General features: G+C 69.4%; 202 protein-coding genes, 2 tRNA genes, 4 pseudogenes and 1 riboswitch (1 of these 209 running past the window's edge). Of the genes and pseudogenes, 107 read left to right on the plus strand and 101 right to left on the minus strand.

The window, feature by feature from the left end; translation table 11 throughout:
• The 5 genes and pseudogenes from aroA to mscL form a co-directional block, all read left to right on the plus strand.
• A protein-coding gene (gene aroA / locus AC1RRS_RS04775; RefSeq protein ID WP_492854157.1) for a 3-phosphoshikimate 1-carboxyvinyltransferase crosses the window boundary here: on the plus strand, positions 1-912 show its 3' portion. It extends 417 nt beyond the left edge of the window; 912 of the gene's 1,329 nt are visible here — the last part of the coding sequence; the start codon falls outside the window, past its left edge; it ends in the stop codon at positions 910-912.
• A gap of 3 nt (positions 913-915) precedes the next feature.
• Positions 916-1,566, plus strand: a complete 651-nt coding sequence (gene cmk / locus AC1RRS_RS04780) for a (d)CMP kinase (RefSeq protein ID WP_492854158.1) — start codon at positions 916-918, stop codon at positions 1,564-1,566.
• Positions 1,567-1,699: 133 nt separating this feature from the next.
• Positions 1,700-3,409 (plus strand): 30S ribosomal protein S1, encoded by a 1,710-nt coding sequence (gene rpsA / locus AC1RRS_RS04785; RefSeq protein ID WP_487288856.1) that lies wholly within the window; start codon positions 1,700-1,702, stop codon positions 3,407-3,409.
• Between the two features lie 186 nt (positions 3,410-3,595).
• Positions 3,596-3,877, plus strand: a complete 282-nt coding sequence (locus AC1RRS_RS04790; RefSeq protein WP_110120436.1) for an integration host factor subunit beta — start codon at positions 3,596-3,598, stop codon at positions 3,875-3,877.
• Positions 3,878-3,956: 79 nt separating this feature from the next.
• A pseudogene (gene mscL / locus AC1RRS_RS04795) lies at positions 3,957-4,367 on the plus strand (large-conductance mechanosensitive channel protein MscL); the annotation flags it as partial.
• Between the two features lie 307 nt (positions 4,368-4,674).
• Here the strand turns inward: mscL and AC1RRS_RS04800 are convergent.
• Entirely contained in the window at positions 4,675-4,911 is a 237-nt protein-coding gene (locus AC1RRS_RS04800; protein WP_110133256.1) for a DUF1674 domain-containing protein, read from the minus strand.
• Positions 4,912-4,989: 78 nt separating this feature from the next.
• Between AC1RRS_RS04800 and AC1RRS_RS04805 the strand changes: the two genes are divergently transcribed.
• From AC1RRS_RS04805 to AC1RRS_RS04815, 3 genes are read left to right on the plus strand one after another with little or no spacing between them, the layout of a single operon-like run.
• Positions 4,990-6,273: an RsmB/NOP family class I SAM-dependent RNA methyltransferase gene (locus AC1RRS_RS04805; protein ID WP_492854159.1), complete on the plus strand. Its 1,284-nt coding sequence runs from the start codon at positions 4,990-4,992 to the stop codon at positions 6,271-6,273.
• Positions 6,274-6,332: 59 nt separating this feature from the next.
• Positions 6,333-6,992 (plus strand): ribulose-phosphate 3-epimerase, encoded by a 660-nt coding sequence (gene rpe / locus AC1RRS_RS04810; protein ID WP_198575287.1) that lies wholly within the window; start codon positions 6,333-6,335, stop codon positions 6,990-6,992.
• A 9-nt stretch (positions 6,993-7,001) separates the two neighbouring features.
• Positions 7,002-8,750 (plus strand): heparinase II/III family protein, encoded by a 1,749-nt coding sequence (locus tag AC1RRS_RS04815; RefSeq protein ID WP_492854160.1) that lies wholly within the window; start codon positions 7,002-7,004, stop codon positions 8,748-8,750.
• A 166-nt stretch (positions 8,751-8,916) separates the two neighbouring features.
• Here the strand turns inward: AC1RRS_RS04815 and AC1RRS_RS04820 are convergent, their stop codons facing one another.
• The 5 genes from AC1RRS_RS04820 to AC1RRS_RS04840 form a co-directional block, all read right to left on the minus strand.
• A complete protein-coding gene (locus AC1RRS_RS04820) occupies positions 8,917-10,584 on the minus strand; it encodes an MFS transporter (protein WP_492854161.1) in 1,668 nt (555 codons plus the stop codon).
• Between the two features lie 72 nt (positions 10,585-10,656).
• Positions 10,657-13,338, minus strand: a complete 2,682-nt coding sequence (locus tag AC1RRS_RS04825) for a PAS domain S-box protein (protein ID WP_492854162.1) — start codon at positions 13,336-13,338, stop codon at positions 10,657-10,659.
• Between the two features lie 177 nt (positions 13,339-13,515).
• The gene (locus AC1RRS_RS04830) at positions 13,516-15,891 is read right to left on the minus strand and encodes a TonB-dependent receptor (protein WP_492854163.1); all 2,376 of its coding nucleotides are present in this window, start codon (positions 15,889-15,891) and stop codon (positions 13,516-13,518) included.
• A 177-nt stretch (positions 15,892-16,068) separates the two neighbouring features.
• Entirely contained in the window at positions 16,069-16,848 is a 780-nt protein-coding gene (gene cysQ, locus AC1RRS_RS04835) for a 3'(2'),5'-bisphosphate nucleotidase CysQ (protein ID WP_492854164.1), read from the minus strand.
• Positions 16,845-17,036 carry a DUF3553 domain-containing protein gene (locus AC1RRS_RS04840; RefSeq protein WP_198575282.1) on the minus strand — a complete coding sequence of 64 codons (192 nt, stop codon included), beginning with the start codon at positions 17,034-17,036 and terminating at the stop codon, positions 16,845-16,847. The genes cysQ and AC1RRS_RS04840 overlap by 4 nt, the downstream gene beginning before the upstream one ends.
• A 126-nt stretch (positions 17,037-17,162) precedes the next feature.
• Between AC1RRS_RS04840 and chpT the strand changes: the two genes are divergently transcribed.
• The 3 genes from chpT to AC1RRS_RS04855 all read left to right on the plus strand — a co-directional run bounded on the left by chpT (position 17,163) and on the right by AC1RRS_RS04855 (position 19,172).
• Positions 17,163-17,846: a histidine phosphotransferase ChpT gene (chpT, locus tag AC1RRS_RS04845; protein ID WP_487288864.1), complete on the plus strand. Its 684-nt coding sequence runs from the start codon at positions 17,163-17,165 to the stop codon at positions 17,844-17,846.
• Positions 17,847-17,967: 121 nt separating this feature from the next.
• Positions 17,968-18,345, plus strand: a complete 378-nt coding sequence (locus AC1RRS_RS04850; RefSeq protein WP_487288865.1) for a response regulator — start codon at positions 17,968-17,970, stop codon at positions 18,343-18,345.
• Positions 18,342-19,172, plus strand: coding sequence for a CheR family methyltransferase (locus AC1RRS_RS04855; protein ID WP_492854165.1), 831 nt, complete (start codon positions 18,342-18,344; stop codon positions 19,170-19,172). Before AC1RRS_RS04850 ends, AC1RRS_RS04855 begins: the two co-directional genes overlap by 4 nt.
• A 14-nt stretch (positions 19,173-19,186) precedes the next feature.
• Here AC1RRS_RS04855 and AC1RRS_RS04860 read toward each other — a convergent pair whose 3' ends face one another.
• The 5 genes from AC1RRS_RS04860 to nepR form a co-directional block, all read right to left on the minus strand.
• Positions 19,187-20,254, minus strand: coding sequence for a hypothetical protein (locus AC1RRS_RS04860; RefSeq protein WP_492854166.1), 1,068 nt, complete (start codon positions 20,252-20,254; stop codon positions 19,187-19,189).
• 248 nt (positions 20,255-20,502) lie between these two features.
• A complete protein-coding gene (locus AC1RRS_RS04865; protein WP_110120447.1) occupies positions 20,503-20,640 on the minus strand; it encodes an entericidin A/B family lipoprotein in 138 nt (45 codons plus the stop codon).
• 71 nt (positions 20,641-20,711) lie between these two features.
• Complete coding sequence (gene phyK / locus AC1RRS_RS04870) at positions 20,712-22,427, minus strand: sensor histidine kinase PhyK (RefSeq protein WP_492854167.1); 1,716 nt, start codon at positions 22,425-22,427, stop codon at positions 20,712-20,714.
• Positions 22,424-23,029 (minus strand): sigma-70 family RNA polymerase sigma factor, encoded by a 606-nt coding sequence (locus AC1RRS_RS04875; RefSeq protein ID WP_110118973.1) that lies wholly within the window; start codon positions 23,027-23,029, stop codon positions 22,424-22,426. The genes phyK and AC1RRS_RS04875 overlap by 4 nt, the downstream gene beginning before the upstream one ends.
• 2 nt (positions 23,030-23,031) lie before the next feature.
• Positions 23,032-23,217: an anti-sigma T factor NepR gene (nepR, locus tag AC1RRS_RS04880; protein ID WP_110118974.1), complete on the minus strand. Its 186-nt coding sequence runs from the start codon at positions 23,215-23,217 to the stop codon at positions 23,032-23,034.
• Between the two features lie 231 nt (positions 23,218-23,448).
• On the opposite strand from nepR, the gene phyR reads away from it, so the two are divergent.
• A complete protein-coding gene (gene phyR / locus AC1RRS_RS04885) occupies positions 23,449-24,240 on the plus strand; it encodes an anti-anti sigma factor/receiver protein PhyR (RefSeq protein WP_110118972.1) in 792 nt (263 codons plus the stop codon).
• A 76-nt stretch (positions 24,241-24,316) separates the two neighbouring features.
• Here the strand turns inward: phyR and AC1RRS_RS04890 are convergent, their stop codons facing one another.
• From AC1RRS_RS04890 to AC1RRS_RS04905, 4 genes are all read right to left on the minus strand, one after another.
• Positions 24,317-24,589 (minus strand): hypothetical protein, encoded by a 273-nt coding sequence (locus AC1RRS_RS04890; protein WP_492854168.1) that lies wholly within the window; start codon positions 24,587-24,589, stop codon positions 24,317-24,319.
• A gap of 14 nt (positions 24,590-24,603) precedes the next feature.
• On the minus strand, positions 24,604-24,810 hold the full coding sequence (locus tag AC1RRS_RS04895; protein WP_487288871.1) for a hypothetical protein: 207 nt from the start codon (positions 24,808-24,810) through the stop codon (positions 24,604-24,606).
• Positions 24,811-25,119: 309 nt separating this feature from the next.
• Positions 25,120-25,482, minus strand: a complete 363-nt coding sequence (locus AC1RRS_RS04900; protein ID WP_492854169.1) for an OmpA family protein — start codon at positions 25,480-25,482, stop codon at positions 25,120-25,122.
• Between the two features lie 198 nt (positions 25,483-25,680).
• Positions 25,681-26,022, minus strand: a complete 342-nt coding sequence (locus AC1RRS_RS04905; RefSeq protein ID WP_110133347.1) for a YMGG-like glycine zipper-containing protein — start codon at positions 26,020-26,022, stop codon at positions 25,681-25,683.
• A gap of 177 nt (positions 26,023-26,199) precedes the next feature.
• Here AC1RRS_RS04905 and AC1RRS_RS04910 point away from each other — a divergent pair, with 177 nt between their 5' ends.
• Positions 26,200-27,057, plus strand: a complete 858-nt coding sequence (locus AC1RRS_RS04910) for a diacylglycerol/lipid kinase family protein (RefSeq protein WP_492854170.1) — start codon at positions 26,200-26,202, stop codon at positions 27,055-27,057.
• The gene (locus tag AC1RRS_RS04915; protein ID WP_492854171.1) at positions 27,054-27,881 is read left to right on the plus strand and encodes a metallophosphoesterase family protein; all 828 of its coding nucleotides are present in this window, start codon (positions 27,054-27,056) and stop codon (positions 27,879-27,881) included. Before AC1RRS_RS04910 ends, AC1RRS_RS04915 begins: the two co-directional genes overlap by 4 nt.
• 61 nt (positions 27,882-27,942) lie before the next feature.
• On the opposite strand, the gene AC1RRS_RS04920 is transcribed toward AC1RRS_RS04915, so the two are convergent.
• The 3 genes from AC1RRS_RS04920 to AC1RRS_RS04930 form a co-directional block, all read right to left on the minus strand.
• Positions 27,943-28,554, minus strand: coding sequence for a superoxide dismutase (locus AC1RRS_RS04920; RefSeq protein WP_487288876.1), 612 nt, complete (start codon positions 28,552-28,554; stop codon positions 27,943-27,945).
• A gap of 88 nt (positions 28,555-28,642) precedes the next feature.
• A complete protein-coding gene (locus AC1RRS_RS04925; RefSeq protein ID WP_110118964.1) occupies positions 28,643-29,023 on the minus strand; it encodes a hypothetical protein in 381 nt (126 codons plus the stop codon).
• A gap of 17 nt (positions 29,024-29,040) precedes the next feature.
• Positions 29,041-29,391 carry a hypothetical protein gene (locus AC1RRS_RS04930; RefSeq protein ID WP_110118962.1) on the minus strand — a complete coding sequence of 117 codons (351 nt, stop codon included), beginning with the start codon at positions 29,389-29,391 and terminating at the stop codon, positions 29,041-29,043.
• 194 nt (positions 29,392-29,585) lie between these two features.
• Between AC1RRS_RS04930 and AC1RRS_RS04935 the strand changes: the two genes are divergently transcribed.
• On the plus strand, positions 29,586-31,472 hold the full coding sequence (locus AC1RRS_RS04935; RefSeq protein ID WP_492854172.1) for an HWE histidine kinase domain-containing protein: 1,887 nt from the start codon (positions 29,586-29,588) through the stop codon (positions 31,470-31,472).
• Positions 31,473-31,483: 11 nt separating this feature from the next.
• Here AC1RRS_RS04935 and AC1RRS_RS04940 read toward each other — a convergent pair whose 3' ends face one another.
• Positions 31,484-32,338, minus strand: a complete 855-nt coding sequence (locus tag AC1RRS_RS04940) for an acyl-CoA thioesterase (RefSeq protein WP_492854173.1) — start codon at positions 32,336-32,338, stop codon at positions 31,484-31,486.
• A 92-nt stretch (positions 32,339-32,430) separates the two neighbouring features.
• Here AC1RRS_RS04940 and AC1RRS_RS04945 point away from each other — a divergent pair, with 92 nt between their 5' ends.
• A complete protein-coding gene (locus AC1RRS_RS04945; protein WP_492854174.1) occupies positions 32,431-33,381 on the plus strand; it encodes a histone deacetylase family protein in 951 nt (316 codons plus the stop codon).
• Positions 33,382-33,393: 12 nt separating this feature from the next.
• Here the strand turns inward: AC1RRS_RS04945 and AC1RRS_RS04950 are convergent, their stop codons facing one another.
• The 4 genes from AC1RRS_RS04950 to AC1RRS_RS04965 all read right to left on the minus strand — a co-directional run bounded on the left by AC1RRS_RS04950 (position 33,394) and on the right by AC1RRS_RS04965 (position 37,432).
• Positions 33,394-35,874 (minus strand): TonB-dependent receptor, encoded by a 2,481-nt coding sequence (locus tag AC1RRS_RS04950; RefSeq protein WP_492854175.1) that lies wholly within the window; start codon positions 35,872-35,874, stop codon positions 33,394-33,396.
• A 279-nt stretch (positions 35,875-36,153) separates the two neighbouring features.
• Positions 36,154-36,252 carry a hypothetical protein gene (locus AC1RRS_RS04955; RefSeq protein ID WP_233245198.1) on the minus strand — a complete coding sequence of 33 codons (99 nt, stop codon included), beginning with the start codon at positions 36,250-36,252 and terminating at the stop codon, positions 36,154-36,156.
• A gap of 248 nt (positions 36,253-36,500) precedes the next feature.
• Positions 36,501-36,920: a PaaI family thioesterase gene (locus AC1RRS_RS04960; RefSeq protein WP_110118957.1), complete on the minus strand. Its 420-nt coding sequence runs from the start codon at positions 36,918-36,920 to the stop codon at positions 36,501-36,503.
• Entirely contained in the window at positions 36,917-37,432 is a 516-nt protein-coding gene (locus AC1RRS_RS04965; protein ID WP_492854176.1) for a PaaI family thioesterase, read from the minus strand. The genes AC1RRS_RS04960 and AC1RRS_RS04965 overlap by 4 nt, the downstream gene beginning before the upstream one ends.
• A gap of 43 nt (positions 37,433-37,475) precedes the next feature.
• On the opposite strand from AC1RRS_RS04965, the gene AC1RRS_RS04970 reads away from it, so the two are divergent.
• Positions 37,476-38,507, plus strand: a complete 1,032-nt coding sequence (locus AC1RRS_RS04970) for a ligase-associated DNA damage response exonuclease (protein WP_492854177.1) — start codon at positions 37,476-37,478, stop codon at positions 38,505-38,507.
• A 10-nt stretch (positions 38,508-38,517) separates the two neighbouring features.
• On the opposite strand, the gene AC1RRS_RS04975 is transcribed toward AC1RRS_RS04970, so the two are convergent.
• Positions 38,518-39,498: a DUF2167 domain-containing protein gene (locus AC1RRS_RS04975; RefSeq protein WP_492854178.1), complete on the minus strand. Its 981-nt coding sequence runs from the start codon at positions 39,496-39,498 to the stop codon at positions 38,518-38,520.
• Between the two features lie 72 nt (positions 39,499-39,570).
• On the opposite strand from AC1RRS_RS04975, the gene AC1RRS_RS04980 reads away from it, so the two are divergent.
• A complete protein-coding gene (locus tag AC1RRS_RS04980; RefSeq protein WP_492854179.1) occupies positions 39,571-40,284 on the plus strand; it encodes a hypothetical protein in 714 nt (237 codons plus the stop codon).
• A 3-nt stretch (positions 40,285-40,287) separates the two neighbouring features.
• On the opposite strand, the gene AC1RRS_RS04985 is transcribed toward AC1RRS_RS04980, so the two are convergent.
• Positions 40,288-40,704 carry a PaaI family thioesterase gene (locus AC1RRS_RS04985; RefSeq protein WP_492854180.1) on the minus strand — a complete coding sequence of 139 codons (417 nt, stop codon included), beginning with the start codon at positions 40,702-40,704 and terminating at the stop codon, positions 40,288-40,290.
• Positions 40,705-40,810: 106 nt separating this feature from the next.
• On the opposite strand from AC1RRS_RS04985, the gene AC1RRS_RS04990 reads away from it, so the two are divergent.
• The gene (locus tag AC1RRS_RS04990) at positions 40,811-42,415 is read left to right on the plus strand and encodes a cisplatin damage response ATP-dependent DNA ligase (protein WP_492854181.1); all 1,605 of its coding nucleotides are present in this window, start codon (positions 40,811-40,813) and stop codon (positions 42,413-42,415) included.
• 50 nt (positions 42,416-42,465) lie between these two features.
• Positions 42,466-44,211, plus strand: coding sequence for an ATP-binding protein (locus AC1RRS_RS04995; protein WP_492854182.1), 1,746 nt, complete (start codon positions 42,466-42,468; stop codon positions 44,209-44,211).
• 12 nt (positions 44,212-44,223) lie between these two features.
• Here AC1RRS_RS04995 and AC1RRS_RS05000 read toward each other — a convergent pair whose 3' ends face one another.
• The 5 genes from AC1RRS_RS05000 to AC1RRS_RS05020 all read right to left on the minus strand — a co-directional run bounded on the left by AC1RRS_RS05000 (position 44,224) and on the right by AC1RRS_RS05020 (position 50,413).
• Entirely contained in the window at positions 44,224-45,441 is a 1,218-nt protein-coding gene (locus tag AC1RRS_RS05000) for a multidrug effflux MFS transporter (protein ID WP_492854455.1), read from the minus strand.
• Between the two features lie 167 nt (positions 45,442-45,608).
• Entirely contained in the window at positions 45,609-46,493 is an 885-nt protein-coding gene (locus AC1RRS_RS05005; protein WP_492854183.1) for a hypothetical protein, read from the minus strand.
• The gene (locus AC1RRS_RS05010; RefSeq protein ID WP_492854184.1) at positions 46,493-47,272 is read right to left on the minus strand and encodes a hypothetical protein; all 780 of its coding nucleotides are present in this window, start codon (positions 47,270-47,272) and stop codon (positions 46,493-46,495) included. Before AC1RRS_RS05010 ends, AC1RRS_RS05005 begins: the two co-directional genes overlap by 1 nt.
• A gap of 99 nt (positions 47,273-47,371) precedes the next feature.
• A complete protein-coding gene (locus tag AC1RRS_RS05015) occupies positions 47,372-49,057 on the minus strand; it encodes a hypothetical protein (protein WP_492854185.1) in 1,686 nt (561 codons plus the stop codon).
• 195 nt (positions 49,058-49,252) lie between these two features.
• Complete coding sequence (locus AC1RRS_RS05020) at positions 49,253-50,413, minus strand: DegT/DnrJ/EryC1/StrS family aminotransferase (RefSeq protein WP_492854186.1); 1,161 nt, start codon at positions 50,411-50,413, stop codon at positions 49,253-49,255.
• 313 nt (positions 50,414-50,726) lie between these two features.
• Between AC1RRS_RS05020 and AC1RRS_RS05025 the strand changes: the two genes are divergently transcribed.
• The gene (locus AC1RRS_RS05025; protein WP_110118947.1) at positions 50,727-51,710 is read left to right on the plus strand and encodes a mechanosensitive ion channel family protein; all 984 of its coding nucleotides are present in this window, start codon (positions 50,727-50,729) and stop codon (positions 51,708-51,710) included.
• Here AC1RRS_RS05025 and AC1RRS_RS05030 read toward each other — a convergent pair.
• Complete coding sequence (locus AC1RRS_RS05030; protein WP_492854187.1) at positions 51,637-52,812, minus strand: trans-sulfuration enzyme family protein; 1,176 nt, start codon at positions 52,810-52,812, stop codon at positions 51,637-51,639. The genes AC1RRS_RS05025 and AC1RRS_RS05030 overlap by 74 nt on opposite strands.
• Before the next feature lie 162 nt (positions 52,813-52,974).
• Positions 52,975-53,916, minus strand: a complete 942-nt coding sequence (locus AC1RRS_RS05035; protein WP_492854188.1) for a right-handed parallel beta-helix repeat-containing protein — start codon at positions 53,914-53,916, stop codon at positions 52,975-52,977.
• 199 nt (positions 53,917-54,115) lie between these two features.
• On the opposite strand from AC1RRS_RS05035, the pseudogene AC1RRS_RS05040 reads away from it, so the two are divergent.
• Positions 54,116-54,724: pseudogene (locus AC1RRS_RS05040) on the plus strand (sulfotransferase family protein); the annotation flags it as partial.
• 185 nt (positions 54,725-54,909) lie between these two features.
• Here the strand turns inward: AC1RRS_RS05040 and AC1RRS_RS05045 are convergent.
• The gene (locus AC1RRS_RS05045) at positions 54,910-56,220 is read right to left on the minus strand and encodes a Rieske 2Fe-2S domain-containing protein (protein ID WP_492854189.1); all 1,311 of its coding nucleotides are present in this window, start codon (positions 56,218-56,220) and stop codon (positions 54,910-54,912) included.
• A complete protein-coding gene (locus AC1RRS_RS05050; protein ID WP_492854190.1) occupies positions 56,129-57,295 on the minus strand; it encodes a polysaccharide pyruvyl transferase family protein in 1,167 nt (388 codons plus the stop codon). Before AC1RRS_RS05050 ends, AC1RRS_RS05045 begins: the two co-directional genes overlap by 92 nt.
• Before the next feature lie 202 nt (positions 57,296-57,497).
• Between AC1RRS_RS05050 and AC1RRS_RS05055 the strand changes: the two genes are divergently transcribed.
• On the plus strand, positions 57,498-58,592 hold the full coding sequence (locus tag AC1RRS_RS05055; protein WP_492854191.1) for a glycosyltransferase: 1,095 nt from the start codon (positions 57,498-57,500) through the stop codon (positions 58,590-58,592).
• A 21-nt stretch (positions 58,593-58,613) separates the two neighbouring features.
• Here the strand turns inward: AC1RRS_RS05055 and AC1RRS_RS05060 are convergent, their stop codons facing one another.
• The 7 genes from AC1RRS_RS05060 to AC1RRS_RS05090 all read right to left on the minus strand — a co-directional run bounded on the left by AC1RRS_RS05060 (position 58,614) and on the right by AC1RRS_RS05090 (position 64,605).
• The gene (locus AC1RRS_RS05060) at positions 58,614-60,014 is read right to left on the minus strand and encodes a pyridoxal-phosphate dependent enzyme (protein ID WP_492854192.1); all 1,401 of its coding nucleotides are present in this window, start codon (positions 60,012-60,014) and stop codon (positions 58,614-58,616) included.
• A 117-nt stretch (positions 60,015-60,131) separates the two neighbouring features.
• Positions 60,132-60,365 carry a hypothetical protein gene (locus tag AC1RRS_RS05065; protein WP_492854193.1) on the minus strand — a complete coding sequence of 78 codons (234 nt, stop codon included), beginning with the start codon at positions 60,363-60,365 and terminating at the stop codon, positions 60,132-60,134.
• 166 nt (positions 60,366-60,531) lie between these two features.
• Positions 60,532-61,185, minus strand: coding sequence for a fructose-6-phosphate aldolase (gene fsa, locus AC1RRS_RS05070; protein ID WP_110118941.1), 654 nt, complete (start codon positions 61,183-61,185; stop codon positions 60,532-60,534).
• A 72-nt stretch (positions 61,186-61,257) separates the two neighbouring features.
• Entirely contained in the window at positions 61,258-62,133 is an 876-nt protein-coding gene (gene rfbA / locus AC1RRS_RS05075; protein ID WP_492854194.1) for a glucose-1-phosphate thymidylyltransferase RfbA, read from the minus strand.
• On the minus strand, positions 62,130-63,014 hold the full coding sequence (rfbD, locus tag AC1RRS_RS05080; protein WP_492854195.1) for a dTDP-4-dehydrorhamnose reductase: 885 nt from the start codon (positions 63,012-63,014) through the stop codon (positions 62,130-62,132). Before rfbD ends, rfbA begins: the two co-directional genes overlap by 4 nt.
• Positions 63,011-64,060: a dTDP-glucose 4,6-dehydratase gene (gene rfbB, locus AC1RRS_RS05085; RefSeq protein ID WP_492854196.1), complete on the minus strand. Its 1,050-nt coding sequence runs from the start codon at positions 64,058-64,060 to the stop codon at positions 63,011-63,013. Before rfbB ends, rfbD begins: the two co-directional genes overlap by 4 nt.
• Positions 64,057-64,605 (minus strand): D-glycero-alpha-D-manno-heptose-1,7-bisphosphate 7-phosphatase, encoded by a 549-nt coding sequence (locus AC1RRS_RS05090; RefSeq protein WP_492854197.1) that lies wholly within the window; start codon positions 64,603-64,605, stop codon positions 64,057-64,059. The genes rfbB and AC1RRS_RS05090 overlap by 4 nt, the downstream gene beginning before the upstream one ends.
• Before the next feature lie 99 nt (positions 64,606-64,704).
• Between AC1RRS_RS05090 and AC1RRS_RS05095 the strand changes: the two genes are divergently transcribed.
• A complete protein-coding gene (locus tag AC1RRS_RS05095) occupies positions 64,705-65,859 on the plus strand; it encodes an AGE family epimerase/isomerase (protein ID WP_492854198.1) in 1,155 nt (384 codons plus the stop codon).
• Here AC1RRS_RS05095 and AC1RRS_RS05100 read toward each other — a convergent pair.
• Together AC1RRS_RS05100 and AC1RRS_RS05105 are read right to left on the minus strand one after the other, a co-directional pair.
• On the minus strand, positions 65,843-67,162 hold the full coding sequence (locus AC1RRS_RS05100) for a mannose-1-phosphate guanylyltransferase/mannose-6-phosphate isomerase (RefSeq protein WP_492854199.1): 1,320 nt from the start codon (positions 67,160-67,162) through the stop codon (positions 65,843-65,845). The two genes, AC1RRS_RS05095 and AC1RRS_RS05100, sit on opposite strands and share 17 nt — an antisense overlap.
• A gap of 105 nt (positions 67,163-67,267) precedes the next feature.
• Complete coding sequence (locus AC1RRS_RS05105; RefSeq protein WP_492854200.1) at positions 67,268-69,304, minus strand: NAD(+) synthase; 2,037 nt, start codon at positions 69,302-69,304, stop codon at positions 67,268-67,270.
• Positions 69,305-69,507: 203 nt separating this feature from the next.
• Between AC1RRS_RS05105 and tkt the strand changes: the two genes are divergently transcribed.
• Entirely contained in the window at positions 69,508-71,466 is a 1,959-nt protein-coding gene (gene tkt / locus AC1RRS_RS05110) for a transketolase (RefSeq protein ID WP_492854201.1), read from the plus strand.
• Between the two features lie 37 nt (positions 71,467-71,503).
• Here tkt and AC1RRS_RS05115 read toward each other — a convergent pair whose 3' ends face one another.
• On the minus strand, positions 71,504-74,311 hold the full coding sequence (locus AC1RRS_RS05115) for a glycosyltransferase (RefSeq protein WP_492854202.1): 2,808 nt from the start codon (positions 74,309-74,311) through the stop codon (positions 71,504-71,506).
• Between the two features lie 275 nt (positions 74,312-74,586).
• Between AC1RRS_RS05115 and AC1RRS_RS05120 the strand changes: the two genes are divergently transcribed.
• Positions 74,587-75,396, plus strand: a complete 810-nt coding sequence (locus AC1RRS_RS05120) for an ABC transporter permease (RefSeq protein WP_492854203.1) — start codon at positions 74,587-74,589, stop codon at positions 75,394-75,396.
• A gap of 17 nt (positions 75,397-75,413) precedes the next feature.
• Complete coding sequence (locus AC1RRS_RS05125) at positions 75,414-76,160, plus strand: ABC transporter ATP-binding protein (RefSeq protein WP_492854204.1); 747 nt, start codon at positions 75,414-75,416, stop codon at positions 76,158-76,160.
• A gap of 80 nt (positions 76,161-76,240) precedes the next feature.
• Here the strand turns inward: AC1RRS_RS05125 and AC1RRS_RS05130 are convergent, their stop codons facing one another.
• From AC1RRS_RS05130 to AC1RRS_RS05170, 9 genes are all read right to left on the minus strand, one after another.
• Positions 76,241-78,205, minus strand: a complete 1,965-nt coding sequence (locus AC1RRS_RS05130) for a glycosyltransferase family 61 protein (RefSeq protein ID WP_492854205.1) — start codon at positions 78,203-78,205, stop codon at positions 76,241-76,243.
• A 1-nt stretch (position 78,206) separates the two neighbouring features.
• Complete coding sequence (locus AC1RRS_RS05135) at positions 78,207-79,310, minus strand: hypothetical protein (protein WP_492854206.1); 1,104 nt, start codon at positions 79,308-79,310, stop codon at positions 78,207-78,209.
• Positions 79,307-80,038: a hypothetical protein gene (locus AC1RRS_RS05140; protein WP_492854207.1), complete on the minus strand. Its 732-nt coding sequence runs from the start codon at positions 80,036-80,038 to the stop codon at positions 79,307-79,309. Before AC1RRS_RS05140 ends, AC1RRS_RS05135 begins: the two co-directional genes overlap by 4 nt.
• 12 nt (positions 80,039-80,050) lie before the next feature.
• Complete coding sequence (locus AC1RRS_RS05145; RefSeq protein ID WP_492854208.1) at positions 80,051-81,079, minus strand: GDP-mannose 4,6-dehydratase; 1,029 nt, start codon at positions 81,077-81,079, stop codon at positions 80,051-80,053.
• Positions 81,076-82,014 carry an NAD-dependent epimerase/dehydratase family protein gene (locus AC1RRS_RS05150; RefSeq protein WP_492854209.1) on the minus strand — a complete coding sequence of 313 codons (939 nt, stop codon included), beginning with the start codon at positions 82,012-82,014 and terminating at the stop codon, positions 81,076-81,078. The genes AC1RRS_RS05145 and AC1RRS_RS05150 overlap by 4 nt, the downstream gene beginning before the upstream one ends.
• A gap of 5 nt (positions 82,015-82,019) precedes the next feature.
• Positions 82,020-83,351: a lipopolysaccharide biosynthesis protein RfbH gene (gene rfbH, locus AC1RRS_RS05155; RefSeq protein WP_492854210.1), complete on the minus strand. Its 1,332-nt coding sequence runs from the start codon at positions 83,349-83,351 to the stop codon at positions 82,020-82,022.
• A gap of 11 nt (positions 83,352-83,362) precedes the next feature.
• Entirely contained in the window at positions 83,363-84,460 is a 1,098-nt protein-coding gene (gene rfbG / locus AC1RRS_RS05160) for a CDP-glucose 4,6-dehydratase (protein ID WP_492854211.1), read from the minus strand.
• Positions 84,445-85,215 carry a glucose-1-phosphate cytidylyltransferase gene (rfbF, locus tag AC1RRS_RS05165; protein ID WP_492854212.1) on the minus strand — a complete coding sequence of 257 codons (771 nt, stop codon included), beginning with the start codon at positions 85,213-85,215 and terminating at the stop codon, positions 84,445-84,447. The genes rfbG and rfbF overlap by 16 nt, the downstream gene beginning before the upstream one ends.
• A gap of 164 nt (positions 85,216-85,379) precedes the next feature.
• Positions 85,380-85,835: a hypothetical protein gene (locus tag AC1RRS_RS05170; protein WP_492854213.1), complete on the minus strand. Its 456-nt coding sequence runs from the start codon at positions 85,833-85,835 to the stop codon at positions 85,380-85,382.
• On the opposite strand from AC1RRS_RS05170, the gene AC1RRS_RS05175 reads away from it, so the two are divergent.
• The 5 genes from AC1RRS_RS05175 to AC1RRS_RS05195 all read left to right on the plus strand — a co-directional run bounded on the left by AC1RRS_RS05175 (position 85,827) and on the right by AC1RRS_RS05195 (position 92,121).
• Entirely contained in the window at positions 85,827-87,452 is a 1,626-nt protein-coding gene (locus AC1RRS_RS05175) for a glycosyltransferase family protein (RefSeq protein ID WP_492854214.1), read from the plus strand. The genes AC1RRS_RS05170 and AC1RRS_RS05175 overlap by 9 nt on opposite strands.
• A 52-nt stretch (positions 87,453-87,504) precedes the next feature.
• Complete coding sequence (gene gmd, locus AC1RRS_RS05180) at positions 87,505-88,578, plus strand: GDP-mannose 4,6-dehydratase (RefSeq protein WP_492854215.1); 1,074 nt, start codon at positions 87,505-87,507, stop codon at positions 88,576-88,578.
• 23 nt (positions 88,579-88,601) lie between these two features.
• Positions 88,602-89,552: a GDP-L-fucose synthase family protein gene (locus AC1RRS_RS05185; RefSeq protein ID WP_492854216.1), complete on the plus strand. Its 951-nt coding sequence runs from the start codon at positions 88,602-88,604 to the stop codon at positions 89,550-89,552.
• A gap of 18 nt (positions 89,553-89,570) precedes the next feature.
• Positions 89,571-90,839: a glycosyltransferase gene (locus tag AC1RRS_RS05190; protein WP_492854217.1), complete on the plus strand. Its 1,269-nt coding sequence runs from the start codon at positions 89,571-89,573 to the stop codon at positions 90,837-90,839.
• A 79-nt stretch (positions 90,840-90,918) separates the two neighbouring features.
• Positions 90,919-92,121, plus strand: coding sequence for a threonine ammonia-lyase (locus AC1RRS_RS05195; protein WP_492854218.1), 1,203 nt, complete (start codon positions 90,919-90,921; stop codon positions 92,119-92,121).
• Between the two features lie 80 nt (positions 92,122-92,201).
• On the opposite strand, the gene galU is transcribed toward AC1RRS_RS05195, so the two are convergent.
• Positions 92,202-93,071: a UTP--glucose-1-phosphate uridylyltransferase GalU gene (gene galU / locus AC1RRS_RS05200; protein ID WP_492854219.1), complete on the minus strand. Its 870-nt coding sequence runs from the start codon at positions 93,069-93,071 to the stop codon at positions 92,202-92,204.
• Positions 93,072-93,240: 169 nt separating this feature from the next.
• Between galU and AC1RRS_RS05205 the strand changes: the two genes are divergently transcribed.
• Together AC1RRS_RS05205 and AC1RRS_RS05210 are read left to right on the plus strand one after the other, a co-directional pair.
• The gene (locus AC1RRS_RS05205) at positions 93,241-93,762 is read left to right on the plus strand and encodes an FKBP-type peptidyl-prolyl cis-trans isomerase (RefSeq protein ID WP_492854220.1); all 522 of its coding nucleotides are present in this window, start codon (positions 93,241-93,243) and stop codon (positions 93,760-93,762) included.
• A 37-nt stretch (positions 93,763-93,799) separates the two neighbouring features.
• Positions 93,800-94,921, plus strand: a complete 1,122-nt coding sequence (locus tag AC1RRS_RS05210) for a glycosyltransferase family 4 protein (protein ID WP_492854221.1) — start codon at positions 93,800-93,802, stop codon at positions 94,919-94,921.
• On the opposite strand, the gene AC1RRS_RS05215 is transcribed toward AC1RRS_RS05210, so the two are convergent.
• Together AC1RRS_RS05215 and purU are read right to left on the minus strand one after the other, a co-directional pair.
• Positions 94,910-95,908, minus strand: a complete 999-nt coding sequence (locus AC1RRS_RS05215; protein ID WP_492854222.1) for a glycosyltransferase family 9 protein — start codon at positions 95,906-95,908, stop codon at positions 94,910-94,912. The genes AC1RRS_RS05210 and AC1RRS_RS05215 overlap by 12 nt on opposite strands.
• 13 nt (positions 95,909-95,921) lie before the next feature.
• The gene (gene purU / locus AC1RRS_RS05220) at positions 95,922-96,764 is read right to left on the minus strand and encodes a formyltetrahydrofolate deformylase (protein WP_492854223.1); all 843 of its coding nucleotides are present in this window, start codon (positions 96,762-96,764) and stop codon (positions 95,922-95,924) included.
• A 156-nt stretch (positions 96,765-96,920) separates the two neighbouring features.
• Here purU and argE point away from each other — a divergent pair, with 156 nt between their 5' ends.
• Positions 96,921-98,099, plus strand: a complete 1,179-nt coding sequence (gene argE, locus AC1RRS_RS05225; RefSeq protein WP_492854224.1) for an acetylornithine deacetylase — start codon at positions 96,921-96,923, stop codon at positions 98,097-98,099.
• Here argE and AC1RRS_RS05230 read toward each other — a convergent pair.
• Entirely contained in the window at positions 98,062-99,099 is a 1,038-nt protein-coding gene (locus AC1RRS_RS05230; protein WP_492854225.1) for a glycosyltransferase family 2 protein, read from the minus strand. The two genes, argE and AC1RRS_RS05230, sit on opposite strands and share 38 nt — an antisense overlap.
• A 34-nt stretch (positions 99,100-99,133) precedes the next feature.
• Between AC1RRS_RS05230 and rfbC the strand changes: the two genes are divergently transcribed.
• On the plus strand, positions 99,134-99,700 hold the full coding sequence (gene rfbC / locus AC1RRS_RS05235) for a dTDP-4-dehydrorhamnose 3,5-epimerase (RefSeq protein WP_492854226.1): 567 nt from the start codon (positions 99,134-99,136) through the stop codon (positions 99,698-99,700).
• Here rfbC and queG read toward each other — a convergent pair.
• The 6 genes from queG to AC1RRS_RS05265 all read right to left on the minus strand — a co-directional run bounded on the left by queG (position 99,688) and on the right by AC1RRS_RS05265 (position 108,253).
• Positions 99,688-100,752 carry a tRNA epoxyqueuosine(34) reductase QueG gene (gene queG, locus AC1RRS_RS05240; RefSeq protein WP_492854227.1) on the minus strand — a complete coding sequence of 355 codons (1,065 nt, stop codon included), beginning with the start codon at positions 100,750-100,752 and terminating at the stop codon, positions 99,688-99,690. The genes rfbC and queG overlap by 13 nt on opposite strands.
• Positions 100,733-101,419 (minus strand): FtsZ-binding protein FzlA, encoded by a 687-nt coding sequence (fzlA, locus tag AC1RRS_RS05245; protein WP_492854228.1) that lies wholly within the window; start codon positions 101,417-101,419, stop codon positions 100,733-100,735. The genes queG and fzlA overlap by 20 nt, the downstream gene beginning before the upstream one ends.
• A 232-nt stretch (positions 101,420-101,651) precedes the next feature.
• A complete protein-coding gene (gene rfaE1 / locus AC1RRS_RS05250; protein ID WP_492854229.1) occupies positions 101,652-103,106 on the minus strand; it encodes a D-glycero-beta-D-manno-heptose-7-phosphate kinase in 1,455 nt (484 codons plus the stop codon).
• Between the two features lie 52 nt (positions 103,107-103,158).
• Entirely contained in the window at positions 103,159-104,082 is a 924-nt protein-coding gene (locus AC1RRS_RS05255; RefSeq protein WP_492854230.1) for a cation diffusion facilitator family transporter, read from the minus strand.
• 48 nt (positions 104,083-104,130) lie between these two features.
• Positions 104,131-107,019, minus strand: coding sequence for a TonB-dependent receptor domain-containing protein (locus AC1RRS_RS05260; protein ID WP_492854456.1), 2,889 nt, complete (start codon positions 107,017-107,019; stop codon positions 104,131-104,133).
• 139 nt (positions 107,020-107,158) lie between these two features.
• A complete protein-coding gene (locus AC1RRS_RS05265) occupies positions 107,159-108,253 on the minus strand; it encodes a citrate synthase/methylcitrate synthase (protein WP_492854231.1) in 1,095 nt (364 codons plus the stop codon).
• 77 nt (positions 108,254-108,330) lie between these two features.
• Here AC1RRS_RS05265 and AC1RRS_RS05270 point away from each other — a divergent pair, with 77 nt between their 5' ends.
• A complete protein-coding gene (locus AC1RRS_RS05270) occupies positions 108,331-109,482 on the plus strand; it encodes a citrate synthase family protein (protein WP_492854232.1) in 1,152 nt (383 codons plus the stop codon).
• Between the two features lie 240 nt (positions 109,483-109,722).
• On the opposite strand, the gene gltB is transcribed toward AC1RRS_RS05270, so the two are convergent.
• Together gltB and AC1RRS_RS05280 are read right to left on the minus strand one after the other, a co-directional pair.
• Positions 109,723-114,246, minus strand: a complete 4,524-nt coding sequence (gltB, locus tag AC1RRS_RS05275; RefSeq protein ID WP_492854233.1) for a glutamate synthase large subunit — start codon at positions 114,244-114,246, stop codon at positions 109,723-109,725.
• 18 nt (positions 114,247-114,264) lie between these two features.
• Positions 114,265-115,710 (minus strand): NAD(P)-dependent oxidoreductase, encoded by a 1,446-nt coding sequence (locus AC1RRS_RS05280; protein ID WP_492854234.1) that lies wholly within the window; start codon positions 115,708-115,710, stop codon positions 114,265-114,267.
• A 244-nt stretch (positions 115,711-115,954) separates the two neighbouring features.
• Here AC1RRS_RS05280 and AC1RRS_RS05285 point away from each other — a divergent pair, with 244 nt between their 5' ends.
• Entirely contained in the window at positions 115,955-116,764 is an 810-nt protein-coding gene (locus AC1RRS_RS05285; RefSeq protein WP_492854235.1) for an undecaprenyl-diphosphate phosphatase, read from the plus strand.
• A 79-nt stretch (positions 116,765-116,843) separates the two neighbouring features.
• On the opposite strand, the gene AC1RRS_RS05290 is transcribed toward AC1RRS_RS05285, so the two are convergent.
• Complete coding sequence (locus tag AC1RRS_RS05290) at positions 116,844-117,098, minus strand: hypothetical protein (RefSeq protein ID WP_492854236.1); 255 nt, start codon at positions 117,096-117,098, stop codon at positions 116,844-116,846.
• 52 nt (positions 117,099-117,150) lie between these two features.
• Complete coding sequence (locus AC1RRS_RS05295; protein ID WP_492854237.1) at positions 117,151-118,122, minus strand: complex I NDUFA9 subunit family protein; 972 nt, start codon at positions 118,120-118,122, stop codon at positions 117,151-117,153.
• Positions 118,123-118,264: 142 nt separating this feature from the next.
• On the opposite strand from AC1RRS_RS05295, the gene AC1RRS_RS05300 reads away from it, so the two are divergent.
• The 9 genes from AC1RRS_RS05300 (at position 118,265) to ptsN (ending at position 124,789) form a co-directional block, all read left to right on the plus strand.
• Positions 118,265-118,351 (plus strand) — tRNA-Leu (locus AC1RRS_RS05300).
• Between the two features lie 157 nt (positions 118,352-118,508).
• A complete protein-coding gene (locus tag AC1RRS_RS05305; RefSeq protein ID WP_492854238.1) occupies positions 118,509-119,126 on the plus strand; it encodes a ribonuclease D in 618 nt (205 codons plus the stop codon).
• A 14-nt stretch (positions 119,127-119,140) separates the two neighbouring features.
• Positions 119,141-119,767: an LPS export ABC transporter periplasmic protein LptC gene (lptC, locus tag AC1RRS_RS05310; protein ID WP_492854239.1), complete on the plus strand. Its 627-nt coding sequence runs from the start codon at positions 119,141-119,143 to the stop codon at positions 119,765-119,767.
• A gap of 42 nt (positions 119,768-119,809) precedes the next feature.
• Positions 119,810-120,352: an LptA/OstA family protein gene (locus tag AC1RRS_RS05315; RefSeq protein ID WP_492854240.1), complete on the plus strand. Its 543-nt coding sequence runs from the start codon at positions 119,810-119,812 to the stop codon at positions 120,350-120,352.
• A gap of 10 nt (positions 120,353-120,362) precedes the next feature.
• A complete protein-coding gene (lptB, locus tag AC1RRS_RS05320) occupies positions 120,363-121,124 on the plus strand; it encodes an LPS export ABC transporter ATP-binding protein (RefSeq protein ID WP_487288957.1) in 762 nt (253 codons plus the stop codon).
• A 193-nt stretch (positions 121,125-121,317) separates the two neighbouring features.
• Positions 121,318-122,817 carry an RNA polymerase factor sigma-54 gene (gene rpoN / locus AC1RRS_RS05325; protein ID WP_492854241.1) on the plus strand — a complete coding sequence of 500 codons (1,500 nt, stop codon included), beginning with the start codon at positions 121,318-121,320 and terminating at the stop codon, positions 122,815-122,817.
• 119 nt (positions 122,818-122,936) lie between these two features.
• Positions 122,937-123,548 carry an exopolysaccharide biosynthesis protein gene (locus AC1RRS_RS05330; protein ID WP_492854242.1) on the plus strand — a complete coding sequence of 204 codons (612 nt, stop codon included), beginning with the start codon at positions 122,937-122,939 and terminating at the stop codon, positions 123,546-123,548.
• Between the two features lie 52 nt (positions 123,549-123,600).
• Positions 123,601-124,236 carry a ribosome hibernation-promoting factor, HPF/YfiA family gene (gene hpf / locus AC1RRS_RS05335; protein WP_110120468.1) on the plus strand — a complete coding sequence of 212 codons (636 nt, stop codon included), beginning with the start codon at positions 123,601-123,603 and terminating at the stop codon, positions 124,234-124,236.
• An 85-nt stretch (positions 124,237-124,321) separates the two neighbouring features.
• The gene (gene ptsN / locus AC1RRS_RS05340) at positions 124,322-124,789 is read left to right on the plus strand and encodes a PTS IIA-like nitrogen regulatory protein PtsN (protein ID WP_487289020.1); all 468 of its coding nucleotides are present in this window, start codon (positions 124,322-124,324) and stop codon (positions 124,787-124,789) included.
• A 120-nt stretch (positions 124,790-124,909) separates the two neighbouring features.
• On the opposite strand, the gene AC1RRS_RS05345 is transcribed toward ptsN, so the two are convergent.
• Positions 124,910-125,302, minus strand: coding sequence for a hotdog family protein (locus AC1RRS_RS05345; protein ID WP_110120470.1), 393 nt, complete (start codon positions 125,300-125,302; stop codon positions 124,910-124,912).
• Positions 125,303-125,412: 110 nt separating this feature from the next.
• Here AC1RRS_RS05345 and AC1RRS_RS05350 point away from each other — a divergent pair, with 110 nt between their 5' ends.
• The 3 genes from AC1RRS_RS05350 (at position 125,413) to AC1RRS_RS05360 (ending at position 129,724) form a co-directional block, all read left to right on the plus strand.
• Entirely contained in the window at positions 125,413-127,611 is a 2,199-nt protein-coding gene (locus AC1RRS_RS05350) for a protein-disulfide reductase DsbD family protein (RefSeq protein WP_492854243.1), read from the plus strand.
• A 74-nt stretch (positions 127,612-127,685) separates the two neighbouring features.
• The gene (locus AC1RRS_RS05355; protein ID WP_492854244.1) at positions 127,686-128,321 is read left to right on the plus strand and encodes a LysE family translocator; all 636 of its coding nucleotides are present in this window, start codon (positions 127,686-127,688) and stop codon (positions 128,319-128,321) included.
• A gap of 83 nt (positions 128,322-128,404) precedes the next feature.
• A complete protein-coding gene (locus AC1RRS_RS05360; RefSeq protein ID WP_492854245.1) occupies positions 128,405-129,724 on the plus strand; it encodes an acetamidase/formamidase family protein in 1,320 nt (439 codons plus the stop codon).
• On the opposite strand, the gene AC1RRS_RS05365 is transcribed toward AC1RRS_RS05360, so the two are convergent.
• Positions 129,721-130,170 (minus strand): hypothetical protein, encoded by a 450-nt coding sequence (locus tag AC1RRS_RS05365; RefSeq protein ID WP_492854246.1) that lies wholly within the window; start codon positions 130,168-130,170, stop codon positions 129,721-129,723. The two genes, AC1RRS_RS05360 and AC1RRS_RS05365, sit on opposite strands and share 4 nt — an antisense overlap.
• A gap of 89 nt (positions 130,171-130,259) precedes the next feature.
• Here AC1RRS_RS05365 and AC1RRS_RS05370 point away from each other — a divergent pair, with 89 nt between their 5' ends.
• Positions 130,260-130,442, plus strand: coding sequence for an LPXTG cell wall anchor domain-containing protein (locus AC1RRS_RS05370; RefSeq protein ID WP_492854247.1), 183 nt, complete (start codon positions 130,260-130,262; stop codon positions 130,440-130,442).
• A 6-nt stretch (positions 130,443-130,448) separates the two neighbouring features.
• On the opposite strand, the gene AC1RRS_RS05375 is transcribed toward AC1RRS_RS05370, so the two are convergent.
• Positions 130,449-131,186: a DUF1353 domain-containing protein gene (locus tag AC1RRS_RS05375; protein WP_492854248.1), complete on the minus strand. Its 738-nt coding sequence runs from the start codon at positions 131,184-131,186 to the stop codon at positions 130,449-130,451.
• 192 nt (positions 131,187-131,378) lie between these two features.
• On the opposite strand from AC1RRS_RS05375, the gene AC1RRS_RS05380 reads away from it, so the two are divergent.
• Positions 131,379-131,981, plus strand: coding sequence for a thioredoxin family protein (locus AC1RRS_RS05380; protein ID WP_492854249.1), 603 nt, complete (start codon positions 131,379-131,381; stop codon positions 131,979-131,981).
• Positions 131,982-132,013: 32 nt separating this feature from the next.
• Here the strand turns inward: AC1RRS_RS05380 and AC1RRS_RS05385 are convergent, their stop codons facing one another.
• Positions 132,014-132,505 (minus strand): hypothetical protein, encoded by a 492-nt coding sequence (locus tag AC1RRS_RS05385; RefSeq protein WP_492854457.1) that lies wholly within the window; start codon positions 132,503-132,505, stop codon positions 132,014-132,016.
• A gap of 103 nt (positions 132,506-132,608) precedes the next feature.
• On the opposite strand from AC1RRS_RS05385, the gene pgi reads away from it, so the two are divergent.
• Entirely contained in the window at positions 132,609-134,228 is a 1,620-nt protein-coding gene (gene pgi, locus AC1RRS_RS05390) for a glucose-6-phosphate isomerase (RefSeq protein WP_492854250.1), read from the plus strand.
• A gap of 4 nt (positions 134,229-134,232) precedes the next feature.
• On the opposite strand, the gene AC1RRS_RS05395 is transcribed toward pgi, so the two are convergent.
• Complete coding sequence (locus tag AC1RRS_RS05395; protein ID WP_492854251.1) at positions 134,233-136,347, minus strand: discoidin domain-containing protein; 2,115 nt, start codon at positions 136,345-136,347, stop codon at positions 134,233-134,235.
• A 59-nt stretch (positions 136,348-136,406) separates the two neighbouring features.
• On the minus strand, positions 136,407-138,482 hold the full coding sequence (locus AC1RRS_RS05400; protein WP_492854252.1) for a TonB-dependent receptor plug domain-containing protein: 2,076 nt from the start codon (positions 138,480-138,482) through the stop codon (positions 136,407-136,409).
• Positions 138,483-138,665: 183 nt separating this feature from the next.
• Between AC1RRS_RS05400 and AC1RRS_RS05405 the strand changes: the two genes are divergently transcribed.
• Together AC1RRS_RS05405 and AC1RRS_RS05410 are read left to right on the plus strand one after the other, a co-directional pair.
• The gene (locus tag AC1RRS_RS05405; protein ID WP_492854253.1) at positions 138,666-138,983 is read left to right on the plus strand and encodes a hypothetical protein; all 318 of its coding nucleotides are present in this window, start codon (positions 138,666-138,668) and stop codon (positions 138,981-138,983) included.
• 7 nt (positions 138,984-138,990) lie between these two features.
• The gene (locus AC1RRS_RS05410) at positions 138,991-139,530 is read left to right on the plus strand and encodes a hypothetical protein (RefSeq protein ID WP_492854254.1); all 540 of its coding nucleotides are present in this window, start codon (positions 138,991-138,993) and stop codon (positions 139,528-139,530) included.
• Between the two features lie 3 nt (positions 139,531-139,533).
• Here the strand turns inward: AC1RRS_RS05410 and AC1RRS_RS05415 are convergent, their stop codons facing one another.
• Positions 139,534-142,593 (minus strand): DUF4982 domain-containing protein, encoded by a 3,060-nt coding sequence (locus AC1RRS_RS05415; RefSeq protein WP_492854255.1) that lies wholly within the window; start codon positions 142,591-142,593, stop codon positions 139,534-139,536.
• A 138-nt stretch (positions 142,594-142,731) separates the two neighbouring features.
• On the opposite strand from AC1RRS_RS05415, the gene AC1RRS_RS05420 reads away from it, so the two are divergent.
• The 4 genes from AC1RRS_RS05420 to hisG all read left to right on the plus strand — a co-directional run bounded on the left by AC1RRS_RS05420 (position 142,732) and on the right by hisG (position 146,561).
• Complete coding sequence (locus AC1RRS_RS05420; RefSeq protein WP_269816471.1) at positions 142,732-142,857, plus strand: hypothetical protein; 126 nt, start codon at positions 142,732-142,734, stop codon at positions 142,855-142,857.
• 89 nt (positions 142,858-142,946) lie between these two features.
• A complete protein-coding gene (gene hisS, locus AC1RRS_RS05425; protein ID WP_492854256.1) occupies positions 142,947-144,446 on the plus strand; it encodes a histidine--tRNA ligase in 1,500 nt (499 codons plus the stop codon).
• Positions 144,403-145,596, plus strand: coding sequence for an ATP phosphoribosyltransferase regulatory subunit (locus AC1RRS_RS05430; RefSeq protein ID WP_492854257.1), 1,194 nt, complete (start codon positions 144,403-144,405; stop codon positions 145,594-145,596). The genes hisS and AC1RRS_RS05430 overlap by 44 nt, the downstream gene beginning before the upstream one ends.
• Positions 145,593-146,561, plus strand: a complete 969-nt coding sequence (hisG, locus tag AC1RRS_RS05435; RefSeq protein WP_492854258.1) for an ATP phosphoribosyltransferase — start codon at positions 145,593-145,595, stop codon at positions 146,559-146,561. The genes AC1RRS_RS05430 and hisG overlap by 4 nt, the downstream gene beginning before the upstream one ends.
• 522 nt (positions 146,562-147,083) lie before the next feature.
• On the opposite strand, the gene AC1RRS_RS05440 is transcribed toward hisG, so the two are convergent.
• The 6 genes from AC1RRS_RS05440 to AC1RRS_RS05465 form a co-directional block, all read right to left on the minus strand.
• Positions 147,084-149,432, minus strand: coding sequence for a glycoside hydrolase family 95 protein (locus AC1RRS_RS05440; RefSeq protein ID WP_492854259.1), 2,349 nt, complete (start codon positions 149,430-149,432; stop codon positions 147,084-147,086).
• A gap of 115 nt (positions 149,433-149,547) precedes the next feature.
• A complete protein-coding gene (locus tag AC1RRS_RS05445) occupies positions 149,548-150,159 on the minus strand; it encodes a GyrI-like domain-containing protein (protein ID WP_492854260.1) in 612 nt (203 codons plus the stop codon).
• Between the two features lie 14 nt (positions 150,160-150,173).
• Positions 150,174-151,121, minus strand: a complete 948-nt coding sequence (locus AC1RRS_RS05450; RefSeq protein WP_492854261.1) for a thioesterase family protein — start codon at positions 151,119-151,121, stop codon at positions 150,174-150,176.
• A gap of 70 nt (positions 151,122-151,191) precedes the next feature.
• The gene (locus tag AC1RRS_RS05455; protein ID WP_110118636.1) at positions 151,192-151,674 is read right to left on the minus strand and encodes a Fur family transcriptional regulator; all 483 of its coding nucleotides are present in this window, start codon (positions 151,672-151,674) and stop codon (positions 151,192-151,194) included.
• Positions 151,675-151,790: 116 nt separating this feature from the next.
• Positions 151,791-152,843, minus strand: coding sequence for a 1,9-bis(guanidino)-5-aza-nonane synthase (locus AC1RRS_RS05460; RefSeq protein WP_110118635.1), 1,053 nt, complete (start codon positions 152,841-152,843; stop codon positions 151,791-151,793).
• A 163-nt stretch (positions 152,844-153,006) separates the two neighbouring features.
• Positions 153,007-154,266, minus strand: coding sequence for a type III PLP-dependent enzyme (locus AC1RRS_RS05465; protein ID WP_487288984.1), 1,260 nt, complete (start codon positions 154,264-154,266; stop codon positions 153,007-153,009).
• Between the two features lie 262 nt (positions 154,267-154,528).
• Here AC1RRS_RS05465 and phnC point away from each other — a divergent pair, with 262 nt between their 5' ends.
• The 9 genes from phnC (at position 154,529) to AC1RRS_RS05510 (ending at position 163,898) form a co-directional block, all read left to right on the plus strand.
• Positions 154,529-155,323: a phosphonate ABC transporter ATP-binding protein gene (phnC, locus tag AC1RRS_RS05470; RefSeq protein ID WP_487288985.1), complete on the plus strand. Its 795-nt coding sequence runs from the start codon at positions 154,529-154,531 to the stop codon at positions 155,321-155,323.
• Positions 155,320-156,330, plus strand: coding sequence for a phosphate/phosphite/phosphonate ABC transporter substrate-binding protein (gene phnD, locus AC1RRS_RS05475; RefSeq protein ID WP_492854262.1), 1,011 nt, complete (start codon positions 155,320-155,322; stop codon positions 156,328-156,330). The genes phnC and phnD overlap by 4 nt, the downstream gene beginning before the upstream one ends.
• Before the next feature lie 16 nt (positions 156,331-156,346).
• Positions 156,347-157,165, plus strand: a complete 819-nt coding sequence (phnE, locus tag AC1RRS_RS05480; RefSeq protein ID WP_492854263.1) for a phosphonate ABC transporter, permease protein PhnE — start codon at positions 156,347-156,349, stop codon at positions 157,163-157,165.
• Positions 157,166-157,208: 43 nt separating this feature from the next.
• Complete coding sequence (locus AC1RRS_RS05485; protein WP_492854264.1) at positions 157,209-158,198, plus strand: polysaccharide deacetylase family protein; 990 nt, start codon at positions 157,209-157,211, stop codon at positions 158,196-158,198.
• A 221-nt stretch (positions 158,199-158,419) separates the two neighbouring features.
• Positions 158,420-159,679, plus strand: a complete 1,260-nt coding sequence (locus AC1RRS_RS05490) for an OprO/OprP family phosphate-selective porin (RefSeq protein ID WP_487288990.1) — start codon at positions 158,420-158,422, stop codon at positions 159,677-159,679.
• Positions 159,680-159,745: 66 nt separating this feature from the next.
• Positions 159,746-160,789 (plus strand): substrate-binding domain-containing protein, encoded by a 1,044-nt coding sequence (locus tag AC1RRS_RS05495; protein WP_492854265.1) that lies wholly within the window; start codon positions 159,746-159,748, stop codon positions 160,787-160,789.
• Positions 160,790-160,955: 166 nt separating this feature from the next.
• Complete coding sequence (locus AC1RRS_RS05500; protein ID WP_110118628.1) at positions 160,956-162,263, plus strand: hemolysin family protein; 1,308 nt, start codon at positions 160,956-160,958, stop codon at positions 162,261-162,263.
• 37 nt (positions 162,264-162,300) lie between these two features.
• Positions 162,301-163,110, plus strand: coding sequence for a TIGR02281 family clan AA aspartic protease (locus AC1RRS_RS05505; RefSeq protein WP_492854266.1), 810 nt, complete (start codon positions 162,301-162,303; stop codon positions 163,108-163,110).
• 77 nt (positions 163,111-163,187) lie between these two features.
• Positions 163,188-163,898, plus strand: coding sequence for a hypothetical protein (locus AC1RRS_RS05510; RefSeq protein ID WP_492854267.1), 711 nt, complete (start codon positions 163,188-163,190; stop codon positions 163,896-163,898).
• Positions 163,899-163,909: 11 nt separating this feature from the next.
• On the opposite strand, the gene AC1RRS_RS05515 is transcribed toward AC1RRS_RS05510, so the two are convergent.
• Both AC1RRS_RS05515 and AC1RRS_RS05520 read right to left on the minus strand, forming a co-directional pair.
• Positions 163,910-165,001 (minus strand): glycosyltransferase family 4 protein, encoded by a 1,092-nt coding sequence (locus AC1RRS_RS05515; protein WP_492854268.1) that lies wholly within the window; start codon positions 164,999-165,001, stop codon positions 163,910-163,912.
• Positions 165,001-165,825 (minus strand): UDP-2,3-diacylglucosamine diphosphatase, encoded by an 825-nt coding sequence (locus AC1RRS_RS05520; protein WP_110118626.1) that lies wholly within the window; start codon positions 165,823-165,825, stop codon positions 165,001-165,003. Before AC1RRS_RS05520 ends, AC1RRS_RS05515 begins: the two co-directional genes overlap by 1 nt.
• A gap of 310 nt (positions 165,826-166,135) precedes the next feature.
• Between AC1RRS_RS05520 and AC1RRS_RS05525 the strand changes: the two genes are divergently transcribed.
• On the plus strand, positions 166,136-166,765 hold the full coding sequence (locus AC1RRS_RS05525; protein ID WP_110118625.1) for a TetR/AcrR family transcriptional regulator: 630 nt from the start codon (positions 166,136-166,138) through the stop codon (positions 166,763-166,765).
• Positions 166,766-166,905: 140 nt separating this feature from the next.
• Here the strand turns inward: AC1RRS_RS05525 and AC1RRS_RS05530 are convergent, their stop codons facing one another.
• A complete protein-coding gene (locus tag AC1RRS_RS05530; protein WP_492854269.1) occupies positions 166,906-167,370 on the minus strand; it encodes an Lrp/AsnC family transcriptional regulator in 465 nt (154 codons plus the stop codon).
• 124 nt (positions 167,371-167,494) lie between these two features.
• Here AC1RRS_RS05530 and AC1RRS_RS05535 point away from each other — a divergent pair, with 124 nt between their 5' ends.
• The 5 genes from AC1RRS_RS05535 to AC1RRS_RS05555 all read left to right on the plus strand — a co-directional run bounded on the left by AC1RRS_RS05535 (position 167,495) and on the right by AC1RRS_RS05555 (position 174,554).
• Positions 167,495-167,746: a DUF6356 family protein gene (locus AC1RRS_RS05535; RefSeq protein ID WP_492854270.1), complete on the plus strand. Its 252-nt coding sequence runs from the start codon at positions 167,495-167,497 to the stop codon at positions 167,744-167,746.
• Positions 167,747-167,903: 157 nt separating this feature from the next.
• Positions 167,904-169,322 (plus strand): amino acid permease, encoded by a 1,419-nt coding sequence (locus AC1RRS_RS05540; protein WP_492854271.1) that lies wholly within the window; start codon positions 167,904-167,906, stop codon positions 169,320-169,322.
• A 33-nt stretch (positions 169,323-169,355) separates the two neighbouring features.
• Positions 169,356-171,611: a S8 family peptidase gene (locus AC1RRS_RS05545; RefSeq protein WP_492854272.1), complete on the plus strand. Its 2,256-nt coding sequence runs from the start codon at positions 169,356-169,358 to the stop codon at positions 171,609-171,611.
• 84 nt (positions 171,612-171,695) lie between these two features.
• Positions 171,696-172,844, plus strand: coding sequence for an acyl-CoA dehydrogenase family protein (locus tag AC1RRS_RS05550; protein WP_492854273.1), 1,149 nt, complete (start codon positions 171,696-171,698; stop codon positions 172,842-172,844).
• Between the two features lie 120 nt (positions 172,845-172,964).
• Positions 172,965-174,554: a methyl-accepting chemotaxis protein gene (locus tag AC1RRS_RS05555; protein WP_492854274.1), complete on the plus strand. Its 1,590-nt coding sequence runs from the start codon at positions 172,965-172,967 to the stop codon at positions 174,552-174,554.
• Positions 174,555-174,805: 251 nt separating this feature from the next.
• Here AC1RRS_RS05555 and AC1RRS_RS05560 read toward each other — a convergent pair whose 3' ends face one another.
• Positions 174,806-175,117 carry a hypothetical protein gene (locus AC1RRS_RS05560; RefSeq protein ID WP_110118619.1) on the minus strand — a complete coding sequence of 104 codons (312 nt, stop codon included), beginning with the start codon at positions 175,115-175,117 and terminating at the stop codon, positions 174,806-174,808.
• A 301-nt stretch (positions 175,118-175,418) separates the two neighbouring features.
• Between AC1RRS_RS05560 and AC1RRS_RS05565 the strand changes: the two are divergent.
• The 13 genes and pseudogenes from AC1RRS_RS05565 to AC1RRS_RS05625 all read left to right on the plus strand — a co-directional run bounded on the left by AC1RRS_RS05565 (position 175,419) and on the right by AC1RRS_RS05625 (position 188,377).
• A pseudogene (locus tag AC1RRS_RS05565) lies at positions 175,419-177,436 on the plus strand (methyl-accepting chemotaxis protein).
• Positions 177,436-177,720 carry an STAS domain-containing protein gene (locus AC1RRS_RS05570; RefSeq protein ID WP_370443997.1) on the plus strand — a complete coding sequence of 95 codons (285 nt, stop codon included), beginning with the start codon at positions 177,436-177,438 and terminating at the stop codon, positions 177,718-177,720. Before AC1RRS_RS05565 ends, AC1RRS_RS05570 begins: the two are co-directional and overlap by 1 nt.
• Positions 177,717-178,082 carry a response regulator gene (locus AC1RRS_RS05575; protein ID WP_058347355.1) on the plus strand — a complete coding sequence of 122 codons (366 nt, stop codon included), beginning with the start codon at positions 177,717-177,719 and terminating at the stop codon, positions 178,080-178,082. The genes AC1RRS_RS05570 and AC1RRS_RS05575 overlap by 4 nt, the downstream gene beginning before the upstream one ends.
• A 57-nt stretch (positions 178,083-178,139) precedes the next feature.
• Positions 178,140-180,458, plus strand: a complete 2,319-nt coding sequence (locus AC1RRS_RS05580) for a chemotaxis protein CheA (protein ID WP_492854275.1) — start codon at positions 178,140-178,142, stop codon at positions 180,456-180,458.
• Between the two features lie 4 nt (positions 180,459-180,462).
• On the plus strand, positions 180,463-180,927 hold the full coding sequence (locus AC1RRS_RS05585; protein ID WP_110118616.1) for a chemotaxis protein CheW: 465 nt from the start codon (positions 180,463-180,465) through the stop codon (positions 180,925-180,927).
• Positions 180,927-181,805, plus strand: coding sequence for a CheR family methyltransferase (locus AC1RRS_RS05590; protein ID WP_110118615.1), 879 nt, complete (start codon positions 180,927-180,929; stop codon positions 181,803-181,805). The genes AC1RRS_RS05585 and AC1RRS_RS05590 overlap by 1 nt, the downstream gene beginning before the upstream one ends.
• A 2-nt stretch (positions 181,806-181,807) precedes the next feature.
• The gene (locus tag AC1RRS_RS05595) at positions 181,808-182,836 is read left to right on the plus strand and encodes a protein-glutamate methylesterase/protein-glutamine glutaminase (protein WP_487289009.1); all 1,029 of its coding nucleotides are present in this window, start codon (positions 181,808-181,810) and stop codon (positions 182,834-182,836) included.
• Between the two features lie 4 nt (positions 182,837-182,840).
• Positions 182,841-183,230 carry a response regulator gene (locus tag AC1RRS_RS05600; RefSeq protein ID WP_007675655.1) on the plus strand — a complete coding sequence of 130 codons (390 nt, stop codon included), beginning with the start codon at positions 182,841-182,843 and terminating at the stop codon, positions 183,228-183,230.
• The gene (locus AC1RRS_RS05605; RefSeq protein WP_110118613.1) at positions 183,227-183,805 is read left to right on the plus strand and encodes a chemotaxis protein CheD; all 579 of its coding nucleotides are present in this window, start codon (positions 183,227-183,229) and stop codon (positions 183,803-183,805) included. Before AC1RRS_RS05600 ends, AC1RRS_RS05605 begins: the two co-directional genes overlap by 4 nt.
• Positions 183,806-183,810: 5 nt before the next feature.
• A complete protein-coding gene (locus AC1RRS_RS05610; protein WP_487289011.1) occupies positions 183,811-184,200 on the plus strand; it encodes a DUF8776 family protein in 390 nt (129 codons plus the stop codon).
• A gap of 7 nt (positions 184,201-184,207) precedes the next feature.
• The gene (locus tag AC1RRS_RS05615; protein WP_110118611.1) at positions 184,208-184,810 is read left to right on the plus strand and encodes a response regulator; all 603 of its coding nucleotides are present in this window, start codon (positions 184,208-184,210) and stop codon (positions 184,808-184,810) included.
• Positions 184,807-185,262, plus strand: a complete 456-nt coding sequence (locus AC1RRS_RS05620) for a chemotaxis protein CheE (protein WP_110118610.1) — start codon at positions 184,807-184,809, stop codon at positions 185,260-185,262. Before AC1RRS_RS05615 ends, AC1RRS_RS05620 begins: the two co-directional genes overlap by 4 nt.
• Positions 185,263-185,527: 265 nt before the next feature.
• Positions 185,528-188,377 carry a TonB-dependent receptor gene (locus AC1RRS_RS05625; RefSeq protein ID WP_487289014.1) on the plus strand — a complete coding sequence of 950 codons (2,850 nt, stop codon included), beginning with the start codon at positions 185,528-185,530 and terminating at the stop codon, positions 188,375-188,377.
• Positions 188,378-188,455: 78 nt separating this feature from the next.
• On the opposite strand, the gene nagA is transcribed toward AC1RRS_RS05625, so the two are convergent.
• From nagA to AC1RRS_RS05640, 3 genes are all read right to left on the minus strand, one after another.
• A complete protein-coding gene (gene nagA / locus AC1RRS_RS05630) occupies positions 188,456-189,592 on the minus strand; it encodes an N-acetylglucosamine-6-phosphate deacetylase (RefSeq protein WP_492854276.1) in 1,137 nt (378 codons plus the stop codon).
• Positions 189,592-190,599, minus strand: coding sequence for an SIS domain-containing protein (locus tag AC1RRS_RS05635; protein ID WP_492854459.1), 1,008 nt, complete (start codon positions 190,597-190,599; stop codon positions 189,592-189,594). Before AC1RRS_RS05635 ends, nagA begins: the two co-directional genes overlap by 1 nt.
• A gap of 92 nt (positions 190,600-190,691) precedes the next feature.
• Positions 190,692-191,432, minus strand: coding sequence for a GntR family transcriptional regulator (locus tag AC1RRS_RS05640; RefSeq protein ID WP_487292608.1), 741 nt, complete (start codon positions 191,430-191,432; stop codon positions 190,692-190,694).
• A 271-nt stretch (positions 191,433-191,703) separates the two neighbouring features.
• Between AC1RRS_RS05640 and ptsP the strand changes: the two genes are divergently transcribed.
• Both ptsP and nagE read left to right on the plus strand, forming a co-directional pair.
• Positions 191,704-194,208, plus strand: a complete 2,505-nt coding sequence (gene ptsP, locus AC1RRS_RS05645; RefSeq protein WP_492854277.1) for a phosphoenolpyruvate--protein phosphotransferase — start codon at positions 191,704-191,706, stop codon at positions 194,206-194,208.
• Between the two features lie 5 nt (positions 194,209-194,213).
• The gene (gene nagE, locus AC1RRS_RS05650) at positions 194,214-195,953 is read left to right on the plus strand and encodes an N-acetylglucosamine-specific PTS transporter subunit IIBC (RefSeq protein WP_492854278.1); all 1,740 of its coding nucleotides are present in this window, start codon (positions 194,214-194,216) and stop codon (positions 195,951-195,953) included.
• Positions 195,954-196,084: 131 nt separating this feature from the next.
• On the opposite strand, the gene AC1RRS_RS05655 is transcribed toward nagE, so the two are convergent.
• On the minus strand, positions 196,085-197,284 hold the full coding sequence (locus AC1RRS_RS05655; protein WP_492854279.1) for an MFS transporter: 1,200 nt from the start codon (positions 197,282-197,284) through the stop codon (positions 196,085-196,087).
• A 200-nt stretch (positions 197,285-197,484) separates the two neighbouring features.
• Here AC1RRS_RS05655 and AC1RRS_RS05660 point away from each other — a divergent pair, with 200 nt between their 5' ends.
• Complete coding sequence (locus tag AC1RRS_RS05660; RefSeq protein WP_492854280.1) at positions 197,485-198,486, plus strand: LacI family DNA-binding transcriptional regulator; 1,002 nt, start codon at positions 197,485-197,487, stop codon at positions 198,484-198,486.
• A 40-nt stretch (positions 198,487-198,526) separates the two neighbouring features.
• On the opposite strand, the gene AC1RRS_RS05665 is transcribed toward AC1RRS_RS05660, so the two are convergent.
• The 6 genes from AC1RRS_RS05665 to AC1RRS_RS05690 form a co-directional block, all read right to left on the minus strand.
• A tRNA-Ser gene (locus tag AC1RRS_RS05665) sits at positions 198,527-198,616 on the minus strand.
• A gap of 159 nt (positions 198,617-198,775) precedes the next feature.
• Entirely contained in the window at positions 198,776-199,195 is a 420-nt protein-coding gene (locus tag AC1RRS_RS05670) for a PaaI family thioesterase (protein ID WP_110118675.1), read from the minus strand.
• A gap of 69 nt (positions 199,196-199,264) precedes the next feature.
• On the minus strand, positions 199,265-200,083 hold the full coding sequence (locus tag AC1RRS_RS05675) for an MBL fold metallo-hydrolase (protein ID WP_492854281.1): 819 nt from the start codon (positions 200,081-200,083) through the stop codon (positions 199,265-199,267).
• 94 nt (positions 200,084-200,177) lie between these two features.
• On the minus strand, positions 200,178-200,852 hold the full coding sequence (locus AC1RRS_RS05680) for a hypothetical protein (RefSeq protein WP_492854282.1): 675 nt from the start codon (positions 200,850-200,852) through the stop codon (positions 200,178-200,180).
• An 81-nt stretch (positions 200,853-200,933) separates the two neighbouring features.
• Positions 200,934-201,269 carry a hypothetical protein gene (locus AC1RRS_RS05685; RefSeq protein ID WP_492854283.1) on the minus strand — a complete coding sequence of 112 codons (336 nt, stop codon included), beginning with the start codon at positions 201,267-201,269 and terminating at the stop codon, positions 200,934-200,936.
• 3 nt (positions 201,270-201,272) lie between these two features.
• Positions 201,273-202,304 carry an RluA family pseudouridine synthase gene (locus tag AC1RRS_RS05690; protein ID WP_492854284.1) on the minus strand — a complete coding sequence of 344 codons (1,032 nt, stop codon included), beginning with the start codon at positions 202,302-202,304 and terminating at the stop codon, positions 201,273-201,275.
• 95 nt (positions 202,305-202,399) lie between these two features.
• Here AC1RRS_RS05690 and AC1RRS_RS05695 point away from each other — a divergent pair, with 95 nt between their 5' ends.
• Positions 202,400-204,733, plus strand: coding sequence for a TonB-dependent receptor (locus tag AC1RRS_RS05695; protein ID WP_492854285.1), 2,334 nt, complete (start codon positions 202,400-202,402; stop codon positions 204,731-204,733).
• Positions 204,734-205,658: 925 nt separating this feature from the next.
• Here the strand turns inward: AC1RRS_RS05695 and AC1RRS_RS05700 are convergent.
• The 3 genes from AC1RRS_RS05700 to AC1RRS_RS05710 all read right to left on the minus strand — a co-directional run bounded on the left by AC1RRS_RS05700 (position 205,659) and on the right by AC1RRS_RS05710 (position 209,263).
• The gene (locus AC1RRS_RS05700; protein ID WP_492854460.1) at positions 205,659-206,432 is read right to left on the minus strand and encodes a dienelactone hydrolase family protein; all 774 of its coding nucleotides are present in this window, start codon (positions 206,430-206,432) and stop codon (positions 205,659-205,661) included.
• 16 nt (positions 206,433-206,448) lie between these two features.
• Complete coding sequence (gene purH, locus AC1RRS_RS05705; RefSeq protein WP_492854286.1) at positions 206,449-208,041, minus strand: bifunctional phosphoribosylaminoimidazolecarboxamide formyltransferase/IMP cyclohydrolase; 1,593 nt, start codon at positions 208,039-208,041, stop codon at positions 206,449-206,451.
• Between the two features lie 28 nt (positions 208,042-208,069).
• Positions 208,070-208,150: riboswitch (ZMP/ZTP riboswitch) on the minus strand.
• A 216-nt stretch (positions 208,151-208,366) separates the two neighbouring features.
• Entirely contained in the window at positions 208,367-209,263 is an 897-nt protein-coding gene (locus AC1RRS_RS05710; RefSeq protein WP_492854287.1) for a precorrin-2 dehydrogenase/sirohydrochlorin ferrochelatase family protein, read from the minus strand.
• 180 nt (positions 209,264-209,443) lie between these two features.
• On the opposite strand from AC1RRS_RS05710, the gene AC1RRS_RS05715 reads away from it, so the two are divergent.
• The 9 genes and pseudogenes from AC1RRS_RS05715 (at position 209,444) to AC1RRS_RS05755 (ending at position 214,706) form a co-directional block, all read left to right on the plus strand.
• Positions 209,444-210,013 carry a (2Fe-2S)-binding protein gene (locus AC1RRS_RS05715; protein WP_492854288.1) on the plus strand — a complete coding sequence of 190 codons (570 nt, stop codon included), beginning with the start codon at positions 209,444-209,446 and terminating at the stop codon, positions 210,011-210,013.
• The gene (locus AC1RRS_RS05720) at positions 210,010-212,193 is read left to right on the plus strand and encodes a xanthine dehydrogenase family protein molybdopterin-binding subunit (RefSeq protein WP_492854289.1); all 2,184 of its coding nucleotides are present in this window, start codon (positions 210,010-210,012) and stop codon (positions 212,191-212,193) included. The genes AC1RRS_RS05715 and AC1RRS_RS05720 overlap by 4 nt, the downstream gene beginning before the upstream one ends.
• Before the next feature lie 92 nt (positions 212,194-212,285).
• Positions 212,286-212,462, plus strand: a pseudogene (locus AC1RRS_RS05725) (response regulator transcription factor); the annotation flags it as partial.
• A 127-nt stretch (positions 212,463-212,589) separates the two neighbouring features.
• Positions 212,590-212,865: a hypothetical protein gene (locus tag AC1RRS_RS05730; protein ID WP_110120925.1), complete on the plus strand. Its 276-nt coding sequence runs from the start codon at positions 212,590-212,592 to the stop codon at positions 212,863-212,865.
• 14 nt (positions 212,866-212,879) lie between these two features.
• Entirely contained in the window at positions 212,880-213,008 is a 129-nt protein-coding gene (locus AC1RRS_RS05735) for a hypothetical protein (RefSeq protein ID WP_255580246.1), read from the plus strand.
• A 92-nt stretch (positions 213,009-213,100) separates the two neighbouring features.
• Positions 213,101-213,454, plus strand: a complete 354-nt coding sequence (locus AC1RRS_RS05740; protein ID WP_492854290.1) for a hypothetical protein — start codon at positions 213,101-213,103, stop codon at positions 213,452-213,454.
• A 40-nt stretch (positions 213,455-213,494) separates the two neighbouring features.
• Complete coding sequence (locus AC1RRS_RS05745; RefSeq protein ID WP_110120927.1) at positions 213,495-213,710, plus strand: hypothetical protein; 216 nt, start codon at positions 213,495-213,497, stop codon at positions 213,708-213,710.
• 115 nt (positions 213,711-213,825) lie between these two features.
• On the plus strand, positions 213,826-214,248 hold the full coding sequence (locus tag AC1RRS_RS05750) for a hypothetical protein (RefSeq protein WP_492854291.1): 423 nt from the start codon (positions 213,826-213,828) through the stop codon (positions 214,246-214,248).
• Positions 214,245-214,706: a hypothetical protein gene (locus AC1RRS_RS05755; RefSeq protein ID WP_492854292.1), complete on the plus strand. Its 462-nt coding sequence runs from the start codon at positions 214,245-214,247 to the stop codon at positions 214,704-214,706. Before AC1RRS_RS05750 ends, AC1RRS_RS05755 begins: the two co-directional genes overlap by 4 nt.
• 14 nt (positions 214,707-214,720) lie before the next feature.
• Here the strand turns inward: AC1RRS_RS05755 and AC1RRS_RS05760 are convergent, their stop codons facing one another.
• Positions 214,721-215,299, minus strand: a complete 579-nt coding sequence (locus AC1RRS_RS05760; protein WP_492854293.1) for a nucleotidyltransferase family protein — start codon at positions 215,297-215,299, stop codon at positions 214,721-214,723.
• Between the two features lie 46 nt (positions 215,300-215,345).
• Here AC1RRS_RS05760 and moaA point away from each other — a divergent pair, with 46 nt between their 5' ends.
• The 5 genes from moaA (at position 215,346) to moaC (ending at position 218,142) form a co-directional block, all read left to right on the plus strand.
• A complete protein-coding gene (gene moaA, locus AC1RRS_RS05765; protein WP_492854294.1) occupies positions 215,346-216,356 on the plus strand; it encodes a GTP 3',8-cyclase MoaA in 1,011 nt (336 codons plus the stop codon).
• A gap of 2 nt (positions 216,357-216,358) precedes the next feature.
• On the plus strand, positions 216,359-216,598 hold the full coding sequence (locus tag AC1RRS_RS05770) for a MoaD/ThiS family protein (protein ID WP_492854295.1): 240 nt from the start codon (positions 216,359-216,361) through the stop codon (positions 216,596-216,598).
• Positions 216,595-217,035 carry a molybdenum cofactor biosynthesis protein MoaE gene (locus AC1RRS_RS05775; RefSeq protein ID WP_492854296.1) on the plus strand — a complete coding sequence of 147 codons (441 nt, stop codon included), beginning with the start codon at positions 216,595-216,597 and terminating at the stop codon, positions 217,033-217,035. The genes AC1RRS_RS05770 and AC1RRS_RS05775 overlap by 4 nt, the downstream gene beginning before the upstream one ends.
• Before the next feature lie 74 nt (positions 217,036-217,109).
• Positions 217,110-217,661: a molybdenum cofactor biosynthesis protein B gene (gene moaB / locus AC1RRS_RS05780; RefSeq protein ID WP_492854297.1), complete on the plus strand. Its 552-nt coding sequence runs from the start codon at positions 217,110-217,112 to the stop codon at positions 217,659-217,661.
• Between the two features lie 13 nt (positions 217,662-217,674).
• Positions 217,675-218,142: a cyclic pyranopterin monophosphate synthase MoaC gene (gene moaC, locus AC1RRS_RS05785; protein WP_492854298.1), complete on the plus strand. Its 468-nt coding sequence runs from the start codon at positions 217,675-217,677 to the stop codon at positions 218,140-218,142.
• Between the two features lie 91 nt (positions 218,143-218,233).
• Here the strand turns inward: moaC and AC1RRS_RS05790 are convergent, their stop codons facing one another.
• Positions 218,234-219,331 carry an XdhC family protein gene (locus AC1RRS_RS05790; RefSeq protein ID WP_492854299.1) on the minus strand — a complete coding sequence of 366 codons (1,098 nt, stop codon included), beginning with the start codon at positions 219,329-219,331 and terminating at the stop codon, positions 218,234-218,236.
• 99 nt (positions 219,332-219,430) lie between these two features.
• Between AC1RRS_RS05790 and AC1RRS_RS05795 the strand changes: the two genes are divergently transcribed.
• Both AC1RRS_RS05795 and AC1RRS_RS05800 read left to right on the plus strand, forming a co-directional pair.
• Positions 219,431-220,306 (plus strand): bifunctional regulator KidO, encoded by an 876-nt coding sequence (locus tag AC1RRS_RS05795; protein ID WP_110120936.1) that lies wholly within the window; start codon positions 219,431-219,433, stop codon positions 220,304-220,306.
• A 70-nt stretch (positions 220,307-220,376) separates the two neighbouring features.
• On the plus strand, positions 220,377-221,081 hold the full coding sequence (locus AC1RRS_RS05800) for a glycosyltransferase family protein (protein WP_492854300.1): 705 nt from the start codon (positions 220,377-220,379) through the stop codon (positions 221,079-221,081).
• A 167-nt stretch (positions 221,082-221,248) separates the two neighbouring features.
• Here AC1RRS_RS05800 and AC1RRS_RS05805 read toward each other — a convergent pair whose 3' ends face one another.
• The gene (locus tag AC1RRS_RS05805) at positions 221,249-222,151 is read right to left on the minus strand and encodes a hydroxymethylglutaryl-CoA lyase (protein WP_492854301.1); all 903 of its coding nucleotides are present in this window, start codon (positions 222,149-222,151) and stop codon (positions 221,249-221,251) included.
• A complete protein-coding gene (locus AC1RRS_RS05810) occupies positions 222,148-223,863 on the minus strand; it encodes a phospholipid carrier-dependent glycosyltransferase (RefSeq protein ID WP_492854302.1) in 1,716 nt (571 codons plus the stop codon). Before AC1RRS_RS05810 ends, AC1RRS_RS05805 begins: the two co-directional genes overlap by 4 nt.
• Positions 223,864-223,909 lie beyond the last annotated feature (46 nt).

A 223,909-nucleotide genomic window follows, 5' to 3' on the forward strand; every position in this document is an offset into this window, starting at 1 on the left:
CTTGGCCGCGACAAGGGCCGCCTGCCGCTGACCCTGAAGGGCGGCGGCCTGCGCGGCCTCGTCTACACCCTGCCGATGGCCTCGGCCCAGGTGAAGTCGGCCGTGCTGCTGGCCGGCCTGCACGCCGAGGGCGGCGTCGAGGTGATCGAGCCGGAAGCCACCCGCGACCACACCGAGCGCATGCTGCGCGCCTTCGGGGCCGAGGTGATCGTCGAGGACAAAAAGGGCGTGCGCCACGTGCGCCTGCCCGAAGGCCAGAAGCTGAAGGGCACGCACGTGCAGGTGCCGGGCGATCCGTCCTCGGCCGCCTTCCCGCTGGTCGCGGCCCTGGTCGTCCCCGGCTCGGAAGTGACCGTCGAGGGGGTGATGCTCAACGTGCTGCGCACGGGCCTCTTCACCACCCTGCAGGAGATGGGCGCGGATCTGGTGATCTCGAACGTCCGCGTCGAGAGCGGCGAGGAGGTCGGCGACATCACCGCCCGCCATTCGCAGCTCAAGGGCGTGGTCGTGCCGCCCGAGCGCGCGCCGTCGATGATCGACGAATATCCGATCCTGGCCGTCGCGGCCGCCTTCGCTGATGGTCCCACCGTCATGCGCGGCATCGGCGAGATGCGGGTCAAGGAAAGCGACCGCATCGCCCTGACGGCGGCGGGCCTGCTGGCCTGCGGCGTCACGGTCGAGGAAGAGCCGGAAGGCATGACCGTGGTCGGCACGCGCGGCGGCAACCATCCGGTGCGCGGCGGCGGCAAGGTGATCACCCACGGCGATCACCGCATCGCCATGAGCCACCTGATCCTGGGCATGGCCGCCCTGGAGCCGGTCGAGATCGACGAGCCTGGCATGATCGCCACCAGCTTCCCGGGCTTCGTGTCGCTGATGACGGGCCTGGGCGGCTCGATCGTCGAGGCCTGATCCATGGGCTTCGTGATCGCCGTCGACGGCCCGGCCGCCTCGGGCAAGGGCACCATCGCCTCGCGCCTGGCGGCCCACTACGGCCTGCCGATGCTGGACACCGGCCTGCTCTACCGGGCGGTCGGGGTGCGGCTGCTGGAGGCCGGCGGCGACCTGGACGACGCCGGGGCCGCCGAGGCCTCGGCCCGGGGCCTCGACCTTGCCGAACTGGAGCGGCCGGAGGTGCGCACGCGCGCCGCCGGCGAGGCCGCCAGCCGCGTGGCCGTGCATCCGGGCGTGCGCTCGGCCCTGTTCGACCTGCAGCGGACCTTCGCCAGCCAGGACGGCGGCGCCGTGCTCGACGGCCGCGACATCGGCACCGTCATCTCCCCCGAGGCGCCGGCCAAGCTCTATGTCACGGCCAGTCCGGAGGTCCGCGCCGATCGCCGCTGGAAACAGCTGACCGGCCAGGGCGAAAGCGTCTCGTTCGAAGAGATCCTGGCCGACATCCACAAGCGCGACGAGCGCGACGGCGGCCGCAAGGACGCGCCCATGGCCCAGGCGCAGGACGCCACCTTGCTTGATACGTCGGAAATGACTATATCCCAGGCCTTCGATGCGGCTCTCCGCATCGTCGAGACGGCGCGCGCCCGGTGGGGAAACCCCAAGGGCTAATCTAACGCCCGCCTCGCCGCCGCTTTGGAAGCGCCGGATCGCATCAAAAATCCACTTCACCCGGAATCCCGAGAACCGTCATCTGGCGGCGCTCATCGCAGGGCTTCCCACAACCCAGAGACCAAAGATCAGCATGGCTGACGATATGAGCTTCAACCCCACGCGCGACGATTTCGAAGCGCTCCTGAACGACTCCATGGGCGGCCGCGACTTCGCCGAAGGCTCCGTGGTCAAGGGCGTCGTTGTCGGGATCGAGAAGGACTTCGCGATCATCGACGTCGGTCTGAAGACCGAAGGCCGCGTCCAGCTGAAGGAATTCGGCGTCGACGAAGCCGGCAAGGCGACCATCAAGACCGGCGACACCGTCGAAGTCTTCCTCGAGCGCCTCGAGAACGCCATGGGCGAAGCGGTCATCAGCCGCGAAAAGGCCAAGCGCGAAGAAGCCTGGACCCGCCTGGAAGGCGTCTACGCCAAGAACGAACCCGTCATGGGCGCGATCGTCGGTCGCGTTAAGGGCGGCTTCACCGTCGACCTCGGCGGCGCCTCGGCCTTCCTGCCGGGCTCGCAAGTCGACATCCGTCCGGTCCGCGACGTCGGCCCGCTGATGGGCAAGGAACAGCCCTTCGCCATCCTGAAGATGGACCGTCCGCGCGGCAACATCGTCGTCTCGCGTCGCGCCATCCTGGAAGAAGCCCGCGCCGAGCAGCGCACCGAACTGGTGTCGCAGCTGCAAGAGGGTGAAATCCGCGAAGGCGTCGTCAAGAACATCACCGACTACGGTGCGTTCGTCGACCTGGGCGGCATCGACGGCCTGCTGCACGTCACCGACATGAGCTGGAAGCGCGTCAACCACCCGAGCCAAGTGCTCGCCGTGGGCGACACCGTGAAGGTCCAGATCGTCAAGATCAACCCGGACACCCAGCGCATCTCGCTCGGCATGAAGCAGCTGCAGTCGGATCCGTGGGACGGCGTCGAAGCCAAGTACCCGGTCGGCGCCAAGTTCACCGGCCGCATCACCAACATCACCGACTACGGCGCCTTCGTGGAGCTGGAAGCCGGCGTTGAAGGCCTGGTGCACGTGTCGGAAATGTCGTGGACCAAGAAGAACGTCCACCCCGGCAAGATCGTCTCGACCTCGCAGGAAGTCGACGTCGTGGTCCTGGACGTCGATCCGTCCAAGCGCCGCGTCTCGCTGGGCCTGAAGCAAGCCCTGGCCAACCCGTGGGAAGCCTTCGTCGAGGCTCACCCGATCGGTTCGACCGTCGAAGGCGAAGTCAAGAACGCGACCGAATTCGGTCTGTTCGTCGGCCTCGACAACGACATCGACGGCATGGTGCACCTGTCGGACATCGACTGGAGCGTCGCCGGCGAAGAAGCCATGGCCCGCTACAAGAAGGGCGACCTGGTCAAGGCCAAGGTGCTCGACGTCGACATCGAGAAGGAACGCATCTCGCTCGGCATCAAGCAACTGGCCGGCGACCCGATGTCGGGCGACACCTTCCGCAAGGCTCAGACCGTGACCGTCACCGTCACGGAAGTGACCTCGGGCGGCATCGAAGTCCGCTTCGGTGAAGACGACGCCCCGATGACCGCCTTCATCCGCAAGTCGGACCTGTCGCGCGATCGTCAGGAACAGCGCCCCGAGCGCTTCGCCGTGGGTGACCGCGTCGACGCTCAGATCACCAACGTGGACAAGGCCGCGCGCCGCGTCTCGCTGTCGATCAAGTCGCTGGAAATGGCCGAAGAGAAGGAAGCCATCGAGCAGTTCGGCTCGTCGGACTCCGGCGCTTCGCTGGGCGACATCCTGGGCGCCGCTCTGCGCGAGCGCGCTACGAAGGACTAAGCTCTCGCCTAACGGCATGAGCTGAAGACAGGCGGCGGCCGGAGTGATCCGGCCGCCGCTTTTCTTTTGCGGTTACTCCGGGCGCCCCCGCAGTCTTTGGGAACCGGTTGCAACCTTTTCCTTGAAGATTCCATGCCGCTTGGGCAAAGGTCGCGGCGCGCCGCTCCCTCGGCGCAGGGGACATCGATGATCAAGTCTGAACTCATCGCCAGGCTCGCGAACGAAAACCCGCACCTGACGCAGAAGGATGTGGAACGCGTCGTGGGCGTGATCCTCGAACGCATGATCGGCGCGCTGGAAGGCGGCGGCCGCGTGGAGCTGCGCGGCTTCGGCGCCCTGTCGGTCCGTTCGCGCCCGGCCCGGGCCGGCCGCAACCCGCGCACCGGCGAAACCGTCGACGTCCGCGCCAAGCACGTGCCGTTCTTCAAGAGCGGCAAGGAACTGCGCGCCCGCCTGAACGCGGAATAGTCGGGAAACCGACTCACTTGCCCCTGCGGGCGAACCGCTTCAGCCTCTCGGCGTTGGATGTGCCGAGAGGGATTTTCGCATGAGCATCGTCAAGGAATTCCGCGAGTTCATCGCCCGCGGCAACGTCATCGACCTGGCCGTCGGCGTGATCATCGGCGCGGCCTTCAACGGCATCGTCAAGAGCCTGGTCGACCAGGTGATCATGCCGCCGATCGGCCTGCTGACCGGCGGGCTCGATTTCTCGAAGCTGGAATGGGTGCTGCGCCCCGAGGATCCGGCCACCGAGGCGGTCGAGAAGGTCGCCATCCAGTACGGCGCCTTCATCAACACCCTGATCCAGTTCTTCATCGTCGCGGCCGTGGTCTTCCTGCTGGTCAAGCTGGTCAACCAGATCCGCCGCGCCGACGCCGCCGACCCGGCTCCGGAAGCCCCGCCGGCCCCGACCCCGGAAGAAAAGCTGCTGACCGAAATCCGCGACCTGCTGGCCAAGCCGGCGGTGGCGGCTGCGGCGCGGGCGGCTGAAAAGCCTGCGCCGGCCGCGCCCAAGACCGCTCCCGCCAAGAAGCCGGCCGCTCCGCGCAAGCCGAAGGCCTAGAAAAGGAAAACCTCTCCCATGGGGAGAGGGAGGGGCCCGCGCCGAAGGCGTGGGAGGGTGAGGGGGTAAGACGTCGACCGTCTCATCTCCTTCGACCCTGCCCTGTCCGGAAAGGTCCCTAACCCCTCACCCTCCCATGCTGCGCATGGGCCCCTCCCTCTCCCTATGGGAGAGGTGGGATGTGGTGGGAGAAGGATCGTGATCAGAAATCCACCGCTACGCCCTTGCGCTCCCAGTCGCCGAAGCGCGTGGGCTCGGGGCCGTCGCGGCCGCCCTGTTCCGCGGGAAGCGACGCGGCCGCCTCGGCCTCGCGGCGAGCGGCTGCCTCTTCCAGGGCGCGGCGGGCGGCGGGGCTGAGGTCCTTGCCGGGAGCGGCGCCCAGGCGGGCCAGTTCCGGGTCCTGAACCTCGGAAAGCGGGGAAGAAAGATCGTCGGACATGCGCTTTCATAGCACGCAAGCGTCGATGGATCATCCAAGGGGCTTGCGCTCGCGCTCATTGCGGGGCACGGCGGGGCGGTGACTCAGGAATTGAACGACGGCCTTCCCGCTCGGGAAGCGGCCCTCGCCCTACTCGACGCGGCCCTTTCGCGCCGCGGCGGCCTCGACGAGGCCGCGACGACCAACGCTTTCCGCGCCTTGGAGCCGCGAGAGCGCGCTTTCGCGCGCGCTCTGGCCATGGCCGCGCTGCGCCGTCTGGGACCCGTCGACCGTGCCCTCGCCGCCAAGCTCAGCAAGGAGCCGCCGCCCCGCGTGCGCAACCTGCTGCGCCTGGGCGCGACCCAGGCCTTCTATCTCGAGGTGCCGGCCTTCGCCGCCGTTGCGACGAGCGTGGAGCTGGCCGGCGCCAACAAGGCCAGCCGTCCGTTCAAGGGGCTGGTCAACGCCGTACTGCGCGGCCTGCTGCGTGACGGCGCGCCGTCCGATGATCCGTCCGACCTGACGCCGCCGTGGCTGTTCGCCCGCTGGGTCGGCGCCTGGGGCCAGGACGACGCCCGCGCCCTGGCCGCCGTCGTGGCCGAGGAGCCGGCCACCGATCTTTCCCTCAAGCCCGGAACCGACGTCGCGGCCCTGGCCGAGGCCCTGGAGGCCGAGGTGCTGCCGGGCGACACCCTGCGCACCCGCCGTCGCGGCGACGTCGCCGCCTGGCCGGCCTTCGAGGACGGCAGCTGGTGGGTGCAGGACGCCGCCGCCGCCGTTCCCGCCCGCCTGCTGGACGTCAAGCCCGGCGAGACCGCCGTCGATCTTTGCGCGGCTCCTGGCGGCAAGACGCTGCAGCTGGCCGCCACGGGCGCCAAGGTCGTGGCCGTCGACCGTTCGGCCTCGCGCCTCAAGCGGGTCGGCGAGAACCTGGCCCGCATGAACCTCCAGGCCGAGGTGGTGGCCGCCGACGCCGCGACCTGGACCGACGAGCGCGTCTTCGACGCCGTGCTGCTGGATGCGCCGTGCTCGGCCACCGGCACCTTCCGCCGCCATCCGGACGTGCTGTGGGCCGCCCGCCCGGGCGACATCGCCAGCCTGGCGACCGTGCAGTCGGCCCTGCTGGACAGCGCGGCCAAGCGCACCGCCCCCGGTGGCCGCCTGATCTACTGCGTCTGCTCGCTGGAGCCGGAAGAGGGCGAGGCCCAGGTCGAGGCTTTCCTCACCCGCCATCCGGAATTCGCGCTGGCCCCGATCGGCGCCGGCGAGGGCGGGGCGCCGCAGGCCAGCCTGACGGCGCGCGGAACCCTGCGCCTGCTGCCCCATCACCGCGAAGGCGGCCAGGACGGCTTCTTCGTGGCCCGCTTCGTCAAGGCCGCATAAGGCTGCAACTCAACCGCTCGCTTGTAGCGCGAGCCTTTGCCCGGTAAGCCAGGAACACCATGACCGCGCCGATCATCGCCCCGTCGATCCTCGCTTCCGACTTCGCAAAGTTGGGCGCCGAAGTCGCCGCCATCGAGGCGGCCGGCGCCGACTGGGTGCATGTCGACGTCATGGACGGCCATTTCGTGCCGAACATCACGCTCGGCCCCGACATCGTCAAAGCCATCCGGCCGCACGCCAAGATCCCGTTCGACGTGCACCTGATGATCAGCCCGGCCGATCCCTATCTGGAAGCCTTCCGCGAGGCCGGCGCCGACATCATCAGCATCCATCCGGAAGCCGGTCCCCACCTGCACCGCTCGCTCAAGCGCATCCGCCAGCTGGGCGCCAAGGCCGGCGTTGTGTTCAACCCCTCGACCAGCCTCGACCACGTCGAATGGATCCTCGAGGACGTCGACCTGGTGCTGGTCATGTCGGTGAACCCCGGCTTCGGCGGCCAGAGCTTCATTCCCGGCCAGCTGCGCAAGGTCGAGGCCCTGCGCAAGCTGATCGACGCCCAGGGCCTGGACGTCATCGTCGAGGTCGACGGCGGGGTGACCCCGGTCACCGCGCCCCAGTGCGTCGCCGCCGGCGCCACGGCCCTGGTGGCCGGCTCGGCGGTGTTCAAGGGCGGCCCGGACGCCTACGCCGCCAACATCCGCGCCCTCAAAGGGGACTGACGCCACCGCATGACCGGCGCGCCCGACACGCCTTCCGCATCCCAGGCCGCCGGGCGTCCCGCTGGACGTCCTGTGCGCCGGGGATCCGTGTTGGCGCGGTCGATCGCCGCTTCGGCCCGCGCCGGCGTCGAGCGCGAGTGGTTCGGCTCGCCGCCGCACCGGGCGCTGATCTCCTCGCCGCGTCCCGTCGGCCTGGCCGCCCGGCCGCATGATCCCCGTCCGGTGCAGGTCCAGCGCGGCCGCCAGCTGCTCGATGGCGTCCTGACCCTGCACGACGAAAGCCTGAAGGTCGGGGCCGAGGGCGATCCCTTCGACACCCCCAGCCCCTCGCGCGCCTTCGCCGTCGCCCTGCACCGCTTCGACTGGCTGCCCGGCCTGCTGGCCCAGGGTCCCGAGGGCGCGCGGCGCGCCCTGCGGCTGATCCAGGACTGGCGGCGGGTGTTCGGAACCTGGAACCAGTTCTCGTGGTCGGGCGAGTGCCTGGAGCGCCGCACCTTCCACCTGGCCTGCGCCGCCAAGACCCTGTCGCCGGGCGCCTCCGACGCCGAGGCGACGGCCCTGGCCCTGGACATAGCCCGCGGCGCTCGCCAGCTGCTTCGGGCCTCTGACGCCCCCGACCGCGTCCTGGAACGGGCGGTGGTGGTGACGATCGCCGGCACGGCCCTGGTCGGCAAGGCCAGCGACCGCCTGATGGCCGAAGGCCTGCGCCGGGTGCTGCGCTGCCTCGACACGGTCGTCCTGGCCGACGGCGGTCACGCCTCGCGCTCGCCCGAGGCCGGGCTGGAGCTGCTGTTCGACCTCCTGACCCTCGACGACGCCCTGGGCCAGCGCGGCCGGCCGACGCCGGAGGCGATGAGCCGGGCCATCGACCGCCTGTCGTCCGGCGCGCGCTTCTTCGCCCTGGCCGACGGACGGCTGGCGGCCTTCCACGGCGGCGAGGCCATCGAGCCGGCCCGCATCGCCGCCGCCCTGGCCCACGACGACCACGGTCCCCAGCCGCCGATGGACATGCCGCACGCCGGCTTCCAGAAGATGCAGGGCGGCACGATCCAGGTGATGGCCGACGCCGGCGTCCCGCCCGCGGGCGCGCTCAGCCGTTCGGCCTGCGCCCAACCGGCCGCCTTGGAGATCATCTGCGGCAAGGACCGGCTGATCACCTCCAGCGGCTGGAGCCCCGAGGCGGCCAACGCTCAGGCCTTCCGTCTGTCCGACGCCGCCTCGACCGTGTCGGTGGGCGGCGGCTCGGCCGGCCGTCCGCTGTCGGGCTTTCGGGCCGCGGCGCTGGGTCCCTGGCTGGTCGACGGCGCGACCAGCGTCGAGTCCCGCCGCCACGACGCCGAGCAGGGCGTCTGGCTCGACATCGTCCATGACGGCTGGCGGCGCCTGGGCCTCAAGCACGCCCGCCGCCTGTTCCTCGACATCGCGGCCGACGAGCTGCGCGGCGAGGACAGCCTGATCCCGATGGCGGAAGCGAAAGTCGACGGCCCGCGCCGCTATCATCCGTTCAAGATCAGCTTCCACCTCCACCCCGACGCCCGCGCCTCGCTGGCCCGCGACGGCAAGAGCGTGCTGATCAAGGGGCCGTCCAACATCGGCTGGTGGCTGCGCAACGATGCGCCCGACGTCGCCGTCCTGGCCGCCCCCCACTTCGACCACGGCCACGCCCGCCAGGCCGGGGTGATCGTCCTGAAAAGCCAGGTCCGCGCCGAGAAGGGCGCGAAGATCCGCTGGAAGCTGGCCCGGGCGGCGGATCACTAAAGATCCTTCTCCCCTTGCGGGAGAAGGTGGCGCCGAAGGCGTCGGATGAGGGGTCTCTCAGATCTCCGCCGCCGCGCCTGGTCGGGCCGCCGTCGCGGCGGACAGCGCCTTCGACCCCTCACCCGACCCGCTTCGCGGGCCACCCTCTCCCGCAAGGGGAGAGGGGCTAGTCGAGGCTTCGCCCCTTCGTCTCCGGCAGCAGGAACGCCGTGGTCAGCACGCTGATCAGGGTGAAGATCACCGGGTACCAGAGGCCCGCATAGATGTTCCCCACCGCCGCCACGATGGCGAAGGCGCTGAAGGGCACGAAGCCGCCGATCCAGCCCGTGCCGATGTGGTAGGGCAGGGACAGCGCGGTGTAGCGGACCTTCGTCGGGAAGAGCTCGACCAGCGCCGCGGCCAGCGGGCCGTAGAGGGCGGTGGCGCCGATCACGAACACCAGCAGCACGCCGAACACGCCCCAGATGTTGATCCGGGCGGGATCGGCCGCGGTCGGATAGCCGGCCTTGGCCAGCGCCGCCTTGATCGCGGCCTCGCCGGCGGCCTTCACCGCCTTGGCGTCCTTGGCCGGCAGGCCCTCGGCGCTTTTCGAGACGATGCGCGTCTCGCCGATCTGGACGACGGCCGGGGCGCCGGCCGGGCCGGTTTGGTTGGCGTAGGAGACGCCGGCATTGGCCAGGGCGCTCTTGGCGATGTCGCAGGACGAGACGAAGGCGGCCTTGCCGATGGGGTCGAACTGCAGGGCGCAGTCCCCGGGGGCGGCGGTGACGCTGACCGGAGCCCTCGCCGAGGCCTCCGCCAGGGCCGGGTTGGCGGCGCGCTCCAGCAGGTGGAAGCCGGGGAAGTAGAAAACGAGCGCCAGGGTCATGCCGCCCAGCATCACCGGCTTGCGGCCGATCCTGTCCGACAGCCAGCCGAAGACGACGTAGAGCACCGCGCTGACCGCCGCGGCCCCCATCATCAGGCCGTTGATCGTGCCGGGCGCGACCTTGAGGAACTTCTCCATGAAGGTCTGGATGTAGAAGAAGGTGGTGTACCAGACCGCGCCTTGCGCCGACATGACGGCGAAGAAGGCCAGCAGCACCAGCTTGAGGTTCTTCCATTGGCCGAAGGCTTCGGCGTAGGGGGCCTTGGACGCCGCGCCCTCTTCCTTCATCCGGGCGAAGGTGGGGCTTTCGCTGAGCTTCAGGCGCATCCAGACCGAGACCGCCAGCAGGCCGATCGAGACGGCGAAGGGGATGCGCCAGCCCCAGTCGTCGAAGGCCGCCGGCCCGATGAGGGCGCCCAGCAGCCAGCGGGTCGCCAGGATGACCAGCAGCGCCGCGAACAGGCCCAGCGACGCCGAGCTCTGCACCCACGACGTCGCCCGGCCGCGCTGGCCCGGCGGGGAATGCTCGGCGACATAGATCGCCGCCCCGCCATATTCGCCGCCCAGGGCGAAGCCCTGCACGCAGCGCAGGATGATCAGCAGGATCGGCGCGATGATCCCGGCCTGCTTGAAGGTGGGCAGCAGGGCGATGGCGAAGGTCGCGCCGCCCATCAGCAGCACCGTGGCCAGGAACGCGCCCTTGCGGCCGGCCTGGTCGCCGATCTTGCCGAAGACCAGGGCGCCCAGGGGCCGGAAGGCGAAGCCGACGCCGAACAGGGCCAGGGCGGCGATATAGCCGGCGGTGTCGGACAGGCCGGTGAAGAAGGTCTTGGAGATGACCTGGGCCAGGCTGCCGAAGATGAAGAAGTCGTACCACTCGAAGGCCGTGCCGGCCGACGAGGCCGCCACCACCGTGCGCATCGACGCGCCTTTCTTGTGAGCCGCGCCCGATACCGTTTCCGTCATTCGGAAATCCCCCTGATTGATCGGAGGATTAGCCCGGAACGCGGCGTCCTGGGAAGCCTTCGGAGAACGTCGTCAGGCGACGGCGGCCTGGGCCGTGGCGGCAGCCCCAGCGGCGGCCTCGGCGACGCGGACGATCTCCGACAGCAGGGCCGTGGGGGAGATCGGCTTGGCGGCCACGCCGTTCATGCCGGCGGCCAGGTAGGTGGCGCGCTGGTGGGCCAGGACGTTGGCGGTCAGGGCGACGATCGGCGTGGCGCCGGCCGGGCCTGGCAGGGCGCGGATGCGGCGCGAGGCCTCCAGCCCGTCGACGCCGGGCATCTGCACGTCCATCAGGATCAGATCAAAGCCGCGCTCGGCCGCCTCGACGCCCGACAGGCCGTCCTCCGCCGTCTCGACCGAGGCGCCGAGCATCTCCAGGATCCGGCGGGCGACCATGCGGTTGGTGGGGTTGTCCTCGACCACCAGCACCTTCAGGCCTTGCAGCATCTGTTCGTCGACGGCGTCGCCCTGGGCGGGCTGGGCCACCGACGGCGCGGCGATGGTCAGGCGGAAGGTCGAGCCTTCGCTCTCGACGGAGGAGAAATCGACCTCGCCGCCCATCATCTGGGCCAGGCGACGGGTGATGGCCAGGCCGAGGCCCGAGCCGCCGAACCGGCGGGTGGTGCTGGCGTCGGCCTGCTGGAAGCGCTGGAACAGGCGCGCCTGGGCGTCCTGGGCGATGCCGACCCCGGTGTCGGCCACCTCGAACGCCAGGCGGTCGGCGCCCTCGCGGCGCAGGCGCAGGGTCACCGAGCCCGACAGGGTGAACTTCACGGCGTTGCCGACCAGGTTGAACAGCGCCTGGCGCAGGCGGGTGGGGTCGGCCAGCACGATCCCGACGTCCGGGGCGTCGACGATCAGGGCCAGGCCCTTGTGCTCGGCCTGGCCCTTCAGCAGGCGCGCGACGCTGCGCACCAGGTCGGCCGGGTCGATCGGCTCGGGCGTGACGTCCAGGCGTCCGGCCTCGATGCGCGAGAAGTCGATGATGTCGTCCAGCAGGGTCGAGAGCATGCGGCCGCAGGCCAGGGCCTCGCCCAGCAGGTGGTCGGCTTCCGAGGAGAGCCCCTGGCGCTTGAGCAGGTGGATGATCCCCAGCACCCCGTTCATCGGCGTGCGGATCTCGTGGCTCATATTGGCCAGGAACTGGGCCTTGGCCTCGTTGGCCGCCTGGGCGGCGCGCTCGGCCTCCACCAGGGCCAGTTCGGCGCGCTTCTGTTCGTCGATGTCGAGCACCAGGCCATAGGCCTTGCGCACCCGGCCCGAGGCGTCGCGGCGCACCTCGTGGAACAGGCGGATCCAGCGCTCCTCGCCGTTGGGGCGCACGACCCGGGCGTCGAAGGCCCGCTCGCCCCAGCGGCCGACCGCGCCGGCGGCGTAGACGGCGGCCACGTCCTCGGAGCGGATCATCGGCCAGATGGCCTGGCGCACGTCCTCGAAGGTGATGCGGCGGCCCAGGATGCGGTGGAACTCGGGCGAGCCCCAGAACGAGCGATCGGCGTGGTCGATCTCGTAGACCCCGGCCTGGGCGGCGCCGAGCGCGGTCTTCAGCCGCCGGGCGTTGGCGCGGGCCTCGCGGCGGGCGTCGGCCAGGGCGGTGACGTCGTCCATATAGGTGATGACGCCGGCGATCGCGCCGCTGGCGTCGCGCCAGGGGCGGGCCTCCCAGCGCAGCCGGTGCTCGACCCCTTGGCCGTCGGTGAGGCTGTCCTCGCGGCGCACCACGGTCTGGCCGGTGAGGGCGCGCTCGACGGCGGCGACGAAGCGCTTGCGCGCCCCATAGGTCAGTTCCTGCAGCGACTTGCCGATGACCTCGGCCTCGGTCGCCTGGAAGATCTCCAGGAAGCGCGGGCTGACCACCTTCAGGCGCAGGTCGCGGTCGTAGAGGGCCACGGCGAAGGGCGCGCTCTCGACCAGCCGGCGGGCCTTCTGCTCGCCCCAGCGGGCGAGATCCCGGTCGCGGGCGACCTCGGTGATGTTCTGCGAGATGCCGCGCAGGGCGAAGACGCCGCCGGGCCGCGGCTCGGTCTGGAAGGTGGCGCGGAACGAGAACTTCTGGCCCGTCGCGCCGCGCATGTGGTGCTCGATCGTGCCGCCCTGGCCGGTGCGCACGGCGCGGGTGAAGGTCGAGCGCACGCGGCTGCGCTCGGGCTCGTCGAGCTGGGCGTAGAAGGTTTCGGGCGTCGAGACCTGCTCGGGGCGCAGGCCCGTCAGGCTGAGGATGTCGCTCGACCACTCGATGCGCTGGGTGACGGGATCGAAGCTCCACACCCCGACGCCGGCCGCCGAGGCCAGCATCTCGCGGGTGCGGCGCGAGACGGCCTGCTCGGCCTTGCGGGCCACCTCGGCCGAGACGTCGCGCAGGGTGCCGACCATCTCGCCGGCGGGACCCTGGCGCACATGCGCCTCGAGCCAGACGCGGCGCTCGTCCTTGCAGACCATGCGCACGCGCAGGACCGTGCCGCCCATGGCGCGGATGACCTCGCCGGCCTGGATCAGTTCGGCGTGGTGCTCGGGATCGATGAACTTCAGGGGCGGCTGGCCGATCAGCTCGGCGGCGGTCCAGCCGGTCAGGCGCGTCCAGGCCGGATTGACGGTGACGAAACGGCCCTCGACCACGACGGCGAACAGGTCGTGGGCGTTCTCGAAGAACCATTGCGCGCTCTCGGCCTGGCTCAAAGGCGCGGGCGGCGTGTCTGGCGAGCGCGGCGAGGACAATCCCAGCTCCCGGCGGAAGGTGAGGCGGATCGTCGCGCCCAAGGGTAAACTTTAGGTTGGCGCCGGCTCGCGTCAGGCGAATATTTCCTGATCCCGTTCCGCGCGCTCAACGAAAAACCCCGCCCGGATCGCTCCGGGCGGGGTTCATGCGCTTTTCGCCGGTGAAGACGAGAAGGATCAGTAGCGGACGTTCAGGGTCAGCAGGGCCTGGCGGGCCGGCGCCGGGTCGGCGTGGTGCACGCCGTTGGTGCGCAGGATGTAGCGCTCGTCGCTGAGGTTCTGGACGTTGAGCTGCAGGTCGACCTTGTCGTTGACCTTCCACGAGGCGAAGGCGTCGTAGCGGGTGTAGGCCGGGGCGAAGACGCCGGTGGCGCCGCCGCCCGCGCCGCCCTGGTTGCCGCCGAAGCTCTTGGAGGCGCCGTAGACGCCGCCGCCGATCGAGATCTGCGGCAGGACGCGGTAGGTCGTGAACAGGCTGTAGGAGTGCTTGGGCGTGTTGGCCAGCGGGTCGCCGATGTTGACGCTGGTGATGGCGCCGCGGACCAGCTCGCTGTCCATGTAGGTGTAGCCGGCGAACACCTGCCACTTAGGCGTCACCTTGCCCGAGGCGCCCAGCTCGACGCCCTGCACGCGGGTCTTGCCGGCCTGCTCGTAGGTGCTGGTCGTGGCGTCGACCAGGATCTGGGCGTTCTTGCGCTCGGTGCGGAAGATCGCGCCCGACAGGGCCAGCTGGTCGCCGAACAGGTTCCACTTGGCGCCGAGTTCGACGTTGGTGGACTCTTCGGGATCAAGCAGTTCGTTGGCCAGGTTGCCGGTGCCCGAGCCCGAGGCGGTGTTCTGGTCGCCGCCCGAGATGGTCGGCGGGGTCGAGGAGGTGGCGTAGGAAGCGTAGACGCTGCTGCTCGGGGTGGGCTTGTAGACCAGCCCGACCTGGTAGTTGACGAAGTCCCACTTGGCGGCGGCGAGGCTGGTGTAGGTGACGGCCGTGATCACGCCGCTCGAGGAGGCAGCCGTGGCGTTGTAGCCGTTGGTCTCGTACTCGTCGTAGCGCAGGCCGAGGTTCAGCAGCAGCTTGTCGGTCAGGTTGACGGTGTCGAAGCCGTAGAGCGCGGTGGTCTTGGTCACCGAGCGCGAGGACGGGCCGCGGGTGATGATCCCTTCCCAGGCGTCCGACGGGTTGGGGGCGTAGAGGCGGGTGCAGTCGCCGACGCCGGCCGTGGTCACGTTGTTGGTGAAGCCGGTCGGGCAGGTCGAGCCCTTGGTGGTGTAGATCACGTACGAGGCGTTGTCGTTCACCTCGCGCGACACTTCCAGGCCGATGTTGAAGCTGTTCTTCAGAGAGCCGAGGTCGAACTTGCCGCTCAGGTCGGTGACCGAGGCGACCGTGGTGGTCTCGTTCCAGCGCGACTTGGTGCCCCGCTTCATCCACCATTCGCCGGCGACGAACTGGGCCGCGCCGCCGTCGCCCGGGTTGGTCACCAGGTAGTCGTTGACCGACTGGCCGATGCGCACGGCCTGACGGACCGTCAGGTTGTCGTTGATTTCGTGCTTGATGATGAAGGTGCCGATGTCGGCGCTGGTCTTCTGGAAGTCGCGATCGAGGCCGTAATAGGCGTCGCGCGAGACGTCGAGAATGCCGTTGGCCGGACGGGTGCGGCTGTCGGTGCCCGCCACGCCCCAGGTGCGCTTGCTGGCCAGCGGGATGCCGTAGTCGGGGTCCTGGTCGGTGTCGAGGTGGTAGTAGGTCAGCGTCGCCTGGGTGGGCGTGCCGATGCCGAAGGCCAGCGACGGGGCGATGCCCCAGCGCTTGAAGTCGACGCTGTCGCGGCCGGGCGTGTCGCCCTGCGTGCCCATCAGGTTGAGGCGGAAGGCGGCGTTCTCGGCGAACGCATAGTTGGCGTCGACCGTGCCGCGGAAATAGTTGTCGGTGCCGGCCGCCAGGCCGCCGCGGACGAAGTCCTGGGCCTTGGGGGTCTTGGTCGACAGGTTGATGCTGCCGCCGCCCGAGCCGCGGCCGCCGTAGGCCGAGTCCGCGCCCTTGACGACTTCGACCTGCTCCAGCGCGAAGACTTCGCGCGACTGGCCGCCGCTGTCGCGGATGCCGTCGACGAAGATGTTGTTGCCCGAGGCCTGGCCGCGGATGAACGGACGGTCGGCCAGGGGCTGGCCGCCTTCGCCGGCGCCGAAGGTGATGCCCGGCGAGGTGCGCAGGATGTCCTGCAGCGAGGTCGAGGCGGTCTGTTCGATGATCTGCGACGAGATCACCGTGATCGAGCGCGGGGTGTCGACCAGCGGGGCGGTGTACTTGCCCGACTGCATGTCGGTGGCCTTGCGGGCGTCGACGGCGATGCCGGACACTTCCTGCACGTCGGCCGCGCTCGGCGCGGGGGCCGAGGCCGGGGCGGTGGCGACCGGGGCCGCGTCCACCGCGTCGGCGGCGAAGGCGGCGGGCGCCATGGCCAGACCGGCGACACCGGCGACGGCGGCGGCGCCCAGGGCGCGGCGGGCGTGGCTGCGAACGCCGGCGGCGGCGGGCGAGGAAGGCTTTTGCATCTTTTAGTGAGACCCCAGCTCGGGTCGCGGAGGGAAGGATCCGCGGCCCCTGTCCTGAAATTGCGAGGCGTTATTAGTTGCGCCTTTGCTGGGGTGCAATAATAATCAGTCGCAGGATGAGCCCGGTCGCCGCTGCGTGCGGCGACCGTGACCATATTGCAACGTTTCGCCTTGGTATCAGGCGCCGCGGGCCACGAACCAGCCGTTGCGGAAGCCCTGGTCGGCCTTGCCATAAAGGAAAGGCTCGCCCTCGGGGGTGGTGAAGCGGCCGCCGGCGGCGACGATCAGGGCGTGGCCGGCCGCGGTGTCCCACTCCATGGTCGGGCCATGGCGCGGATAGATGTCGGCCGCGCCCTCGGCGATGCGGGCCAGCTTGATCGACGAGTCCATCGGGGCGCGCAGGCTGAAGCCGTACTGGTCGGCCAGGGCCGTGGCCTTGTCTTCCTTCATGGTGTGGCTGACCAGGGCCAGGGCCTCGCCCTGCGGCCAGGCGCGGGCCCGCACCGGCGTCTCGGCGCCGTCCGCGCCCTCGCGCTTGAGCACGCCGCCGTCGGCCGTGAACCAGACCTCGCCGGTGGCCGGGGCGCAGACCGCGCCGGCGACGGGAACACCCTGGTCGATCAGGCCGATGTTGACGGTGAAGTTGGGGTCGCCGCGGACGAAGGCCTTGGTGCCGTCCACCGGGTCGACCAGGAAGAAGCGCGGGCCGATCTGGTCGGGCGTGCCGTATTCGCAGGCATGCTCCTCGGAGATGGCGGGGATGTCGGGGAACTGCTGGGCCAGCAGGGCCAGGATCACCTTCTCGCCGGCGCGGTCGGCCTCGGTCACCGGGCTCTCGTCGGCCTTGCGCACCACGTCCAGCTCGGTCCGCCAGAACGGCAGGATCACCTCGGCGGCGGCCTCGACGATGCGGGCCAGGTCGCGGCCGATGTTCGCCGGAATGGGGGCGGAGCTCATGCTTGTCCTCGGGGGTCGTCGCCGACGAAGTCCAGGGTCACGACGCGGGCGTCGATCGTCTGCTTGCCGGCCTCTTCGAAATTCACGGTGACGCGATGGCCGGTCACGGACTGCACCTGGCCAAGGCCCCAGTCGGGCTGGCCGGGATGGCGCACCAGGACGCCGGGTTCGAGAAAGGGATCCATCACACGCACCTGATAGAGGCTGGCGGCGCAAAGCGGGAGCGGTTTTAGGCGTCCAGACGCCCTAAAAGTCGTCGTTGCGGCCTGGCGGTCCCGTTTGCCAAAGTCCCAAATCACGCCAAAGATCGCGCCATGACCGACACCGAAGCCACCGCCTCGCCCGCGCCCGCCGCCACGCTTGACGTCAACGGCCCGGATTTCGCCGCCCTGGTGGCCGCGCGCCTGTGTCATGACTTCATCAGCCCGGCCAGCGCCATCGTCTCGGGTCTGGACCTGCTGGAAGACCCCAGCGCCCAGGACATGCGCGACGACGCCATGAGCCTGATCACCAGCTCGGCCCGCAAGCTGGCCGACCTGCTGCAGTTCACCCGCGTGGCCTTCGGCGCCTCGGCCTCGGCCGAGAGCTTCGACTCCCGCGAACTGGAAAAGCTGGCCCAGCAGGGCGTCTTCGCCCACGTGCGTCCCAACCTGACCTGGGACATAGCGCCGCAGTCGCTGAACAAGGCCGCCTCGCGCGCCCTGCTCAACATCGCCCAGATCGCCGCCAGCGCCCTGCCGGCCGGCGGCGTGGCCACGCTGCGCGCCGTCGTCGCCGACGGCCGCACCGCGATCACCGCCGACGCCGTCGGCCCCCGCGCCCGCCTGCGCCCCGAGGTGCTGGCCGGCCTGAAGGGCGAGCCGCTGGGCGAAGGCCTGGGCGGTCCGTGGGTGCAGGCAGCCTATCTCTACGCGGTGGTCCGCGCCGCCGGCGGCCAGCTCGGCGTCGAGATCGCCGAGGAGCGCGTCAGCATCGCCGCCTGGACCCCCGCCGACTGACCGTACGTTTTTCGGCGCCGTCACCGCTCCTTAACCCGGATCGGCCAATCCTGATCGTCTAGGATTTGGAGCGCGTCTGGCGGCGAAACCGCGCACACTTTCGCCTGACGCGCTCTCCGATTTGGAGCGTGCCGTGAAGACCTGCCTCGTCGTCGACGACAGCCGGGTGATCCGCAAGGTCGCCCGCCGTGCGTTGGAAGACATCGGCTTCGACATCGCCGAGGCCGCCGACGGCATGGAGGCGTTGGCCTGGTGTCGCGCGGCCATGCCCGACGCTGTCCTGCTCGACTGGAACATGCCGGTGATGAACGGCCTGGAATTCCTGCAGCGCCTGCGCGAGGAACCGGGCGGCGACGCGCCGGTGGTGGTGTTCTGCACCGTCGAGAACAAGGTCGAGAACATCCGCCTGGCCCTCGATCACGGCGCCGACGAATACATCATGAAGCCCTTCGACGGCGAGATCATCGCCGCCAAGTTCGCCGAGGCGGGCCTGCTATGACCCCCGAGGACATGGACCTGTTGGCGGCCCTGGGCCGCACCCGCGCCGGCCTGAAGGTCGAGACCGACAAGCACTACGTGGTCGAAAGCCGCCTGGCGCCGCTGGCGCGCCGCGAGGGCTATCCCTCGATCGAGGCCCTGGTGGCGGCCCTGCGCGCCAAGCGCGAGGAGCGGCTGATCTGGGCGGTGGTCGAGGCCCTGACCGTCAACGACACCGCCTTCTTCCGCGACCGCGCCACCTTCGCCTTCCTGCGCGACACGGCGCTGCCGGAGCTGTCGCGCCGTCGCAAGGACGGTTCGGTGCGGATCTGGAGCGCAGCCTGCTCGACCGGCCAGGAGATCTATTCCCTGGCCATCGCCGCCGACGAGGCGCGCAATCTCGAACAGGGCGTGCGTTTCGAATTCTTCGCCTCGGACCTCTCCGAGCGCTGCCTGGAGAAGGCCCAGAGCGGGCTCTACACCCAGTTCGAGGTGCAGCGCGGCCTGCCGATCCGGCTGCTGATCAAGCATTTCGAGAACCACGACGAGACCTGGGCGATCTCGCCCCGCATCCGCCAGGCCGTGCGCTGGCGGCGCATCAACCTGATGTCGGACCTGTCGGGCATGGGCGCCTTCGATCTGGTCATGCTGCGCAACGTGCTGCCGGGCCTGGACCCGTCGGTGCGCGCCCGCCTGATCGAGAACCTCGCCGCGCGCCTCACCGAGGACGGGCTGCTGGTGCTGGGCGAGGCCGAGAGCCTGGCCGGCGTGACCGAGGCCCTGCATCCGGTGGCCGGCCGTCCCGGCGTGTTCGCCCGCGATCCGGCCTACCGCGCCGTCGCGGCCTGATTTTCAGCTGAACCTCAGCCTAGGCGGGGCGCCGGCCGCGTGACCGCCTGGGCCATGCCGTCGCGTTGACCGCGCAGCCACGACACCAGCGTCCGCCACGCCGACGGCGGCGGTTCCGGCGCATCGACCATGGCGCGCGCCAGCTTGCCGAACAGCAGGGCTGTGGCGCCGGGCGCGGCCAGGGCGCCGCGCGTGTCCAGCCTCTCGACCACCCGCCGCGACATCTGCCGGTAGCGCACGGGCGGGGCGGTTTCGCGCGGCTCGGGCGTGCGGCAGTCGGAGAAGTCGAGCGACAGGCCGCAGCCGGCCTCGATCGCCCGCGAGACGGCGGCCCGGTAGTCGGCGTCGCGGCCCAGGCGGTCGACGTCGATGACGAGGTCGGCTTCCGGCAGCGCCTGCAGGTAGGACAGGATGTAGATCGACAGGAAGGCGGCGAACGACACCTTGGCCGGCGCGCGCTTCAGCCGCCGCCGCACCGCCGCCAGCCGTCCGGCGAAGCCGTGGCCGCGCGAATCCGGCACCTTCAGGTCGCCGCGCAGGCTGTCGGCCTCGGCGAACTCCGCCATCAGCACGTACTGGCAGATCTCGAAATAGGTCGGCCGGGGGCGCTTGCGCAGGGAGTAGAACGACAGCCACTGCTGCAGCGGGTCGCGGATCAGCACGATGTGGAAGCCGCCGAACCGGCGCCGCAGCCACTCGATCTTGCCCAGGGTGCGGCAGCAGGCCAGCACGGGGACTTCGCCCCGGGCCTGGGCGTGATCGACGAGGCCGGCGACATAGGCCTGCTGCTCGGGATCGTCCTGCTCGGGGGCCAGACGATAGCCGTCGAGGGCGAAGCGCTCGTGATAGCCGGCCACGCCGCCTTCGGCGGTGATCAGGTCGGAGAACTCCGCGAGATAGGGGCGGTCGCCGCCCGGATGGCGCAGCCGCGTGTGCTCGGGCGTCTCGCGGGCGATGATCTCGTGGGTCATCGTCTCGAGGTGTTCGTGCCAGGGCTCGTAATAGGCCCGCACGCCGGCCAGGGCGCGGAACCGGCTCCAGATGTAGGTGCTCGAGCAGCGCCAGCCGCTGTGCACGAACACGGGGGGAAGGGCTGAATCGAGGGAAGCGAACGGAACCGACATGCCAACAGCGTGGCTTGCGGACTTGGCCTGGTTATCTCCCCGAAGACAGAAAATCCGGGCCTTTTGTGTCGGTATTGCAAAGTTTGATGCGCGGGCGAGCGCCGCGCCCGTTTCTGGACGTCGTCTGCGTAACGTGGCGATCCGAATGGAAAGGGGCCCGCCTCAGGGTTGAGACGGGCCCCTCGCATTCAGTCGAGGCGACGGGATCAGTTCTTGGCGTCGCGGGCGGTGTCGGTGACGGCCTTGCCGGCCGACGAGACGTCCTTGCCGGCGCCTTCGACGGTGTTGCAGGCGGCGACGGTCAGGCTGGCCGCCAGGGCGGCGAAAATGATCAGCTTGCGCATGGGGGAGGTTCTCCGCTTTTCGCCCTCGTGGGCGGATGATGGATCGCCCAGAGCAAACGTGGCCGCGCGGTCTAGGTTCCGGCCTGATGCTGGGGCGCCGGCAGGGCCTGGGGCGTCGGGAACACAAGCCGCACAAGGAGTCCGCCCATCGGGCTGACATCGAACTTCACCGTGCCGCGCAGCTGGCGGGCGAAGGCGGTCATCAGGGTGCGGCCCACCCCCTCGCCGGGTCCGGACGGGGCGCCGGGGCCGTCGTCGCCGATGGCCAGCTCGGCCTCCTCGCCGCGCACGAAGAAGTCCACCGTCAGCGCGCCGCCGCGCTCGGCCAGGGCGTGCTTCTGGGCGTTGGTGATGGCCTCGACCGCGAACAGGGCCAGCGGCGCCAGGCGGTCGGGGTCGATGACCAGCGGGTCGGCGTGGACCTCGGTGCGCACCGCGCCGGGGCCGTTGATGTCGCCGGCCAGCAGCAGGGCGGTCAGCTCCTCGAGGAACGGCCGCAGGTCGACCCGCTTGAGGTCCGGGCCCTGGTAAAGAGCGCGATAGATCTGAGCCAGGGCGGTGATCCGCTGGCGGGTGTCGTTCATCGCCGTGCGCGCCGCCGGGTCGGTCAGCGCCCGCTGCTGCATGTTGAGCAGCGAGGTGATGATCTGCAGGTTGTTCTTCACGCGGTGGTGGATCTCGCGCATCAGCGAGTCCTTCTCCGCCAGGCTGTCGCGTAGCGAGGCGTCGCGCTGGACGATGCCGACGGCCATGTCGTCGAGCGTCTTGGCCAGCTCGCGGATCTCCGGCGGCGCCCGCTCGGAGGCCTGCACCGGGCGCACGGTGAAGCGGCCCTTGGCGTAGATCGCCGCCACCCGGCGCAGATAGACGATCCAGCGGATCACCTCGCGCTCGGTGGCCCAGAACACCGCCAGCAGGGCCAGGGCGAAGGCCAGCAGCGGCAGCAGCATGCTGGAGATCGGGTTCAGCGAGGCCCAGGAGACGATGCCGGGAGCCGGCGCCGACAGGATCACGAAGACGTCGTCCTCGACCAGCGAGGCGGCCGAGAACAGCCGGCGGCGGCCCTGGGCGTCCTTGCCCGACCACAGCACCGTGCGGCCCTGGTCGATCTCGTCGCGCAGGCCCGGGCGCGCCTCGCCGAAGGCGCCGGGCGTGGTCGCCGAGAACACCTGGCCGCGCGAGTCCGCCAGGCCGATCTCGGCGCCGTCGGGCAGGAAGCGGTTGGCGGTCTCGGGCTTGAGGCTGGACAGGGTCAGCACCGCGGCCATGGCCCCGTCGAACACGCCGGACGAGTCCTCGGCGCGAACGGCGGTCAGCACCGAAGGCTCGCCTGAATAGATCGCGCCCGGCGTCGGGGCGACGGCCAGATGGGCGCCGGCGGCCAGGTCGAGGAACCAGGGGCGATGGGCGCGCTCGGGGTCGCGCGGCGTGGTGCCCGCCGCGCAGGCCACGCGGCCATAGGCGTCGAAGCGGATCAGGTTGGCGTAGCCGGGCAGGCGGGCCTTCACCGCGTCGAGCCGGCGCGCGCATTCCAGGCCCACCGAGCCGGGACCCAGGGTCTGGAGCAGCACGCCGGCCGCCTCGATGCGGGCGCGGGCGATGGCGGCGCTGCGGCCGGCGGCGAGCTCGAGGCTCTGCCGCCGGGCGTCGCCCTCGTGCTTGAACACGAGGGCCGACTGCAGCGCGCCGATCAACAGCACCGGCAGCAGCGCCAGCGTCAGGGTCAGCAGCAGGCGGACCCGGATGGTGCCGACGACCTCCGCCGCGCGGCCGTACACGCGCTTCACCGCTGGGTGCTCAAACGCTCCGCATCGGCCAGGATGGCGTGCATCGCGTCGCCGGCGGCGGCGCCGTCACGCTCATAGCCGCCCGACTCGAGGATGGCCTGCAGGGCCCGACGGGCCCGGCTGACCCGGCTCTTCACCGTGCCGACCGCGCATCCGCAGATGTCGGCCGCTTCCTCGTAGGCGAAGCCGCCGGCCCCGACCAGGATCAGGGCTTCGCGCTGTTCCGGCGGCAGCATGGCCAGGCTCATGCGCAGCTCGTCCAGCGCCACCGGCGCTTCCGGATCGTCGACCGCCACCAGGGTCCGCTCGGCGGCCTCCTGGTCGAGCTGGCTCTGACGCCAGGAGCGACGCTTCTCCGAATAGAACTGGTTGCGCAGGATCATGAAGGTCCAGGCCTTCATGTTGGTGCCCAACTGGAAGCTGGCCCGGGCGTCCCAGGCCTTCATCATGGCGTCCTGCGCCAGGTCGTCCGCGGCCGTCGGATCACCGGTGAGGGTGCGCGCGAAGGCCCGCAGATGCGGGATGAGGGTGACGAGCTCTTTCTTGAAGGTCTCGTCACGGACCGGATCGATGGGCGACCGGCCGACTTGCGCTTCGCTCATGCTCAACGCTCTCCCGAAGGCTTTTCAGCCTTGCGCAGAATGTCGAGGAATTCGTCCGGGATGGGCTCGTTGACCACCTCGTCGAACATCTGGCGAAGCTTGACGCCGATGGCCTGCTGACGAAGCCGCGCCTCGTCGAGCGAGGCGGATCCCTTGCGTTGATCTTCCATGGGTACGTGTTCGATCATGTCCTCGACGCCGGTTGTGCGCAGCGTCCGCCCCCTGCGGCCGAATTTATAAATGCTGGAGGTCAACGCCAGATTCCGCATCGGGTTCCATAAGCTTGAGCGTAGAGTGCCAAAAATCGAGTTGCTGCGGAACCGTCGTCGCGCAGGGCACGTTATGCTCCCGATCGAACGGCATAGCTTTGCCGTGATGGACGACCTTTTTTGTTTCGAAGACACTCTACGGGAGGGGTCATGAGTCTTCTTGCCCGACTGGCGCCGCACCTGCCCTACGTTCGCCGTTACGCCCGCGCGCTGACCGGGGATCAGACCACCGGTGATCACTATGTCCGCGTCGCGCTGGAGGCCCTGGCCGCCGGCGAACGCTCGCTCGATGCCGCGCTGTCGCCGCGCGTGGCGCTCTATCGCGTCTTCCACGCCATCTGGCTGTCCTCGGGCGCCCAGCTTGAAGCGCGTCGCGACGACCTCTCCGACGACGCCTCGCAGCGCCTGCTGCGCATCGCCCCGCGTTCGCGTCAGGCGTTTTTGCTGACCGCCCTCGAAGGCTTCACGCCGACCGAGGCCGCCCAGATCCTCGACTGCGACTTCGGCGAGGTCGAGCGGCTGATCGCCGACGCCCAGAGCGAGATCGACGCCGAACTGGCCACCGAGGTGCTGATCATCGAGGACGAGCCCGTCATCGCCGCCGACATCGAGGCGCTGGTGCGCGAGCTGGGTCACGACGTGATCGACATCGCCGCCACCCGTGGCGAAGCGGTCGACGCCGTCGCCCGCAAGACCCCGGGCCTCGTTCTGGCCGACATCCAGCTGGCCGACGGCTCGTCGGGCATCGACGCGGTGAAGGACATCCTGGCCCGCCTCGACGTGCCGGTGATCTTCATCACCGCCTTCCCCGAGCGCCTGCTGACCGGCGAGCGTCCGGAGCCGACCTTCCTGATCACCAAGCCGTTCCAGCCGGAAACGGTGAAGGCCGCCATCGGCCAGGCGCTGTTCTTCCATCCGCGCCGGACCCGCCAGGCGGCCTGACGCGCGAGGCTGAAAAAGACGAAGGCCCCGGCGAGCGATCGCCGGGGCCTTTTTCTTTGTCGAAAACGCGAAGACCTTAGTGGGCGGGCGCGGTCTTCTCGGCCGGGGTCTGCTTGGGCGCGGTCTGCACGGTCGTGCCCTGGGCGGCTTCGGCCGGGGTGTCGGCGCCGGTGTTGTGCTGGACCGAGGCCAGATCGCCCGAGCGCATGCCCCAGGCCCCGAACAGGGCGATGGCCGCCAAGACGGTCGAGATCACCAGCACCCAGAAGATGTGGCGGCCCCAGCGGCCCTGGCGGGCGCGCGTGGCCTTCAGGGTGGGGCTGTGTTCGGTATTGATGTCGGTCGCCATGGGGACCTCCTGACTTAATTCGCGACGGTCCAGGCCGCGCCTTTCGAGGCGGCGTGGTCGGCGTCGAGCCAGGCGGTGGCGAAATGCTGGACGGTGCCGACCGCCAGCGCCATGCCCAGCACCGTCGCCAGGGCGAGCAGCCGCGAACTCCGGGCCTGCTTGCGTCGACGCTGGGTTTCGAAGACCAGTCCGCCATGCGCGGCTTGATAGGCGCGGATCATCACGTCGCTCCCCATTCGCCCGCGATGTCGCGGGTCGAAGAAACAACGTTCCGCGCACGGCCATGTTCCAGCCAAGGCGATCGTCGAGGGGGCGGAATATCCGCTCGCCGAGGAGGCGAAAAATATTTCGGATTGTTGGGAACGCCGCCTGGGGGAGGTCGTTTACTCTTTGCGGAGGCGGCGACGCCCCCCCGACTTGAGGCTGGTGAAAGCCAGCCTGTCGCCTCCGCACCCCCCTTTTCTGTCATGCCTCAGGCGGACCGGACCACCGGCCCGCCTTTCTTCATGCGCGGTCCGATGGACCTGGGGTCAGCGCTTGGGCGGCGCCTCGAGATCGATGCGCACGTCGGCGCGGCGGCGCAGGGGCCTGGCCTCGCCGTCACGGGTGATCGCGCCCGCGTCGCCGGCCGCCGAGACCTCGAACGACACCTGGCGGAAGCCGACCTTGGCCAGGGCGGCGGTGACCTCGCTGGCGCGGCGTTGCGACAGGGCCAGATTGGCGTCGGGCGCGCCGACCGCGTCGGCCAGGCCCACCACGTGGACGTTCTTGGCCGTGCAGCCCTTGGCCAGGTCGGCGGCGCCGCGCAGCACCTGCCGGGCCTCGCGCGTGATCGCCGCGGAGTCGCGGTCGAAATAGATCGACACCGAGAAGTCGTCACAGGCGGCCGGCAAGGCCTCTATCTGCGATCGCGACTTGGGCCAGGGCCCGGTGGCGCACCCCGTCATCGTTGCTCCGATCGCCGCAGCCGCGATCCAGACGCCAGCCTTGTTCATTCGTAGCCCCTCTTCGTGAAACCCGCCGATCGCGAACATGCCAAAGGCGGCCGACGCGCGTCGACCGCCTTCGAAACCCTGTTGGACGACGCCGCCTCAGCGGGGGCTGCCGTCTTCCCAGAAATAACGACCGCTGCGCGAGTCGTAGTAGTAATACCGTCCGGCGCGCTCGTCATAGTACTGGCGACGATTGACGTTGGTGGCGCCGCAGCCGCCGTCTTCGCGACAGCCCTTCACGGCGCCCGCGGTGCCGCCGATGGCCGCGCCGATGGCCGCGCCCGTGCCTGCGTCGCCCGCGCCGACATTGTTGCCGATCACGGCGCCGGCGAGGGCGCCGAGGGCCGCGCCGCCGGCGGCGTTGCGTTCGGTGTTGCCGGTGGCGGTGCAGGCGCTGGCGAGCAGGCCGACGCCGACCAGGGCGATCATTGTGGTTTTCATCGTGGCTCTCCGTTCGAGCGTGTCCCGGCCAGTCAAACGGAGCACCACCACCGGAAGTTCCGGCGAGCCGCTCGACGGTCGGCTTGGGAGCTCTGGGGGAACTCCGGGGAACCCTGGCCAAGCGCCGCCGTTAGCTCCGGACGGCGGCCGTTCGGGACCGCGCCGTCGGGAGCCTCCATGCGCGTCGAACTGGTCGCCAACAGCGCCTCGGGATCGGTCGGACGGGACGGACCCGCCCAGGCTGAGGCCATTCTGGCCGAGCACGGCGTCGACGCCAGGGTCCATGCGCCGGCTGGCGGCGAGCTGGAGCCGTGCCTGAGCGAAGCCCTGGCCCGCAAGCCCGACGTGCTGTTCGTGCTGGCCGGCGACGGCACCGCCCGGGCGGCGGCCGAGATGGCCGGTCCAGACGGGCCGCTGGTCGCGCCTTTGCCCGGCGGCACCATGAACATGCTGCCCCGCGCCCTCTATGGCGAGCGCGCCTGGCCCCAGGCCCTGAAGGCCTGCCTGACCCACGGCGAGGAAAAGATGATCTCCGGCGGCGAGGTGGCCGGCCGCCTGTTCTTCGTCGCCGCCATCCTGGGCAGTCCCGCTCTGTGGGCCGAGGCGCGCGAGGCCGCGCGCCAGGGGCGGGCGGACCTCGCGATCATGCGCGCCCAGCGGGCCCTGCGCCGCGCCTTCTCCAGCCGCCTGCGCTACGTGCTTGACGGCCGGCCCAAGGAGAAGGCCGAGGCCCTGACCCTGATGTGCCCCCTGGTCTCCAGCGGCATGGACGCCGACGAGCGGGCCCTGGAGGCCGCGGCCCTCGACCCGACCAACGCCCTCGACATCTTCCGCCTGGGCGTGAAGACGGTGACCGGCGACTGGCGCAACGACCCGGCGGTCAGCGTCCAGCGCTGCCGGATCGGCCGGGCCTGGGCCGGCGGGCGGATCCCCGCCATCCTCGACGGCGAGCCGGTGCGGCTGGACGATCACGTCTCGATCCGTTTCCGCCCCAAGGCCTTCCGCGCCCTGGCCCTGAAGGACGACGCCCCGTGACAGGGCCGGTTTCACCCGTCTTCAAGATGGTCCAGGTCTCCGACGTCCACTTCGGCGGCGAGCACCCGCAGGCCGTCGAGGCGGCGGTCGAGTGCATCCATGCGGCCAGGCCCGACCTGGTGATCGGCGCCGGCGACCTGACCAAGGACGGCGCCCAGGTCGAGTTCGACGCCGCCCGCGCCTGGTTCGCGCGCCTGCCCCAGCCGCAGCTGCTGGCGCCGGGCAATCACGACACCCCGTTCAAGGGGCCGATCGAGATCCTGGAGCGGCTGGCGACGCCCTGGCGGCGCTATGAGGCGCGGTTCGGCGACGCCGATGGCCTATCGTTCCGCGACGAGCGGGCGGCGGTGTTCACGCTCAATTCGGCGCGCGGCGCCCAGATCCGTTGGAACTGGTCGAAGGGAGCGGTGTCGCGCTCGCAGACCAGGGCGGTGACCCGTCGCCTGCAGGCCGAGCCGGCCGGGCGGCTGAAGGTGGTGGTCTGCCACCATCCGCTGATCGAGATGATGGGCGGGCCGATGACCGCCAAGGTGCGCGGCGGCGAGGCCGCGGCCCTGGCCTTCGCCGAGGCCGGAGCGGATCTCGTCTTGACCGGGCACATCCACGCCCCGTTCGTGCACGCCTATCCCTATGCCGGCGGCTGCACCCAGGCGGTGGGCTCGGGCACGCTGTCGGTGCGCGAGCGCGGCGTGCCGCCCAGCTTCAACATCATCGAGGCCGACGAGACCGAGATGCGGATCACCGCCATGGCCTTCGAGCGCACCGGCTTCGTGGTCTGGCGCACCTGGGCGGTCAACCGTCGGCCCAACTGCAAAACCCCCTGAACGCAAGAAGGGCGGGACCTTGCGATCCCGCCCTTCTCGAGGTCGGCCCTCGATCGGTCGATTAGACCGGGTACTTCCAGGCTTCGCCCTGGCCTTGGGCCGCGGCGTACTGGGCGTCGGCGAACGCCCAGTTGGGCAGGGCGTCGAACCAGGCTTCCAGGAAGCCCTTACGGTTGTTCTGGTGGTCGAGGTAGTAGGCGTGCTCCCACACGTCGCAGACCAGCAGCGGGGTCACGCCCGGCTTGGTCATGGCGCCGTCGGCGTCGTGGGTCGAGATCAGCGACAGCTTGGCGCCTTCGGCGACCAGCCAGGCCCAGCCCGAACCGAAGTGGCCGACGCCCTCGGCGACGAACTTTTCCTTCAGGCCGGCCAGGCCGCCGAAGGTCTCGTCGATGGCCTTGGCCAGGGCTTCGCCCGGACCCTGGGTGTCGGCGCTCATGCAGTCCCAGAAGAAGGCGTGGTTCCAGGCCTGGGCGGCGTTGTTGAACACCTTGCCCGGGCCGGCGTCGGCGATGACGGCTTCCAGCGAGCGGGTGTCGCCTTCCGGCAGCAGGCCGTTCAGGGCGTTGACGTACGCCGCGTGGTGCTTGTCGTGGTGGAAGTGCAGCGTGTTGGCCGAGATGGTCGGCTGAAGCGCCTCGTAGGCGTAGGGCAGGTCGGGCAGCTTGAACATGGTTGCTCCATGGCGAAACGCCCCCGGGAAATGGGCCGGGGGCGGTTGAAAGCTAGACGGCGGCGCGGAAAAAACTTCAGCGGAAGTTTCAGCGCCGGGGCGGTGGTTGTCTCGAAGCCATGAAGGCCTGGGCGACGGCCGCCGTGAAGGTCGGGTTCCTGAGCGCGAAGACGCCGGCCGCCAGGGCCGCGCCGATCGACAGGATCGGCCGGTCCTTGACGATGTCGACGATGCGTTCGGCGAAGCCGTTCACTTCCGGCGTCGGGGTGTGGCGGACGCGCTTGGCCTCGGCCCGGTTGGCGGCGATCAGGCCGGCCACGGCGACGATGAAGGCCGTCACCGCGGCGACCACGGCGGCCGCGCCGGCGGGCGTCAGGAACGGGGCCAGCACCGCGAACAGCGCGAAGGCGGCGGCGAACACGCTCACGGCAGCGGCCGCGGCGATCGCCGCGGCCGCTGCCAGCGTCATCAGGGTCTTTTCGAAGATCACTTGTTGTGGCTGCGGCCGCCCGCGAGCAGGAGGCCCAGGAGAACGCCGACGCCGAGACCGGCCAGGGTGGCGGTGATCGGACGTTCGCGCACGCGCTCGGAGACGTACTTCTGGGCGTCTTCCAGCTGGGCGCCGGCGGTGTCGGTGTAGGTGCGGCTCTGGGCGCGCAGGGTGTCGAAGCCTTCGAGGAGGTTCTTCTCGAGGCGCTTGGCGGCGTCGGCGAAGCTGGCCTTCGCGGCCGACGCGGCTTCGGCGAAGCTGCGTTCGGCGTGCTCGGCGGCCACGCCGGCGGCGGCCTGCGCCTTGTCGGCTTCTTTGAGAGCAGGATTCAAGGCGTTCGCGGGCATGATCTCGTCTCCGGTTCGCGGCAGGCTGTACGGGAATGCAGCATCAAGCTGCGCCCCGTCAACGCGGAGCCCGTGCGGCCAGTTCCCATCTTAGCGTCACCGCGAAAGCTTCACCACAGAAGATCGCGTGCGAACGCCCCAATACGGGGTGATCGCCGCTCGCGCGTGACGGGAAGGCGGTCTATGTTCGAATCATGGCGGACGCGGATGCAGAACGAGCATCGGATCAGGAGGCCCGTAGACTGCGGGCGGCGACGGCTCTGGCCGAAGCGTGGAAGGATGCCGACGACCCGCGTCTCTCGCGCCTGACCCGGCTGGCGGCGCGGCTGTTCGAAGCCCCGCGCGCGGCCCTGCTGCTGATCGAGGTCGACCACATCCGCCTGGCCGGACGCGTCGGCCACGCCAATCCGACGATTTCCCGACAGACGCCGCTGGCCGACATCGTGCTGCGCTGCAGCCGCTCCTCGCAGCACGCCGACGTGGCCGGCGGCGCCGGCTTCCTGGCCTGCGCGCCGCTGCGCGACCCTCGCGGCCTGGTGGTCGGCGTTCTGGCCGTCGAGGACGATGCGCCGCGTGGCGAGGCCGCGCCGGACCTGCTCGAGGCGCTGTCCGAACTGGCCGACCTGGCGGTCGAGGAACTGATCCGCGGCGCCGACCAGGCGCGGGCCGAGGCCGAGCGCCTGCTCGACGGCGAACGCCTGGCCCTGGCCCTGACGGCCGCGCGCCTGGGCGAGTTCGAGTGGAACATCAAGACCGACCACCTGCGCATCAGCGAGCGGATGGCGCGGATCAGCGGGGTGCCCGCCGGCGAGATGCCGGCCGAGGAGGGCAAGGCCATCTGGCCCTATGTCCATCCCGACGACCGCGAGATGACCCGCGACGACCTGCGGGCGCAGCTGCACGAAGGCGGCCGCTACGAGGTGGAGTATCGCCGCGCCGCCAGTCCCGACGGTCGCGAACGCTGGAGCCGCGGCTGCGGCGTCATGGTGCTCGACGGCGAGGGCAAGCCCGACCTGCTCATCGGCGTGGTGCAGGACATCACCGACCAGCGCGAGGCCGACGAGCGGCGCGACAACCTGGTGGCCGAGCTCGACCACCGCATCAAGAACCTGCTGGCGGTGGTGCAGTCGGTGGCCGCCCAGTCGGCCCGCAAGAGCTCGTCGCTGGACGCCTTCCTCAAGACCTTCGCCGCGCGGCTGAAGTCGATGAGTTCGGCCCACGACCTGATCAGCGCCGCCCGCTGGCGCGGGGCCACCCTGGGCCGGATCGCCGCCGCCGAACTGGGCGGGCTGGCCCCCAACCAGACCCGCTGGGACGGGCCGGAACTGTTCCTGACGCCGCGTGCGGCGGCCGCCCTGTCGCTGGCCCTGCACGAACTGGCGGTCAATGCGGTGAAGTACGGCTCGCTGTCGACCGAGAGCGGCCGGGTCGAGATCGTCTGGCGCCGTTCGCCCGACGGCGGCTTCAGCCTGGAATGGCTGGAGACCGGCGGCCCGGTGACCAATCCGCCGACGACGCGCGGCTTCGGCGCCACCCTGGTCGAGGACGTGGTCGGCCGCGAGCTGGGCGGCGAGGCCAAGATCGACTACCGCCGCAGCGGGGTGTCGGCGATGATCCACGCCGCGCCGGCCGCCCTGGCCGACGGTCCCGAGCCGGAACCGGTCGAGGCCGAGCCCGAACGGATCGTCGAGACCATCGGCGGCGGCGACGAGAATTTCCGCGCCGGGGCCATCGCCGGCCTGAAGGTGCTGATCGTCGAGGACTCGCTGCTGCTGGCCATGGAGCTGGAAGCGGGCCTGGAGGACAGCGGCGTCGAGGTGGTCGGCTGCGCGGCCGAACTGGGCGAGGCCCTGGCGATGCTGGAGCAGGAGTTCGACGCGGCCGTGCTCGACGCCGACCTCAACGGCCAGTCGGTCGCCCCGGTGGCCGAGGTGCTGCGTAGGGAAGGCCGGCCGTTCGTGTTCGCCACGGGCTACGCCGACAAGGCCGCTCCGATGGGCTTCGACGCCCCGATCGTGCGCAAGCCCTACAATGTCCACCAGATCGCCCGGGCGCTGGCCTCGGTGACTGGGCGGGGGTAGGCGCTAAGCGCCTACTTCCGGATCCGCATCAGGCATTCCTGCGCCACCGACGCCACCAGCTTGCCGTTGCGGCTGAACATCTGGCCGCGCACCAGGCCGCGGCCCTGCGAGGCGCTGGGGCTGTCCTGGGCGAACAGGGTCCAGTCGTTGAAGTCGAAGGGGTGGTGGAACCACATGGCGTGGTCGAGGCTGGCGGCCTGCAGGCCCGGCGTCGTCCAGACCAGGCCGTGCGGGCGCAGGGCGCTTTCCATGAAGGCCATGTCGGAAGCGTAGGCCAGAGCGGCCTGCTGCATGCGGATGTCCTCGCCCAGCGGGGCGACGGCGCGCATCCAGACCTGCTTTTCGCTCGACTTCTTCTCGGGCTTCACCGGGTTCTGCGGGTCGATCCAGCGCAGGTCCACGGGGCGCGGGCGCTCCATGAAGGCCAGCATCTTGGGATGGATCTGGTCGCCCAGGCTGCGCAGATACTCGGCCTCGGTGGGCAGGGTTTCCGGCGCGGGCACGTCCGGGGCCTCGAACTGGTGCTCGAGCCCGACTTCCGGCGTCTGGAACGAGGCGGCCAGGTTGAAGATCTGCTCGCCGTGCTGGATGGCGGCCACCCGGCGGGTGGTGAAGGTGCCGCCGTCGCGGGCCCGCTCGACCTCGTAGAGGACGGGAGCGTTCACGTCGCCCGGGCGGATGAAGTAGGCGTGCAGCGAGTGGCAGACGCGGTCGGGCACGGTCTTGTAGGCCGCCGTCAGGGCCTGGGCGATGACCAGGCCGCCGAAGATGCGCGGAAAGCCGTCATTGGGGCTGATCCCGCGGAACAGGTTCACCTCGATGGCTTCGAGGCTGAGGATTTCGGCGAGGTTCTCGGGCGTCTGCATGGTGCGCTGCGATAAGCTTCACGGATCGATAGGGCAAGGCTGCCCATAGCGTCAGCCTTGCGCCGCATGGTCGCGGCGCCCATGCTTTGCCCATGCCGCCTATCGTCCATCACCCCGCCTTCCGGGCCGAAATGCCGCCCGGGCACCGCTTTCCGATGGACAAGTTCTCGAAGCTGGCCAGCCTGCTGGAGGCCGAGGGCTTGCCGGGGCCGGAGGGTTTCCACAAGCCGGAGTTCGCGCCGCTCGAGGTCCTGCGCCTGGCGCACACGGACGACTATGTGCGTGGCGTGGTCGAGCTTTGCCTGCCGCCCGACATCGTGCGCCGCATCGGCATGCCCAACAGCGACAGCGTGGCGACCCGGGCCCGCGCCGCCACCGGCGGCACCATCCTGGCCGCGCGTCTGGCCCTTCAGCACGGGATCGCCTGCAACACCGCCGGCGGCAGCCATCACGCCGAGGCGGCTTCCGGCGCGGGGTTCTGCGTGTTCAACGACGTGGCGGTGGCCGCGCGGCTGCTGCAGGCGGAGGGGCGGGTGAGCCAGGTGCTGGTCGTCGACCTCGACGTCCACCAGGGCGACGGCACGGCGCGGATCTTCGAGGACGATCCCAGCGTCTTCACCTTCTCGATGCACGCCGAGAAGAACTTTCCCCACCGCAAGGCCGCCAGCGATCTCGACGTCGAGCTGCCCGATGGGACGGACGACGGCGCCTATCTGGCTCGGCTGGACGCGATCCTGCCGGACCTGCTGGCGCGGGTTTCGCCCGATCTCGTCTTCTTCAACGCCGGGGTCGATCCGCATGCGGACGACAAGCTGGGCCGGCTGTCGCTGACCAACGCCGGCATCGTCGCCCGCGAGGCGCGGGTGCTGGGGGCGTGCCTGTCGCGCGAGATCCCGGTCGTCGGGGTGATCGGCGGCGGCTACGACCCCGACCTCGACCGCCTGGCCGACCGCCACGCCATCCTGCACCGCACGGCCGCGGCCCTGTCCGGAAAAGAAAAGGGGCGGCCCGTCGCCGAGCCGCCCCTCCCTTACGCGTACTGAGCTTCAGAAGGCTTAGAAGGCCGTCTTGAGGCTGAGGATGGCCGAGCGCGGGGCGCCGACATAGGCGTAGGTGCGCCCGTAGCCGGCCGCGCCGTAGGTGGCGCTGGTCTGCGTGCCGGCCAGGTTGCCGTAGTAGAACTCGTCGAAGATGTTGTTCACGTTCAGCTGGATGTACGACTTCTTCCAGCCGTCGCCGCCCAGGTCGTAGCGGATGTCGGCGTCGAACACCGTGTAGCTGCTGACCTTCTGGTCGTTGACGTCGGTCATGTAGCGATCGCCGACGAACTTGCCCTGGAAGCCGACCTGGAACTTGCCGAAGTCGTAGGTCAGGCGGCCGCCGAAGGTCCACTTCGGGGTCTCGACCACCTGCTTGCCGGCCGTCTGGGCGTAGCCCAGGGTGCTGCTGACATAGAGGTTGTCCTGCAGCTGGGCGTCCGTGTAGGCGACCGAGGCGTAGGCCGTCATCTTGTCGTCGACCTTCCACTCCACCTGGCCGTCGAAGCCGTTGATCTCGACGTCGCCGACGTTGCGGTCGATGTAGGTCGAGGTGTCGTTCGGGTCGATGGTGGTGACGATCCGGTTCTGGATCGCGGTGTGGTAGATGCTGGCGCTGGCCATCACCGCCGGGATGCGGAAGCGGTAGCCCAGCTCGATCGTCTGGCCGGTTTCCGGATCGGCGCTGCCCAGGGCGCCCGTCGTGGTCAGGGCGTACAGGTTGTCGACCTTCGGCGCCGACATCTGCTCCGAATAGCTGGCGTAGACGGTGTGGGCGTCGGCCAGCCTGTACGACAGGCCGATGTTCGGCAGCACCGCGTCATAGCTCTTCGAGGCCGAGAACGGCGAGAAGTAGGTCGTGCCGTTGACCACCACCTTGGAGGCCACCGCGCCGTCGGCCTTGGTCGAGGTCGAGGTCGGGCTCAGCGTGGTGCAGTAGGCGGTCGAGGACGAGCCGGCCAGCGAGTAGCAGAACTGGTTCAGTTCGCGCTCGAGGGTCGGGGCGCGCACGCCGATGTTGGCGATCAGGCGCTCGTCGAGGAATTCGCCGCGGTATTCGACGCTGAACTGCTTGAAGGTGGCCACCGAGGCGCGGTTGCGCTTCTGCACCACTTCGCCGTCGCCGTTCAGGATGGCCGTGCCGTAGCCGTCCTTGCCGCCGAACACGTCGTCGGGATTGCCGCTGCTGTCGAGCAGGCTGTACTCGCCGGTCTGGCGGGTGTGGGCCTCGTCCCAGGCGTAGGAGAAGCGGACGCGGTGGTGATCGGCGACGTCCCACACCAGCGAGCTGTTGACGTCATAGCGGCGGGTGTTGGTGTTGCTGGGCGAATAGACCGTGACCGTGTCCAGCGTGTCGCCATCGCCGTTCAGGTCGACGCCGCTGGAGGCGTTGCTCTTCAGGACGACGTTGGTCTCGGAGAGGTTGGTCGCGCCGCCGCCGTTGGCGAGGGTGTAGTTGAACGACGGGTCGATCGTCAGTTTCAGGTTGTCGAGCAGGGTGAAGCGCGACTGGCCGCGGATCGTGCCCGTGTTCGACGGGTTGATCTTGATCCCGTAGTAGCTGGTGTTGGCGGTGGCGGCGGTGTCCTTGGTCCCGGCGGTCGACGAGACGGCGGTGTAGGCCGTCGGATAGTCGTAGTCCGCGCCATAGACGGCGACGTCGGCGGGCAGCGAGGTGGTCGAGGTCGTGCCGCCCAGATTGGACAGATAGTCGCCGTAGTAGCTGTTGTTGCGGTTCTCGTTGTAGTTCACCGACAGGGCCACGAAGTCGCCCGGCTTGACCAGGTCCTGCTCGATGCGGGCGTTGAACTGCTTCTTCTCGAGGTCGCCGGCGCCCCTGAACTTGTCGTACTTCTGGTAGCTCAGCGAAGCCCAGGCGCGGGTGCCCAGCGGGCCGAACTCGCCGGTCTGCACCAGGCCGAAGACGCGGCGGTAGTTGTCGGTGCCGACGCCCGCCTTCATCACCACGCCGGCGTCCTTGGTCGCCTTCAGGGTGGTGTAGTTGATGACGCCGGCGGTCGACGAGGCCGTCACGGAGTCGGCGTCGGTCGAGCCGGTGTTGACGTTGGCCTGCGAGATGACCTCGGGGTCCATCTGCTGGTTCGAATAGATCGCGTAGTTGCCGCCGTCGTTCAGCGGCACGCCGTCGAGCAGGAAGCCGATGTGGGCGCCGTCCTGGCCGTGCAGGCGGATCGTGCCGCCCGACGAGCCGTACGGGTCGCTGTTCGAGAACACGACGCCGGGCACCAGGTTCAGCGACTGCAGGATGGTCTGGCCGTCGGCCTGACGCGACAGGAACTCGTTGGTGATCGTGTACTTCGCCTTCGGCGCCGTCTCGGCGACCATGGCGCCGTCGATGGTCTTGGGGCCGTTGGAGGCGGTGACGACGACGGCGTCGAGTTCCGTGGTGGCGGTGGATTGGGCGTAGGCGCCGGCGGCCGAAAGCAGGCCGCTGAACAGCGCCGTCGTGGCCAGACAGGCCAGCTTGGTCTTGTTCATCTCTAAGATTATCCCCTTGCCCGCGGCAACTTTTGCGAAGTGCAAAGTAAGTCCTTGCGGGATCGAGACTTTTAGAGACCGTAATTCAATGTTTGATGACGATATTCGAGCGAATATGGGGTCGAAAACCGGCGATATTGCTGCATAGATGATGCAAAAGAAACGGTTCGATATTTGCAGAAATAGGTAAGTATCAGTTTATTTCGAATCTATTCTATGGCGCTGAATATTGCGCCATGCCCCGCCGGGTTTGTGCCGGCGGAGCTACGCGGCGCTCACTCAGAAGCTCGGCGACAGCGAGCCGGCGACGATGACGAGCGGCAGGACGGCGAGCACCAGGCTGGCCAGCGAAGCGAAGGCGTTGTTCGAGAAGGTCATTGTTCTGATCCCTGAGTTTGTTTCCCGGCGCGATGTCCGCGTCCGGTGAAAAGGGGTATAGGCCGGGCGAGGGATGAACACCCGTTACCTATGCGTCATGACGCCGTTTTAAGAAACTATCTCGCGTGTAATGTGCATTACACGGGATTAATGTCGGCGCTAATTGGCAATTACCTGGATGATTATTGCTATCTTGGCTGGCGGCGACGTGGCGCCGTCTTGCGCCGCGCCGCCGCCTGGAGGGCAGATCAGTCCTCGGCCCCGGTCAGCAGGAAGTGGCCGCGCAGGGCCGCGATCGGGGCGGCGCGTTGTTCCTGCCAGGCCTCGACATGGACGTTGGCGATCCGCCGGCCGACCTTCTTGATCTGGGCGCGGGCGTAGGTCGTCAGCGGCCGGCCCGAGCGCAGGTACTCGATCGAGACGTCGATGGTGCGCGGCTGGCGTTTCAGGGTCTCGGCGATCGACAGCTGGGCCAGGGCGGTCATCTCCATGAACGCCCCCAGCACCCCGCCGTGGATGGCCGGCAGCATCGGGTTGCCGACGATGTCGGGCGAGAACGGCAGGATGGCGGTCATCTCGTCGCCGGCCAGTTCGGCGGTCATGCCGATGAACTTGGCGTAGGGGATGGCGCCGAGAACGGCGACCAGGCGGCTTTGAGCTTCGCTCATTGGCCGTCCTCCTTCTTGCTGGAGCCCTGCTTGCTCGAACCGGGCGGCTTGAGGTTGGCGCCCGCCTTCTTGCCGGCGCTGGAGTCGAGCATGAAGGCGGCCTGGGCGGCGGCGATCGGATCTTCCGGATCGGTCTCGTAGGCCACGGCCCGGACGAAGGCGACCGAACGGGTCAGCTTGTAGCAGTGGGCGCGGGCCAGGATGTCCTTCCCCGGCTCGGCCGGCCGCATGTAGTCGATGCGCAGGTCCAGGGTGGCGATCGAGGTCCAGGTGCTCATGGCCGCGTGCACCGCTTGCCCCGAAGCGTGGTCGAGCAGGGTGGTCACCACCCCGCCGGCGATCACCCCGGTCTCCGGGTCGCCGACCAGCTCGGTGCGATAGGGGACCTTCAGCACGGCGACGCCGTCGCCGATGTCGAGGGTGGTGAAGCCCAGGGCCTTGGCCTGGGGGCTGCCTTCGTTCATCGCCTTGGCGATGAGGCGGTGCTGCTCGTTCAGATCCGTCTCGCTCATGCCGCTCTCTAGTCTTGGAGGGATAGGCTTACAGGATCGCGCGTTGTCTTATCCAGCCGTGATCAAGCCGCAGGATCTTCTCTGTCCGAAGCCCGCCGGGCTCTACTGCCCGCCCGGCGACTTCTATATCGACCCGGTCCGCCCCGTGGACCGGGCGGTGATCACCCATGGCCATTCCGATCACGCTCGCGCCGGCCACGGCATGGTGGCGGCGACGCCGGAGACCCTGGCGATCATGGCCGAACGCTATGGCGAGGACTTCACCGGCCAGCGCCAGGCGGTTCCCTACGGCGAAAGCTTCACCCACAACGGCGTCGAGGTGAGCCTCGTCCCGGCCGGCCACGTGCTGGGCTCGGCCCAGGCGGTGGTGCGCTGGAAGGGCCTGACCATCGTCGTTTCCGGCGACTACAAGCGCCGCCGCGATCCCACCTGCGCGCGGTTCGAACCCGTGCCGTGCGACATCTTCGTCACCGAGGCCACCTTCGGCCTGCCGGTCTTCCGCCATCCCGACGACAAGGGCGAGATCGCCGCCCTGCTGAAATCGGTCGAGCAGTTTCCCGAGCGCGCCCACATCGTCGGCGCCTACGCCCTGGGCAAGGCTCAGCGGGTGATCAGCCTGCTGCGCGAGGCCGGCTGGGACCGGACGATCCATGTGCACGGCGCCATGGAGCGGCTGAACCGGCTCTACGAGGCCCACGGCGTCGATCTTGGCCCCCTGGCGCCGGCGACCACCGAGCGCGGCAAGACGGGCGACTTCGCGGGAAGCATCATCGTCGCTCCGCCCTCGGCCCTGGCCGACCGCTGGAGCCGGCGCTTTCCCGATCCGGTCGACTGTTTCGCCAGCGGCTGGATGCGGGTGCGCGCCCGCGCCCGGCAACGCGGCGTGGAGCTGCCGCTGATCATCTCCGACCACGCCGACTGGGACGAGCTGACCGACACTCTTTCCGAGCTGCGGCCCGGCGAGGTGTGGATCACCCACGGCCGCGAGGAGGCCCTGGAGCGCTGGTGCGCCCTGGAGGGCATCCCCGCCCGCGCCCTGCGCCTCGTCGGCTATGACGAGGACGACGGGGAATAGGGCGCCGGGATCAGGAGATCAGGTCGGGACCCGGCGGCGTGGCGTCGCTCTTGGCCTTCTTGCCGCCGCCGCCGAACTTGTTGCGGAACCAGGTCACGAGGCCGCCGAAAGCGGCGATGATCAGCACGATCCCCTTCTTGCCGAAGGCGATCAGCAGGGCCAGCAGGCCGAATTTCTTGGCCGCGGCCACGCCCGCGCCGGCGGCGATCAGGCCGGCGACGCCGAACTCGGCGACCTTGTCCTCACCCTGCTTGAAGTCGACATAGCGCGAGCCCTGGTCGAACTGGGCGGTGGCGGCGATGCGGCCGGCCATGGCGTGCAGCTCGGGCAGGGCCTCCGGCGCGGCCACGGCGTTGAGGCTGATGACGCCCTTCCGGCCCAGCACGCGGATGTCGTAGTTCAGAGAGTGGGCCTCGCCGCCACCGATCTCCAGGTCGCGGGCCCAGATCAGCACGTGCTTGCCGGCGTCGTAGCTCGGTCGCTCGGCCCAGCCGTTCAGGTGGATGGTCTTGTAGCCGGCCTTCTCGCGCGAGGCGTTCTCCTCGTCTTCGCCCTGGCGCAGATCGACCAGCAGCTTGTCGTAGTCGGTGGTCTTGGCGTCCTCGTCCGCGACATAGCCGACGTCCTGATAGGTGACGATGACGCCCCAGGACTCGTCGTCCAGCGGCTTGAAACGGGCCGGCAGGATCATGCCCAGCACGCCGTCGGCCACGTCCGGCGGGTTGCCCCAGCCCTCGGTCAGCACGCGGCGGGCGGCGGCGGCGTCGAGGAAGTAGAAGTCCGGACCCAGGTCCAGCGAGGCCTTGCCTTCGCTCAGCGCCACCTTGCCGGTGCGACGCGGCAGGCTGTCCTGCCAGCTGATGTCCGGCTTGCCTGCGACGACCTCGGGGTCGGCGGCCAGGGCGGTCGTGGGCAGGACGATCGCCGGCAGCAGGGCGGCGGGCAGGGCGACCGAGGCGACGGCCGCGGCGGTGGTCGTGAAATGACGCATGAATTGTTCCCCCGAACGTACTAGCGCTTAGCTATAGCTGGGCCGCGGGCGTCGGCAAGGGGGAGGGGGACCATGGCGAAGGGCATGATGCGGCTGGAAGCCGGCGAGGTGGTCACGACGCTGGATCACCTGCACGCGCGGATCTCCGAACGGTTTCCGGCCTCCGGCCTGTCGCGGGTGTGCGCGCGGCTGACGGCGACGGCGCGGGAGACGGCCAGGCGCGCGCGGCGGCTGTCGCGACCCTATCTGGCCCTGCGTCTGCCGGTGGCGGCGATCGTCCTGGCGGCCCTGGCCCTGCCGACCTGGCTGATCGTCCGGACGGACTGGCTGGCCGGCCTGCGCGGGACCGACGTGCTGCACGCCGCCGAGGGCCTGGAGCCGGCGGTGAACCTGGCCCTGCTGTCGGCCGGCGCGGTGTGGTTCCTGCTGTCGCTGGAGGCCCGCTGGAAGCGCGCCCGCGTGCACAAGGCGCTGCACGAGCTGCGCTCTTTCGCCCACGTGGTCGACATGCACCAGCTGACCAAGGACCCGACCCTGGTGATGGGGCCGCGCACGGCCTCCTCGCCGGCCCGCGAGATGAGCCGCTTCGAGCTGGCCCGCTATCTCGACTACTGCGCCGAGATGCAGGCCCTGACCGCCAAGCTGGCCGCCCTCTACGCCGGCGAGAACGACGACCCGGCGATCCTGGCGGCCGTCAACGACATCGAGACCCTGACCTCCGACCTCGGCCGCAAGATCTGGCAGAAGATCATGATCCTGGGTCAGCTCGACGAGGCGAAGGCCTGAGGCTCACACCACCTTGAACGTGCCCCGCGCCCTCGCCACCGGCCTGCCGTCGGCGAGGACCGTGGCCTCGGCGTAGCAGAGGCTCTTGCCGGGCTTGATGAAGTCGGTGTCGAACGCCAGCCATTGGCCAAGGCTCGGCGCGGCCAGATAGTCGACCCCCAGCGAGACGGTGACGAAGCCGTTGAAGGCCAGGCCCTCGCGGCGCATCCGAACGCCGCACGACAGGCCCATGGCGTTGTCGGCCAGGGCGGCGATCAGACCCCCGTGCGGCCCGCCGCGCGAATTGGCGTGGACCTCGCGCGCCTCCAGTCCCAGCACCCAGCGGTCGTCGCGGATGTCGGCATAGATCGGCTCCCAAGGCGCGGTCAGGGGGCTGGCGCGGGTGTGTGGGACGAAGGGGTCGGGCGGCTGGAACGTCATGGTCGTCTCCGAGGCCAGGCTCTCCATTGGAGTTAAACGAATGTTTGAATTGCGTGCAAGCCGCGCCATGGCTTGAACCTGCGTCCGGGCGCGACATTCTCTTTCCATGCGCGCCTTCGCCCACCTTCTCGACCGCCTGTCGCTGACGGCCTCGCGCAACGCCAAGCTGACCCTGATCGAGGACTTCCTGCGCGGGACCGCCGATCCCGATCGCGGCTACGCCCTGGCGGCCCTGACCGGGGCGCTGTCGTTCGACGCCGCCAAGCCGGCCTTCATCCGCAAGGCCGTCGAGGCGCGGATGGACGCCCAGCTGTTCGCCTGGTCCTACGACTATGTCGGGGATCTCGCCGAGACCGTCGCCCTGGTCTGGCCCGAGCGGCCTGGCGCCAATCGTGAGCCGGAACTCTCGGAGGTGGTCGAGGCGCTGAAGGCGACCTCTCGCGCCCAGGCTCAACAACTGATCGAGGGCTGGCTCGACGCGCTGGACGCCGACGGCCGCTGGGCGCTGCTCAAGCTGATGACCGGCGGGCTGCGGGTGGGGGTGTCGTCGCGCCTGGCCAAGCAGGCCTGCGCCAATCTCGGCGGGGTGCCGATCGGCGATATCGAGGAGGTCTGGCACGCGATCGAGCCGCCCTATGGCGACCTCTTCGCCTGGCTGGAGGGACGCTCTGAACGGCCTTCACCCGACGCCCCGGGACGTTTCCGGCCCGTGATGCTGGCCCAGGCCATCGACGAGGCGGTGGATTTCGAGAAGCTCAAGGCCGCCGACTACGCCGCCGAGTGGAAGTGGGACGGCATCCGCGTCCAGGCGGTCAGCGAGCGCGGCGAGCGGCGGCTCTACACCCGCACCGGCGACGACATCTCGGCGACCTTCCCCGATGTGCTCGACGCGCTGGACTTCGAGGGGGCTCTCGACGGCGAACTGCTGGTCATGCGGGGCGGCGCGATCGCCAGCTTCGGCGACCTGCAGCAGCGGCTGAACCGCAAGACCGTCGACGCCAAGCTGATGGCCGCCTATCCGGCCGGGATCCGCGCCTACGACCTGCTGCTCGACGGCGAGGAGGATCTTCGGGCCCTGCCGTTCGTCGAGCGCCGCCAGCGCCTGGAGGCCTTCGTCGGCGGGCTGAAGACGTCGCGGATCGATCTTTCTCCGCTCCAGCCCTTCGAGACCTGGGAGGAACTGGCCGCTCTGCGCGCCGATCCCCCGGCCGGCGATCCGGCCATCGCCGAGGGCCTGATGCTCAAGCGCTGGGACAGTTCCTACGAGCCCGGCCGCCCCAAGGGGCCGTGGTTCAAGTGGAAGCGCGACCCGCATCTGGTCGACGCGGTGCTGATGTACGCCCAGCGCGGCCACGGCAAGCGGTCGAGCTTCTATTCCGACTACACCTTCGGCGTCTGGCGCGAGGACGAGACCGGCGAGCGCAAGCTGACCCCGGTGGGCAAGGCCTATTTCGGCTTCACCGACGAGGAGCTGAAACTGATCGACAAGTTCGTGCGCGATCACACGATCGAACGGTTCGGGCCGGTGCGCTCGGTGCGCGCCGATCTCGAGTTCGGCCTGGTGTTCGAGGTGGCGTTCGAGGGGCTGCAACGCTCGACCCGCCACAAGTCGGGCGTGGCCATGCGCTTTCCCCGCATCAACCGCATCCGCTGGGACAAGCCGGCCCGGGAAGCGGACGAATTGACCACTCTTGAGCGGATGTTGGACTGACGGGTCCAGGATTCACCGATCCTTCGCCTATCGGGGATAGGCGGGGGATCATGGTGAAGTTTCTAGACTCGCTTCTGCCCCACCTGCCGGCCAATGCCGACGAGCGCTACAGGCAGATCGTCATCCGCCTGGGCCTGACGGGCCTGCTCAGCTGGGCCCTGCATCTGGCCGGGCATGGGAGTCTGATCCCGGCCTGGCTGGGCGTCAGCGCCCTGGTCCAGGGGCTGGAGTTCGTCGCCGTCCGGCCCTTCGCCAAGGGTCGCTTCCCGACCCGCAACATCCGCTTCCACGCGGCCCTGGCCATGGTCGCCATGGCGGTGATGGCGCTCGCCCACGCCGCGGTGGTGACGCTGATCTGGACCAACGGGGCCATGCCGCTGGTGGTGATCAGCCTGCTGGTGCTGGCGGGCGGCATGCTCAACAACGTCGCCTCGGGCGTCGATTGCCGGCCGATGTTCTATACCGGCGCCATCCCCTACGCCGTCAGCCTGGCGGCCATGCCGTTCTGGTTCTGGGGCGGCCAGCCGCACGGCATGATCCTGATCCTGGCGGTGACGGCGGTGTTCTTCCTGCTGGTCGTCCACGCCATCTGGAGCCGCGTGCACCAGGCCCGCCGCGCCGTGATGGCCGCCCGCGAGGAGGCCGACCGCCGCCGCATCCAGGCCGAGGACGCGGTGGCCGACCGCGCCGCCATGGCCGCCATCGTCAGCCACGAGCTGCGCACGCCGCTGTCGGCGATCCTGGCCGGGGCGCATCTGATCCGCGCCGGGGTCAATCCGGCCCAGACCGGCGTCACCGCCGACCTGATCGTCGACGCCGGCCAGCTGATGACCGGCCTGCTGACCGACATGCTCGACCAGGCCAAGATCGAGGCCCGGGCCATGAGCCTGGAGGCGCGCGACTTCGACCTGCTGGCGGCGATCCGCGACGCCACCCGCTTTTGGACCGCCGGCGCCAAGGCCAAGGGCCTGACCCTGCGCGAGCCGCCCGCCGAACAGCCCGCCGTCTGGGTGCGGGGCGACCCGTTCCGCCTGCGCCAGATCCTCAACAACCTGCTTTCCAACGCCGTGAAGTTCACCGAGGAGGGGGCCATCACCCTGCGCCTGCTGGCGGCTCCGGCCGACGAGGGCTGGGTGAAGGTCGAGATCGAGGTGCAGGACAACGGCGCAGGCATCGCTCCGGACGCCATGGAGCGGCTGTTCACGCCCTACACCCAGGCCTCGCTGGAAACGGCCCGCACCTATGGCGGCACCGGCCTTGGGCTGACCGTCAGCCGGCAGCTGGCGCGGCTGATGGGCGGCGAGCTCGACGCGCGTCCGGGCGAGCAGAAGGGCGCGATCTTCCGCCTGACCCTGGCCCTGCCTCAGGGCGCCGAGGAGACCAAGGTCGCCGCCGCCAACGACCAGGGCGCGGCCCCGCCGGAGGTCACGGCCCTGCGGGTGCTGGCGGTCGACGACCACGAGGTGAACCGCCGCACCCTGGCCCTGGTGCTGGAGCCGCTGGGCGTGGTGCTGACCACGGCGCCGGACGGGCTGGAGGCGCTGAAGCGGCTGGAGGCCGAGCCCTTCGACGTGGTGCTGATGGACGTCAACATGCCGGGCCTCGACGGCCGCGAGGCCACGCGCCGCCTGCGGGCCGGCGACAGCGCCAATCGCGACGTGCCGGTGATCGGCTTCAGCGCCGGCGTCGCCGACGAGGAGGTCCAGGCCTGCCGCGCCGCGGGCATGACCGACTGGCTGGCCAAGCCGCTCGACATCGGACGCTTGTATGAGGCGTTGGAGCGCGCGCGGGGCTAGGGGGCGGGTCGGCTAGTGGGTCATGTCCGGCGCGCCGCCGCCGGGACCGGTCTGGAACAGCCTGCCCTTCTCGGTGACCAGCACGACCAGCAGGCCGGCCAGGCCGAAGCCGAAGAAGCCCAGTGTCAGCGGACCGACCGTGCCGTCGAAAAGCTGGCCGATCATGAAGCCGCCCAGCGCCCCGCCGATGGTGGTGATGAACCCCTGGATCGAGGCCGCCGCGCCGGCGATGTGGCCCAGCGGCTCCATGGCCACCGCGCCGAAGTTCGACATCACCAGGCCAAAGCAGAACATCATCGACCCCTGCAGCAGGGCGAAGGTCCAGACCGTCTCGTGGCCGGTATGGGCGACGATCGCGTGGATCCCGGCGAAGGCGATGAAGCCCAGCAGCGCGCCGTGCGAAACCTTGCGCATGCCCAGCCGCTCGACGATGCGGGCGTTGACCAGCGAGGCCACGGCGATGCCGCCGGCGATCCCGGCGAAGATCAGGGTGAACCACTCGCCCGCCCCCAGGGCGTCGACGAACACCTGCTGGGCCGAGTTGATGAAGCCGAACAGGCCGGCCAGCACCAGGGTGGCGGCGATCGTGTAGCCGATGGCCGTCCGCTCGGTCAGGGCCTGGCGGAAGGCCGACAGAATGGCCTTGGCCGAGATCGGCGTGCGGTCCTCCGGGTGCAGGGTCTCGGGCAGCTTCAGGGCCGTCCAGGCGATCACCGCGCCGCCGAACAGCGCCATGACGCCGAAGATCCAGCGCCAGGGCGCGACCAGCACGATGGCCTGGCCGATCGAGGGGGCCAGGATCGGCACGGCCAGGAAGACGATGAACGACAGCGACATGACCTGGGCCATGCGACGGCCCGAATAGCAGTCGCGGACGATGGAGACGGCCAGCACCCGGGTGGCGGCCGCGCCGACGCCGGTCAGGGCCCGGGCGACCAGCAGCATCTCGAACGAAGTGGTCAGGGCGCAGGCCAGGCTGAACAGCACGTAGAGCGTCAGGCCGGCCAGCAGCACGGGCTTGCGGCCGTAGCGGTCGGCCAGCGAACCGTAGGCGATCTGGGCGACGCCGAAGCCCAGCAGGTAGGCGGTGATCACCCACTGGCGCTCGTTTTCGCCGGTCAGGCCCAGGCTGGCGCTGATCTGCGGCAGGGCCGGCAGCATGGAGTCGATGGCCAGGGCGTTGGTGGCCATCATCGCCGCGATCAGGGCGACGAACTGGACGAAGCCCATGCCCGGATGCGGCGAGGTTTGGCCCGAAGTTCGGGGGGCAGTGGCGGCGGTGGTGTCCCGGGGCATGACGCGATCTCTTCGGCCGTGAACGCGCGAGGCGCCGGCCGGCGCGAAACGCAACGCCCGGCATATAGGCCGCCTGGCGATGCGCGCCAATGGAGAGAGCGCTAGCGCGCCATCTGGAACTGGATGCTCACCGTCTGGCCCTCGCCGACCCGCGAGGCGCCCTCCTGCGACTGGCCGAGGCTGGCGACGCGCAGCAGGGGCTGCGACGCAGCCTGGCCCGGAGGTCCGTTGCGCAGGGCGGCGAGCACCGGCTGGGCGCCGGTCAGGGCCTGGTGGAAGGCCGCTGAACGCGCCAGGGCCAGGGCCGCGGCCTGCTGGCCCTCGGCGGTGAAGGCGTCGAGATTGGTTTGGCTGACCACGTTGACGAGGGCCAGCTTGGCCTCGCCCTCGGGGCAGGCGGTCGAACTGGCGCCGCCATAGGCCAGGCAGGGCAGGCGCCTGGCGAGCGAGGCGGCGACCTCGCCGGCGATCTTGCGGCCGCCGGCCGACAGGTTGGCCGTGCCCGGCTCGAACAGCGCGTCGGCCGAGAACGACAGGGCGTCGCCGCTGGTGTCGCCCGCCAGGGGCGCGCCGGCGTCGCGCAGGTCGGCGTCGAGAAAGCCCATCAGCGTGCGCTGGGCGTCGTCGGCGGCCACGGTGTTCGCCGCGCCCTGGGCCGGCGGGGCGTAGGAGAAGCAGCGACGGTCGCTTCCGGTCCCGCCGATCAGGCTTTCGGGTACGCACAGCACACGGGCCTTGTCGTCGACCTCGACGGTGGCCTCATGCGGGGTCAGGGCCGTGGCGGTCTGCAGCAGGGCGGCGGTCTGCGGATGCTTGGCCTCGGTCAGCGCCTTGGTCGACTGCCGATACTGCAGAGCGAAGTAGCTGAGCATGATGATGAAGATGAAGATCACCCCCACCATCATGTCGGTCATCGAGACGTAGTAGCTTTCGCCCTCTTCGAGGTCGGGCGTGCGGCGCCGGCGGGCGCGGGCCAGGCCCGCCATCAGGCCAGGCTCGATTCAGCGGGAACGGCGGCGGGGCGCGTCGCGGCGCCGGCGGTCAGGGCGGCCTCGATCCGCGACAGCACGGCCAATTGCTCCAGCATGACCTTCTCGGGCGGGGCGAAGCGGACGCAGCCGTCCAGCTGGGCGAAGAAATGGGCTTCCAGCGCCTCGATCGCCTTGCGCCGGCGGCGCGCGGCCAAGCGCAGGACGATCGAGCCCAGAACGCCGGCGATCGAGGTCCAGAACTTGGTCGCCGCCACGGCCAGCAGGTTCATCAGCGCCGCCTGCATGCCGGCGCCGCCCTGGCGCTGCATGGCGTCGACCGCCTCGGTCAGGGCCGCGACGATGCCCATGAAGGTGATGACCAGGCCGATGGCGACCAGCAGATTGGCCCACCATTCGAGGGTGCGGGCTGGGCCGTCGGCATGCTCGAAGGCGTCGATGGCGTGGATCGGCGCGGCCAGCCGCCCGTCGCCCGTTTCCGCCAACTGGCCGCGATAGGACGCCCAGCCGAGTTCCAGCGTCGGGTGGGCCGAGGCGCTCAGGCGCTTGTCGATCGCCGGGAAGGCGTCGGCGAAGGCCTTCTGGAGGTCCGCCCCGCGCAGCTCCGACAGCAGGTCGCTGCGGCGTCGCAGGTCGTCCTTCAGCGGCGCGTATTCGAAATGGCCCGACTGGAAGATCAGGCCGATCGCCAGCGCCAGGATCGCCCCGGCCATGATCAGGGCGGCGCTGGGCGCGCTGAAGACCGAGACGACGAAGCTCGTGACGGGATCGTGCATCTGGTCTCTCGCGCAATCGGAAGCCGCGGGTAGTACGGCGGTGCGGCGCCAATGCGGCGCAGCTCGACGGTGACGGCGGGCCTCAGGCCTCTGGTGGCCTCAAGCCTTTGGTGGAACGGGCTGCGCCGGGCCGTCTTCGGGCGCCGGGCGGGGCGCCTGGAGGGCTTCAACTCCCATGTGCTCGATCTGGTTCCTCAGGGCGTGCAACTGCTGCAGCGCCGCGGCGGTCTCGCCCCGGGCGATGCCGATCTGCTGGCGGCTGTAGTCGGCGTCGTTGGCCAGGGCGGCCAGATTGACCCGGGTCTTGATCAGCTCCTGCTCGCGGTCGGCCATGCCCTGCTGCACCTGGATGCGCTTTTGGCGTTCTTCCGCGAGCTGGGCCTTCAGCATGGCGATCGTCGCCTGGGCGGCGATCGGCAGGCCGTCGGTCGGCGTGTGCATGAAGTCGACGGGGCGGCGCAGCAGCCAGAGCTTGACCAGGTCCTCGCGCGAGATGGCGCTGGGACCGGCGTCCTGCCGCTTGGCGCGGATGATCGCCTTGCCCAGCAGGCGGTCGCGGTCGGTGCCCAGGGCGTCGGCCAAGGCGTGGGCCTCGTCGGCGTGCTCTTCGGAGGTCACCTCGAAGATCGTCCTGACGATCTCGACCTCGGAGAAGCCGAGGTTGGCCAGCAGGGTGTCGATATAGGGCAGGCTGTAATAGGAGAGCTTGCGGCCGCTGGTGTTGAGGCCCCACAGCGTCCTTACCGACACCGGCGCGTGCAGGATGGGGGCGGTGAAGACCAGCTGCCCGCCCGGCTTGAGCACCAGGGCCGCGTGGATCAGCTCCATCTCGGCCGCGATGCTGATTTCCAGCGAGTCGCAGAACACCAGGGCGTCCAGCGTCGGCTCGCTCGACTTCAGGAAGGTCTCCAGCGGCTGGGCGACCACCTCGCCGGCCAGGCGGCCCAGCAGCGGCGTCGAGGTCGCCGCGTCGGCGCTGTTGACGAAGGTCACCGGCGAGCAGCCGTGATCGACCGCGAGATAGGCGAAATAGGGATCGCTTTCGCTGACCACGGCGCAGGTCGCGCCAGGCGCCAGGCCTTCGACAGCCTGGGTGAGAGCCCACTGGGTGGCGCGTTCGTGCCCCTTGCTGGCGATGACGCCGCCGTCGTCCAGGTGATAGTCGAAGCGCGGCTGGACCAGGTCGAACTGCAGGGCCTTGTCGCAGGCGCCGTCGTCGGCGCGGGCGCGGATCAGCGGCCAGACGGGTTCGACGCTGTCGGCGACGAACTTCTCGGGCACGCCCTGGTAGTCGAAGCGCTCGCAGAACGCGCTTTCTGCCGCCATCACCTGTTCGAGCAGGGCCGCCGGCGCCTTGGCGGCCACGCGCAGCTTGGGAATGGCCGACTCGTTGATCGGCGGCGTGGCGAGCAGGGCGGGGTCGAAGGCCTCGCCGGCATGGTTCAGCGCCTGGCCCAGATCGCTCGACAGGCTTTCGGTGCGGCCCACGAACGAGCAGTGGTCCACATAGGGCGCCATGGCGTGGCTGCAGGGGCCTTTGGGGAAGGTCGCCAGCATGCGCTCGACGAAGGTGGGGAAGTGGTCGGAAGCGGCGGCGCCGACGCCCGACTGACCCCATCCGAATTCCATTTCATGCAGCCAGAGCGACGCCAGCCAGCTGACCGGATGGCGCACGAAGCAGAACGACGCGGGCCTGGGCGAGAGCGCGCCGCCGGCGTTGGCTTGGGCGGGCGTCAGGTGAAGAGGGTAGAGGCGATCCTGGATCAGGCCCGCACGCCAAAGCACGTGCGAAACCCAATGGCCGCCCGTCCGGCCGATGTGGAAGAAAACTGAATTCGGAAGGACTACCGACAACGCTCATACGCTCCGTTTACTCTACCGGAGCTTTGCTATAGCGCCGGCGTCAAACTGGAGCTTAAATCTGCGTGTAGGTGCGCGCAACCTTGACTTCAAAAAGTGGGCGCGACGCGAGTAGCTCTCCTAGCCGTTGAAACCGCGGATCGCCTCGATGATCACGGCCTGGTCGGCCTCGGCCAGATACGGATGCATCGGGAGGGCCAGAACCGTTTCGGCCTTGGCCTCGGTCACCGGCAGGCCGCCCTCGCCGCGCGGGAAGGCGGCGTACGGGGCCTGCACGTGCATCGGCACCGGATAGTAGACGGCGGTCGGCACGCCCTTGGTCTTCAGGTGGGCGGCCAGGCCGTCGCGGTTCTCGTGCTCGATGACGTACTGGGCCCAGACCGAGACGCCGCCGTCGATGACGGCCGGCGTCGCCAGCACCGAGCCCTTCAGGCCCTCGGCGTAGCGCTCGGCCACGACCTGACGCAGGTCGATCTCTTCCTGGAAGATGGCCAGTTTCTCGATCAGGATCGCGGCCTGGATGGTGTCCAGACGCGAATTCATGCCGATGCGGGTGTTGAGGTACTTGGGGTCGTGGTCGAAGGTCTTGCCTTCGAGGTCCGGACCGACCGCCTTGCCGTGCACGCGGTAGCTGTCCATCAGGTCCCACAGCACCGGATCGTTGGTCAGCACCGCCCCGCCGTCGCCGTAGCAGCCGAGCGGCTTGGCCGGGAAGAAGCTGGTGGTGGCCACATCGGCCCAGTGCAGCGGGTGCTTGCCGTCCAGGGTGCAGCCGAAGCCCTGGGCGCTGTCGGAGATCAATTTGAGACCTTCCCGGTCGCAGATCGCCTTGATGGTCGGATAGTCGGCCGGCTGGCCGAACAGGTCGACGGCGATGACCACCTTGGGGGTCAGCTCGCCCTTGGCCTTCACGCCGGCGATGGCGGCTTCCAGCTTGGCGGGATCGAGGTTGAAGGTGTCCGGGAGCACGTCGACGAACACCGGCGTGGCGCCGACCCACGGCACGACTTCCGGCGTCGCGGCGAAGGTGAAGGACGGGCAGAACACGGCGTCGCCCGCGCCCACGCCCCAGGCCATCAGCGGCAGGGCGATGGCGTCGGTGCCGTTGGCGCAGGACAGGGCGAGCTTTGCCTGGCCGAACGCGGCCAGCTGGCTCTCGAACTCGCGCACCTGCGGGCCCATGACATAGGCGCCGCTGTCCAGCACCTTGGCGATGGCGACATCGATCTTGTCGCGGATCCGGCGCTGCTGCGCGGCGAGGTCGATGAAGGGCATGCTCATGGGCGGGCTCTTAGAGGCGGGGCGGCTCGGTTTCGAGCCAATTGATGTAACCGACTGTTTCTCGGCTGTCTGTCCTGGGATCCTTCTCCCCTTGCGGGAGAAGGTGGCGGCCAAAGGCCGACGGATGAGGGGTCTCTCAGACACCGGACGCTTCACCCGGCCTCACCGTCTTTGCGGCGGAAGGCTCCGAGAGACCCCTCACCCGACCTCGCTGCGCGAGGCCACCCTCTCCCGCAAGGGGAGAGGGGCTATTGGAACGAACCTTCACCGCGCTTCGTTGACCGGCCGGCGCGGGGGCGCCATCGAGAGATCCATGAGCAAGCCCAGTACCGTACCCGCCGACCTCAACCTTCCGTCCATCGCCAACATCAAGGCCGACGAGACCATGTTCGGGCATTTCCTCGACTGGCTGGGCAAGGTGGCCGTCAATCTGGTCGTGGCCGCTCTCATCCTGTTCGTCACCTTCTGGGCGGCCGGCTGGCTGGCCGGGATGGCGAAGCGGGCTTTGAGCCGGGTGCATCGCACCAATCCCGACCCGACGCTGGAGAGCTTCGTCTCGTCGCTGGTGCGCTACGCGGTGGTCGCCATCGGCCTGGTGGCGGTGCTGCAGCAACTGGGCGTGCAGGCGACCTCGATCATCGCCGTGCTGGGCGCGGCCTCGCTGGCCATCGGCCTGGCCTTGCAGGGCGCGCTGTCGAACGTGGCGGCCGGGGTGATGATCCTGCTGTTCCGTCCCTATCGCGTCGGGGACGTCATCGAGACGGCCACCCGCCAGGGCACGGTCAAGTCGCTGGACCTGCTGTTCACCGAGATCGCCACGCCCGACAACGTCAAGGTGATGATCCCCAACAGCAAGGTGTTCGGCGACGTCATCCTCAACTACTCGACCCACCGCAACCGCCGCGCCGACGTGCTGTTCAAGGTGCCGCTGAAGACCGACCTGGTGGTCGTGCTGCAGAAGATGCGCGAGCGGGCCGAGAGCGATCCCAGGGTGCGCAAGGATCCCGCGCCGATGATCGAGGTCGTCGACCTCTCCGAAGTGTTCGCCCAGGCCGCCATCCGCGTCTGGACGGCCAAGGAGGACTTCGGACCGGTCAAGACCGACCTGATGCTGGCCGCCCACCTGTGGGCCGAGGATCCGACGCGGATCCTGCCTCCCCCGCGTCCGTCCAAGGCCCCGGACCCGTCGCCGGCCATGCCCGGCGACAAGGACCATCACCTGTTCAAGCTGAAAGCGCCGAGGAGAGGTCGGAAATCAGATCCGAGCAGTCCTCGATCCCCACCGAAAGCCGGATGAGGGTGTCGCTGATCCCCAGCGCCTTGCGCTGATCGGCCGGGATCGAGGCGTGGGTCATGATCGCCGGATGCTCGATCAGGCTCTCTACCCCGCCCAGGCTCTCGGCGAGCGTGAACAGGCGCGTGCGCTCCAGCATCCGCCGGGCCGTCGCCTCGTCGCCTTTGAGCTCCACCGAGATGATCCCGCCGTAGCCGCCATGCATCTGCCGGCGGGCCAGGGCGTGCTGGGGGTGGCTCTCCAGGCCCGGATAGATCACCCGCTCGATGTCCTTGCGGGTGGAGAGCCACTGGGCGATCTCCAGGGCGCTGTCGCAGGCGCGCTGCATGCGCAGCGCCAGGGTCTTGACCCCGCGCAGGGCCAGGAAGCTGTCGAACGGCCCCAGCACCGCGCCGACGGCGTTCTGCAGGAACTTCAGCTTGTCGATCAGTTCGGGGTTGTCGCCGACCACGGCCACGCCCGCGACCACGTCGGAGTGGCCGTTCAGGTACTTGGTGGCCGAGTGCATGACGATGTCGAAACCCAGCTCCAGCGGCCGCTGGACGTAGGGCGACGCGAAAGTGTTGTCGGCCACGGTGATCAGGCCGCGGCGCTTGGCCAGGGCCGCGATGGCCTCCAGGTCGGCCAGGCGCAGCATCGGGTTGGTGGGCGTCTCGACCCAGATCATCTTCGTCTCGGGCCGGATCGCCGCCTCTATGGCCGAGACGTCGGCCATGTCGACGAAGCTGAACGACAGGCCGGCCGAGCGCTTGCGAACCCGCTCGAACAGCCGGAACGAGCCGCCGTAGAGGTCGTCGCTGGCGATCACGTGGGCGCCGCTGTCGAGGATCTCCAGGATCGTCGAGGCCGCCGCCAGGCCCGAGGCGAAGGCGAAGCCGGCGCTCCCGCTCTCCAGGTCGGCGATCGACCGCTCGAAGGCGAAGCGGGTGGGGTTCTGGCTGCGGCTGTACTCGAAGCCCTTGTGCTCGCCCGGGCTCGACTGGACGTAGGTCGAGGTGGCGTAGATCGGCACCATGACGGCGCCGGTGCTGGGATCGGGGAACTGGCCGCCATGGATCGTGCGGGTGGCGAAGGCCAGGCGGTTCTTGCCGGGAATGTCGGTCATGCGCGCTCGTTGTCCGGACGATGAAACTGGCGGCGTCTGCCGCGACGTCGCGCAAGGTCTATCGTCGTTACGCCAGAACATGAACCCCGTTCTGGCGCCCCCTTCTGGCGAACGCGCGTGCGGCCGGGCGCACCCCCGGGGAGGGGGCGGCCCGGCGCATCGTCAACGCGGCGCGATGGGCGTCGGGTTCGGTCCGTTGGCGGCGTTGTAGTCGAGCTGGTTGTTGCCGTACGAGGTGATCGTCCCGGTGCCGACGAACAGGCCGGTGGCGTTGCCGAACACCTGGCTGCCGGCCAGCGTCACCAGGCCGCCGTCCGAATGGACGCCGGTGGCGTTGAAGCCGATCGTGGAGCCGGCCACCTCGAGGGTGGTGTTGGCGCCGACGATGCGCACCGCCGCCCGGGTGTTGTGCGACAGGTTGCTGTTGCGGAGCACCGCCTGGACCTTGCCGCTGGTGCCGCTGCTGTCGGCCCGGAAGCCGGCGCCGTTGCCGGTGATCTGGCTGTGATCGACCGACACCGCCACCGAGGTCGCGCCGGTGGGGACGATCAGCACGCCGGTGCCGGTGGTCGCGCCGCCGTTGCCCGAGATCTGCGTGTTGACGATCGCCAACTGCAGCGAGTTCGTGCCGGGCGCGGCGTAGACGCCGACGCCGCCGTTGGCGCCCGCGCGGAAGTCGTGGATCAGGCTGTTGCGGATCGTCACGTTGGCGGCCGATAGGATGTTGACGCCATTGACGCCGGTGCCGACGCCCTCGATCTCGAGGCCGCTCAGCAGGACGATGTCGGTCGCCGCGGCGTTGACGTTGATGCCGCTGGTGCCCGAGACGAGCACGCCGGCCTCCAGGCCGTCGCAGATGATCGAGATCGACTTGGTGATCGTGACGCCGCCGAAGCCGCCGGGGTCGATGCAGTTGATCTCGCCGCCGGCGGCGGTCTTGGAGATTGCGCCCGCGAAGGTCTTGCAGGGGGCGGTTCGACTACAGGGATTGACGTCGTCGCCGACCCCCGAGACCCAGGTGCGGGTGGCTTGAGCGCTCGCGATCTGCGGCGCCGCGGCGATCCCCAGCGTGATCGCGGCCAAGAACAAGGCGAAGTTTTTCATTTGCGTTCCTAGCTCCTGAAGGCGCCAGTAAACGGCGGGCGCCACGCACTAACTCAACCGAAGCTAGCACGGGGAAAGCGCGCGCGCAGCAGCGTTGATAAGCTTAAGCATTTGTATCGATTCAATTTTAAATGGATCCAATAACGTCGTTATGCATTGCGTGAGCGCGACCTGTCATTCAGGTGCGCGAGGGGCGAAGATGGCGGATCCTTGTTTCATCGTCGGTTGCCCTCGTTCGGGAACGACCTTGCTCAGCGTCCTGCTCGATCGGCATCCCGATCTGATCATCACGCCGGAGACGGCCTTCTATGACGAGATCGCGCCGCATCTGCCCTTGATCGCCCCAAAGGCGCTGAGGCGGCTGCTGGGCGGCTGGCGGCGATTGGCCGAACTGGGCCTGGAGCCCGAGGCGGTGATGGCGGCGCTGCCGGACGCCGTCGCCCGGCCGCCCGACGGGGCGGCGGTGTTCGGGGCCGTGCTGGAAGCTCGCCGCCAGGCCAGCGGCAAGCCGCTGGTCGGCGAGAAGACGCCGCAGCACCTGCGGCATGTCCCCCGGATCCTGGTCGATTTTCCGGCCGCCAGGGTCGTCTGCATGATGCGGGACGGGCGCGATGTCGCCTGTTCCTTGCGCGACATGCCTTGGTGGGGCGGCGGCGCCGTCGGCGGCGCGCGCCTGTGGCTGGAGGCCGAGGAGCAGTGCGGCGACCTGGAAGCGACCTATCCCGACCGCTTCATGAGCGTGGTCTACGAGGAGCTGGTGACGGCGCCCGACCGCGTGCTGTCGACCGTGATGGCCTTCCTTGGCCTGTCCTTCGATCCGCGCCAGCTCCGGGCCGAGACGCCCTCGGGCGTGGTGCTGCAACGGTCCCTGGCCTGGAAGGGCGAGGCGCTGAAGCCGGTGCGGCCCGTGCGTCGCGATCGGCTGGCCGCTTCGCCGCCGCAGGAGGTCGCCGAACTGGTCCGACTGATGGGGCCGGCCCTGCGTCGGCGAGGCTACGCCGTGACGGGCTCCGGAGCGCTGGCCGCACCCGCGGTCGCGTCCAGGAGGATCGAGCCGTCGGCCTCCCAGATCGGGATCAGGGCGAGCGTCAGGCTTCCGCAGGCCGATCGACCGGTCGAGAGGTCGAAAGCCACGGCGCAGGCCGGGCAGTGAAGCCGGCCGGCCCGCGCGCCGCCGTCCATCAGATCGACGCCGTAGTGCGGGCAACGGGAGTCCAGCGCCGCCAGCCGGCCGTCCTGGCGGGTCACCATGAGCCGACGCCCTTCCAGCTCGACCACGAGGCGGCCGCCTTCGGGCAGGTCGGCCGAGGCGGCGACCGCCACCGGCCCGGAGGCCGGCGCCGGTGAACGCACGACCGCGCGCGCGGGGGAGGGGGCGGGCGGCTGCGGCGTGGCGGGACCAAGGTTGTCCTCGCGTCTGACGTGCTCGACCGACTCCAGGTCGCCGGCCTCGATCGCCTTCGACGAGCGCCAGAACTCGCGGGCGTAGAAGGCCTCCGGGGCGAAGGTCGGACGACCTGCATTGAGCCGCAGCGACACCGCCACGCGGGTGCGGTCGGTGACGTTCAGGTGGGTCCCGTGCAGGATCTCCGGGTCGAAGACCAGCATCTCGCCGGCGGCGAGGGGGACGAAGGTCGGCGGCGGCAGCGGCTGGCCGGCCTGGAGGTAGAGCGTCCGGCGGTCGCAGACCAGGCCCGCGGTCTCGACCTCGGGATAGAGCACCATGCCCGCCTCGGCCGGCACATCGACCATGGCCCACCAGATGTTGATCCCGTCGCGGGAGTGGCCCGTCCAGCTGTCGATATGCGGGCCGTGGGCCCACGCCGCCGGCGGATGGTGGCGGTGGTAGCCGGCCGGGTCGTAGAGCGGATCCTTGGTCCGGCGCGCCTGGGCGATCGGACGCATCGCCGGACTGACCCGGCCGATGCCGGGGTTCTCGGCCCCGGCGGCCGTGCGGCGGGCCACTTCGTAGGGCAGGTTGATGCGCAGGATCAGATAGTCGTCGACATAGAAGTCCTGGTCCCAGCCGAGCACCGACCGGCCGACCCGCACGGCCATGCGCAGGAGGTCGGGCCGCAGGGCTTCGAGCACCCGGTCGCGGATCGCGCCGATGTCCCCGACCTCGATTTCCTCGTGCAGAACGCCCAGCCCTCGCTTGCGTAGTCGCTCGCCGGCGGTCGCGCCCCGAAGATCGCCTACCGCGGCGATGAGCTCATCGACGACCCGGGCGTGCAGGGAGCGCAGACCGGTCAGGTCCGTCTCGTTGCAGATCCGATGGAGCCCGGTCGATGAGGGTGGCGTCATGGGGATGTCCTTGGCGCTTCGCGGCGCTTTTTTGTTGTTCTACGACCTGGAAGAAACGCCTCACCCCGCCAAGGGTGACGGCTCTCATCCGGTTGATGTCGGGACGGGCTTCCTGGCGAGCCGTGGCGAAGGCCTCGGGCGCGCGGGCGCGGGTGATGACGGCGGCGACCGGGTCGGCCTCGCGCATCAGGTCGATGTCCCAGTCGCCCATGCCGGCCGTGGCGACCATCGCCTTGCCGCGTTCGTCGTAGGACAGGTGGATCGAGTGGGTCCCGAAGGCCAGGCAAGGCAGGAAGGCGTGCAGGCGATAGGTGACGTTCAGGCGGCAGCGGCGAAGCGCGGCGATGTAGCGGTCCACGGTGTCGAAATAGACGTGCGGCGTGTCGGGGAAGCCCGCCGCGAACTCCAGGTCGAGATAGTCGTGGCAAACCAGGCGCACGACGTTGCCGTATTCGGCGAGCAGGGCGTCGATCAGCCGCCGCACGTCGTTGGCCGTCCGCCATTGCAGCGACGGCGGCACGCTCATGCGCTGGGGATGGCGGATGGACAGCAGGACCTGGTCGTTCTGGGGCTCGGGCGCCGCGTTCTGCTCCATGAAGGTGGTCGGGCAGCCGGCCATTTCGACGCCCGCGGCGCCCAGCTCGGCCAGCAGCCGAGCCGAAGCGGTATCGCGGACCATGGCCACCTCGGCCTTGGCGGCGAGCTGGCGGATCACGGCCGGGGCCAGGGAATCGCTGCGCTCGGTCCGGTCCCCGGATTCGTCGTAGATCCGGCCGTGCGAGAGGCCGATCAGCATCAGCGGCTTGCGCAGAGCCTCCAGGGCGCGGGGGTCGACGGTGATCTGGCCGTTCTCGAACAGGTTGCCGCCGCCGACGATGACGCCGTCGGCGAAGCGGTTGATGTCGTAGACTTGGCTGGCCGTCAGGCCGCCGCGCCCGCCGGACGCGATCGCGGGGAGGTTGACCACCGACAGGTCGGTTCCGAACACGTCGAAAAGGAGGTCGAGGGTCGCGCGATTGATGAGATCGTTGCCGATATTCGGCGTTGCCGGGCGAATGCAAAAAAGAGTTGTCATACGCGCGATCTGCCTTTTGAGATTATGAAAATCCGGCGGGCGGTATAGGCGTCTGATCTCGGTTATTCTGCCGGTAAGGGGGCGGAACGACAATATGCGCCGATGGCGTCGAACGATTGATCGGCGTCGATAGGAAACGCAATCGATACAGTGAAGGTTCCACGTGCATGGAGACCTGTGTTTGACGCATATAAGGCTTACGGTGAGCATCCTCGCCAAGAACTCCGCGCGGCGTCTCGAAAGGCTTCTCGCCGAGGTTGCGCTTTTCGCCGATCAGATCGTCGTCGGGGTCGATGTCGATTCAACCGACGGGTCCCTGGAGACGGCCTCGCGCTTCGCTGATGTCGTGTTCCGGTTCCGGCATGACGGGCAGATCTCGGCGGCCCGGATGATGATCTTCGACTATGCGACCGGCGACTGGATCCTGGTCATCGACGATGACGAGCGGCTGGAGGACGGCCTGGCGGCCCTGCTGCCCGAGCTGATGGCCGATCCGGCCGCCACCCATTTCTGGTTCGCCCGCAAATGGGTCGTGGACGAGCAGGAGGCGGCCTTCCTGTTCGTTCCGCCCTGGTATCCCGACTGGCAGCTGCGGCTGTTCCGCAACGACCGCAGCCTGGTCTGGAAGCCGAACCGTCCGCACAGCGGCTATCACGTGATGGGGCCGGGCCTCTACGAGCAGCGGGCCGCCCTGCTGCACTACGAGCCGGTGTGGTGTTCGCCCGAAGAACGTCAGGCCAAGATGGAGCGCTACCGCGCCTCGCATCCGCGCGGCGCCTGGGAGAGTCACTACGTGATCCCGGAAGGCCTGCCGACCCGTGTGTTCCCGGCTCCCGCCGAGCCGCCGGCGCCGGTGGAGAAGCCGGGAGACCCGGCCGAGCGGATCGTGCCGGAGGTGCTTCAAGCCGCGGCCGCCCAGCCCGGCTGGGGCGTCGAGGTGCTCGACGTCGACATGGTCGCCGCGACCCACCGCCGCCACGCCGTCGTCGCCACCGTGCGGGTGCGCAATACCGGAACCCTGGCCTGGTGGCCGGCCTGGGGCATCCGTTCGGCGTCGATCTACCTGACCTACCACCTGCGTGATCCGCAGGGGAAACTGCTGGCCTGGGAGCAGGAGCGCGCCCTGACCCTGACGGTGACCCCGCCGGGCGCGGAGGCGACCTTCGTCCACGTCTTCACCGCCCCGGAAATGCCCGGCGACTATCTGCTGGAGTGGGACATGGTCAGCGAGGGCGAGGTCTGGTTCGCCGAAAGCCAGCCCCGGCCGCCCGTCTACAGCCCGTTGCATGTGGTGTGACGGGCGCGAGCGGCGGAGGCCTCAGGCTTCCAGTCGCAGATGGTTGAGCAGGTCCACACGGGTGATGACGCCGAGGAACTCCTCGCCGTCGACCACCAGCGCCACCTCGTCGCGCTCGAAGACGTCGGGCAGCGCCTCGACGCCCTGGTGGGCCTGCAGGGTGTTGATCCGGCGGGTCATGGCGTCTGCGACCGGGGTCTTGAAGCGGGCGCCGCGATGGTCGTCGCCGCCTTCGACGGCCGCCAGGATATCGCTCTCGTCGAGAATGCCCACCAGCTTGCCGTGATCGACCACCGGCAACTGGCTGATGTCGCTCGAGCGCATGCGGTTGTAGGCGGTCAGCAGGGTGTCGTCCGGCCCGATGGCGATGACGCCGCCGTCGGCGTAGCGCTTGGCGATCAGGTCGCGCAGGTCGCCGTGAAGCTCGCGCTGGTCGAAGCCGTGGGCGGCCAGCCACATGTCGTTGAACATCTTGGTCAGGTATTTGGCGCCGGTGTCGCAGACCAGGGTGACCACCCGCTTCGGCTCGGTCTGCTCGCGGCAGTAGCGCAGGGCCGCCGCCAGCAGGGTGCCCGACGACGAGCCGGCCAGCACGCCTTCCTTGCGCAGCAGCAGGCGGGCGGTGTCGACGCTTTCGCGGTCGCTGATGGAATAGGCCTTGGAGACCAGGTCCATCTGGGCGTTGTCGGGGATGAAGTCCTCGCCGATGCCCTCGACGATCCACGAGCCGGCCTCGCCGTAGGTTCCGGTGGCCACGTAGTCGCAGAGGATCGAGCCGACCGGATCGGCCAGCACCATCTTCGTCTTCGGCGACTGCTCGGCCATGTAGCGGCCGACGCCCGTCAGGGTGCCGCCCGAGCCGACCCCGACGACCACGGCGTCGACGTCGCCTTCCATCTGGGCGAGGATCTCCGGACCGGTGCCGACATAGTGGGCGCGCGGATTGGCCGGGTTCTCGAACTGGTTGGCGTAGATCGCCCCGGGGATCGACTGGGCCAGGGCCTGGGCCATGTCCTGGTAGTATTCGGGGTGGCCCTTGCCGACGTCGCTGCGGGTCAGGCGCACGTCCACGCCCATGGCCCGAAGATGCAGGATCTTCTCGCGCGCCATCTTGTCGGGGACGATCAGGATCAGCTTGTAGCCCTTCAGCGCCGCCACCTGGGCCAGGCCCAGGCCGGTGTTTCCGGCCGTGGCCTCGATGATCGTGCCGCCGGGCTTCAGCGAGCCGTCGGCCTCGGCCGCCTCGATCATCGAGCGGGCGACGCGGTCCTTGATCGAGCCGCCGGGGTTCTGGCTTTCCAGCTTCAGGAACAGACGGCAGGGGCCGGTGTCGAGGTTGCGCACCTCCAGCATCGGGGTGCGGCCGATCAGGTCGAGCGCGGAACCGGCGACCGGCGGGGGGGCGAATTTGGGGTCGTTCATGGCGCGACTCCGCGACAGGAAGAAAGGATATCCTGTCTAACGCGCAAAATCAGAAACGGGAAACGTCGTTCTTCAAGCTTGGCCGCGGGGCTCAGGCCCCGGCTTCAGGCTCCAGCTTCAAGCCCCACTGGCGGCCAGCCGGTCCATGCGCCATTCGAGGGCGAACTTGCGGCCGACGCCGGCGTCCTCGAACACCACCTTGCGGCGCTCGCCCTCGAGCTCGGGCGCGTTGTGGATCATCACGAACGGAAAGCCGTTGCTGGCCAGGAAGTTCTGCACGAAGCGGGAGAACCGCACGGCTTCCTCGGCGGAGGCCAGGCAGATGTCGACGGCGATATCGGCGGCTTTCATGGGCGCGCTCCTCGACGAGGTTTCCCGACCCTAACGCACGAGTTCGCGTTTGCGAACCACCTTCGCAGTTGCAAAAAAGAACGGCCCCGGACGAATCCGGGGCCGCGCCTTGTGAAATAAGGGTTTTTGGCCCTTACAAAATCGCCGGACTACAGGATGGCCCGAACTACAGGATGGATTGGCCGGTGCCCGCCCAGTCCTTCAGGAACTGTTCCAGGCCCTTGTCGGTCAGCGGGTGCTTGAAGAGGTCGGCGAACACCGCCGGCGGAATGGTGACGACGTCGGCGCCGACGATCGCGGCTTCCTTGACGTGGGCGACGTTGCGCACCGAGGCGGCCAGGATCTCGGTCTCGTAGCCGTAGTTGTCGTAGATCGTGCGGATGTCGCGGATCAGGTCCATGCCGTCGAAGCCGTAGTCGTCCAGGCGGCCGATGAACGGCGAGACGTAGGTCGCGCCGGCCTTGGCGGCCAGCAGGGCCTGGGTCGGCGAGAAGCACAGGGTGACGTTGGTGTTGACGCCTTCGTTGGCGAAGTGATTGCAGGCGATCAGGCCGTCGCGGGTCAGCGGCAGCTTGATGACCACGTTCGGCGCGATGCCGGCCAGCTTCGTGCCTTCGGCGATCATGGCGTCGGCGGTGGTGGCGGCGACTTCGGCGCTGATCGGGCCGGGGACGAGGTCGCAGATCTCGGCGATCACCTCGAGCATCGGGCGGCCGGCCTTGGCGATCAGGGTCGGGTTGGTGGTGACGCCGTCGACGAGGCCCGTGGCGGCGGCGTCGGCGATGACCTTGGTGTCGGTGCTGTCGAGGAAGATCTGCATGGCTCTGCGCGGGCCTTTTCTTGAAGGGATTTGCGGTCGGTTTAGCCCCTCGGGAACCGAGGCGCCAGGATTTCAGATCTCGCCGTCGGCCAGCTGGCGCAGATAGCGGTGGTAGCCGGTCTTGGGCGACGGGCCGGCCAGGGCGCGCAACTGGTCGGCGTCGATGAAGCCCATCTGGAAGGCCACCTCCTCGACGCAGCCGATCCGGAAGCCCTGGCGCAGCTCGATGGCGCGCACGTACTCGGAGGCTTCCATCAGGGAGTCGTGGGTGCCGGTGTCGAACCAGGCGTAGCCGCGGCCCAGGCGCTCGACCGTCAGGGTTCCGGCGTCGAGATAGGCGCGGTTGACGTCGGTGATCTCCAGCTCGCCGCGGGCCGAGGGCTTCAGCGACCGGGCGATGGCTGGAGCCAGGCCGTCATAGAAATAGAGGCCGGTGACGGCGTGGCGCGAGCGCGGCTTGGCCGGCTTTTCCTCGATGCTCAGCGCCTTGCCTTCGGGGCTGATCTCGACGACGCCGTAGCGCTGGGGATCGACGACCGTGTAGCCGAAGACGGTCGCGCCGGAGGGCCGTTGGGCCGCCGTCTGCAACAGGTCGGCGAAGCCGGCGCCGAAGAAGATGTTGTCGCCCAGCACCACGGCGCTGTCGGCGCCGTCGAGGAACTCTTCGCCCAGGATCAGGGCCTGGGCGATGCCTTCGGGCGCGGGCTGGGGCTTGTACTCGATGCGCAGGCCCAGCCGCGAGCCGTCGCCCAGCAGGCGGCGGAAGGACTCCTCGTCATGGGGATTGGTGACGATCAGCACCTCGCGCACCCCCGACAGCATCAGGGTGGTCAGCGAGTAATAGATCATCGGCTTGTCGTAGACCGGCAGCAGCTGCTTGCTGACGGCCAAGGTCAGGGGCGCCAGGCGGCTGCCCGAGCCTCCGGCGAGGATGATGCCGCGTCTCATGCGTTCAGTCCCTCCGCGATGATCTGGTCGGCCGCGCGTTGCACGGCCGGCTCCCAGGGCTCGGCCCGCCAGCCGAACACCGCCGCCACCTTGCCGCTGTCGAGCGCGCCGTTCAAAGGGCGAGCGGCGGGTTCGGGAAAATCCCGCTTGGCGATCGGCGACAGCCGCGCCCTGGTTTGCGGGTCACGGGCCAGGGCGGCGGCGGCCAGGCCGTGGCGCGAGGTCGCGCCGGCGTTGGTGAAATGGAACAGGCCGAAGGCGTCGTCGCCGGCCGGCGCCGAGGTCCAGCGAGGCGCGGCGGCGAGCAGGAAGTCGGCCAGGGCGAGCGCGTCGGTCGGGCAGCCGTACTGGTCGGCGACCACCCGCAGCTCGTCGCGCGTGCGGCCCAGCTGCAGCATGGTGCGCACGAAGTTGCGGCCAAAGCGCGAGAACACCCACGAGATCCGCACCACCACGCCCTTGTTCCAGGCCAGGACGGCGGTCTCGCCGTCGCGCTTGGTGACGCCGTAGACCGACAGCGGGTTGGGCGCGTCGTCCTCGCGATAGGGGCGGTCGAGGGTTCCGTCGAACACGCAGTCGGTCGACAGATGCACCAGCGGCAGGCCGCGCGCCGCGCAGGCCCGGGCCATGGCGGCCGGCGCCAGGGCGTTGGCGGCGCTGGCGGCTTCCGGTTCGGCCTCGGCCTTGTCGACCAGGGTGAAGCCGGCGCAGTTGAGCACGAGGTCGCAGTCGGCCCCGGCGATGGCCGCCTCGATCGCGGCGAGGTCGGAAAGGTCGACGTCCTGGCGCGACAGGGGCGTCAGGGCGGCGCGGCCCGCCGCCTGGTCGATCATCGCCCGCGAGACCTGGCCGGTGGCGCCGAACTGCAGGATGCGGATCACGGGTTAACGCCCAGCCGCTGGCCGGCGAAGCCCTTGGCCTGGATGGTCTCCCACCAGGCGTCGTTGTCGAGATACCAGCGCACGGTGCGCTCCAGGCCTTCTTCGACGGTCATGGCCGGAGACCAGCCCAGCTCGCGCTGCAGCTTGCCCGCGTCGATGGCGTAGCGGCGGTCGTGGGCGGGGCGGTCGGTGACGTGGGTGATCAGGCTCTCGCGCGGCGTGTTGCCGGGACGGACGGCGTCGAGCACGGCGCAGATGGTGCGCACCAGGTCGATGTTGGCGCGCTCGGCGTCGCCGCCGATCAGGTAGGTCTCGCCCGGCGCGCCGGCTTCCAGCACCCGCAGCAGGGCGCCGGCGTGGTCCTCGACATGCAGCCAGTCGCGCACCTGCCGCCCGTCGCCGTAGACCGGGATGGGCCGGCCGGCCAGGGCGTTGAAGATCACCGTCGGGATCAGCTTTTCCGGATGCTGGCGCGGGCCGTAGTTGTTCGAGCACGAGGTGACGATCACCGGCAGGCCGTAGGTGCGGCCCCAGGCCCGGGCCAGCAGGTCGGACGAGGCCTTGCTCGACGAATAGGGCGAGGTGGGATCGACCGGCGAGCGCTCGTCGAAGGGCGGGTCCTCGGGACCCAGGGCGCCGTAGACCTCGTCGGTGGAGACGTGGACGAAGCGGAAGCGGGCGGCGCGGTCGGCGGGCAGGCGGGCCAGGTGCGCGCGGGCGGCCTCCAGCAGCACGGCCGTGCCGACGATGTTGGTGCGCACGAAGGCCAGCGGACCGTCGATCGAGCGGTCGACGTGGGACTCGGCGGCCAGGTGCAGCACCGCGTCCGGGTCGTGGCGGGCGAAGATCGCGGCGACGGCCCGCGGATCGGCGATGTCGGCCTGCTCGAAGGCGTAGCCCGGGGCGTTCTCCACCTCGGCCAGGTTGGCGAGGTCGCCGGCATAGGTCAGGGCGTCGAGATTGACGACCGCGTGGCCGGCCTCCAGCGCCTTGCGCACCAGGGTCGAACCGATGAAGCCGGCGCCGCCGGTGATCAGGAGTTTCACGCCGGGTCTCCGGAAGACGTCGGGAAGCGGGCGCCCAGCCGTTCGCGCAGGAAGGCCAGCAGGTCGCCGCCGGTGAACAGGAAGCCTTCCATGCCGGCTCGCCGCGCGGCCTCGACGTCGCTGTCGTTGTCGCCCACCAGCACGCAGTCCTCGGCCGAGAGGCCGTTTTCGGCCAGGCCGCGCAGGATCATGCCGGGATTGGGCTTGCGGTCGGGGTGGTCGTCGCGGCGATAGGCCTCGACGACGGCGTCCTTGTGGAACGGGCAGTGGTAGAAGGCGGCGATCTCTCCGCCCAGGCGCGCCAGTTCGGCCTGCATGTGGGCGTGCAGAGCGTGGACCGCGTCTTCGCCGTAATAGCCTCGAGCCACGCCGGACTGGTTGGTGACGACGATGCAGCGGACGTCGGCGGCGGTCAGGGCCGCGATCGCCTCGCGGGCGCCGGGGATCCACTCCAGATCGGCCGGATCGTGGACATAGCCCCGGTCGACGTTGAGGACGCCGTCGCGATCGAAGAAGACGGCCTTCAGTGGTTTCGGATCAAGCATCGCCTCACGCAATTACGCGACGGCCCCGCCTGTCACAAGCCGAGGGTTGCGCGGCGGCGGCCGGCCGCTAGAAAACCCTCGACCCCATTGGAGAACCGCATGACCGTTCCGGCCCGCATCGTCCGCCTTCGCGATCAGCTCAAGGCCTGGGCGCTGAACGACGCCTTTCCTCTGTGGTGGAGCGTCGGGGCGGACCATGAGAAGGGCGGGTTCTTCGAGAAGATCGCCCTGGACGGGACGCCGGTCGAGGCCCCGCGCCGCGCCCGCGTGCAGCCCCGCCAGATCTATTCCTACGCCGCCGCCGGCGTGCTGGGCTGGGACGGCCCGTGGCGCGAGGCCCTGGCGCACGGCCTGGAGTTCTACCTGGCGCGCTATCGCCGTCCCGACGGCTTCTTCCGCACCCTGGTGGCCTCGGACGGCGCGCCGCTGGACGACAAGGTCGACCTCTACGATCAGGCCTTCGGCCTGTTCGGCCTGGCCATGGCCAGCCAGGCCCTGCCCGAGCGCGAGGACCTGCCGCGCATCGCCGTCGAACTGCGCGAGGCGCTGCGCACGACGCTGAAGCACCCGATCGCCGGCTTCGAGGAAAGCGTTCCGCGCACCCTGCCGCTGCTGTCCAACCCGCACATGCACATGTTCGAGGCCTGCCTGGCCTGGGTCGAGGCCGGGGGCGATGCGGGCTGGCGCGCCCTGGCCGACGAGATCGCCGAACTGGCGCTCTCGAAGTTCATCGACCCCAAGAGCGGCGGCCTGCGCGAATATTATGACGGCGACTGGAACCCCGCCGACGGCGTGGCCGGCCGCATCGTCGAGCCCGGCCACCAGTTCGAGTGGGCCTGGCTGCTGCTGCGCTGGGGCGCGCTGGCGGGCCGCGAGGACGCCAAGGCCGCGGCCTTCCGGCTGATCGAGATCGGCAAGGGTCCGGGCGTCGATCCGGCCCGCGGCGTGGCGATCTTCGCCCTGCTGGACGACATGAGCGTGCACGACGCCGTCGCCCGTCTGTGGGCCCAGACCGAGTGGATCAAGGCCGGGGTGCTGGCCGCCCAGACGACCGGCGACGTCGCCTATCTGGAGACCGCCGCCGACGGCGCCGAGGCGCTGCTGAAGTATTTCGACGTCGCCGTGCCGGGGCTGTGGCGCGACAAGCTGCAGGCCGACGGGACCTTCGTGGACGAGCCGGCGCCGGCCAGCTCGTTCTATCACATCGTCTGCGCGATCCTGGAGCTGGACCGCGTGGTCACAGCCATGTCGTGACGAGCACGGTGGCGGCCTCGCCGGCCTTGACCAGGGTCGGCGAGTGCAGGTCGGCGCGGGCGCCGACGGCGAAGCTGTCGTTCTCGGCCTGAAGCACGCCGCCCAGCACCTGGATCGAACTGGCCGGCAGGCTGGCCGTGACCCCGGCCTCGAAGCGCCACAGCACGACCTCGGCCTTGGGCGAGCGGGTGACCGGCTGGCGCTCGACGCCGCCCGAGAAGGCGACGGCGTGGCGGTGGGCGATGTCGCGTCCGCTGGCCTTCAGCACGTCGACCAGGGTCTTGACCGCCTGGGCGTCGTCGCGCCGGCAGACCAGCACCGCGTCGCTCTCGGCGACGATCAGCAGGTCCTGAACGCCGATGGCGCCCACGAACGGGCCGTTCGAGCGGACGAACACGCCCTTGGTGTCGATCAGGTGCACGTCGCCCGTGGCGGTGTTGCCCGAGGCGTCGCGGATCGAGGCCTCCCAGATCGCATCCCAGGCCCCGAGGTCCGACCAGGTGAAGGCGGCCGGGGCGACCGCGGCCTTGGTCGTGCGCTCCATCACCGCGTAGTCGAGCGACTTCTTGGTGGTGGTGGCGAAGGCTTCGGGGTCGAGATAGAGGGTGATGCCCTCGCGCGCGCCCTTTTCGACGGCGCCGATCGCGCCGCTGCTGATGGTCGGCTCGTAGGCGTCGAGTTCTTCCAGCAGGGTCTTGGCGGAGAAGGCGAAGTTGCCGCTGTTCCAGTAGTAACCTTCTTCGACATAGCGCTTGGCCGTCGCCAGGTCGGGCTTCTCGACGAAGGCGTCGATGGCCTTGACGCCGCTGGGCAGGGCCGCGCCGGGCTTGATGTAGCCGAAGCCGGTCGCCGGGCCGGTCGGTTGCACGCCGAAGGTGACGATCAGGCCGGTCTTGGCCGCCGAGATGGCGGTCATGGCCGCGTCGCGGAACACCTCGACCTCGGCGATGTGGTGGTCGGCGGCCAGCATCAGCACGACGCCGTCGGGCGACTGGGCCCGGACATAGGCCGCCGCCGCCGCGATGGCCGGCGCGGAGTCCCGGGCTTCCGGCTCGATGATCACCACCAGGTCGGCCCCGACCTCGCGGCCCTGGCGCTCGACCAGTTCGGCCATGTGACGACCGGTGACGACGACGATCTCGCGCGCGCCCGGCAGGTTGATCACCCGCAGGATGGTTTCCTGGAAGCTGGAGCGTTCACCGATCAGTTTCAGGAACTGCTTGGGCCGGTCCGCGCGTGAAGAGGGCCAAAGCCGCGTGCCCGATCCGCCGCAGAGAATTACCGGATAGATGGCGTCGACCAAGGATTCCCCCGAACTTCCACGCGGATACATTGCGCGGACTATATGACAATCCTCAGTCGGTCCACCGCGTTTGCCGGTCGTTAACCAGGGGCGGCGCGAGAAACTCTATACAGGCGTTTTAGCGCGCAATTCGGTCAGCCAGGCGTCAGCCGAAGCGTCCGACGGCATCCGCCAGTCGCCCCTGGGCGAAAGCGCGCCGCCCGACGAGATCTTCGGGCCGTTGGGCAGGGCCGAGCGCTTGAACTGGTTGTTGAAGAACCGGCGCAGGAAGAGCTCCAGCCATTTCTTGATTTCCTCCAGATCGTAGGCGCGCCGCGCGGCTTCCGGCAGGCCGACCGGCCAGGCGCCCTTGTCGGCGTCATGCCAGGCGCTCCAGGCCAGGAAGGCGATCTTGGACGGGGCCATGCCGTAGCGGGTCATGTAGTAGAGATTGAAGTCCTGCAGGGCGTAGGGGCCGACGAAGCTCTCGGTGGCCTGCACCGCCTCGCCCGGCACCAGCTCCGGCGAGATCTCGGTGGCCAGGATGTCGTCGAGCAGGGCGGTGGTCGCCGCATCAACGTCGCCGGAGTGCGAGACAAAGCGGATCAGATGCTGGATCAGCGTCTTGGGCACCCCGCTGTTGGGGTTGTAGTGGCTCATCTGGTCGCCGACGCCGTAGGTGCACCAGCCCAGGGCCAGCTCCGACAGGTCGCCGGTGCCCACCACCATGCCCTTGTGGTGGTTGGCCAGGCGGAACAGGTAGTCGGTGCGCAGGCCCGCCTGCACGTTCTCGAAGGTCACGTCGTAGACAGCTTCCCCTTTCGCGAAGGGGTGGTCCATGTCGGCCAGCATCTGCCGGGCCGCCGGGCGGATGTCGATCTCCTCGGCGGTGACGCCCATGGCCCGCATCAGCGCCCAAGCGTTGCTCTTGGTGCGGTCGGAGGTGGCGAAGCCGGGCAGGGTGTAGGCGCGGATGTCCGAGCGCGGCCGGCCCAGCTGGTCCATGGCCTTGGCGGCGACGATCAGGGCGTGGGTGGAGTCGAGGCCGCCCGAGATGCCGATCACCAGGCTCTTCGACCCCGTCGCCTCGATGCGGCGGGCCAGGCCCTGGACCTGGATGTTGTAGGCCTCGTAGCAGTTCTCGCGCAGCTTGGCGGGATCCGACGGCGTGAACGGGAAGCGCTCTACCGCCTGCGCCAGGGCTAGATCGCCGGCCGGCGGCGCGAAGTCGAACGGGATCACCCGGAACGGAACCTTGGGCGGGGCCAGGGCCATGGCGTCGCCGAAGCTGCCCACCCGCATGCGCTCCTGGCGGATGCGCTCGACGTCGACGTCAGCGAAGGTCCAGGTCGGGCCGGTGGCGAAGCGTTCGGTTTCGGCCAGCAGGGCGCCCATCTCGTGGATGTCGAGGTGGCCGTCCCAGGCGACGTCGGTCGAGCTCTCGCCCGCCCCGGCCGCCGAATAGACATAGGCCGCGATCGCCCGGGCCGACTGGCTGGCGCACAGCAGGCGGCGGGCCTCCGACTTGCCGATGGTGATGTTGCTGGCCGACAGGTTCAGCAGGATCTCGGCCCCGGCCAGGGCCTGGGCGGTGCTGGGCGGATTGGGCGTCCAGACGTCCTCGCAGATCTCGATACCCACCGTGAACGGGCTCTCGCCGCCGGTCCGCAGGAGGACGTCGGTCCCGAACGGAACGTCCTGGCCGGCCAGGCGCAGGCTCTTGCCCGTCACTCCGGCGCCGGGCGTGAACCAGCGGCGCTCGTAGAACTCGCGGTAGTTGGGCAGGAAGCTCTTGGGAACGATTGCCAGCACCCGCCCGCCCTGGATGGCGACGGCGGTGTTGTAGAGCCGGCCCGCGTCGCGCAGCGGCGCGCCGACCACGAACAGCGGGGCGAGGGTCTTGCTCTCTTCGGCCAGGGTGGCGATCGCCGCCTCGACGGCGTCCAGCAGCACGTCCTGCTGCAGCAGGTCGTCGATGGAATAGCCGGAGAGGCCCAGTTCCGGGAAGGCGATGACCGCCACGCCCTGGTCGTGGGCCTGGCGGACGAGGTCGAGCACGCTTTGCGCGTTCGCGGCCGGATCGGCCAGCTTCACCTTGGGGACGGCCGCGGCCACGCGAACGAAGCCGTGGCGATAGGGCGAGAAGAACGACGGGCTACCCAAGAGGCCGACCTTTCGAGGTTATGCTGAAAATGAGCATAAGTCTGAACCCTGCTATAGCCGTTCCGCCGGCCGTTGCATAGCGGCCGCAGCTTTCGGGCGTTGCGCCCGGGTTGCTTGACCCTGGCGGCCTCGCATGTCACGTGCGGGCCGCGCAGGCGCCCCCCGCCGTCCACAGACATATAAAGCCGAAGAGCCAGAGCCCCATGCCCGTCTCGCCGATCAAGATGGCCGACGCCATCCGCGTCCTTTCGATGGAGGCCGTGCACAAGGCCAAGTCGGGTCACCAGGGTATGCCGATGGGCATGGCCGACGTGGCCACCGTGCTGTTCAGCAAGTTCCTGAAGTTCGACGCAAGCAAGCCCGACTGGGCCGACCGCGATCGCTTCGTGCTGTCGGCCGGCCACGGCTCGATGCTGCTCTACTCCCTGCTTCACCTGACCGGCTACAAGGCCGTGACGATGAAGGAGATCGAGAACTTCCGTCAGTGGGGCTCGCTGACCCCGGGCCACCCCGAGGTGCACCACACCCCGGGCGTCGAGACCACCACCGGCCCGCTGGGCCAGGGTCTGGCCACCTCGGTCGGCATGGCGATGGCCGAAGCCCACCTCGCCGCCCGTTTCGGCAAGGATCTCGTCGATCACCGCACCTGGGTGATCGCCGGCGACGGCTGCCTGATGGAGGGCGTCAGCCATGAGGCCATCAGCCTGGCCGGCCGCCTGAAGCTGTCGAAGCTGACCGTCCTGTTCGACGACAACAACACCACCATCGACGGCGTGGCCACCATCTCCGAGACCGGCGACCAGGTCGCCCGCTTCAAGGCCGCCGGCTGGGCCGTGAAGGTCGTCGACGGCCACGACCACGGCAAGATCGCCGCCGCCCTGCGCTGGGCGACCAAGCAGGACCGTCCGACCATGATCGCGTGCAAGACGCTGATCTCGAAGGGCGCCGGTCCGAAGGAAGGCGACCCCCACAGCCACGGCTACACCCTGTTCGACAGCGAGATCGTCGCCGCCCGCGCCGCCATGGGCTGGGACGCCGCGCCGTTCACCGTGCCGGACGACATCGCCAAGGCCTGGAAGAGCGTCGGCCGCCGCGGCGCCCGCGTCCGCAAGGCCTGGGAAGCCGCCGTCGCCGCCTCGGACAAGGGCGCGGAACTGACCCGCGCCGTGAAGGGCCAACTGCCGGCGAACGCCTTCGAGAAGCTCGAGGCCCACATCGCCGCCGCCGTCGAGAACAAGCCGGTCAACGCCACCCGCGTCCACTCGGGCTCGGCCCTGGACCAGCTGATCCCGGCCATCCCGGAAATGATCGGCGGCTCGGCCGACCTGACCGGTTCGAACAACACCCTGGTCAAGGGCATGGGCGCCTATGACACGCCCGACTACGCCGGCCGCTACGTCCATTACGGCGTGCGCGAGTTCGGCATGGCCGCGGCCATGAACGGCATGGCCCTGCACGGCGGCGTGATCCCCTATTCGGGCACCTTCCTGGCCTTCGCCGACTACAGCCGCGCGGCGATCCGCCTGGGCGCCCTGATGCAGGCCAAGGTCATCCACGTGATGACCCACGACTCCATCGGCCTGGGCGAAGACGGCCCGACCCACCAGCCGGTCGAGCAGGTGGCGTCCCTGCGAGCCATCCCCAACCTCCTGGTCTTCCGTCCGGCCGACGCCGTGGAGGCCGCCGAGGCCTGGCAGGTGGCCCTGCAGCAGAACACCACCCCGTCGGTGATGTGCCTGTCGCGCCAGAAGACCCCGCACGTGCGCACGTCGGCTGGTGAGAACCAGGTCGCCAAGGGCGCCTACGAACTGCTGGCCGCCGACGGCGAAGCGGCCGTGACGATCTTCGCCACCGGCACCGAGGTCGGCCTGGCCGTCGCCGCCCGCGAGATCCTGCAAGGTCAGGGCAAGCCGACCCGCGTGGTCTCGGTTCCCTGCTGGGAGCTGTTCGACCAGCAGCCGGCGGCCTACCGCAAGGCGACGATCGGCGACGCTCCGGTGCGCGTGGCCGTCGAGGCCGGCATCCGCCAGGGCTGGGAACGCTTCATCGGCGAGGACGGCAAGTTCGTCGGCATGACGGGCTTCGGCGCCTCGGCCCCGTTCGAGCGCCTCTACAAGGAGTTCGGCATCACCGCCGAAGCCGTGGCCGCCGCCGCGGCCTGAAGCCTCTAGACGGTCGGGTGAGCGTCGTTTCCGACGCTCACCCGTCGATCCATTCGACCTGCGCGTCCTCGAGCCTGGCGTAGCGCAGGGCGGCCAGGGACTGGGCCGCGAAGTGGCGGTTCTCGAGCCATGTCGCGACCTCGTTGATCGAGGCGAAGCCGGCGGCCTCTCCCCGTAGCGAAGTCTCCCACCCCCAGCGCGGACCCAGGGCCTGGGGCGCGCCGAACGGCTGGCGGGTTCCGTCCTGGCGGGCGATCGCCCCGGCCAGCGCCTGTTCGCCGCGCGCGGCGATCTCCGCGGCCACGGCCTGCGGGATCACGCCCCGGGCGACCTTGGAATTCAGCTCGGCCAGCATCCGCTGGCGCCAGACGACGTAGTCGATCTCGATCGGCCCGATGTGCGGCGCCAGGACCTCCGCGGCGATCAGCGTCGCCTCCAGCGAGAACGGCTGCTGGCCCAGGAAGTCGAAGCCGGCCGGACCGTGCGACGAGCCGATCTCGCGCTCGGGATCGGTGCCGTAGCTCGCGCCGGCGTTGGAGTCATGGTGCATCGAGGTGCCGATGCTCTTGGTGTGGCGACCGATGACGGCGATCGGGCGGTTGACGCAGGCGACCTCGCGGGCGAGGCCGGCGGCGACGCGATAGGTCACGTATTCGCCCAGGCGCTGGACCATGAACACGCCGGACATTTCCCGCCGGACGCGCTCGACCAGGTCGCGCTTGATGACGATGGCCGGGGTGTGGCGCACGTTGGCCGAGTGGATCATCCGGCGTCCGATCGTCGGGCCGTCGGCCAGCAGGACGGTGTCGCCGAAACTGGTCGGGTCGATCGAATTGGCCAGGGCCTCGCTCGGGAACGAAGGCCAGTAGTAGCGCAGCCGGCTGCCGATGATCATCTCGGCGCGACTGTTGTCGGCGACGGCCTCGATCGTCTCGAAGCGCGAGATCGTGGTCTGGTCGTCGTCGCCGAAGTGGCTGAGCCATTCGCCCCGGGCATGCTGGTAGCCGAACTCGGCGTTGCGCCCGTAGTCCAGGCGGGCCGGCGGCCGCACCAGCTTGAGGTTCGACGCGTCGAGGCTCTGAAGGAACGCCCAGGTTCCGTCGTCGGAGTGGTTGTCGCTGACGATGATCTCGACGTCGTCGCCGCAGACCTCGAGCATGTAGGGAAGCGTCGTGCGCAGCGGCTCTTCGCCGTTCAGCGTCGGGATGACGATCGAGTGACGCGGCGCGCTTTGCGGCGCGCGGGGGCGCCGGCGGGCGACGACCTTGATCTTCGCCGTGATCAGGCCAAGGCGCGGCCCGCCTGGCGCGGGAGCGTCGAGCAGGCGCGAGTCCAGGTGCAACGTCGTGATCGGGGCGGCGTCGGCGGCGGGGATCGTCGCGGTCAGCGTGCTGGGGCCGGCGGTGGTCACCTCGGCCTCGGCTATCACGCGGTCGCCCAGGCGCAGTCGCGCGCCCTGGCCCTCGCAGCCGGCGTGGGTGCCGACCTCGATGCTGATCTCGTGGTCCTGGCCGGGCGAGAGCGGAATGCGCAGTTGCGCCGTCTCCGAGGTCGTCCAGCGATAGGCCCCGAACTGGCTGGGGGCCGCGCCGCTCCAGCCGTCGCCGAAATAGGCGATACGGTCGATGTCGAGCGCGGTGCGGCCAGGCGTGCCGACGGCCGGTCCCCAGTGCGTCGCCAGGGCGGCGGCGGTTTCCTGCAGCATGGCGTCGGTCAGGGCGTCCGGCGCGGCGAGCGGCGCGTCGAAATATCCGGCCAGGCCATGGGCGAGCCAGTGATCGAGCTTGCGCCTCAGGACCTGCGCCAGCCAGCCGGGCGAGGCGGCCAGCTTGTCGGGATAGCTGTAGTGGAAGGCCAGCCAGGCGGCGTTGCCGTCGTCGAAGGCGTTCTGGTCCTCGAAGGCGGCGGGATCGCGCACGCCCTGGGCCGCCGCGAAGCGGTTGAGGTGGCTGGCGCCCAGCGCATGCAGCGGCTTGCCCCAGAACAGGGCCTGCAGGCCCACGCTGGAGCTGACGGTCGCCACGCGGTCGACATGGCGGATGATGTTCTGGCCGGCGCCGGGAAGGGACGACAGGCCGGGCGCCGAGACGAAGTTGGCGTGGCGGCGTTCGAAGAAGTCCCGTTCGGCCTGGGTGAACTTGCGACAGTCGGGATGTTCGGTGGTGGTGATCGTGAAGTCCGCGGGCGTGTTCTCCAGCACCTCGAGCAGGGCGTGGGCCTGGGAGCGGAAGCGGCAGGCGGCGTCGTAGAAAAAGACCCCGTTCGTGTGCCCGGCGACCAGCAACACGGGGCGGCCGTCGGCCTTCAGGCGCGCGGCGGTCTCGACGGTGTTGTCCAGGGCGTCGAAGGCGCTGGCCAGGCCTCCGCGCAGCCGATGCAGCGCGGCGAGCGTCTCCGGGGCCGTGGTGCGGGCCGGCTCGGCCGCCTGGGCCATGGCCGACCAGCGATGGAAGCCTCGCGGATCGAGATAGTAGGTGAGCGGGAAGGGCGCCCGCGAGAAGACCGAGGTCTCCTTGTGCAGGATCAGGGCGCCGGGAAACAGCAGACGCAGGTGCGGGGCGGGCGCCCAGGTGACGATGACGTCTGGGGTAAAGTCCGCCAGGCAAGGGCGCAGGGCGTCGGCCAGCGCGTCGCGGGTCTCCAGGGCCAGGGCCAGTTCGGGGTCGTCTCCCGCCGTGGTCTCCGCGGCGGCGAGGGCGTCGAAGCGGCGCTGGAACAGGGTGTTGATGTCCAGCTGCGGGTCGCGGAGCCGATCGAGGAGAGCGTCCTCGGCGACGGTGAACAGGGCCTGTTCAGGGACGGCGCAGTCGAGCGCGATCTGCGCAAAGCGATCGTGCACCAGCATGCGCGCGTCGCATCCGGCTTCGCGCAGGGCGAGCAACCACGCAGAATCTTTGTGAATATGCGGAGAACGCCACAGAAATGCCGCCTGATCGGTAACCGGGTCTTCGTAGAAGAGGACCCTCATGGAGTTCGGCATGGCTGGCCTTCCGAAGTTACAGCGGCGAGGCGACATAGCGGGCGGTGCAGGTGTTGTCACCTCGCCTCGCAGGGGGTGAAAGCCATTGCGCGGGCTCTGCGCGTCACCTATACAACCGCAAAGTTACGGCCGGTGAACTGATGAGCCAAAGCAATTCCCTTATTCGCGGGTTTAGTGATGCCGGCAGCGATATCCAAAAAGGTCTGAAATTATATAAGACCTGGGGGTTCTTGGCGTATCAGGATGTAGTTTCCAGGTACCGTAGATCTCTATTTGGCCCGCTTTGGATCTCGGCAGGCATGTTGACGACTGCCGCTGCGCTGGCATTGGTCTTTTCGACCATCTTCCATGTGCCGCTGACCGAGTTCTTGCCGTTCGTGGTGGCCGGCCTGGTCGTCTTCACGTTCATCGGCGTGCCTTTCACCGAGGGCGGCGACGTCTACTTGCAGGCGGCGAGCACCATCAAGGCCTACCCGCTTCCGTTCAGCTTCCACATCTTCCGCCTGGCGGCCCGCAGCCTGATCGTGTTCGGGCACAACCTGCTGGTCTTCGCGGCGGTGAAGCTGATCTTCAGCCACAACCTGCTGGTCAATCCGCAGGTGATCCTGGGCCTGTTCCTGGTCTCGGTGTTCGTGGCCGCGAGCAGCGTGGTGCTCGGCGTGATCGGCGCCCGCTTCAAGGACGTCCGGCTGCTGGTCCCCTATGTGTGGACCATCGTCTTCTATCTGACGCCGGTGATCTGGACGACCAAGTCGATCCACGACGCCCGCAGCTTCATCTACAAGTACAACCCCTTCTATTATCTGCTGGAGACCGTGCGCAATCCGCTCCTCGGCATCTACGTGCCCTGGAACATTTTCACGGTCGCCCTGCTTATCGACCTACTCGCCGTGGTGGCGGCCGTCGTGTCGCTGGCCATGTTCCGCAAACGCATCGCGCTCTGGGTATAATGCGAGACACTTCGACCATGGTCGCTCCCAAGGTTCTTCTCAGCGCCCGCGGCGTTCGGCTGACCTATCCCGTCTACACGATCCAGGCGAGTTCGCTGCGGAACACCGTGCTGAACCTCGCCACCGGCGGCCGCGTGCTGCGCGACGCCGGCAACGTGGTCCACATCCAGGCCCTGGACGGCGTCAGCTTCGACCTCTTCGAGGGCGACCGCCTCGGCCTTTATGGCCACAACGGTTCGGGCAAGACGACGCTGCTGAAGGTCCTGGCCGGCATCTACGAGCCGACCCACGGCGAGGTCGTCGCCCACGGCCGGGTCTCGTCGATGATCGAGATGGGCCACGGCATGGATCCCGACGCGACCGGCGTCGAGAACATCAAGATCATGGGCCGCTATCGCGGCTTCAACGGTCGCGAGATCAAGGCCAAGATCGACGAGATCGCCGAATTCGCCGACCTCGGCCCGTTCATCAACCTGCCGGTCCGCACCTATTCGGCCGGCATGACGATGCGCCTGCTGTTCGCCACCGGCACCTGCTTCGACCCGGACATCCTGATCCTGGACGAGTGGCTGGGCGCGGGCGACGCCTCCTTCATGGAGAAGGCCCAGCAGCGCATGGAGAACTTCGTGTCGCGCTCGCGGATGCTGGTGCTGGCTTCGCACAGCCACGACCTGCTGACCCGCGTCTGCAACAAGCTCTGCGTGCTGCACGCCGGTCGGGTGGTCTACTTCGGCGACCCCAAGGAATATTTCAGCAAGCTCTGAGCACCCTCCGGGGTCTGAAAACGAGGACGCCGCCGACATCCTGGATGTCGGCGGCGTTTTCGTTTCCGGACCGGCGGGGATCAGCCGCCGATGCCGTCGATGATCTCCTGCACGGCGGCGCTGACGCGTCGTGGATCGACGATGAAGTTGGCGTGGCCGGCGCGGCGGCTGCGGTCGCTGTCGGCCATGAAGCTTTCGCCGAAGACGTACGAGACGTCGAAGCCGCGGATCTGGGCCATGCTGGCCACGATGTACATGACGTAGTCCTGGTCGGCCAGGCAGACGACATGGCTGTCGGGGCTCATGAAGCAGCAGTTGTAGAGGCCCGCGCCTTCGGCCCCCAGCACGATCTTGGACTCGCGGAAGAGGCGGATCTCATCCTCGATCGAAAGCTTGTCGGGCGAGACCAGCTCGAAATCGTGCTCGTCGATCAGCACCTGGGCGATGACGTCGAAGTTCAGCATGTTGCGCCAGGTCGTACGGGCCTCGCGCGAGATGATGATGCGGCGGAACGGCGTGATCGGCTCGGGGCAGACCTTCGCGATCATCTCCGCATAGACTTCGGCGTACAGCGGCGTGAACACCGCCGGGAACAGCTTGGGGACCAGCAGTTCCTCGGCGACGTAGTCGTAGTCCGGATGCATCAGCACGATGCGCGAGCTGTCGACGCCGCAGATGTTGAGCATCTCGATCTGGTATTTCTTCAGATCGTGGGGCGCGAGCACGCAGTAGTCCGTGACGCCCAGGTGCTTCATCAACTGGATGCGCGGGAAGCACTGCAACAGGAAGTGCGAGTGGAAGGTGTGGACGATGGGGTGGAAGGTCAGGAGCAGGGCCTTGCCCTGGACCTCCCGCGTCGGCCGGCGCGGACGCGGCGGCGAGACGCCCGGCGCGCTCCGGTCTAAGTAGGGCGAGGCCTCGAAGCCCCCCGGCTCCTGGTATTCCTTGACGATCTCGTCCTCGCCGGTGGCGATGACGTAGGTCGAGTGGAAGCTGTCGCGGCTGCGGATGACGCGCCCGCCCTTGGCGCTCAGGATCACGTGGCGGACATCGATCATGTCCGAGATCTTCGACGCCTGCTCTTCGGGCAGAGCAGCGCTGGAGCTGATCACCGTCGGCGGACGCAGGTCCACCCGGTCGTGGGCCCGCACCAGGATTTCCTTCACGTCGTCGCGCCCGGCCTCGCCGGTGATCTCGGCGAGCGCGCGGATGCGATGCTGCACCTGGCGGTCGTCGTGCCAGTCGCTGAGCTCGAGCCCGCCGGCGTAGCCGGTCGCGACCACGACGCCGCGGAACTCTGCGGCCGGACCGTCGCCGTGCCAGTAGAAACGCGTCATGCGACGGGCGTCGGGATTGATCTCGCCGAGCCGCTCGTGAAGGCGGGCGACGGCGCCAGCCTGGCCCGCGAAGAGATAGAAGGTCTCGGCCGTCGTCGCCGGCGACAGGGCCAGGAGGTCGCGGGCCATCGCCTCGTCGGCTTCGGTGCGGGCGCCGACGTCGAGGAAGGCGACGCAGCCCACGGGCTGCCCGCTGTGGCTCAGGCGCCCGGGCACCTCGACCGCCGGGGCGGTGATGAATTCCGAGGTGTTCAGCGCCAGCGCCTGGCGATCGTCGGCCATGGCGCCGGTGTCGCCGTCCAGGCGATAGGCCGGTACGTTCTTGGTGTTCAGCAGGCCGATTTCGCCGATCTCGACGTCGCCGCCCGCGCCCAGGACGTAGGCTTCGGGGAACGGACGATGGCGGCCCTGATAGGTCAGCTGAAGGACGGTCGCGTGCACGACGGCGGCCAGGAACGTGTCCGCGTCGCGGCGGCCGTTCAGGGCGCTGGCGAACAGTACGTTGAAGTAGCCGTCCAGGCTGTCGTTGACGACGTAGCCGCTGAGCAGGCCGGTCGGCACGCCGGCCAGGAACTGGTCGAGCGACTTGTCGGCCGGCTTGGCCAGTTTGTAGGCCAGTTCGAACGACGACAGCTTCTGCTGGAACAGGGCGTCGGCCTCGGGGGCGTCCAGGCCGCGGAAGCCCGAAATGATCTCAGAAATATCCACGTCACTCCCCCTGTGCAGGGTTTCTGCGCGTCGCGGCCGCGCGTGTTTCGAGGAAGGGCGCGGTGATCTCGACCACCCCGCCCGCCTGCAGGTTGAGGATGCCCATTTCGAAACGGACCTTGCCGGCGTAGTCGTGATGCAGCGTGCGGCGGATGGGCAGCCAGGCATCTGACGGCGGCAGATTGAAGTTGTAGGCGTCCAGCACGACCTCGCCCTGGGGCGTGAGCGCCACGAGCCGCACGGCGACGTTGGCCGTGGCGTGCAGGCTGCGGAACTGCGCGCCGTACTGGAAGCCGCCGATGGCGCGGTAGCGGTCCACGACCTGATGGAAGGCCGCGACGAAGGGGCGCTCGATCTTGGTCGAGACCCGCAGCACCTCACCGGGCTTGGCCTCGATCGCGGCGTTGGCGGGATCGGTATGGGTCTTCCAGGCGCTCTTGCGGTCGAAGCCCTTGTCGAAGGCGGTCTCCTTCAGCAGGCTTTCGGGCTTGTCGTCCACCGACAGCTTCAGGTTCTTGATCTGGCGTTCGGGATCGCCCTTCCAGGCCACCGCCAGGGCGGACGGCTCCAGATGCCGGTCGGACGGCGGCTGCTTGTGTTCGACCAGGATCTTGAAGGTCACCAGCCGCGGTCCGGCTGTCTCCACGACGCACAGCCGCCAGATGTCCAAGGGCGCGTCGAGAGACACCAGGGCGGCGGTCATGCCGGCGGCGAAGCCGTGGCCGGGGGACGTGGCCAGGCGCAGGCGGCCGTCTTCGGTCTGGCGCATGTCATTGGCCAGGGTGACGGCGAAAGTCGTCTTGGCGTCCCAGCGGAACGGATGGCGCAGGTCATGCTTGCGAGCGTACAGGGAGAGCAGCGTGGCCGCGGCCTTAGGTCTCAGCTGTCCGATCCGTTCGCCGAACCAGGCGCGGCCGTTGTCGCCCACGCCGTCGATGATGGCGCGCGCCATGTCGCCGTCGAGCGTTTCGGAATAGTGAGCAGTCAGCAGCGGCAAGTCCTTCGCCGCCTCGCCGACGACGCGACGCAGATCCGCCAGGGTCGTGGGGCGACGCAGGCTTCTGGAGAATATCGTGGCCGGCTTGGACGGGTTTCGAGCTGTCATGCGGGTTTCTGGCCTTCGCGCGGCGCGGCGCGTCTACTGTGAGCGCGCTTGAGTTTGTTGACGGGCGTATTGATGAGCGCGGCGGCCGCGCCGAGGAGCGCGCTCTTGAGGGCGGCCTTGCGCAGGGCGTCGGCCTCGAGCGGAGAGACGACGACGGCCAGCGAGGGGCGGACGAGAAACCGGGCCTGCTCGGAACCGTGTCTGGAGGCCTCGATCGCCAGCTTCAGGTCGCCGTGTTCCGGCCGCCAGCTTTCGACGCGCGCCAGAATCCAGACGTGGATCGGCAGGCGGCGGTCGATCAGCAGGACATGATCGCCCCGTTCCACCGCGTTCGCGGCCAGCCGGACGTTCACGCGGTGGAGATCGCCGATCGGATGGATGTCGTTGGCCAGGAACACGGCCTTGGAGGCCGCCGCCGAAACCGTCCTGGCGGGGTGCCCGGGGTTGGCCTCGACGACCGCGTGCAGCAGAACCTCAAGACCCGCCCGCGTCGGCGCGCCGCTCTCCATGATCGCCGCGGCAAGGGCTTGGGCGGCCTGGCCGTCCATCGAACTCGCCTTCAGGGACTCGACGAGCTCCCGGTCGGGCCGAGGCTCGTTGAGCGCGGCCGCGAGCGCTTCCAGCGGCGGTCGGCGATCGCCGTAGAGGCGACGCAGATCGCTCAGCCGGATCGAGCGGAGGCTGCTTACCGCCGTGTTCGCGCGCCGCTTCAGGTCCATGGCGATCATGGCGGGACCGCCTCAGCCGAGGGCGAAGGTGCGGGTCCACTCCACCATGCGCCCGATGCCGTCACGCGCGCTGACGGCCGGCTTCCATCCCAGGAGGGCCTGCGCCTTGGCGATGTTGGCGACGAACACGCGCTGGTCGCTCGGACGGGACGGCGTCTGCTCGTAGCGCAGCGGCACGCCGACATATTCCTCCAGCAGCGCGAACAGTTCGAGCAGCGAAAGGCTGTTGTCCATGCCGCCGCCGATGTTGAAGGCCTGACCCTGCGCCTTGTCGATGTTGGCGATCGCCGCGAAGTACAGGGTCTTCATGTCCTCGGCGTGGAGCACGTCGCGGACCTGCTTGCCGTTGCCGGCGATGGTGAACGGCGGGACGTTCGACGATCCGGCCTGCTCGACGGCCTTCTGGCAGAACCAGCCGACCCAGCCCTGGTCGGTCGTGGCGAACTGGCGGCCGCCGTACATCGACGAGTGGCGGAAGACGACCGTGCGGATCCCGAAGATCCGGTGGTAGTCGAGCATGTACTGGTCGGCGGCCCCCTTCGAGGCGCCGTAGGGCGAGTGGAACTCGAGGGGCGCGGTCTCGTCGAAGCCCAGCGGCAGCTCGGTCGGGTGATAGCGGGTGGCCCGCTCCTCGTAGGGCGTCCATTCGAGATCGCCGTAGACCTTGTTGGTCGAGGAGTAGATCACGATCGCTTCGGGCGCGTGCTGGCGGACGGCTTCAAGCAGGTTGAAGGTGCCGACGGTGTTGATCTCGAAGTCCTTGCGGGGACGATCGATCGACGTCGTCATGGCCACTTGGCCGGCCAGGTGGAAGACGGCGTCGGGGCGCACGCGCGAGACGACGTTCACGAGGTCCTCGGCGCTGCGGGTGTCGCCGTGCACGAACTCGAAGGGGCCAAATTGCTTGAGCCACTGCAGGTTCTCGGTCGAACCCGTGCGCGAGAGGTTGTCGAACACCCAGACCTGATGGCCGTCCTGAATGGCCTTGGACGCGAGGTTGCTTCCCAGGAAGCCGCACCCGCCGTTGACCAGAATCTTCATAGACGTGCACTCCGAGAGGGTTCGTACTGTGCGGTGAGCGCCATGCCGTCCGCCAGGGACGTTTTGGCGCTCCAGCCGAGAGTCTTGCGCGCGAGGTCCGCCACGCCCACGACGGACATCGGTTCGCCCGGACGATAGGGCTTGGCGCCCCAGTTCAGCACGCCCTGGCCGCCCATGGCGTTGGCCGCGGCATCGCCCAGCGCCCGCAGCGTCACGGGCCGGCCCGAGGCGAGGTTGACGACGAGGCCGTCCTCGCCTGCGCCGTCGGCCATGGCCACGCAGGCCTCGGCGACGTCGCCGACATAGGTGTAGTCGCGGATCTGTTCGCCGGCGGTCAGGTCGAGCGCCACGCCGTCGCGCGCCGCCGCCATCACCTGCGGCACGAACTTATGGCTGCCCTCGAGCGGACCATACATGCCGAAGACCCGCGCGGCGACGAATCGTTGGCCCAGGGCCTTGGCGCGCTCGCGCGCTACGATCATGCCGGCGGCCTTGCTCGAACCGTAGGCGCCGACCGGATTGAGCGGCGTCTTCTCGTCGATCGGGCCGTCGGCCAGACCGTATTCGTTGCTGGTGCCGATATGAACGAACTGTCCCAGCCCGGCGGCGGCCGAAGCCTCCACCAGCCGGGCGGTGAAGCCGACGTTGAAGGCCAGGGCCTCGGCGGTGTCGTTTTGGCGATAGTCCACGCCGTAGGCGGCGCAGTGGACGACGGCCTGGACGTCCAGATCGCCGATCACCTTCCGGAGGGCGTCGCGGTCGCTGCCGAAATCGAGGTCGATCGGCGAGGCGCTCGGGCAGAGCGCCTGCAGACGGTCCAGCACGCTGGTTGAGCGTGCTGCGGCGTGAACTCGCCACCCGGCGGCGGCCAGGGCGCCGCAGACGTGCGCGCCTAGGAAGCCGGAGGTCCCGGTGACGAGAACGCCGCGGCCCATCGGCCTTAGGCCTTCTGCCGGATGAGGCTGCCGATCTGGTCGATCATGTAGTCGAGGTGGCCGGTGGTCAGGCCCGGATAGACGCCGATCCAGAAGGTGTCGTCGACGATGATGTTGGCGTTGGTCAGGTCGCCGACCACGCGGTACTCGCGGTCCTTCATGTAGGGCTGGCGGATCAGGTTGCCGCCGAACAGCAGGCGGGTGGCCACCTTGACGCTGTTGAGGTGCTTGACCAGCTCGTCACGGGTGAACGGCGCGCCCTTGCGCACGGTCAGCAGGAAGCCGAACCACGACGGGTCGCTGTTGGGGGTGGCTTCCGGCAGGATGAGGAATTCCTCGAACTGCTTCAGGCCGGCCTTCAGGTAGTCGAAGTTGTCGCGGCGCGCCTTGATGAAGTCTTCGAGGTGATCCATCTGGGCCAGACCGACCGCCGCCTGCATGTCGGTGATCTTCAGGTTATAGCCCAGGTGCGAGTAGGTGTACTTGTGGTCGTAGCCGTAGGGCAGGTCGCCCAGCTGCCAGTCGAAGCGGCGCTTGCAGGTGTTGTCCATGCCCGGTTCGCACCAGCAGTCGCGGCCCCAGTCGCGGACGGCTTCCATCGCCCGGCGCACGGCCGGATCCGAGGTGAACACCGCGCCGCCTTCACCCATGGTGATGTGGTGGGCGGGGTAGAAGCTGACGGTGCCGACGTCGCCGAAGGTGCCGACAAGCTTGCCGTTGTAGGTGGCGCCCAGGGCGTCGCAGCAGTCCTCGACGACCCACAGGTTGTGCTTTTCGGCCACCTTCATGACCGCGTCGAGGTCGAAGGGATTGCCCAGGGTGTGGGCCAGCATGATGGCCTTGGTCTTGGGCGAGATCGCTTCCTCGAGCTTGCTCATGTCCATGTTGTAGGTCGGGATGTCGATGTCGAGGAACACCGGCACCAGGCCGTTCTGCAGGCTGGGATTGACCGTGGTCGGGAAGCCGGTGGCGCAGGTGATGACCTCGTCGCCCGGCTTCAGCGCCCGCTCGCCGTGCATGTGCGAGGTCAGGCCCGTCAGGGCCACCAGGTTGGCCGACGAGCCCGAGTTCACCGTCTGCACGCCGCGGCGGATACCCAGGAACTTGCTGAGCTTGGCCTCGAAGGCGGTGTTGAAGCGGCCGGTGGTCAGCCAGAAGTCCAGCGAGGAATCGACCAGCGACACCATGTCGGTGTGGTCATAGACCTTGCCGGCCACGGCCACGGCCGACTCGCCGGCCACGAAGGGCTTGGGCGCATGCGCGACGCGCGCGTACTCGGCGGTCAGCTCGAGGATCTGCTTGCGGAGCTCTTCGGCGGATTTGGGGGCGTCGGCCATCAAGTAAGTTCCTAGCGCGCCGCGATGGCGGCGAAATATTCCGAAATCTGGCGTTGCGACACCGCGACGAGGTCGTCTCCGCGGGCTTCGGCCTTATACCACTCGACGGTCTTGGCGATCGTCTGGTCGAAGTCCCAGGTCGGCGCCCAATTCAGCAGGCGGCGGGCCTTGGACGAGTCGAGCTTCAGGTACCCAGCCTCGTGCGGATGCTCGCCGGCGTCGACCGCCCAGCGGGCGCCGTCGCCCCAGGCCAGGCAGGTGGCTTCCACCACGTCCTTGACCGTCCGCTCGGAGCTGGCGTCGGGACCGAAGTTCCAGCCGTTGGCGAAGGTCTCGCCCTTGTCGCCGGCCAGTTCCTCGGCCAGGCGCAGATAGCCCGACAGCGGTTCGAGGACGTGCTGCCAGGGACGCACGGCCACCGGGTTGCGGATCGGTGTCGGGGCGCCGTCGAGGCAGTTGCGGATCAGGTCCGGCAGCAGGCGGTCGGCCGACCAGTCGCCGCCGCCGATCACGTTGCCAGCCCGGCCCGAGCCGACGTTGTTGCGCGACTTGGGCCCGAAGTACGAGCGGCGGAAGGCGCTGGCGACCAGCTCCGAGCAGCCCTTGCTGTTGCTGTAGGGGTCGTAGCCCCCCATCGCCTCGTCTTCGCGATAGCCCCAGAACCACTCGCGGTTCTCGTAGCACTTGTCGCTGGTGACCACGACGGTGGCCTGGACCGTCTCCTGGCGACGGGTCGCGTCGAGCAGGTGGACGGTGCCCATGACGTTGGTGGCGTAGGTGCCGACCGGGTCGGCGTAGGACAGGCGCACCAGCGGCTGGGCGGCCAGGTGCAGCACCACGTCAGCCTCGCTGCGCTTGAGCGCGGCCTCGAGGGCGGCCTGGTCGCGGATGTCGCCGATGGTCGACGACTGCAGGGCGCCGGCGTTCTCGACCGCCGCGAACAGCTGGGAGCCTTCCAGCGGCGGCAGGGCGAAGCCATGCACCAGGGCGCCGCGGCGCTGCAGCATCAGGCTGAGCCAGGAACCCTTGAAGCCGGTGTGGCCCGTCAGGAAGACGCGTTTACCCTGCCAGAACGACGCGTTCTCGTAGGTTTCTACCACGATTTCCACGGCGCCTTTCCGGACGCCCACAGGTCTTCGAGGGTGCGGCGGTCGCGCAGGGTGTCCATGCACTGCCAGAAGCCGTCGTGGAAGAAGGTCTCCAGCTGGCGCTCCGCGGCCAAGCCGCGCATCGGGCCCTGTTCCCAGACAGTGTCGTCGCCGTCGACGTAGTCGATGACCTTGGGCGACAGCACGAAGAAGCCGCCATTGATCCAGGCGCCGTCGCCGACCGGCTTTTCCTCGAAGGACTCGACCGTCGTGCCGTCGAGCGTCAGGGCGCCGAAGCGGCCGGGCGGGCGCACGCCCGTCAGGGTGGCCAGCTTGCCGTGCTTGCGGTGGAAGTCGACCAGGGCGGTGACGTCGATGTCGGCCACGCCGTCGCCGTAGGTGAGGCAGAAGGCCTCTTCGTCGGCGACGTGTTCGCGGACGCGCTTCAGGCGGCCGCCGGTCATCGACTCTGCGCCGGTTTCGATCAGGGTCACCCGCCACGGCTCGGCCGCGTTGCGGTGCACTTCCATGCTGTTCTTGGCGACGTCGAAGGTCACGTCCGAGGTATGCAGAAAGTAGTTCGCGAAGAACTCTTTGATTACATAACCCTTGTAGCCGAGGCAGACGATAAAGTCGTTGATGCCGTGTTGGCTATAGATCTTCATGATGTGCCAAAGAATAGGGCGCTCACCCACGCTCACCATTGGCTTTGGCTTGGTGTCGGTCTCCTCGCCGAGGCGAGACCCCAAGCCACCTGCCAGAATGATAGCCTTCATAAGCGCACGCCCCTATCGGACCGGTTGGCAAATCAGGCCGGGTCCTACCAGACCGTCGATAGCGCAATCAAGCGTCGTTTCCGAGGTTTCACGCCACTTTCACGTTCTCGACCAATCTTTGCGACTTTGGCGTCGATAGGTGTTTGCGCGAATGCGCCGCTATGTTAGCGGACGAAAGCCTCCGTCGCGACCGGAGAGGCGGCGGACGGAAGTTCGGTGGAGATCTCGGGATGGCTGTTCAAGGGTATTCGGATGTTCGAGGCGTGGCCCATTGGCCCGTTTCTATGGCCGAAGAGCTTGATCGCATTGGTCAATTCAAGAAGAAGGTCGCGATCATCAGGTTGTGGCCTGATCAAGCTGCCGCTGAACACGAAAGCATAGAGAGATTTCGCGCAGCCTGTAGCCTTATCGGCGTCGATGTCGTCGAAGTTGACCGCTTGGGCTTTATACTGAATGGTCCGCGCAGGAAGATTGCACAAGATGACGTCGATTTCGTCATCTCTCTTCATTATGAAACAGCGAAGACCTACGATTGCTTCTCGTGGGGCGCGCTGTGGAATCCTGTCGATTTCTACGTCGAGTGGGGGCTGAGTCCCTATCTCGACAATCAGTTGAGCCACGACGGCTACTTCGTGTGCGGATCGCCGGCTGTCGAGCGGATGATGCGGGGCGAGCTGGGCGACAGCTACGAGGGCACGCCCTTCGTGCAGGTCAATCACACGCTGTCGGGGCCGATCGTGCCGGCGCGGCTGCGCGACGATCGCCGGTTCGCCTACTGCGGCATCAACTGGGAACGGCTTTCCAAGTCGAAGGGACGGTTCGACGCGCTCCTCACCCGGCTCGACGAGCGCGGCGTGCTCGACATCTTCGGCCCCGAGGAAGTCCGCGGCGTGCGGGTCTGGGAAGGCTTCAAGGGCTACAAGTATTCCGTGCCCTTCGACGGCAAGACCCTGATCGAGGAGCTGAGCCGCAGCGGCGCGGTGCTGGCCTTCTCGTCCCAGGCGCACATCCGCTCGGGCATCATGTCCAACCGCCTGTTCGAAGGCGCCGCCGCCGGCGCCCTGGTGTTCGCCGACCAGAACCCGTTCGTGTCGCGCTACTTCAAGGACGAGGTGGTCGAGGTTCCGCTCGCCGCCGACGGCCAGCTGGACGCGGGCTTCCTGGCGTCCGCGCTGGCCGACTTCAACGCCAATCCCGAGGCGGCCTTCGCCAAGGCCTCGGCGCTGCAGAACAAGTTCGTCGAGTTCTACGCGCTGCATCGGCAGCTGCTCGGCGCCTTCGCCGCCTACAAGACGGCTCGCGACGCCAAGGCCGAGAAGATCGCCGCGCTCAGCGTCGAGACGACGCCGACGCTCGACGCCGTCGTGCTGGCGCTCGACGAAAACGCGCCGCTGCCGCAGGACCTGCTGACGGATCTGGTCGCGCTGAAGGGCGTGCGCACCAAGGTCACCCTGGTCACGCGCGCCTCGCCGGCCGGCCCCCGCGCCTTCGATTTCCTGCCTGAAGGCGCGATCGAACTGGTGTCGGCGCCGATGGCTATCGGCGACAGCCCCAACGCCATCGGCTTCGTGCTCGCCGAGGTCCTCGAAGGCCTCGAGGGCGACTATGTGAGCGTCTTCCTGGGCCACGAGCGGGTGTTCGCCGACTATGGCCTGCGGCTCACGCAAGCCCTGGCCGAAGGCGACGCGGACGCGGTCCGCACGGGCGTGGTCATTCGCCACTACGACCCGGCCCAGCGCCTGTTCGAGGGCTCCGAATACGCCGACTATGCCCGCCCCGTGGGCAAGCGGCCGGTTCCGCTGCTCACCCTGGCCAACTTCATGTTCCGGCGTAAGGCCCTGATCAAGGCCAGCGGCGCGTTCCAGTTCATGGCCTGGTCGGGCATGCAGGCCTACCTGCAAGAAAAGTTCGCCAAGCCGGCCGTCGTTGACGCCCCGCTGTGCTCGGCGGATCTCAAGCTTTACGAGCGTCTGCGTTCGATCGGCCAGCAGCCCTACGAGGCCGGCAAGGCCGTGGCCGTGCTGGGCCGCTACACCACGCCGACCGTCAAGGCCCTGGCCGAGGCGGCGCCGGCCGGCATGCCGATCACCGCGGCGGCGATCGCCGCGCTCCCGGAGCAGGAGCGTCGCGACATCATCGTCAGCCTGCTCAAGACGTTGCCGCTCCCGCCTTGGATCATCAGGGGCGGCGGCAAGATCATCCGTTTGGTCATGGGCATCCGTCGACCCAAGCGTTAAGCCCGGCCCTGAAAGCCGACCTATTCGACCCAATCTCTAATCAGGCATATACATGGCTCGTTCAGCGATCATTTCCGGCGTGACCGGCCAAGACGGTACGTTCCTGGCCGAACTTCTGCTGCAAAAGGGGTACACGGTTCACGGCTTCCGTCGTCGCAGCTCGTGGTACAACGAGTTCCGCATCGAGAAGCTGCGCAACAATCCCGAGTACAACGACCGCTTCATCCTGCACTACGGCGACCTGACCGACTCCTCGTCGATCATGCGTCTGGTGGCTGACGTGCAGCCCGACGAGATCTATAATCTGGCCGCCCAGAGCCACGTGTCGGTCAGCTTCGAGACCCCGGAATACACCGCCAACGCCGACGGCGTCGGCGCCCTGCGCTTCCTCGAAGCCATCCGCACCATGAAGCTGGAGAACAAGACCCGCTTCTACCAGGCCTCGACCTCGGAGCTGTACGGTCTGGTGCAGCAGGTGCCGCAGACGGAAAAGACCCCGTTCTATCCGCGCAGCCCCTACGCCGTGGCCAAGCTCTACGCCTACTGGCTGACGGTGAACTACCGCGAGGGCTTCAACATCTTCGGGTCGAACGGGATCCTGTTCAACCACGAGAGCCCGGTGCGCGGCGAGACCTTCGTCACCCGCAAGATCACCCGCTCGGTGGCCCTGATCGCCGAAGGCGTCGACACCGTCCTGACCCTGGGCAACCTCGACGCTCGCCGTGACTGGGGCCACGCCCGCGACTTCGTCGAGGGCATGTGGCGCATCCTGCAGCACAACGAGGCCGACGACTTCGTCCTGGCTACCGGCGAAACCCACTCGGTCCGTCACTTCGTCACCCTGGCCTTCCAGGCGGCGGGCATCGACGTGGTCTGGGAAGGCGAGGGCGTCGACGAGATCGGCCGCTGCGCCAAGACCGGCAAGCTGCTGACCCAGGTCTCGACCAAGCTGTTCCGTCCGGCCGAGGTCGAACTGCTGATCGGCGACGCGACCAAGGCCAAGGAAAAGCTCGGCTGGACGGCCACCACCAGCCTGCAGGAACTGGTCACCGAGATGGTCGAGGCCGATCGCGCCCGCTATCGTGACGGCTCGCTGCACTGGAACCACCAAGGCATCGTCGGCTAACGACCAGCGGATACGTGTAAGTCATGAGCGATCAGCAGATTGATTTGAGCGCTGAGCGCGTACTGGTGACGGGCGCGGGCGGAGTGCTGGGAACGGCGCTCCTGTCCGCCCTGGACGGCCGGGTCGGCGCGCTGCGCGCCCCGACCCGCGCTGACTGCGACCTGCTGGACGAAGCGGCGGTCGAGGCGGTCTGGCGCGACTTCGCCCCGACCGTGGTGTTTCACCTGGCCGGCCGGGTCACCGGCGTGCAGGGCAACATCAGCTTCGGCGGCCAGGCCTTCTACGAGAACGCCAAGATCAACCTCAACGTCGTCGAGGTCTCGCGTCGGGTCGGCGCGCGCAAGGTCGTGGCCGCCGGCACGACGGCGATCTACTCCGATCTCGCGCCGATCCCGATGCGCGAGGACGATCTGTGGCTGGGCGCGCCGCACGGTTCGGAAGGACCCTACGGCCACGCCAAGCGCGCGATGCTGGCCCAGCTCGAGGCCTACAAGGGCCAGTACGGGCTGGATTTCGGCTATCTGATCTGCACCAACCTCTATGGCCCGGGCGACCGGTTCGACGAGGTCTACGGCCACGTGGTGCCCTCGCTGGTGTCGCGCTTCCATCGCGCCAAGCGCGAGAACCTGCCCAGCATCACCATCTGGGGCGACGGCACGCCGACCCGCGACTTCCTGTTCGCGGGCGACGCCGCCGAGGCCTTCATCCGCGTCGCCGAGCGCGGCTCGGGCGCCTTCAACACGGCCACGGGCAAGTCCGTGCCGATCCGCACCCTGGTCGAGACCTTGGCCGAGGTGTCCGGGTACGAAGGCGAGATCGTCTGGGACGTGACCAAGCCCAAGGGCCAGCTGGTCCGCGGCTACGACGTCTCGCGCATCACCGCGCTGGACTGGGAAGCGCGGGTCAGCCTGGCCGAGGGCCTGAAGCGCACCTACGACTGGTACGGAGCCAATCTTGGCTCGGTCCGGGTCTGACGCCGGCGTCGCCGGCTCGTGACCGCCTCGCTCGCGGCCTTGTTGCGTAAGGCCTGGCGGGACCTGCCCCTGCCCGAGCGATGGCGCGCCGCCGCCGGCCGCGCCGCCATCGCCGCCGCCGGGGCAGGTCTGTTCGGCCCGCGCGCCGCGCGTCTGGCGCCCACCCCGCTGGCGGACGTCGCGCCGGGACGCCTGGTGGTCAGCGGGTTTATGAACCGCACCCTGGGCGTCGGCGTCGCCGGCCGGGCCACGGTCCGGGGCCTGGCCGAGCTGGGCCTGCCCGTCCTGACCCACGACATCGAGCCGATCCTGGCCTCGCGCATCGACGCCGTCGCCCCCCCGCCCGGGCCGCCCGGCGGGGTCTGGATCGCCCACTGCAACGCGCCCGAACTCCTGCGCCTGCTGGCGGCCTTTCCACCGGAGGCCCTGGCCGGACGCTACCGGATCGGGGTGTGGGCCTGGGAACTGCCGCGCCTGCCGCGCCGCTGGGCCAGGGCCGCGCGCGGCCTCAACGAGATCTGGGCGCCCAGCCGCTTCGTCGCCCAGGCGGTGATCGACGCCGTCGGCCGCGGCCCGGACGCGCCGGCGGTCAGGGTGGTTCCGCATATCCTGCCGTCGATGGCGGCGGTGAAGCCCGATCGCGCCCGCTTCGGAATCCCGGAGCAGGCGCTCGTCGTGCTGGTGATGTTCGATATGCGCTCGTCGCGGGCCCGCAAGAACCCCGACGCGGCGGTGGCGGCCTTCCTGACGGCGTTTCCGGAGGCGCGGGCCGACCGGGTGCTGGTGTGCAAGGTTCTGGGCGGCGAGAGCTCACCCCGTGACCTGGCCGCCCTGCGCGAGCGCTTCGCCGGTCGCGCCGACCTGATCCTGCTTGAGGAGCATCTCGACGGCGACGGCGTCCTGGCGCTGATCGCCAGCGCCGACATCGTGCTCTCCACCCACCGCGCCGAGGGCTACGGCCTGGTCATGGCCGAGGCGATGGCGCTGGGGCGTTGCGTGGTGGCCACCGGCTGGTCGGGCAATATCGACTTCATGACGACGGACAACAGCGTCCTGCTGCCCTACGCCCTGACGCCCGTCGTCGATCCGCAGGGTATCTATGCATCGGGGCAGGTCTGGGCCGAGGTCGATCCGGCGGCGACGGCCGAGGCGCTGCGCCTGCTGGCCGGGGACCCGGCCCGTCGCGCCGCGCTCGGCGCGCGGGCCCAGGCCGACATCGCCCGCCACGACGCCGGCTTCGCCGAGGCCGTCGCGAAGGCCCCGTGGCGGGAGAAACTCGCGCGCTGACCCGCCTCGGGGGGACGAGGTCGGTTGCTCCACCCAGGCCGCATCGCTAGGGTCCCGCCGCTTACGAGGTGACTTGTCTATGGTTCTTTCGATTGACGCCATCCGCGCCGCCGCCGACCGTCTGGCCGGCCACATCGAGCGCACGCCCTGTCGCTATTCTCGGACCCTGTCCAAGATTACCGGGGCCGAGGTGTGGGTGAAGTTCGAGAACCTGCAGTTCACCGCCGCCTACAAGGAGCGCGGCGCGCTCAACAAGCTGCTGCTGCTGTCGGACGCCGAGAAGCAGAAGGGCGTCATCGCCGCCAGCGCCGGCAACCACGCCCAGGGCCTGGCCTATCACGGCGCCCGCCTCGGCGTGCCGGTGACTATCGTCATGCCCAAGACCACCCCGTTCGTGAAGGTGCAGCACACCCGCGACTTCGGCGCCAACGTGGTCATCGAAGGCGAAACCTATGACGACGCCAACGCCCATGCGCGCAAGCTGCGCGACGAGCAGGGCCTGACCTTCGTCCACCCGTTCGACGACTACGACATCATGGCCGGCCAGGGCACCATCGCCCTGGAGATGCTCGAAGACGTGCCCGACCTGGAGATCCTGCCGGTGCCGATCGGCGGCGGCGGCCTGATCAGCGGCGTCGCCACGGCGGCCAAGGCGATCAATCCCGACATCCGCATCATCGGCTGCGAGCCGGCGATGTATCCCTCGTTCACCGCCAAGATGCGCGGCGTCCAGGCCCACTGCGGCGGCCAGACGATTGCTGAGGGCGTCGCGGTCAAGCAGGTCGGCGAACTGACCTACAGCGTCGCCCGTCCCCTGATCGAGGACGTGCTGCTGCTGGAGGAGCCCTATCTCGAGCAGGCGGTCTCGCTCTACTGCAATGTCGAGAAGACCATCGCCGAAGGGGCCGGCGCGGCCTCGCTGGCGGCGCTGCTGGCCTATCCGGAACGCTTCCGCGGCAAGAAGTGCGGCCTGATCCTGTGCGGCGGCAACATCGACACCCGCCTGCTGGCCTCGGTGCTGACCCGCGAACTGGTGCGCGCCCAGCGCCTGGTGTCCCTGCGCATCGTCGGCGACGACCGTCCGGGCCTGCTGTCGACCGTGGCCAGCGTGATCGGGACCATGGGCGCCAACATCATCGAGGTGAACCACAACCGCCTGGCCCTCGACGTGCCGGCCAAGGGCGCGGAGTTCGACATCACCATCGAGACCCGCGACGCCCAGCACACCCAGGAAGTCATGAACGCCCTGCGCGAACACGGCTACCCGCCCCGCACGGTGTGAGGCGACAGCGCCCGCCGCATAACAAAAAGGCCCCGCTCCAGCAGGAGCGGGGCCTTTTCAGTTTCTGGCGTGAGCGATGCCTAGAGCAGCGCCGAGATCGCCGCGCGGGCCGCTTCGCCGAGGTCCGGACGCTTCAGGGCCAGGGCGACATTGGCCTTCAGCAGGCCGATCTTGTCGCCGCAGTCGTGGGTGTCGCCTTCGTAGACATAGGCGTGGAAGGCCTGGTCCTGCATCAGCTTGGCCATCGAGTCCGTCAGCTGGATCTCGTTGCCGGCGCCCTTTTCCTGGCTGGCCAGCAGGTCGAAGATCTCCGGCTGCAGGATGTAGCGGCCGGCGATGGCCCAGTTCGACGGGGCCGTGCCCTTGGCCGGCTTCTCGACCATGCCGCTCATCGTGGCCAGGCGGCCCTCGACCTTGCTGGGGGCGACGACGCCGTACTTGTGGGTCTCGCTCTCGGGCACTTCCTCGACGCCGATGATGTTGCCGCCGCCGACCTGGTCATAGACCTCGATCAGCTGGCTGAGCGCCGACTTCGGCGAGTCGACGATGACGTCGGGCAGCAGCACGGCGAACGGCTCGTCGCCGATGATGTCGCGGGCGCACCACACCGCGTGGCCCAGGCCCAGCGGGGCCATCTGGCGCACGAAGCTCATCTCGCCCGGCTTGGGCAGCTCGTCGCGCAGCTGCTTGAGGATGTCGAGCTTGCCCTTGGCCTCGAGCTGCATCTCGAGTTCGATCTGGTGATCGAAATAGTCCTCGATGGCGCCCTTGCCGCGGCCGGTGATGAACACGAAGTGCTCGATGCCGGCGGCGCGGCCTTCCTCGACGATGTAGGACAGGATCGGCCGGTCCACGACGTTGAGCAGTTCCTTCGGCGTCGACTTGGTGCCGGGCAGGACCCGGGTGCCAAGACCCGCGACGGGAAGAACGGCCTTGCGGACAGGTTTCATGAACGCCTCGTTTTACGTCTTGATGGATGCGTCTTAAGGGCTCGGAGCCGCACGCGCCACCACCGTTGCGTGACAACGGTGTCTGGAAAGCGTTCCAAGCATGGAATGATTGATGTTCGCGCCAAGCCTGCTAGCTCAGGGCGCGGTTTCGCCCTCGGAAAGACTTCACATGCGCGCACGGTTCCTCGTCATCGCCGTCCTGGCCGGCCTGTCCCTGACCGGGTGTGGGCCCTCGAAGGAAGACCTCGCCGCCAAGCAGGCCGCGATTTCGGCCAACAAGACCGCCGGCGTGGGCTTCCTGGCCGAAAACGCCAAGCAGCCGGGCGTGGTCACCCTGCCCAGCGGCCTGCAGTACAAGGTGGTGCGCTCGGGTCCGGCCGACGGCCTGCACCCGCGCCCGATCGACGAGGTCAAGGTCCACTACGAAGGCAAGCGCCTGGACGGCATGGTGTTCGACAGCTCCTATGAGCGCGGCGTGCCGGCCTCGTTCCAGCTGCGCGGCCTGATCCCGGGCTGGGTCGAGGCCATGCAGCTGATGCGCCCGGGCGACGAGTGGATGCTCTACGTGCCCGCCGACCTGGCCTATGGCGACATGCAGGCCGGGCCGGACATTCCGCCGGGCAGCACCCTGGTCTTCAAGATCGAACTGATCGACGTCCTGCGCAGCAAGCTGCAGGCGCCGAAGGGCTGAGGCCCGTAGTAGGTTTTGGTCCGCCAGGGGGGCGCGCGTGAAAATCGTATTCGTGGAGCCTGGGGCGAGCCTTCGCCCGGTGGGCGGAACGCGTGTCGTCTATGAGCACGCCAATCGGCTGGCCGAGCGCGGGCACGACGTGACCGTCGTCCTGCCGGCGGCGCAGAAGCCGGCCGCGCGCCTGGGCAAGAAGATTCGCCTGTGGCTGCGCTGGCGCCGGTGGAAGCGCGACGGCCGCTGGCGGCCGACCTGGGCCAGCATCTCGCCCAAGGTTCGCGTGCTGTGGACCCTTGATCTTTCGCCGAAGTGGACGCCGCCCGGCGACGTCGTGGTGGCGACGGTGTGGAGCGCCGTCGAGGCCGTCGATCGCCTGCCCGCCAGCCATGGCGCCAAGGTCTTCTTCGCCCAGCACTGGGACTTCGGCTTCGAGCGCGACGCCGAGGGCGTCGAACGCGCCTGGTCCGCGCCGATGCCCAAGATCGTCATCGCCCGGTCGATCCGGGCCAAGGCGGCCGAGCGCGGCGTCGAGGCGGCGCTGGTGCCCAACGGCCTGGCCTTCGAAACCTTCGGTCTCGACACGCCGCTGGCCGGGCGCGATCCCTGGCGGGTGGCGATGATCCACCAGCGGGCCAGCTACAAGGGTTTTGCCGACGCCCTGGAGGCGCTCGCCTTGGCCCACGCCGCCGAGCCGCGCCTGACCGTCGAGATGTACGGCCCCGGCGCGCCCGAGGGCCTGCCGCCGTACGTGACCTATCACGCCTCGCCCACCGACGCGGACCTGCGGGCGCTCTACAACCGCTCGGCCGTGTTCCTGTCGGCCAGCCACAACGAAGGCTGGGGCCTGCCGCCGTGCGAGGCGGCCCTGTGCGGCGCGGCCCTGGCGATCACCGACGTGCTGGGCCACCGCGAGTTCGCCGTCGACGGCGAGACGGCGCTGATGAGCGCGCCGCGCGATCCCCGCGCCCTGGCCGACAACCTGCTGCGCCTGGTCGCCGACACCGAGCTGCGCGCGCGGCTGAACGGCGCGGTGCGCGAGGTGCTGGCACAGTTCACCTGGGAGCGGGCCTGCGACCAGATGGAGGCGACCCTGACGCGGATCGCCGCCGGCCAACCAGCGTCAGGCCAGCCAGCGTCAGGCCAGCCGGCCTCAGGCCAGTAGGACGCGGGCGCGGGCGGCGACCGTCTCGGCCTCCAGCGTCGCCAGATCCTCGGTCGCCTGGGCGTGCAGGAAGCGCGAATAGTCCAGCACGGGTCCTGGACCAAACAGCCCCAGGGTCGGCGCGCCGACCGAGGCCGACAGGTTCATCGGCCCGGAATCGTTGCCGACGAACAGGTCGGCCCGGGACATCAGGGCCGAGCCGACGTCGAACTTCAGGTCGCAGACATTGACCTCGGCGACGCCGGCCGGCGAGCCGTTAGCCAGCTGGGCGTCGACGCGGGCCTTGTCCTCGAAGCCGCCCAGCCAGAAGCGGGTTCCGCCGAGGTCGGAAAGCGCCGCGCTCAGGGCCGCGAAGCGGGCCAGCGGCCACATCCGCCGGGCTTCGCTGGCGCCGACGCCATAGACGATCCACGGACGCGGCAGGGCGCCGAAGCGCGCTTCGACGGCGGCCAGGGCCGCCGGGGTCGGGACCAGTGCCGGCTCGCGGCTGGCGACCTCCAGGCCGTGGGCCGTCTCGAAGGCGGCCAGCTTGTCGATCCGGTGGGCCGGACGCATGGCCTTGGGCAGGTAGGGACCGTGGGTCAGCCAGCGCTGCTGGCCGTGCCCCAGGCCGAAGCCTCGCCGCTCGGGCACCCCGGCCAGGGCCGCGCCGATGGCGGGGCGGTCGATCTTTTCCAGGATCCACACCGCGCGCGGCCGGCGGGTCCGGCACAGGCGGCGGAAGTCGGCGATCTCCTGGAGGTTCTTCCAGGTCCCCGAGCGGTAGTCGAGATAGTCGATGGCGGTGACGCAGGTCTCCGCGCCCAAGAGGTCGCGGGCCCGGCTCGACGGCCGCGCGGCCAGCAGCACGGTCTGTTCCGGCGTCGTGGCGGCGATGGCGCGCAGGGTCGGCAGGTGCCAGGTCAGGTCGCCGACGCCGCGGTCGGGCATGTAGACCAGGACCTGGCCGCGGCCGGCCTCGGGCGGAACGGCGGGGTCGAGGTTCATGCGCGGCCCGCCGTCAGTCGGTGAAGACCACGGTCTTGCGACCGTTCAGCAGCACCCGGTCTTCCAGGCGCCAGCGCAGGGCGCGGGCCAGGACGCGGCGCTCGATGTCGCGGCCCTTGCGGACCAGGTCCTCGGGCGTGTCGCGGTGGCTGATGCGCTCGACGTCCTGCTCGATGATCGGACCCTCGTCGAGGTCGCCGGTCACGTAGTGGGCGGACGCCCCGATCACCTTCACGCCGCGCGCGTGGGCCTGGTGGTAGGGCTTGGCGCCCTTGAAGCCGGGCAGGAACGAGTGGTGGATGTTGATGCAGCGGCCGGCCAGCTTCGCGGCCAGGCCGTCGGACAGCACCTGCATGTAGCGGGCGAGCACGACGATGTCGGTGCGCGTCTCCTGGATCAGCTTCCAGAGCGCGGCTTCCTGCTCGAACTTGGTCTCCTTGGTCACCGGCAGGTGATGGAAGGGCAGGCCCGACAGGTCGACGTGGGTGTAGGTCTCGGCCGCGTGGTTGGCGACGATGGCGGTGACGTCCATCGGCAGCTCGCCGATCCGCCAGCGATAGACGAGGTCGGCCAGGCAGTGGTCGAACTTGCTGGCCAGGATCATGACGCGATAGCGCTCGGCCGGGTCGCGCAGGGTCCAGCGCATCGAGAAGCCCTTGGCCAGGACCTCGAACTCGGCGCGCAGGGCGTCGCGGTCGCTGCCGTCCGGATCGAAGACGACGCGCATGAAGAAGTCGCCCGTCTCCTGGTCGTCGAACTGCTGGGCGTCGAGGATGTTGCAGCCGCGCTCGAACAGGAAGGTCGAGACCTTGGCGACGATGCCGGGCTGGTCGGGGCAGGAGAGGGACAGGATCATGGTCCGCTTCCTCTAAAGCCTAGCCTGGGCGAAGGAAAGCCGCTGACAGGGACGTTTCTTGCGTGGCGCGCGAGGTTTTTCCGCAAGGCCGCATGATCCTGCCTGATCGCCGACTTGGGATTGGCGGAGCGGGGCGGCGCGGCCTAGGCTCTGGCCATGGTTTCCTCCGCTGAAGCGCTTTCCGTCCGCGCCGTCGACATCCTGGCCAAGCTGGTCGCCTTCGACACCACCTCGCGCGGCTCCAACCTGGCCCTGATCGAATGGGTCGAGGCCTATCTTTCCGACCTCGGCGTGGCCTCGCGGCGGGTGCCCAACGCCGACGGGACCAAGAGCAACCTGATGGCCAGCATCGGCCCGGCCGTCGAGGGCGGGGTCGTGCTGTCGGGCCACACCGACGTGGTGCCGGTCGACGGCCAGCCCTGGTCCAGCGACCCCTGGGTGCTGACCGAGCGCGACGGCCGCCTCTACGGCCGCGGGACCTGCGACATGAAGGGGTTCCTGGCCCTTGCCCTGGCGGCCGCGCCCGACCTCGCCGCCGCCGAACTGGAACGGCCCGTGCACCTGGCCTTCTCCTATGACGAGGAGATCGGCTGCCTGGGCGCGCCCGACATGATCGAAGTCATCGCCCGCGACGTGCCCCGGCCGGCCCTGGTGGTGGTGGGCGAGCCCACCGACATGGTCGCCGTCCAGGCCCACAAGGGCATCGCCAGCTATTGGGTGACGGTGACCGGCCGCGAGGCCCATTCCAGCCTCACCCACCTGGGCGTCTCGGCCAACATGGTCGCCGTGAAGCTGATGAGCCACCTCGTGGCGCTGTCCGAACGGCTGGAGCGCGAGGCCGATCCGGCCTCGCCGTTCCTGCCCAAGGGCGCGACCCTGACCATCGGCCAGGTCAACGGCGGCACGGCGGTGAACATCCTGGCGCGGCAGTGCGTGTTCGTCTTCGACCTGCGCACGCCGCCGGGCCTGGATCCCGACGCCATCCTGGCCGACTTCTTCGCCCTGGCCGCGCGGCTCGACGCCGAGGTCAAGGCCAAGGCGCCCGAAGGCGGGGTCAAGGTCGAGGTGCGCTCGCTGACGCCGTCGTTCGCACCGGAAAAGGACGGGGTCGCCGAGACCTTCGCCCGCCGCATGGCCGGCGACAACGGTCCGGCCCGCGTCGCGCCCTACGCCGCCGAGGCGGGGCAGTTCCAGGGCGCGGGCTTCTCCACCGTCATCTGCGGTCCCGGCTCGATCGACCAGGCCCACCAGCCCGACGAATATGTCGAGATCGCCCAGATGGAGCGCGGCGCCCAGTTCATGCGCCGGATGATCGACGAGCTTTCGCGGGCTTGATCACCACCCGCATGCCGAAGAGGTCGAGCGGGTTCCAGGTCATGGCGGACGCGATGGCCAGCCACGAGGCCTTGCGGCCGCCCTGGATCGCGCGGCGGGCGCGCCAGGCCGGGCCCAGGCCCTTCAGGGCGGCGGCCAAGCCCCGCAGCGGCGCCTTGGCCTCTCCGCGCGTGGCGTGACGGGCCATCAGCATCAGGGTGGTCAGGGCGTGCAGCGGCGCGGTCAGCCACAGCAGCGGCCAGGGCGTGTTCTTGACGAACAGCCAGACCCGGTTGCGGGTGCCGTGGAACAGGGCGAAGTCGGAACGCACCGAGGTCGAGGCCGAGCCGACATGGGCCACGACCGCTTCGGGCGTCAGCACCGTGGGCTCCCCGACCAACCGCAGGCGATAGCCCAGGTCGACGTCCTCGCAGTAGCAGAAGAAGCTCTCGTCGAAGCCGCCCAGCCGCAGGAAGAGGTCGCGGTCTATCAGGTGGGCCGCGCCGCAGGCCGAGAACACCTCGCCGGTCGGGAGCTCGGCCGGACGGGGTGAGCCGTAACCGCCCCGGAACGGAAAGCCCGAGACCGACATCACGTCGCCGGCCCCGTCCAGCAGGCTGGGCGCGTCGGCGGCGATCTGCAGGCTGGCGAACGAGCGCACGCTCGGCCAGGCCTTGGTCGCGGCGATCCAGCGCTCCAGCCAGTCGGGCTGCGCATAGGCGTCGGGATTGAGCAGGGCCAGCCAGTGGCCGCGGGCGGCGCGTGCGGCCAGGTTGTTGCCGGCGGCGAAGCCGAGATTGGCGTGCGGCTCGATCAGGTGGATCGCCGGATCCGCGGCGGCGGCCGCCTGCGGCGCGCCGTCCGTCGAGGCGTTGTCGACCAGCAGGATCTCGAAGTCGGTGAAGGTCTGGGCGCGCAGCGCCTCCAGGCACCGGGCCAGGGTCGGTCCGCTCTGGTAGGCCACCACCACCACGCTGACCAGCGGGTCGGCGTCCTTGCGATTTTCGGCGACTGTGGCCATGCGTGGAGCGTAACTCGGGTTTGAGGTTCGACGAATGAAGATCACGCCGACGGCGATCCCTGGGGTGCTGCTTATCACGCCCGCGCGCCATGGCGACGAGCGCGGCTGGTTCTCGGAGACTTTCCGCCAGTCGGCGCTGGACGAGGCCGGCTTTTCGGGCGGCGCCTTCGTGCAGGACAACCACGTGCGTTCGACCGTGCGCGGCGTCGTGCGCGGCCTGCACTTCCAGCGCCCGCCGCACGCCCAGGCCAAGCTGATCCGCTGCGTGCGGGGCGCGATCCTCGATGTCGCCGTCGACATCCGCGCCGGCTCGCCGACCTTCGGGCGTTCGGTGGCGGTCGAGCTGTCGGCCGACGACGGGCGGCAACTGCTGGTCCCCGAGGGTTTCGCCCATGGCTACTGCACCCTGACCGACGAATGCGAGGTGTTCTACAAGGTCACCGGCTACTACGCGCCTCAGGCCGAGGGCGTGCTGGCCTGGAACGATCCGGCCCTGGCCATCGACTGGCGCGTTCCGGCTGACGCGGTGAGCGTCAACGCCCGCGACGCTGCTGCGCCACGCCTCGCCGAGCTCGACACGCCGTTCGTCTACGTGGCCTGAGCGAGCCGCGCGGCCGCCCAGTCGGCGGCGTCGCGCACGGTCTCGTCGGGATCGGCCCTCAGGGGCTCGACCACGGCCAGCAGGCCCGCGTCGCCGCTGTTGCCGATGGCGTAGAGCACGTTGCGTACGAAGCGGTCGCGGCCGATGCGCTTGATCGGGCTCTTGGAGAAGAGGGCCCGGAACGACGGGTCGTCCAGCACGGCCAGTTCCGCCAGCGGCGGGGTCTTCAGCGTCTCGCGGGCGTGGAACTTGGCCTCGGCCGACAGGCTGGCGAACTTGTTCCACGGGCAGGCGGCAAGGCAGTCGTCGCAGCCGTAGATGCGGTTGCCCAGCATCGGCCTGAACTCGTCGGGGATCGGCCCGGCCAGCTCGATGGTCAGGTAGGAGATGCAGCGCCGCGCATCCAGCCGGTGCGGCGCGGGGAAGGCGCCCGTCGGGCAGATGTCCAGGCAGGCGCTGCACGAGCCGCAGCGGTCGATCTCGGCCTCGTCCGGCGGCAGGTCCAGCGTGGTCAGCACGCTGCCCAGGAACAGCCACGAGCCGAACTGGCGCGAGACCAGGTTGGTGTGCTTGCCCTGCCAGCCCAGGCCGGCGCGCTGGGCCAGGGGCTTTTCCATCAGCGGCGCGGTGTCGACGAACACCTTCACTTCATTGCCCCAGCGCCGGTGCATCCAACCGGCCAGCTGCTTGAGCCGCTTCTTGACCACCTCGTGATAGTCGTCGCCCTGGGCGTAGACGCTGATGGCGGCGCGGTCCGGGTGCTCCAGCTGGGTCAGCGGGTCGATGTCGGGGCCGTAGTTGACGCCCAGCACGACGGCGCTCAACGCATCGGTCCACATGGCGGTGGGGTGGCTGCGGCGCTCGAGCGTCTCCTCCATCCAGCCCATGGCCCCGTGCAGGCCCTCGGCCACGAACTGGCGCAGCCAGTCGCCGTTGGGCCAGGCGTCGGCGGCGCTGGCGAAGCCGCAGGCGTCGAAGCCCAGCGCGAGGGCTTCGCGGCGGATCTCGTCCTTGATCGTCTCGGGGGTCAGGTCAGAAGTCGAGGTCGTCATAGTGCGCGGCCGGCGCGAGGCCGGGCCAGCGGTCGGCCAGGATCGGCCTGAAGCACGGCCTCGATTTCAGCTTCATGTACCAGGTGCGCACCGCCGGGAAGTCCTTCCAGGGCACGTCGCCGAAATAGTCGATGACCGACAGGTGGGCCGCGCCGGCGAAATCGCCGAGACTCATGCGGCGGCCGGCCAGCCAGTCGCGGGCCTGCAGCAGGCTTTCCATGTAGCCCAGATGGTCGCGCAGGGCGTCGCGGCCGCGGCGCAGCGACGACAGGTCCGGCGCGCCCATGCGCAGGAGACGCTTCTCCATCTTCTCGTGCAGCAGGAAGCCATTGACCTCGTTGTCGAACTTGCGGTCGAACCACTGCATCAGGCGCCGGGCTTCGGCGCGCTCGCCGGCCTCGCGGCCCAGCAGCGCCGGCTCGGGCTCCTGCTCCTCGATGTGCTCCAGGATCGCGCGGCTCTCGCAGACCACGGCGGTGCGCTGGTGGCGGGTCTCGACCAGCACCGGCGTCAGGCCCGACGGGTTCAGCTTGGTGAACTCCGGCGGCGACTCCCAGTAGCGCACCTGCACCTCGGCGAACGGCAGCCGCTTTTCGCCCAGCACGAGGCGAACCTGGCGGGAGGCCGGGTCGAGGGGGAAGTGGTGAAGGGTGCGTTCGACGCTCATGCCCACATGCGTTCAGGCTGCATCGTCTGATCGATGCGCCGTTTTGCTTAACAAGATATTGCCGGAGCAGGGCTATTCGGAGGAATGAGCGTTTTTCGGGAACCTCCCCCTGCGGGGGAGGCGGCCGAAGGCCGGTGGGGGGAAGTTTTCAGCTTTCGAGGCCTTGGCCGTTTCTGCGGCCACGCCCCCCACCGATCGCTTCGCGATCACCTCCCCCACAGGGGGAGGTTCGTCAGGGCGTATTCGCCCGCGCGATCAGGGCCGTGGTGCTCTGTCCCGCCTTCAGGTCGGCCAGCACCACCCGGCCGCCATTGGCCAGCACCACGTCCGAGCCCACCACCGTCTCGACCGTGTAGTCGGCGCCCTTGACCAGCACGTCGGGCTTGATGGCCTTGATCAGTTCCAGCGGGGTGTCCTCGTCGAACAGAGTGACGAGGTCGACGGCCGACAGCGAGGCCAGGACGGCGGCGCGGGCGTCTTCCTTCTGCACCGGCCGGGTCGGGCCCTTCAGGCGCTGGACCGAGGCGTCGGTGTTGAGGCCCAGCACCAGGCGGTCGCAGGCGGCCTTCGCCTGGGCCAGCAGCGAGACGTGGCCGGGGTGCAGCAAGTCGAAGCAGCCGTTGGTGAAGCCCACCTTCAGGCCGCGCGCGCGCCAGCCGGCGACGATCTCCATCATCCGGGCGCGGGCGGCGATCTTTTCCTGGCCGGGATCGCCGTGTGCGCCGGACAGCACGGCCTTCAGCTCGGCGGCGGTGACCACGTCGGTGCCCAGCTTGGCGACCACCAGGCCGGCGGCGGCGTTGGCCAGATGGGCGGCGGCGGTCAGGTCGGCCCCGGCGGCTAGCGACAGGGCCAGGGTCGCGGCCACGGTGTCGCCGGCGCCCGAGACGTCGAACACCTCCAGCGCGCTGGCCGGCAAGTGCACGGGCGCGGCGCCGCGGGCCGACAGGGTCATGCCGGCCGCGCCGCGGGTGACCAGGGCGGCGGAAAGGTTCGGAGCGGCGGCCAGGATCGCCTCGCCGGCGGCCTCGGCCGCCTCGTCGTCGGCGCCGGTCACGCCCGTGGCCTCGGCGGCCTCGCGGCGGTTGGGCTTGATCACCGTGGCGCCGTCGTAGCGGGAAAGGTCGCGGCTCTTGGGATCGACGATCACCGGCTTGCCGGCCGCGCGGGCGGCGGCGATGGCGGCCTGCAGGACCTGCGGCGTCAGCACGCCCTTGGCGTAGTCCGACAGCACCACGACGTCGGCTCTCGGCAGGACGGCTTCGAAGGCCGCCAGCGCCAGGGTCTGGTCGGCCGGATGGCGGTCCTCGCGGTCGGCGCGCAGCATCTGGTGCGAGGCGGCGACGTAGCGGGTCTTCTCGGTGGTGCGGCGACCGGGATCGACGGCCAGGGCGCTTTCCAGGCCCGGCTCGCGCTCGACCAGCGCCGCGACGGCCTTGCCGGCGTCGTCGTCGCCGACCAGACCGGCCAGCACGGCCTTGCCGCCCAGTGCGGCGACGTTGCGGGCCACGTTGCCGGCCCCGCCCAGCATGGTCGTCTCGCGCTCGATGGCGATCACCGCCACCGGGGCCTCGGGCGAGATGCGATCGACCGACCCGTAGACGAACCGGTCGAGCATGACGTCGCCCAGCACCAGCACGGTCTTGCCGGCGAAGGCGTCGGGCAGGCGGGCCAGGGTGTCGTCCATGGAAGCGGGCTCGTCGGTAGGGAGAAGGCCGCTAATTGGGCGCATCAGGCGGTCAGGGCAAGTCCTGGCCGTCCGGCGCGTGCTTTTCGGCGAAACCTCGCGGATCCGGATGCAGCAGCACGTCGGCGCTGGGGAAGGCGGCCCTCACCCGGTCTTCGGCGGCGGTCATCACCGCATGGGCCTCCGCCAAGGTCTGGCCGGCGGCGAGGTCCATGTGGCCCTGGACGTGGATGTTCGGGCCGGCGGCGCGGGTGCGCAGCTGGTGCACGCCGCCGACGCGGGGGTCGTCGACCAGCAGGGCCAGGATCGCCTCGCGTTCCTCGACCGGCAGTTCGTGGTCCATCAGCTGGTCGGCGGCCTGGCGGAACACCCCGACCGCGCCCCACAGCAGCCAGGCGGCGACCGCCAGGCCGGCGGCGGCGTCCACCCAGGTCCAGCCCAGCAGGGCGACGGCGGCCAGGCCCGCCAGCGTCACGGCGTTGGACGCCAGGTCGGCGGCGTAGTGGGCGTGGTCGCCGGCCACGGCCACCGAGCGGGTCTTGGCCATCACCGCGGCCTGGGCGCGGATCAGGGCCAGGGTCAGGCCGATCGAGACGATCATCACCCCGACGCCCCAGACGCTGTGCTCGACGGGCCTGGGGTGCAGCAGGCCGCCGATCGCCTCGCGCCCGATCAGGGCGGCCGAGGCGAAGACCAGACCCCCCTGGATCAGGCTGGAAAAGGCCTCGGCCTTGCCGTGGCCGAAGCGGTGCTCGGCGTCCGGCGGGACGGCGGCGTAGCGCACGGCGTAGAAGGTGATCAGCGAGGCCACCAGGTCGAGGCCGGAGTCGGCCAGCGAGGCCAGCATGGCCAGCGAGCCGCTGGCCAGCCAGGCGCCGCCCTTGATGACGATCAGTATGGCGGCCGTCCCCACCGACAGGGCGGTCACTCTTCGAGTAAGGGCGGCGAGCTCGGCGGGAGAGGCGGGCGCGGTCATGGCCCAAGCTGTAACACGACCGCGCCCAAGGTCAGTCCCCGCCTGTCCCTATTGGCGGTAGGTCAGGCGGAAGTAGAAGTAGCGCCCCGGCGCGTCATAGGCGTTGGGGTCGTAGTTGTTGAGGCCGCAGCTGATGCAGCCCGGCGGGTCCTTGTCGAACAGGTTGTTGACCCCGAAGGCGACCGCGGTGGTCTCGCCCAGGAACGCGGGCTTCCAGCGCAGCTGGGCGTCGATATAGGTGCGCGAGGCCAGCTTGTTGTCGGCCGCCGCCGTCTCCTTGACCGACGACAGGTAGCGGGCCGAGGCGCTGGCGCCCCAGGCCTTGTGGTCCCAGTCGACGGTGAAGGTGGTCTTGGTCTTGGGGAAGGCCTGGTCGGGGCTGCCGCGCTCGGTGCCTTCGCGCGGGATCTCGGTGAAGCCCGTCGCGGTGGGCACGATCTCGGTATATTCGAGCAGGAAGGTCGAATAGGAGCGCAGCGACAGGCGCCCGAAGTCGTAGGTCGGCGAGGACCACAGGACGTTCAGGTCGATGGCCCGGGTCTGGATGCCGCCGATGTTGATCAGCGGATTGGTGATCGCCGCCACCTGGCCAGAAGCCGTGCGGGTGATGGTCGAGCAGGCCAGGCTGTCGGCCAGCTCGGCGCAGCGGGCCAGCAGGCTTTCGCCCGAGAGCGCCTGGATCGCCGAGTCCAGCTCGATGTCGGAATAGGCCAGCTCGATCGAGCCGTTGCTGGCCCAGCTGGCGTCCTTCAGCGCCTTGGGCTCCCAGACGATGCTGACGTTCTTGCTCTCGCTGGTCTCGGGCTTGAGGGCGTTGTTGCCGCTGGTGATCACCGACAGCTGCGGATTGAGCTGCACGTAGCTGCCGCTGGCCGGCACGCCGGCGGCGATGCAGTTGGCGCGGACGGTGGCGCTGGCCGGGGTTCCGCCCGACAGGCCCAGCATGTCCGAGCAGGGATCGGTGATCTCCTGGTCGAAGCGCGAGGCCGCGCCGAACAGCTCGCCGATCGACGGGGCCCGGAAGCCCTGGCCCCAGGAGGCGCGGACCAGCAGGTCCTCGGCCGGCCGCCAGTTGACGCCGGCCTTGTAGATCGAGTCCCGGCCCGAGGTGGAATAGTCGAACCAGCGCCCGGCGGCCGAGACCTCCAGGCGATGCACCAGCGGCAGGTCGGCCAGCAGCGGCGCGCGCAGTTCGAGATAGGCCTCGTCGACCTTGATCTCGCCCTTGGCGGGCTGGGCCGGGATGTCGGCCGACAGGCCGGCGGCGACCACGGCGTCGGGCTGGAAGTAGCCCTTGGTCTCGCGATGCTCGTAGCCGGCGGCGAAGGCCAGCGGCCCGGCCGGCAGGGCGAAGAGGTCGCCGGTCAGGTTGGCGGTGAAGTCGTGCAGTTCCTGCTGCGAGACGTCCTGCTGGGTGAAGCCGATGAAGCCCAGCATCTCCGAGGTGATCGAACCGACCCCGCCGAAGATGTTGAGCGGCACGCACGAGCCGGTGCAGCCCGACAACGGGCCCAGCGCCTGCTGCACGCGGGCGGCGTTGACGTTGCCGGTGAAGCTCTGTTCGGCGTGGTTGCGCGAGGCGGTGGCGTTGACGTCCCAGTACCAGGTCTTTTCGCCCAGCTTCAGGTCGCCCGACAGGCTGGCGTTGACGTTCCAGGTGTCGACCGTCTGGGCGTAGTGGCGCGGCCCGGCCTCGATCAGGCGGCGGCCGACGAAGGCGTAGGTGCCGCTGGTCAGGGTGAAGCCGAACGGATTGTAGGGGTTGGTGGCGTCGACCGAGACCGTGTCGAGCAGGTTGCCGTTGCCGGCGTCGGGGCCGACGAACAGCGGCAGGGGGGCCGCCTGGTTGGCCGACTTGCGCTGCACGTAGCTGGCGCGGACCTTCAGTTTGACGCTGTCGGTGAAGTCGTGGGTCACGGTCCCGAACAGGCTGACCCGTTCCGACGGCGTGACGATGTAGTTGTAGGGCTGGAAGTTGAAGCGGTCGGCGGTGGTGAAGTTCTTGAAGCTGCTCGACGCGCCGGTGGGATCCAGCGGGTTGTAGGTGGGGCGCACGCCGGCGGCGAGGGCGGCCTTCAGGGTCAGGTCCAGGTCATTGCCGGTGTTGGGGTCGCTGACGATGAACCGGCCCAGCGGCGTGCCCGACGAGCAGCCGCCGTCGAGGCACGAGGTCGAGAAGGGGCTGGGGAACAGCGAGATGTCGCGGTCGGCCGACATGACGCTCTTCTGCTTGAAGTAGCCGCCGCCGACGACGATGCTGGTCTTGTTCTCGGTGGCCCCCCACGAGATGTTGTAATCCTGGGCGAAGCCGTCGCCCTCGCCGTAGCCGCCCACCTGGGCCGACAGTTCCAGCCCCTGCTGGCGCTCGCGGGTCAGGATGTTGACCACCCCGGCGATGGCGTCCGACCCGTAGATCGGCGAGGCGCCTTCCTGCAGGATCTCGACGTTGCGGATCATGGCGTTGGGGATGGTGTTGAGGTCCACCACGCCGGGCACGCCCGAGGCCGCGGCCCCGCCGACCCAGCGCTGGCCGTCGACCAGCACCAGCACCCGGCGCGAGCCGAGATAGCGCAGGTCGAGCTCGGCCGAGCCCGCGCCCACCCCGCCGCCGTCGGGCGGATTGCCGAAGTTGCCGGAGTTGTTGAACTTGGAATTGAGGCCGCCGCCGGCGGCCGGCACGCGCTGCAGCACGTCGACGATCGAGGTCAGGCCGGTCTTGGCGATGTCGTCCTGGCCGATCTGGAAGACGGCCTGGCTCTTGTCGAGCGGGCTGACCCGGATGCGCGAGCCGGTGACGACCACCGCCTCGACGCTGTTGTCGTCCGGGGTCTGGGCGGCCGCCGCGACGGGCGCGGCGGCGACGGAAGTCAGGAATAGCGAAAGAAGTCCTTGGCCGATGCGGTTCATGCCGTGCCCTTCCAGCAGCGATATCCCCACGGTCAAGGTTGAGTCGTGGATTCGCTCGCGCAGAAGGTGAATCGGTGGTCAAAAATGTGTCAAGTTCGTCGAACCGCGATACGTCGTTTCGCGGCTTTGTGTGTCTTTCGCAACAATCGTGCGCGGTTTGGCTGCGCCCTCATGCCGCCGCCTTGGGCCGGGGGCCGACATAGATCGACTGGGGACGGATCAGTTTGCCGCCGGCCTGCTGCTCGCGGGCGTGGGCCAGCCAGCCCACGGTTCGTCCGGCGGCGAACACGCAGGTGAAGGCCTGGGGCGGGAAGCCCAGCGCTTCGAGCAGCAGGGCGGTGTAGAACTCGACATTGGTCTCCAGCGGCCGGTCGGGCTTGCGCCGGCGCAGGATGTCGAGCGCCGCCCGTTCCACCGCCTCGGCCAGGGCGAGGCGGCCGGGCAGGGCGCCGGCGGTGCGCGACAGCCGGGCCAGCGCCGCCTTCAGGGCGTCGGCGCGGGGATCGCGGACGCGATAGATCCGGTGGCCGAACCCCATCAGACGCTCGCCGGCGTCGAGCGCGGTCTCCAGCCAGGGGATGGCGTTGTCTGCGGTTCCGATGGCGTCGAGCATGTCGATCACCGGCCCGGGCGCGCCGCCGTGCAGCGGACCCTTGAGGGTCGAGAGCCCGGCCAGCACCGCCGAGCCCAGGCCCGCCCGCGTCGAAGCCGCCACCCGGGCGGCGAAGGTCGAGGCGTTGAGGCCGTGGTCGCAGACCGTGACCAGATAGGCGTCCAGCGCCCGGGCCTCGCCCTCGGTCGCCGGCGTTCCCCGGATCATCCGCAGGAAGTCCGCCGCGTGGGACAGGGACGGGTCGGGCGCGACGGGCGCCTCGCCGCTCTGGCGACGCAGGACGGCGGCGGTGAACACGGCGGGGGCGGCGGCCAGGGCCAGGGCGTCGTGCAGGGTCTCGCCGTCGGGCAGGCGGGCCAGCAGGGCGCGCATGGCGTCGTAGGGATCGCGGGCGGCCAGGGCCTCGTCCAGCGCGGCGACCTCGGCGAAGGCCCGCACGCGCGCCGCGCCCAGGGCTGGGGCCAGGTCGGTCGGCAGGTCGTCGAAGAAGCCGTCGAACAACAGGTGGGCGGCGTCCTCGAAGCGGGCGCGGCCGGCCAGGTCCTCGACGGCCCAGCCGCGGATCGTCAGGCGGCCGGCCTGGCCGTCGACATCGGAAAGCACGGTGGCGGCGGCGATCACGCCTTCGAGGCCGGCGGAAACTTGGACCATGACTGAGGTCTCCTTTCGAGGCCCGATCATCGTCCGAGCAGCTTGATCGTCAATCTTGATCAATATAATCAATATCCATGGCGGACGATTGGCTTGATGCGGACCAGGCGATGGCGCGGCTCGGCGTGCGGGCCCAGACGCTGTACGCCTATGTCAGCCGGGGTCGGATCGAGGCCCACGCCCATCCCGAGGATCCGCGTCGCAGCCTCTATCGCGCCTCCGACGTGGCGGCCCTGGCCAAGCGAAAAGCCCGGGGCCGCAAGGCCGCCGACGTCGCCGCCGAAGCCATCGCCTGGGGCGAGCCGGTGCTGGCCTCGGCCATCACCACCGTGCGGGCGGGTCGGCTGTGGTACCGCGGCCGTGACGCCGCCGAGCTGGCCCGCACTGAAAGCTTCGAGGCCGTCGGCCGGCTGCTGCGCGACGACGCGGCCGAGGCGGCCGTCTCCACCCATGCGCCCAGCCAGGCTCCGACCATCCGCGCCCGCCTGTTCGCCGACCTGGCCGCGCGCGCCGGCGAGGATCGTCCGGCCCGGGGGCGAGCGCCGCTGATGCTGGCCCAGGAGGCGGCGGGCCTGCTCGACCTCGTCGCCGACGCCGTGGCGGGCGGCGCGGGCGATGGTTTGATCCACCAGCGGCTGGCCGCCGCCTGGGGGCTGGACGCGGCCGGCGGCGACCTGGTGCGGCGGACGCTGGTGCTGCTGGCCGACCACGAACTCAACGCCTCGACCTTCGCCGCCCGGGTGGCGGCCTCGACCGGCGCGTCGCTGGCGGCTTCGGCTTTGGCCGGACTGTCGGCCCTGTCGGGACCGCTGCACGGCGGCATGGCCGCCCGCGTCGAGGCCTTGGCCCGCGAGGCGAAACGCGAAGGGGCCGAGGCCGCCGTCGCCGTCCGCCTCGACCAGGGCGCGCCGCTGCCGGGCTTCGGCCATCCGCTCTATCCCGACGGGGATCCGCGCGCGGCGGCGCTGCTGGCGGCCTTCGACCCCGCGCCCGACATGGCGGCGTTGCATACGGCGGTAGTCGGGGCGACCGGCCAGGCGGCCAATATCGACTTTGCTTTGGTCGCCCTGGCCCGGACCCTGAAACTCCCCGACGACGCCCCCTTCGCGCTGTTCGCCGTCGGCCGCACGGCGGGCTGGCTGGCGCATGCGCTGGAGCAGTCGAAGACGGGGCGGCTGATCCGGCCTAGGGCGAGGTATGTGGGGGCTGACACGTTCCCTCCCCCTTGATGGGGGAGGGGCAGGGGTGGGGGTGGTTGCTGAGGAAGATGGCGGGCGCCAGCGTTCGTTGGCCGGCGCCGCTGTCACCCCCATCCCCGGCCCTTCCCCCATCAAGGGGGAAGGGAGATGTAAAAACGACAAAGGGGAACGCTCGGGCCGGAGCGTTCCCCTCGTCGTGCGGCGGGCTGGGAGGCGCGCCGCCCGCCGTCGCCCCGGAAGAAGGCGACGGATCTCTTGGGCGAGCCGGCTTTAGGCCCGCACGGGCGCCGCTTCCTCGGCCGCCAGCGGTTGCGGCAGGCGGTTGATCATTTCCTTCGGGCAGACCTGCCAGAAGAGGTCGCGGACGCGGTCCCAGTCGCGCAGCAGGCTCTCGGCGAAGGCCGAGTCCGTCTCGCGGGCGTGTTCGGCGATCAGCGAGCGCAGCACGCCTTCCCAATAGGGCGAGGCCAGGCGCTGGACGATGATGCTTTCGGGGTTGATGTTGGCCTGGAAGCGGTCGTGCTGGTCGAACACGAAGGCCATGCCGCCGGTCATGCCGGCCCCGAAGTTGCCGCCCGTCGGACCCAGGATCACCACCTGGCCGCCGGTCATGTATTCGCAGCCGTTGGTCCCGCAGCCCTCGACCACCGTGGTGGCGCCCGAGTTGCGGACGGCGAAGCGCTCGCCGGCCTGGCCCGCCGCGAACAGCCGGCCCGCGGTGGCCCCGAACAGCACGGTGTTGCCCAGCAGGGTGTTGGTCTCCGGCGCCGCCAGGCCGCGCGGCGGCTTGATGACGATCGTGGCGCCCGACAGGCCCTTGCCGACATAGTCGTTGGCCTCGCCGGTCAGCTCGATGCGCAGGCCCTGCACCGCGAAGGCGCCCAGGCTCTGGCCGGCCGAACCCTTGAGCTGGACGGTCAGGTGGCCGGCGGGCAGGCCCTTCATGCCGAACTTGCGGACGATGTGGCTCGAGGTGCGGGTGCCGATGGTGCGCGCCGTGCTGCGGACCGTGTAGGTCAGCTGCATCTTCTCGCCGCGCTCCAGCAGGGGAGCGGCGTCGCGGACGATCTGGGCGTCCAGCGTGTCCGGCACCGCGTTGCGGCCGACGACCGTGTTGTACGGCTTGTTGGCGCCGGGGTCGGCGCGAACCAGCAGCGGGTTCAAATCAAGGTCGTCGAGGTGCTCGCCGCCGCGCGAAACCTGCGCCAGCAGGTCGGTGCGGCCGACGATTTCCTGCAAGGATCGGAAGCCCAGGCCGGCCAGGATCTCGCGCACTTCCTCGGCCACGAAGGTGAAGAGGTTCACGACCTTGTCCGGCGTGCCGGTGAACTTGGCGCGCAGCTTTTCGTCCTGGGTGCACACGCCGACGGGGCAGGTGTTGGAGTGGCACTGGCGGACCATGATGCAGCCCATCGCCACCAGCGAGGCGGTGCCAATGCCGAACTCCTCGGCGCCCATCATGGCGGCGATGACGATGTCGCGGCCCGTGCGCATGCCGCCGTCGGCCCGCAGGACCACGGAGTGGCGCAGGTTGTTCAGCGTCAGCACCTGGTTGGCTTCCGACAGGCCCATCTCCCACGGACCGCCGGCGTACTTCACCGAGGTCTGGGGCGAGGCGCCGGTGCCGCCGACGCCGCCGGCGACCAGGATGACGTCGGCCTTGGCCTTGGCGACACCGGCGGCGATGGCGCCGATGCCGGTGGCCGCGACCAGCTTCACCGTGACCCGGGCGATCGGGTTGATCTGCTTCAGGTCGTAGATGAGCTGGGCCAGGTCCTCGATCGAATAGATGTCGTGGTGCGGCGGCGGGCTGATCAGCATCACGCCCGGGGTCGAGTGACGCAGACGGGCGATCATCTCGGTGACCTTGAAGCCGGGCAGCTGCCCGCCTTCACCCGGCTTGGCGCCCTGGGCGACCTTGATCTCCAGCTCGACGCACTGGTTCAGATATTCGGCGGTGACGCCAAACCGGCCCGAGGCGACCTGCTTGATGGCGCTGTTGGGGTTGTCGCCGTTGGGCAGGGGCTTGTAGCGGGCGCTGTCCTCGCCGCCCTCGCCCGAGACCGACTTGGCCCCGATGCGGTTCATGGCGATGTTCAGCGCGCCGTGGGCCTCGGGGCTCAGGGCGCCCAGGCTCATGCCCGGGGTGACGAAGCGCTTGCGGATCTCGTTGACGCTTTCGACGTCGTCGGTCGAGATCGGGTTGCGGTCCGAGCGCCAGTCCAGCAGGTCGCGCAACTGGATCGGCTTCTGGGTGCGCAGGCCCGAGGACCAGCGGCGATAGAGCTCGTAGTCGCCGGTGTCGCACGCCGTCTGCAGGGTGTGCATCAGGCGGGCTTCGAAGGCGTGGGCCTCGCCCGAGCGGCGCGACTTGTAGAGGCCGCCGACCGGCAGGGTGACGGCCGCGCTCTCCCAGGCCTTGCGGTGCAGCTCGACCGTCTTGCTCTCGATGCCGGCCAGGCCGATGCCCGAGATGCGCGAGGGCATGCCGGGGAAGAACTCGGCGGCCAGGGCGCGCGACAGGCCGACGGCTTCGAAGTTGTAGCCGCCGCGGTACGAGGAGATGACGCTGATGCCCATCTTGGAGATGATCTTCAGCAGGCCGCCCTCAATGGACGTCTTGAAGTTGATGCAGACGTCGCGCAGCGACTTGTCGCCGATCAGGCCGCGCTCCAGGCGGTCCTGGAAGCTTTCCTGCGCCAGATAGGCGTTGACCGCCGTGGCGCCGACGCCGACCAGCACCGCGAAATAGTGCGTGTCGAGGCACTCGGCCGAGCGGACGACCAGCGAGACGTACGACCGCAGACCCTTGCCGACCAGGTGGGCGTGCACGCCGCCGGTGGCCAGGATCATCGGCAGGCCGACGCGGGTGGCGTCGCTGGCCTCGTCGGTCAGGACGATGGCGCCGCAGCCGCGCAGGACGGCGTCCTCGGCCTCGGCGCGGATGCGGTCGAGGTTGGCGCGCAGGGCGTCGCCCGCGCGGGCCTCTTCGGCCGGCAGCGGCATGGTGCAGTCGATGACCGCGACGTTCTTCTCACCCAGCAGCTCGTGGATGCGGATGTACATGCCGGTGGTCAGCACCGGGCTTTCCAGCACGTAGACGTCGGCCTGAGCCGCGTCCTGGGCCAGGATGTTGCCGAGGTTCTTGAAGCGGGTCTTCAGGCTCATGACGCCGGTCTCCCGCAGGGGGTCGATCGGCGGGTTGGTCACCTGGCTGAAGTTCTGGCGGAAATAGTGCGACAGCGGACGGTACTTCTCCGACAGCACCGCCAGCGGGGTGTCGTCGCCCATCGAGCCGACGGCTTCCTTGCCGTCCTCGACCATGGGGGCGAGGATCATCTCCAGGTCTTCCAGGCTGAAGCCGGCGGCGGCCTGGCGACGGGTCAGCTCCTCGCGGCCGAACTTGCGCGGCTCGGGACCGGGCGCGATCTCCTTTTCGAGATCGACCATGTTGCCCAGCCACTCGGTGTAGGGGTGGCGGCCGGCCAGTTCGTCGACGATCTCGTCCTCGCCGTAGAGCTTGCCCTCGGCCAGGTCGATGGCGATCATCCGGCCCGGCGCGATGGCCAGCTTGCGGGTGATGCGGCTTTCCTCGACGCCGCACATGCCGGCTTCCGAGCCCATGATCACCAAACCATCGTCGGTGTAGGCCACGCGCAGCGGGCGCAGGCCCGAGCGGTCCTTGCCGGCCACGACCCAGCGGCCGTCGGTGGCGCACAGGGCGGCCGGACCGTCCCACGGCTCCATCACGGCGTTGCAGTAGGAATAGAGCGCCTTGTGCTCTTCGCTCTGGTTCGGGTTCGAAGCCTCGGGCACCAGCAGGGCCTTGGCCATCGGCGCGTCGCGGCCGGCGCGGACCAGCACCTCGAAGGTGTTGTCCAGGCTGGCCGAGTCCGAGCCGCCCGGCTGGATCACCGGCTTCACGTCGTCCCCGAACTCACCGAAGGCGTCGGCCGCCATCTTGATCTCGTGGGACTTCATCCAGTTGATGTTGCCCTTGATCGTGTTGATCTCGCCGTTGTGGGCGAGCATCCGGAAGGGCTGGGCCAGGCGCCACTGCGGGAAGGTGTTGGTCGAGTAGCGCTGGTGGAAGATCGCCACGGCGGCGGCGAAGCGCTCGTCCTTCAGGTCCGGATAGAACTCGTCGATCGACTCGGCCAGGAACATGCCCTTGTAGATCAGCGAGCGGGCCGAGAACGAGCAGATGTAGAAGTCGGTGATGTTCTGGGCGTGCACGCGCTTTTCGATGCGCTTGCGGCACAGGAACAGGGCGCGCTCCAGGGCTTCGCCTTCGAGGCCGGCCGGCGGGGCCAGCATGATCTGCTCGATTTCCGGACGGGTGGCGTTGGCCTTCTCGCCGATCACCGAGGTGTCGACCGGCACCTGGCGCCAGCCGTAGATGTAGAAGCCAAAGCGCAGGGCTTCGGCTTCCACGATCGTGCGGCAGGCTTCCTGGGCGCCCAGATCGGTGCGCGGCAGGAACACCTGGCCTACGCCGATCGGGCCGGGACGCAGGGCGTGGCCGGTGCGGCGCACCTGGTCGATGAAGAAGTCTTGCGGAACGCTGACCAGCACGCCGGCGCCGTCGCCGGTCTTGCCGTCGGCGTCCACCGCCCCGCGGTGCCACAGGGCCTTGAGGGCCTTGATCGCCAGCTCGACGACTTCGCGGCGTGGCTTGCCGTCGATGGCGCAGACCAGGCCGACGCCGCAGGCGTCGCGCTCGGTGGTCGGATCGTAGGCGTGGCCGTCGATGAGGGCCTGGCGGTTCTTCAGATAGAGGTCGATCTGGCTCATGGTCTGATCTCTTTCCTCTTACTCAGCCGCGATCAGGGTCGCGGCCGCCTTGGCCTTCAGGTAGCGGTGCATGGCGGCGGCGGCGTCGCGGCCGTCCTTGATCGCCCACACCACCAGCGAGGCGCCGCGAACGATGTCGCCGGCGGCGAACACGCCGTCGAGATTGGTCATCTGGTGGCGCACGTCCGCCTTGACCGTGCCCCAGCGGGTGGTCTTCAGGTCGGGAGCGCCCCACAGTTCCGGCAGGTTCTCCGGCTCGAAGCCCAGGGCCTTGACCACCAGCTGGGCCGGACGGTCGAAGTCGCCGCCGGGGATCTCTTCGGGGCTGCGGCGGCCCGAGGCGTCAGGCGCGCCCAGGCGCATGCGGATGGCGCGCACGCCGGTGACGGCTTCCGCGTCGCCCGACAGGGCGCGCGGGGCGGCCAGCCATTCGAAGGTGACGCCTTCTTCTTCCGCATTGGACACTTCCCGGAGGGAGCCGGGCATGTTGGCCTTGTCGCGGCGATAGAGGCAGGTGACCGAGGTCGCGCCCTGGCGGATGGCCGTGCGCACGCAGTCCATGGCGGTGTCGCCGCCGCCGACCACGACCACGTCCTTGCCCTCGGCGTTCAGCTCGCCGCTGTCATAGGCCGGGACGTCGTCGCCCAGGGTCTTCTTGTTGGAGGCGATCAGGTAGTCGAGCGCGGGCACCACGCCCTTGTCGCCGCCGCCGGGCACGGTCAGGTCGCGTGCGGCATAGACGCCGACGGCGATCAGCACCGCGTCATGCTCGGCGCGCAGGTCTTCCAGGCTGGCGTCCTTGCCGACCTCGAAGCCGAGCTTGAACACCACGCCGCCGTCGGCCAGGCGCTGGGTGCGGCGCTCGACGACGTCCTTCTCCAGCTTGAAGCCGGGGATGCCGTAGATCAGGAGGCCGCCGGCGCGGTCGTGACGGTCGTAGACGGTGACGACGTAGCCATCCTCGCGCAGCTTCTCGGCGGCGGCCAGGCCCGCGGGGCCGGCGCCGACGATGCCGACCGACTGGCCGCGGTCGGCCTTGGCGACCAGCGGCTTCACCCAGCCGTTCTCCCAGGCCTTGTCGGTCAGGTAGCGTTCGACCGAGCCGATCGTCACGGTGCCGTGACCCGACTGCTCTATGACGCAGTTGCCTTCGCAGAGGCGGTCCTGCGGGCAGATCCGACCGCAGACCTCGGGCATGGAATTGGTGGCCTGCGACAGGGCGTAGGCTTCTTCCAGCCGGCCTTCGGCGGTCATCCGCAACCAGTCGGGGATGTTGTTGTGCAGCGGGCAGTGGGTTTGGCAGTAGGGCACGCCGCATTGCGAGCAACGCGAGGCCTGCTCGGTCGCTTTGGCGTCGATGAAGTCGGCGTAGATCTCGTGAAAGTCGCCGTTACGCTCTTCGGCCGCCCGCTTTTCAGGCGTGCGACGCGAGACGGTCGTGAATTTCAACATGCGCTCGGCCATGCGCTTCCCTCGCCCCCGATGCCGGGGAAAAATTTGCTTGCGAGGGCCTCATACGGACTCTCCAGGGCAATAAGAATGCGGTGGTCAAATCTTAGGACAAATATATCCGTGATGCCGCCATGGGCATTGCGATCGACTCGCATCTATGCCCTCAAATAGTCCACTTTATGGATAAACCCTTTTTTTACCGTGTCGGGCGCACGCCCGTTTCCGCTCGCAAGAGCTTGTTTCACAAGGGAATGACATGCCGGATTGGCTGATCGCGATCGTGCTGGGCCTGATCGAGGGCCTGACGGAGTTCATTCCCGTCTCATCGACCGGGCACCTGCTGCTGGCGGCCAAGGCGATGATGCTGCCCGCCACCCCGTGGGACACCTTCGTCGTGCTGATCCAGCTGGGCGCCGTGCTGGCGGTGGTGGCGCTCTACTTCCAGCGCCTTTGGGGCGTGGTCGTCGGCCTGCCGACCAAGCCGGAGGCGCGGCGGTTCGCGCTCAGCGTCGTCATCGGCTGCATCCCGGCCTTCGCCGCGGGCCTGGCCCTGCACGGCGTCATCAAGCACTTCTTCGAGAACCCGTTCCTGCCGCAGGTGATCTGCGTCTCGCTGATCATCGGCGGGATCCTGCTGCTGATCGTCGACAAGAAGGCGCCGCCGGCCCGCGAGCACGACGGCATGAAGCTGTCTTTGAAGACGGCCTTCTTCATCGGCCTCTTCCAGTGCCTGTCGCTGCTGCCGGGCGTGTCGCGCTCGGGCTCGACCATCGTCGGCTCGATGCTGCTGGGGGTCGAGCGCAAGGCGGCCGCCGAGTTCTCGTTCTTCATGGCCATTCCGATCATGGTCGGCGCCTTCGGCCTGGACCTGATCAAGAGCTACAAGGACATCGACGCCAGCCAGGCGGGGATCATCGCCATCGGCTTCGTGGTCTCGTTCCTGTCGGGCCTGGTGGTGGTGAAGTACATGATCGACTTCATCGGCAAGCGCGGCTTCGCCCCGTTCGCCTGGTGGCGCATCGCCGCCGGTATCGCCGGCCTGGCGTTCATCTACTTCCCGCGCTGACCCGAAGGGCCTGGGTCAAAGAAAACCCCGCGTCGGGCGACCGGCGCGGGGTTTTCTGTTTCGGCATTCGACCCGGCGGTCAGTCCCAGTCGATCGGGGCCGATGGTGCGGGGAGAATCCGCGTGGGGCCGATCAGCGGGGTGCAGAGATAGCCCTTGGTCTCGGGGTGGCCGGGGCCTTGGGCCAGGAAGGCGCTGGCGGCTTCGCTGGCGCGGCAAGGTGACGTGAAGACGCCCCGCGTCGTGAACTCGCCATAGCCGGAGGCTCGCAGCGTTTCGACCTCGACTTGGCTCGCCCAGCTATAGCGGGCGACCCAGAAAGCAGGCAGCGTCACAATGGCGGCCGCGACGGACAGGATGATCCGTGTCCGCCGCGTCGCCATCAGATCAGAACGCGCCGGCCGGGGTCGGGGCGTACTGGCCGCCCTTGCGGTAGCGATAGAGGTAGGACGGCACCACGGCCTCGACGGCGGTGGGAACCACGCCCAGGTCGGCCAGGCCCTTGGCGCCCGGCGTCACGACATTGTCGCCGGCCTTCAGCAGGGCCACCTGGTCGGTGGTCAGCGGCGGGGCCAGCGGCAGCAGTGAGGCCTGGATGTCGCCCAGCTTGCCCACCACGCCGGCCAGCGGCCAGGGCAGGGGCGCCAGCACGCGGGCGCGGCCGGTCTCGGTCAGCACGAACTCCAGCAGCTCCTTGAAGCTGTAGACGGTGGGGCCGCCCAGTTCGAAGGTCTGGCCCGCCGCGCCCGGCGTGGCGATGATCTTGGCGATCGCCGCGGCGACGTCGCCGACGAACACCGGCTGGAACTTGGTGTGGCCGCCGCCGACCAGCGGCAGGGCGGGCGCCAGAGCGGCCAGCTGGCCGAACTTGTTGAAGAACTTGTCCTCGGGGCCGAACACCACCGACGGCCGCACGATGGTGGCGGTCGGGAAGGCGGCGCGGACGGCGGCTTCGCCCTCGGCCTTGGTGCGGGCGTACTTGCTGCCCGACTCGGCGTCGGCGCCGATGGCCGAGACCTGCACCAGGCGCTTGACGCCGGCGGCCGCGGCCTGCTCGGCCACGATCTTGGCGCCCATGGCGTGCAGCGACTGGAACTGCTGGCGGCCACTTTCCCAAAGCACGCCCACCAGGTTCACGGCCGCCTCGGCGCCGTCGAGCGCGCGGGCCACCGAGGCCTCGTTGCGCACATTGGCCTGGAAGACCTCGATCTGACCGACATCGCCCAGCATGCGCATGCGATAGGCCAGATTGGGCTGACGCACGGCTACGCGTACGCGATAGCCCGCCTTGGCGAGGGCGCGCACCACCTGGCTTCCTACGAAGCCCGAGCCGCCGAACACCGTGACCAGACCCTGCATCTTCATTCCTCGTCGCTGCGATGAAGGGGGGATTAGACGAGCCTGGGGATGTTCGCAAGAAAAGTGAGAAATGCGATTGACGCCGTCAGAACCTTTGCATAAACGTCCGGCCCTCGCAGCGGCCCAACGGGTTGCGCCGCGGGCCCAGGTGGCGGAATTGGTAGACGCGCTGGCTTCAGGTGCCAGTGACCGAAAGGTCGTGGAGGTTCGAGTCCTCTCCTGGGCACCACCCCTTACCAACCCTCGCAGATGCGAGGAGCGGGGTGGTTCCAAGCTTTCCATGCAATAGATATTCGGTTCATCTGGCGTGCATCGCCGACGTCCCACTATAAGGCGTCGGAGCGGCGCCGTTCGCGACGACGCCGACGCGTGGAGACGAAAGACACTTGGCCAGCTTTGTTCATGAAGGCGACCTGCCCGACGGCGTGTTCGCCGGGGCGACCGCGATCGCCATCGATTCGGAAACCATGGGCCTGCGCCTCGGGCGCGATCCGCTGTGCGTGGTGCAGCTGTCGTCCGGCGACGGCGACGCCCACGTGGTGCGCCTGGACCGCTCGACCTATCACGCGCCGAACCTGAAGAAGCTGCTGACTGACCCGGCCGTGCTGAAGCTCTTCCATTTCGGCCGCTTCGACATCGCCATGTTCCTGCTGCATCTGGGCGTCATGACGGCGCCCGTGTACTGCACCAAGATCGCCTCCAAGCTCGCCCGCACCTATACCGACCGCCACGGCCTCAAGGACGTGACGCGCGAACTGATGGGCGTGGAGCTGTCCAAGGCCCAGCAGAGCTCGGACTGGGGCGCGACCTCGCTGAGCCCCGAGCAGGTGGCCTACGCCGCTTCGGACGTCCTGCACCTGCATGGCCTGCGCGAGCGTTTGAACACCATGCTGGTGCGCGAGGGCCGCATGGCCCTGGCCCAGGCCGCCTTCGACTATCTGCCCCACCGCGCCGCGCTCGACCTGGCCGGTTGGGAAGACGTCGACATCTTCGCGCACGCTTAAGGGAGACCCGGACGGTGTCGGACGTGGCGATGAGGAGCGGCTTCAAGCGCGATCTGCGGCGCTGGCGCCGGCGCTCGCGCCTGGTCCGGGCCGCGCGCGGCGCCCTGCCCATCGCCATCCTGGCCCTGATCGGCTCGGCCGTGGGCCAGGTGGTCTGGCTGACGGTGACGGCGGCCGAACGCGCGCCGGAAAGGCCGCAGGCCCAGATCCGCATGCTCAATCCGCGCTTCTACGGCCAGTCGAGCGACGGTCGCGCCTTCCTGATCACGGCCCGCTCGGCGGTCCGCGACGACGCCGACCTCAAGCGCGTGCTGCTGGACGACCCGACCCTGACCCTGGGCATCGACGAGCCCAAGCCCAGCCGGGTGACGTCCAAGAGCGGCGTCTATCGCGAGGACAACCTCAAGCTCGTGCTGCGCGGCGACGTGCGCATGGACGACGGGGGCGGCTATCGCTTCGCGTCGGACGAGGCTTTCGTCGACACCAAGACCGGGGTGATCACCGGAGAATCCGTGCTGCAGGGCGAAGGTCCTACAGGACAGGTGAAATCCAACGCTTATTCCGTATATGACAAGGGCGACCGCATCGTTTTCCGCGGTGGAGTCCGCACGCGCCTCGATCGCGTCGACGGCGGGAACTAGAGGACGGTGCGACAGATGAGGGCGAGGTCGATGAAACGAGCAATGGCGGTCGCTGGCGTCGCCGCGAGCCTCCTGGGCGGCCTGATGGCCGGCCCGGCCATGGCGCAGAACAATTCCAGCGCGCCGGTCGACATCTCGGCCGACGAGCAGGAGACCATCTCCAGCCAGTGCAAGACCATCTTCCGCGGCGCCGTCGAGGTGCTGCAGGAGACCTCGCGCCTGCGCGCCGCCAAGATGACCCTCTACAATCAGAAGAAGCCCGGCGGCGGCGGCGGTGGCAACGGTTGCGGCAACGTCGACCGCGTCGAGGCCGAGGGCGAGGTCTTCTACGTCACCCCCAAGCAGGTGGTGCGTGGCGACCGGGCGACCTACGACTATTCGTCCGACACCATCGTGGTGACCGGCAACGTGGTGGCCGTGCAGGGCCAGGACGTGGCGCGCGGCGACCGCATGGTGGTCAACACCAAGACCAACGACGTGCGCATGGAGTCCAGCGCCAAGGGCGCCGGCAAGAAGAACCGCGTGCGCGCCGTGGTCTATCCCAGCACGTCCGACGATTCCAAGAAGCCCGCCGCCAAGCCCTGAGGCCGTATAAATGCAGTTTCAAACCCTTGGGGGCGGCCCGACCGAGGACGGTCTCTATGTCGACGGCGTCGGCAAGACCTTCGGCGACCGGGCCGTGGTCAAGAACGTCTCCCTGCGCCTCAAGCGCGGCGAGGTCGTCGGCCTGCTGGGCCCCAACGGCGCCGGCAAGACCACCACCTTCTACATGGTCACCGGTCTGATCGCCGCCGACTACGGCTCGATCTATCTCGACGGCGAGGACATCACGGCCCAGCCGATGTTCCAGCGCGCGCGCCTCGGCGTCGGCTACCTGCCGCAGGAAGCCTCGATCTTCCGCGGCATGACGGTCGAGCAGAACGTCATGGCCGTGGTCGAGATGCGCGAGAAGAACGCGCGCAAGGCCCGCGAGACGGTGACCAGCATCCTGGAAGAACTGCGGATCACCCATATCCGCAAGTCGCCGGCCGTCGCCCTGTCGGGCGGTGAGCGCCGCCGCGTGGAAATCGCCCGGGCCCTGGCCAGCGAGCCGTCGTTCATGCTGCTCGACGAGCCCTTCGCCGGCATCGACCCCTTGGCCATCTCCGACATCCGCGAGGTCGTGAACTACCTCAAGAACCGCGGCATCGGCATCCTGATCACCGACCACAACGTTCGCGAGACGCTGGACATGGTGGATCGGGCCTCGATCATCGCCGCCGGCGAAGTGCTCTTCGAGGGCTCGCCGAAGGAGATCGTCGACAATCCGGAAGTGCGCCGGGTTTACCTGGGCGACAGCTTCGCCGACCGGGCTTAAGGCCTCGGACACGATTGAGGCGGGGCGACCTGCCGCATGGACCTCGAGAAAGGCCTTGTTCTGCAAGGCCTTTTTCTTTTTCCGAGGACGGATGGTCGCACTGGCCCGATATTTGCTGGCGTTCGCGCCCCGTTAACCAGACTGCCCTTTCAATGGCGATCGTAAGTTTCGTTCGATTTGCCAGGAGGGCGCGTTGGCGCTCAGCCCAAGACTCGACATCCGGCAGGGCCAGGGCCTTGTCATCACGCCGCAGCTGCAGCAGGCCATCAAGCTTCTGCAACTGTCGAACATCGAGCTCGACGCCTTCGTCGAGGCCGAACTCGAGCGTAATCCGCTGCTGCAACGCGACGACAGCGAGCGCGAGGTCGAGCGCGACGGCGAGCCCGAACGGGCCGTCGAGAACCTGGGCATGGAAAACGTGTCGGACTCCGCGGCCAACCGCGAGATGGACACGCCCGGCGACGACGTCTCCCCCGGCGAGCGCGCCACGGGCGACGGCGAGAGCGCCGACGCCGAGCACGCCGGCGGCCAGATCGACTGGTCGCGCGCCGGCGGCGGCGGCAGCTTCGAGGGCGACGACAATTTCGAAGGCGCCCTGAACCGTCCCGAGACCCTTTCCGAGCACCTCAACGGCCAGCTGGTCCTGGCCGGCCTGTCGCCCGCCGACGAGGCCATCGCCGCCATCCTGATCGACGCCGTGGACGCTGGCGGCTACCTGCGCGCCGATCTCTGGGAGATCGCCGAGCGCCTGGGCTGCGAGCTGGAGCGCATCGAGCGCGTGCTGAAGGTCGTCCAGGGCTTCGAGCCCTGCGGCGTGGCCGCCCGCGACGTGCGCGAGTGCCTGGAACTGCAGCTGCGCGACGCCAACCGCTACGACCCGGCCATCGCCGCCCTGCTCGACAATCTCGACCTGCTGGCCCGCCGCGACCTCGTCTCGCTGCGCAAGATCTGCGGCGTCGACGACGAGGACCTGCGCGAGATGATCGCCGAGGTTCGCGGCCTGACGCCCCGCCCGGGCGCGGCCTTCCACAGCGATCCGCCCCAGACCCTGGTGCCCGACGTGCACGTGCGCGAAGGCCTCGGCGGCATGTGGCACGTCGAGCTGAACACCGACACCCTGCCGCGCGTGCTGGTCGACCAGCGCTACCACGCCCGCGTCTCCAAGGGTGCGCGCAGCGACCAGGAAAAGACCTTCGTCTCCGACAGCTTCGCCAGCGCCAACTGGCTGGTCAAAAGCCTCGACCAGCGGGCCAAGACCATCCTCAAGGTGGCCAGCGAGATCGTGCGCCAGCAGGACGGCTTCCTGGCCTACGGCGTCGAGCACCTGCGCCCGCTGAACCTGAAGACCGTCGCCGACGCCATCGGCATGCACGAGAGCACGGTCAGCCGCGTCACCTCCAACAAGTACGTCGCCACCCCGCGCGGGGTGTTCGAGCTGAAGTTCTTCTTCACTTCGGCCATCCAGTCGTCCGAAGGCGGCGAGGCCCACTCGGCCGCCAGCGTCCGTCACAAGATCAAGGGCCTGGTCGAGGCCGAACGGCGCGAGGCCGACGTCCATTCCGACGACCGCATCGTCGAGATCCTGAAGGCCGCCGGCGTCGACATCGCCCGCCGCACCGTGGCCAAGTACCGCGAGGCCATGCGCATCCCCTCGTCGGTCGAGCGCCGCCGGCTGATCAAGGAAGCCTGCTGAGCAGGTCCTCCGTCCCCTGCGACGCGACGCCGCACCCTGTTTCTCCCCGCCTGTGACGCTTTCGAGCAAGCGGTCCGGCCGTTTCCCGCGTTATAGGAAAGGGTGAAACAGGACCGCGCATGAGCCAGGAGAAACTGTCCGACGTGATCGAGGGGTTCGGCGACGACCCCCGGCCCGTATTGACCGTCGGTCAGATGTTGGAGGCCTTCGACAGCCGGGCCTTCGGGGCGACGCTGCTGGTGTTCGGCCTGCTGAACTGCCTGCCCCTGCCGCCGGGCTCGTCCACCCTGCTGTCGCTGCCGATCCTGCTGCTGGCGCCGCAGATCGCCCTGGGCGCCAATGCGCCGTGGCTGCCCGAGGGGCTGGCCGAAAAGCCGCTGAAGCGCGACGACCTCAGGGGCCTGTTCCGCAAGATCACGCCCATCCTGCGTCGGCTGGAGGTGGTGACGCGGCCCAGGCTCGGCTTCCTGTTCGCGGCCGGCGGCGAGCGGCTGATCGGCGTGGTCTGCACCCTGCTGGCCCTGGTGCTGATTCTGCCCATCCCGCTGGGCAACCTGGCGCCGGGCGCGACCGTGGCCGTCCTGGCGCTGGCGCTGCTGCAGCGCGACGGTCTGCTGGCCCTGCTCGGCTATCTGATGGCGCTGGGCAGCACGGCCCTGCTTTTCGTCAGTGCAGGTGTCGTGACGGCCGCCGTCAAGAAGCTGATCGGGGTCTTTTCGGGACTCTTCTGAGGCCGTTTTGCTCCCGCTTGACACCGCCCCCGGACGGGCGCGTTGATAGGGCATGCAAGTCCAAATCTCCGGCAAGCATGTCGACGTTGGTGAGGCTCTGCGAGCGCGAGTCGCCGACGAAATCACCCTGAGCATCGGTAAGTATTTCGACCGCGGCGGTGACGCCGACGTCGTGATCAGCAAGGAGGGTTACGCCTTCCGCGTCGATTGCTCGGTCAAGCTGGCTTCGGGTCAGCAGCTTCTGAGCCACGGCTCCGGCGGCGACGCCCACATGGCGTTCGACCAGGCCCTGGCCAAGATCGAGACGCGGATAAGGCGGTACAAGCAGCGGCTCAAGAGCCACTCGATCGCCGCCACCGCCAAGCAGGCCGAGAACGCGGCCTTCTACGTGCTGCGCGCGCCCGACGGCGAGGAGGGCGGCGACCAGGAAGATTGGGCCACGGAGGAAGCCCACCCCGCCGGCGCCCCGTCGGCCATGGTCATCGCCGAAACCCAGGCCGCCCTCAAGACGATGACCGTTTCGATGGCTGTCATGGAACTGGACTTGACCGAGTCCCAGGCAATCGTGTTTAGGAACGCCGCCCATGGCGGATTGTCGGTGGTCTACCGCCGGCCGGACGGAAATATCGGCTGGATCGACCCCGAGCGCACCAAGCCGCTGAACGGAAACGGCTCGACCCTGAGCTAGCTGGAGCCTAAGCGGTCCCGGCGCGTTTCCGGGACCGCGGCGGCCGTGTTTCGGCGGCCGGCATAGAGCGAGCTAGTTGAAGTCCATGATGATCGGCGATCTTCTTGACCAGGGGGCTGTGACCCTGCGTGTCAGCGCCAAGGACAAGCGCCAGGTGCTCGGCGTCATCGCCGACGTCGCCGGCCGTGTCCTGGGCGTCGATTCCGACCTTGCGCTGGACGGTCTGGTCGAGCGCGAGGCCGCCGGTTCCACCGGCGTCGGCCAGGGCGTGGCCCTGCCGCATGCCCGCGTGCCGGGCCTGGACCGCGTCCGCGCCGTGTTCGTCCGCCTGGAAACCCCCGTCGCCTTCGACGCGCTGGACGACAAGCCGGTCGACCTGTTCCTGGCCCTGTTCGCCCCGCCCGAGGCCAACACCCAGCACCTGCGCGCCCTGGCCCGCGTCTCGCGCATGCTGCGCCAGCCCGACCTGCGCGAACAGCTGCGCCAGGCCCGCTCGGCCGACGCCGTGCACGTGCTGCTGGCCCGCGAGATCGCGACCCCGACGGCGGCTTAAGACCCCCTCCGGCCCTCCGGGCCACATCCCCCAAAAGGGGAGGATCGCGACCGACGCCGCGCCATCAAGATGCTCCCCCTCTGGGGGAGCTGTCGCGAAGCGACTGAGGGGGTTTTCCTCTCAACGCGCGAAAATGCTCCGCGTCAGGCACGAGAACACCAGACGACCGGCCTCGTCGAGCAGGTCCTGCTGGGCGATGACGATGCCCTTGCCCTCGCCGACCGGGTCCTTGCCCATCACCGTCATGCGGCCGCGCAGGAGTTCGCCCGCCGGCGGGTTGCGCAGCCAGCGCAGGGCGTCGACGCCCACCCGCTTGGTCTGCGGCCAGTCGGCGGTGGCCTCGCTGTCGAGGCGGCTCCAGATGGCGAAGACCATGGCGTCGGGCGCGCCCAGCGACAGGTCCCAGCCCGGCTGGAAGGCGGCGATGAAGGTCGCCAGGGCCCGCTCGTCCACCACCGTGGTTCCCAGGGTCACGACCTGGCCGATCTCGATGTCGTCGAAGGAAGCGGGCATGAATTCCCCTGGTTCGAAGCGTTCCCCGACCTGACCACGACGGCTTGACGGTTGTCGAGAGCGCGCGCACGGGCCATGTGTCTTCGCGAGTTTTCTTTGCAAGGTCGCCGATGCTGTCGCGCCGTCTGTTCGCCGCCGTCCTGGCCCCCCTGGCCCTCTTCGCCGCCGTCGCGGGGCCTGTTCGCGCCGAGGTGGTCAAGACCGGCCACCTGGAGGTCGAGCTGGTTTCCCAGGAAGCCGCGGCCGTGCCGGGCTCGACGGTCTTCGTGGCCCTGCGCCAGAAGATCCAGACCCACTGGCACACCTACTGGCGCAATCCGGGCGACGCCGGCGACGCCACCAAGATCGTCTGGACCCTGCCGGCCGGCTGGACCGCCGGCGACATCGTCTGGCCGACCCCCGAACGGGTGCGCGTCGGGCCGCTGCAGGACTACGCCTACAACGGCGAGGTGCTGCTGCCGGTGCCGATCACCGTGCCGGCCTCGGCCAAGCCGGGCGAGACCGTGACCCTCAAGGCCGCCGCCGCCTTCCTGGTCTGCGAGGAGATCTGCGTTCCCGAGGACGCGGTGGTCACCCTGACGCTGCCGGTGGTCGCCGGCCCGGCCAAGCCGGATCCCAAGTGGGGCGAGGTGGTCGCGACCGTGCTGGCCAAGGCCCCCAAGCCCGCCGGCCTCAAGGCGGTGTGGACCCGCGACGGCCAGGCCGTGAAGCTGTCGGTCACCGGGGCGGCGCTGAAGGGCGGCGACTTCGCCGACGCCTACTTCTTTCCCTATTCCGGCCAGGTCATCGACCACGCCGCGCCCCAGGCCATCGAGCGCGGGCCCGACGGCCTGACCCTGACCCTGGCCCCCGGCTTCGCCTTCGGCCCCGAGGCCACCGAGCCGGTGAAGGAACTGGTCGGCGTCGTGGCCACCAAGGGCGGCTCCTACGAGATCACCGCCGTCGAAGGAGCGCCCCTTCCGGGCTCCGTAGGGCTAGGCTCTCTGCCCGCGGCCGGCGCCGGTTCGACCGGCGGCTCTTCGCAGGCCGGCGGCGACACGGCCGTTTCCGGCCTCGCGGGCGGCCTGCCGGTCGCCCTGCTGTTCGCCTTTCTCGGCGGCTTGATCCTCAACCTGATGCCCTGCGTCTTCCCGGTGCTGTCGATGAAGGCCGCCAGCCTGGCCGCCCACGCCCACGACGCCGGCAAGACCCGCGTGCAGGGCCTGGCCTTCCTGGGCGGCGTGGTGGCGACCTTCCTGGCGCTGGCCGGACTGCTGATCGCCGTCCGGGCCGGCGGCGAGGCGGTGGGCTGGGGCTTCCAGCTGCAATCGCCGGCCGTGGTGGCGGTGCTGTCGCTGCTGATGCTGCTGGTGGCCCTGAACCTGTCGGGCGTGTTCGAGGTCGGCGCCGCCGCGCAAGGGGCGGCCGGCCGCGTCTCGGGCGGTTCGGGCCTGGCCGGAGCCTTCCTGACCGGCGCCCTGGCGGTGATCGTCGCCGCCCCTTGCACCGCGCCGTTCATGGCCGGAGCCCTCGGCTTTGCCTTGACCCAGCCGCCGGCCTTCGCCCTGCTGGTGTTCCTGGCCCTGGCCCTGGGTTTCGCCGCGCCCTTCGTGATCCTGGCCTTCGTTCCGGGCCTGCTGCGCAAGCTGCCCCGGCCCGGTCCGTGGATGGACGTACTCAAGCACGCCCTGGCCTTCCCGATGTACGGCGCGGCCGCCTGGCTGGTCTGGGTGTTCAGCCAGCAGGCCGGCGGTATCGCCCTGGCCCTGCTGCTGGCCGCCGCCGTGCTGGTCGCCTTCGCCGCCTGGGCCTACGGCCTGGGCGAGACCCGCCGCTTCGCCGGCAAGACCCCGTTGGTCGCCTTCGGCTTCGCCCTGGCGGGCCTGGCCGGCGGGATCGCCCTGACCGTCGGCGCGCTGCAGGTCCAGGCCCCGGCCGCCGCCTCGGGTCCGCAAGTCGCGGCGGCCGCCGGCCCGGGCCTCTCGTCCGAGCCCTGGAGCCCCGAGCGCGTCGCCGCCCTGCAGGCCGAGGGCAAGGTGGTGATGGTCGACTTCACCGCCGACTGGTGCGTGACCTGCAAGGTCAATGAGCAGACCGCCCTGTCGGGCGCGCGCCTGGCCGACGCCTTCAAGGCCCAGAACGCCGTCCTGCTGAAGGCCGACTGGACCAAGCGCGACGCCACGATCGCCAAGGCCCTGGCCGAGCAGGGCCGCGCCGGCGTGCCGCTCTATCTCGTCTATCCCAAGGGCGGCGGCGCGCCGGCCATCCTGCCCCAGCTGCTGACCGAAGGCCTGGTGATCGAGGCGGTGGAGAAGGCGGCCAAGGGCTGAGCAGGCCGGCTCGCCTTCGGGCGGGTGTTGCGATTTGAGGTTGCGTTGTCGGGAGCGCGCGCAATCATCGCCGCATGAGCCTGCACGCCTACCTGCTGTTCGTGACGGCCAGCGTCGTCCTGGTGCTCGTGCCGGGACCGGACATGGCCTACATGCTGACCCGCACCCTGGCCCAGGGGCGACGGGCCGGCGCCATGGCCGCGCTGGGGATCAACGCCGGCGCCTATGTGCATCTGGCGGCGGCCGTGGCGGGCCTTTCGGCGCTGCTGCTGGCCTCGGCGACGGCCTTCGAGATCGTCAAATGGGCGGGCGCGGCCTATCTCGTCTATCTGGGCGTCCGCGCCCTGCTCAGCCGGACGGCGGCCAGCGAACTGGCCGACGGCGAGATGCGCGGGGCCGGCCTGGGCGCGATCTTCTGGCAGGGCTTCTGGAGCGACGTGCTCAATCCGAAGGTGGCGGTGTTCTACGTCGCCCTGCTGCCGCAGTTCGTCGAGCCTTCCGCCGGTCATGCGACCGCGCAGCTGATCCTGCTGGGTGTCACGGCCAACATGACGGCGATCATCATCAATCTGGCGCTGATCGCCGCCGCCGCGCGCCTGACAACGAGCCTGCGTCGCAACGCCAGGGTTGCGCTGTGGCTGCGGCGGGCCATGGGCGCGCTGTTCGTCGGGCTGGGCCTGCGGCTGGCGGCGACCAGGGCGGCGGGCTGACCGCGCAACCTGTCAGAAGCTTCATTTGTCACCTCCCGCCGCGTCGCTACCGTGCGGCCCGCACCCCAGGGGCGGAGGGCGAGATGCGGGCTTGGGCGGCTTTGGGGGTTGTTTCCGGGGCGATCCTGGCGCTGGCGGGGCCGGCGGCGGCCGCGCCTCAGACCTGGCTGATGTCGGTCGACCGGTGGGGCAATTCCGAGCATTCGGTGCTGACGCTGGACGCCAAGGACCCCAAGAACGCCAAGGACGGGGCGCTGTCGGGCGCGGTCGACGACTGGGCCCTGACCGGCAGCCGCCGGGGCGACAAGCTCAGCTTCGTCGCCATCGACAGTCACGGCGTCCCGCACCGCTATGAGGCCACCCAGCGCGACGGCGTCCTGACCGGCTGGGCCGACTATCCCGACACCAGCAACAAGGCCCGCGCCCGCCACGCCTTCACGGCCCTGCGGCTGGCGATCCCGACGGGACCGCCGGGGCGGGTGACCTATTCGCCCGCCAGCTTCTCCAACACCTTCACCGCCGACCTGCCGCCGGCCCTGGTCATCCGGCCCGGCGAGGTCGTGGCGACCCGCACGATCGATTCCGGCGGCGTCGACGAGCAGGGCAAGGTCGCGGCGCTCTACGGCAATCCCCAGACCGGGCCGTTCTTCGTCGCCGGGGCCAAGGCCGGCGACGTGCTGGCGATCCACATCCGCAAGCTGACGCTCAATCGCGACTATGCCGACAGCCTGGACGGCGTGGCCGGCCGGGCCATGTCGCTGGGCCTGGCCACGCGCTCGGCGGGACTGGGCAAGCAGGTCCGCTGGCGGCTGGACCGCGCGGCCGGGCTGGCGCGTCTGGAGGATCCGCCCGAGCGGCTGAAGGACTACGCCGTCCCCGTCCGGCCGATGCTGGGCGGCCTGGGCGTAGCGCCGGATTTCGGCTTTCCCCCGCAGTCGGCGGGCGACAGCGGCCGCTGGGGCGGCAACATGGACTTCAACGAGATCGGCGAGGGGGCCACGGTCTACCTGCCGGTGTTCCAGCCCGGGGCCATGCTGTTCCTCGGCGACGGCCACGCCCTGCAGGGCGACGGCGAGACCACCCAGTGGGCGCTGGAGACCTCGCTGGACGTCGAGTTCAGCGTCGAGCTGCTGCCCGCCCGGCCGCTGGCCGCGCCGCGCATCGAGACCGCCGGACGCATCACCGTGCTGGGCCAGGCCGCGTCGCTGGACGAGGCGGCGCGCGCGGCGACCGGGGCGATGATCCAGTGGCTGGAGCAGGACTATGGCCTGACCCCTTCGGAGGCCTCGCTGATCCTCGGTGGCGCGGCCGAGTACCGGGTGGCGACCCTGGCCGGCCGCAACGCCGGCCTGGCGATGAGCCTCGACAAGGCCCGCCTGCGCGGACTGGCCAGGAAGCCCTAGTGACCGCGCACGGCCTCGCGGATCACCCGCGTGGCGCGCAGCCAGCCCACCAGCATGTTCACGGCATAGACAGCGGCGAGCACGTAGGCGCCGTGCAGTGTGACGTCGTCTCCGTCCGGTCCCGCCTTGAAGGAGATGAACGCCAAGAACACGGCGAACAGCACGCAGACCAGCAGCAGGTGCAGGCAGTTCAGCTGATAGCGCAGCACCCGCCCGTCCAGGCCGTGCTCGGTCCAGAACCGGCCTTCGTTGTAGATCTGCAGGGCCTTCCAGCTGCGCCGAAAGGACGAGAACGGCGTCTTGAACGTCACGACATTGGTCTCGGGACGCTGCGCCGGCTTGTTCTGCTGCTCGAGCAGGGTCGCCACGCGGTCGAGAACGCCCCCGTAGGCGGTCGTCGGGTCCAGCGGGATCGAGCCCTTCAGGGTCCACAGGAAGTCGAGCATGGCCTAGCCGTACGACCGACGCCCAAGCTCGGCAATGGTGGAAAGAGCGCTGCCTTGTCCGCTCGCGCATCCTGTGGGAGCTTCAACCCATGGACGATCTCATCCGCAACCTTCGGGGACGCGCCGGAGCGCTCGTGGCGATCGGCGCAGCTTTCGCCCTGGCTTCGGCCTGGCCGCTGACGACCGGGCGGGCGCCGAACCCGGCGTTGCTGATCATGGCCGTGCTGCTGCTGGGCCTCGCCGCGGCGGCTCGGTTCCGGCGTCGCCGCTAGCGGCCTCTACTTCTTCTTGTCGCCGCCCCAGGGCAGGCGCGCCCTCACGTCGTCGATCGGCGTGCGCGTGGTCGTCACCGGCGGCGGGGCGGCGATCACCGGCCGGGGCAGGGGATAGGCCCGCCAGCCGGTCTGGATCAGCGCCTCGAAGCCCTGGCAGCGCGGCATGATCCGCACCGCGCCGGTCTTCGGCCGGGCGAAGGGCGGCGGCTGGCGCACGTCCTGGCGGCGCGGGTCGATGAACATCCAGTCGCCGGGCAGGGCGTAGCCCCGCTCGCCGCCGGTCTTGACGGCCTGGTAGGCGAGGTTGGCCTGGAACGGCTTGACCCCATACTTCAGCATGGCGCGCAGGAAGATGGCGTCGGCCTCGGCCCGCTTGCCCGGCTCGCCCACCGCGTAGAGCCAGTCGTGGACGATGGCGGCGCGCGCCGTCGGCCCCTGCGGGTCGATGAAGCCCTGGCCGTACCAGGGCACGCTGGCGAAGTCGGTGACGTACCAGCGCGGCACGACGATCACCTTGCCGGTCTCGACGTCGCAATAGGGGAACTCGGCCTCCAGGGTGAAGAGCTTGCGCCCCTCCTTGGCCTGGTTGAACAGCATGATCGGCTGCGGCGTCAGCGAGCTGGGCGGCGTCGGCGCCACCACCGGCACGAAGACGGTCGTCTCCTTGGTCGTCGTGCACGCAGCCAGGGCGAGGCCGGCGGTCAGAGCGGCGACGAGGGAAAGCTTGGAGCGGAGCGTCATGATCGTGGCGTTCGGGGAGAAACGGGGCGAGCGATGCCGTCTTCTGGCGGCCGAAATGCGGCGGATCAAGCGCTCATGGGCAAGCTTGGCCGTTCGCGACAAAAGATTGCGCGCCCGGTGGGCTGTTCCACCGCAGGACGATCCGTGAGAATGTCTCGCAACACCGACTGTCCGCCCCCTCGGAGGTTCCCCATGATCACCCGTCGCCTGATCGTCGCCAGCGCCCCGCTGGTCGTGCTCGCCCCCAGCTTCGCGCTCGCCGCGCCGGCCCCGGGCTTCACCGCCAAGGACATCGACGGCAAGGCCCGTTCGCTGGCCGAGTTCAAGGGCAAGACCGTCGTGCTCGAATGGGTCAACGAGGGCTGCCCCTATGTGAAGAAGCACTACTCCGGGAACATGCAGGGCCTGCAGCAGGCCGCCACGGCCGACGGCGTGGTCTGGCTCAGCGTCGCCTCCTCGGCCCCCGGCAAGCAGGGCTATTTCGCCGACGGCGCCCAGGCCCGGACCTGGATGAGCGCCAAGGGCGCCAAGCCCACCACCCTGCTGCTCGACTCCGAGGGCGTGGTCGCCACCGCCTACAAGGCCAAGACCACCCCGCACATGTTCGTCATCGATCCGGCCGGGCAGGTCGTCTACCAGGGCGCCATCGACGACAAGCCCAGCAACAAGGTCGAGGACATCGCCGGCGCCAAGAACTACGTGGCCGCGGCGCTGGCCGACCTCAAGGCCGGCCGCAAGGTCGCCGTGCCGTCCAGCCAGCCGTATGGCTGTGCGGTGAAGTACAAGGACGCTTGAACGGGAAACCTCTCCCTCTGGGAGAGGTGGAATTAAGCCGCCGGCTGCGGCGGGGCGGTGATGACCTCGACGTTGTCGTTCAGCAGATAGACCATGTCGCGCAGGGCGAGGTCCTGCTCCTTGACGGTCTTGGCGGCCGACATGGCCGAGAGCTTTTCGGGCAGGTCCTGGCTGATGCCGCGCAGGATGCATTTGAGGTCGTCGACCGCGCCGCGTTCCTTCAGGGTCACGTGGCCCTTCATGTCGAGCGCCGACAGCGCCTCGATCTCGGCCTTGAAGGCGGTGAAGCCGGAGAGCGGAACGGCGCTCGCCGTCGCGTCCTTCGGCAGGCCCTGACGATAGGCCTCGGTCTGGCCCTTCAGCGCGCCGGCCCTTTTGACGATGTCGGCGAACAGCGGCTCGCCCGCCACCGAAGCCGGGGCCTGGCCCGGCTGGACGATGGCAGGAGCCTGGTCGACGGGCGCCGCCGAACCGGTCGAAGCCAGCCACAACATGGCGGAAAAGGCGATCGCGTCGCAGGACATCATGCGCTCCAGGCGAAAAACGTCATTGGTCTTCATGACGCCGAGACTGACCTTTGGTAAGCCCGCTCCCGTAAACACCGTTTTACCACATATGGAGTTGCCCGTGGCCGACCTCGACGCTGCCTGGACCCGCCTGGAAACCGCCGCCAAGGCCGCCGGGGAGAAGCGCATCGTCGAGTTCTTCGACGCCGAGCCCCAACGCCTCGAGACCCTGACCCTTGACGTCGCCGGCCTGCATCTGGACCTCTCCAAGCAGGCCTGGGACGAAGCCGGACTGGAAGCCGCCCTGGATCTGGCCCATGCCGCCGACGTCGAAGGCGCCCGCGCCCGCATGCTGGGCGGCGAGGCGATCAACAGCTCCGAAGGCCGCGCGGTTCTGCACGTCGCTTTGCGCGCCAAGGCCGACGCTGACATCAAGGCCCAGGGCGTCTCGGTGATGGCCGATGTCGAGGCCGTCCGGACCCGGATGAAGGCCTTCGCCGACGCCGTCCGTTCGGGCGAAATCAAGGGCGCCACCGGCAAGCCGTTCAAGGCCATCCTGCACATCGGCATCGGCGGCAGCGACCTTGGCCCCCGCCTGCTGTGGGACGCCCTGCGTCCGGTAAAGCCGGAGATCGACCTGCGCTTCGTGGCCAATGTGGACGGCGCCGAGTTCCTGCTGACCACGGCCGACCTTGATCCGGAAGAAACCCTGGTCGTGGTGGTCTCCAAGACCTTCACCACCCAGGAGACCATATCTAACGCCGCCGCCGCCCGCGCCTGGCTGGTCGAGGCCGTGGGTGAGCAGGGCGCCAACGCCCACCTGGCCGCCGTGTCGACCGCGCTCGACAAGACCTCGGCTTTCGGGGTTTCGGACGAGCGGGTGTTCGGCTTCTGGGACTGGGTCGGCGGCCGTTATTCGCTGTGGTCGGCGGTCAGCCTGTCGGTGGCCGTCGCCGCTGGCTGGGACGTGTTCCAGGGCTTCCTCGACGGCGCCGCCGAGATGGACGCCCACTTCGCTTCGGCCCCGCTGGAAAAGAACGCCCCGGTGCTGGTGGCCCTGGCCCAGATCTTCAACCGCAACGGCCTGGACCGCCGCGCCCGCTCGGTCGTTCCGTACTCGCACCGCCTGCGGCGCCTCGCCTCCTTCCTCCAGCAGCTGGAGATGGAGAGCAACGGCAAGTCGGTCGGCCCGAACGGCCAGCCGGCCGCGCGCGGCACGGCCACCGTGGTGTTCGGCGACGAGGGCACCAACGTCCAGCACGCCTATTTCCAGTGCATGCACCAGGGGACCGACATCACCCCGATGGAGCTGATCGGCCTGGCCAAGTCGGATGAAGGTCCGGCCGGCATGCACGAGAAGCTGCTGTCCAACCTGCTGGCCCAGGCCGAAGCCTTCATGGTCGGCCGCACGACGCAAGACGTGGTCGCCGAGCTGCAGGCCAAGGGCGTCTCGGAAGCTGAGATCGCCACCCTGGCCCCGCAGCGCACCTTCGCAGGCAACCGTCCGTCGACCCTCGTCCTGCTGGATCGCCTGACGCCCCAGACCTTTGGCGCCCTGATCGCCCTCTATGAACACAAGACCTTCGTCGAGGGCGTGATCTGGGGGATCAACAGCTTCGACCAGTGGGGCGTGGAGCTGGGCAAGGTGATGGCCGGCCGCATCCTGCCGGAACTGGAAGCCGGCGCCGTGGGCAGCCACGACGCCTCGACCAGCGCCCTGATCGACCGGCTGAAGAAGTAGGGCCTTACGGGTCCCAGCCGACCACGGTCAGCGAATATGCCGGCAGCGTCAGCGCGCCGGCCGCCGCCGTGAACCGCCGGGGCGGCAGCGAGCGCGCGGGCCGGCTCCTGGCCCCCGCGTCGCGCCAGGCGTATTGCGCGGGGCTGAACTGCACGACGTCCAGCGGTCCCGCGACCGGCCGCCGGCCCTGGTCGGTCAGCAGGTCCAGCGCGATCCGCCGGGCATGGGTCTTGTCGCGATTGACCAGCATCACCGCCCAGCGGCCGTCGGGCCGGCGCAGGGCGTAGGCGGTGACCAGCGGCCGGCCCTTGGCGTCGAGCGCCGCGCCGGTCGCCGGCCACACCTCGTGCGCCCCGCCGCCGGGCGCGGCCCAGTCCCGGGTCATCATCCGCGCGGCCCAGTAGGCCGGCATCGGCCAGCGCGCCTGGCCCTTCGGATCGGCCTGCCACAGCATCATGTTGCCGTAGCCGGCGCAGGCCAGGTGCTGGTTGATCGGCACGTTGGGGCCGTAGCCGAACAGGTAGGCCGCATCCCCGCCCAGGCTCAGGAATTGGCCGACGATGTCGGCGTTCAGCAGGGCGCTGGGCATCTGCGCCATCGCCCGCCCCGAATAGGCCGAGAAGCCGTACTCGCTGATCACCCAGGGGATGTCGCGGGGGATTTCGTCGTCGGCGAAGCGCTGGAACAGGGCCGCGTTCAGCGCCGTCTGTTCGCGCAGCTTGTCCTCGATGTCGCCGCACAGGTCGTCGAACGGGTAGCGTTCGTAGGAGAAGAAGCCCAGCCGCCCGATCTCGCCGCGCTGGCGCAGGTAGCGCATCAGCCGACGTGTCCAGGAGTGGTCGGGGTCCTCGTCCAGCCAGGTGTCGGCGATCCCGCTCTGCAGGCTGGGGCCGCCGAAGACCAGGGCCGGATCGATCGCGCCCAGGGTCTTGGCGAAGGTCAGGTACAGCGCCCCGTAGCTCTCGGCGTCGACATACTGGCCGTCGGGTTCCTCGCCCAGCTCGACCTGGGTGACCGGATGGCCGCGATGACGCAGGTAGCGGATCAGCGCCGCGCCGTTCTCGGGCGTGTCGTACAGCACCCCGACTGGAACCATCATCGGCCGGCCGTTCGTCAGGCCGCTGGCGTAGACGAGGTCGATCCCCGGCTGCTCCAGGTCGCGATCCTGGTCGATGGCCCGGTGCCAGGGATCGGTCGACGACACCTGGGCGTAGGTCTGTCCACGTCCGGAGCGGGCGTGGCGGACGCGGTCGACGAAGCGGCCGGCCGCGTCGATCGTCCCGAACCCGACTTCGCGGATCGCATAGCCCAGACCGTCGCGGACGTCGGTCGAGCCCGCTGGCGCGGTCCCTGACGGCTTGGTCATCAGTATACGGATAAATCGGGCCTCGACCGGCTTTTCGAACCGCAGCAACGCCTCGCCGCCATGGCCGTCGACGACCGCGCCGCCCGGAAAATCGACCCAGCGGCCGGCGGGGTCGTATTCGTCGACCCCCACCCAGTGCTGCACCCGATAGGCGACGGCGTAGGGCGTTCCCCAGCGGATGCGCGCGGCTGAGACCGGTCCGTTGGCGCCGAGGTCGAACTTGGCCCATTCGGGCAAGGCCGGCGCGCCGGTGTAGCGCGGGTCCAGATAGGGGTTCGACTTCCAGAAGCTTTCCGGATCACCGTCGTCGAGGCGCGAGAAGCCGCTGTTGTTGGCGTTGTCGACGCTGTCGCCGCGCCGGGGCAGGGCGTAGCCGTGGCTCAGGCGGATCGGCGGACCGGGCTGGTCGCTGGAGGTCCAGTAGCCCTGGCGGCGGGCCGGATCGCTCCAGGTTCCGCGCGGGTTCCAGTGCCAGGCCTCGATGCCCAGTTCGGTCCGCAGGCGATAGGTGATCGGCTTCAGGCCGCCCTGGCGCATGCGCGCGACGTTGTGGGCGGTGTAGAGCGGCGCGACCTCGCCTCGGCCCATGCCGTCCAGTCCCGCCCCGAGGGCGGCGGCTGGATCTATGCGGTTGGCGGGCTGCCCGGCCGTCAGGTCGATGGTCACCGTGTCGGCCGCCGGGGCCGCCGCATGGACTTGCGAGGCGGCGAGGCCCGCGCAGGCGATCAGCAGGGCGAGATCCGGGCGACGCATGGACGACCTCCGTCGGGAGGGTCGGCCTTTGGCCCGGCCCCGCGCCGCCGTCAACGCTCCTAGAAGGTCTTGCGCACCCGCAGCTGCACGAAGGTGCGCGGATCGATGTCGCGCACCTCGACATAGTCCACCGTGCGCGGGCTGCGGCTGGCGTAGACCGTGCGGGTGACGACAAAGTCGTCCCAGATGTTCAGCTGGGCGCGGATGGCCAGGGTCGGGGTCGGCTTGTACTCGGCGAAGGCCTCGTAATAGTTCGTGCCGCGCCACTTGCTGGTCTGGTCGGGGCCGTAGGTGCCCTGGCCCAGCAGCGGCAGCCAGTTGATCCCCCACTGGGTCTTCCAGGCGACGATGTCCTGCTCGAAGCCGATATTGGCCTGGGTCGGGCGCACCTGCGAGATCGGCCGTTCCTTGCCGGTGGTCGGGTCGGTGACCTTGGTCTGGTTCCAGTCGTTCTTGAAGGTGAAGCGGCCGCCCTTTATCCCCAGCTTGTCGGTCGGGACCACGATGTTGAGCGCCAGCTTGTCCAACGTGCCGTCGCCGATGTTGCCGGTCGCCGACAGGCCGCCAGGCAGCGGCAGGCGGTCGATGACGCCGACGATCTCGTCGTGGCGCAGGGTCAGGGCGACCACGCCCTGGCCCCAGAACCGGCGCTCGTAGGTCAGTTCCGAGATCCAGCGCTGCTCGGGCACCAGGTTGACGTTGCCGGCATAGACATTGCCGTCGCCGAACTCGGCCGAGGCGGCGAAGTCGCCGAAATCCAGCTGGCCCAGCTCGCGCTCGAAGCGGAAGCGCACCTGATGGCCGGCCTTGGGCGTCCAGGTCGCCTGGAAGCGGGGCTTGGCGTAGAAGAAGCTCTCTTCCTGGTCGGCGTCGCCCGACTGGCTGATGGTCGAGGTTTCCAGCCGCAGGCCGCCCTCCAGGGTCAGCTTGGGGCTGACCCGCCAGGTGCCCTTGGTGAAGAGCTCGCCGCGCAGCTCCTCGACCTTGACCGAGGCCGAGGGCAGGACGATCGGCGTTCCGCCCACCGAATAGGCCTGGTCGACGTCGAGCATGTTGTAGGCGACCTCGCCGCCGGCCTCGATCGTCAGGCTGCTGGAACGTTCGTGGCGGACCAGGGCGCGCAGGATCGACTCCTGGGTCTTGCCCTCGGCCGTGAAGCGCTCCTGGTCGCCGGCCACGCCGCCGACGGTCTGGCCATAGGTCGCCACCTCGTCATAGCTGCTGAACTCGTGGATCGCCCGGGTCTCCAGCGCCCAGCGCGGGGCCAGGGGGCGGGTGTAGGTCAGGCCCAGTTCGCCGGACTTATTGTCTTCCTCGTAGGCGCTGCGGCGGAAGGCGGTGGCCGAGGCGGTCTCCTGCCATTCGTCCCAGTTGCTGATGCCGTATTTGGCCGTGGCCTCCAGCTTGCCGCCGGCGACCGGGCCCGAGAAGTTGCCGCGGATGCCGGTGCTGCCGCCGTAGCCGTCGTTGAGATAGCTCTCGTCGCGCAGCAGGGCGCCCGAGGCGCTCTTGCGGGTCAGGCGGCCGGCGCCGTTGGAATCGCTGGAGCTGATGCCGTCCGACAGGGTCACGCCCCAGCTCTTCTCGCCGTTGCGGGCGGTGAACTGGTAGGAGCCGCCGTAGAGGTCCTTGCCGCCGTCGAAGATGGCGGCGTTGTAGGTCAGCACCGACTGGCGGCTGACGCCCTTCTTCAGGATCACGTTGGCGACGACGCCGTAGCCCTGCATGTCGATGCCGGGCGCGCCGCCGCGGATCAGCTCGATGCGCTCGACCTGGTTGGCCGGGGTGCGCGACAGCACGTTCGAGCCGGTGTCGTTCTTCGAGGCCGGGCGGTTGTTGTTGATCAGGATGTTGCCGACCGAACCCTCGAAGCCGCGGGTGCCGGCCCCGTCGTTGACCACGAAGCCGGGCAGGCGGTCGACCATGTCGAGCGCGGTGTTGGGACGCAGGGTGGCGAAGAAGTCCGGCGTGAACACCAGCACGCCCTTCTGGGCGGCGTCGTCCATCGGCGCCTGGCTGGTCGGCCCGGTCGGAACCGGAGCCTGGGCGGCCTGCGGCGCATCGGCGGCCTGGGCGGCGCCAGCCGCGATGAACAGGGCCACGGCGGCCGTGGCGAACAACACCGACTTGGACATCTCACTTCCCCTCAATCCCGGGGAAGGTCTTGCCGCGTGGAGGCGTCGATCTCAAATTAAACGGCTGAAATGTGGATTAAATATAAGAAATCATTACGGGAAATTCAGGATCGGGATCTCCCATCTTGCTCTCAAACCCCGAGCTGCCTTGTCTTGCTGGTGTTCATGCGCTTTGAGAGGTCCATGAACAGTCTTCGGGTGCAGATATTGGCGGGAGACACATGGATCGGCGACGCCGTCCTGATCCCGTCGGATCCTTCCATGGGGGTGGCGTTCGCGGTGTTCGAGCCTGGTCCCGACTATGTCGCCGACCGACATGCCCGCACGACCGAACGGCGAGAACTCATGAACGACCCCGCTGCGCTGAAGGTCTACACCGCCAAAGGCGCTGTCCTCGTCTGCGCAGGCGTCGATCTGATGGACTTCTCCGAAACCCTCGGCGAGGAGGGGCGCGAGATCCACGTCATCGGCATCGAGCGGTTCGAAGACTATTTCGATTGACCCATCGATGACGCCCGATCTGAAATCGCTGCTGTCCCGGCGTATCCACTGGGACGACTCCCTGCCGGGCGAGCCGGTGAAGGAGCCAAACCCCTATCGCGAATGGGGCGACCTGCCGCTTTTCGTTTCGATCTTCGACCACAGCCTGTCGGAGGAGGAATGCGCCGCCGAGGCGTTCATGTTCTACGGCGACGCGGTGAAGAGAGGCCACGTGGCGGCCTATCTGGAGGGCGAGCGGCGCTTCGAGGCGTTCTATGCGGAGCTTGCCCGGGAAGGCGCCTATGTGGCCGACGGCTGGCGGCGGGGCCGTCGTTTCTTGCCGGCGTCGAGTGGCCGCTTGACGCGCATCGTGCGCGACAGCCTACGTGAACGCTCCGGCTTTCGTCATATGGACGTGGTCTTCGCCGCCGCCCCTGTGCGGGTGATCGGCGGTCATGACCGCACCGACGTGTTGTTGCCCGAGACGATCGTCGCCCGGGACGAGGTGTTGGCCGCCGTCAGGCGCCACGGCCTCCATGTCCTGCCGCATGAACCGGGGGCGGCCTGAGCCTTACCGCGTCTTGTAGATCTCCGCCTCGATGATCCCCAGCGCCCCGCCAGCCTTGACCTTCTCGGCGCCGGTGTCGAAGCCGGCCTTGGCGCCGGTGATCTCGACGATCTTGCCAAAGCCGTCGCGGTCGGCCGTGGCGCCGGTCAGGGCGATGCGCAGGCGAGAACCCTTCACCGGCTTCAGAGGCAAGGTGACGTAGCCCAGGCTCTTGGGCGCTTCGCCCTCATAGACCACCTGGCCGTCCATGGTGATGCGCAGCGGGTAGGAGCGCAGGCGCCAGCCGATCAGCTTCAGCACCACCTCGTCGGCGACCTGGGATTTGCCGAGGTCGTACTCGATCCAGGCGTTCTCCAGCTTGCCGTCGCTGGCCCAGTGGGTGGTCTCGTCGTCGTCGGTGGTCGCGCCGGCGGTCTCCGCGTTGGAGCCGGCCAGGATCTTCGCCGGCTTGAGCGTGTCGCGGCGGACCTTGAACGCGGGCGTTGCGGGCGTCGGGCCGCGCGCCAGGCTGACGGGAAGGAGCAGCGCCTCGTTCGACGCGGCGACGGCGTCCAGCGTGATGGTCGCCGGCTTCAGGCCTTCGGCCGTGGCGGTCACCGTCACCTTGCCGGCCGCCAGGGTCGAGCGCAGGGCCACGCGGTTGACGCCGCCCTCGATCGGCAGGGTCTTGGCCAGGATGTAGTTGTCGTCCTTGCGGTTGGCGCCGGCATATTGAGTGACGGCGTCCACGCCCGCCGGACCCTTGGTCACCGGCTCGCCCGAGGCCGAGACCGGGACGTCGGTCGGCTTGGCCGCGCTCCTGGAGTCGCCCTGGGCGATGCCGCCGCGCCATTCGGCCGGACCGGCCACGTCGAAGCTGACGGTGTCGAGCGCCGTCGGCACGCGCCGCCCTTCGGCGTCCACCGCCTCGACATCGACCAGCGCCACGTCGGCGGCGTCGGCCTTCCAGCCGCCCGGGCCGGTGCGCGGCGTCAGGCGCAGGGCCACCGACGGACCCGTCGTGACCCGCTCGTCGCGGGCGACCTCCTTGCCCTTGGCGTCCCGGGCGATGGCGACCAGCGTTCCGGGCGCGTAAGGAACGCCCTTGAAGGTGAAGAGGAAGCCGTCCGACTTCGCGCCCCGGCCCAGCGACTTGCCGTTCAGCACGAGCTCGACGCTGTCGGCGCTGGACACCACGGTGACGTCCTTCACCACGCCCGCCGCATAGTTCCAGTGGCCGACGATGCGGGCGCGGGGCTGCTCGACGTCGACCCAGCCGTCCCACATCACCTGGTGGGCGTAGAAGCCCTCCTTGGGGATGCGCATGGCGTCCACCTCGCCGCTGCGGCGGTAGTTGTTGTCGCCGCGGAAGTGGGTGTTGCTGTCGGAGAAGATGATGTTGACCCCGCCCGAGCTGACCCGCTCGCCGCCGCCGGGCCGCTCGCGCCAGTAGTCGAACCAGCGGCGCACGGTCTCGGCGACCATGCTGTCCTGGTTGCGGTTGTAGTCGGGGCTGTCGGCGTGGAACGGCGCGGTGAAGGCGTCCTGGAACTTCCGCGCCGACTCGTCGCGGGAATACTCCATCGCCCACATCGGCTTGCCGGCGCTCTTGTTGATGTAGAGCATCTCGCCGCCGTACTCGGCGACCTTGCTGTCGAGCATCTCGCGCGAGCCGATGGCGCGGCCGCCGTGCGGGTCGAACTGGTCGCGCACGGCCTTCAGCTGCGCCATGTGGTCTTCGCTGATGTTCTCGTTGCCGCCCTCGTAGAAGACGATCGAGGGGTTGTTGCGGAAGGCGATGATCGCGTCGCGCATGGCCTCGACCCGCTGGTCCCAGCGGCGGCCGGTGACGTCGCTCTCGGCGTCGCCCGCCGGCATGGCCTGCAGCAGGCCCACGCGGTCCGACGACTCCACGTCCTGGCGGGCCGGAGCGATGTGCATCCAGCGCACCAGATTGCCGCCGCTTTCCACCATCAGGCCGTTGGAGAGGTCGCTGATCCACGGCGGGATGTCGGTGCCCAGCGCCGGCCACTCGTTGCTGGTGCGCTGGGCGTAGCCGTGCACCTGGATGGCGCGGTCGTTGAGGAAGACGGTCCCGTTCCTGAATTCGGTCTTGCGGAAGCCGGTGCGGGTCAGGGCGCTGTCCACCACCTTGCCGTCCTCCACCAGCTCGGTGGTCACCGCGTAGAGATAGCCGTAGCCCCAGCTCCAGAAGTGCAGGTCCGACAGCCGCTTGCTGGCCGAGACGGTCTTCGTCTCGCCCGGCGCGATCGTCACGGCCGGGGCGGTGAATTGGCCGGCCGGCTTGCCGTCGACGTCCTTCAGGGTGACCCGGTAGCTGAAGGTGCGCGGCTTGGCGCCGTCATTGCGCACCTGGCTCTCGGCATGGACGGTGGCGGCGCGGCCCTTGATGTCGAAGCCGTCGGCCCAGACATAGACGCCGGTCGTGCCCAGGCTGGAATAGAGCGGCAGGGTCTGGTGCAGGTCGCCGGTCAGGTGCAGCCGCACCGCGCGGTGGATCCCGCCATAGTTCACATTGAAGTTGTTGTTGTTCCACTGGAAGCCGCTGCCGGTGGCGCGCTCCTTGTACTTCCAGTCGTTGTCGACCCGCACGGCGATGACGTTCACGAACGGGGCGGGCTTCAGCAACTTGGTCGCATCCACGCCAAAGGCGGTGACCCCGTTCTCGTGGCCGCCGGCCAGCACGCCGTTGACATAGACGTCGCCGGCCTGGCGCACGCCCTCGAAGTCGAGGATCGCCCGGCCGCCCACCGCCGGACCCTTGTCGGCCGGCAGCACGAAGCGCTTGCGGTACCAGGTGATCCCGGTCGAGTGCTCGTGGATGTCGCGGGCGAAGGCCTCGTCCTCGTTGAAGGCGCGGGGCAGGGTGACCGGCTTCCAGGCGGCGTCGTCGAACTCGACCGCCGAGGCGCCCTGGATGTCGCCGGTCGTCATCCGCCAGCCGTCGTTGAACGGGGCGTCCAGGCGTTGGGCGAGGGCTTGCGTGGCCGTCAGACTCAGCAGGCCGGCCAGGCCCAGCTGGGCCAGCGAACGGGGCATCGAACGGGTTTGGGGGCGCCGCATGAACCTCTCCCAGTCACTGCTTATTGGTCAGGCCAATTTATCGTTGGGCGCAGATGTGGCTTGACCGCCATCCGTGTGTCAAGCTGATCTCACAATTATGGACCACGTCCCGTATTGTGAGATTTATCACCCAAGTCGATGCGCGCTGGTCACCGCCGCGAGCCTGCGCTATACGCCGCCGCGATGACCCGCACGCCGCACCACCACGGCCACCACCACCATCCGACCTCGCCTCGCGGGATCGGCCGGGTCTGCTCGCTCTAAAGCGAACGCCCTGCCAGAGCCCCGCCTAGCGGATGGGGCTTAAGTGCAAGCGCCATCCGTCGAAGCCTAGAGATTTCTAAGGACCGACGATGACCGACGCCGCCGACGACGCCAAGAACCAAGATTTCCGCCCCGAAGCTCGCGCCCCGCGCGGCTTCGCCGACAAGCGCGCCCGCGACCTGCGCGCCGAGAAGTCGATCCTCGAGGCCGTCTCGGCCGTCTACGAGCGCTACGGCTTCGAGGCGCTCGACACCGGGGCCTTCGAATATGCCGACGCGCTTGGCAAGTTCCTGCCCGACAGCGACCGCCCCAACGAAGGCGTCTTTGCCCTGCAGGACGACGACGACCAGTGGATGGCGCTGCGCTACGACCTGACCGCGCCGCTGGCCCGGTTCGCCGCCCAGAACTGGGAAACCCTGCCCAAGCCGTTCCGCCGCTATGCCTTCGGTCCGGTGTGGCGCAACGAAAAGCCCGGCCCGGGCCGCTTCCGCCAGTTCATCCAGTGCGACGCCGACACTGTCGGCTCGGCCCGTCCCGAGGCCGACGCCGAGATCATCGCCATGGCCGTCGAGGGCCTGGAGGCCGCCGGCCTGCCGCGCGGCGCGGCGGTGCTGAAGATCAACAACCGCAAGCTCCTCAACGGCCTGCTCACCGGGGCCGGCGCGACCAGCGAAGGCCAGAAGCTGGCCGTGCTGCGGGCTATCGACAAGCTCGATCGCCTCGGTGTCAACGGCGTGCGTCTGTTGCTGGGCGAGGGCCGTCTTGATGAGAGCGGCGACTTCACCAAAGGCGCGGGCCTGGCCGGTAAAGGGATCGACTCGGTGCTGGACTTTGTCCGAGCCACTGAGAACGGCGACTTCGGCGGACGTTCGGCGACACTCAATAGCATCGCCAATGTGGTGGGAGGCTCGGCCGAGGGCGACGAGGGCCTGGAAGAGCTGGCCAAGATCGACGCGGCCCTGACCAGCCTGGGCGTCGCCGACGACCAGGCGATCATCGACCCGTCGATCGTGCGTGGCCTGGAATACTACACCGGCGCGGTGTTCGAGGCCGAGCTGCTGCTCTCCACCACCGACGAGAAGGGCAACAAGATCTCGTTCGGCTCGATCGGCGGCGGCGGCCGCTATGACGACCTGGTGGCCCGCTTCACCGGCCAGTCGGTGCCGGCCACGGGCTTCTCGTTCGGCGTCTCGCGCCTGGCGGCGGCCCTGCGGGCGGCCGGTCGCGAGCCGGCCTCGGCGGCGCGCGGTCCCGTCGTGATCATCAATTTCGACCAGGCCCACATGGGCGAGTATTTCGCCGTCGCCGGCCAACTGCGGGCAGCGGGGATCCCGGCGGAGGTCTATCTCGGAACCTCGGGCATGCGTCCGCAGATGAAGTACGCCGACCGTCGCCTGTCGCCGGCCGCCATCATGCTGGGCGGCGACGAGATCGCCGCCGGCACGGTGACGATCAAGGACCTGGACCTGGGCCGCGAGCTGGCCTCGGGCGTCGCCGACAACGCCGCCTGGAAGGCCGAGCGGCCCGGCCAGCAGACCATTCCGCGTGGCGACCTCGTCGCCGCCGTCAAGAAGATCATCGGGGGCTGATCCGTTGAGGCTAGAGCGTTCCATCCCGGCGGAGGCGCTCGACGCCATCCGCGCTCCGTTCCTGTCGGCCGGGGCCGTCCCGACCGACGCCCCGGTGTTGCAGCCCCTGGGCCTGCTGCTGGACTTGGCCGGCGAGGCCATGCGCTCGCGGCTGTTCGTCGTCTCCGGCGACGGCGGCGACGAGGCCTGCCTGCGTCCGGACTTCACCGTCGCCGTCGCCCGCCAGCACCTGGCTTCGGGCGTCGAGGCCGGCCGCTACCTCTATGAAGGCAAGGCCTTCCGCGTCGCCCCGCGCGGCAGCGACCGGGCCGAGGAATTCCTCCAGATCGGCGTCGAGGCCTTCGAGGCCGCCGATCCCGTGGCCGCCGACGCCGAGATCGCGGCGCTCGCCTGGGCCGGCGCCGCGGCCGGCGGTCGCGACGACCTGACCCTGCTGCTGGGCGACGTGGGCCTCTTCGCCGCCTTCGTCGATAGCCTCGATTTGACCCCGCCGCTGGGCGCGCGGCTGAAGCGCACCTTCTCACGGCCGCGCCAGCTGAAGGCCGAGCTCGAGGGCGAGGCCGCTCCCGGCGCCGCCCCCGGGGGGAGCAGCGAGCGCAGCCGCATCGCCGCCCTGCTGGCCGGGCTGCCCGAAGCCGAGGCCGCCGCCGTCTTGCAGGAACTGTGGTCCCTGGCAGGCATCGAGCCGGTCGGCGGCCGCCGTCCGGCCGAGATCGCCCATCGCCTGGTCGAGAAGGCCGAGGTGGTGAAGGCCGGCCGCCTGTCGCCGGCGGAAGCCGACAAGGTCCGCGCCTTCCTGGCCGTCGGCGATGCGCCGGGCGCCGCGCTGGACGCCATCCAGGCCCTGGCCGGTCCCAATCGCGCGCCGCTCGACGCCGCCATCGAGGGTTGGCGCAAGCGCCTGGCCGGCATGGTCGCCGGCGGTGTTCCGATCGAGCGCATCCGGCTGAACGCCGCCTTCGGGCGGGCATTCGGCTATTACGACGGCTACCTGTTCGAGGTGCGCAGCGCCGCTCTCGGCGAGGAACGCCCGGTCGCCGCCGGCGGCCGCTACGACGGTCTCCCCGCTCGCCTGGGCGCCGAGACGAAAACCGGGGCTGTCGGCTGCATGGTGCGCCCGGCCCGCGCCTATGCCGGAGGCGGCGAATGACCACCGACACCCCGATGATCTTCGCCATCCCCTCCAAGGGCCGCCTGAAGGAACAGGTCGAGGCCTGGCTGGCCGAATGCGGCTTCCGCGTCGAGATGACCGGCGGCGCGCGCGGCTATTCGGCCGAACTGTCGGGCCTGCCCGGCGTTTCGGTGCGCCTGCTGTCCGCAGGCGACATCGCCGCCGGCCTCGACAGCGGCGACCTGCATCTCGGCGTCACCGGCGAGGACCTGCTGCGCGAGCGCGGCGACGACATGGACAGCCGGGTGATGCTGCTGCGCGCCCTGGGCTTTGGCCGCGCCGACCTGGTGGTGACCGCGCCCAAGAGCTGGCTCGACGTCGACACCATGGCCGATATCGACGAGGTCGGGCACCTGCACCTGGCCAAGACCGGCCGTCGCCTGCGGGTGGCCACCAAGTACGTCACCCAGACCCGGGCCTTCTTCGCCAAGCACGGCGTCGCTGACTACCGCATCGTCGAGAGCAGCGGCGCCACCGAGGGCGCGCCCGCCGCCGGCGCGGCCGAGCTGGTGGTCGACATCACCACCACCGGCGCCACCCTGGCGGCCAACGGCTTGAAGGTGCTGTCCGACGGCGTCATCCTCAAGAGCCAGGCCCAGCTGACCGCCTCGCTGGTCACGCCGTGGACGGACGGCCAGCTCGACTGCCTGGCCCGCCTGTTGTCGGTGGTCGAGGCCAAGGGCCGGGCGCGCACGCTCGCCACCCTGGTCTGGCCGGCCGAACAGGACGTCGCCGGACAGGCGGCCGTCGCTCCGTTCGTCGAGGCCGGCGGCTCGCGCCGGGCCAACGGCGCCCTGCTGGCGACCGGCGACCTCTTCGCCGCCGCCGCCGCCCTCGCTCAGGCGGGCGTTGAGCCGGTAACCGTGTCGCGTCCCGACTACGTGTTCGAATCCCGCTCGGCGGTGCTGGAGACGCTGAAGGGTCGCCTGGCGGTTGATATTTGACTAGTATGTCAAAAATTACCGAACCAAACGGTGATTAGTTTGACTTCGGCGTCCAAACTACGGGTCTGATGTCAAAAAAACGTCGAAACCCTTGTGGAATCTAGATCGTTGCCGTTGACACGATCTCGGTTTTGCCGTTTTCTGACTGGGCAAGAGAGAAACGGGTCCACAGAGAACCCCCTCTCTTCGGCGTTTCGGGGAGGAAACGCCCGCCTAGATCGAATGATCGAGAAATAGCCAGGCCCGCCGCGATTATCCCCCGCGGCGGGCCTTGGTGTATCTGGGCCCTGGTTTCCATTTTCGACAAAAGAGTCAAAAGCGGCGAACAAGCGTTTTAGCTTGAGCGTTAACAATTCCCCTCTCCCCTTGCGGGAGAGAGTGGCCCCGCGGAGCGGGGTCGGGTGAGGGGTTGCACGAACAGAAACGCCGCGACGGCTGTTCAGCTGTCGCGGCGTTTTGCGTCTGAGAGGCCCCTCATCCGTCATCCTTCGGATGACACCTTCTCCCGCAAGGGGAGAAGGATCAAACCCACGCCAGCCGCCCGCCCTTCAGCCCCAGCGTCGCCACCTCTCCGGCCCGCAGGTCCAGTGTCACGCTCTCTCCGCCCAGCTTCACCACGTGCCGCCCCGCCTTGCCCGCCGTGATCCTCGCGCTTTCCAGCCGCCCGTCGCGCCAGCGCACGTCGATGCCGACCGCCCCGCGCGCCTTCAGGCCCGTCATGTGCCCCGTCGCCCAAGCCGAGGGCAGGGCGGGCAGCAGGTGGATCGCGCCGTTGCGGCTTTGCAGGACCATCTCGGTCATGCCCGAGGTCCCGCCGAAATTGCCGTCGATCTGGAACGGCGGGTGGGCGTCGAACAGGTTGGGATAGGTGCGCTCGGGGCCGAGCAGCAGCTTGAGTATCCCGTGCGCGTGGTCGCCCTGGCCCAGCCGCGCCCATAGGTTCAGCCGCCAGGCGATGGCCCAGCCGGTCGAAAGGTCGCCGCGCGTTTCCAGGGTCTTGCGGCAGGCGGCTGCCAGGTCCGGCGTGGTGTCGAGGCCGATCTGGTCCGACGGGAACAGGCCGTAGAGGTGCGAGACGTGGCGGTGGTGGATGTCCTTGGCGTCGGCGTCCCAGTCCTCCTGCCACTCCTGCAACTGGCCGTCCTTGCCGATCTTGTAGGGCGCCAGGCGGTCGCGGGCGGCGGCGAACTCGGCGGCTTGGGCCGCATCGACGCCCAGGATCTTCGCCGCCTCGATGCAGGCGTTGAACAGGTCGCGGACGATGGCCTGGTCCATGGTCGGCCCGGCGACGATCGACGAGCCGTGGCCGTGGTCGTTTTCCGGCGAGATCGACGGGCTGGTCACCAGTTTCCCGCTCTTGGGGTCGACCACCAGGGCGTCGACGAAGAACAGGGCCGCGCCCTTCATGGTCGGATAGACCGTGGCCAGATAGGCCGCATCACGGCCGTAGTCGTAGTGGTCCCACAGGTGCTTGCACAGCCAGGCGCCGCCGGTGGGCCAGACGCCGAACTTGGCGCCGTCGATCGGGGCCGTCGCCCTCCAGAGATCGGTGTTGTGGTGGGCCACCCAGCCGCGCGCGCCGTACATGCCCTTGGCCGTGCGGGCGCCGGTGATCGCCATCTCCCGCACCATGGCGACGAGGGGCGCGACGCATTCCGAGAGGCCCGTCGGCTCGGCCGGCCAGTAGTTCATCTCGGTGTTGATGTTGATCGTGTATTTGCCGCCCCAGGGCGGGCTCATCTTGTCGTTCCAGATGCCTTGCAGGTTGGCCGGCTGACCGCCGGGGCGCGAGCAGGCGATCAGCAGGTAGCGGCCGTACTGGTAATAGAGCGCCGCCAGGGCCGGATCGTCCGTGGTCGGCGAGGCCTTGATGCGCTCGTCGGTCGGTCGGGCGGCGGCGGCCGTGGTCCCGAAATCGACCGAGACGGCGCGGAACAGCCGGCGGTGGTCGGCGCGGTGGTCGACCAGCAGCGCCGCCCACGGCTTGCGGACCGCCTTGGCCAGCACCGCCTTGTTCGCGGCGACCGGATCGCCCGAGACGTCGTCGAAGCGGCGATAGCTGGTGGCCGCGGCGACCAGCAGCAGCACCTCGTCGGCGCCGCGCACCGACACGGCCTTGTCGCCGGCCGAGACCTTGCCGCCCCGGGCCACCACCTTGACCCGGCAATCGACCTTCAGCGCGCCCTGGATGCCGAAGTGCGTGCCGTTGCGGCCCGACAGCACCAGGGTGTCGCCGCCCTCGACGGTCACGGTCGGCTTCAGCGGGCTGTCGAAGGACAGGTCCAGGGCGATGGCGCCGCGCCTGTCGGCGGTCAGGCGGATGGCGATCACCCGGTCGGGGGCGCTGGCGATCACTTCGCGGCCATAGGCGACGCCGTCATGGGCGAAGCGGGTGCGGGCGGTGGCGGCGTCCAGGTCCAGGTCGCGCAGATAGGCGTCGGCGGTCTCCGGCAGGCCGGGGAAGGTAAGGACCAGGTCGCCGAGGGTGTTGTAGGGCTGCTGCCGCAGGGGCGTGGCCATGAACTTGGCGTTGGCCAGGTCCGTGGCCGCCGCGTAGTCGCCGGCCTCGATCAGGCGGCGGATCTGCGGCAGGGCGCCGGCCGCCTCCGGATTGACCGGGTCGTAGGGCCCGCCGCCCCACAGGGTGTTTTCGTTGAGCTGGATGCGCTCCCTGGCCACGCCGCCGAACACCATGCCGCCCAGGCGTCCGGACCCGACTGGCAGGGCCTCGACCCATTCCTTGGCCGGCTGGCGGTACCAGAGTTTCAGGTCGCCGGCGGGAGCCGGAGGCAGCGGCGTCGCGAGGGCCTCGCCGGCCAGGATCGCGGTCGCGGAGCCGCCCAGCAGGGCGTGGCGTCGGTTGAGGTGCATCTGGCGTGGTCCCTTCCCAAGGCGCGCGCCTGTGTCCGGCGCTTCGCGGGCATCAACTCATGGGAGCGCTAACATTACAAGATGACACCGGGGGACATTTTCGCTGACCGCGCTGTCAGATCCGCCGCACGGGTTGCCGCAGAAGGGTTCGGAGCTTCTCGGGGGCGACCTTGCGCGGGTCGCCCAGATAGACCTCGTGGTGCCGGCCCGCGAAGGCGTAGCCGCCGGCGGGCATGATCTCGTCGTGCAGCCTGGCCAGCAGCGGACCCTCGTCGTCATAGGATCCGACGTGCAGGGCCTGGAGGCAGGGACCCTCCTCCAGACGCTCGAGCCGCAGGCTTTCCGAGACGGCGCCGAGCTTCCTGGCGGCCTTGGCGCGGGCCGACTGGAAGGTCGCCTCGTCTACGTGGTCGGGGACCATGATCATCATCGTCCAGTCCCACTCGTGCTTGCGCCGGGCGGTGAAGCTTTCAGGATCGGGCGCCGACCACAGGCCCTCCAGCGGCGCGACGACGAAGTCGCGGCCGTCGGCCTTGTGGGCGAACTTGATCGTATAGGCGGTCGCATAGAGGCTTTCGACGGCGAGCCGGTAGGCCGGGACGGTGTTCGGATCGCCGTGGCCGTCGACCATCAGGTAGGAGACCGGCGGCGCCTCGATCGTCTCGAAGCGGCCGAGGGGCGCGGTGAACAGCGCCTTGCGGGTCTTCTTCAGATCCAGCTTTTCCATGGATCAATCGGGGGCTAGAGCCCCAGCCCCTCCACCGTCTCCGGCTTCAGCCGCTCGGCCGCCTTCGCCGAGATCCCCACGGCCTTGCGGGCGTCGAGGTCGAAGGTGATGGCGCTGACGGTCGAGGTCGCCCAGGCCGCGCCGGTGGCGGGATCGAGCAGCCAGTGGGCGCAGCGCAGGACGCGGCCGTCGGCGCCCATCAGGCCCGAGCGCACCTCCAGCCGGTCGCCCAGGCGCGGCCAGGCCCGATAGACGATCCGGTATTCCAGCACCGCCCCGCCGACCCGGCCGGGCGCGGCTTCGGCCGCCTCGGCGACGATGTCGCGCAGAGGAGCGATGAAGGCCCCGATGCCGTCGGAGACCCGGCCGATGAACTGTTCGGCCCGCATCCGTCCGAAGGCGTCGACCTCGCCGGTCGTCAGGGCGCCGAGGCTGATGCGGGTCAGGCCAAGGTCGTTGGCGCGGGCCAGGCTCGCCCGCGAGACGACCGGCGACAGGTCGACGCTGCGGGCCCGGGCGCGCTCGGGAACCTCAACCGCCAGGGCTTTCGCCCGTTCACGGACGATCGACGGCCAGGGAAAGGCCTCGCCCTCGCGCGGGGTGACGTGGGCCACCGTGGTCTGGAAGGTCGCCGCCAGCTCGCCGGTGGCCGAATGGACCAGCAGCTGCAGCAGCTTGGCCTCGGTCTCGCCGATCTCGATCACCCCGCCCAGCATGTGCAGCGGCGCGCCGGCGTGGGCTTCCTTGAGGAACCGGATGTGGTGCTCGCGGACCACCAGGGTGGCGTTGGCGTGCGGGGAGAAGGCGTGCGGCAGGCCCATCTCGGCCGCCAGTCCCACGAGGCCCTCCATCGCCCGGACGACGTAGAAGCGCACGTTCATGTGCTCCATCTCGTCGCAGTCCCAGGTGTTGACGCCGCCGCGCCAGATCTCGACGCCTGGCAGATCTGGGGCGGTGGTCATGCGGATTCCCTCAATTCGAGGTCAGCCTAGACGGCTTTTCCGCGCCGCCGCAATCGTGGAAGGCCGAAGCCTATTCCCTACAGTCTGCGCACTTGCCGTGCGCCTCGATCGTCACGCCGGTCAGGGCGTAGCCGGCCGCCGAGCCCGCCGCGATGATGTCGGCCGTGGCCGCCGGCTCGAACTCGCGGGTCGCGCCGCAGCAGTCGCAGATCAGGAAGGCCGCGGCGTGGCCGTCGGCCTCGCGCCGGCAGGCGACGTAGGAGTTGAGGCTCTCGATGCGGTGGGCGAAGCCCTGCTTTTCCAGGAACTCCAGCGCCCGATAGACGGTCGGCGGCTTGGCCGGCGGACCGTCGACGGCGAAGCTGGAGATCAGGTCGTAGGCCTTCACCGGCTGGCCGGCTTCCAGCAGCAGTTCCAGCACCCGGCGGCGCGGCGCGGTCAGGCGCTGGTCGGAGGCCTGGCAGCGCGCCTCGGCGGCCGCCAGTTCGGACGCGAGCGCGTCGCCGGCGACGCCGTGGTGGTGATGGTCGTGGTCGCACGCGTTATGGGCCATGCCCTATCAGGTAAAGCCGGGCCGGGGCGCGTGCAAGGGCGACGGCTCGGCCAAAGAAAAAGGCCCCCGGAGCGGTCGCTCCGAGGGCCTCGTTCATCACGTCAAACCAAACCGGCTTACTTGCCGAACAGCTTGTTCCAGCGCGGCTTCTCGCGGCCCTTCCAGGCTTCGCGGTGATAGGCGTCGCTGGCGATCAGCGGCACCACGGTGGTGGCTTCGGCGAAGACCATCTGTTCGTAGGTGGTCGAGACCTTGCCCCACGAGGCGGCTTCCTTGAGGGTCGAGGACGAGCAGGCGCCGTCGCGCACGTCGGCCACCGTGATCTGGATGGCGTACTTGTGCATGTCGGCCTCGACGCCGAGGATCTCGGCGCAGACGACGGTGTCCTGGGCGAAGTTCTTGGGAACGCCGCCGCCGACCATGAACAGGCCCGTGGTGCCGGCCGCGATCTTGACGTCGGTCAGTTCACGGAAGTCGGCCACGGCGTCGATCATCAGGTAGGGCGCCTTCTCGGCGATCTTTTCCTTCTGGTGCTTGACCAGGCCAAAGCCGGCCGAGCTGTCGACGAAGGCCGGGCAGAAGATCGGCACGCCTTCTTCGTAGGCGGTCTGGATCAGGCTGCCTTCCTTCTTGGCGTTGCCTTCCGACAGCCACTTGCCCATCTCCCAGATGAACTCGCGCGAGGAATAGCCGCGCGGCTCCAGGCGGTTGCAGATCTCGAGGATCGTGTGGTCGCAGGCCTGGAGTTCTTCTTCGTCGATATAGGTGTCGTAGATGCGGTCGATGTAGTTGTCGCGCAGGACGTTGTCGTCGACCGGGCCGGCGGCCTGATAGTGCTTGAAGCCGAGGGCTTCGAAGAAGTCCATGTCGACGATCGAGGCGCCGGTGGCGACCACGGCGTCGATCATGCCGTTCTTCACCATGTCGCGGTAGACGTGCATGCAGCCGCCGGCCGAGGTCGAACCGGCCAGGATCAGCCAGGTCGAGCAGCCCTTGTCGGCCAGGGCCATGTTGAAGATGTCGGCCGCGCGGGCGGTGTCGCGCGAGCTGAACGACATCTTGCGCATGGCGTCGATGATCGGGCGGGCGTCGTACGACGTGATGTCGACGTGCTCGACCACGTTCTGGAGGAGCTCGGCCTTTTGGTTGTTCGGAACGGGAGCGTTCATCGCTTCGGTTTCCCTGACTTTGGACGCCCGTCGTTGAAACAAGACCATCTGCCGGGACGGAGCGACCGGCGGAGGCGGAAAATGCGGCTACGCCCGACGTCTGTAACGTCGGGCGCGGCGCGCGGTTTAACTCAGAACTGACTTAGTGGCGAACGACGTCGGTTTAGCGACGGCGCTTGCGCTTGCCGGCCGCGCCCTTCGGACGCGAGAAGCGAACGACCTTGCGTTCCTCGGTCTCGGTGCGGACCATCGGGATCGAGCGCTTGGCCAGGCCGTACATCGAAGCCATCGGGGCGTCCTGCACTTCCACGGTGTCGGTTTCGCCGAAACCGTTGAAGCGGGTCGACATCGCGACGCCATAGGCGCCGAGCATGCCGATCTCGATGTAGTCGCCTTCGTCCACGCTTTCCGGCAGCCAGAACGGGCCGGGCATGTGGTCGACGCTGTCGCAGGTCGGGCCGTAGAAGCGGAAGGGCTTGAGGCCCTCTTCCACCACTTCGCCGTTCTTGCGGTACAGCTTCACCGGGAAGGGCCACTTCATGTGCGCGGCGTCGAACAGCGAGCCGTACGACCCGTCGTTCAGATAGAGCGCGTCGCCCTTCTTCAGCTCGACCTTGACCAGCAGCGACGAGGCCTCGGCGCACAGGGCGCGGCCCGGCTCGCACCACAGCTGCGTGGTCTCGTGGACCATCATCTCGGCGAAGCCGCGGTCGATGGCCGCCAGGTATTCCGACAGATCCGGCGGGACCATGCCCGGATAGATCGACGGGAAACCGCCGCCCACGTCGACGACGTCGGCCAGCACGCCGGCGCGGACGAGCGCCCGCGAGGCCTGGGCCATCGCCGCCTGGTAGGCGGTGGGTCGCATGCACTGGCTGCCGACGTGGAAGCTGACGCCCATCAGGTCCTGGGTGGACCGGCGGGCGGCCAGCAGCAGGGGCGGGGCCGTATGCAGGTCGACGCCGAACTTGCCCGACAGCGAATAGGCCGCGCCTTCGGCCTGCACGCCCATGCGGACGATCAGGTTCAGGTCCTTGGCCTGGCCGGTCGAGTCGATGATCTTGGCCAGCTCCTCGTGCGTGTCGAACGAGAAGGTGCGCACCCCGTGGTCGAAATAGGCGGCCGAGATGGCGCGCCGGCTCTTGACCGGGTGCATGAAGGCCATGCGCGAGCCGGGGGCGTGTTCGGCCACCAGCTCGATCTCGGCCACGGAAGCGACGTCGAACGATCGCACGCCGGCCGTAACCAGCTCGCGGATCACCCACGGGGAAGGGTTCGCCTTCACCGCGTAGAAAACATCGCCTTTGAATTCAGACTGGAACCAGCGCGCCGCTACCGACACCGCGTCCGGTCGCACGAGTGCGACAGGACGTTCCGGTGACCGCTCGCGGACCAGGTCCAGGGGCGTGTGGTACGTGGACAATGCACGTAACCCCCTGTTGGAAGTTAAACCCAGGCCGGCGTTAGCAGCGCTTTAGAGGACTTCGGGTCCGCCGGAGCCGAGCGAGATAGGGGCAATGGACAGGGATGTAAAGTCCCTTTTGAACCGACCGTTCCCCGACCGCCCCCCGTCGCCTCGGGGGGCGAATTGATCCACCGCATGTCACAAATCCGTTGCGCGGCGCACGCAAAGCAGGGAACGGATTTGCCCGCGTCGGAAACCACGTTAAGGATTCGTCCCGACCATGACGTCGGACCCAGTTCTCTCGATCCGTTCCGTCTCCAAGACCTTCGGGTCGCGGAAGGCCCTGAACGCCGTTTCGCTCGACGTCGCGCGGGGCGAGATGATCGCGCTCATCGGTCCGTCCGGCTCCGGAAAATCCACCCTGCTGCGCTCGATCGACGGTCTGCAGACCATCGATGACGGGAACGGGGCGATCACGGCCTTCGGTGGTCCCGTGCAGGCCAGGGGCCGCGTCGAGGACCAGGTGCGCAAGGCGCGCATCCGCATCGGCTTCATCGCCCAGCAGTTCAACCTCGTCGGCCGGCTGTCGCTGTTCAGCAACGTCGCGCTCGGCTCGCTGGGGCGTATCCCGCTGGTCCGCGGCCTGCTGGGCTGGTGGCCGAAGGAGACGCGCGAGGCGGCCATGGCCGCCCTGCACCGCGTCGGCATCTCCGACTACGCCGGCCAGCGCGCCAACACGCTTTCGGGCGGCCAGCAGCAGCGTGGCGCCATCGCCCGGGCCCTGGTCCAGAAGGCCAAGATCATCCTCGCCGACGAACCGGTCGCCTCGCTCGATCCGGTCTCGGCCCGCAAGGTCATGGAGATCCTCCGTGACCTGAACGCCAGCGACGGCCTGACCGTCATCGTCACCCTGCACCAGGTAGACTACGCCCTGCGCTACTGCGACCGGGTCGTGGCCCTGAAGGCCGGGCAGAAGGTCTACGACGGTCCGGCCGACGCGCTGGACCGTGACAAGCTCATCGACATCTACGGCCCGGAATTCGAGGACGTGTTCTGGGAAGGAGCCCCGCAATGATCCGCCGCAGCCTGATCGCCGGCCTCACGCTCTCCGCGCTGGCGCTCGCCGCCTGTTCGGGCCCGTCCGAGGCCCCCAAGGCGACCGACACGGTGACCTTCTCGATCCTGTCGACCGAGTCCGCCCAGAACATGGAAAGCTACTGGGGTCCGATCCTGGCCGACATGGAAAAGCAGACCGGCCTCAAGGTGAAGCCGTTCTTCTCGTCCAACTACTCGTCGCTGATCGTGGCCATGGGCGCCAAGCAGACCGACCTGGGCTGGTTCTCCAACCAGTCGGGCCTGGAGGCCGTGCGCCGCTCGAACGGCGAGGTCTTCGCCCGCACCTTCGATCCCTCGGGCGTCGACGGCTACAAGTCGGTGATCATCGTGCCGAAGGACAGCAAGCTGACCCTCGAGCAGCTCCTGAAATGCGACAAGTCGCTGAACTTCGGGATCGGCGACAAGAAGTCGACCTCGGGCACCCTGGCGCCGATGACCTACGTCTTCATCCCGGCCGGCAAGAAGCCCGAGACCTGCTTCAAGACCGTGCTGACCGGCAACCACCAGGCCAACCTGTTCGCCGTGGCCAACGGCAAGCTCGACGCGGCCACCAACAACACCACCAGCCTGCGCCTCAACGCCGACCGCAAGGACGGCCAGGCCGACCGGGTCAAGGTCATCTGGGAATCCCCGACCCTGCCGGAAGATCCGATCATCTGGCGCAAGGATCTCGACCCGGTCGTGAAGGAAAAGCTGCGCCAGTTCTTCCTGACCTATGCGCAGGGCGATACGCCCGAGGCCCAGAAGCAGCGCGACAACCTCAAGCGCCTGTCGATCGGCGGTTTCAAGCCGGCCGACGACACCCACCTGCTGACCGTCCGCGAGATGGAGGCCCTGGAGGGCCTGGGTCTGGCCAAGGAAGGCGGCGACAAGGCCAAGGTGGCCGCCGCCGAGAAGGCCCTGGCCGACATCCGGGCCCAGCGCCTGGCCGCCGAGGCCAAGGCCGGCCTCCCGGCCGCGAACTGATCCGGCGCCCCGCTCGATGACCGACGCCGCGATCCCGGCCCCGCCGAAGCGCTCCGCCACGGCGCTGGCGTTCGACGCCCTGCTGTGGGGCGGCGTCGCGCTGCTGCTGATCATCAGCTTCAAGCCGGCCGAGATCGACAAGTTCCCCGAGCTGTTCAGCGGCTCCAGCCGCATGAGCGAGTTCGCCCGCGGCTTCTTCTCGGCCTTCACGGACCCCCAGCTCTTCATGTCGATGAGCTGGGGCCTGTTCATCGCCAAGATGTGGGAAACCATCCAGATGGCGCTGTGGGGCACGGTCCTGGCGGTGCTGGTGGCCATCCCGCTGGGCATTCTGGGCGCGCGCAACATCACGCCGTGGTGGATCCAGCAGCCGGTGCGCCGCCTGCTCGACCTGATCCGCTCGATCCCCGACCTGGTCGTGGCCCTGATCTTCATCACCGCCGTGGGCCTGGGGCCGTTCGCCGGCGTCATGGCGATCATGTTCAACACCGGCGGCGTGCTGGCCAAACTGTTCGCCGAGGCCGTGGAGTCGATCGACAAGGGCCCGGTCGAGGGCGTGCGCGCCACCGGTGCCGTCAAGCTGCAGGAGATCGTCTGGGGCGTGATCCCGCAGGTGGCCCCGCTGTGGACCAGCTACGCCCTCTACCGCTTCGAAAGCAGCGCCCGCGCCGCCACCGTGCTGGGCCTGATCGGCGCCGGCGGCATCGGCGCCATCCTCATCGACTCGATCAACGCCTTCCAGTTCGACCAGACCGGCTGCATCGTGCTGGTCATCGTCGTGGCGGTGTCGATGATCGACCTGCTGTCCCAGGCCATCCGCTCGCGGCTGCTCTGACGGAAGGCGGGCGAGGCGTCGGCGCATCGATCCGGGGAGCGTCATGATCCGCATTCCGCTCGCGCTGGCGCTGGTCGCCGCCTGGCTCGCCGGTCCGGCGGCCGCCGCGCCCGGTCCCGCCGTTGCGATCACCTTTGACGATCTGCCCTATGCCGGCGCCATCGGCGCGGGCGAGGCGGCGCTGTCGCCGGCCGAGGTCGCGCGCCTCAACGCCCGTATCCGCGCGGTCCTGAAGCGCCGCTCGGCGCCGGCGACGGGTTTCGTCGTCGAGCAGACGGCGCAGGCCCTGGGCGACAAGGCCGCGCCCGTGCTGGCGGCCTGGACCAGGGGCGATCTCTCGCTCGGCAATCATGGCTACTCCCACGCCGACGCCAACACGCTCGACCTGGCGGGGATCGAGCAGGAGATCACGCGGGGCGAGGCCTCCATCCGTCCGCTCATGGACAAGGCGGGCAAGCCGCTGCGGTTCATGCGCTTTCCGATGAACCACACGGGCGAGACCACGGAGAAGCGCGACGGGATCGCCGCGCTGCTCGACCGATTGGGCTACACGGCCGCGGCCTCGACGATCGACACCTCCGACTATGTCTTCGAAGCCGCCTATCGCGCCGCTCTCCTCCGGGCCGGCCAGGGACGCGGCGGGGTCTGCGCCGGCCGGATCCGCGAGGCCTATCTGCGGCACTCGGCGATCCAGATCGACTACTACGCCCGCCTGGACGCCCAGGTGCTGGGCTACGCGTCGCCCGAGATCGCCCTGCTGCACCTGAACCGCATCAACGCCGACACGCTGGACGAGCTGCTGGATCTCTACGCGGCGCGCGGCTACCGGTTCGTGACGCTCGACGAGGCCCAGAGCGACCCGGCCTACACAGCCAGGTCGACCTTCGTGTCGCGCTTCGGACCGATGTGGGGATACCGCTGGGCGCGCGAGCGCGGCGTGAAGGTCAACGGCGCGGAGGAAGTCGAGCCGCCGCCCTGGCTGGCCCGCTACGCCGCCGACGCGGCCGCGCCCTGCGGGCCGGAAGCCGGCTGAGCGGCGGCTGTCGGGCCCAGCTCACCCCGCCGTACGCGGACAATTCCAGTCCGCCCCCTGTGTCCCCCACGACACAGATTAACCCCTTGAAAACACGTGTCATCGGGCTGTCACAGATCGGTGTCGGAACCGTCATGCCCCGTCCGTAAAGGCCCTCTCATCCTGATCCCGCACCTAAGAGGGGGGCGAGGCGCAGGGAAAGCCTCAAGGGGAATTCTCAGATGCGGAACAAGACCTCGCTGGTCGCCGGTTCGGCCCTCGGCGCGATGCTCGCGCTCGGTCTCGGCGTCGCGGCCCAAGCCCAGGACCTGGGCGTCAAGTGGAGCGGCTCGCCGCAATTTTCGAACGACGACGTGGCCTTCAAGGTCCGCGGCCGCATCCTGATCGACGCCGTGTTCCAGGACGTCGAGCGCGACGGTCCCGGCGGCGACTTCGACACCCGCAACGTCCGCGGCCGCCAGGTCTTCCTCGGCGTCGAAGGCAAGCTGAACAACTACTTCGCCTACAAGGCCGAAGGCGGCGCGGTGAACGGCGGCGCCTGGAGCTGGGACGACGTCGTCATCGAGTACAAGCCGGTCGAGCAGGTCTCGCTGCTGTTCGGTAACGTCAAGGCGACCGGTCTCGAGAACCTGACCTCGACCCGCTTCACCACCTTCATGGACCGCGGTCCGTACGGCGACTTCGGCGTCGACTCCTACCTGCTGGGCGTCGTGGCCAAGTACCAGGGCCTGAACTACAGCTTCACCGGCGCGGTGCAGGGCAACAGCATCAACACCGCCGACGTCGCCAACGCGGGCGCCGACTCCAAGGAACGCATCGCCGTCACCGGCCGCTTCCACTACGCCCCGATCAACACCGACATCGACAAGCTGCACCTGGCCGTGTCGTACCGTTACCGCAACCGCGGCGACGAGACCGCGTTCGCCTATACCGGCCGCACCAACACCGCCTACACCAACGGCACCACCTTCTATACCACGGGCGCCATCGGCAACCGCGACAACACGCTGGCCGTCGAAGGCGCCTACGTGCACGGCCCGTTCTCGGTGCAGGGTGAGTATTCGTCGATCGACGTGACCCGCGTGGGCGGTTCGGCCGTCGGCGGCGACCCGAAGGTCAAGGTCGGCTACGCCTACGTCACCTTCTGGCCGACCGGCGAGATCCGCAACTACGACGCGGCCGCCGGCGAGTTCAAGCGTCCGAAGATCCTCAACCCGGTCACGGCCGGCGGCTGGGGCGGCGTCGAGCTGGCCCTGCGCTACGACCTCGCCGACACCACCGACGCCTACGACACCCTGAAGACCAAGCCCGCCACCTCGCAGGCCGGCAAGTACACGGGCGTCACCCTGGGCGTGAACTACTACCCGACCTCGTACGTCCGCTTCCAGGCGAACTACACGGACGGCGACGTCGACAACTTCGGCGCCAACCAGGACTACGCCATCAAGCAATTCCAGCTGCGCGCTCAGCTGGACTTCTAAGGCCCGACCCCGCCGGACGGGCGTCGCGCCCGTCCGGACACTTCCTTTTCCTCTCAGGAATTTCCGATGAAAAAGCTCCTGTCCTGCGCGGCCGCCGCCGTCGCCCTGTCGGGCCTGGCCGCCGTCCCCGCCAACGCCGCCCGCGACTACGTCTGGGCCGCCGGTTCGTCGACCGTGTTCCCGTTCGCCACCCGCACCGCCGAAAACTTCGCCAAGAAGACCGGCAAGAAGGCCCCGAAGGTCGAGAGCCTGGGCACCGGCGGCGGCATCAAGCTGTTCTGCGGCGGCCTGGGTGAAGGCTTCCCGGACATCGCCAACGCCTCGCGTCCGATGAAGAAGGCCGAGTTCGACCAGTGCGCCGCCAAGGGCGTCAAGGACATCATCCAGATCAAGATCGGCTTCGACGGCATCGTGGTCGCCACCGACAAGGACGGCGCCGACTACAACTTCAAGACCGAGCACCTCTATCTCGGCCTGGCCAAGCAAGTGCTGAAGGGCGGCCAGTTCGTCGCCAACCCGTACAACAGCTGGGACGACGTCGGCGCCGGCCTGCCGGGCAACCGCATCCAGGTCTACGGCCCGCCGCCCACCTCGGGCACCCGCGACGCCTTCGTGGAACTGGCCATCGAAGCCGGCGCCCGCAAGTTCCCGACCGCCGACGCCATCCGCTCGGACAACGAAAAGAAGTTCAAGCAACTGGTCGACCCGCTGCGTAACGACGGCTGGATCGACGCCGGCGAAAACGACAACGCCATCGTCGGCACCCTGACCAAGACCCCGGGCTCGCTGGGCGTCTTCGGCTGGTCGTACCTCGAAGAGAACATGGACAAGATCAAGGGCGCGACCATCAACGGCGTGCGTCCTTCGGCCCAGACGATCGCCGACGGCTCCTACCCGCTGTCGCGCTCGCTGTTCATCTACGTCAAGAAGGCCAACATCGGCGTCACGCCGGGCCTGGAAGACTTCCTCAAGGAGTTCACCTCCGACGCCGCCACGGGCCGTGGCGGCTACCTGCAGGGCCGCGGTCTGATCCCGCTGCCCCCCGGCCAGCACCAGGCCCAGAAGGACGTCGTCGCCAAGAAGGCCACGATGCCCCGTCCGGCCGCTTAATCGGCCCGGATAAGCGCGGTTTTCGCCGCGCGACCGAAGATTGCGCCGCGGTCCTATGGGCCGCGGCGTTTTCTTTTGTATAGTGTCCTCCGGTCCGCCCGCGCCGCGTCAAGAAAGTCTGGGCCGTGGCCGCCGTCCGGCGCCGCGTCACTTGCCCCTAGGGACAATGATACTCCTCGCGCTCGCCGTCGTTCTGTTCCTCGTTCTGTTGAACGGGGTCTTCGCCATGTCCGAACTCGCGGTGGTCTCCGCGCGGCGGGCCAGACTGCAGAGCCAGGCCGACCGGGGAGACCGCGGCGCCAAGATCGCCCTCTCCCTCGCCGAACATCCAACCCGCTTCCTCTCGGCCGTGCAGGTCGGCATCACCCTGATCGGCATCCTGGCCGGCGCCTACGGCCAGGCGACGATCGCCGGCGCGCTGGACAAGTGGCTGGAGCCGATGCCGGTGATCGGCCCGCACTCCGAGGCGATCGCCACCACCATCGTCGTCATCGGCCTGACCTACGTGTCGGTGATCCTCGGCGAGCTGGTGCCCAAGCGCCTGGCCCTGATCTTTCCCGACACCATCGCCCGCGCCATGGCCCCGTTCCTGGCCTTCGTGGCCACGATGCTGCGCCCGTTCGTCACCCTGCTGACCGTCTCGACGGCGGCCATCCTCAAGCTGATGGGCGTGCGCGACGAGCGCAACAGCGGCATCACCTCCGAAGAGGTCGAGACCGTGCTGGCCGAAGGCGCCGACGCCGGCCTGATCGAGCCGGAAGAACGCACCATGATCCAGGAGGTGCTGCGCCTGGGCGACCGTCCGGTGCGCGTGGCCATGACCCCGCGCCGCGACCTCTACTGGATCTCGCTGTCGGACGAGCCCGAGGCCGTGCAGGCCGAGGTCCGCGAGTGCCCCTATTCGCGCATCGTCGTGGCCCTGGAAGGCGACCTCGACGGCGAGATCGGCGTGGTGCTGAAGAAGGACCTGCTGGACTCCTGCCTCGGCGGCGAGCCGCTGGACCTGCGCGCCCACATCCAGCAGCCGATCGCCATCCCCGAGACCATGTCGCTGCTGCGCGCCATGGCCGTCTTCAAGCAGACCTCGCTGCACATGGCCCTGGTGGTCGACGAGTTCGGCTCGGTGCAGGGCGTGATCACGCCGCTGGACCTGCTGGAGATGATCGCCGGCGACTTCCCCGAGGATCACGACGAGGGCGAGCGCCGCATCCTGCGCCGCGAGGACGGCAGCTGGCTGGTCGACGCCCGCCTCGACATCCAGGAGCTCAACGACGCCCTGGGCGAGAACTTCGAGGCCGAGGGCGGCTACCACACCGTGGCCGGCCTGATCCTCGACCGCCTGGGCCGCATCCCGGCCGAGGGCGAGATCCTTCACCTGGGGGCGTTCGACGTCGAGATCGTCGACATGGACGGCTCGCGCATCGACAAGGTCATCCTCAAGCCCGGCAAGCGCCGCGAGGACAACGAGGACTGAGCGTCGGGCGCGAGGGGAAGACGCGGGGGATAGTCAGATGAGCCAGCCGGGACCCTGGGGCGTCGAGCCGCCGCCGGAAACCGAGGTCGCGCCCGCCAAGGCCGCCAAAGTCGCTAAGGTCGCCAAGCCGGAAGGGCCGTCGCGGCCGTCCTGGCGGCGCTGGCTGGCCTGGGCGCTGCTGGCCGGCGGCATCGTGGCGGTGCTCGTCCTGCTGGGCCGCTTCGCGCCCTGGGGACCGCAGGACGGCTACGACCGTACCTACATCCTGATGTGGGGCGGCGCGATCGTGCTGTTCTCGGGCGCGCTGCTGCGGGCGACCCGGCGCGAGGCCCTCCGGGGCGTCGGTTTCGTGGCCCTGTGGCTGGTGATCGCCGCCGTCCTGGGCATGGGCTATCTCTACCGGGCCGAACTGGCCGAGGCGCCGCAGCGCCTTCTGATGGCGCTGAATGTCGGCGCGCCGGTGACGACGGGCGAGCGCGAGCTGCGCGTGGCCAAGAACGCCGGCGGCGCCTTCGTCATCATCGGCGAGGTCAACGGCCAGCGGGTGCCGTTCATGGTCGACACCGGCGCCAGCCACACCGTGCTCAGCCCCGCCGACGCTCAGCGCATCGGCGTGCCCATCGAGACCCTGAACTACGACCAGACCGCCGAGACCGCCAACGGCCTGGGCTACGGCGCGGTCTGGACCGCCGATCGCCTGGCCATCGGCCCGATCGTCCGCAGGGACTTCACCATGGACGTCAACAAGGCCCCGATGGGCGGCTCCCTGCTGGGCATGAGCTTCCTCGACACCCTGGAGTCCTACGAGGTCCGCGACGGGGTGCTGATCCTGAGGTGGCGGGAGTAGCGCTGTCCTGGCGCGCATCATCCAGCGGTCAAACATTCAAGGTTGTGTAAGTGAGCGCTCGCTATTAGTCTGGCGGCATGATCAAGCTGTCCAGCCTCGTAGTGGTGACGGTCCTGGCCCTTTCCAGTCAGGCTGCCGCCGAGCCCGTGAAGGCCGCGGTCCGGGTGTTCTATTGCGGCGAGTTGTCGGATGAGGCCCAGGAGACCAAGCTGAACTACTTTCGGCTAGGCGAGGGAATCCAGACAGCGACCTGGATGGGCGTGGTGCGCGCGCCGAAGGTCCGACCCGGTCCGCCGCCGTTGTCCTGGTGCCGCGCGATGATGTCCCAGGACGTCGATCCGGCCACCTGCCGGCAGGACGGCAATCCCCCCGTCGTCAGCGGCGCGCTCGCCTTCACCGTCGTCGAGACGCTGATCGGCGCGCCGACCAAGGAGATCGAGGTGGCACCGGAGGCCGGCGTGCGCGTGCTGCTCAACGCCGAATATCGGGCCAAGTCTTCGCTCTCGGCCTGCCGGCAGGCCAACGAGTTCGATAGCAGCGGCGGGACGCCCTATTTCTCGCCGACCATCGTCTCGCTCGACCCGCGCCGGGACTACGTGCTGCTGCTGAAGCCGGGCGCCTATGTCCAGCCTGGGGCGGACCCGCAATCGTCCCCCGGGGTCTGGGCGGCCGCCTTCGCTATGGTGCAGAACGGAGACCGGCTGCGCGGCGACCTGCGCAAGGCCGTGAAGGCCTGGGAGCGCCACCGCCGTGAAGAGGGCGAGGCCAAGTCGCCTGAGGAGCGATAGAGCCTGGGCCCCTAGGCCGCCGTCTTCCTGCGGATCCGCGCCAGCCGCCGAAGTCGGCGCCAGAAGCGGGTCTTTTCCGGTTCGGGGTAGGGCTGCAGGTTCTTGAAGAACTCCTCGGCGCAGGCGCGCCACGAGAAGCCTTCGGCGAACTTGCGCACCGTGGCGTGGTCGATGTCGAGGCAGGCCAGGCACGCCTCGCGCAGGCCGTCGGTCTGGCCGGGCGCCAGCACGCCGGCGCCGGAGCCCGGGATGATGTCGATGGGCCCGGGCGCCGAGAAGGCCGCCACCGGTACGCCGGCGGCCATGGCCTCCAGGATCACCAGGCCGAAGGTGTCGGTCAGCGACGGGAAGCAGAAGACGTCGGCGCAGGCGAAGTAGCGGGCCAACTCGTCACCGAACTTGGCGCCCAGGAACTTCACCTCGGGATATTTCTCGGCCAGCTCCTCGCGCTGGGGACCATCGCCGATGACGACCTTGGTGCCCGGCAGGTCGAGGCTGGCGAAGGCCTCGATGTTCTTCTCGACGGCCACGCGGCCGACATTGAGGAAGATCGGTCGGGCCAGGCCCTCGAACAGGTCCGGCTCGCCCGGCAGGCGCGGCTTGAAGACGTCGGTGTCGACGCCGCGCGACCAGGGCGAGATGTTGCGGAAGCCGTGGCGCACCAGCTCGTCGCGCATGGTCGGCGTGGCCACCATCAGGCGGCCCGACGGCTTGTGGAACCAGCGCATGTAGGTGTAGCCGGCCGCCAGCGGCAGCGGCAGGCGGGCCGAGACGTACTCGGGAAAGCGCGTGTGATAGCTCGTCGTGAACGGCAGCTTCCACTCCAGGCAGATGCGGCGCGCGGCCAGGCCGATCGGACCCTCGGTGGCGATGTGGATCGCCTCGGGCTCGAACGACTTGAAGCGCTCCTGCACCGGCTCGTAGGCGCCGATGGCGAGCTTGATCTCGGGATAGGTGGGCAGCGGGAAGGTGGGGAACTGGTCAGGGCTGACCACGTCCACCTCGTGGCCCATGGCGCGAAGCTCGGCCATCACCTTGGTGAGGGTCCGAACCACGCCGTTGACCTGCGGCTCCCATGCGTCGGTGGCGAGAAGTATCCGCATCAGGCGGCGGCAGGCTCCGGCAACGGGGGCTCGACGGCGAGCGCCCGGGCCCGGTCGATCACCGACCAGGACCTCATCTTCGACCATTCGAGGATTTCGAGTTGGCCGTCCATATGCTCCACCAGAGCGGTGCAGCTTTCAACCCAGTCGCCGTCGTTGACGTAAAGAATACCGTCGATCTCTCTCATCTCGGCCTTGTGGATGTGGCCGCAGATCACGCCGTCGACGCCGCGACGGCGAGCCTCGTCGGCGACGGCGGCCTCGAAGTTCTCGATGAACTGCAATGCGTTCTTCACCTTGACCTTCAGATAGGCCGAGAGACTCCAGTATCCGAACCCCATTCTCCGCCGCGCGCGGTTGAGCAAGGTGTTCAGCATGAGGATGGTTCTATAGGACCAATCCCCGAGGAAGGCGAGCCACTTGGCGTGCTGCACGACGCCGTCGAACTCGTCGCCGTGGACCACCAGGTAGCGCTTGCCGTCGGCGGCTTCGTGGATCACGTCGCGGGCCACGACCACGCCGCCGAAGTGGGTGCCGCAGAAGTCGCGGACCCGGTCGTCGTGGTTGCCGGGCACATAGATCACCTCGACGCCCTTGCGGGCTAGGCGCAGGATCTTCTGCACCACGTCGTTGTGGCTCTGGGGCCAGTACCAGCCGCTGCGCAGCTTCCAGCCGTCGATGATGTCGCCGACCAGATACAGCCGGTCGCATTCGACGTGGCGGATGAAGTCGAGCAGCAGCTCGGCCTGACAGCCGCGCGTGCCCAGATGGATGTCGCTGATGAAGATGCTGCGATAGCGGCGGACTTCGATCTCGGCGGCCATGACCGGCTCCCCAGCGCTGTGCGGCCTTCGCCCCCGCGATGGCCGCTCCCCAAGCGAGAACTGAGGGTGGCGGATAAGCTGATTGCATGTCGCTTTGATGAAACCGTCCGGGTTCGGCGTCCTTCGAGGGCGCGGCGAATCGCCCGGTGGTGGCCGAACGAGGGTAGGCGCCGTAGGGTCAGCCTCCCTTTCGACCAGTTCCTGCGCGTGCGGCAGGCGCGTCCGCGACGGCGCGACACCGGCCTCATCCCTTGTGTTCTTTGGGAAAACGGCTGTTGCAGCGCAGCATGCTCCGCACTAGATCACGCCCATGGACGCCGCCCGCCTCGCCAAGGACACGCCGAAATCGCTGAAGACGCGCGCGCGGATTCTCGATTGCGCCATGCGTCTGTTCGCCGAGACCGGCTACCACGCGGCCACCAACCCGGTGATCGCCGACGCCGCGGGCCTGACGCGCGGGGCGATGCTCTATCATTTTCCGACCCGCGAAGCCCTGGTCGAGGCCGCCGTGGCCCACGTCCAGGCCGCCCGCTCGGCCCTGTTCCGCGCCGCCGCCGACAGCATCCCGGCCGGGGCCGACGTCACCGAGCACGCCATCGACAGCTATTGGGACCTGTTGCAGAGCGAGCCCTTCCTGGCCTTCGCCGAGCTGGAGGCCGCCGGCCGCACCGACCCGGCCATCCAAGCCCTGCTGGCCCCGGCCCAGGCCGAGTTCGACCGCGCCCAGGCCGGCGACCACTTCCTGAAGATCCTGCACGCCGGCGCCGGCCCGCGCTTCCAGGCCAGCCGCGACCTCGCCCGCTTCATGCTCGAAGGCCTGGCCCGCACCACCCTGACCTATGACGGCGAAGGCCGCCGCGAGCGCCTGCTGATGCTGATCAAGCGCGCCACGCACATGCTCAACCGCAAGGGCGATATCCAAGACCTGTGGCCGGACTGACCTGATCCCTCTCCCCTTGCGGGAGAGGGTGGCCTCCGAAGGAGGTCGGGTGAGGGGTCTCTCAGAACTATCGGACAGGCCTTTCGACCCCTCATCCGTCGGCTTCGCCGCCACCTTCTCCCGCAAGGGGAGAAGGATCCTCAAAGAGGTATCGGCAGCGCCGTCGTGAACTTGATCTGTTCCATGGCGAAGCTCGACGAGACGTCGCTCAACGGCGCGGTGGCGATCAGGCGCTTGTAGAAGCGGTCGTAGGCGGCGATGTCCTTGACCACCACCTTCAGCAGATAGTCGACCTCGCCGCTCATCCGGTAGAACTCGACCACCTCGGGCAGGGCCGAAGCGCCCTTGGCGAAGGTCTCCAGCCAGGCCTCGTCGTGGCGGCCGGTCTTGACCGCCACGAACACCGTCAGCGAGACGTCCAGGGCCTCGCGGTCGAGCAGGGCGACGCGGGCGGTGATGACGCCGGTGTCCTGCAGCCGCTTTAGCCGCTTCCAGCACGGGGTCTGGGACAGGCCCACCCGCTCGGCCAGCTCGGCGATCGAGACGGTGGCGTCTTCCTGCAGGATGGCGAGCAGGCGGCGGTCGATGGAATCGAGATCAATCATCTCTCAATTTCGGAATCTGGAGATTGAAGTTCTCCAAACCTGCGCGTTCGCCCGAAGTTCGACAATGCCTTTCTCGCCGCCGAGCCGCATCCTGGCGTCCTCCATCGAAGCAAGGGGACCTTTGATGTTCGCGCTGTTCACCCGCCACCCGCGTCAGGTCGGCGAAACCTATGGCGAGCATTTCGCCATGGCCTGGAGCTTCGGCCTGCCGATGGTCGCCGCGGGCCTGGCCTGCCTGGTCCACGGTCTGCTGCCCTTCCTGTTCGAGCGCACCGGCAGCGACTGCGTGAAGCGCCTGCATGCGCGGATGAAGGGGCGCGGGGCTCCAGTCGCCAGCGGCCCGATCGGCTATCAGGCGTTCGACGCGGCGATCTGATCCGACGATCCTTCGGTCGATCCGGGCCTTTTCCGGCGTTTCGTCCGTGGAAGGCGCGATTTCGAGGCGCGGCCGAAGATATGTCGTCTTTGCGGTCCGCCCTCTTGGCGGGGCGCCGATCCCCAGCCATGGTCGCCCGGCAGTCGGGAGGACGAGCATGAGTTTCTGGACGCGCCGCAAGGCGATCGACGGGGCGGCGGGCCATGGCGGCCATGAGCTGAAGAAGACCCTGAGCTGGCCGCACCTGGTGGCCCTGGGCGTCGGCGCCATCGTCGGCACCGGCATCTACACCCTCACGGGCGTGGGCGCGGGCCTGGCCGGGCCGGGCGTGATCCTGTCGTTCCTGATCGCCGGCGCGGTCTGCGCCTGCGCGGCGCTCTGCTACGCCGAGCTGTCGACCATGATCCCCGCCTCGGGCAGCGCCTACACCTACAGCTACGTCGCCATGGGCGAGCCGGTGGCCTGGGTGATCGGCTGGAGCCTGATCCTCGAATACACCCTGGTCTGCGCCGCCGTGGCGGTGGGCTGGTCGGCTCACGCCCAGGGGCTGTTCCGGATGATCGGCACGCCCGAGTTCCTGCTGGCCGGTCCGCACGCCGGCGGGATCGTCAACCTGCCGGCCGTGATCATCTCGATGGCGGTCGCCGGCCTGCTGGCGCTGGGCACCCGCGAGAGCGCGACGGTCAACATGGTGTTGGTGGTGATCAAGATCGCCGCCCTGGCCATCTTCGTCGCCCTCTGCCTGCCGGCCTTCGACGCCAGCCACTTCACCCCGTTCATGCCCAAGGGCTTCGCCGCCACGCCTGGCCCCGACGGGGTCAAGGTCGGCGTCATGGCGGCCGCCAGCCTGATCTTCTTCGCCTTCTACGGCTTCGACGCGGTGTCGACCGCCGCCGAGGAGACCAAGAACCCCAAGCGCGACCTGACCATCGGCATCGTCGGTTCGATGGCCGCCTGCACCCTGATCTACATGGTGGTCGCCGCCGTCTCGATCGGCGCCTCGCGCACCGAGGTGTTCTCGGCCAGCGAAGCGCCGCTGGTGTTCATCCTGGAGAGCCTCAAGCACCCGAAGGTGGCCCAGATCGTCGCCCTGGCCGCCGTCGTCGCCCTGCCGACCGTGATCCTGGCCTTCATGTACGGCCAGAGCCGTATCTTCTTCGTCATGGCCCGCGACGGCCTGCTGCCGCGCGCCCTGGCCCGGGTCAACGCCAAGACCGGCACGCCGGTGCTGATGACCCTGCTGACCGGCCTGCTGTCGGCGTTCCTGTCGGGCCTGCTGCCGCTGAAGGAGATCGCCGAGCTGGCCAACGCCGGCACCCTGGCCGCCTTCATCGCCGTCGGCGCCTCGGTGATCGTGCTGCGCCGGCGCGAGCCGAACCGCCCGCGGGTGTTCTCGGTCCCGGCCTGGCCGGTCGTGGCCTCGGGCGCGATCCTCGGCTGCCTCTATCTGTTCGCCAGCCTGCCGGCCAAGACGCAGCTTTATTTCCTCTGCGCGCAGATTGTGGGCTTGCTGATATATTTCGTTTACGGCGTGCGCCGCAGTGTCCTCGCGAAAGGCTCGCCGCCGACGGTGTAAGCTCGGGCGCGGGGACGGGCTGGAGGGGTTCTGATGACCGGCTTCGACCGTATCCTGCGCATCTGGCCTGTCGCCCTGGTCATGGGCGGCGCGCTCCTGGTCACAGGCTGTGGAGGAGGCGGCGGCGGGGGCGCTCCTTCGACGGGCGTGACGACGCCGGTCACGCCGCCCGCGCCGCCTCCACCCCCGCCGCCTCCGCCCAGCGTCACCAGCGCCGAATACACGCGCAGCTGGGGCCTGGCCGCGATCCACGCCAATACCGCCTATGACGCCGGTTACACCGGCGCCGGGATCACGGTGGCGGTGATCGACACCGGCGTCGACCAGTCCCAGGCCGACCTGGCCGGCCGGGTCTCGGCCGCCTCGACCGACATCGTCACCGGCCGCAACGAACTGGCCAACGCCGACCGCCACGGCACCCGCGTGGCCGGGATCATCGCCTCCAACTTCAACGGGACGGGCACGATCGGCGTGGCCTACGGCTCGACCATCCTGTCGATCCGCGCCGACACGGCGTCGACCGATCCCGACTGCGAAGAGTGCATCTTCAACTCCAGCAACCTGGCGCGGTCGATCGACTACGCGGTCGCCAACGGCGCCAAGGTGATCAACCTGTCGCTCGGCGGCGAAACGCCGCTGGGCGCGACCTTCGAGGCGGCCCTGGCCCGCGCCACGGCCGCCGGCGTGGTCATCGCCGCCTCGGCCGGCAACGAAGGCGAGGCCGATCCCGGCTGGCCGGCGCGCTACGCCGTCGACACCCGCTACCAGGGCTCGCTGCTGGCCGTCGGGGCGCTGTCGCAGAGCGGAACCCTGGCCAGCTTCTCCAACAAGGCCGGGGTGGCGGCCAACGGCTACATCGTCGCCCCGGGCGACCAGGTGATCACCGACTGCGACACGACCGGCAGCTGCTGGCGGATCTCGGGCACCTCGTTCTCGGCCCCGCACGTGGCCGGGGCCCTGGCCCTGCTGCTGCAGGCCTTCCCCAACATCTCCGGCCGCGACGCGGTCTCGATCCTGCTGCGCACGGCCGCCGACCTCGGGACGACCGGGACCGACAGCACCTATGGCCGCGGCTCGCTCGACCTGACCCGCGCCTTCCAGCCGGTGGGGACCAGCAGCCTGGCCGTGGGCGAGGGCGAATCGGTCGCGCTCGACGCCAACGAGCCCGGGACCAGCCTCGCCGGTCCGTTCGGCCACGCCCTGGCGCGCACCGACGCCTTGAGCACGGTGCTGACCGACGACTATCACCGCCGCTTCGTGGTCGACCTGGCCGGCTCCGTTCCGGGCGCGTCCCGCCGGGGCGTGGGCGACCTGCCGCCGCCGACCGCCTCCAGCGCCGTGGTTCTGGGCGGCCCGAGCCTGGGCGGGGCCCAACTGGCCTTCAGCGCCGAGGCGCCGCTGTTCGAGCCGACGCCTAACGCCAGCGCGCCGGACATGCTGCTGGGGCCCCAGCCCATGCGCTCGGCGCGGATGCAGGCGGCGTTCGGCCGGTTCAGCTTCTCGACCTGGAAAGGCGAGGGCGGCGCGCCGGCCCCGGCCGGTCCGGAGGGCCGCGACGCCTTCCGCCTCGTCGCGCATCCCGATCAGACGGTGCAAGCCGCTGTACGCCTGGGCCGCTTCGCCTTCAGCGCCGAGCAGGGCGAGGCCGTGCGCCGTCGCCCTATGCAGACCACCGAGATGAAGGCCTCCAGCTACGTCGCGGCCACCGGCCAGACCGCGCTCGCCGGCGGCGTGCTCAGCGTCACCGCCGGGACCCTGGACGAGCCGCTGGGTCCGCTCGGCTCGTTCCTGGCGCCGGGCTCGACCTTCGCCCTGCCGACCTCGACCCGCTTCACCGCCGCCGCCTTCGACCTGTCGCCGCGCCCCGGGGTCAGCCTGCGGGCCGAGGCCTCGATGGGGCGGATGTCGGCCCAGGGCGGGCTGCTGGGCCTGGACGGCGCGGTCAGCGGCGCCTGGCGGCTAATGGCGGCGGCGGACTGCGACCTGATCGGCTGGTCCTGCGCCCTGCTGACCTTCGAGGTCAGCCAGCCCCTGCGCGTCGAGCGCGGCCGGTTCACCGCCACCCTGGCCGACGTACCGCTGTCATACGACGACCCGCTGACCTACTCGACCCGCCGCTTCAGCGCCTCGCCCGACGGGCGCGAGATCGACCTGCGGCTGGGCATGGAGCGGTCGCTGGGCGGCGAGCGGCGGATCAGCGTGCGTGGCGGCGTGGCTTTGCAGCCGGGACACGACGCCTCGGCCGATCCGGAACTGAACCTGGCGGCCACCTATCGGGCCCGCTTCTGACGGCTCTTCCATTCCCGCGAGCGGCGGGTACAGTCGGCGAATAAAACGATCGTTTGACGCGACGACTGACAGGAAGGAACCGCCATGGCCCTCGACCGCGAGACCCGCGACCAGCTGCTCGAGATGGTCGCCCGCTTCGTGGCCCAACGGTTGCGGCCGATCGAGGCCCAGGTGGCCGAGAACGACGCGGTGCCCGAAGGCGTGATCGCCGAGATGCGCGACCTCGGCCTCTTCGGCCTGTCGATCCCCGAGGAACACGGCGGTCTTGGCCTGTCCATGGAGGACGAGGCGCTGGTCGCGATCGAGCTGGGCCGCGCTTCGCCGGCCTTCCGCTCGGTGTTCGGCACCAATGTCGGCATCGGCAGCCAGGGCCTGGTGATGTTCGGCTCCGAGGCCCAGAAGGCCAAATGGCTGCCGGGCATAGCCTCGGGCGAGACCGTCACCAGCTTCGCCCTGACCGAGCCCGAGGCCGGCTCCGACAGCGCCGCCGTGCAGACCCGCGCCACGCTGGACGGCGACGCCTATGTGCTGAACGGGACCAAGCGCTTCATCACCAACGCCGGCAAGGCCTCGCTGTTCACGGTGATGGCCCGCACCAACCCCGAGGCCAAGGGCGGCTCGGGCGTGTCGGCCTTCCTGGTCGAAGCCGGTTTGCCGGGCCTGCACGTGGGCAAGGCCGAGAAGAAGATGGGCCAGCAGGGCGCCCACATCCACGACGTCACCTTCGACAACGTGCGGGTTCCGGTCGAGAACCGGCTGGGCGCGGAAGGCGAGGGCTTCAAGGTCGCCATGCAGGTGCTCGATCGCGGCCGCCTGCACATCGCCGCCGTCTGCACGGGGGTCGCCGAGCGGCTGATCGCCGATTGCGTGGCCTACGCCTCCGAGCGCAAGCAGTTCGGCCAGCCGATCGCGAGCTTCCAGCTGATCCAGGCGATGCTGGCCGACAGCAAGACCGAGGCCCTGGCGGCCAAGGCCCTGGTGCTGGAGACCGCCCGCAAGCGCGACGCGGGCGAGGGCGTGACCCTGGAGGCGGCCGCCGCCAAGCTGTTCGCCTCGGAGATGGTCGGACGGGTGGCCGACCGGGCGGTGCAGATCTTCGGCGGCGCTGGCTATGTCGCCGACTACGGCATCGAGCGTCTTTACAGAGACGTCCGGATTTTCCGGATCTACGAGGGCACCAGCCAGATCCAGCAACTGGTCATCGCCAGAGAAACCCTGCGTCGCGGCGGATAGCCGCAAGCACATCCGGCGAGAGTGCGGCGGTATGACGCGCTCATAACGGGAAAAGTTGTACTGCGATTAACCATCAGCCGTGAGATTTAACCCCGATATTCAAGACCGGGGATGCGGCAGATGAGCCAGGACTACGCACTGAATGACCGCGTCGCGTTCATGGGCCTGGATGACCGGGCCCGGGCGTCTCTGCGGGCGCTGCGTCCGCTCATCGAGCGCGAGATCGGCCCGGCGCTGGCCGGCTTCTACGACAAGGTCAAGGCGACGCCCGAGACCCGCAAGTTCTTCGGCGACGAGCGCCACATGGACGCGGCCGGCTCGCGCCAGAAGTCGCATTGGGGCGTGATCGCCCAGGCCGAGTTCAGCGACACCTACGTCAAGGCCGTGCGCACCATCGGCGAGACCCACGCCCGCATCGGCCTGGAGCCGCGCTGGTACATCGGCGGCTACGCCCTGGTCAGCGAGCACCTGGCGCGGGCGGCGATCAAGGAGGCCTGGCCCAAGGGCTTCATGGCCAAGGGCGACGGCGCCGACAAGGCGGGCGACGCCGTTTCGGCCCTGATCAAGGCCGTGATGCTCGACATGGACTTCGCCATCTCGATCTATCTCGAGACCATCGAGAACGAGCGCAAGCGCCTCGAAGAGGTGCGCCAGGCCAACGAGCGCAGCCAAGCCGTGGCGGTCCAGGCCCTGGGCGAGGCCCTCGCCCGCCTGGCCGAGGGCGACCTGGCTTCGCGCCTCGACATCGAGGTCGCCGCCGACTTCCAGAAGCTGAAGGGCGACTTCAACGCCGCCGTGGCGACGCTGGAGGAGGCGATGGCCGCCGTGACCCAGGCCAGCGACGGCATCCGCATGGGCGCCGACGAGATCGGCGTCGCCGCCGACGACCTCTCGCGCCGCACCGAACAGCAGGCCGCCAGCCTGGAAGAGACCGCCGCCGCCCTCGACGAGATCACCGCCACGGTGAAGCGTTCGGCCGCCGGGGCCCGCAAGGCTTCCGACGTGGTGGCCGGCGCCAAGACCGAGGCCGAGCGTTCGGGCGTGGTCGTCAACGACGCCGTCGCCGCCATGGGCGAGATCGAGACCAGCTCGCGCGAGATCAGCAACATCATCGGGGTGATCGACGAGATCGCCTTCCAGACCAACCTTCTGGCGCTCAACGCCGGCGTCGAGGCGGCGCGGGCGGGCGACGCGGGCAAGGGTTTCGCGGTGGTGGCCTCGGAAGTGCGGGCCCTGGCCCAGCGCTCGGCCGAAGCGGCCAAGGAGATCAAGACCCTGATCGGCGCCTCGTCCAAGCAGGTCGAGGCCGGCGTCGCCTTGGTCGGCCAGACCGGCGAGGCCCTGCGCGGCATCGTCGACAAGGTCGGCGAGATCGACGGGCTGGTGGGCGAGATCTCGTCCTCGGCCCAGGAACAGTCCAGCGGCCTGGCCCAGGTCAACATCGCCGTGAACCAGATGGACCAGGTCACCCAGCAGAACGCCGCCATGGTCGAGCAGACCACGGCCGCCACCCATTCCCTGAAAGGCCAGTCGGCCGAGCTGACGCGCCTGATCGGCGGCTTCAAGACCTCTCGCCAGGCGGCTCCGGCTCCGGTCGCGCGGCCCGCGCCGCGTCCGCCCGCGGCCGCCCGCGTGGCGTCCCGTCCCGGCGCGGTGGTCTCGCGCGGCTCGACCGCCGTCGCGATCGACCAGGACTGGGAAGAATACTGAGTTTTTGTCGGTGACCGGGCGCGGCGTAGCGTAGCGCGCTCCGGATATTTCTTCGTTGCGTTCTCCCTCCTAGACCCTGGCCCGCCCTGCAAGGCGGGCCTTTTTCTTGGGCGGCGGTTGTCTAGTCTTTGGGCGCAGGTGTTCAAACAGCAAAACGCCCCCGCCGGTCCGGCCGTGGCGTTTCCCGTCTGGGAGACGCCGGCCTGGACCAGCGGAGGCGCTTGGACCCCCGTTGGGTGGGCGCGTAAGTCTTACGCGCCGCCCGGGAAGCGGAACGGAACCTTCACGGTGCCGGTCTTGGCGCCCATCGGCAGCTTTTCAGCGATGCACATGGCGGCCTTGTCGAAGCCCTTGCCGGCCGCGCTGTTGTCGACGACCTTGCAAGCCGAGAGCTTGCCGGCGTCGGCGGTGCACTCAAGCATCACCTGGGCGGCGTCCTTGGTGTTGGCGAATTGCTGCAGGCAACGGCCCATTTGATCTTCGAAGCCGCCAGCGGCCGAAGCGGCTTGAGCGACGAAAAAGCTGCCGGCGATTCCCGCGGCAATAGCGATCGGATATTTCATCCCGCTGCTCCTAGTATTTTTTCTTCGTCCGTTGGACGTTGCGCCAACCGGACGCCTGCACCTTCTCGCAGCCGCGAGTTAAGATAGTCTGAGTCAGCGAAGAATAATCGATATTTACTTGTCGATAACCAAGTCAACTTGCGGCTGGCGCCATGTCGCCGCAATTGCCCGTCTCTAGACTCAAAACGCGTGCGGAACGCGCTCGCGCACGCGCAGCCAGAGGGGGGTGCGACAAGGTGCGGCCATCGTTCTTAACCAAAGTCAGGAACTATTAGGAATCTATCGTGATGATCCGACCTCATTGCAGGCGGTCCGTGGGCACGGCCGTCGCTTGGAGGGGATCTCGAGATGAAGCGCTTTCGACTAGTCGATCTGCCGTTGATCATAAAAATCGGCTTCGCACCGGCTTTCGCCCTGGTGATGCTGGCCTTGATGGCCGGCGGGGCGATCATGATCCAGAAGAGCCAGTCCGCCGCGCTGCGCCAGGTCGTCGAGAACGACATGGCGCAGAACATGGAGATCCAGAAGCTCTCCAAGCGCATCTCGAACATCAACGGTGAACTCTACACTGTGATGACCCACAAGGCCGGCAACATCGACGTCGACAAGAACGACGCCCGCATGGCCGCCGTCCTGGCCGAGACCGAGTCGGTCAAGAAGGAGCTGGGGGCTCTGAAGGGCAAGCTGCCGGCCAGCGAGCAGCCGAAGATCGCCGAGCTGATCAAGTCGCTCGAGGAATGCCGCAGCGCCATCGACACGGTGAGCGGCATGATCGGCGTCGACTTCAACATGGCCGTCGGCTTCATCGCGCCGTTCGAAGAACAATACGCCAAGATGACGACCCAGCTGGACCAGGTGGTGGCCGCGGCCAACACCCGCGTCGTCGCCCAGGCCGCCAAGAAGCAGGCCGAGGCCGCCGCCGCGATCAGCATCACGGTCATCCTCTCGCTGATCACCCTGGCCTCGGTGGCCGCGCTGGCCTTCCTGACGGTGATGAACGTCCGCAAGTCGATCGGCGACATCGCCGGCGCCACCGAGAAGCTGTCGAAGGGTGAAAACACCATCGACCTGGAGCGCCTGACCCGCGGCGACGAGCTGGGCGCCATCGTGCGTTCGCTGAAGGTCTTCCGCGACAACCAGCTGCATCTCGAGCAGCTGCGCGCCGAGCAGGAGAAGACCGCCGCCCTGACCGCCGACGAGCGCCGCGCCAAGGAGGAGGCCGCCGCTGCCGCCGCCCGCGAGAGCGCCCTGGTCGTCAGCTCGCTGGCCGAGGGCCTGGAGCGCCTGGCCTCGGGCGACCTGACCTTCCGCGTCACCGCCGCCTTCCCGGGCGAGTACGCCAAGCTCAAGGACGACTTCAACGGCGCCATCGCCCAGCTGCAGGACACGGTGAAGGTCATCGCGGCCTCGACCGACGGCCTGCGCACCGGCGCCGACGAGATCGCCCACGCCTCCGACGACCTCTCGCGCCGCACCGAGCAGCAGGCCGCCAGCCTGGAAGAGACCGCCGCCGCCCTCGACGAGCTGACCGCCACCGTGCGCCGCACGGCCTCGGGCGCCCGCCAGGCCTCGGACGTGGTTTCGACCACCCGTGGCGAAGCGACGCATTCCGGTCAGGTCGTCCATCAGGCAGTGTCCGCGATGGGCGAAATCGAAAACTCCTCCAAGCAGATCAGCCAGATCATCGGCGTGATCGACGAGATCGCCTTCCAGACCAACCTCCTGGCGCTCAACGCCGGGGTGGAGGCCGCCCGGGCGGGCGAAGCGGGACGTGGTTTCGCTGTCGTCGCTCAGGAAGTCCGCGCGCTCGCCCAGCGCTCGGCCGAGGCCGCCAAGGAGATCAAGACCCTGATCTCGTCGTCGACCCAGCAGGTCTCTGCCGGGGTGAGCCTGGTCGGCCAGACCGGGGAAGCCCTGCAGCGGATCGTGGTGAAGGTCGGCGAGATCGACGCCCTGGTCACCGAGATCGCCGCCTCGGCGGCCGAGCAGGCGACCGGCCTCAACGAAGTGAACACCGCCGTCAACCAGATGGATCAGGTGACCCAACAGAACGCCGCCATGGTCGAGGAATCGACCGCCGCGACGCACTCGCTGAAGGGCGAGACCGCGGAGCTGGTGCGCCTGATCGGTCGCTTCCGGGTGGGTGAGGGTTCTACCCAACGCTTTGAACGCCCGCGCGAAGCCGACGCTCATGTCGACTCGCCGGCCCGCAACCCCGTCGCCGAGCAACGCGCCCGGCTCGGCGCCTTCGCCCGGCCTGGCCGTGGCGGAGCCGCCGCAGCGGCCGCCCCGGTCAGCGATGGCTGGGAGGAGTTTTGATGACTGTCCTTTCGCTGCCCGAGACGCTTGATCTGAAGGCGTCGGGCCCCCTCAAGGCGGCGTTCCTGGAACGCCGCGGCGAGGCGGTCGAGGTCGAGGCCGGCAACGTCCGGCGCCTCGGCGGCCTGTGCCTGCAGGTGCTGCTCGCGGCCAAGACCGCCTGGGCGGCGGACGGAAAGTCCTTCTCTATCCGGGCCCCTTCGGAGGCCTTTGTCGAAACCACCCGTCTGTTCGGCGCCGAAGGGGCGCTTCTCTCGGCGGATATCCATGGAGTTCAATCGTGACGCGGACGGTCCTCACGGTCGATGATTCCCGGACGATGCGGGACATGCTTCGCATGGCCCTCGCCGGCGCCGGGTTCAACGTCGTCGAAGCTGTCGACGGCGAGCACGGGCTGGAAGTTCTTTCGGCCCATCGCCCCGACGTAATCATCACCGACATCAACATGCCCAAGCTCGACGGCTTCGGCTTCATCGAGGCGGTGCGGGTCGACGACGACTATCGCGCCATCCCGATCCTGGTGCTCACCACCGAAAGCGACCCCGCCAAGAAGGACCGCGCGCGTCGCGCCGGCGCCACGGGCTGGATCGTCAAGCCGTTCAACCCCGAGAAGCTGGTCGACGCCATCCGCCGCGTCGCGGCCTGACGTCTCTCTTCTTTTCGTCTCGGGTACTGAAGACTCTCTCGTTTTAGGAACGTTGGAATGGACGAGTTAGAGGCCATCAAGGTCACCTTCTTCCAGGAATGCGAGGAATTGCTCGCCGACCTCGAAGGCGGGCTCCTGGCCATGCAGGACGGCAACGACGATGGCGACACCGTCAACGCCGTGTTCCGCGCCGTCCACTCGATCAAGGGGGGCGCCGGCGCCTTCGGCCTCGAGCCGTTGGTCCGTTTCGCCCATGTGTTCGAGACCCTGCTCGACGCCGTGCGCTCCAACGAGGTGCCTGCGACCCCGGACCTGGTGGTGACTCTGCTGCGCGCCTCGGACGTGCTGGCCGACCACGTCAGCTCGGCCCGCGGGCTGGGCGACGTCGACGAGGCGGTCTCCGCCTCGATGGCCGCCGAGCTGAAGGCCTGCACCGACCCGAACGCCGCGCCGGCTCCCGCCGCCGCGCCGGTCGTGGTTGAAGCGGACGCGCCGGTGGTGGAAGCCGCCGCGCCGGCTCTGATCGGGGCCGACGACGCCCTGGACGATGACGACCTCGGCTTCGACTTCCAGCCGATGACGATCACCATCGACGAGCAGGCGGCCGACGTCGCCGCCGCGGCCGGCAACGTCTGGACGGTGTCGATCCGTCCGAAATCGGACCTCTACCGCAAGGCCAACGAGACCGCCCTGCTGCTGCGCGAACTGGCGCGCCTGGGCCCGATCGAGGCCACGCTGGACGCCAGCGCCATCCCGCCGCTGGACCAGCTGGACGCCGAGGCCGCCTACGCGACCTGGACCGTCCGCCTGGAGACCGACGAAGACGAGAACGCCATCCGCGAAGTCTTCGAATTCGTCGACGGCGACTGCGACCTGGAAATCACCCGCGGCGAAGCCGTGGCGTCCGACGACGCCCTGGCCGCCCTGCTGGCCGGTTCGGCTCCGGCCCCCGCGCCGGCGGTGATCGAGGCCGCTCCGGTCATCGAAACCTTCGAACCCGCGCTGGTCGAAGCCGCGCCCGAGCCGGTCGCCGTCGCGCCGGTCGTCGAGGCCGCCCCGGCCCCGGTCGCCGCGCCCGTCGCTCCGGCCCCCGTGGCCGCCGCGGCTCCGGCTGCTGCTCCGGCCGCCGCCGCCAAGACCCAGCAGATCGACGTCCCGGGTCCGGGCCAGTCGGTCATCCGCGTCGACCCGGAGCGCATCGACCGCCTGATCGACCTGGTCGGCGAGCTGGTCATCAACCAGGCCATGCTGGCGCAGCGCGTCGGCGAATACGGCATCGCCCCGTCCTCCAACCTGGCCATGGGCCTCGACGAGCTGGAACAGCTGACGCGCGAGATCCAGGACAGCGTCATGGCCATCCGCGCCCAGCCGGTGAAGTCGGTGTTCCAGCGCATGCCGCGCCTGGTCCGCGAAGTCGCCAGCATGACGGGCAAGCAGGCCCGCCTGGTGATGGACGGCGAGAACACCGAGGTCGACAAGACGGTCATCGAGCGTCTGTCCGACCCGATCACCCACATGCTGCGCAACGCCATCGACCACGGGCTGGAAAGCCCCGAGGAGCGCAAGGCGGCCGGCAAGAATCCGGAAGGCGTCGTGCGCCTGGCCGCCCTGCACCGCAGCGGCCGGATCGTCATCGAGGTCTCCGACGACGGCAAGGGCATCAACCGCGAGCGCGTCCACTCGATCGCGATCAAGAAGGGCCTGATCTCGCCGGAGCTGCAGCTGACCGACGAGGAGATCGACAACCTGATCTTCCTCCCGGGCTTCTCGACCGCCGACAAGATCTCGGACGTCTCGGGCCGCGGCGTCGGCATGGACGTGGTCAAGCGCTCGGTGCAGGCCCTGGGCGGCCGCATCTCGATCACCTCGCGTCCGGGCCATGGCTCGACCTTCAGCCTCAGCCTGCCGCTGACCCTGGCCGTCCTCGACGGCATGGTGGTCGACGTCGCCGGCGAGACTCTGGTGGTGCCGCTGGCCGCCATCGTCGAGAGCCTGCGTCCCAAGCCGGAAGAAGTTCGCCCGCTGGGCCCGGTCGGCGCCGTGCTGGCCGTCCGCGACAGCTTCGTGCCGCTGATCGACGTCGGCCTGACCCTCGGCTATCGCGACAGCTCGCCGCCGCCGACCGAAGGCGTGGTGCTGCTGGTCGAGGGCGAGGACGGCTCGCGCGCCGCCCTGGTGGCCGACGCCATCCACGGCCAGCGCCAGGTGGTCATCAAGTCGCTGGAGCAGAACTACCAGCAGGTCGACGGCGTGGCCGCCGCGACGATCCTGGGCGACGGCCGCGTGGCCCTCATCCTCGACGTCGACGCGGTGATCAGCCTGCGCCGCCGCGAACCGCCCCGCCCCGTCGAACCCACTCTGATCGCCGCGGAGTAACCCGATGACCGAAGAAATCATCACCACGGGCGAGCGCCGCGAACTGATCTCCTTCCGGGTCGGCGACCAGGAATATTGCGTGGACATAATGGCTGTCCGCGAGATCCGCGGCTGGAGCCCGGCCACGACGCTTCCGCAGTCGCCCGGCTACATGCGCGGCGTCATCAACCTGCGCGGCGCGGTGCTGCCGATCATGGACCTGGCCTGCCGCCTCGGCATGCCGATGGTCGAGCCGACCGTCCGCAGCGTGTTCATCGTGGTCAAGGCGGGCGACCGCATGATCGGCATGCTGGTCGACGCGGTGTCGGACATCCTGTCGATCACCGACGATCTCGTTCAACCGACCCCGGATCTGGCTTGCGACATGGTGCGCAACTTCATCCGCGGCATCATTTCCATCGACGGCCGGATGATCAGCGAGATTTCGCTCGATCGCCTGCTGCCCGAGCGCGAGGCCCTGGCCGCCTGATGACCTTCGCTCCCTCCTCCACTGATCGGCGCGAGGCCCTGGTCGACGGCGAGTTCGCCTTCACCACCCAGGACTTCAAGCGTATCGCCGAGATCCTCTACGGCATGGCCGGCATCAGCCTGCCGGACACCAAGGCCACGCTGGTCTATTCGCGCCTGGCCAAGCGCCTGCGCGCCCTGGGCCTGCGGTCGTTCAAGGAATACTGCGCCTTCGTGACCAGCGAACAGGGTCACGACGAGAGCCAGGAAATGCTGCGGGCCCTGACGACCAACGTCACCCGCTTCTTCCGCGAGCCGCACCACTTCGACGACCTGCGCGCCAACATCCTGGAGCCGATCGCCGACCAGGTGCGCGCCGGCCGCCGCCTGCGCCTGTGGTCCGCCGCCAGCTCGTCGGGCCAGGAACCCTATTCGATGGCCTTCACGGTGCTGTCGGTCTGGCCGAACGCGGCCGAGCTCGACATCCGCATCCTGGGCACCGACATCGACACCAACGTGCTCGCGACCGGCCGTCAGGCCGTCTACGACGAACACCTGCTGGAAGGCATCTCGCCGGCTCAGCGGGGCCAGTTCTTCGAGCGCGATTCGAATGACCGCCGGGCCTATCGCGTCTGCGAGTCCGCCCGCCGCCTGGTCGCTTTCCGCGAACTGAACCTCAACGGCCCGTCCTGGCCGATGAAGGGTCCGTTCGACGCCATCTTCTGCCGGAATGTCGTGATCTATTTCGATGAACCGACCCAGGAGCGGGTCTGGAGCCGCTTCCAGCCTCTGCTGGCGCAGGGCGGCAAGCTCTATGTGGGCCACTCCGAACGCGTCGGCGCCAATGTGCGCGGCTTCGAGAGCTGCGGCCTGACCGCCTATCGCAAGACGGGGGTCTGAGCATGGCCAAGATTCGCGTCCTCGTCGTCGACGACTCGGCGACCATGCGCGGCCTGATCACGGCCGCCCTCAACCGCGACTCCGAGATCGAGGTGGTCGGCGCCGCCGGCGACCCGTTCGAGGCCCGGGGCATGATCAAGGCCCTGAACCCGGACGTCGTGACCCTCGACATCGAGATGCCGAACATGAACGGCATCGAGTTCCTCGAGAAGATCATGCGCCTGCGGCCGATGCCGGTGGTCATGGTCTCCAGCCTGACCCAGGCCGGGGCCGAGATGACCCTGCGCGCGCTGGAACTGGGCGCCGTCGACTGCGTCGGCAAGCCGACCACGGCCACCGGCACCGCTGAAGCGCTCGCAGAAGTCGCCGACAAGGTGAAGACCGCGGCCCGCGCCTCGGTGCGCACCAAGGCCGACGCCGCGCCGGCCCCGGTTCGCCGCGGCGCCTACGTGCCGACCGGCGACGTGGTGGCCATCGGCTCGTCGACCGGCGGGGTGGAAGCCCTGCTGTCGATCCTGACCCAGTTTCCCGAGACCTGCCCGCCGACGGTCATCACCCAGCACATGCCGGCGACCTTCACCGCCAGCTTCGCCGCGCGCCTCGACCGCGCCAGCGGGGCCAAGGTGCAGGAAGCCACCGACGGCGCGCTGCTGGAAGTCGGCAAGGTCTATGTCGCTCCGGGCGGCGCCACGCACCTGGAAGTCGTCCGCTCGGCCGGCCTGCGCTGCCGCCTGACGGCCGGCGACCCGGTCAGCGGCCACCGCCCCTCGGTCGACGTGCTGTTCCGCTCGGTGGCCCAGGCCGTCGGCGACAAGGCCGTGGGCGCGATCCTGACCGGCATGGGCCGCGACGGCGCCCAGGGCCTGCTGCAGATGCGCCAGGCCGGCGCCCGCACGGTGGGCCAGGACGAGGCCAGCTGCGTCGTCTACGGCATGCCTCGCGCCGCCTTTGAACTCGGGGCCGTGGAGAAGCAGGTTTCCCTGTCCTCCATCGGCCAATCCATTCTCGATCTGGCCTCCGCGAGGCGATAGACCCATGCCCCAAGCAAGCACCATTTCCGTTCTCGTCGTCGACGACCAGCTGACCATGCGGGCGCTGATCCGAAACGCCCTGCAGCAGATCGGCTTCAAGGACATCCGTGAGGCGCCCGACGGCGAGGAGGCTCTGAAGAACCTCCTGGCCAAGCCGGCCAACCTGGTCATCTCGGACTTCAACATGCCGAAGATGGACGGCCTGGCCCTGCTGCGCGCCGTGCGCTCGCACCCGCCGATCCGGCAGACGGCCTTCGTCATGCTGACCGGCCGGGCCGACCGCGAGCTGGTCCAGCGCGCCGTGCAGTTCGGCGTCAACAACTACTGCGTCAAGCCGTTCACCGTGCAGGGTCTGCGCGACAAGATCGAACAAGTTTTCGGGCAGCTGACATGATCGGGCGCGACTACTCTCACGACGACGAGCTGCGCGCGACCAAGGTCCACGTGACCCAGGGCGAAAGCCATGTCTCGACCGACCCGAACGTGGTGATGACCACGGTTCTGGGCTCGTGCATCGCCGCCTGCATCCGCGATCCGCAGGCCGGCGTCGGCGGCATGAACCACTTCCTGCTGCCCGACGCCGGCGACGGCCGCAGCAGCGGTAGCGGCGGCGACGCCGTGCGTTACGGCGCCTACGCCATGGAACTGCTGATCAACGGCCTGCTGAAGAAGGGCGCCCGCCGCGAGCGGCTGGAAGCCAAGATCTTCGGCGGCGGCAAGCTGTTCGACAGCCTGTCGGACGTCGGCGCCAGCAACGCGGCCTTCGCCGAGCGTTTCCTGCGCGACGAAGGCATTCCGATCGTGTCGTCCAGCGTCGGCGGCGTCTCGGCCCGCCGGGTCGAGTTCTGGCCGGTGACCGGCCGGGTGCGCCAACGCCTTGTGGCCGTCGACAATGCGCCGCAAGAAGTGCGTCGTCCCGCCCCGATTCCTCAGCCCGCGTCCAACGCCGGCGACCTGGAGCTGTTCTAGACCTCATGACCGCCACGTCGACCGCCGCCGCCGATATCATCGTCTCCCCGGATCATCAGCTTCCGGTGGGCGAGCTGTCGCGTCGGCTGGCGGCCGAACTGGCGGCCGCGGCGATGATCTGCCGCGACTGCGAGCACGTGGCGGGCGAACTGGCCACCGGCGGCGCGGCGCTCGAGAACATCACCCGCCTGCAGGCGCTCGACGAGCTGAGCCAGCGGCTGCACGGCCTGTCGGACGTGCTGGCCCGCATCGGCCAGCACGCGTCCGGCGAATGGAACCTGGCGATCGAGCCCCTGCTCGAAGGCCTGGGCCTGGCCGACCTGGTGGGCCGCCTGCGTTCCGACAAGGACCATGCGGGCTGGGGCGCCGAGGCCGGCGAACTCGACTTCTTCTGAGGCGTCGATGCCCGAGCCGCTAAATCCATCGACTCGGATCAATCTCGAGCGGGCCACCGTGCTGGTGCTCGACGACAACGGCGCGTCCCTGGACATCCTGTCGGGCGTGGTCTCCGGCTTCGGCGTGCGCTCCCTGCACCGCGCGGAATCGGTCAAGGACGCCCAGGCCCTGATCAAGATCCACACCTTCGACCTGATCATCAGCGACGTGCAGATGCCCGAGGTCGACGGCTACGAATTCATCCAGTGGCTCCGCCGCGAGGGGCCTGAAACCAACCGCTATGTTCCGGTGATCCTGGTCACGGGCCACACCCGCACCTCGCAGGTGTTCAAGAACCGCGACGCCGGATCCAACTTCACCGTCGCCAAGCCGATCACGCCCAAGGTGCTGCTGGAGCGGATCTTCTGGGTGGCGCGGGAAGAGCGAGCCTTCATCGAGTGCGACACCTATGTCGGACCCGATCGCCGTTTCAAGCACGAGGGGCCGCCGCCGGGGACGGACGGCCGACGCAAGGACGACCTGGCGGGGGAGGTCGGCGACGCTCAGGAGCCGAACATGTCGCAGGAAGAGATCAACAGCCTGATGAAGGTCGCGAAGGTGCAGATATGACCGTCCGCAAGTTCCGGCCGCCGAACCGCCTCGCCGCCATGATCAAGGATCGCGGCGGGATCCTGGCCAAGGACGCGGTCGCCGCGGCCGAGGCCAATGTCGAGACGCTGCGCGACAGCTCGCTCGCCGCCTTGGACGAGGCCCTGGAAGCCATCGAGGCGCGCTTTGGCCCCACGGCCGCCGGCCGCGCCGGCGAGGACTTCGAGACGCTCTACACCCTGACCCTGAAGATCATCGACGTGGCCGGCTTCGCCGCCGACGCCGGGGTCGACGAGGCCGCGGTGTCGCTGTGCGCCCTGGTCGACAACTGCGCCGAGGCCGGCGCTTGGCGCTGGGACGCGGTGGACGTCCACCTTTCGGCCCTGCGCCTGCTGCGCAACGTCGGCGCCAGCCTGCCGGCCGAGCACCGCCGGGGCATGCTCGACGGCCTGCACAAGGTCGCCCAGCGCTGAAACAGCGCCCCATGAGACCCTAGCGTAGCGCCGGCGCCACGTTCGCGTCGGTCGTTGCAACTGTTACCGGTCCCACAGCTTGATACGCCCTCCAGTGTTTGTTACGCGTTAGTTGCTACCGGTGTCAGGGCGTTGCAAATGCCAATGACACCGGTTTCCATAATGACGGCCGAGAGCGGCCGCGTGGGAAGGACGCGCGGTCGTTTCGAAGCCACGACGGGGTCTGTGAGACCGCGTTGCAACGAAACTATGGGAGGAGGACTGGATGTCTTACGGACATGACGCGCGCCTGCGCGCTCTGAAGATCGGCGTGTCGGCCGGCGCGGTGGCGTTGGCCTTGGCGGCCGCGGGCTCGGCCATGGCGCAGGACGCCGGTGCGACGACCGAGAACTCCGAAGTCGAGGCGGTGGTGGTCACGGGCTTCCGCAACAGCCTGGCCAAGGCCCTCAACGTCAAGCGCGAGGAAGCCGCCGCCACCGACTCGATCCTGGCCGAGGACATCGGCAAGTTTCCCGACCTCAACCTCTCCGAGTCCATCCAGCGCATCCCCGGCGTGGCCCTGGCGCGCGACGGCGGCGAAGGCCGTCAGATCTCGGTGCGGGGCCTTGGCCCCACCTTCACCCGCGTGCGCATCAACGGCATGGAAGCCCTGACGACCGCCGGCGGCGCCGACGCCTCGGGCGGCACCAACCGCGGCCGCTCGTTCGACTTCAACATCTTCGCCTCGGACCTCTTCAACTCGATCACCGTGCGCAAGACGGGCGAGGCGTCGGTGGAAGAAGGCTCGCTGGGCGCCACGGTCGACCTGCGCACCGCCCGACCGTTCGACTATAACGGCTTCGCCATGTCGGCCTCGCTGCAGGGCAGCTACAACGACCTTTCCGAGAAGGCCACGCCGCGCGGCGCCTTCATGATCTCCAACACCTGGCAGGACGGCCGGTTCGGGGCGCTGTTCTCGGTGGCCTACACCAAGCGCAAGATCCTCGAAGAGGGCAACAGCACCGTGCGCTGGGCCACGGGCAACGCCTTCTCGCCGGGCTTCGACGCCGTCAACAACGGCGCGGGCCTGCCGACTACGGTGAACCCCTCGGCCCAGGCCCTGGCCGACAACGCCGCCTTCCACCCGCGCTTCCCGCGCCTCGATCGCTTCGAGAGCGACCAGGAACGCCTGGGCGCCACGCTGGCCCTGCAGTTCCAGCCGTTCGAAGGCACGACCCTGTCGTTCGACGCCCTCTACGCCGACTTCAAGGGCACGCGCCAGGAGACCTATCTGGAGGCCCCGTCCTTCAGCACCGGCGGCGCCTGTACGGCCGCCAACGTCGCCAGCAGCTGCGGCATCGCCGACACCAACGTGACCGCGCGCACCATCGAGAACGGCGTGATGGTCAAGGGCACGTTCGACGACGTCGACCTGGCCGTCGAGAACCGCTTCGACAAGCTCGACACCAAGTTCACCCAGTTCTCGCTGACCGGCGACCACCAGATCAGCGACAACTTCACGATCCACGGCTTCGTCGGCCACTCCAAGTCGGACCACCAGAACCCGGTCCAGACGACGCTGCGCTTCGACTACTTCAACGTCGACGGCTACAGCTACGACTACACCAACAGCCGCGATCCGAAGTTCAGCTACGGCAACGCCGCCCTGACCGACCCGACCAAGTGGAAGCTGACCCAGATCCGCCTGCGCCCGCAGTCGGCGGTCAACACCTACGACACGGCCCAGGCCTGGGCTGAGTACAAGCTCAACGACGCGCTCAGCGTCAGCGGCGGCCTGAACTTCAAGCAGTACGAATTCGAGACCACCGAACTGCGCCGCACGATCGGCACCACGACCAACCAGGAAACGGTGATCCCGGCGGCGATCGCGGCGATGTCGCTGGCCAGCTTCAGCCGGCTGGCCACCTTCAACGGCGTCCAAACCATCATTCCGGACCTGGCCAAGGCCGCCAGCGTGCTGAGCCTCTATGACCAGTCGGCCTATGGCGGCGCCTTCAAGCTCGGCGCCGAGCCGTCGCTGGGCAACAACCGCGGCGTCTCCGAAGAGGATCGCGGCGCCTATCTGCAGGGCGACCTGCGCACCGAGATCGGCGGCGTCGGCGTGCGCGGCAATCTCGGCGTCCGCTACGTGAAGACCAAGCAGTACGCCCGCGGCTTCACCTATGTCGGCGGCTCGCCCGTCGGCATCACGGCCGGCCGCGAATATGACGACACCCTGCCGGCCCTGAACCTGGTGGTCGAGCCGACCGACAACTTCCTGATCCGCTTCGGCGCGGCCAAGGTGATGTCGCGTCCGGACCTCGGCAGCCTAACCCCGGGCTCGACGGTCAGCGTCTCGGGCACCGCCCGCAGCGTCACCGCCGGCAACCCGAACCTGGATCCGTTCCGCGCCAAGACCTACGACATCGCCTTCGAATGGTACTTCCAGAGCCAGGCCCTGCTCTCGCTGGCCCTGTTCCAGAAGGACATCGGCAGCCTGGTGCAGACGGTCACCACCTCGACCACCTTCACCGGCAATCCGTTCGGCATTCCCGACAGCGTGGCCATAGCCGCCTGCGGCACGACCACCGGCTGCAGCCCCTCGGCGCAATGGAACTTCTCGACCCCGGTCAACACCGACGGCGGCAAGGTCAAGGGCTTCGAGATCAATTACCAGCAGCCGTTCAAGTTCCTGCCGGGCCCGCTGGCCAACACCGGCGTCCTGCTGAACTACACCTACGTCAAGTCGGACGTGAAGTACGTCAACTCGACCGGCGCCGTGGTCGCCACCGGCGACCTGACCGGCCTGTCGCGCAACGGCTACAACGCCACCCTCTACTACGAAGACGCCAAGTTCAGCGGCCGCGTCTCGGCCTCGTACCGCGACAAGTACCTGACCCGCGTGCTGGGCCAGGAGAACACCACGGCCGCGCCGGTGCTCTATGACGGCACCAACGAGACCTTCAACGTCGACGCCTCGCTGCAATACACCCTGAACGACCAGTTCAAGATCACCCTGGAAGGGGTGAACCTGACCGACGAGTACCAGGACCAGTTCAGCGGCGAGCAGAACATGCCGGTGGTCTATCACCACACCGGCCGCGAGATCCTGCTGGGCGTCCGCTACAAGTTCTAGGGCCTAGGACTTTCGCGCGCCGCCCTTGGGGGAGGGCGGCAGGGAAGGGGCGCTGGTCGGGAGACCAGCGCCCTTTTCTTATTCCCGCCCGTCGATCCAGGTGCGCACGACGTTGCGCTCGCCGTCGAGCAGCACGAGGTCGGCGGCCTGGCCCGGGGCGATCGACCCGCGCGTGGCCGACAGGCCCAGGAAGGCGGCCGGAGCGGCCGAGGCGATCATCACCGCGTCTTCCAGGCTGAGCCCCAGCATGGCGACGGCGTTGCGGACGGCGCCGATCATGTCGAGGTCGGAGCCGGCCAGGGTGCCGCCGGGACCGACGCAGACGCCGTCCTCGACGGTGATCGGCTGGCCTTGCAGGACGAAGCGCTTGTCGCTCATGCCCACGGTCGGCATGGCGTCGGTGACCAGCATGAAACGGTCCAGCGGCCGGGTGCGAAGCGCGATCCTCAGCGTGGCCGGATCGACGTGGCGACCGTCGACGATGATGCCGCACCAGGCCGACTGGCTCTCCAGCGCCGCGCCGACCGCGCCGGGGGCGCGGCTGGTCAGCGGCGACATGGCGTTGAAGAGATGGGTGAAGCCGGTGAGGCCCGCGTCGAGCGCGGCGCGGACGGTCTCGTAGCGGGCGTTGGTGTGGCCGGCGGCCACGACGACGCCGGCGTCGGCCAGCCGGGCGACCATGTCCGGGGTGGTGGTCTCGGGCGCCAGGGTCACCAGCGTCTTGCCGCGTTTCAGCGACGACAGCAGGGTGATGGCTTCGTCGTCGAGGACGCGGAACTTGCCCGCGTCATGGATGCCCTTGCGCTGTGCGTTGAGGAACGGGCCCTCGATATGCACGCCCAGCACGCCGGGGACGCCCTGTTCGATCGCCTGCTCGGTGGCCCGCATGGCCGCATCGACGACGTGCAGGTCGTCGCTGATCAGGGTCGGCAGGAAACCCGTCGTGCCATAGGGCCGGTGGGCCGCGCCGATGGCGGCGATGGTCTCGACGGTCGGCGCGTCGTTGAACAGCACCCCGCCGCCGCCATTGACCTGGGTGTCGATGAAGCCGGGAACCAGCAGGCCGCCGGCCAGGTCTTCCACGACGGCGTCGGCCAGGACGTCGGCGCGATCGGCCAGGCCGACGATGACGCCGTCGCGCACCAGCAGGGCCTGGCCGGCGACGACGCCGGCCGGCGTCAGGATCTCGGCGTTTATCAGGGCAGTGACGGACATCAGACGGTCTGGGTCACCTTGTTGAGGTGGGGCGGGCTGTCGGGGTCGTAGCCGCGCGCCACCGACAGGCCGGCGGCCATGCGGTAGAAGCTCTGGACCAGCAGGATCGGCTCCAGCAGCGGATGGCCCGACGCCGACGGCAGCGTCGTCGCGCCCGAAACCTCGCCGCCGGCCAGCAGCACGGTCGCGCCGCGCTCGGCCAGGCCTTGCGCCATCTTCAGCGTCGAGGCGTAGGTCTCGTCCTGCTGGGCCAAAACCAGGGCCGGGAAGCCGTCCTTCACCAGGGCCATCGGGCCGTGCAGCACCTCGGCGGCGCTGAAGGCTTCGGCGTGCAGGCCGCAGGTCTCCTTGAACTTCAGGGCCGCCTCCTGGGCGATCCCGAAACCGACGCCGCGGCCCAGGACGTAGAGGTTGGTCGCGCCCGACAGCGCCTCGATCCCGGCGCTCCAGTCCTGCGCCCAGGCGGCCGCCAGGCCCTGCGGCAGGGCGCTCAGGGCGGTGGTCAGTTCGTCATCCTGCGTCCAGGCCGCCACCAGCTGGGCGATGGCCACGAGAGCGGCGATGTAGGATTTCGTCGCCGCCACGCTCAGTTCCGGTCCGGCGTGCAGCGGCAGCACCGCATCGGCCAGCGCCGCCAGCGGCGAGCTCTCGTCATTGACCAGCGCCACAACGAAGGCCCCGCCCTGCTTGGCCGCCTCGACGGCCGCCAGCAGGTCCGGGCTCTTCCCTGACTGCGAGATGGCGAGATACAGCACCCCCTCCAGGTCCTGCGGCGCGGCGTAGACCGACGACACCGACAGCGCCGCCGACGAGGTCAGCACGCCCGCCCGGGTCTCGATCAGGTACTTGGCGAAGGTCGCCGCATGGTCGCTGGACCCGCGCGCGCAGGTGACCACGGCCCGGGGCGGAGCGGCCCGCAGGCGCTGCGCGATTTTCGCCGCCGCGTCCGCATTGGCCGCCAGCTGCCGGGCGACCACGCCCGAGGCCTCGCCGGCCTCCTGGAACATGCGGGTCGCTTCGGGCGTCAGGGCTTGGAAATGGGAAAGGGGCTGCGCGGTCACGGGCCGTACTCCAGGACACAAAAACAAAGGGGGAGGGGTCAGGCGGGGTCGTTGAGTTCGGCCACGAAGTCGTAGGTGTCGCCGCGGTAGTAGGATTGGGTGATCTCGACGGCCCGGCCGTCCTTGAGGAAGCCGCGGCGCTCGACCAGCAGGCCGGCGTCCTTGGCCTTCACGCCCAGCAGGGTGGCGTGCTGCGGGGTGATGAGCACCGCGCGCAGGCGCTGCAGCGCCCGCACCGGCCGGTAGCCGGCGTCGGCCATGGCTTCGTACAGCGAGTGCTCGACCACCTCGACCGAGGGCAGGGCGAAGGCGGCGATGGTCGAATACTCGACGGCCATCGGCGCGCCGTCGGCATAGCGGATGCGGTGGAAGCGGTAGACCGGCGTGCTGGGCGACAGGCCCAGGGTCAGCGACTCCTCGGGCGTCACCGAGCCTTCCATCTTGGCCAGCCACTCGCTGTGCGGGCTGCGGCCGCGCGAGATCATGTCCTCGGTGAAGCAGGTCAGCTTGGAGAAGTTCTTCTCGACCCGCGAGGCGACGAAGGTGCCCGCGCCCTGGCGGCGGGTGAGCAGACCCTCGCTGACCAGGCCCTCAAGCGCCTTGCGCACGGTGATGCGCGAGACGTTGAAATCCTCGGCCATGTCGCGCTCGGGCGGCAGGGCGTCTTCCGGCGTCAGGATCTTGTGCTGGATCGCCTCGCGCAGGGCGCGCTGGAGCTGAAGATAGAGCGGCGCGGAGGCGGTGGTCTCGATCGGGCCGATGCGTTCGGAGAGCAGCATGGGTTAGATTTCCATCTCCAGTGGAGCCAGGCGCCGCGTTTCGGGGCATCTCACTGCGCACATACCAATCTAAGTCCTTTTTGTCCGCCGCTTCGATCCGATAAATCGCACCAGGGCGATAAATCGCTTTTGTGTCAAACGATTTTCGGCTTCCGGTGTCGGTGTTCGTTTTTTGAGTGGTATTAAAATGGCATCTATGCTCAGCCTTCGATCAAGAGAGGCAAGCGCGCCGGGACAGGCTGCGCTGCGACAGGTTTCGGGGGAGTCATCGATGTCGGGTCTGGTGCTTCAATCGCCTTTGGCGGGCTGGGCGGGACCGTTGGAGGAGGTTCCGGACGCGGTGTTCGCGGAGCGGATGCTGGGGGACGGGGTGGCGATCGATCCGGTGGGGTCGGTGCTGGTTTCGCCTTGCGACGGCGTGGTTCTCAGCGTGCACCGGTCGGGCCATGCGGTGACGATCCGGGCTGGCAACGGCGCGGAAATCCTGATGCACGTGGGGCTGGAGACGGTGGCGCTGGGTGGCGAGGGCTTCGAGGTCCAGGTCGCCGAGGGGCAGGCGGTGACGGCTGGTCAGGCGCTGATCGGCTTTGATCTCGACCTGCTCGCCCGCAAGGCCAAGAGCCTGATCACGCCGGTGGTCATTACCAATCCCGAGGCGTTCTCGATCGTCCGGCGGACGCAGGACGCCGAGACGCAGGCCGGTGGCTTCCTGATGGAGCTGGTCCCGGTGGCGGGCGCGGCGGTGGTCGAAACAGTCGCCGAAACCGAGATCAGCCGCGCGATCGTCGTGCCGCTGGCGCACGGGATCCACGCCCGTCCGGCGGCGCGGATCGCCGAGACGGCGCGGGGTTTCGCCGCCGAGGTCGCGATCGTGGCCGGTGGCCGCCGGGCCGGCGCTCGCAGCCCGGTCGGGGTGATGGCCCTGGCCGTCAAGCTGGGCGACCACGTCTCGATCGTCGCCTCGGGCGCGGACGCGCAGGCCGCCGTCGAGGCGATCGCCGCCCTGATCGAGAGCGGCATGGGCGAGAAGGCCGGCGAGGTCGCGCCGAAGATCGAAGAGCCGCCCGTTGCCCTGACGCCGGTCGAGCCCACAGAGCCCGGCGTGCTGCGCGGCGTGATGGCCGCGCCGGGTCTGGCGATCGGCCAGGCCGTGCGGCTGGCGGTCGAGGCGATCGCGGTGGCCGAAGCCGGAGCCGGCGTCGCCGCCGAGCTGTCCGCCCTGGATACGGCCCTGGACACCGTCCGCGCCCGCATCGCCCTGGCCGCCGAGACCGGCGAGGCCGCCCGCAAGGCGATTCTCGCCGCGCACCTGGCCTTCCTGGAAGACCCCGAACTCACCGCCGCGGCGCGGAAACTGATCGGCGAGGGCAAGAGCGCCGGCTTTGGCTGGCGGCGCGCCGTCGGCGGCTATGTCGAGGCGCTCAAAGGTCTGGGCGACCGACGGCTGGCCGAGCGGGTCGATGACCTGATCGATCTCGAGCGCCAGGTGCTGCGGACGCTGCTGGGCCTGGAGGAGGAGACCGCCCGCGCCCTGCCGGCCGGGGCCATCCTGCTGGCCGACGAGCTTCTGCCCTCGCAGCTGATGGGCGTGGATCCCAGCCGCGTGGCCGGCTTCGCCACCGCTCGTGGCGGCCCCACCTCGCACGTGGCGATCCTGGCCGCGGCCATGGGCCTGCCGGCCCTGGTCGCCGTCGGCAGCGGCGCGCTGGAGATCGCCGACGGGACGGCCCTGATCCTCGACGCCGAAGGCGGAAGGCTGCGGGTGGCCCCCGGGGCCGACGCTCTGGCCCAGGCGCAAAGCGCCATCGCCGCCCGCCACGAGCGCCGCGCCGCCGCCAAGGCCGCCGCTCACACTGACAGCACCACGGCCTGCGGCACGCGGATCGAAGTGTTCGCCAATGTCGGCTCGGAGAAGGACGCCAAGGCCGCGACGGCGAACGGCGCCGAAGGCTGCGGCCTGCTGCGCACCGAGTTCCTGTTCCTCGACCGCGAGACCCCGCCCAGCGAGGACGAGCAGGCGGCCCAGTACCAGGCCGTGGCTACCGCGCTCGAAGGCAAGCCGCTGATCGTGCGCACCCTGGACGTCGGCGGCGACAAGGCCGCGCCCTATCTGCCGATCCCGGCCGAGGAGAACCCGGCGCTCGGCCTGCGCGGCGTGCGGGTGAGCCTGTGGCGGCCGCATCTCTTGAAGACCCAGCTGCGGGCCATCCTGCGGGTTACGCCGCTGGGCCAATGCAAGATCATGGTCCCGATGGTCGGCAGCCTCTCCGAACTGCGCGCCGTCCGCGCCGTGCTGGAGGAGGCCAAGAAGGAGCTGGGGATCGATCAGAAGATCGAGCTGGGCGTGATGATCGAGACCCCGGCCGCCGCCGTCACCGCCGACCTGATCGCCGCCGAGGCCGACTTCCTCTCCATCGGCACCAACGACCTGACCCAGTACGTCCTGGCCATGGATCGGGGCAATCCGGAGCTGGCCGCGCGCATCGACGCCCTGCATCCGGCCGTGCTGCGGATGATCGACCAGACTTGCCGGGGCGCGAGCCAGCACGGCCGCTGGGTCGGCGTCTGCGGCGGGCTGGCCTCGGACCTCGCTGCGGTGCCCGTCCTCCTCGGTTTGGGCGTCACGGAACTCTCCGCCACCGCCGCCATCGTGCCGGAGGTGAAGGCCCTGGTGCGCACTCTCGACCTGGCCGCCTGCCGCGACCTTGCCGCCCAAGCCCTGGACCTGACCTCGCCCGAGGCGGTCCGTGACCTGACCAAGCGCTTCGGAGCCTGACGCCGATGAAATCGCCGCTCGAAATCCTCCAGCCGCTCGGCCGGGCCCTGATGCTGCCGATCGCGGTGCTGCCGGTGGCGGGCCTCTTGCTACGCCTGGGCCAGCCCGACCTCCTCAACATCCCCTTCATCGCCGCCGCCGGCGATGCGATCTTCGCCAATCTCGGCCTGCTGTTCGCCATCGGCGTCGCCGTCGGTCTGGCCCGCGAGAACAACGGCGCGGCCGGGCTGGCCGGCGTCGTCTGCTTCCTGATCGCCACCGAAGGAGGCAAGGCCCTGCTGCATGTGCCGGCCGAGACGACCGCCGGCCTCGCCGAAGCCCACGCCGCCCTGGCCGGGGCGGCCTACAAGGCCAAGGCGCTGTCCAAGCTCTCCGTGCCGATCGGCATTCTCTCCGGGGTGATCGGCGGCCTGTTCTACAACCGCTTCTCCGGCCTCAAGCTGCCGGAGTACCTGGCCTTCTTCAGCGGCCGGCGCTTCGTGCCGATCGTGGCCGGCCTTGCGGGCCTGGTCATGGCCGGGCTGGTGGGCCTGGGCTACGACGCCATCAACGGCGGGGTCGACGCCGCCAGCCGGGCCATCGTCGGCTCGGGGCAGTGGGGGCTTCTGGTCTACGGCTTCCTCAACCGCATCCTGATCGTCACCGGCCTGCACCACATCCTCAACAACATCGCCTGGTTCGTGATCGGCGACTTCCATGGCGCCACGGGCGACCTGCGTCGCTTCTTCGCCGACGATCCCAGCGCCGGCGGCTTCATGAGCGGCTTCTTCCCGGTGATGATGTTTGGCCTGCCGGCCGCGTGCCTGGCCATGCTGCACACCGCCCGTCCCGAGCGCCGCAAGGCCGTGGCCGGCATGCTGGTCTCCCTGGCCCTGACCTCGTTCCTGACCGGGGTGACCGAGCCGATCGAGTTCTCGTTCATGTTCCTGGCCCCGGCGCTCTATGCCGTGCACGCCATCCTGACCGGGGTGTCGATGGCGCTGATGAACCTCTTGGACGTGAAGCTCGGCTTCACCTTCTCGGCGGGGCTCTTCGACTACGTCCTCAACTTCGGCAAGGCCACGCACCCGCTGTTCCTGCTGCCGATCGGGGCGGTCTATTTCGCCGTCTATTACGGCCTCTTCCGGTTCTTCATCGTCCGCTTTGACCTCAAGACCCCCGGCCGTGAGCCGGAGGAGGAAGCCGCGCTCCTCAGCGCCGCCCCGGCCCCCAGCGCCGGCGGCCGCGGCGCCGACTTCGTCCTGGCCCTGGGCGGCTCGGCCAACCTCGTCAGCGTCGACGCCTGCACCACCCGCCTGCGCCTGATCGTCGCCGACCAAAAGGCTATCGACGAGCCGCGTCTCAAGGCCCTGGGCGCGCGCGGGATCGTCCGTCCCTCCGACAAGGCCCTGCAGGTGGTGCTGGGCCCCATCGCCGACACCGTCGCCGGCGAGATCCGCCAGGCGGCGGGGGCGGGCGTACAGGCTCCCGCCGTGGTGGCCGTGGCTTCGGCCAAGGCCGCTGACCCGGCCACGGCCCAGGCCCTGCTGCCCGGCCTTGGCGGCGCGGCCAACATCGCCGCCGTCAGCGCTTGCTCCAGTCGGTTGCGGTTGGAGTTGGCCGATCCGTCCAAGCTGGACGAGGCGGCGCTCAAGGCCGCCGGCGTCCGCGCGCTCGTGCGGCTTGACGGGTCGGTGGCGCACCTGGTGCTCGGACCCAACGCCGAGGCCGTGGCGACCGCGCTGCAAGAGGCGGTGGCCGCCTAGGGCTCTACACCCCTTCCGTAAGATCCCTGCGAAAGCGGGGACCCAGGCGTTTTATCGTCGAGCGCCGTGGGTTTCAGAAAAAGCCTGGGCCCCCGCTTTCGCGGGGGGTTTACGGGGGAGGGGGTGGTCTATCAGGCCGCCGCCGTCGCCTCGGTCTGGCGGCGGTCGTCCCAGACGGCGATCGCCCAGACCACGAAGCCGCCCAGGGCCAGGGCGCAGCCGACCCAGCCGGTCGAGCGCCAGCCGAAACCCGAGGCCACGGCCAGACCGGCCAGCCAGGGTCCCAGGGCGTTGGCGGTGTTGAAGGCCGAGTGGTTGAGGGCGGCGGCCAGGGTCTGGGCCTCGCCCGCCACGTCCATCAGGCGGGTCTGCAGGGCCGCGCCGAGCCCGCCGCCGCAGCCGATCAGGAACACCACCGGGACCAGGGTCCACAGGCTGCCGACGGCCAGCGGGTAAAGGGCCAGGGAGGCGGCGCTCCACAGCAGGATGACGCCGACGGCGGGCATCAGAGCGCGGTCGGCGGCCCAGGCGCAGACCAGGGTGCCGGCGGTCATGCCCAGGCCGAACACCATCAGCACCAGCGGCAGGGCGGCTGGCGAGGCGTGGGTGACCTCGATCAGGGTCGAGGCCAGATAGGTGTAGACCGCGAACATGCCGCCAAAGCCGATGGCCCCGATGCCCAGCGTCAGCCAGACACGGCGGCTGGCCAGGGCCGACAGCTCGCGCAGCTGGCTGGCGTTCTTCGGCGCGGCGTCGCGCGGGGCCAGCAGGAACACCGAGATGGCGGTCAGGGCCGCAAGCACGGCGACGATGACGAAGCCCCAGCGCCAGCCGATCCACTGGCCGACGGCGTTGGCGAGCGGCACGCCGACGATGGTGGCCACGGTCAGGCCGATCATCACCCGCGCCACGGCCGAGGCGCGTTTGTCGGGCGCGGCCAGCGAGGCGGCGACCAGGGCCGCGACGCCGAAATAGGCGCCGTGCGGCAGGCCACTGAGGAAGCGGAAGAGGACCATGGTCTCGAAGTTGGGCGACAGGGCCGACAGGCCGTTGCCGACCGCGAACAGCACCATCAGCCCGACCAGCAGGGTCCGGCGGGCGATCCTGGCGGCCAGCACGGCGATGATCGGCGCCCCGACCACCACGCCCAGGGCATAGGCGCTGATGGCGTGGCCGGCGGTCGGTTCGTCGACGCCCAGGGTGCGGGCGAAGTCGGGCAGCAGGCTCATCGAGGCGAACTCGGTGGTGCCGATGGCGAAGCCGCCCAGCGCCAAGGCCAGTTGCACGAGGGCCGCGGAGGGGGCGCGGCGGTGGGACGGATCGGCGCTCATGGCGGACCTTGCTGGGCGGATAGCAGCCAAGCCTTTCATGCACGCGCCTGTCGTCCGCCCGAGCGCTGGCTCGACGGACACGGCGCGCGGTTAAGGCCGCGCTGCGGTTGGATGAGTGTGTGCATAGCTATTCACTCGCCAGCCGGCGCGCAACCCTCTAAACAGGCTCGCGTGGGGAAAAGGGTGCGAGGGATCGCCGCATGAGCGGAAACTGGCGGCCGCCGTCGTCGATCGACGTGGCCAAGGCGGCGGGGGTGTCGCAGTCGGCGGTGTCGCGCGCCTTCACGCCGGGCGCCAAGATCGCCGAGGCCACGCGCGCCAAGGTCATGGCCGCCGCCGAGGCTCTGGGCTATCGGCCCAATCTCCTGCCCAAGATCCTGCAGACCAACCGCTCGGGCATCGTCGCCGTGGTCGTGGGCGGGTTCTACAATCCCTATTTCGCCATGACCCTGGAGGCCTTCTCCAAGGCCCTGACAGCGGCGGGGCGGCAGATGCTGCTGGTGCGGGTCGACAGCGACCGCATCCTCGACGGCGTCGTCGATCAGCTGGCTGGCTATCGGGTGGACGCCGTGGTCTCGGCCCTGGCCCTGACCTCGCAGGAGGCCGCCGACCAGCTGTCGAAGCTGCGCATTCCGATCGTCACCCTGAATTCGGACCTGGCGGGCGACTGGATCCGCTCGGTGTCGTCCGACAACTTCGCCGCCGGCGAGGCCGCGGCGCGGTTGCTGCATGAGCGGGGCGGGCGCAGGTTCGGCTTCGTCGCGGGCCCTGCCGACAGCCCGGCCCAGGTCGCCCGCGAAGCCGGTTTCGCCCATGGCCTATCGAGCCTTGGCCTGCCGCCGGCCGTGCGGGCGGGCGGCGGTTACGACTACGCCAGCGGGGCGGAGGCGGCGCGGACCTTGTTCGCGGGGGCGGATCGGCCCGACGCCCTGTTCTGCGCCAACGACCTGGCGGCCTTCGGCGTGATCGACACCCTGCGCGACGCGTTTGGTCTGGGGGTTCCGGACGACGTGCTGGCGGTCGGCTACGACAATCTCGACATGGCCGGCTGGTCCCCCTACCGCCTCACCTCGTTCGACCAGGACATCGAGGCCCTGGTGGCGATGGCGATGGAGTTGCTGGGCTTGGAGGCGGGGGCGACCTGCGTGGCGCGGGTCGTGCCGGCCCGGCTGGTCGAACGCGAGAGCACGCGATCAGGCTAGCGCCGTGGGCGCTTTCGCAGGGTCGATTTTCAGGGGGTAATGGCGGAGAGGGTGGGATTCGAACCCACGGTGCCCTTCCAGGCACGCCGCATTTCGAGTGCGGTACATTCGACCACTCTGCCACCTCTCCAGGGGGTCTTCGTGACCAGCTTTGGGCCGGCCTTGAGTGAGGGCGGGATACCTATCCGCGCCGCCGAAAGAGCGCAAGAGGCTCCGGTGCGCTTTTCTGTCTCAGGGCGCAATTTCCTGCGTCGGGCGGCGGCTTGATCCGCGTCCGGACCGTGGCGGCTCAGGCTTTCGGGTAGAGAACCATCTGGGTGCAGCGGAAAAGGGCGATGGTCTTTCCCGTGCCTTCGGCCGTGACGACGGCGTCCCAGACCTGGGTGTTGCGGCCGCCGTGGATCAGTTTGGCCTCGCAGGCCACGCCGCCGTCGCGGGCGGTGCCGAGGAAGTTCGACTTCAGTTCGATGGTGGTGAAGCCGGTCGCGCCCTCGGGCAGGGAGACGACGCAGCCGTAGCCGGCGGCGCTGTCGGCCAGGGCGATGACGGCGGCGGCGTGCAGGAAGCCGTTGGGGGCCATGTGATGGCGGGCGACGTCGAAGCGGCCGCGCACGAGGCCTGGCTTGGCCTCCAGCCATTGCAGGCCCAGGTGGTCGGGCAGGCTGCCGGCCTGGACGGCGGTGAGGTTGGCGCTCTGGTCGTCGGCCATGGCGAGGCCTCCTAATGCTTCACGTGCGAAGTATTAGGCGCGCCGAGGGCGATGAAGGCAAGTCCGTTTTTAAAGCGAACTGATATTCCGCGACGGAAAGCGGACGCCGGCCTCGTCGGGATAGGGCAGCTTGCCCGAACGGACGGCGACGTCGAGGGCCGCGATCGTCAGGGCCGAAGGCGCGGGCTTGTCGCCGGCGCGGCGGGCGACGAACTCGGCTTGCGAGACCGCGTCGCCGGCGTCGGGATTGTCGGCCTTCTGGGCGGCCACGGTGGTTTCGCCCTGGCTCGACAGCAGGCGGGTGTCGTCGGGCAGCGAGAGCAGCTTGCGGGCGTCGGCGAACAGGCCGGCCGCATCGGCGCCGGGGGCGTCGCTGTCGGGCAGGCCGGTGGGCAGAAGAGCGTCGCCGACGAAGACCACGTCGCCGGCCTTGTAGGCCGCGGCGCCGGGCAGGCGGCCGGAGAGGGCGATGGGGTGGAACTCGATCCCGCCCATGATCAGCGGCTCGTCGTCCTCGCGGGCCAGCTTGTCGAAGTCCCAGCCTTCCAGGTCGACGCCCTCGGCGCCGAGCGCCGGAACCAGGCGCTGCAGGCTTTCCAGCACGTGGGCGCCGATGGCGACCGAGGCGCCGGTCTCGTACTTCAGGTGGCCGGCGGCCGACAGGTGTCCGGTGTGGACGCCGGTCTCGAGGATCCAGGTCGGACCCAGGTCCTTTTCGCGAATGTCGGCGATGATGCCGTCGACGAAGGCGGTCGAGGTCTCGCCGGTGGCCGGGTCGAAATCGAGCACCGGATCGACGATGGCGCACAGCAGAGTGGCCGGATCGGCCACGAGATAGGTCACCCGCCCCGTGGCGGCATGGTGATACGCAGTGATGTCCGGCTGCATGCTTACGCCTGAAGGTCCCCGATTGCTGGGCACCATGACGGCAAGCCGTTAAGCTTCGGCGAACGCCGGAACGGGACTCGTCCGAACCCGAATTTTACGGACGGTCGTCGATGTCGCAGGGGCGCTGGGCGCCGCGCATCTGCGTGGCCCACAGCGGTTCGATGTAGCGGCCGTCGTCGGCGCGGAGACCGCTCGCACAGCGTTCGGCGGCCGAGCCGCGACCTGTCATGTCCAGCGACAGGGCGATCGACTGGCTCTTGCCGCCGCGGCCATAGCCGTAGGGGCCGTAGCCGAGGCCGCCATAGCCGTAGCCCCCATAACCGTAGCCGTCGTAGCCATAGCCGCCGCGGCCGTTCTTGCCGTATTCGGTCTGGCTGACGGCGACGCCCAGGGTGCCGGTCTCACCGACCGGATAGTAGGCGGTGACGCCCATGTGGCGATAGCCGCCGGTGCCGACGCCGACCTCGACGCTGCCGTGGATCTTGCGCTTGGTCGGGCCGTCCTCGTCGGCGCCCGTCAGGTTCAGCGGGCCACTGCTGTCGTCGACCGTCTTGACCGGCGAGGCCTTCAGCCAGGCGTCGATCTGCTCCTGGGTGGTGAGCGGACGAGTCGCGACAGGGGCGGCCGGCGCCGGGGCGGCTTCGGCCTGGGCTGGGCTCGTCGTCGTCTTGGCGGTGGCCACCACCTCGTCATCGGCGCCGGCGGCGAAAGCCATCACGGGCGCGGCGAGCAGGGCGAGTGCGGGAACGAGGCGGGCGGCGAGGGACATGGGACAAATCTCCAGCCCTTTACCGATAAGCGGGCGGTCAAGCCGAATTAGGGCGCGAATATTGCTCGGACGCAAGGCGGTTCAACGCTTTCGGCGGCGCGCCCGGCTGACGCTTTCCGAGGTCCAATACTCGGGTGGGAGCTTGAATTTGCCGCGCTGGTCGAACGCGCGGTCGCCGCGCAGGGCGCCGGCCCGGAAGAGACGCCAGCCGCGCCAGGCGATGAAGGCGACCCAGGCCAGGGAAGCCGCCGCGACGATGATCCAGCCGGCGAGGGCCGCGGGTGGAGCCAGGTGCGGTTTCAGGAAGGCCATGGCGAGCACCAGCAGGCAGACCGGCAACGGGGCCGCGGTCTTCGGCCTGGCCAGTTCCCGATCCACGAAGCGGCGAAAGCGCAGGTAGGTGCGGCCTCTGGCCATCGGCTACAGCGCCTCCAGCCCCGCCTCGACCGCGGCCATGTCGGGCGGCAGGGGCGTTTCGAAGCGCAGGGTTTCGCCCGTCACCGGGTGGACGAAGCCGAGCAGGGCCGCGTGCAGGGCCTGGCGGGCGAAGGCGGTTTCGGTCAGCACCGCCTTGACCGGGGTCGCCGGGGCGCCGGCGCCGTAGACGGGATCGCCCAGGCACGGCGAGCCCTTGCTGGCCATGTGCACGCGGATCTGGTGGGTTCGGCCGGTCTCCAGCCGGCAGGACACCCGGGCGGCCAGGGGCTTGGCCCCATCGCCGCCGAAGGTGCGCTCGACCCGATAGTGGGTGGTCGCCTCGCGACCGCCGCTCTTCAGCACCGCCATCTTCTTGCGGTCGTGCGGCGAGCGGCCCAGCCGCGTTTCGATCGTGCCGGACGAAGGCTGCGGCGCGCCGCGCACCAGGGCCACGTACATGCGGTCGATGTCGTGGGTCGCGAACAGGGCAGAGAGGCCGCGATGGGCCGCGTCGCTCTTGGCCGCGACCATGACGCCGGAGGTCTCCTTGTCGAGCCGGTGGACGATGCCGGGCCGGGCCACGCCGCCGACGCCCGACAGGCTGTCGCCGCAGTGGGCCAGCAGGGCGTTGACCAGGGTGCCGGTCTCGCTGCCCGGCGCCGGGTGCACGGCCATGCCGGCCGGCTTGTCGACGACGATCAGGTGGGCGTCCTCGTAGAGCACGCTGAGCGGAATGGTCTCGGGCTGCGGGATCGCCGGGGCCGGCGGCGGCTCGACGACGAGATAGTCGCCGGCCTGGGCCTTGGCCGAACCGTTGGTCACGGGGCGGGGCTCGCCGCCGGCGTCGAGGCGGAAGACCCGGCCCTCGGCCATCAGGGCCTGCAGCCGGGCGCGGGACAGCGCGTCGAAGAGGGCCGCCAGAGCCTTGTCCAGCCGCTGGCCGACCAGGTCGCCCGACAGTTCAGCCGTCAGGCGCCGTTCGCCTCCAGCGGGCGCATCCAGCAGGTCTTCGACGTCGTCCTCAGCTTCAGCCACGCTGTTTCACGGCTCCTTCACAACCCCGTCGCGTAAGCGACACCGCCGCTCCCTACGGGCGGGGCCTCGTACAGTTGTTTTGAGGGGAATAGTCCATGCGCGCCATCCGCACCACTACGCTCGCAGGCTCGCTTTCTGGCGCGAGCCTGCTGGCCCTGGCGATCGCCAGCCCTGTCCTGGCCGCCCCGCTTCCGGAAGCCGAGACCGCCGCCGCGCCGACCCAGGTCGACGAGCTGATCGTCACCGTCCAGAAGCGCGAGCAGAAGGTCCTCGACGTGCCGATGGCCCTGACGGCCTATTCCGGCGAGAAGCTCGACGAGTTGGGCCTGCAGGAGTTCGAGGAACTGGGCCAGTTCGTGCCCGGCTTCGACGTGCAGAACCAGTCGCCCAACAACCCCGGCTTCGTGATGCGCGGCATCACCTCCGACAGCGGCGAGGCCACCAACGAGCCGCGCGTCTCGGTCTACCAGGACGGCGTGTCGATCTCGAAGTCGCGCGGCAGCTACGTCGAGCTCTTCGACCTGGAGCGGGTCGAGATCGCCAAGGGCCCGCAGTCGACCCTCTACGGCCGCGGCGCCCTGATCGGCGCGGTCAACATCATCCAGGCCAAGGCCAAGCCGGACTTCGACGCCAGCCTCAAGGTCGAGGGCGGCGACTACGGGTACTTCATGGCCGAGGGCATGGTGAACGCCCCGATCACCGACGCCCTGGCCGTGCGTCTGTCGACCCGCGTCAAGAAGCGCGACGGCTATGTCGAGAACCTGCTGGGCGGCGAGGATTTCAACTCGACCGACACCGTGGCCGCGCGCCTGGCGATCAACTACACGCCCAATGACCGCTTCAAGCTGGACGTGCTCTACAACTACCAGCAGGACAATCCGTCGGGCACCTCTTTCAAGTCGCTGACCTACGCCCCGACCGACCCGACCACCGGCAAGGTGATCGGCGACCTGGGCCGTAACTCCGGCGCGGCCCTGTCGACCGTCGACGGCTTCGAGAACGGCCAGCCCCTGGGCCTGGACCGCCGCCTGTGGAGCCTGACGGCCCTGGCCAGCTACAAGCTGAACGACACCCTGACCCTCAACTCGACCTCGGCCTACCGCTACTTCAGCGGCGAGGAAGTGTTCGATCCGGACGGCTTCTCGCTGCCGCTGTTCGTGTTCGCCGAGGACGCGCAGGGCAAGTCGGCCAGCCAGGAATTCCGCCTCAACTACGACGCTGGCGGCAGGATCACCGCCTTCGGCGGCGTCAGCATGTTCTGGGAAGACGGCAGCCAGCGCGTGCCGCTGCGGATCAACGAGAAGATCGCCTACCTCTTCCTGACCGGCCAGCTGGCGATCCCCGACGGCCTGTCGACGACCGTGATCAACGCCATCCCGGCCCTGTCGGCGCTGTCGTCGGGCCGCACCGAGGAATACACCAACTACGGCGAGACCAACTCGTACGACGCCTTCGCCGACGTCACCTTCAAGGCCACCGACCGCCTCGAGCTGACCGCCGGCCTGCGCTACACCTACGACGACAAGACCAGCGGCTACGGCGCCTGGATCAGCAGCCCGTCGATCATCGGCGGCAGCACCGCCACCGTCACCCGCGGCCTGATCGTCCAGCCGGTGGCGACCTACTACAAGGACTTCACCGACAGCGGCGTCACCTGGCGCCTGGTGGCCCGCTACGAGCTGGCCGACGACGTCAACGTCTATGGCTCGGTCTCGACCGGCCGCCGTCCCAAGGTGCTGACCGGCGCCAGCCTCAGCGAAGTGTCGGCCGAAGAGGTCACCTCCTACGAGGTCGGGGCCAAGGCCGCCCTGCTGGATCGTCGCCTGACCGTGGACGGCGCGATCTACCGCTACGACTACGAGAACTTCCAGACCAGCGGCGTGACCAGCACCGGCACGGCCATCACCATCAACGCCGGCGAGGCCAAGGCCTACGGCTTCGAGGGCCAGGCCAACTTCCAGGCCACGCCCGACCTGCTGGTGTTCGCCACCTATGGCTACAGCCACGCCCGGTTCGGCAACGGCCGGTTCGAGGGCAACCACTTCCGTCTGTCGCCCGACCACTCGTTCTCGCTGGGCGTGAAGGCCTCGCGCGACACCGGGATCGGCAAGTTCACCTTCCTGCCGACCTGGACCTGGCAGTCCGAACAGTTCTTCGACAACAACAACGACATCGCCGCCCTGCAGAGCACGACGGGCGTGATCAAGGACACCGTGCAGGACGAGGTCCAGAAGGCTTTCGGCCTCTTGAACCTGCGCCTGACCTACCAGCCCAAGGACAGCCCGGTGACCTTCGGCGCCTTCGTCACCAACGCGCTGGACCAGGACTACATCAAGGACGCCGGCAACACCGGCGACGCCTTCGGCATCCCCACCTTCATCGCCGGCGAGCCCCGGTTCGTGGGGGTTTCGGTGTCGTTCAAGCACTAGGGTGAAGGCCCTTCTCCCCTTGCGGGAGAAGGTGGGGTCGTTCGCGAGTAACCTCCCCCTCTGGGGGAGGCGATCGCGCAGCGATCGGAGGGGGGAGCTGGTGCGGGAATGGCCGATGCCTCGAAAGCTGAAAACGTCCCCCCACCGGCCTTTGGCCACCTCCCCCAGAGGGGGAGGTTCCTGGACGCGCGGCTTTACGCTCACGCGGTGAACCGCTGAGGGTGTGGAGAGGGCGCGGGGCGTCCGGGCCTCGCCCGGAGCTGTGCGTTTGAATACCGTTTCGACGAAGCTCTGACGCCCCGCGCGATCGTTGTGCCTCAGGCCGGGGCGCGCGGGCCTCTTCCGCCCTTCACCCCCTTCGGCGTGTGCCTTCCCCGGAACCGGGCTGTAAGCTTCGCTAGCCATCGCGTGCAGACAGAAGGCGCCGGAGCGGACCCTCGGACGGGCGGGAGCCTATGAGGCAAGCTCCCGATGGATGGGTTTACGTCCCCCATCCTCATTTAAGCCGTTCGGCCCGGCTCTCGCCGCTCCTTCAGCCCCGCTCGATCGCATCACCGCCGCACGCTTCGGGCCGGATCCTTGCGCCCTCTCCCTGCGACGGGACAGCTCTGATTATGCAGCGGGTTTCAGCGCGTCTGATCCAGAGCGGTGAGAAAGTTGCAAGCGGCTGGATTGGTTGGGGTTTGATCCGGGATCGCCGGGGATCCAGCTTCGTCTGTCCCCGTCCGCAATCCAACATCCGTAAAATCCCCGCGAAAGCGGGGACCCAGGCTTTTTCTGAAACGCGTGGCGCTCGACGATAAAACACCTGGGTTCCCGCTTTCGCGGGGATTTTACGGGGGAGGGAACCGCGCGGCCAAAGCTGTGAAAGCTGAAAACGCCCCCCTCCGGCCCTCTGGGCCACCTCCCCCAGAGGGGGAGGATCTTAAGCGAACAGCCCCGGCTTCGGCGCCACCGCTTTCAGCGCCGAAGCGAAGTAGTCCTGGACCTCCTGGAACAGGTCCGGCCGGTAGATGGCGCGCGGGTCGTTGGCCTTGTCGTCGTCGAAGGCGTGGGTGGCGTCGGGGTAGAGCTTGAGGTCGACCTTGACGCCGTCGGCGCTGAGCCGTTCCAGCGCCTTCTTGGGATAGCGCCAGCCGACCACGCCGTCCTTCTGGCCCAGCACCGACCACACCGGCGGCGCACCCGGTCCCCAGCCCCGGCTGCTGGTCATCGAGGGATAGGCCGCATACGGATAGACCAGCAGTGCGCCCTTCACCTGTTTGCGCAGGGCGACCGCGTCGGCGTCGGCCAGGCCGGTGGCGCTGGGGGCCGAGGTTCCGGCGGCGTAGGCGTCCATGATCGTCCAGGCGCCGTGGCTCCAGCCGGCCAGGAAAACATGGTCGGCCCGCGCCCAGGATTGGGTCTTGAGCCAGGCCAGGGTCCCGAACACGTCGGCCGCGCGCTTGGCCCCATGCAGGGTCATCAGGGTGCAGACGAAGAGCTTGCCGTCGAGCGTGCTCATGCCGCGCGGCGCGAACGAGTCGAGCACGATGGCGGCGTAGCCGGCCTTCACGGTGACCTCGGCATAGGTCTCCAGGAACGGGGTCTTGCCGCCGCAGCCGTGCAGGATCAGCGCCACCGGAAAGGGGCCCAGGCCCGCGGGCTTGAACACCCGCGAGCGTGAAACGACCTTGGCTCCCCAGCTGACGCTGTCCATCGTGCTCACTCAATCCTTAGTGGCGGAACACTCGCACGCCGGTGAAGGCCATAGTGAGGCCAAGCTTGTCGGCGGCCTCGATGACCTCGGGGTCGCGCATGGAGCCGCCCGGCTGGATGATCGCCGTGGCCCCGGCTTCGGCCGCCTGGATCAGACCGTCGGCGAACGGGAAGAAGGCTTCCGAGGCGCAGGCGCAGCCCGCCAGATCGAGGCCGAAGTCGGCGGCGCGCAGGGCGGCGATGCGGGCGCTGTCCTTGCGGTTCATCTGGCCGGCGCCGACGCCCAGGGTCTGGCCGGCGCGGGCGTAGACGATGGCGTTGCTCTTGACGTGCTTGCCGATCTGGAAGGCGAACAGCATGTCGCGGATCTCTTCCTCGGTCGGCTGGCGCTTGGTGACGATCTTCAGGTCGCCGGCCTTGATCCGCGCGTCGTCGCGGGATTGCACGAGGAAGCCGCCGGCCACGCTCTTGAAGGTGTCGCCGGTCGACAGCGGATCCGGCAGGCCGCCGGTGACCAGCAGGCGCAGGTTCTTCTTGGCGGCGAAGACGGCGATCGCGTCGTCGTCGGCTTCCGGCGCGATCACCACCTCGGTGAAGATCTCGACCATGGCCTCGGCGGCCTCGCGGGTCAGGCGGGTGTTGACAGCGACGATGCCGCCGAAGGCCGAGGTGGGGTCGCAGGCCAGGGCCCGCTCATAGGCCTCGCGCTGGGTGGCGCCCAGGGCCACGCCGCAGGGGTTGGCGTGCTTGATGATGGCCACGGCCGGACCCTGGGCCGGGTCGAACTCGGCGATCAGCTCGAAGGCCGCGTCGGTGTCGTTGATGTTGTTGTAGCTGAGTTCCTTGCCCTGCAGCTGGCGGGCCGTGGCCACGCCGGTGCGGGGATTGGGGAAGGTGTAGAAGGCCGCCTTCTGGTGCGGGTTCTCGCCATAGCGCATGGTCTGGCGCAGCTCGCCGGCGATCGACTTGCGGGCCGGGAAGTCCTGGCCCAGCTGGGCCGCGAACCAGGCCGAAATGGCGGCGTCATAGGCCGCCGTGCGGGCGTAGGCGCGGGCCGCCAGGGTCTTGCGCAGAGAAAGGGTCGTGCCGCCGTCGGCCTTCAGGGCTTCGAGCACTTCGCCAAGGTCGGCCGGGTCGGTGCAGACCGACACGTAGCCGTGGTTCTTGGCCGCCGAGCGGATCATGGCCGGGCCGCCGATGTCGATGTTCTCGACGCACTCTTCGTACGAGCCGCCCTTCGCGACGGTGGCCTCGAACGGATAGAGGTTCACATAGAGGATATCGATGCCGCCGATGCCGTGGTCGGCCATGGCCTTGGCGTGCTCGGGAGCGTCGCGCACGCCCAGCAGGCCGCCGTGGACGATGGGGTGCAGGGTCTTGACCCGGCCGTCCATCATCTCGGGGAAGCCGGTCAGGTCCGACACGTCCTTCACCGGCAGGCCGGCCGCGGCGATGGCCGCCTTGGTGCCGCCGGTCGAGACCAGCTCGACGCCCGCCTCGTGCAGGACCTTGGCCGCTTCGACCAGGCCGGTCTTGTCGGAGACCGACAGCAGGGCGCGCTTGGGGGCGACGAGATCGGGGGCGGACGGATAGTCGGGGGCGGCGGGCACGGGGGACTCCGGGTCTGGTTGCGGTCAGAAAAGGAGCCCAGGCGCGCGGCGGATGCGTCTCGAGCTCCCCGGTGGTCACCCACCTTCAACGCCAGTCACTCGAACGGCGCGGAACATACGGAGGGGGGGCGGGGAGTCAATGCGGCGAAGAAAACCTCTCCCATAGGGAGAGGGAGGGGCCCAGGCGAAGCCTGGGAGGGTGAGGGGTTTAGGCCTTTCCGGAAAAGGCGGGGACGAACGGGTGATGGGACCGCCGACGGCGTACGCCCTCACCCTCCCACGCCTGCGGCGCGGGCCCCTTCCTCTCCCCACGGGAGAGGTTTCATTAGCCCGCCGGCGCCGTCAGCAGCACCTCGACCGCCACGCCGGCCGCCGCCAGCGCCTGGATGTCCGCCGCCTCGACCGGGGCCGCGACCAGCCGCACGACCTGGCGGCCGCTGCGGGCCAGTTCGATCAGGTGTTCCGGCGAAGCTTCGGCGGCCGACAGGCGGTGAGCGTCGCGGCGGGCCATGGTGACGACCTCGGGATCGGCGGCCTCGTCGATGACCAGCACGTCGGCGGCCGACAGGGCCCGCACGGCGCGCAGCGTCAGCAGGTCGGCCGGGCCCTTGCCGGCCACGAAGCGGACCTTGCCCTCCTTCTTGACGCTCTTGGCCAGGGCGTCGCGGAACAGGGCGCCGGCCTTTTCCATGTCGCCGGTCATGGCCGCCTGGGCGGCCTCGCCCGACAGCGCCTCGCGCAGGAAGGCGCGGCGTTCGTGCAGGGTGGGCAGGGCGCCGCGCACCTCGCTCTGGAAGTTGCGCATCAGGGCGGCGACCCGGCCGGCGCCCTCGGGCACCTGGGCCTCGATGTCGGAGCGCAGCATGGTGGCCAGCACGGGGGCCGCGCCGCCGGTGCCGACGGCGGCCACCACCTCGCCGCGGTCGATGACGGCGGGGGTGTTGAAGTCGCACATGTCGGGCTTGTCGACGACGTTGACCAGCACCCCGGCGGCGCGCGCGGCGCGGGCGGCGGCCTGGGCGAACACCTCGTCGGCGCTGGAGATGAAGGCCAGCACCGCGCCGCTGTAGGAGCCGGGCAGGAAGGCCGCGTGGCCGTCCAGCCGCACCAGGGTGGCGGGCGAGCCCTCGAACAGCCGGGCCTTGGCCTCGGCGCCTTCGCCGGTTCCGGCGATCACCACCTTGCGGCCGGCGAGGGGGAAATAGGCGGGGAAGGAGTCCAAGGCGGGGGTCCTCAACAGGCGTCGTGCGTTCAAGCTAGGGCGCGTCGGCCAAGAACGTGAGGCCTTTCGCGCAACAGGCGTGGCGGAACCGGCTTTCCGAGCATCTTGGCGGCGTTAAAATTTCACTGGCGGAGCCTCGGGAGAACGGTGTTAGCTGCCCCGAGGGCAGGAGACAGACGCATGGCGGCGAGCTTGGACGTCAACGGCAAGACGATGTCGGTCGAGGCCGATCCCGATACGCCGCTGCTGTGGGTGCTGCGCGACGAGCTGGGCCTGACGGGCACGAAGTTCGGCTGCGGCCTGGCCCAGTGCGGGGCCTGCACCGTGCATGTGAACGGCGACCCGGTGCGCGCGTGCGTCACCCCGATCGCCGCGCTGTCGGGCGCCAAGATCACCACCATCGAGGGCCTGGGCGGGGCGCACCCGCTGCAGCAGGCCTGGGTGAAGCTGGACGTGCCGCAGTGCGGCTACTGCCAGTCGGGCCAGATCATGTCGGCCGCGGCCCTGCTCGAAGCGAATAAAAAGCCGACGGACTCCGACATCGACGCGGCCATGGGCGGCAACATCTGTCGCTGCGGCGCCTATCAGCGGATCCGGGCGGCGATCAGGCAGGCGGCGACGGGCCAGGCGATCCCGGTGGTCGCCGCGCCGGCTGTCGTCGCCGAACCGGCCAAGGAGGCCGACATCGACGAGGCGATCTCGGCCGCTTCCGGCGCGACGTCGCGGATCCAGCGGGGAGAAGTGCGATGAACGCGCCCGTGAAATCCGAAGGCTTCAGCCGCCGCGAGGTGGTGGTCGGGGCCGCGGTGGTTGGCGGCGCCCTGGTGGTCGGCTGCTCGCCGGCCGACCTGATGAGCGCCGGCTCCAAGGTCGAGGTCGGGGCCTTCGGCCCGTTCATCCGCTTCGAGCCCGACGGCTTCGTCACCGTGATCTCCAAGCACATCGAGTTCGGCCAGGGCAGCCATGCCGGCCTGGCGGCGATCGTCGCCGAGGAGCTGGACGCCGACTGGGCCAAGGTGCGGGTCGAGCAGTCGCCGGCCAACGCCAAGCTCTACGGCAACGGCGCCCTGGGCGCGCAGCTGACCGGCGGCAGCTCGGCGATCTCCAACAGCTGGGAGCAGCTGCGCAAGGCCGGCGCCGGGGCGCGGGCGATGTTCGTCGAGGCCGCCGCCAACCGCTGGAACGTCCCGGCCGGCGAGATCGTGGTCAAGGACGGGGTGCTGACCCACGCCTCGGGCAAGAGCGCCGCCTTCGCCGACCTGTCGGCCGACGCCGCCAAGGTGACGCCGCCGCAGAACCCGCCGCTGAAGGACCCCAAGACCTTCACCCTGATCGGCACCGATCGGGTGCGGCGCAAGGACGCCCAGGCCAAGGTCGACGGCACGGCCCGCTACACCCAGGACGTCCACCTGCCCGACATGCTGACGGCGATGGTCGCCCATCCGCCGCGCTTCGGGGCCAAGGTCGAGAGCTTCGACGCCGATGCGGCCAAGAAGGTGGCGGGCGTGGTCGATGTCTACGAAATCCCGACCGGGGTGGCGGTGGTGGCGAAATCCACCTGGGCCGCGCGGCTGGGGCGCGAGGCGCTGGTCGTGCGCTGGGACGAAGGCAAGGCCGAGAAGCGCGGCTCGAAAGAGATCACGGCGGCGTTCCGGGACCTGGCCACCGGCAAGGGTCCGGCCGAGCAGAAGTGGGAATCGTTCGGGGCCAAGGGTGACGCGGCCCAGGCGGCCGGAGGATCGGACGCCTTCGAGGCGGTCTACGAGTTCCCCTATCTGGCCCACGCCACCATGGAGCCGATGAACTGCGTGGCCATCGTCGAGGGCAATTCGGTGAAGCTGGTGCACGGCTCGCAGGGCCAGACCCTCGACCAGCTGAACGCGGCCAAGATCGTCGGGACCCTGCCCGGCTCGGTCGAGGTCGAGACCCTGTTCGCCGGCGGCTCGTTCGGGCGGCGGGCGACCTTCAATTCCGACTACGTGGCCGAGTGCGTGCACGTCGCCAAGAAGGTCGGCGGCGGCAAGCCGGTGAAGCTGGTCTGGACCCGCGAGGACGACATGAAGGCCGGCTACTACCGGCCGCTGGTGGTTCACGCCGTGCGGGTGACGCTGGACAAGGACGGCCTGCCGGCGACCTGGCGTCACCGCATCGTCAGCCAGTCGATCATGAAGGACTCGCCGATGCCCTCGAAGGGCGTCGACCAGACCGCCGTCGAGGGGGCGTCGGATTCGCCCTATCTGAAAGCCACGCCCGTCGTCGACGCCCAGGTGGCGTTCCCCGAAGTGGGCGTGCCGGTGCTGTGGTGGCGCTCGGTGGGGGCGACCCACACCGCCTTCGTCATGGAGCACACCATCGACCAGCTGGCCCGCAAGGCCGGCAAGGATCCGGTCGAGTATCGCCGCGCGCTCTACGCCAAGGCCGGCGCCAATCGACACCTGGCGGCCCTCAATCTCGCCCTGGAGAAGGCCGGACCGAAAGCGGCCTCTAAAGAGCAGGATGGGGGCTGGACGCGCGGGGTGGCGGTGCACGAGAGCTTCGGCTCGGTCGTGGCCCAGGTCGCCGAGGTCAAGCTGGTGGACGGAGAGCCGCGCGTCGGCCGGGTGGTCACCGCCATCGACTGCGGCGTGGCCGTCTCGCCCGACCAGATCGCCGCCCAGATGGAGGGCGGCACCTGCTACGGGCTTTCGGCGGCGCTCTTCGGCCAGGTGACCCTGACCGAGGGCGTGGTCGACCAGAGCAACTTCGACACCTATCGCGTGCTGCGCTTCGCCGAGGCGCCCAGCGTGGAGACCCACATCGTGCCGTCGGCCGCGCCTCCAAGCGGGGTGGGCGAGCCGGGGACGCCGGTGATCGGCCCGGCGACGGCCAACGCCCTGCTGGCGCTGTCGGGCCAGCCGACCGTCAGCCTGCCGTTCGTCCGGAGCGCCTGACCGGGCGAACTGTCTGATTGTTAACTCTGACGCGTCCGAAATTGACGCCTCACCGGCTGGACGGGAGGCTGTGCTGGGACCATGTTAGCGCCATGGTCGAGCCTGCCGACAGCCTTGGTTTCGAGAAGCTCACGCCTCGTGAGCGCGAGATCCTGCGCCTGATCGCCCAGCACCAGCGCTCGAAGGAAATCGCGCGCCTGCTCAGCCTGTCGCCCAAGACCGTCGAGATGCACGTGCTCAGCGCGCGCCGGCGCCTGGCCGGCATGCCGCGCCGCGACGCCGCCCTGGCCTTCGTGGCGTGGGAACAGCACCCCGGTAATGACTACCGTAGGCAATCGCCGGGCCTAGCCGACGAACCTGAGCCGGTCTCTCCTGACGACAGCAGCGGGAGCGGCCATGAACGACAACACACCCAAGACCAAGACTGGCTCGCCCCCGGGATCGGCCTTCTTCATCGCGAGCTGGAAGTCTCTCGAGGAAGGCCTGACCCTGATGGCGGCCACCCCCGAGCGGGAGCGCCTGGTGCCGGAAACGGTGTCGGCTCTGCGCAAGGCCCAGGCGGCCGGCGATCCTCCTTCGAAGCTGTTGCTGCGAGTGCTCGCGGCCACGGCCTTCCTGTCGGACGACAGTCCGATCAGGTCCGAACGCGGGGAGGTTGGCGCCATGACCTGAGCCCAGCCCAATGGATGGGCCTGATCCTGGTTTCAGCCCTGGCGGCCGGCGTGCTGCTCAGCGTGGTGACCATGGGAGCCCATGAATTCCTCTTCGCCCTCCAGCGATTCCGCGAGGGCTGGAGCGCCCCGCCGACGAACTGATCGTCGGTCTCGGGTCAGCCAAAAAACCGAATTTCCAACAATCCAAGCCTTTGAACGTGCGGGGGGCGCCCGCGCGAGTGGGAGAGTCTTGCATGAAGCGCAGCGACGCAGCCCGTGCCGGGGCCGAAAAACTGAAACAAGCCGAAGCCGCGATCGACGCGGCCGTGCGTGAAACCGCCGAGCTGATGGGCCTGCTGCCCACGCTGCGGCTGGACGCGCAGCTGTCGGCCGTGATCGGCCAGGAAGCCCTGGAGACCCTGGGGATCACCCTGACCCACATCCTGTCGGCCCGCCGCACCATCGTGAAGGCGCACGGCGATCTGGCGGAAGTCCGCTCGCAGATCGGCTGCGGCGCCCTGGCGCTGGGCGACCTGGGCAAGGTCGAGGGCGGCGACACGCCGCGCACCTCGGGCCTGCGCGCCGTCGACGGCGGTCGGGCCGCCTGATCGTCTCCGGTATGCGCGAAGTTCTAATGGAGGGCGCGGCATGAGCGCGGTCCTGGCGATTATGGATCCGGCCATCGAAGAGGCCGCCGAGTTCGGGCGGTGCATTCGGTCCCTGTGTCCGACCCAGCAGCGTGTGCTGACGGTGCTGCTGCGGCGGCTCGTCGATATGGAGGCGGCGGACGACGCCGATGGCGCGGTGCGCGTCGTCGATGAGATCCGCCGGATTCTTTGCGACGGCGAGAAGACGCGGCACTAGAGTTCCGTCCGCCTAGCGGGCGGTCGCCGATATCCAAGGCGTAAAGCTCCGGCTCGGATCGCACTTGATCCGAGCCGGACTTGCGTCAACCTGGAGCGGTGAAGGGGGGCGTACAGTGTCGGCTTATCTTTATCTCTTTCTGACCCTGGCGATCTGCGGCCTGGCCTTCTGGCGCGGCGGGTCGTCGGAGAAGCGGATCGCCGTCACCCTGCTGGCCGGCTGGGCCGCCTCGCTGGTCATGTTCCGCCACAACCGCATCAATCCCGACGTCGGGGTGATGATCGTCGACGCCGTGGCGGCGCTGATCTTCATCTGGGAGTCGATCCGCTCGCGCCTGCTGTGGACCGTGGCGATCTCGGCGTTCCAGCTGGTCGCCCTGGCCTCGCACGTGGCGGTGCTGATCGACCTGCGGGTGACCATCAACACCTACATGATGAGCCTGGCGGTCTGGAGCTACGCCATCCTGCTGACCCTGGCGCTGGGCGTCTGGCTGCACTGGCGCGAGATGCGGCGGTACGAGGCGGACCTGGCGGAGTGAAGCGCAAGCTCACGGCTTTTCCCCAGCCGCGACGACCAGCCTTCAGGCTCGGCTACCTGGCCGGCGAGCACGCGCGCCTGGTCGCGGCCGTCGAACGGCGGGTCGCCGACGCGCTGCAAGCCCACTTCTGTCCGCTGCTTTCGTCGCCGCTGGGCGAGGAGGGCGTGCGGGCCGATGCGCGAATGATCGTGCGGTGGTTCAGGGCCTCGTCCCGCGCCTCGCTCTCGCTGCGGCTTCTTCTCCAGCATCGCCTGGGTCATGAGCCGCCCCGCGAGGTTCTGCGCGCCGTCTGGCGCGTTGTCGCCGCCCAGGACCGTGCGCTGGATTGGCCCGGCTGGAGGAGGGGCCGCGACGACACCGTGATGCGCCTGCGGTTGCGCCCCAAGCTCTCCGGTCTTCACGTCCTGAGGTGGCGCGCGACCGCTCCGCCGTGGCCGACCGCCGACGGAGGCTTCTGATCGGGGCGGCGGGCCTACCGCTCCAGGTCCTCGCGCCGGTCGACGTCGAACAGCACGCCGGGGTCGTCGGTCTCTACCAGGGCGATGGCGTCGCCGGCCTTGGTCAGCACCCCCTGCGCGCCGCGATCGCCGGCCAGGGCGGCGAGGTCGGCGAACCAGCGGCGGGCGAACAGCACCGGATGGCCGCGACGGCCGGCGTGGACGGGAGCGGCGATGCCGACGCCCGCGCTCAGGGCCTGGATCAGGTCGGCAGCAAGGTCGTGCGGGACGCGCGGCATGTCGCCCAGCAACACCAGCGCCGCCTCGGCGTCGGCCGGCAGGGCCAGGATCGCCGTGCGCAGCGAGGCCCCCAGCCCCTCGTCAGCTTCGGGCGCGGCCAAGGGTCGCAGGCGGGGCTCGGCCCGGGCCTCGACCAGGGCCAGGGCGGCCGTATCGCCCGGGCGCAGCACCACCGTGATCCCGCGCGCCGGCGCGGCCAGGGCCGTATCCAGCGCGTGATCCAGCAGCGGCCGGCCGCGATAATCGGCCAGCAGCTTGCCGCCGCCGAACCGCGAGGCCGCCCCCGCCGCCAGCACGATCGCCTCCAGCCGCATCAGTTCCCTTTCCGCCAGGCTCCGAGACGCCTATTCTATCGCGGATATGACGTCCCCTGACGACACCCCCCGCCTGATCGACGGCTTTGGCCGGGCGGTGAGCTATCTGCGCGTGTCGGTGACCGACCGCTGCGACCTGCGCTGCGTCTATTGCATGGCCGAGCACATGACCTTCCTGCCGAAGGCGGAGGTGCTGACGCTGGAGGAGCTGGACCGCCTGGCCTCGACCTTCGTTGGCCTGGGCGTGCGCAAGCTGCGGCTGACCGGCGGCGAGCCGCTGGTGCGCAAGGGGATCATGGAGCTGGTCCAAAGCCTGTCGCGCCACCTGAAGACCGGCGCGCTGGACGAGCTGACCCTGACCACCAACGGCACTCAGCTGGCCCGGCACGCTGAACGCTTGGCGGCGGCGGGGGTGAAGCGGATCAACGTCTCGCTCGACACGCTCAAGCCCGACCTCTTCCGTCGGCTGACGCGCGGCGGCGACGTGGCCAAGGTGATCGGCGGGATCGACGCGGCCCTGGCGGCGGGCCTCCAGGTCAAGATCAACGCGGTGGCGCTCAAGCGCGACAACGCCGCCGAGCTGCCGGCCCTGATCCAGTGGGCGCACGATCGCGGCTGCGACATGACGCTGATCGAGACCATGCCCCTGGGCGAGATCGACGAGGACCGCACCGACCAGTTCCTGTCGCTCAGGGATGTCCGGCGCGAGCTGTCGTCCTACTGGACCCTGACCGACCAGGCCTATGCCACCGGCGGTCCGGCCCGCTACGCCAAGGTCGAGGAGACCGGCGGGCGGCTGGGTTTCATCACCCCGCTGAGCCACAATTTCTGCGACGCCTGCAATCGGGTGCGCCTGACCTGCACCGGCACCCTGCACACCTGCCTTGGCCGCGACGACGCCAGCGATCTTAGGGCCGTGCTGCGCGGCGGGGCCACCGACGGCGAACTGGTGGCGGCGATCCACGCGGCGATCGGGTCCAAGCCCAAGGGCCACGACTTCCAGGTCGACGCGCCACGGCCGGCCGTGGCCCGCCACATGTCGACGACCGGAGGCTAGTCATGGCCCGCGTGCTGCTGTTCGGGCGCCTGGCCGACCAGGCCGGCTGGCGCGAGCGCGAGGTCGAGGCGGGAAGCCTTTCCGCCCTGCGCGCTTCCATCGCCAATGATGACGCGGGTCTCGCCGAAGCCTTGGCTGGCCCCGGCGTGCAGGTGGCGGTCGATAAAGCGCTGGTGCGGGGCGAGGCGGCGCTGGCCGGCTCGACCGAGGTCGCCTTCCTGCCGCCGATGAGCGGCGGATGATCACCCTGACCGAGGCGCCGTTCGAGCCCGGGGCGCTGCTGACCGAATTCTGCAAGGGCCGCGACGAGACAGGCGCGGTGGCCAGCTTCGTCGGCCTGGCCCGCGCCGAGGGTGGCAACGCCTCGATCCTGGAGCTGGAGGCCTATCCGGGCTTCACCGAAAACGCGATCGCGGCCTTCGCGGTCGAGGCGGCCGGGCGGTTCGATTTGCAGGACTGGCGGATCGTCCATCGCGTCGGAAAGATCGCGCCGGGCGAGGCGGTGGTGTTCGTGGCGACGGCGTCGAAACACCGCCGGGCCGCCTTCGAGGCGTGCGACTTCCTGATGGACTGGCTCAAGAGCCGGGCGCCGTTCTGGAAGAAGGAGCATGGTCCGGGCGGCGCCCGCTGGATCGAGCCGACGGCGCAGGATAGGACCGACGCGCAGCGTTGGGATTAAGCCAAAGCGCGACAGCCGAAAGTGTCAGCGGTTTCGGCGCCCGTCGCGCGACAAGCGAAGAAATGGAGAGACGGATGTCGGCAGGCCTCACCCCGGGCGGCGGGATCAAGCCGGAACTGCCGTTCAAGCCGGTGCGGGTGGCGATCCTCACCGTCTCCGACACCCGCGACGAAAGCACCGACACCTCGGGCGACATCCTGATCGAGCGGGTCAAGGCCGCCGGCCATGAGTTCGCCGGCCGGGCGTTGGTGCGCGACGACATCGAGAAGATCCGCGCCACCGTGCGCGGCTGGATCGCGAGCGGAGAGGTCGATGCGGTGGTCTCCACCGGCGGCACGGGCCTGACGGGCCGAGACGTGACGGTCGAGGCGCTGCAGCCGCTGTTCGACAAGGTGATCGACGGGTTCGCCGTGGTGTTCCACCTGGTGTCCTACGCCACGGTGGGGCTCTCGACCCTGCAGTCGCGGGCCACGGCCGGGCTGATCGACGGGGTGTTCGTGTTCTGCCTGCCCGGCTCGAACGGGGCGGTGAAGGACGGCTGGGACAAGGTCATCGGCCCGCAGCTCGACAGCCGCCACAAGCCCTGCAACATGGTCGAGCTGATGCCCCGGCTTCTGGAACGATAGGGCGCCTCGCAAAGTGAGCAAGCTGACCCACATCGACGACCAGGGCCGGGCCCGCATGGTCGACGTCTCCGGCAAGGCCTCGACGGCGCGCGAGGCGGTGGCGAGCGGTTTCGTGCGGATGAGCCCGGAGACCCTGGCGCTGGCCGTCTCGGGGACCGGCCGCAAGGGCGACGTCCGCGCCGTGGCCGAACTGGCCGGGGTGATGGCGGCGAAGAAGACGTCCGATCTGATCCCCCTGTGCCACCCGCTGGCGCTGTCGAAGGTGGTGGTCGAGGTCGAGCCGGGCGAGGGCGGGCTTTCCGTTACCGCTCGGGTCAAGACCACCGGTCCGACCGGGGTCGAGATGGAGGCGCTGACCGCGGTGTCGGTGGCCTGCCTGACGATCTACGACATGCTGAAAGCCGCCGAGAAGGGCATGGTCATCGAGGCCGTGTGCCTGGTCGAGAAGACCGGCGGGAAGTCGGGGGATTGGAAGGCCTGATCCTTCTCCCCTTGCGGGAGAAGGTGGCGGCCCCCCCGGGTCCGGCGAAGCCGGCCCGAGGATAAACTCCAGCCGACGGATGAGGGGTCTCTCAGACGTTTGACGCTTCGCCCGGTCGATCAGCCGTCTCGGGTGACAGGGCTTTCGACCCCTCACCCGACCCGCTGCGCGGGCCACCCTCTCCCACAAGGGGAGAGGGATCCGAATGCGCCCTTCTCTCCAGCGCCGGCTGCCCATGGCGCGCCGCGATGATCTCGCCGATGACCGCGATGGCCACCTCGAACGGGGCCTTGCCGCCGAGATCCAGGCCGATCGGCGCGCGCAGTTTGGCCAGGTCGCGCTCCGTCAAACCCTCCGCCCGCAACGCCGCGATCCGTTCGGCCAGCCGCCGCCTGGCGCCCAGCAGGCCGACATAGGAGGCGGGCGAGGGCAGGGCGGTCAGCAGGGCCTCGTGGTCCAGGGCCAGGTCGTGGCCGCACACCGCCACCGCCGTCCAGGGATCCAGGCCGATCGCGGCCAGAGCCTCGCTCGGCGCGGCGCGGCTGTACGCGACGCCGGCCAGGGGCGGCGGCTCCAGCGGTCCCTTGGGGCGGACCAGGGTGGTCTCGAACCCGGCCTGGGCGCCGAGGCTCGCCAGGGCCAGGGCGGTCGGATCGCCGCCGATCACCACCAGGCGTGGAACGGGATCGAACCCCCGGCCGAAGGCGCCGGGCCAAGGGGCCGGCGCGGCCTCTTTCGTCGCGCAGAGGCGCCGGACGCCGTCGCTGAACCAGACCGCCGGCCGCCTTTCGGTTGCGTGAGTCAAAAGGTCGCGCACGGCGACATCGTCGGCGTCGAGACGCTCGACAAGGATTTCGATGCGCGCGCCGCACAGCAGGCGGATGTCCGGCCAGGGGCTTCCCTCGCCGTAGACGAGACGCCGGGGCGCGCCGGTTTCCAGCACCGCGCGGGCGTGGATCTCGACGTCGCTCTCGATGCAGCCGCCCGACAGGAAGCCGCTCGTGAAACCTTGCGCGAAAAGCATCTGCGTGCCGACCGGGCGCGGTCCGCCGCCCTCCAGGGCGATGATGGTGGCCAGGACCGCCGGCCCTTCCGCCAGGGCCTTTTCCAGGGCCGGCCGGATGTCGTCGGCCAGGCCGTGCATGGGCCATTCGGAGCCGGAAAGGACGGCGGGATCGGTAAGGTCCATCGGCCCGATCTTAACCCCTCGGCAAGTTTCCAGAAACGCCTTCTTCAAACCTTGGCGCGTACGCTGCCCGGCATTGGTGCTCACCCGACGCGGATTTTCATGTCGCTCACCGTCTCCAAGCTCGGTCTCGCCGCCGCCCAGTTCGGACTGGACGGCATGAACGCGTCGCCGCGTTCGCGTTCCCCCGAGATCGAGGCGCGTGACATCCTGAACATCGCCGCGCGCGCCCGCCTGTCGGTGCTGGACGTCTCGGGCGTCTATGGCCGTTCGGAGTCCGTGCTCGGCGACCTGATCCCGCGTCCGGTCTCGTGCCGCGTCACCATGGCGGCCGCCCGCGCCGACCGCGGTCCCGACTTCGTCGAGGCCGAGGCCCGCGCCTCGCTGCGCCGCATGGGCCTGGAACGCGCCGACGCCATCATCGTCCAGTCGCCGTCGGAACTGTTCGGCGCCCATGGCCCGGCCATGTGGGACCGCCTGCACCGCCTGCGCGAGCAGGGCCTGTTCCGCAACATCGGCATCTCCGCCCACGCCACCGACGATCCGGTCGGCGTGGCCCGCCGCTTCAAGCCCGACATCATCCAGGCGCCGGCCAGCCTGCTCGACCAGCGCCTGCTGGCCGACGGCTCGCTGCAGCGCATCGCCGGCATGGGCATCGAGGTGCAGCTGCGCTCGATCTTCCTCAACGGCCTGCTGTTCCTGCCGCCCGACCGCGTTCCGGCCCAGCTGAAGGGGGCCTCGGGCCGCCTGTCGCGCGTGCGCCGCATGATCGCCGAAGGCCGTTCCGACCCGCTTCAGGCCGCCCTGGGCTTTGCTTTGTCGCGCCCCGAGGCTTCGGCCGTGATCGTGGGCGTGACCTCGGCCGCCGAACTGTCGGCCGTCGTCGCCGCCGCTTCCAGCCCGCCGCCGGACCTCGACTGGGACGAGATGGCCATCGACGACCCGGTGGCCCTCGACCCGCGACGTTGGGTCGCCTAGCGGCGGACCCGACTCGAAGCTCAAGGTTCAAGAAAGAACCGAGAAGACGCCTCGAAGGGAGGCAAAGCCGATGATCCTCGCTGTCCTGCAGGCCCGCATGGGCTCCAGCCGTCTGCCCGGCAAGGCGATGGCCACCCTCCAGGGACAGCCGATGATCCTGCGCCAGCTGGAGCGGATCCGCGAGGCGCGCACCCTTTCCAAGATCATCGTCGCCACCAGCGACCAGGCCGCCGACGACGCGCTGGCCGGCTTCCTGGTGTCGCGCGGCGTCACCGTCTATCGCGGGGCCGGCGCCGACATCCTTGACCGCATCGCCCGCTGCGCCGAGGCCGCCGGCCCGGTCAGCCACATCGTCCGGCTGAAGGGCGACGCGCCCTTCGTCGATCCGGGCCTGATCGACCAGACCGTCCGCCTGGCCCTGAGCACCGGCGCCGACTACGCCTCCAACCGCGTGCACCGCACCTATCCGGCCGGGCTGGAGGTCGAGGTCATCGCCGCCCAGACCCTGCGCACCGCCGCCGCCGAGGAGCGCGACCCGCTGGCCCGCATCTCGCCCACCGCCGCCATCCGCAACCAGCCGGGCCGCTTCCGCCAGGCTCACCTGCGCGCCGTGCGCGACTGGTCGGGATTGGATTGGCGCGTGAAGACCCCGGCGGATCTCGCCTTCGCCCGCTCGATCTACGACGCCCTGCACCCGGTGGATCCGGGCTTCCGCATGGGCGACGTGCTGGATCTGGTCGAGAGCAAGCAGGACCTGGGAAGGTTCGCGGCTTAACGTCCTTCTCCCCTTGCGGGAGAAGGTGTCAGCGAAGCTGACGGATGAGGGGTCTCTCAGACGCAAAACGCCGCGACAGCCGATCGGCCGTCGCGGCGTTTCTGTTGGTGCGACCCCTCACCCGACCTCCCTCCGGGAGGCCACCCTCTCCCGCAAGGGGAGAGGGATCAGGCGGGAAACCCGCCCGCCCTTGCCAGCGACGAGGCCGGAGCCTTGCCCAGGCGTTCGCTGATGTCGCGGCCGATGGCGATCAGGGCGGCGAGGTCGTAGCTGGTCTCGAACCCGGCCCGCTCCAGCATGTAGACCAGATCCTCGGTGCCGATGTTGCCCGTCGCCGCCGGGGCGAAGGGGCAGCCGCCGAGGCCGCCGACCGAGGCGTCGAGCACGTCGATCCCGGCCTCGACGCTGGCGAAGGCGTTGGCGAGACCCGTGTTGCGGGTGTCGTGGAAGTGCATGCGCAGGCGGGCGTCGGGGGCCGCGGCTCGGACGGCCTCGATGCGCCTGCGGACGGTCCAGGGGTCGGCGACGCCGATGGTGTCGGCGATGGCGATCTCGGGCACGTTCATGGCCGCCGCCTCGCGGGCGATGGCGACCACCTGGTCTTCGGAAATCTCGCCGTCGAACGGGCAGCCGAAGGCCACCGAGATGGTGGCGGTGATCGGCGGGCCGCCGTCGATCGCCTGGCGCTCGACGATGGCCGCCAGGGTGTCGAGCTGCTGGTTGACCGTGGCGCCCTGGTTCTTCACGCCGAAGCCGTCGGACGCGCAGACCACGACATTGGCTTCGTCGCAGCCGGTCGAGACGCAGCGCTCCCAGCCGCGCATGTTGAGCACCAGGCCGATGCGCGAGCGCTTGGGATCGGGACCGCCCAGGGCGTCCATAATCTCTTCGGCGCCGGCCATCTGCGGCACGCGGTTGGGATTGACGAACGACACCACCTCGGTGCGGCGGGCGCCGGCGGCTTCGAGGCGGCGGATCAGGTCGAGCTTTTCCTCGACCGACAGTATGGCCTTCTCGTTCTGCAGGCCGTCGCGGGGACCGACCTCGACGATCTCGATGAAGCGGCTCATGGCTGGGCCTCCACTTCGGCGCCGCTCACGGCGTCTTCCGGTGCGTCATGGCGGCGCGGCTCGCCGCGATAGATGCGCAGCACCTCGTCGTCGCCGTCGGAATAGTTCAGGCCCTTGATCTCGCCGGCCGGGCGCGGGGCGTGGCCCATGGCGGCCAGGGCGGCCTTGAACTTCGCATCCTCGCGGCCCTCGACCACGGCCGGACGGCCCTCGTCGACGGCGTCGGCGGCGCCCTCGGCGTCGGTGAGTTCAGTGGTGGTGCCCAGCTGGAAGACCATGCTGGGCTCGGAATAGCCGGTCACCGCCACCGGGCCGGGGGCGCCGGCGCGGGGGGCCAGATCGGCCTTCTCCAGGGCGCGGGCCAGGCGCTGCGACAGCCACAGCGAGTCCAGGCGCGGGGCCAGCAGGCCGGCCATGGCGCCGTGGGCCAGGATGCCCAGGGCCCCGGCGGTGACCAGGGCCAGGGCGGCCTTGCGCTCGCGCAGGATCAGCCAGCCGCCGGCGACGGCGGCCGCGATGAACAGCAGGGCCGAGAGGATGGCCAGCGGCAGGGCCGAGGGCGCGGCGTACTGCTTCCAGGCGACGACGCAGACGGCGGCGAAGGCGAGGCCGGCGATGGCCAGCAGCACCGTGCCGACGATCCGTGAGGGAAGGCCCAGAGGCTTGCGCAGGGCCGCGGCCATCAGCATCGCCAGGGCCCCGAAAGCGGGCAGGGTGTAGTGGGCCAGCTTGGTCGGCAGGATCTCGAACATCAGCCAGGTCGGGATCAGCCAGCAGAGGGCGAAGCGCACGCCCGGTTCCTTGCGGCCGGTCCAGCCCAGGACCAGGGCGGCGGGCAGCAGCAGGGTCACCGGGAACAGCAGCAGCGGCGAGAGCAGGGCGTAGTAGCCGAAAATGCCGCCGTGGCGCTCGTGGCCGCCGGCCAGCTTGGGGGCGAGGTCGCCGCCCACCGCCGCGCCCCAGAAGGCGCCGTCGGTGGCGACGGTGATCATCGTCGCCCAGGGCAGGACGATGGCCGCGAACAGGATCAGGCCCCAGCTCCAGCCCAGCTGCTTGAGCCAGCCGGCCTTCCGGTCCCAGGCCCACAGGGCGAGGATGGCGAGGATGACGACCAGCAGGCCGACCGGACCCTTGATCAGGGCGGCCATGGCCATGCCGATCCAGAAGGCCAGTTTCGGACCCTTGCCGGCCTTCTCGCCGGCGAGGCCCGCGGCGTAGATCCTGGCCAGGCCCGCCATGGCCAATGTCGTAAAGCCGCACAGCGAGGCGTCGGTCTTGGCGATGAAGGCCTCGGTCGACAGCAGGAAGGTCGCGCCAAGGATCGCGCCCGACAGCAGGCTCTCGCGCGGGCCGAAGAAGGCGGCCGCGCCCCAGGCGCAGGCGGCGGCGGCCAGCATGGCGCCCAGCAGCGAGGGGATGCGGTAGGCCCAGATGCCCCGGTCTTCCGGCGCGGAGACGGCCGAGACCGCCGCGGCCTGCAGCCAGTGGATGCCGACCGGCTTCTTGTTGCGGGGCTGATCCTGCAGCCGGATGTTCACATAGTCGCCGGTCTCCAGCATCTGGGCCGTCGCCTGGGTGAAGCGGGACTCGTCGCGGTCGAGCGGCGGCATGGCGAACAGGCCCGGTAGGCCGGCGATCAGGGCCACCAGGGCGGCGAAGACCGGCGCGCGCCAGCCGCGCGACCAGGCGTCGAGGCGGGATTCAAGGCTCATGCTGGCGGTCGGGCTGGGGCTCGTATTGGCGCTCATGAGCGATGGA

This window comes from Caulobacter sp. GW821-FHT12A07, assembly GCF_058807655.1.

Bases quoted from the DNA above. Each gene is read 5' to 3' on its own strand.
- AC1RRS_RS05030 (WP_492854187.1), bottom strand. From the start codon at position 52,812: ATGACCGACATTCCCGGCAAGAACCGCCTGGCCTTCGCCACCCGCACG.
- rfaE1 (WP_492854229.1), bottom strand. From the start codon at position 103,106: ATGGACGACACCCTGGCCCGCCTGCCCGACGCCTTCGCCGGCAAGACC.
- AC1RRS_RS05585 (WP_110118616.1), top strand. From the start codon at position 180,463: ATGACCGAAGAAATCATCACCACGGGCGAGCGCCGCGAACTGATCTCC.
- rpe (WP_198575287.1), top strand. From the start codon at position 6,333: ATGACCGCGCCGATCATCGCCCCGTCGATCCTCGCTTCCGACTTCGCA.
- AC1RRS_RS05795 (WP_110120936.1), top strand. From the start codon at position 219,431: ATGTCGCTCACCGTCTCCAAGCTCGGTCTCGCCGCCGCCCAGTTCGGA.
- AC1RRS_RS05810 (WP_492854302.1), bottom strand. From the start codon at position 223,863: ATGAGCCTTGAATCCCGCCTCGACGCCTGGTCGCGCGGCTGGCGCGCG.
- purU (WP_492854223.1), bottom strand. From the start codon at position 96,764: ATGATCCTGTCCCTCTCCTGCCCCGACCAGCCCGGCATCGTCGCCAAG.
- AC1RRS_RS05530 (WP_492854269.1), bottom strand. From the start codon at position 167,370: ATGATTGATCTCGATTCCATCGACCGCCGCCTGCTCGCCATCCTGCAG.
- AC1RRS_RS05010 (WP_492854184.1), bottom strand. From the start codon at position 47,272: ATGCACGATCCCGTCACGAGCTTCGTCGTCTCGGTCTTCAGCGCGCCC.
- AC1RRS_RS04905 (WP_110133347.1), bottom strand. From the start codon at position 26,022: ATGAAAACCACAATGATCGCCCTGGTCGGCGTCGGCCTGCTCGCCAGC.
- AC1RRS_RS05620 (WP_110118610.1), top strand. From the start codon at position 184,807: ATGACCGTCCGCAAGTTCCGGCCGCCGAACCGCCTCGCCGCCATGATC.
- lptB (WP_487288957.1), top strand. From the start codon at position 120,363: ATGCAGTTTCAAACCCTTGGGGGCGGCCCGACCGAGGACGGTCTCTAT.
- AC1RRS_RS05460 (WP_110118635.1), bottom strand. From the start codon at position 152,843: ATGAACGCTCCCGTTCCGAACAACCAAAAGGCCGAGCTCCTCCAGAAC.
- AC1RRS_RS05185 (WP_492854216.1), top strand. From the start codon at position 88,602: ATGAGCGATCAGCAGATTGATTTGAGCGCTGAGCGCGTACTGGTGACG.
- AC1RRS_RS05415 (WP_492854255.1), bottom strand. From the start codon at position 142,593: ATGCGGCGCCCCCAAACCCGTTCGATGCCCCGTTCGCTGGCCCAGCTG.
- AC1RRS_RS05410 (WP_492854254.1), top strand. From the start codon at position 138,991: ATGACGCCCGATCTGAAATCGCTGCTGTCCCGGCGTATCCACTGGGAC.
- gltB (WP_492854233.1), bottom strand. From the start codon at position 114,246: ATGAGCCAGATCGACCTCTATCTGAAGAACCGCCAGGCCCTCATCGAC.
- AC1RRS_RS05115 (WP_492854202.1), bottom strand. From the start codon at position 74,311: ATGCTGGTGCACGATCGCTTTGCGCAGATCGCGCTCGACTGCGCCGTC.
- AC1RRS_RS05790 (WP_492854299.1), bottom strand. From the start codon at position 219,331: ATGGACCTTACCGATCCCGCCGTCCTTTCCGGCTCCGAATGGCCCATG.
- AC1RRS_RS05730 (WP_110120925.1), top strand. From the start codon at position 212,590: ATGAACGACAACACACCCAAGACCAAGACTGGCTCGCCCCCGGGATCG.
- AC1RRS_RS05545 (WP_492854272.1), top strand. From the start codon at position 169,356: ATGACCGGCTTCGACCGTATCCTGCGCATCTGGCCTGTCGCCCTGGTC.
- AC1RRS_RS05020 (WP_492854186.1), bottom strand. From the start codon at position 50,413: ATGAGCATGCCCTTCATCGACCTCGCCGCGCAGCAGCGCCGGATCCGC.
- AC1RRS_RS05535 (WP_492854270.1), top strand. From the start codon at position 167,495: ATGTTCGCGCTGTTCACCCGCCACCCGCGTCAGGTCGGCGAAACCTAT.
- hpf (WP_110120468.1), top strand. From the start codon at position 123,601: ATGCAAGTCCAAATCTCCGGCAAGCATGTCGACGTTGGTGAGGCTCTG.
- AC1RRS_RS05595 (WP_487289009.1), top strand. From the start codon at position 181,808: ATGGCCAAGATTCGCGTCCTCGTCGTCGACGACTCGGCGACCATGCGC.
- AC1RRS_RS04820 (WP_492854161.1), bottom strand. From the start codon at position 10,584: ATGACGGAAACGGTATCGGGCGCGGCTCACAAGAAAGGCGCGTCGATG.
- AC1RRS_RS05420 (WP_269816471.1), top strand. From the start codon at position 142,732: ATGCGCGCTGGTCACCGCCGCGAGCCTGCGCTATACGCCGCCGCGATG.
- AC1RRS_RS05375 (WP_492854248.1), bottom strand. From the start codon at position 131,186: ATGACGCTCCGCTCCAAGCTTTCCCTCGTCGCCGCTCTGACCGCCGGC.
- AC1RRS_RS04985 (WP_492854180.1), bottom strand. From the start codon at position 40,704: ATGACGTTCCAGCCGCCCGACCCCTTCGTCCCACACACCCGCGCCAGC.
- AC1RRS_RS04895 (WP_487288871.1), bottom strand. From the start codon at position 24,810: ATGATCCGCGCCTATCAAGCCGCGCATGGCGGACTGGTCTTCGAAACC.
- AC1RRS_RS05285 (WP_492854235.1), top strand. From the start codon at position 115,955: ATGCCGGATTGGCTGATCGCGATCGTGCTGGGCCTGATCGAGGGCCTG.
- AC1RRS_RS05800 (WP_492854300.1), top strand. From the start codon at position 220,377: ATGATCCTCGCTGTCCTGCAGGCCCGCATGGGCTCCAGCCGTCTGCCC.
- AC1RRS_RS05615 (WP_110118611.1), top strand. From the start codon at position 184,208: ATGCCCGAGCCGCTAAATCCATCGACTCGGATCAATCTCGAGCGGGCC.
- AC1RRS_RS04960 (WP_110118957.1), bottom strand. From the start codon at position 36,920: ATGAGCGAAGCTCAAAGCCGCCTGGTCGCCGTTCTCGGCGCCATCCCC.
- phnC (WP_487288985.1), top strand. From the start codon at position 154,529: ATGACGTCGGACCCAGTTCTCTCGATCCGTTCCGTCTCCAAGACCTTC.
- AC1RRS_RS05570 (WP_370443997.1), top strand. From the start codon at position 177,436: ATGACTGTCCTTTCGCTGCCCGAGACGCTTGATCTGAAGGCGTCGGGC.
- argE (WP_492854224.1), top strand. From the start codon at position 96,921: ATGGTTTCCTCCGCTGAAGCGCTTTCCGTCCGCGCCGTCGACATCCTG.
- AC1RRS_RS05255 (WP_492854230.1), bottom strand. From the start codon at position 104,082: ATGACCGCGCCCGCCTCTCCCGCCGAGCTCGCCGCCCTTACTCGAAGA.
- AC1RRS_RS05150 (WP_492854209.1), bottom strand. From the start codon at position 82,014: ATGGGCCGCGGCGTTCTCGTCACCGGGACCTCCGGCTTCCTAGGCGCG.
- AC1RRS_RS05370 (WP_492854247.1), top strand. From the start codon at position 130,260: ATGGACGATCTCATCCGCAACCTTCGGGGACGCGCCGGAGCGCTCGTG.
- AC1RRS_RS05090 (WP_492854197.1), bottom strand. From the start codon at position 64,605: ATGCTTGATCCGAAACCACTGAAGGCCGTCTTCTTCGATCGCGACGGC.
- AC1RRS_RS05745 (WP_110120927.1), top strand. From the start codon at position 213,495: ATGAGCGCGGTCCTGGCGATTATGGATCCGGCCATCGAAGAGGCCGCC.
- AC1RRS_RS05675 (WP_492854281.1), bottom strand. From the start codon at position 200,083: ATGCAGCCGGACATCACTGCGTATCACCATGCCGCCACGGGGCGGGTG.
- rpsA (WP_487288856.1), top strand. From the start codon at position 1,700: ATGGCTGACGATATGAGCTTCAACCCCACGCGCGACGATTTCGAAGCG.
- phyR (WP_110118972.1), top strand. From the start codon at position 23,449: ATGAGTCTTCTTGCCCGACTGGCGCCGCACCTGCCCTACGTTCGCCGT.
- nagA (WP_492854276.1), bottom strand. From the start codon at position 189,592: ATGTCCGTCACTGCCCTGATAAACGCCGAGATCCTGACGCCGGCCGGC.
- AC1RRS_RS05695 (WP_492854285.1), top strand. From the start codon at position 202,400: ATGCGCGCCATCCGCACCACTACGCTCGCAGGCTCGCTTTCTGGCGCG.
- galU (WP_492854219.1), bottom strand. From the start codon at position 93,071: ATGAAACCTGTCCGCAAGGCCGTTCTTCCCGTCGCGGGTCTTGGCACC.
- hisS (WP_492854256.1), top strand. From the start codon at position 142,947: ATGACCGACGCCGCCGACGACGCCAAGAACCAAGATTTCCGCCCCGAA.
- AC1RRS_RS04815 (WP_492854160.1), top strand. From the start codon at position 7,002: ATGACCGGCGCGCCCGACACGCCTTCCGCATCCCAGGCCGCCGGGCGT.
- cmk (WP_492854158.1), top strand. From the start codon at position 916: ATGGGCTTCGTGATCGCCGTCGACGGCCCGGCCGCCTCGGGCAAGGGC.
- AC1RRS_RS05205 (WP_492854220.1), top strand. From the start codon at position 93,241: ATGCGCGCACGGTTCCTCGTCATCGCCGTCCTGGCCGGCCTGTCCCTG.
- AC1RRS_RS04925 (WP_110118964.1), bottom strand. From the start codon at position 29,023: ATGACGCTGGCAGCGGCCGCGGCGATCGCCGCGGCCGCTGCCGTGAGC.
- AC1RRS_RS05360 (WP_492854245.1), top strand. From the start codon at position 128,405: ATGCGGGCTTGGGCGGCTTTGGGGGTTGTTTCCGGGGCGATCCTGGCG.
- AC1RRS_RS04935 (WP_492854172.1), top strand. From the start codon at position 29,586: ATGGCGGACGCGGATGCAGAACGAGCATCGGATCAGGAGGCCCGTAGA.
- AC1RRS_RS05760 (WP_492854293.1), bottom strand. From the start codon at position 215,299: ATGCGGCTGGAGGCGATCGTGCTGGCGGCGGGGGCGGCCTCGCGGTTC.
- AC1RRS_RS05770 (WP_492854295.1), top strand. From the start codon at position 216,359: ATGGCCCGCGTGCTGCTGTTCGGGCGCCTGGCCGACCAGGCCGGCTGG.
- AC1RRS_RS04955 (WP_233245198.1), bottom strand. From the start codon at position 36,252: ATGACCTTCTCGAACAACGCCTTCGCTTCGCTGGCCAGCCTGGTGCTC.
- AC1RRS_RS05600 (WP_007675655.1), top strand. From the start codon at position 182,841: ATGCCCCAAGCAAGCACCATTTCCGTTCTCGTCGTCGACGACCAGCTG.
- tkt (WP_492854201.1), top strand. From the start codon at position 69,508: ATGCCCGTCTCGCCGATCAAGATGGCCGACGCCATCCGCGTCCTTTCG.
- AC1RRS_RS04800 (WP_110133256.1), bottom strand. From the start codon at position 4,911: ATGTCCGACGATCTTTCTTCCCCGCTTTCCGAGGTTCAGGACCCGGAA.
- gmd (WP_492854215.1), top strand. From the start codon at position 87,505: ATGGCTCGTTCAGCGATCATTTCCGGCGTGACCGGCCAAGACGGTACG.
- AC1RRS_RS05195 (WP_492854218.1), top strand. From the start codon at position 90,919: ATGGTTCTTTCGATTGACGCCATCCGCGCCGCCGCCGACCGTCTGGCC.
- AC1RRS_RS05635 (WP_492854459.1), bottom strand. From the start codon at position 190,599: ATGTTCCAGGAGGCCGGCGAGGCCTCGGGCGTGGTCGCCCGGCAGCTG.
- moaA (WP_492854294.1), top strand. From the start codon at position 215,346: ATGACGTCCCCTGACGACACCCCCCGCCTGATCGACGGCTTTGGCCGG.
- AC1RRS_RS05505 (WP_492854266.1), top strand. From the start codon at position 162,301: ATGAGCCAGCCGGGACCCTGGGGCGTCGAGCCGCCGCCGGAAACCGAG.
- AC1RRS_RS05445 (WP_492854260.1), bottom strand. From the start codon at position 150,159: ATGGAAAAGCTGGATCTGAAGAAGACCCGCAAGGCGCTGTTCACCGCG.
- AC1RRS_RS05485 (WP_492854264.1), top strand. From the start codon at position 157,209: ATGATCCGCATTCCGCTCGCGCTGGCGCTGGTCGCCGCCTGGCTCGCC.
- AC1RRS_RS04890 (WP_492854168.1), bottom strand. From the start codon at position 24,589: ATGGCGACCGACATCAATACCGAACACAGCCCCACCCTGAAGGCCACG.
- AC1RRS_RS05345 (WP_110120470.1), bottom strand. From the start codon at position 125,302: ATGCCCGCTTCCTTCGACGACATCGAGATCGGCCAGGTCGTGACCCTG.
- AC1RRS_RS05655 (WP_492854279.1), bottom strand. From the start codon at position 197,284: ATGAGCGCCGATCCGTCCCACCGCCGCGCCCCCTCCGCGGCCCTCGTG.
- AC1RRS_RS05580 (WP_492854275.1), top strand. From the start codon at position 178,140: ATGGACGAGTTAGAGGCCATCAAGGTCACCTTCTTCCAGGAATGCGAG.
- AC1RRS_RS05515 (WP_492854268.1), bottom strand. From the start codon at position 165,001: ATGCGGATACTTCTCGCCACCGACGCATGGGAGCCGCAGGTCAACGGC.
- fsa (WP_110118941.1), bottom strand. From the start codon at position 61,185: ATGCAGATCTTCCTCGACAGCACCGACACCAAGGTCATCGCCGACGCC.
- rfbF (WP_492854212.1), bottom strand. From the start codon at position 85,215: ATGAAGGCTATCATTCTGGCAGGTGGCTTGGGGTCTCGCCTCGGCGAG.
- AC1RRS_RS04995 (WP_492854182.1), top strand. From the start codon at position 42,466: ATGGTGAAGTTTCTAGACTCGCTTCTGCCCCACCTGCCGGCCAATGCC.
- AC1RRS_RS05495 (WP_492854265.1), top strand. From the start codon at position 159,746: ATGAAAAAGCTCCTGTCCTGCGCGGCCGCCGCCGTCGCCCTGTCGGGC.
- AC1RRS_RS04790 (WP_110120436.1), top strand. From the start codon at position 3,596: ATGATCAAGTCTGAACTCATCGCCAGGCTCGCGAACGAAAACCCGCAC.
- AC1RRS_RS05540 (WP_492854271.1), top strand. From the start codon at position 167,904: ATGAGTTTCTGGACGCGCCGCAAGGCGATCGACGGGGCGGCGGGCCAT.
- AC1RRS_RS05280 (WP_492854234.1), bottom strand. From the start codon at position 115,710: ATGGCCGAGCGCATGTTGAAATTCACGACCGTCTCGCGTCGCACGCCT.
- AC1RRS_RS05610 (WP_487289011.1), top strand. From the start codon at position 183,811: ATGACCGCCACGTCGACCGCCGCCGCCGATATCATCGTCTCCCCGGAT.
- AC1RRS_RS04930 (WP_110118962.1), bottom strand. From the start codon at position 29,391: ATGCCCGCGAACGCCTTGAATCCTGCTCTCAAAGAAGCCGACAAGGCG.
- AC1RRS_RS05050 (WP_492854190.1), bottom strand. From the start codon at position 57,295: ATGACAACTCTTTTTTGCATTCGCCCGGCAACGCCGAATATCGGCAAC.
- AC1RRS_RS05720 (WP_492854289.1), top strand. From the start codon at position 210,010: ATGAACGCGCCCGTGAAATCCGAAGGCTTCAGCCGCCGCGAGGTGGTG.
- AC1RRS_RS05065 (WP_492854193.1), bottom strand. From the start codon at position 60,365: ATGAAAGCCGCCGATATCGCCGTCGACATCTGCCTGGCCTCCGCCGAG.
- AC1RRS_RS05385 (WP_492854457.1), bottom strand. From the start codon at position 132,505: ATGTCCTGCGACGCGATCGCCTTTTCCGCCATGTTGTGGCTGGCTTCG.
- nepR (WP_110118974.1), bottom strand. From the start codon at position 23,217: ATGATCGAACACGTACCCATGGAAGATCAACGCAAGGGATCCGCCTCG.
- AC1RRS_RS05350 (WP_492854243.1), top strand. From the start codon at position 125,413: ATGCTGTCGCGCCGTCTGTTCGCCGCCGTCCTGGCCCCCCTGGCCCTC.
- AC1RRS_RS05380 (WP_492854249.1), top strand. From the start codon at position 131,379: ATGATCACCCGTCGCCTGATCGTCGCCAGCGCCCCGCTGGTCGTGCTC.
- AC1RRS_RS05095 (WP_492854198.1), top strand. From the start codon at position 64,705: ATGACCGTTCCGGCCCGCATCGTCCGCCTTCGCGATCAGCTCAAGGCC.
- phnE (WP_492854263.1), top strand. From the start codon at position 156,347: ATGACCGACGCCGCGATCCCGGCCCCGCCGAAGCGCTCCGCCACGGCG.
- AC1RRS_RS05125 (WP_492854204.1), top strand. From the start codon at position 75,414: ATGGTCGCTCCCAAGGTTCTTCTCAGCGCCCGCGGCGTTCGGCTGACC.
- AC1RRS_RS05440 (WP_492854259.1), bottom strand. From the start codon at position 149,432: ATGCACCTCAACCGACGCCACGCCCTGCTGGGCGGCTCCGCGACCGCG.
- AC1RRS_RS05775 (WP_492854296.1), top strand. From the start codon at position 216,595: ATGATCACCCTGACCGAGGCGCCGTTCGAGCCCGGGGCGCTGCTGACC.
- AC1RRS_RS05680 (WP_492854282.1), bottom strand. From the start codon at position 200,852: ATGTCCCTCGCCGCCCGCCTCGTTCCCGCACTCGCCCTGCTCGCCGCG.
- AC1RRS_RS05355 (WP_492854244.1), top strand. From the start codon at position 127,686: ATGAGCCTGCACGCCTACCTGCTGTTCGTGACGGCCAGCGTCGTCCTG.
- AC1RRS_RS04855 (WP_492854165.1), top strand. From the start codon at position 18,342: ATGACCCCCGAGGACATGGACCTGTTGGCGGCCCTGGGCCGCACCCGC.
- AC1RRS_RS05215 (WP_492854222.1), bottom strand. From the start codon at position 95,908: ATGAACCTCGACCCCGCCGTTCCGCCCGAGGCCGGCCGCGGCCAGGTC.
- AC1RRS_RS04865 (WP_110120447.1), bottom strand. From the start codon at position 20,640: ATGCGCAAGCTGATCATTTTCGCCGCCCTGGCGGCCAGCCTGACCGTC.
- AC1RRS_RS05735 (WP_255580246.1), top strand. From the start codon at position 212,880: ATGGGCCTGATCCTGGTTTCAGCCCTGGCGGCCGGCGTGCTGCTCAGC.
- AC1RRS_RS05000 (WP_492854455.1), bottom strand. From the start codon at position 45,441: ATGGGCTTCGTCCAGTTCGTCGCCCTGATCGCGGCGATGATGGCCACC.
- AC1RRS_RS04830 (WP_492854163.1), bottom strand. From the start codon at position 15,891: ATGCAAAAGCCTTCCTCGCCCGCCGCCGCCGGCGTTCGCAGCCACGCC.
- AC1RRS_RS04990 (WP_492854181.1), top strand. From the start codon at position 40,811: ATGCGCGCCTTCGCCCACCTTCTCGACCGCCTGTCGCTGACGGCCTCG.
- AC1RRS_RS05740 (WP_492854290.1), top strand. From the start codon at position 213,101: ATGAAGCGCAGCGACGCAGCCCGTGCCGGGGCCGAAAAACTGAAACAA.
- ptsN (WP_487289020.1), top strand. From the start codon at position 124,322: ATGATGATCGGCGATCTTCTTGACCAGGGGGCTGTGACCCTGCGTGTC.
- rfbA (WP_492854194.1), bottom strand. From the start codon at position 62,133: ATGAGACGCGGCATCATCCTCGCCGGAGGCTCGGGCAGCCGCCTGGCG.
- moaB (WP_492854297.1), top strand. From the start codon at position 217,110: ATGTCGGCAGGCCTCACCCCGGGCGGCGGGATCAAGCCGGAACTGCCG.
- AC1RRS_RS05660 (WP_492854280.1), top strand. From the start codon at position 197,485: ATGAGCGGAAACTGGCGGCCGCCGTCGTCGATCGACGTGGCCAAGGCG.
- fzlA (WP_492854228.1), bottom strand. From the start codon at position 101,419: ATGAGCGTCGAACGCACCCTTCACCACTTCCCCCTCGACCCGGCCTCC.
- AC1RRS_RS05025 (WP_110118947.1), top strand. From the start codon at position 50,727: ATGAGCAAGCCCAGTACCGTACCCGCCGACCTCAACCTTCCGTCCATC.
- AC1RRS_RS05330 (WP_492854242.1), top strand. From the start codon at position 122,937: ATGAGCCAGGAGAAACTGTCCGACGTGATCGAGGGGTTCGGCGACGAC.
- AC1RRS_RS04950 (WP_492854175.1), bottom strand. From the start codon at position 35,874: ATGAACAAGACCAAGCTGGCCTGTCTGGCCACGACGGCGCTGTTCAGC.
- AC1RRS_RS04980 (WP_492854179.1), top strand. From the start codon at position 39,571: ATGGCGAAGGGCATGATGCGGCTGGAAGCCGGCGAGGTGGTCACGACG.
- AC1RRS_RS05450 (WP_492854261.1), bottom strand. From the start codon at position 151,121: ATGACCACCGCCCCAGATCTGCCAGGCGTCGAGATCTGGCGCGGCGGC.
- AC1RRS_RS05550 (WP_492854273.1), top strand. From the start codon at position 171,696: ATGGCCCTCGACCGCGAGACCCGCGACCAGCTGCTCGAGATGGTCGCC.
- AC1RRS_RS05525 (WP_110118625.1), top strand. From the start codon at position 166,136: ATGGACGCCGCCCGCCTCGCCAAGGACACGCCGAAATCGCTGAAGACG.
- AC1RRS_RS05265 (WP_492854231.1), bottom strand. From the start codon at position 108,253: ATGGTCCAAGTTTCCGCCGGCCTCGAAGGCGTGATCGCCGCCGCCACC.
- AC1RRS_RS04975 (WP_492854178.1), bottom strand. From the start codon at position 39,498: ATGCGTCATTTCACGACCACCGCCGCGGCCGTCGCCTCGGTCGCCCTG.
- AC1RRS_RS05500 (WP_110118628.1), top strand. From the start codon at position 160,956: ATGATACTCCTCGCGCTCGCCGTCGTTCTGTTCCTCGTTCTGTTGAAC.
- phnD (WP_492854262.1), top strand. From the start codon at position 155,320: ATGATCCGCCGCAGCCTGATCGCCGGCCTCACGCTCTCCGCGCTGGCG.
- AC1RRS_RS05270 (WP_492854232.1), top strand. From the start codon at position 108,331: ATGGCGGACGATTGGCTTGATGCGGACCAGGCGATGGCGCGGCTCGGC.
- AC1RRS_RS05555 (WP_492854274.1), top strand. From the start codon at position 172,965: ATGAGCCAGGACTACGCACTGAATGACCGCGTCGCGTTCATGGGCCTG.
- AC1RRS_RS04920 (WP_487288876.1), bottom strand. From the start codon at position 28,554: ATGTTCAAGCTGCCCGACCTGCCCTACGCCTACGAGGCGCTTCAGCCG.
- AC1RRS_RS05490 (WP_487288990.1), top strand. From the start codon at position 158,420: ATGCGGAACAAGACCTCGCTGGTCGCCGGTTCGGCCCTCGGCGCGATG.
- AC1RRS_RS05045 (WP_492854189.1), bottom strand. From the start codon at position 56,220: ATGACGCCACCCTCATCGACCGGGCTCCATCGGATCTGCAACGAGACG.
- hisG (WP_492854258.1), top strand. From the start codon at position 145,593: ATGACCACCGACACCCCGATGATCTTCGCCATCCCCTCCAAGGGCCGC.
- AC1RRS_RS05805 (WP_492854301.1), bottom strand. From the start codon at position 222,151: ATGAGCCGCTTCATCGAGATCGTCGAGGTCGGTCCCCGCGACGGCCTG.
- AC1RRS_RS04940 (WP_492854173.1), bottom strand. From the start codon at position 32,338: ATGCAGACGCCCGAGAACCTCGCCGAAATCCTCAGCCTCGAAGCCATC.
- AC1RRS_RS05700 (WP_492854460.1), bottom strand. From the start codon at position 206,432: ATGGACAGCGTCAGCTGGGGAGCCAAGGTCGTTTCACGCTCGCGGGTG.
- AC1RRS_RS05365 (WP_492854246.1), bottom strand. From the start codon at position 130,170: ATGCTCGACTTCCTGTGGACCCTGAAGGGCTCGATCCCGCTGGACCCG.
- AC1RRS_RS05295 (WP_492854237.1), bottom strand. From the start codon at position 118,122: ATGCAGGGTCTGGTCACGGTGTTCGGCGGCTCGGGCTTCGTAGGAAGC.
- AC1RRS_RS05145 (WP_492854208.1), bottom strand. From the start codon at position 81,079: ATGAAGATTCTGGTCAACGGCGGGTGCGGCTTCCTGGGAAGCAACCTC.
- queG (WP_492854227.1), bottom strand. From the start codon at position 100,752: ATGACGACCTCGACTTCTGACCTGACCCCCGAGACGATCAAGGACGAG.
- AC1RRS_RS05685 (WP_492854283.1), bottom strand. From the start codon at position 201,269: ATGGCCAGAGGCCGCACCTACCTGCGCTTTCGCCGCTTCGTGGATCGG.
- AC1RRS_RS05405 (WP_492854253.1), top strand. From the start codon at position 138,666: ATGAACAGTCTTCGGGTGCAGATATTGGCGGGAGACACATGGATCGGC.
- AC1RRS_RS04945 (WP_492854174.1), top strand. From the start codon at position 32,431: ATGCCGCCTATCGTCCATCACCCCGCCTTCCGGGCCGAAATGCCGCCC.
- AC1RRS_RS05590 (WP_110118615.1), top strand. From the start codon at position 180,927: ATGACCTTCGCTCCCTCCTCCACTGATCGGCGCGAGGCCCTGGTCGAC.
- rfbC (WP_492854226.1), top strand. From the start codon at position 99,134: ATGAAGATCACGCCGACGGCGATCCCTGGGGTGCTGCTTATCACGCCC.
- AC1RRS_RS05005 (WP_492854183.1), bottom strand. From the start codon at position 46,493: ATGGCGGGCCTGGCCCGCGCCCGCCGGCGCCGCACGCCCGACCTCGAA.
- AC1RRS_RS04965 (WP_492854176.1), bottom strand. From the start codon at position 37,432: ATGAGCGAGACGGATCTGAACGAGCAGCACCGCCTCATCGCCAAGGCG.
- AC1RRS_RS05315 (WP_492854240.1), top strand. From the start codon at position 119,810: ATGGCGGTCGCTGGCGTCGCCGCGAGCCTCCTGGGCGGCCTGATGGCC.
- AC1RRS_RS05715 (WP_492854288.1), top strand. From the start codon at position 209,444: ATGGCGGCGAGCTTGGACGTCAACGGCAAGACGATGTCGGTCGAGGCC.
- AC1RRS_RS04910 (WP_492854170.1), top strand. From the start codon at position 26,200: ATGCGCGTCGAACTGGTCGCCAACAGCGCCTCGGGATCGGTCGGACGG.
- AC1RRS_RS05640 (WP_487292608.1), bottom strand. From the start codon at position 191,432: ATGCTGCTCTCCGAACGCATCGGCCCGATCGAGACCACCGCCTCCGCG.
- AC1RRS_RS04875 (WP_110118973.1), bottom strand. From the start codon at position 23,029: ATGAGCGAAGCGCAAGTCGGCCGGTCGCCCATCGATCCGGTCCGTGAC.
- AC1RRS_RS05230 (WP_492854225.1), bottom strand. From the start codon at position 99,099: ATGGCCACAGTCGCCGAAAATCGCAAGGACGCCGACCCGCTGGTCAGC.
- AC1RRS_RS05510 (WP_492854267.1), top strand. From the start codon at position 163,188: ATGATCAAGCTGTCCAGCCTCGTAGTGGTGACGGTCCTGGCCCTTTCC.
- AC1RRS_RS05520 (WP_110118626.1), bottom strand. From the start codon at position 165,825: ATGGCCGCCGAGATCGAAGTCCGCCGCTATCGCAGCATCTTCATCAGC.
- chpT (WP_487288864.1), top strand. From the start codon at position 17,163: ATGACCGACACCGAAGCCACCGCCTCGCCCGCGCCCGCCGCCACGCTT.
- AC1RRS_RS05140 (WP_492854207.1), bottom strand. From the start codon at position 80,038: ATGATCGCCATGGACCTGAAGCGGCGCGCGAACACGGCGGTAAGCAGC.
- AC1RRS_RS05455 (WP_110118636.1), bottom strand. From the start codon at position 151,674: ATGGCCCATAACGCGTGCGACCACGACCATCACCACCACGGCGTCGCC.
- AC1RRS_RS05670 (WP_110118675.1), bottom strand. From the start codon at position 199,195: ATGGCCGACGACCAGAGCGCCAACCTCACCGCCGTCCAGGCCGGCAGC.
- AC1RRS_RS05605 (WP_110118613.1), top strand. From the start codon at position 183,227: ATGATCGGGCGCGACTACTCTCACGACGACGAGCTGCGCGCGACCAAG.
- AC1RRS_RS05395 (WP_492854251.1), bottom strand. From the start codon at position 136,347: ATGCGTCGCCCGGATCTCGCCCTGCTGATCGCCTGCGCGGGCCTCGCC.
- nagE (WP_492854278.1), top strand. From the start codon at position 194,214: ATGAAATCGCCGCTCGAAATCCTCCAGCCGCTCGGCCGGGCCCTGATG.
- AC1RRS_RS05060 (WP_492854192.1), bottom strand. From the start codon at position 60,014: ATGAACGACCCCAAATTCGCCCCCCCGCCGGTCGCCGGTTCCGCGCTC.
- rfbH (WP_492854210.1), bottom strand. From the start codon at position 83,351: ATGGCCGACGCCCCCAAATCCGCCGAAGAGCTCCGCAAGCAGATCCTC.
- cysQ (WP_492854164.1), bottom strand. From the start codon at position 16,848: ATGAGCTCCGCCCCCATTCCGGCGAACATCGGCCGCGACCTGGCCCGC.
- AC1RRS_RS05625 (WP_487289014.1), top strand. From the start codon at position 185,528: ATGTCTTACGGACATGACGCGCGCCTGCGCGCTCTGAAGATCGGCGTG.
- AC1RRS_RS05560 (WP_110118619.1), bottom strand. From the start codon at position 175,117: ATGAAATATCCGATCGCTATTGCCGCGGGAATCGCCGGCAGCTTTTTC.
- AC1RRS_RS05035 (WP_492854188.1), bottom strand. From the start codon at position 53,916: ATGAAAAACTTCGCCTTGTTCTTGGCCGCGATCACGCTGGGGATCGCC.
- ptsP (WP_492854277.1), top strand. From the start codon at position 191,704: ATGTCGGGTCTGGTGCTTCAATCGCCTTTGGCGGGCTGGGCGGGACCG.
- AC1RRS_RS05135 (WP_492854206.1), bottom strand. From the start codon at position 79,310: ATGACAGCTCGAAACCCGTCCAAGCCGGCCACGATATTCTCCAGAAGC.
- AC1RRS_RS05120 (WP_492854203.1), top strand. From the start codon at position 74,587: ATGAGCCAAAGCAATTCCCTTATTCGCGGGTTTAGTGATGCCGGCAGC.
- AC1RRS_RS05400 (WP_492854252.1), bottom strand. From the start codon at position 138,482: ATGTCCAAGTCGGTGTTGTTCGCCACGGCCGCCGTGGCCCTGTTCATC.